This is a genomic window from Ruegeria sp. HKCCA0370 (genome assembly GCF_013033705.1).
Taxonomy (GTDB): domain Bacteria; phylum Pseudomonadota; class Alphaproteobacteria; order Rhodobacterales; family Rhodobacteraceae; genus Ruegeria.
This window is the reverse complement of record NZ_WQEP01000005.1, coordinates 114,490-283,983: the sequence shown is the minus strand read 5'-3', so window position 1 is coordinate 283,983 and position 169,494 is coordinate 114,490. Positions and strand designations below refer to the sequence as shown.

The following is a 169,494-nucleotide window of genomic DNA, read 5'->3' as shown; positions in this document are numbered from 1 at the left end:
CTGATCGCATCAAGACGGGACATCCCTTCCCCATCAGAACTTCAACCTGCCGTAACTTCGAGACAATCTCTTCGGGCCTCGGTCGCTTGTTTGCCATTCTCAGTCCTCCGTTTCCTAAACATAACGGTGGACCCGTTCAGTTGGGGAGGCTCAGTGTACAGCACCCGTAATTCCTACGGATGCTGTGGAGGTTTATACGCTATCGCGCCAATTCATAGCGTTTCATCGACATTGAGGTTGCGTCGATCATACTCATGAACTTCTCGGCTGCTTGGGCGGAAGCAAAACTGTCCATCGACGCTTGCGCGGCCTCCGCGCTTTCCCAGTTCACCACGACAGCCCATTTGCCGTCCGCGAAGGCCGCTTGGCGTGAGATGAAGCCGGGCTGCTGGCTGACATGCTCTTCTTCGATGGCCTTATCGACCGGCTCGAATTCTTGTGCCGTGACACCTTCTGCGAGGTTCATAGTCACGATCTCAATTACACCAGCATCCTGCGCCATGGCTATACTTCCCAGCATCATCGTTAGAGTGATCAAGAACGTTTTCATGTTGCCGTCCGATCAGAACTTGCCGTTGTCATGGGCCATCTCGGATGGGATGTCTGCGATCACATCCCAGTGCTCGACGATCTTGCCGTCCTCAACGCGGAACAGGTCATAGAACGCGGTCGGTACGCCGCCCAATGTGCCCTCGGATGCGGTGAAGACAAAATTACCCTCGGCCACAACCATGTGCACATCGGAATAGATCATCTGGATGCCCTGATCCGCCATCGCCATCAAAGCGGCGCCCAGACCGTCCAGACCATCAGCGATCTGGCTGTTGTGCTGAATGTAGGTTTCGGCGGACAGGAAGTCGGTGATCCGATCAGTTTCACCACCTTTCAGGATGGTTTCAACGAAATCCGCGACCAGCGCTTTGTTCTCTGCTGTCCTGTCCAGATCAGTGATGTCGGTCGGGCCATCTGTTTGCGTGTGACCGGAAGGGTTTGGCGGGGCGAGCGGAGTCAGATTGTCCCAATGCTCTGCAACCTTTCCATCTTCCACGCGGAAGACGTCGAAGCCAACCAACGTATCTGCGCCAAAAGCCTGCGCATTGTTGTAGGTCGTGTGCAAAACAACCATGTCCCCTTCGGCGATCACGCGGTGAATGTTCACTTCGACCCCACTGTCCTTCAAGCCTGGAATGAAGCCAAGTATGGGGGCTGCACCTGTCGGCACGGCGGGGTTGTGCTGGATGTAGTCCGGCGCCAGCAGTTGCTGCGCTGCGGATGGGTCGAAATTGATAAAAATGGCTTCAACAGCCTCCAGTACGAGTTCTTTGGGGGTCATTGATTTTCTCCTTGTTTTGAAGCGGTGGTGATAGGAATTCACGCGGCGCGGGCTTGCGTCGCGGTGATTTTGAATTCGGTTCCCCACGGGTCGATCAGGCGACCAGGGTTTAGGCTTTCAGGTCCCGCCAGAAGTTCGACACTCGCGAGGCCTGTGCTCCATTCTGTGCGCTTCTTTGCCCCTTTGGATTGCCATTCGTTGACAGCAAGGTGATGGTGGTAACCGCCTGAACCGAACCAACGCGCCGAGGGCAGTTGGAACGTCTGCACCATTCCAATGGCCTGAGTAACAAATCGCGCGGCCTCATCCACGTCTCCAACACGCAGATGGACATGTCCGATGACAGTGCCGCTAGGCGCGCCGTGCCACGGCGTGGCATTTTGCTTCAGCGAATTCAGTTCAAGCGGTTGCGTTGTCATTTGCACTTGCTCGCCGCTGCGCTTCCAGGTCTCGCGCGGCAGGTCCCGGTAGATTTCGATGCCATTCCCCTCCGGATCACTCAAATAGAGAGCTTCGCTAACGCCGTGATGTGATGCGCCATCAAGTTGGAGTCCGCGCTCCTCTACATGGATCAACCAAGCGGCGAGGTCCTGCTGGGTTGGCAGCAAGAAGGCAGTGTGAAACAGCCCGGCTTCGCGCGGGAAAGGCCTGGCTTTGCGGTCCTGGCGGAACTCGATCAGTGTCCCGTTGCCGGTCCCCAGACAGGCGGTTTCGCCGTTGCGTTCGATCAGGCCAAGGCCAATCACGTCTTCATAAAACGCGGCCATGCCATCAAGGTCGCGCACTGTCAGGGCAACCTGACCAATCGAGATCGGGGCATGTGAACTTGCCATGTTCTTGTCTCCTGCGTTTGAGCTTGAGAAGAACTTAGATGTGGCTTTTGCTCGCTGAAATGGCGATAATTGAGAGTATGTATCGTCATTCTGGAGATAAATGATTGGACCGGATTGATGGAATGCGAAGCTTCGTGGCTGTCGTGGAAACCGGTTCCTTCGCTGCTGCTGGGCAACGCTTGGGGATTTCGAACAAATTGGTGAGCAAGCGTGTCGCCGGGCTCGAAAACCTGCTTGGCATGACGCTCCTTCACCGGACCACGCGCTCAATGTCTCTGTCTCACGAAGGAGAAAAATACCTGGAAGGGGCGCGACGTGTGCTTGCCGAGCTTGAACAGCTGGAAGCCGAATTCGATACTTCAGGTGGTTTGAAAGGTGTTATTCGCGTTGCGGCACCCCTCACCTATGGCGACACCGCGGTGGCGGTAGCCGCAACTCGTTTTGTTGAAAAACACCCGAGTGTCACGGTCGAGCTGGACCTGTCAGATCACTATGCTGATCTGGCCAAGGGTGGCTTTGACATTGCAATCAGGATTGGGAACCTTGATGACTCAAGCCTGATTGTCCGCAAGCTGGGCGAGACGCACATGAAGGTCGTGGCTGCACCGGCCTATCTTGCAGAGCATGGCACGCCTTCACATCCCGCTGAGCTTTCCGAACACATCTGTATCAGGGATGCGAACAACCCCGAACCGAACCGCTGGCCGTTTCAGGTCGAAGGCCAAACCATACAAGTGCCCGTATCCGGGCCGTTTCTCGCCAATAGCCCTCCTGCCTGTCTCGTGCCAACACGCGCAGGGCGGGGTATCTTTATCTGCCCCGATGTATTCCTCGGGGATGACCTGGAAACAGGGCGGTTGGTCGAGCTGTTCTCTGGAATCCACTCCCGCACGCTCCCGATCCAAGGTGTCCATTTGCCATCAGCTTTTCGCAAACCGCGCGTGAAAGCCTTTGTTGAATTCATGAAGGCCGAAATCAGAGCTTAGGTTCGTCAAAGATTTCGTTCAGAGTTGTTGCACGAGTACCCACTTTTGATAGGCGAACAAAGTGACGCTAAAAAAACTTGGTCGTGCGGTTAAAGGGCGCTTTTGGATTAAACTACAAGAAGGCGCTTGATAACCTGGCGGCGATGATTGCTTAGAAGGTTGAGAAATGGGGCGGTGATGCCGCTATCTCGCTCCTCTTAAGACGTCGGGCAACGATGCTCGAAGTTGCCGTTTCCTTCTTCTTCCATCAGTGACGAGTGGCAGCCCATACAAGACCTTCTAATCGAGAACTCTGTGTCCTATTTTATTTGCGATAAAGAGTGCTTCTGAATTCGGTGGGTGAAATGCCCATTTGCCTTTTAAATGACCGGCTAAAATTATTGGACGTTTCATATCCCAGCGCGGTAGCGATGTCGGATACCGCTTCCGTTGGTAAAGCCAAAAGTTCAGTCGCGCGTTCTATGCGGACTCTATTGATAATATTACGATAACGTCCACCCTCCGCTTCAAGCCTACGCTGAAGGGTTCGCACTCCTACATCTAGAGAACGCGCAATTGAATCAATCGAAACCGCATCATCATGAAGTTGCTGGCGCGCGAGTTCTGCAACTCGTTCAGAAAGCGTCTCAGGAGGTCCTCCCAGACGCTCCCTAGCTATGTCGTCGACTGTGGTTGGATTTTCGGCGTTGGGTCGACTTGAGCGGCTGGCGTGCAAACAACACCAATCAAACTCGATCCCCAACCGCGGCGCGTCCCAAATAACCGGGCACCTAAACACATCTTCAGCTTCGTTCGCGTTCGTCACTTTGTGGAAATTCAACAGAACGGCACGCGGCGTCCAATTCGCTCCGAGATAAGCTTTAAAAATACTAAGAATGACTCCTATCGCGGAGAAGCCGACATCGGGATAGGCGCGGTGAGATTTAATACCAAAATCGTAGCAATACCTGGCGGGTGATCCAGGGCTTTCCAACCATGCCCTATCTGTGGACGAGTGAAGCGGCATCACAAAAGAAGCACGATTGAGGGCCGTACCCAAGTTCGGGGCCGAAAGAACATAGCGCCCCCATGCGCCGTACTCTGCGACAGTCAGGTGAGGAGACCAAAAAAGACCGATGTTCTTTAGCCCGGTTGACCAAGCCGCTTCGTGTATGAACGTCGCCAGCGAATGAGCCGAAATATAGCCGGAACGTTCATCCACGAATTTATACGACAGTTCGGCTGCCCTCATCGCGGCGATAAGCCTTCTCTCCCCTGCCACATCCAAGACAAACTGCGGCATTGCTCCAAGTGCTTTCGCCGAAATCATTGGGGGTAAGCTCATGCCAGATTGTCTCGCTTCTACAAGTCCGCTGTCGTGAAATGATACGCATCCCATTTGGCTTTGTGCAATAAATTCACATCCAAGCATACGTGGAGAAAGCAATGTCGAATAACGTTCCCAGAATTGGATGCCTTTCAACTTGGGCCACCGCTGCGATCCTGTTTTTACCCATTAGCGCAAGCGCCGAGATGTCAGACGCACAACGGAACCTGATCGAACGTCGCGCGTGTGAAGCTGCAATTTGGGGCATGCCGGCGGTCGGCGTTTATGACATCGAACTTGCAATCCAGCGCGATGCCGGCGCTGATCGGGGCGTTATCGCCTATATGAGCGAGCCAATGGACAGTCGCCACGGCTTTCTAACGGCCAACGATGTCACGCCCTATGTATTCGGCGGCGGAATCACTGTTGACGAGCCTGTAGTCATTGATGTGCCCCCTGCCGGTGATAAGGCGGCCTTCTTTGGAACCATCGTGAATGCCTGGCAAGTCCCGCTGGCAGACGTCGGAACGACAGGCGAAGATGCGGGGGAAGGTGGCAAATACCTCATCCTTCCGCCTGGTTACGACGGAGACGTACCGTCAGACGGGTACTACGTTCACCAGTCCAACACCTATGGCGTTCATTTTGCTTTCCGTCCAGTTGCAAAAGATGGCGGCACAAGCGCAGACCAGGCCGCATATGCCCAAACGCTCCGAGTCTATGCCTTGTCGGATGCGGACAATCCTCCGGCAACACGGTTCATCGACGTAAAAGAGAACCCCATCAACACGCTGCCTGTATACGACATGACTTTCTTCACTGATCTGAATGCGGTCATTCAGCGCGAGCCTGTTTTGGAGCAAGACAAGGTAATGATGGCGATGCTGGCGTCTCTGGGCATTGTGCGAGGCCATCCTTTTGAACCTGACGAGGAGACACAAGCGGCCATGCTGGATGGTCTCCAATGTGCCTACGATACGATGCAAGAACACTTCATAACGCGCTCTGTCGTGCCTTTGTGGGAAGATCGCCAATGGGGTGTCTGGGCATTCGCCGAAGGCCAACCGGAAGCCGGATTTCCCTATGTTACGACAGATATGGTTTTGATCGACGACCGCGCGGGCGGGTCATATTCTTGGATCACTTACCTGCCCAAAAAGCTCGGTGGAGGCACGTTCTACCTGACAGGTTTAACCGACAGTGATGGCGCCATGCTCAACGGTGAAGATACCTACAAACTGACAGTTCCATCAGACACGCCCGCCGAGGATTTTTGGTCCGTCATTGTATACAGCATGAAAACTAAGGGCTTTGTAAAAGGCAACGAGCGGGTGGGATTGGCGACGACTGACCTCCCTGACATACAGGTTAACGAAGATGGCTCGGCTGACGTGTATTTCGGCCCAATTGCTCCGGATGGGCTGGAAAGCAATTGGATTCCGACCGGCGAGGACTTTTTCTTGCTTTTTCGTCTCTATGGACCAGCTGAAGGCTGGATAGAAAGCGGTTGGAAACTACCCGATCTGGAAAAAGTGAATTGAATAGTAGACTTATCCCACTAGGAGAAAACGGTATGAAAAGACTGATGTTCGCAGGTGTAGCCGCATTGTCTCTTGCGATCCCAGCCTTAGCACAGGAATACAGTGCAAACGTCCCCGACAGCATCATTGTGCCGGACACAGTGGAAACACGTTTTGGTGCGTTGGAGTATTTCGATGGACTTCCAACGCCAGAAACCGCGAAGTTGTCGTACAACGCGCTTAACTTCGTGCGGGGTATGCAGATTTTCATGGATGGTATGCCCGCCGCATCGACCTATGCGATGTGTCATGGTCTTGAAGAAGGCGCTGGGGTTGATCCGATGAAAATCGGCATCTTTGAAGATTTGTATAACGCGCGTTCGCTACTGCTGACACCCAACACGACAACAATTTATATATTGAACTGTACCGATCTCTCCGAAGGTCCGGTGGTATATGAAGTGCCCGAAGGTATGCTGGGTTTCGTGAACGACGCATACATGCGATACGTCACCGATATCGGTAATGCTGGCCCTGACGAAGGCAAAGGCGGAAAATTTCTGATCGTGCCTCCCGGATTCGAAGGGGATTTGCCGGAAGAGGGCTATTTTATCGTTCAGCCACCAAGCTATCGTAACTGGTTTTTGCTTCGTGCGTTCTACGGGGATGACGGTGTTGAAGCGGCGGTAAAACGGGTCAAAGAAACTTTGCGTGTCTATCGCTGGGAAGACAGAGAGAACCCACCAGAGCAAGAGTTCGTGAATCTAACGGACAAACAGTTCAACACAATCCACGCAAACGATTTCAGCTTTTTCGATGAAATGAAAGCCGTCGTCGATAGCGAAGCCGAAGGTGCGCTGCCGGAAGAGTTGATGGGCGCAATGTTCTCGATAGGGATTCGCAAGGGAGAGCCTTTTGAACCTGATGATGAACTGAAGTCCTTGCTGAGCGAAGCCGTGGCACTTGGCACTGCTGCCGCGAAATCTCTTAACTTTGCCCCACGATCCCGCGCACCTTTCTACTATGACGACGGGTATTGGAAGACCGCGTTTGTCGGGGGCAATCACGAGTTCCAAGCCGGTGACGTCAAAATTCTAGATGCGCGGACTCTGTTCCACTACTACGCGACCGGAATCACACCTGCGATGGTCGCTCAAAAGGTAGGGGTCGGATCGCAATACGCACTCGCGAATCGCGACAGCGATGGAAACTACTTCGACGGCGGTAAAACTTACTCGGTGACAATTCCCCCAAACCCGCCAGCAAAAGACTATTGGTCATTCGTTGTCTACGACACGCAAACCCGTTCACTTCTCGAAACGGACCAGAAACTTGCAGGGGTCGATAGCAACCAACCCACTTTGGAAGCAAACGAGGACGGCAGTTTTACGGTTTGGTTTGCGCCAGAAGCGCCAGAAGGCAAAGAGGGCAATTGGATACAGACAATGCCCGGAAAATCCTGGTCCACGGTTCTAAGACTCTACGGTCCTTTGGAGCCTTGGTTTGAAGGAACATGGCGGCCCGGTGAGATCACACTAATCGAGTAGATCCTCGCTATCTTGGAGTAGTTTCAAAACAACGAAAAAGGCGACGTGTACTGACAACGTCGCCTTCCCTCTTGCGACCGTTCTGGATCCTCGTACTCGGTTGAGTGCTTTTTGCTTCCGGATTTCACCAGTTCAAACATCAGTTTAAAGAACACCTTCAACTATGGATTATGAAAGGTTGAAGGCAAATCGCTGCATAGGTGCGGAAGTGAAATATTGGCAACGCCAAATAGGCCGATAACACACGGACCAATCATTAGGTTCTAAACGTCGAATAGAGGAAAATTACTCAAACTTTGCAAAGTCAGCTTTCTGCGCATTTCAGTCACTATGTCAGCAAGCAGCTGCTATCGATTTTTTCCGTCCACTTCTAGCGGGCACAAGAAGGTGGTCCAAGAGGTGGTCTAATTCTTAAAGGATTCAATTATAATATTGTAATAAAACAATTATTTCAATTTTTTGGTGCGGTCGAGAAGACTCGAACTTCCACGGGAGTTACCCCACAGCGACCTCAACGCTGCGCGTCTACCAATTCCGCCACGACCGCACTGCCAATGACTTGGTAAAGCGGCGTATAGACGTTGGTGCGCGCGATGTGAAGAGGCAAAAACGCAGTGGTTTAAATTCCTTCACCACGGGCTTATCTCTGCCACTGGACAACACGCCATTGACCTGACAGGAGCCGCCGATGCCCCCGCCCGAAAACCTCCCGATCGTTCAGATCGATATCGTCTCGGATGTTGTGTGCCCCTGGTGCATTGTCGGGTTTCGACAGCTTGACATGGCGTTGCAGCAACAGGGTGTCCTTGCCCGGCTTTGCTGGCATCCGTTCGAGTTGAACCCGGACATGCCACCCGAAGGCCAGAACCTGCGTGAACATATCATGGCGAAATACGGCTCGACCGCCGAGCAAAGTCAGCAGGCACGGGACAAGCTTACCTCGATCGGGGCCGAGCTCGGCTTTGCCTTTAACTTCGACGATGACAGCAGAATGGTGAACACATTCGCAGCGCATCAGTTGCTGGATTGGGCGGAATCAGTCGGCCGACAGCATCCTTTGAAACTGGCTCTGTTCGACGCCTATTTCACAGCGCAGCGGGATGTCTCCGATATGGATGTTCTGCTGGAAGTTGTTCGATCCATCGGACTGGACGCGGACACGGCGCGACAAGCGCTTGAAAGCGGAGAACACATAGCCCCGGTGCGTGAAAAACAGCTGTTCTGGACCAGCCGGGGAATTTCAGGCGTGCCATCCATGGTTTTTGGCGGGAAATACCTGCTGACCGGCGCGCAGGGTTCTGAAACCTATGCACAGGTGCTGCAACGTTGCCTGTCCGAGGCCGCCTGACCCCTTTTCTTGACCGATCCAGACGGATATGAGACCGGCATGGAATGGAAAATCACCGATGGTCTGACCAGCTATGACGACGCCGTTGCCTCTATGGAGGCGCGCGTCGCCGCAATCGCAAATGGCGAAGCTGAAGAATGTGTCTGGCTGCTGGAACACCCGCCGCTTTATACGGCCGGCACTTCGGCCAGGATCGAGGATCTGACCGACCCCGATCGGTTTCCGGTTTACGCAAGCAAACGCGGCGGCGAATACACCTATCACGGGCCCGGTCAACGTGTGGCCTATGTCATGCTGGATTTGAACAAACGTGGTCGCGACGTGCGTCAGTTTGTGAAACAGCTGGAGACCTGGGTGATCTCGGCGCTGGCGGAATTCAACGTGCAAGGCGAGATCCGTGAAGGGCGCGTGGGGGTTTGGGTTCGGCGTGATGACAAGCCGTTGACAGCGACCGGCAAACCGGCGGAAGACAAGATCGCCGCCATTGGTTTGCGCCTGCGCAAATGGGTCAGTTTTCACGGAATCTCAGTGAATGTCGAACCGGATCTGGAACATTTTTCCGGCATCGTCCCTTGCGGGATAAGCGAATACGGCGTGACCTCATTGGTCGACCTGGGCTTGCCGGTAACGATGGCAGACCTTGATGCCGCACTGAAAAAGACTTTCGCAGACGTTTTTGGCCCAGTGGCACCCTGAATCCATCTGTCGATCACTGCGCAGCGAATCGCTGCGCGCCACTGTTGCAAACAACAATCCCTGTGGCCGGCTGGCTCTGTTTCCCAGGCGTAAGGCAATTAACCCTGAATTCGGTGGATTTATGGAAGTCTTTAAGCATTTTTTAACTCAGGTAGATACAAAGGCCCCGTTAACGAGTAATATGGAACTGCCAATCAAGAGTGAGTGGTATGTTAACCGGTGATCCAGGGCTCGCCCTCGAAATCCGAGAAGTGTTTGGTTACGAGTCTGCCGTTCCGACCCCAAATCGGAACGGCAATTCTCTTTCAGGCACCGCTATTCTTCCTGGTGGCCAAATCGGGACGAACCGACGCAGGCGCGGCCAGCCTGTTCCAGTTCGAGCGTCGCATGCCCCACCCCGAAACGAACTTGCAGCGTGTGCCTGACACTGTCCCGTACCATTTCGGCATCTGACCACGCGTTCGCATCGATGACCAAATGCGCCGTCAGGGCGGGCTGCCGCTCCTGCATGCTCCACAAATGCACGTGATGCACTTCGGCCACCCCTTCCGTTTCTTCGATCGCCGCGGCAACCTGCTCTGGCTCCAGGTCGGGCGGAGCGCCCAGCATCAGAACGCGGACCGTCTCGCCTATCTCTTCTTTGACATGCCACATGATGTAGACCGAGATCAGGATCGTCACCGCCGGGTCCACCCATGTCCAGCCGAACAGGATCACTGCGGTGCCCGCTACGATCACGGCGATTGATCCCAAGGCGTCCGCAACATTATGGATGAATGCGGCCCGGATATTCATGCTATCCTTGGCCATGGTATACGTCAGAGCGGCGGTTACGAGATCGACCACCAATGCCAGCGCGGCGACCCAGACCACAAGCCATCCGTTGATCGGCTCGGGTTCAAAAAACCGCATGACGCCTTCGTAGAACAGGTAGACCGACAATACGATCAACGTAGTGTAATTGACCAAGGCCGCAACGACTTCGGCCCGGCCATAGCCAAAGCTCATCCGTGGATCGGCCGGACGCCGTGCGATCTTGCGGGCAAAAAACGCAATGATCAGCGCAACAGCGTCCGAAAAGTTGTGCAGCGCATCGGCAATCAACGCCAGAGAACCCGAAATGATGCCCCCGATGACCTGAGCCAATGTCAGGAACATGTTCACCGCAATCGCCCAGGCGACGCGCGCATCGCCAGCGTCTGGATCAATGTGGTTGTGCTGGTGACCATGCCCGGTGTGGGAATGCTGGTGTGCCATATCGTTTCATGTCCCTTGTTACGGCTTCCCAGAGCATGTAATTCCTCTAGCCACTAGAGGTTCAAGAGGTCAAAACCGGAAAAATGTATTCGATCGGGGACTTATCGCGCCGAACCGGAGTGAAAATTCCGACAATCCGGTTCTATGAAGACAAAGGCCTGTTACCCAAACCAGAGCGAACCGCGGGCAATCAACGCCGGTATGACGCAGCCGCGTTGAAACGGCTGATCTTCATTCGCCATTGCCGTGATCTGGGATTGCCACTGGCCGACGTCGTGGGCCTGCTGTCTCTTGAGGGCACCTCTGGCAGCGACCTTAACCGGGCGCACGAAATTGCCCAAAAACAACTGGCCGATCTGCGGGACCGAATTGCCCGCCTGCAAAACCTCGAAGCGGAACTGACCCGAATTTCAGCGGCCTGCGACGGGCAGCACGATCATGTCTGTGCCGTGCTGCACGCGTTTCAGGATCATGGCGCATGCATGGGCCCCCATGGCGCCGAATGATCAAGCGAGAGCGGCGCTGATCTTTTTCGCGTGTTCACCGATAAGCTCGAAATCCCCCATTTTGCCCGGCGGGCGCATGGAAACCCCTTCGTGGCGCGGCAGGACGTGGAAATGCAGGTGGAAGACTTCCTGCCCGCCTGCCGCCTCGTTGAATTGCTGAATCGTCACCCCGTCCGCGTCGAATGCAGACTTGACCGCCCGGGCCATCTTCTGCACCGTTTTTATAACCGCCGTCAGTTGCTCGGGCGTGGCATCCAGTACGTTGCGGCATGGTGTTTTGGGGATCACCAAAAGATGCCCGTCCACGCGAGGCATGATATCCATGAAAGCCAGCGTTTCATCATCCTCGTACACGCGCATGCACGGGATTTCTTCGCGCAGGATTTTGGCAAAGATATTGTCGGGGTCGTAGTCAGCCATCTCAAACCTCTGGATTGCGGGTGTTGGCACAGTTCTGAGACGCGCGCGGGCGACGGTCAAGGCGGAACTCTGCCAACGCCCATGCCGCATCGACAGTCCGGACTTGAATTCTCATCCGCCATGCCCAGATACCCCACGTTCAAAGCCGGAAAATCGTGCGGCACCCGCGTGCCCGCGACAATTAATCTTGATCCAGATCAAACTCGGCCATTGAAGGTCACCCCTTCGCATTCTAAAACCAGCAGGAATCCCGCGCGTTGGAGAGGTCCGACTGCGCGGTGCAGTTGCAACAGGAGGCACCTATAATGGCAGACGCAGCCATTCACGGTCACGACCATGAAGATCAGCGCAGCTTTTTCCAGCGCTGGTTCATGTCGACCAACCACAAGGACATCGGGATTCTGTACCTGGTCGTTTCGGCCCTTGCCGGTCTGATCTCGGTGGCGATGACCGTTTACATGCGGCTCGAGCTGATGCACCCGGGCGTTCAGTACATGTGCCTGGAAGGCTTCATGGCCGACCCATGTACCCCCAACGGACACTTGTGGAACGTGATGATCACCTATCACGGTGTTCTGATGATGTTCTTCGTTGTCATCCCTGCCCTGTTCGGCGGATTTGGCAACTATTTCATGCCGTTGCAGATCGGTGCGCCGGACATGGCGTTCCCGCGGATGAACAACCTGTCCTTCTGGCTGTATGTCGCCGGCACCTCGCTGGGTGTTGCCTCGCTGCTCAGCCCGGGTGGGAACGATCAGCTCGGCTCGGGTGTGGGCTGGGTTCTGTATCCGCCGCTGTCGACGACCGAAGGCGGCATGTCCATGGACCTAGCGATTTTTGCCGTGCACGTATCGGGCGCCTCCTCGATCCTCGGCGCGATCAACATGATCACCACCTTCCTGAACATGCGTGCCCCAGGCATGACCCTGTTCAAGGTACCGCTGTTCAGCTGGTCGATCTTCGTCACCTCATGGCTGATTCTGCTGTCGCTGCCGGTTCTGGCAGGCGCGATCACCATGCTGCTGATGGACCGCAACTTTGGCTTCACCTTCTTTGATCCGGCCGGTGGCGGTGACCCTATCCTGTATCAGCACATCCTGTGGTTCTTCGGCCACCCCGAAGTGTACATCGTGATCCTGCCCGGTTTCGGCATCATCAGCCACGTGATCGCCACCTTCTCGCGCAAGCCGATCTTCGGCTATCTGCCGATGGTCTGGGCGATTATCGCAATCGGCGTGCTGGGCTTTGTCGTGTGGGCGCACCACATGTACACCGTCGGCATGTCGCTGCGTCAGCAGGCCTATTTCATGCTGGCCACGATGGTCATCGCGGTTCCGACGGGGGTCAAGGTGTTCTCGTGGATCGCCACCATGTGGGGCGGCTCGATCGAGTTCAAGACACCGATGCTGTTCGCCTTCGGCTTCCTGTTCCTGTTCACCGTCGGCGGTGTGACCGGTGTGGTTCTGTCGCAGGCCGGTGTCGACCGTGCCTATCATGACACCTACTATGTTGTGGCACACTTCCACTACGTGATGTCGCTGGGTGCTGTTTTTGCGATCTTTGCTGGGGTGTACTTCTACTTCAGCAAGATGACGGGCCGTCAGTACTCTGAGTTCTGGGGCAAGGTTCACTTCTGGCTGTTCTTCATCGGCGCCAACCTGACCTTCTTCCCGCAGCACTTCCTGGGCCGTCAGGGCATGCCGCGCCGCTACATCGACTACCCCGAGGCATTTGCCCAGTGGAACTTCGTTTCGTCGATCGGCGCGTTCATCTCGTTCGCTTCGTTCCTGCTGTTTTTCGGGATCGTGTTCTACGCCCTGTTCCGTGGTGCGAAAGAGACACGTCCGAACCCGTGGAATGAATACGCGGATACGCTGGAATGGACCCTGCCGACACCGCCGCCCGAACACACGTTCGAGCAGCTGCCCAAGCAGGAAGACTGGGACAAAGGCCACGCGCACTGATCCCGATCTGATCCAAGGAAACCCCGCCCACGTGGCGGGGTTTTTCGTTTCCACCTCTGCCGGTTCGCCAAGTGTACCAAAATCCGCTATGATACCCGCACAGAACAGTCGGAGGATCGGCAATGCCGGAAATCGACTTTTGGTATTCAATCGGCAGCACTTACAGCTTCCTTACCGTGATGCGGCTGGACGACTGGTGCGCAGAACATGACGCCACCGTTAACTGGCGACCCTTTAATGTGCGCACGGTCATGTCAGCCCAGCAGAATATCCCGTTCGCCGGAAAACCCGAAAAATCCGCATATATGTGGCGTGATATCGAACGTCGCTGTGCCAAGTATCACATCCACGCCAGCCTGCCCGCACCCTATCCGATTTCCGATCTTGCCCTGGCCAATCAGGTCGCTCTGCTTGGTATGATGGACGGATGGGGCAAGTCATTTACCCAGAACCTATACCGCATCTGGTTCGAGGATGGCGTCGAGGCCGGCAGCGAAAGCGCCCTGTCCGAAGCTTTGCTACGGTGCCAGCAGGATCCTCGCCTGACACTGGCCCGCGCGCGCAGCCCGGATATCGTCACCGCGCTGGAAGCTGAAACAGACATCGCCGTGAAACTGGGTGTTTTCGGCGCCCCCAGCTTCGTGGTGAGGCAAGAGGTGTTCTGGGGCGACGACCGTTTGGATGACGCCTTGTCCTGGGCGCGTGTGGGCCACGTGGTCTGATCAAAATCCGTCGACATGAGGCGGCACTGCGATATGTTTCCGGTATGCCGTACAAATGGAATCAGACATCCGAGACCGAACAGGAACTGCGCCTCTGGCCGCATAACTCTCTGCCGCGACGTGGGGCGATGATTGCCATCCTGTCCGTATTTCTGTTCGGTTTGATCCCATTGTTGGCCGTGCTTGGGTCGGTCGTGTTGTGGGGCCTGTTACCGTTTCTGCTGTTGACGGTGCTTGGGCTTTGGCTGGCGATTCAGGCGAACTATCGCGCGCGCAGTGCGTTTGAGGTTTTCACCTTGTCCGGTTCACAAGCCCGCCTGGTGCATCACACTCCGGGCAAAGACCAACAGGAATGGTCGTGCAATCGCTATTGGGCACGACCTGAAATGTACGAAAGAGGCGGCCCGGTTCCACACTATGTCACGCTCGTCGGAGACGGGCGTGAAGTAGAAATCGGGGCGTTTTTGTCGGAAGATGAGCGCATCACGCTCTATGACGATTTGGCCAGGAAACTGCGCGACCCTGTCGCGCAGTAGGTGTTTCAGCCTGATGTCTCAGCAGTCGCCGTTTGACGCGGCGCAGAGGTGGTCCTTGACCATAGGCCCGACCTTGCCGAAATCCATCTGTCCGGTATAACGGGTTTTCAACTCGCCCATGACCTTGCCCATGTCGCGAATGGAACCGGCACCGGTCGAAGTGATTGCAGCCTGAATCGCCTTTGACACCTCATCATCATCCAACTGTTTGGGCAGAAACTCTTCGATGACGGCGACTTCCTGCATCTCGCGCTCGGCCAGGTCCAGGCGACCACCCTCTTCATAGGCGCGCGCACTTTCCTTGCGTTGCTTGGTCATTTTTCCAAGAATTTCAAGCACCTCTGCATCACCGCAGCCTTTGACCTCTTCATTGTCCGAGGCGCGCGCGGCGATGTCGCGGTCCTTGATCGCCGCGTTGATCAACCGCAGCGTCGACAGACGCTCGGCTGCTTTGTCTTTCATTGCTTGCTTCAAGGCGGCATTCACCCGTGATCGCATGTCCATTTGGCTTGTCCATCCCCATGACAACGGAACCCCGAACATATCTAAACAAAAAGCGCGTTACAACCAGGGGCGAACAAGCTTAACCCATTGAAAAATAACGATAGCCCAAAAATTGAACAGACTTGACCCAAGCGCTTAACCCCCTTAGGTATGCGCCGGTTTACCTTGCAGGAGAGTCGCGCCATGGCCCAGAACGCCCCGTCCAAGCCCACCGCATGTCTGGCTTTGGCCGACGGAACGCTGTTTTACGGCATCGGTTTCGGTGCAACCGGACAGACCGTGGCAGAACTCTGCTTCAACACAGCGATGACCGGATATCAGGAAATCATGACCGATCCATCCTATGCCGGGCAGATCGTCACCTTTACCTTCCCCCATATCGGCAATGTCGGCGTGAACCCCGAAGATGACGAAACCGCTGATCCGGTTGCCGCTGGCATGGTCGTCAAATGGGATCCGACCCAGCCGTCCAACTGGCGCTCGGTCGAAGAACTCAAGGGCTGGCTTGCCCGCCGTGGTCGCATCGCGATCGGCGGCGTCGATACCCGCCGTCTGACCCGCGCTATTCGTCAGCAGGGCGCGCCGCATGTGGCGCTGGCTCATGATCCCGAGGGCGATTTCGACATCGAAGCACTGGTTGCTGCGGCCCGCGGCTTTGCCGGGCTGGAGGGGATGGACTTGGCCAAGGATGTCACCTGTGCCCAAAGCTACCGCTGGGATGAAATGCGCTGGGCGTGGCCGGAAGGGTACAAGCGGCAAGAGGCCCCCGCCCACAAAGTCGTGGCTGTCGACTATGGAGCAAAGCGCAATATTCTGCGCTGTCTCGCCTCGGCTGGATGTGATGTAACCGTGCTGCCAGCAACGGCAACCGCTGCCGAAGTGCTGGCACATCAGCCGGATGGCGTTTTCCTGTCGAACGGTCCCGGCGACCCGGCCGCAACGGGTGCCTATGCTGTGCCGATGATCAAGGAAATTCTGGACACAACCGATCTGCCCGTCTTTGGTATCTGCCTTGGCCACCAGATGCTGGCGCTGGCGTTAGGCGGTCAGACAGTCAAGATGAACCACGGCCACCACGGCGCGAACCACCCGGTCAAGGATCTGGAAACCGGCAAGGTCGAAATCACGTCGATGAATCACGGTTTTGCTGTGGACGCGCAGTCTTTGCCAGAAGGCGTGGTTGAGACCCACAGATCGCTGTTTGACGGCTCGAACTGCGGGATCCGCATGACCGACAGACCTGTATACTCGGTACAATACCACCCCGAAGCGTCGCCCGGACCCCAGGACAGTTTTTACCTGTTCGAACGTTTCGCCGATGCGATGGAAAAGAAAAAAGAGCAGGCATAAACCCTTAAGTTACCAGAGTTAACGGCACATTAACCTTGTTTGATCAACCCTGAGCGCAGGTAACTGTGCCAGGGTTTTTTAATGGTTGAACTTAACCTTCAGGATTTTACAAACGCGTCCCCGATCCCGGCGCCTGGTTTTCGCAAACCGCTGGGCACTTGCCTGCTGGAAGCCAAGGTCATTACGCGCTCGCAACTGGACCATGCGTTGAGCTTGCAGACCAGGCAGAAAGCGCCGCTTGGCGAGATTCTGGTTGGCGAGGGGTATGCCACCAGGCAGGACGTTCTGAAAGCTCTGTCCACGCAGTTCGGGTGGCAGATCGCGGACCTCGAACAAATTCCAACGATGCCCGGATTGTGCAACCTGAAGCCGGTAGATTTCTGGCTTGAGCACAATGTCATTCCCTGGATGCGCATCGGCCCGTTGCTTTTGGTCGCCACTGCCCGGCCCGATCGTTTTGCAACCGTGGCAGCCGAGATGCAGGATTGCGACTATTCCATCCTGCCCGTTCTTGCGGATTCTCATCACATAGACAGGGTTATTGCACAGCACTTCTCGCAGACACTCGCAAAAGCGGCCGAAACCCGTGTGAACGCGGCACAAAGCTGCCGCAACTGGACCGCCGGGTCCCGGCTCGTATCATCAGCAACAACGCTGGGTGTGCTGTGTCTTTTCGCCCTGTTCCCCTCGATTGGATTGATGGTTTTGTTGGGCGCGGCCGTAGGTAGTTTGGTTCTTTTTGCAGCCTTTCGGATAATGGGCGCCCTGGCCTGTCTCAGCGACCGCATGAAAAAGCCGACCGAGCCAACAGAGGCGGCGATCGCGCTGCGTCACCCCTGCGTGTCCATCATGGTGCCGTTGTACAAGGAGCGAGAAATCGCGAATGCTCTAGTGCAACGGCTTCAAAGGCTGACCTATCCCAAAGCGCTGCTGGACGTCGTTCTCGTGCTTGAGGCGACGGATGACGTGACGCGCGACGCCCTTGCGCGAGTGGCTCTGCCCAGTTGGATGCGTGTTGTTGAAGTCCCCGAACTGAACGGGTTGACCACCAAACCGCGCGCCATGAATTACGCGCTGGACTTTTGCCGCGGTGACATCGTTGGCGTTTGGGATGCCGAAGACGCACCACAGCCGGATCAGATTGAACGTGTGGTTGCGCATTTCACCCAAGCTTCGCCCGAGGTGGTTTGCCTGCAAGGTGTTTTGGATTACTACAACCCCCGCACGAACTGGCGGTCGCGCTGTTTCACCATCGAATACAACAGCTGGTTTCGCGTGATCCTGCCGGGCATCGCACGTATGGGGCTGGTCGTCCCGCTTGGGGGAACGACGTTCTTTTTCCGCCGCGAAAAGCTCTTGGAACTGGGCGGCTGGGACGCTCACAATGTCACCGAAGATGCGGATTTGGGCGTACGGCTTTGCCGGGCGGGTTACCGGACCGAGACGGTGGACACCGCCACCTTTGAAGAGGCGAATTTCCGTGCCTGGCCGTGGGTGAAGCAACGCTCACGCTGGCTCAAGGGGTTCATGGTCACCTATCTTGTGCACATGCGGGACCCGCGGAAACTGTATGCTGATTTGGGTGCGGCCAAGTTTATCGGCCTACAGGCATTTTTTCTGGGCACTCTGGGTCAGTTCCTGCTGGCCCCTGTTCTATGGATTTTCTGGTTATACGCCCTGGGCATACCCAATCCGATGGAGCAGATCCTGCCGCAGCAGATCACGACGGCGCTGATCTGGCTGTTTCTGGCAACCGAGGCTCTGAACATATGCGTCGGGATCATCGCTGTATCCGCGCGTGAACGGCGGTTTTTACTGCCGTGGGTCCCGACGATGTGTTTGTATTTCCCTCTGGGGGTGGTTGCCGGCTACAAAGCCCTGTGGGAACTGGCGACAAATCCGTTTTTTTGGGACAAAACCCAACACGGGCAGGCCAGCGAAGACGTTCCGCTGACCTAACGTTCATTTGTCGCGACGACTGGCATCCTGTTTCAGACGTGTCATGAAGGCGACCGAAATATGTTCCTTCAACGCCTGCCCTGCAGCCTCCTCGTCTCGGGCTGCGATGGCATCGACGATTCCCTTATGCTCACTTTGCGCAATCTCACCACGCCCCTGAACTGCCAGCGAAGTGGTCGCCATCAGGGCCATCGTCCGGTGAACCAGATCAAGCTGCTGAACCAGATAGCGGTTGTGTGACGCCAGATGAATCTGTTCGTGAAACCGTCGGTTGGCGCGCGACAAGGCCGTTGGGTCATCGATCAGCTTGTCATCTTCGACGACCATGTCCTGAAGAACCTTGATTTCTTCTTCGGTGGCGTGTTTTGCGGCAAGGCGCGCAGCCAGCCCCTCAAGTTCCCGGCGCACGATGTAAAGCTCGGCCATCTGGTTGTGATCCAGGGATGCGACGATCAACGACCGCCCGTCCCGTTCCAGCAGAGACTGGGTTTCCAACCGTTGCAACGCTTCGCGGATCGGGGTGCGTGACACTCCGAAACGCTCTGCCAGTTCGCTTTCGACCAACCGATCACCGGGCTTATAGACGCCCACATCGATGGCTTCCAGGATAAGGCTGTAGGCGTCCTTGGTCGGGGATCGGGTCTGGCTCATGGGATCGTTTGTCTCCTCGTTCGGACATCTCTAGCCGTGACAGGGGGCGGCGATCAAGTACAGCATTGAAAACCGACCGACTGCGCCCTAAACCCAAGCCATGGTCAAACCTTCGTTTAGTCATGTCACACAATGGGTGTTCGATCTGGACAACACCCTATACCCACCGCATATGCGGCTGTTCGATCAGATAGAAGTTCTGATGACGGATTATGTGGTGCAAGCCATCGGTGTTGACCGGGCCGAGGCCGACCGGCTGCGCGCGCATTACTGGCGGGAATACGGGACCACGCTGGCCGGGTTGATGGCCGAACATGATCTGGACCCCGACCCCTACCTGCACGCGGTACATCAGGTTGACATGAGCCACATGGACCCGGATGCGGAACTGGCCGATCATATCCGCGCCCTTCCCGGCCGGCGGATCGTCTACACCAACGGCAGCGCGCCCTATGCGGAACGGGTCCTTGAGGCACGCGGCCTGACAGGCCTGTTCGACGCGATATACGGTGTTGAACATGCAGGGTACCGACCAAAACCCGAAAAAGCCGCGTTCGAAGCGGTTTTTGAAAAGGACGGCCTTCAGACCGAAATAGCGGCCATATTCGAAGATGAACCACGCAATCTCGCGGCCCCACACGAGATGGGAATGCGCACGGTTCATGTTTCTCCCGACCCGCATGAAGCCGATCACATCCACCATCACACGGACGATCTGACCGCGTTTCTGGCGCGCCTGCGATAGGCTGTCACAGTGCGACGATCTGCACGTTCTGCACACCCATCTGCGTCCTTATATGCGCTGCAGCGACGAACAGATGGAGACCCCGATGAGCGTGATTGAGATGCCGCTGCGCCTGCCGATCTGGCAGCGCCTTTTCTTCGCAATTCCCGTCTTTGGATGGCTGGCGCGCGACGCTGTCAACGCCAAGGCAGAAGACTTGTATTACACCGCCGCTGCGATTTTCAGCATGTGGGGCTGTTCCATAATGTTGTTCGGCCTTCCCGGCCTCTACATCCCTGCCCTTATGATGGTGCCGCTGATGTTTCTTATCCTCATCCTGATTTCACGGGACTGAAATACGGGACAGGATGTCACTTGGCACTCGGGGCAGATCCGAACTAGGTTCTGCCCAGAATGATGAGAGGCGCCATGTCCGACAGCTGTGACATCCTGATTTCCGGTGGCGGGATCGCCGGTATGACCGCTGCGGCGGTATTCGGAACGGCAGGTTTTGAAGTGATCTGCGTTGATCCGAGCCCTCCAATCACCGAGCGGGACGTGGACGGGTCAGACCTGCGTACGACGGCTTTCTTGCAGCCTGCGCGCGGCCTGCTGGAACAATGCGGTCTGTGGGCAAGACTGGATGCACAGGCGGCTCCGTTGCAAGTCATGCGGATCGTTGACGCCGGGGGCGACTTGCCCGAGCCACGCGTCGTCCGCGACTTCAACGCGGCCGACATCTCCGAACAACCTTTCGGCTGGAACCTGCCCAACTGGCTGTTGCGCCGTGAAATGGTGGCACGACTGGCCGAGTTGCCAAATGTCGATTTCCGTCCCGGCACCGCGACCACCAGCCTGTTTACCCGAACCGCCGAGGCCCGCGTGAGCCTGAGTGATGGCAGCCGCGTCCGGTGCAAGCTTGTGCTTGCTGCCGATGGTCGCAACTCGCCAATGCGCGAAGCAGCCGGCATCAAGGTGCACACAACACGATATGGGCAAAAGGCGCTGGCATTTGCGGTGACGCACCCAATTCCACACGAGAATGTTTCGACCGAAATTCACAGATCCGGGGGGCCGTTCACGCTGGTGCCTCTGCCGGACTGGAACGGGCAGCCCTCGTCCGCCATCGTCTGGATGGAACGCGGACCGAAGGCCGTTGAACTCATGAACCTGGAACCCGAGGCATTCGAGGCCGCCATGACCTCTCGGTCCTGCGGGTTGTTCGGCCCGCTGAAATTAGCATCCCGCAGAACGATCTGGCCCATCATCAGCCAATCGGCGGAACGGCTGGCGGGTGAACGCATCGCGCTGATGGCCGAAGCGGCGCATGTGGTGCCTCCCATCGGGGCACAAGGATTGAACATGTCTCTGGGCGACCTGCGTTGCCTGCTGGATTTGGCACAGGCCCGGCCCGAAGGTCTGGGAGACGAGCAGATGCTGGGTGCCTATCACAAGGTCCGTCACACCGAGATCGAGATGCGCGTCAAAGGCATTGATCTGCTGAACCGCGCCTCGATGATTGAGACGCGGCCGCTGCGAGATGCACGGGCGATGGGGCTGAGCGCGCTCTATTCCCTGCCACCAGTGCGCAAGACTTTGATGCAGATGGGCCTTGGCGTTCGCTAAGGCCCGGTCCGCTTACAGAACCTGATCCAGCACCCGTTTCAAACGCGCGATGGTGCCGTCCACGTCGTACAGCTTGTCGAGCCCGAACAGACCCAACCGGAACGTGCTGAACCCTTCGGGCTCATCACATTGCAACGGAACACCCGCGGCAATCTGCATGCCAAGTGCCGCAAATTTCTTGCCGTTCTGGATTTCGGGATCCGAGGTGTAGCTGACCACAACTCCGGGCGCGCCGAAACCGTCGGCCGCAACCGAAACGACACCCTTGTCCTTCAGCATCGATCGCACACCGTCACCCAGCGCCCACTGCGCCGCACGCAACTTTTCGAACCCGTATTCACGTGTCTCTGCCATGGTGTCGCGGAAGGCCAGCAACGCATCGGTCGGCATCGTGGCGTGGTAGGCGTGGCCGCCGTTTTCATAGGCTTGCATGATCTGCCGCCATTTCTTCAGATCAAGGGCGAAACTGTCGGAACTGGTCTGCTCCAGACGTGCCTCTCCGCGTTCAGACAACATGACCAGACCGGCACATGGCGAGGCGCTCCACCCTTTCTGCGGCGCCGAGATCAGAACATCGACACCGGTGGCTTTCATGTCCACCCAGGCGCAACCCGACGCAATGCAATCCAACACCATCAACGCACCCGCCTCATGCGCCGCGCTTGCCAGCGCGGTCACATAGTCATCCGGCAGAATAACCCCCGCCGACGTTTCAACATGCGGAGCAAAAACAACACCGGGCTTTTGTTCGCGAATCGCGGCGACGACCTCTTCGATCGGAGCAGGCGCAAAAGGCGATAGGCTGGAATTGCCGGTCTCGCGCGCCTTCATGACCGTGGTCGAGTTGTTCAGAGACCCGCTTTCAATGATCTGGCTCCACCGGTACGAGAACCATCCATTGCGAACCACCAGCACATCTGCGCCACGCGCGAACTGTCGGGCGACCGCTTCCATGGCATAGGTTCCACCGCCGGGAATAACGGCGACGCCATCTGCGTTGTACACGCCCTTCAACATATCCGAAATGTCGCGCATCACCTGCTGAAACTTCTGCGACATATGGTTCAGCGAGCGGTCGGTAAATACGACCGAGAATTCTTCGAGCCCGTTCGGGTCAACGGTTTCCAGCAAGCCTGGCATCGCGCATCCTTTCCAAAGCGTTTTCGAAGTCTTGTCCGCTTTGTCAGTTCGGGTAAAGCCCTTTCGCGGCAAAATTTGACCCAACGTAAAGCTTAACAAACACTTAATTTTTTTCGCTTAAATTCGTGAAAGCACGAAAATGACGCCAACCAGTGTCACTTCCCCTTTACACTTCTACTTGCTTCTGAACAGATGCGCACACTTTATACTTGAAGGGATAGATTCACCCGTGACGATACAAAAGCGGATCAGCTTCCAGTTCGTTCGAGACGAAGTAAAACGACGCATTGAAAGCCGTGTCTGGCCACAAGGATCGCTTTTGCCGACGGAGACCCAGCTGGCAGAGGAGTTCAATTGCGCCCGGGCCACTGTGAACAGAGCCTTGAGAGAACTGGCCGACCAGGGCTTTGTCGAGCGCAAACGCAAGAGCGGCACACGTGTCAAGAAAGAGCCCAGCAAACACGCCAAACTCGAATTGTCACTGGCGCGGCAAGTGGTCGAAAGCCAGAATGCAAACTATCGTTATGCGCTTGTTGAAAGGAATGTCGTCACCAGCCCAGGATGGCTTTCCTCGCAGATCAACGTGGCACCGGATGCGCGTGTTCTACATGTAATCTGTATGCACTATGCGGACAATCGGCCCTTCCAGATGGAAGAACGATGGATCAACATCGAGGCCGTACCTGATGTGGAGGACGCGGACTTGTTCGAACAGGGGCCACATGAATGGCTGTTGACGGCCGCACCTTTCACCGATGCCGAGGTCGCTTTCTGTGCCATTTCCGCAGATGCGCGACTGGCAGAATTCATGGGCACCACGGCGGGAACATCCATGATTCAAATGGAGCGCACCACCTGGAAAGAAGACAGGCCGCTTACCTTTGCGCGCATGACGCATCATCCGGGCTATTGCATCCGCACCAAGTACTGACTCTGTTCAGCCAATGGGACCGGGCAGACGTTCTTCGCTCAGCAGAACATTGGCCTCGACGTCGCCTGCACCCGGCAGAGTCATGATCCGGCGCCGCAAAACACGTTCGAAATCGGCCAGGTCCCGGGCCACGACACGCAGTCGATAATCATACAGCCCCAGCACATGCTCGACGGTCTGCACCTCGGGAACGGCACTGACAGCGCGCTCAAAATCTTCAAGACTGACTTGGCCCTTGCGCCCCAGCTTGATGCCCAGAAAGACTGTGACACCGAATCCCAGCGCCTCGGCATTCAGACGCAGCCGACGGCCCTTGATTATTCCTGCCTCTTCCAGCCGGCGAACGCGACGCCAGGTGGCGGGTTGGGATAATCCGAACCTGCGCCCCAATGCTCCGGCACTTTGCGTGGCATCCTGTTGCAGCGCGCGAAGAAGACGGCGATCAATCTCATCCAGCTCGATCATACCGGCAGCACCTCGTCCCGCTTGACCCGCGCGATGTGCATAAGGGCTTCGATATCAGCAATATGCGGCAGGGTCAGAATCCGGTCGCGATAAAGCTGCTGATAGTGCTTCATGTCTCTTGCAATGACGGAAAGACGAACATCGACACGACCCAGAAAGGTCTGGATTTCGATCACCTCTGCCACGTCACGCGCCGCCTGCGTGAAATCGTCGAAAGCTCGGGCCTGCGTCTTGTCGAGCGTGATCCGAAGCGAAACCTCGACGGCATATCCCATCGCGGCCCAGTCTATCACGGCCTCCTGCCCTTCGATGATCCCTGCGGCGTGCATCTTCTCGATTCGTCGCCAGCAGACGCCCGCGCTGATCCGGCAAAGATCGGCCAGTTCCGCTGTTGTCAGGCTCGGGTCTGCTTGAAAGTGGCGCAGAATACGCCGATCAATATCATCAAGCATGATTTTTTCACATTCTCCGATTAGCGCGAATTATTCTTCATCTTTTTCGCAAATACTCAAGCCCAGCCCTATCGCCATTGCGCGAACAGGCAGATACAACCGCCACAATCAAACCAGAAAGGACCGGCGAAATGCGCGTCTATTACGATCGCGATTGCGATATCAACCTGATCAAAGACAAGAAAGTGGCTATCCTGGGCTATGGCTCGCAAGGTCACGCGCACGCGCTGAACCTGCGCGATTCAGGCGCGAAGAACCTGGTCATCGCGCTGCGCGAAGGTTCGCCTTCGGCCAAGAAAGCCGAAGCCGAGGGCCTGGAAGTCATGGGCATCGCCGAGGCGGCCGCCTGGTGTGACGTGATCATGTTCACCATGCCCGACGAGCTTCAGGCCGAAACCTACAAAAAATACGTCCACGACAACATCAAGCCGGGTGCCGCGATTGCATTCGCCCACGGCCTGAACGTCCATTTCGGCCTGATCGAGCCGAAAGAAGGCGTCGACGTCATCATGATGGCCCCCAAGGGCCCCGGCCACACCGTACGCGGCGAATACACCAAAGGCGGCGGCGTGCCCTGCCTGGTCGCTGTCCACAACGATGCAACCGGCAAGGCGCTGGAAATCGGCCTGTCCTACTGCTCGGCCATCGGTGGCGGCCGCTCGGGCATCATCGAAACTAACTTCCGGGAAGAATGTGAAACCGACCTGTTCGGCGAACAGGCGGTTCTGTGCGGCGGTCTGGTCGAACTGATCCGCTGCGGCTTTGAAACTCTGGTCGAAGCCGGTTACGCCCCTGAAATGGCCTATTTCGAGTGTCTGCACGAAGTGAAGCTGATCGTTGACCTGATCTATGAAGGCGGCATCGCCAACATGGATTATTCGATCTCGAACACCGCCGAATACGGCCAGTACGTCACCGGGCCGCGTATCCTGAAATACGACGAGACCAAAGCACGCATGAAAGAGGTTCTGAACGACATCCAGCAGGGTAAATTCGTTCGTGACTTTATGCTGGAAAACGCCGTTGGCCAGCCGACCATCAAAGCGGCGCGCCGTGCCAATGACGAGCACATGATCGAAGAAACCGGCGCCAAGCTGCGCGGCATGATGCCGTGGATCTCGGCCGGAAAGATGGTCGACAAAGAAAAGAACTAAGAAGGGCGGAAGCCTGTCACAGGGCGGCCCGCGTGGCCGCCCTTTTCGTTTGAACAAAGGTTCGGCAAGGCACATAAACAGCCGGTCAGGTTTAATTTCTGGCGCACCCGCGCGTTCCGACAGGACAATCAATGGTTCAACAGCCGACAAAACAGGACTGGAGCGGCGTCTTCACGCTTGGCCTGATCTGGGGCGCGACCTTCATGGTCGTTGCCATGGCACTTGAAGGGTATGGCCCAATCACCGTTGCCACCTCACGAACTACGCTGGGCGCAGTTACCCTGTTGCTGATGATGAGGGCGACCGGTCGCAAGCTGCCGGTTCTGACGCCGGCGCTGAGTGTTTCGATTGTCCTTATTGGCGTGCTGTCCACTGCCGTGCCATTCATGTTGCTGAGCTGGGGGCAGCAATTTGTGCCATCTGCCTTTGCGGGGCTGTCCATGGCTGCCATCCCGCTGATGGTGCTGCCGCTAGCGCATTTCTTCTCGGATGAACCACTGAACCTGCGCCGGTTTCTGGGGGTGTGCCTTGGCTTTTCCGGGGCCCTGGTTTTGATCGGACCCGGCCTTGCACAATTGGGCCAGGGGGCAGAACCCGTCGCGCAACTGGCCTGCATCACGGCAGCGCTGTGTTACGCAAGTTCATCCGTGCTGACGCGACGCTGCCCGCCGGTTGACCCTTTGGTGCTGGCTGCCCTGACACTGGTTGTCGGCGCCGTGCTTCTTCTGCCCATAATGCTGCTCACCGAGGGGCTGCCGACCTGGCAAGGCCCACGCCCGACAATCGCCCTGATCGTTCTGGGTTTGCTGCCAACCGCGTTTGCCACCCTTTTGCGCGTTTCGATCACCCGCAGCGCCGGGTCGGTTTTCCTGACATTGGTGAATTACCAGGTGCCGATCTGGTCGATGGTGTTCGGCGCATGGATCCTGTCCGAGGCCCTGCCCCTGCGCTTTTTCATCGCTCTGGCCCTGATCCTGACCGGCATGGCCATCAGCCAGTGGTTCGGCCTGCGAAAGGTTTTGTTCGGGAATTAGCTTGTGGCGGCTTCGACCTCTGCCACGATGCTGTCGACAACTTGGGTCAGCAACCCATCATCTTCGCATTCAGCCATCACGCGGATCAACGGTTCGGTCCCGGATTTGCGGATCAACAACCGGCCCTGCCCGTTCAGCCGTGCCTCGGCATCGGCAATGGCCGCCTGTACACTTTGAACCTCCAACGGGGTTTGATCGCTGGAATAACGTACATTCTTCAGCAACTGCGGCACAGTTTCGAACTGTTTGGACAGATCCGACGCCTTGCGCCCCGACAGAACCATTTCCGCCAGGAAATGCAGGCCTGCCATCAACCCGTCACCGGTGGTGGCATAATCGCTCATCACGATATGGCCGGACTGTTCCCCGCCAAGGTTGAACCCACCTTCACGCATCCGTTCGACCACGTAGCGATCGCCGACGGCCGTTCGCTCCAGACGCAAACCCTGCGCTGTTAGGTGGCGTTCCAGACCCAGGTTGGACATGACGGTCGCGACCAGGGCGTCGCCCTTCAACTGGCCCGATTTCTTCCATGCCGTCGCCAGCAAAGCCATAAGCTGATCGCCGTCAGCCACCTGGCCGGTTTCGTCGACCACAACCACCCTGTCCGCGTCGCCGTCCAGACATATGCCCACGTCGGCGCCATGCGCGACAACGGTTTCTGCGGCCAGTTGTGGCTTGGTCGATCCGCAGTTGAGATTGATGTTCTTGCCGTTGGGCGCGATTCCCACGGGGATCACTTCTGCGCCCAGCTCCCACAGAACCTCTGGCGCGGTGCGGTGGGCTGCGCCGTTCGCACAATCGATCACCACCTTCAAACCATCCAGACTGACGTTCCGCGGCAACGACGACTTCACACGTTCGCCATAGCGAAACCGTGCGTCGTCAACCCGGCGCGCCCGGCCGATATTCTGCGCCTGGGCGGGTCTGACGCCTTCGTCGATCAGCCTTTCGATCTCGACCTCGGCCTGATCGGACAGTTTATAGCCGTCCGGCCCAAAGAACTTGATTCCGTTGTCTTCGGCAGGGTTGTGGCTGGCCGAGATCATGACGCCCAGATCAGCCCTCATGGACCGCGTCATGAGGCCAACGGCGGGTGTCGGAACGGGCCCCAGCAGCAGCACGTTCATTCCAGTGGACGTCAAACCGGCCGTCAGCGCGTTTTCCAGCATATAGCCGGACAAACGCGTATCCTTGCCGATGACAACCCGGTGCACTCCTGTCGCGTCTCGTCGGAAATACCGCCCGACAGCGGCCCCGATGCACAACGCCATCTCTGCCGTCATCGGATGCGTGTTGGCGGTGCCCCGCACCCCGTCGGTTCCGAACAGCTTGCGCATAGGTGTCACTCCGTGATTTGCCGTGCGACCGGATTACCGGACAGCAGCCCATAGGCGCAAGGCCTGAGAGGTCTCGGCCACGTCATGAACGCGGATGATCTGCACGCCCTGAGACAATCCTGCCAGAGCCACCGCGATTGATCCCGGCGCGCGGGCAGTCTTGCAAGGCTCTTTTCCGATGGTACCAATAAAGCCCTTGCGCGACACGCCCAACAGGATCGGGCAGCCCAAGCCGTGGAACAGGCTGAGATTGCGCAGAAGGGTCAGGTTGTGATCCTCGGTCTTCCCAAACCCGATCCCGGGATCCACAACGATCTGATCGCGGCTCAGGCCAAGACGTTCCAGCAACGCGATCTGGCCTTCGAGAAAATCGTAAACATCCAGCAATACGTTGTCGTATTGCGGATTGATCTGCATCGTCGCCGGATCACCCTGCATGTGCATGACACAGACAGGCACTCCATGCGCGGCACAGAACGGTGCCAACGCCGGATCGAAGGTGAAGCCCGAGACATCGTTGACCAACCCTGCCCCGGCCGCGCAGGCAGCCTTGGCGACATCGACCTTTCGTGTATCGATGGAAATCAAAGCGCCTGTTTCCGACCGGATCGCTTCGATCAACGGGCGGGTTCGCGCGATCTCTTCCCCGGCCGGGACAAAATCCGCACCCGGACGGGTGGACTCTCCGCCGATATCCAGAATCGTGGCACCATGCGCCACCATATTCACCGCAGCCACGCGAGCAGCATCTACCGAGCTGTGAACACCGCCATCCGAGAAACTGTCCGGCGTTGCATTCAGAATCCCCATGATATGAGGCAGCTGCATATCAAGGCCCGCCACGTCAGCCCGCGATTGGCTCAAACGGCTCAGGTGATCTGGCGGAACGTCCGAGGCCGCGACGATTTCGGGTTCGAACCCGCGCCGCAGCGCTTCGACATGGGTGAACCAAAGGGGTTGGCCCGCCAGCGGCACAGCGCCTGTGGGACGGGTCGCTCCATGCTGGGTCAGTGGTCTGAAATAGGTTCTCACAGCTGGGCCTGATCCACCGCAACAGCGCGCAAGGGCGTTTTGGGTTCCGTCGGCAATGCGCCGCCGATCACCATCATTTCGCTCGCTTCAAAGGTCGCCGCGAACCATGCAGCCAGCGCCACGGCATCCGACGGGGCGGCAGACGGGCCGTCAACGGCGTCCAATACGATCTTGGATGGCGCCCAGACACAGATCTGGCCATTCTTCATCGCCCAATCCAACTCGGTCCGCGTTGAGACCACCACACAGCGATGATCCCGTGCCGCCAGAACCCAGGCATTCTGTTCAATTGCCAACAGGTCAATTCGGCGTTGCGTCATCGCATGACCCGTTTGCGGAGCGGCCAGGTCGGACGCCCCGACACACAGGATCAGCGGGCGCTGGCGGTTCTCCAACTGATCGATCCAACCCTTCAGGTTCTCCGAGGCGATGGCGTCATTCGACAGGAAGACAAGGCGGGGGTGCGGACGTTCTTCTTCGGCCACCTCATGATGGACCGAGTCTTTTCCGCGCACGATCTCAACCCCCAACGCACCCGGTCCCCGATCCAGTTTTTCGATGCGAACAAAGACTCTTACAGCCTGAGGTTCAAGCAGGATGCGTTCCGCAACGCGTTCGGCCAATGTCTCAAGCAGGTTCAGGCGCTCGGCTGCCAGCTCATAGGCGATGGATTCCGTTACCCGGTCATATGACAGGATGCGATCCACATCATCATCAATCGGGTCCGTCAGAGGCCGGACTTCGACCACGATGTTGAAACAGATCCGCTGGGTTGTTCCCCGCTCGGCCTGGAAGGCGCCAATTTCGACTTCGACGATATGGTCGCGCAACGAGATACGATCCAACGGCCCCCGAGGAGACGTCGCCTCGGACCGTTCGGACGGGTGTGCGAATGCCAGACGGATTTCAGAACTCATGGGTCAGGCCTTTTCGGGCTCGTTGCATAGTTTGCCTACTATAGGCGTCGCGAGGGCCTATAGCATTCAAACAAGCGCCATTCCAACCGCCGAATGCGGCGTCACGAGACCCGAAACCAGCTCATCATCCCCGAAGCAGCATGCCCAAGCATATGACAATGCAGCAACCAGTTGCCGGGATTGTCCGCGATCAATGCGATTTGGCGCGCCTGTCCCCGCCCGACCAGAACGGTATCACGCCAGGGGCCCAGAGAGCCATCGTCCATGATCAGCCGGAAGTGATGCCCGTGCAGATGCATTGCGTGCGGAAATGCGGTTTCATTCACGAACTCGATCCTGTGCAAACTACCGACGGCCGCATCCAGAAACGGATCTTCGGGGCGCTCGGCGTAACCGTTCAGTGCCCAGAATTTGCCCAACTGCGCCAGCTCGCGGCCTGACAGTTCCGTTTCACCCAGCCGGGCGCTTTCCAGCCAGCGCATTGCGCCACCTTGCAGAACCATCCGGTGCGTTCTGGCATTTTGAAGATTTCCGATCTCAGGCAAAGGGTTAGACGGCAATGCTGACACGCCGTGCCTGTGCGCCCCGGCAGCGTTTCCACCAACCTCGAACCGTGCCAGCCCAAAGGAACCATCTCTTTCGACGCTGACCAGGCTTGCCGTTTCGCCCTCGGTGACGACATCCACAATCAGATCCGCACGCTGCGCAGGTGCTAGCGGGAAAGAGCCCGACAGCCGCAGCGGTGTTTCCACGGGCATTCCATCCAGGGCGACGATCCACCCCGAAAGACCATCAAGATCCAGATCAAATATCCGGGCATTGGACGCGTTGACCAATCGAAGTCGCAGTCGCTCGTTTCTGCGTACCGCAAACGCGGGATCGAATGATCCGTTGACGGTCAGGATGTTCCCAATCCGACCTGCATGGCTCAGATCATGGCCATTGTCGAAATCATCCGTTATCTGCGCGGTCTCAGGGTTCAACCGCCAATCATCCAACATCAGCACCAGATCCTGATCGACATCCGGTGCCGTGGCCTCTGCAACGATCAGCGGCCCGTAAAGCCCGCGGGCAACTTGTTCCATCGACTGGTTGTGCGCGTGGTACCAATAGGTTCCCGCATCCGGGACAACGAAATCATAGTCAAAAGTGCCGCCCGGTTCGACAACATCCTGCGTCAGGCCGGGCACACCATCCATGGCGTTATCGATGCGTATTCCGTGCCAATGCACCGATGTGGGTTGGGGAAGGTCATTCACCAGCTTGCGCTGAACGCGTGCGCCCTGATCGACCTTTATGATCGTACCGGGGACTGTGTCACCGTAACTCCAGACCGTCGTGTCAGGAAACCCATCGGGCGCAACGCGCTGTCGGCTCAGACGCGCCTTGAGCGGCGGATAACCAGCCTCGGCCGCGACCGGAAAAATGGCGACTGCGGCGGCTGTTTTCAGAATGTGTCGTCGGGTGAAAAGCATTACGGGCCTCCTGGCCCGTAATATAGACTGCGACCTGCCACGCGCCATCAAGCTTCCAGCGCGGGTGCGTCAATCAGTTGCTCGCTGTCCGATAGTTGTGGCGGTAGAAAATGTGCACACCGATCCGCGCAGTCTGTTTATAGACCCGCGACCAAGATGGCCGAACCGCGGTCGTGTGGTAATGGGTCGCCCCTTCGGTCAGCTCATGGCCGATACCATCAATGGCCGCCCGAGCGACCTTGGACACGCGCTCATAGGCTTTCTTCTCGTGGATGACCTCTTTGCGACCGTCACATGTATAGGTGAACTGGCACTGGTATTTCTTGCCGGTGCCCTGGCGGATCACACCACACAGTGAGCTTGGAAAGCGGCTGCTTTTGACCCGGTTCAGAATGACCTCGGCCACCGCAAACTGACCACGCACGCTTTCGCCACGCGCTTCGAAGTACAGCGCCTCGGACAGGCACTTCCAGTTTTCGTCACCGGTCGCCTTGGGCTGTTGGTCAAGCCAGTCCTTGGAGTATGTTACTTCAACAGGTTTGGCCGCCTTGCGCGGTTGGAACAGTTTGAAATAGTCGCGAAAGCTTTGCGCCGGCAATTCGCTGCGGGCGACAAGTTCTTTCTTTGCAGTATCAATTGCTTCCCTCTCGGCGAAGGACGCACTCGGCAGCACGGTTGCCGCCATTGTGGCAACAGCCATTATGTAACGTAGCATCAGATAACCTCGCACAGGCACTTCACGCGCCATACCCTCCCCCGGCGGGCGCGACGAGGCATCTAACGCAATCGAGCGCAAAGGTCCAGTCTTTCGGAAAATGCAAGTGGAATCTTGCCCGCAGCGAAGATAAATTTCGCCTGCGAGTGTTCTGATAACCCACTAATCCTTGGGTTTTCAGCCCCTGTCAACCCCCAAGTCTGGAGGAAATCGCCAGTTGAGCGGCTGCCAGCCGAGCGACAGGAACCCGGAACGGCGAACACGAAACATAGTCGAACCCCAAATCCCTGCAAATGGCGATTGATTCGGGGTTTCCGCCGTGCTCTCCGCAAACCGAAAGGGTTACATCCGGTTTCGCGGCTCGTCCCCGCTCGGCTCCCAGCTTCAGTAATTCCCCGACCCCATCCGGATCAAGAACGTGAAACGGATCTTCGCCGAAGACACCCTGGCGAACATAGGCGGACATGAACCGGCCGGCATCGTCGCGGGACAGACCATAGGTCATCTGCGTCAGGTCATTGGTACCGAAACTCATGAACGCGGTCTGCGGGGCGATCTCTTCCGCGCGCAGACAGGCACGCGGGGTTTCAACCATCACACCCAGCCGATATTCAAACTCCTGCCCTCGTTCTGACGCGACCGCGGCCGCCACCGAATCGATGCGGGACTTGACCAGTTCGACCTCTCGTTTGGCAGAGACCAGCGGGATCATCACTTCGGGCACGACCGGGGCGCCGTTCTTTCTGGCATCAAGCGTGGCTTCGAAGATCGCGCGCGCTTGCATGTCATAAATTTCCGGCACCGTTACGCCCAGACGAACGCCGCGCAAACCCAGCATCGGGTTGTATTCAGTCATCGCATTGACCCGGCGTTCGACATCGGAAACCGGCAAATCCAGAGCCTCGGCCAATTCCCGTTGACCGCTGCGCGTGGTGGGCAGGAACTCGTGCAAAGGCGGGTCGAACAGGCGAATGCAGACAGGCTGCCCTTCCATGATTCTGAACAGTTGAACAAAGTCTTCGCGTTGCATCGGAAGCAAACGTTCCAGCACGGCCGCCCTGCCCGAAGACGTTTGCGCAAAAATCATCTCGCGCATCACGATCAGGCGACCGGGTTCAAAGAACATATGTTCCGTCCGGCACAGGCCGATCCCCTGAGCCTGAAAATTGCGCGCCGTCTGCGCATCGGCCGGCGTGTCGGCATTGGCGCGGATGTCAATATCACGCTCGGCATCGGCCCACGCCATCAAGGTCTGAAAACAATCATCCAACGCGGCCTCAAGCATGGCGGGCTGCCCTGCCAGCACCTGACCGGAACTGCCATCGATGGTCAGAATATCGCCGGTCTTGAAAACTCGACCATCGGGTGCGGTCAGCATCTTCTTTTTGGTCTGGAACCGCATGTCTGAGGCACCAACGATACAGGGCAAGCCAAGTCCACGGCCAATCACGGCGGCGTGGCTGGTCATCCCGCCTTTTTCCGTCAGAACCGCAACGGCCGCATGCATCCCGCGCACATCCTCGGGCGAGGTTTCGCGGCGGACCAGAACGCAGGCCTCGCCGCGCGCGGCACTGGCCTGCGCTTCTGCGGATGTAAACACGATCTTTCCCGTTGAAGCGCCCGGGCTGGCACCGATGGCCGTCGTCAGCACGTCACGCCGCGCTTCCGGATGGACCTGCCGGTGCAAAAGCTCATTCAGCGCGTGGGGGTCCACACGCATCACCGCCTCTTGCGGCGGTATGATCCCGTCTTCGGCCAGACGAACGGCGATCCGCATCGCCGCGCGCGACGTTCTCTGAACCCGGACGCCGTCCAGAATATGCACGTTGCCGTTTTGAATGACGAACTCGACCTGCATTTCTTCGCGCAGTTTTTCACGCATCAGCGCAGCTTGTTGCTTCAACTCGGCAAAGGTTTTGGGTGCGACTTCTTCAAGCGACGGTCCACGCGGGTCTTTTTCAAGAAACAGCGCGGCCACATCTTCGCCCAGCGCATCACGGCCCTGGCTCTGGCTCAGGTAGCGCCCCGTGATCTGCGGCATTCCTGTGGTCGAGTCGACCAGTTGAAGCACACCTGATCCGCATTCACCCTGCCCGACGCCCGGGATCATCTCTTGAATGACAAGCCCAAGACCCGCATCTGCCGGGGCACCCTTGGCCTGCCGCAGCAGCCGGGCGGATGTCCCGTCCCATGCACGGGCCATCGAGCGTAAAACCCCGATCAACTGCTCACCCCGATCCTGCGGGAAGGCTTCGTCCGTTTCATCTTCGTAAGCGCGCAGGGAATGGCGCAAGCCTTCGCTGCCATCCATGTCGATGTCATCAAACACATCCGCGTCCAGCCGCGCCACGTGGATCGCATAGCTTTGAACGAACCTGAGATACAGCGCAGCAGCGGCCTCTGCCCCCATGGTATCGGACAGGTCCACATAGCGTGCATCATTCATGCCAATGTTCAGAACCGCACCGGGCCCACCCCAATCGGGATCTTCAGAACTTGGTCGGACGCACAGCAAGGTCGTGGGATCGAATTGCTCAAGGATCGCGTCAAGGTTCGGAACGTCGCCTTCCGCAATCTGATGGACCGCATCAAACGACAAGGCGACGGTCCGGGGCACCGGCAGGTCCAGTCGGACCAGCCGTTGCAGACACTTGGCCCGCCCGCCATGGGTATGGGCCGTGACCGGAGCATCGGATGTAATGAGCGTGGTATGCGGATTATTCTGCACTGCAGCACCTTTTGATTTGCGTGCAGCATAAGCGCTTGCGCCCTTCGTGCAAGGGCGTTGTGGGCACGCATCACTGCGTGCCCGAGGTTTTAACCTTCGATCCGCGACAGATCGGCCACGCTGGAACAAACCTGCCTGATCTGACTGAGCAGGTTCAACCGGTTACGACGGATCACGTCATTGTCGGTGTTGACCTGTACGTCCTCAAAGAACGCATCCACCGGCCCGCGCAGCCCGGCCATCGCCGCCATTGCAGTTGGGAAGTCTTCGGATTTCAGGGCCACGTCGATTTGCGTCTGCGCCCCATCCAAAGCCGCGAAAAGCGCCTTTTCGCTGTCTGTCTCGGCAAATTTCACATCCGCACCGTAGGAGTATTCGACGCCGTCCTTCTCCTCGGCCTGGGTCAGGATGTTGTTGGCCCGCTTGAACCCCTGCACGAGGTTTTCGCCATCCTCGGTCGCGATCACGGCATTCAACGCGCGGGCACGTTTGACCAGCAAGCTGAGGTCGTCATTGCCCTCCATCGCGATGCACGCATCGATGATGTCGTGGCGGATGCCCTCGTCACGCAGAAAGACTTTGAGGCGGTCGTGGAAGAAGGAGAGGAGGTCTGCAATCAGTTCGGCATGAGGTGTAATTCGGCTAAAATCCTTGGAATTCAGCGAAGTAAACGTCACCTCACCAGCATAGAATTTCCGCACGATTTCAGCGTCTTCCCGACGACCTTCTTCACCATCAGGATGGTAAACTACATCACCCCACCCCCAAACTTCATCACCTTCATGTTCTCCGTCAAGAAGCCCCGCCCTTTGAGAACGAACCATCGATCTAACTGTAGTCAGATAAGAGAACTCAATGATAGAGGACAACGGTGCAACCACACCATTCTCCAAAACCAACCGGATAACCCCCAACGCAGCCCTTCGCAGCGCATACGGGTCCTTTGACCCGGTCGGTTTCTCATCAATGGCCCAGAACCCGGTCAACGTGTCCAACTTGTCGGCCAGCGCCACGGCAACCGACAGCGGCGCGGTCGGCACATCATCCGACGGCCCCAGCGGCGAGTAGTGTTCCTGCGCAACAGCAGCCACCGCGGCATCCTCGCCGGCGGCTTCGATGTAATACCGCCCCATGAGCCCCTGAAGTTCGGGGAATTCATAGACCATCTCTGAACTCAGATCGGCCTTGGCCAGACGCGCGGCTTTCTCGGCCTGATCCGGGTCGGCGCCCGTCACCGGGGCTAGTTCGCGGGCCAGCGCGGCGATGCGCTCGATACGTTGGGCCTGAGTGCCCAGCTTGTTGTGAAAGGTCACGTTCTCCAGCGCGCGGGTCCATTGGGTGATGTCCGATTTGGCAATACGCAGGTCGTTCTCCCAAAAGAACTTGGCATCGGCCAGACGCGCCGACAGCACCTTTTGGTTGCCGGCCAGAATGGTCGCGCCGTTATCGGTGGTTTCGCGATTGGCGACGGTGATGAAACGCTCGATCCGGCCGGTCTTGGGGTTCTTCACCGAAAAGAACTTCTGATGCTCTTTCATCGAGGTCTGCAACACCTCGGGCGGCAATTCGAGGAATTCCTCGTCGATTTTCCCCATCAACACCACAGGCCATTCCACCAGCCCGGCAACCTCGGCCAACAGTCCCTTGTCTTCGACGATTTCCAGACCGGCGGCAAAAGCCATGTTCTGCGCATCATTCCAGATGTGTTCGGCACGTTCATCCTGTGACAGCAAAACGAATGCGCGTTTCAGCTTGGCGGCATAGTCCTCGAAAGACGTAACCGAGAACCGGTTGGGGGCCATGAAACGATGACCGGCCGTGGTGTCACCGGAACGAATGCCATCGACCTGCATCGGAACAACCTGCGCCCCTGATTCATCCGACAATATGCACAGAATGGAATGCAACGGACGCACCCACCGCAGACTGCCACTGCCCCAACGCATGGATTTGGGCCATGGGAAATTGCGAATGGTGGCTTCCAGCACTTCGGCAATGATCTCGGCGGCCGGGCGGCCCGGTTTCTCGATGGTGGCGAAATAGACAGCGCCCTTGGGTGTCTCACGCTCTTCCAGTTGGTCGCGGGTCAGGCCCGCGCCGCGCAGGAAACCTTCGATCGCCTTGTCCGGCGCGCCGACCTTGGGCCCTTTGCGCTCTTCCCGGATTGTCGGGCTTTGCGCCAGCAGACCTTCCACCGCCAGTGTCAGGCGGCGCGGTGTGGTCAGTGCGGCCGCGTTTGAATAGGTCAAACCGGCCTCGACCAGACCATCGGTAATCCGCTTTTTCAGATCCTCACCGGCACGGGTTTGCATCCGCGCAGGAATTTCTTCGGAAAACAGTTCGATCAGCAGGTCGGGCATAGTCGGTCCTTAGAAGTTCACAATCGTCTGAATGACGATGGCATTGGCGATATCCACAAAGAAGGCGGATACAAGGGGCAGCACGATAAAGGCAATAGGCGACGGCCCATATCGCTTGGTTACTGCCGTCATATTTGCAATCGCCGTGGGTGTGGCGCCCAGGGCAAAGCCTCCGAAGCCCGCTGCCAGCACCGCTCCGCGATAATTCGAGCCCATCAGGGGAAACAGTACCCAAATCACAAAGACGACCGTAAACACCGTTTGCGCCGTCATGATCACGGCAATTGCCACACCCAGTTCCGCGATGGTCCACAACTGCAAGCTCATCAGTGACATTGCCAGAAAGGCACCAAGAGCAAATTCAGACAGCAATGCCAGCGACGGTGTACGCGCAACCGGCGGCGCGGACGGAGCGATGGCCGCCCGGACATTCGAAATCACGATGCCCATGATCAGACAGGGCACAAACAGCGGCAGTTTCAGCCCAGCGGCCGAAATCGCCTCGCCCAGCGCATAGCCCAGAATAATCGCAAGGTTCAGATGCAGCAGCACGCGCATGATGGTCACATGGTCAATTTCGGTGGCTGCGGTCGTTTCCTCCGGCAGTCCGACCGTATGTTCTTCGTCAGGTCGGTCCGGCGACAGGCCTCGTGTTTCCACCAGAAGACGCGCGATGGGGCCACCCACCAGCGCAGCAAGCACCAGTCCGAGCGTCGCCACGGCAACGCCAAGTTCGGTTGCACCGTCCAGACCCGTTGCGCTGGCAACTTCGGGTGCCCATGCGATTGCGGTTCCGTGTCCACCAATCAACGCGGCCGAACCAAACAGAACGCCAGCTTGCGCCGGATAGCCAAACAAGGAAGCCCCTGCCGCGCCGATAACGTTCTGCGCAACAATCGTGACAAGCGTCAAAATCAGAAGGATCAACAAAGGCTTACCACCGGCAATCAAGTCAGAAAGCCGCGCGTTCAGTCCGATCCCGGCAAAGAACAGAACCAACAGAGCGTCCCGGGTCTGCAACTCGAATGACAGTTCTACATTGGCAAAGAGATACAGAAGCAAAACCACGAGCGAAGCCAAAAGGCCGCCCGTGACCGGTTCAGGAATATTGAACTGCCTCAGAACTGCGACTTTGCCGTTGATCCGGGCACCCAACAAATACACCGCAAACCCCAGAGTTGCAGTAATGAAGTCCGGGATCAAAACGGCGTCAGCCATGGTTTTCCTCAGTTTTCAGGGCGTTTCGGGCACTCCTCACCCACCACCGTACCGTCATAGGCTTTTTCACCGCAGTTGTTCAACGCGTGCCAGACATATCCCTTGCCATCCCTGGTAATCGCCACGATCCGGTCGACGCCGAAATGGATGTTCTTCTCACTCAAAAACGCCTGCGCCTGCCCCGATTTCAGCGCATCGCCCAGCGAAACGGCGTCGTAACAGTCAAACCAACCCGGCGCGGTCAAGGGTTCTGGGTTTTCAACAGCAATAAACCCGGCCATCTGATCCGGCTTCAGATCCGTTTCAAAACAGCCTCGGTAGCGGATCGGAGAACTGTCTGCATCGATCGCCTGAAAGTCCGAATAGGTGATTGGGACAGGCGCATCGCTTTGGTCCGTCATCAGGACCACGTCCTGGCCGGGCTGCGGTTCGACCTCATAGTAGAAACCGTAAATCTGCAAATAATACATTCCGGCCCCGGCCACCAAGGCCGACAACAACAGAACAATTGCCAGCAGTTTTCCCGTCATGTTTCAGGCTGCCTCTTTCAAGTTCTTGTAAAATAGGACAGGTTTCGTCCGGGTACAGGCATCAATGAGGTCAACACCATGGAATCCACGCTTGCTGTCGGTTTTTTCGGCGCATTGTTTGCCATCATGAACCCGGTTTCCAACCTGCCGGTGTTTCTGAGCATCACTCAGGACCTGCCTGCCGCCGACCAGCGCAAGATTGCGGTGAAGACGGTGATCTATTGCCTGATCCTTGGCGGTGCCTTTGCGCTGGTCGGAAGTCAGGCGCTTGGCCTTTTTGGCATCAGCGTCAATCACCTGCGCGTCGCCGGCGGCCTGGTCGTCATGATGATCGGCCTCAACATGCTGAACGGAAACGAAAGCACCTCTCATCATGGAACAAAAGGAGAGAAGGAAGCTTACCCCGAAACCGATACGGTAGCCTTTTACCCGCTGGCCTTTCCCATTCTTGTGGGCCCCGGCACAATAACCACCCTGATCCTGTACGCACATCAGGTTAAAACCACGGTCGAGGCTTTTGTTTTTATGGGAGTATTTCTTGTCGTGGTCGGTCTGCTTCTGATCACGTTCTGGAACGCCGCCTGGCTGGCTGAACGCCTGTCCAGCAACGCGCGCGTGATCATGAGCCGCTTCATGGGTATGATCCTTGCCGCCATTGCCGTCAGCATGATCGCAGACGGACTCAAGGCGCTTTTGCCCGGGCTGGCCTGATTGCCTCATCAGGCCTGAAACCCGGCGGCCTCGGTCTGCACGAACGCATCCGCACATTGTTTGGCCAACGCCCGGACGCGCCCGATATAGGCCTGCCGTTCGGTCACCGAGATCACGCCGCGCGCGTCCAGCAGGTTGAAGATGTGACTGGCCTTGATGCATTGATCATAGGCCGGGTGCGCCATGATGATGCGTTTGCCCGTCTTCGGGTCCACATGCTCCTGGCTCAGAATGGCGGCGCACTCGGCCTCGGCCTCTTCGAAGTGGCGCAGCAGAACCTCGGTGTTGGCCACGTCAAAGTTCCAGCGGGCGTACTCCTCTTCAGTCTGCTTGAAGATATCGCCGTAAGTCAAAGGACTCGGCGACTGGGGGTCATTGAACGGCATGTCCATCACGTGATCGATGCCCAGCACATACATGGCCAGACGCTCCAGCCCATAGGTCAGTTCGCCTGATACCGGCGCGCAGTCATGGCCGCCAACCTGTTGGAAATAGGTGAACTGGCTGACTTCCATTCCGTCACACCAGACTTCCCAACCCAGACCCCACGCGCCGAGCGTCGGGCTTTCCCAGTCATCTTCGACAAAACGGATGTCGTGCAGGTCCATGTCGATGCCAATCGCCTCGAGGCTTCCCAGATACAGCTCCTGCAAATCCGGTGGGCTGGGTTTGATCAGCACCTGGTACTGATAGTAGTGCTGCAACCGGTTCGGGTTCTCGCCATAACGCCCATCCGTCGGGCGGCGTGACGGTTGAACGTAAGCCGCAGCCCAGGCTTTCGAGCCAAGCGCGCGCAGGGTGGTCGCGGGATGGAACGTTCCGGCCCCGACTTCCATGTCATAGGGCTGTAGAATGGCACAGCCTTTAGACGCCCAATAGGTCTGAAGCCGCAGGATGATCTCCTGAAATGAACGCGGTGCGCTGGTCGGTTCGGTCATGGCATTCCCTCTGGGCGCCTTTGCGCCCGGTTCCGGTCGGTTTTGCCCTTCCTATGCAAGGGGCAAAGGGGCGTCAACGGGGCTTGGGGCCAAGCCTGTATCTGCAGGGCCACACCGGAAATTCCCCGCATTCGCGGCATGGCTTTTCGCAAATGAATTCGCGTATTCTGCGCCAAAGCATGAACACTGCATAAGACGGGCAGACTATGACACGCGTATTTTCAGCAATCCTATTGTTTCTTCTGGTCGGCCTGCGCGCCGCAACCGCACAACAAGATCCCGGCGTTTGGGTCCAGGTCGAGGCCCAGCCATCACTGCGCGAAGCGCAGGAACGGGCACAGGCCTATGCCAGTGCTTTGCCGGATGTGAACGGTTTTCGCCTGAACAGCGGCTGGTACGCGATCGTCATCGGCCCCTATGCGCGGACCGATGCCGAACAGGTGCTGCGCGTCTATCGGGCCGAAGGCCAGATCCCGCGCGACAGTTACATCGCGTTTTCCAGCGCGATGGGGCAACAGTTCTGGCCCATCGGGGTAAACGTTCTGAACCGTGGCGCCGTCGCGGCACCAATTGAACAAGCGGCACAACCGGAAGAGGCTCCGGCAGTCGCCACACCACAGAATTCGGATGAAACCCGTGCGCAGGCGCTTCAGTCCGAACGTCTGTTGACCGCGCAGGAACGCAAGGATCTGCAAACGGCTCTGCGCGCGGCGGGGTTTTACAACTCGACCATTGATGGTGCGTTCGGGCAAGGCACCCGCCGATCGATGAGCGATTGGCAGCGCTATAACGGGTTTGACGCCACGGGCGTTCTGACCACGTTGCAGCACAAGGCCCTGATGGATGAATACAACGCGCCGCTGATCTCTGTCGGAATGGAGCGGTATTCCGACGACAAGGCCGGGATCGTGCTCGACATGCCTCTGGGCGCTGTCAGCCTTGATCGCTATGAGGCCCCCTTCGCACATTTCAAAAGCATTTCTGACCTGAACGCCAAGGCACTGCTGATCAGCCAAGAGGGGGACAAGAACACGCTCCGCGCGCTTTACGAGGTGATGCAATCGCTTGAGATCGTTCCACTGAATGGCCCTCGTGAACTGGGCCGCGACCGGTTTACCCTTGAAGGACGCGGCAACGGCAAAGTGTCCTTTACGCAAGCGCAATTGGCCGATGGAAAAATCAAGGGCTTCACCCTTGTCTGGCCCGAAGGAGACGAGGCACGTCGCCTGCGAGTTCTGTCAGCGATGACGTCCAGCTTCAGCACGACGGATGCGGTTCTGGATGCCGCCGCCGGTGCTTCCGCAGAACAGCGCATCGATCTGGTGTCGGGCCTTCAGGTCCGCAAGCCTCGGCTGACGCGCTCTGGTTTCTTCGCGGATGAGAACGGGACAGTACTGACGGTTTCCGAGGCCGCGGAGAGCTGCACGCGGATCACTCTGGATGGTGATCAAGAGGTTCAACTGGCCCTGACGGACCCTGAACTTGGCGTGGCGGTCCTGCGCCCTGCAAAAACGCTCGCCCCCATGAGCGTCGCCGCGTTCAGTGCCGCCAAGCCGCGCATCAAGTCGGAAGTGGCCGTGTCAGGCTTTTCCTATCAGGGCGCATTGGGTGGCCCCACGCTGACCTACGGGCAGGTCGCGGACATTCGTGGGCTGAGCGGTGAGACCGGCGTCAAGCGTCTGGCGCTGAACGCCCAACCCGGTGATGCAGGCGGCCCGGTCTTCAACGACAGCGGCAACGTCGTCGGAATGTTGTTGCCCACACCGTCCGAAGGGCGCACCCTGCCCGCTTCGGTCAGCCTTGCGGCCACCGTTGATCGGTTGACCGAAATTCTTGCAGAGGCCGGAGTGTCCGGTCAGTCGAGCGAAGAAACCATACAGATATCACCCAATGAGTTGAACCGGCGCGCAACCGGCATGACGGTTCTGGTTCACTGCTGGGATTGATCCGACAGCACCTCAGCAAAAAAGCGCCGCATGAAAGTGCGGCGCATTTTCGTTAGAGAATGTCAGGTGTGACGTGGATCAAGGTCGGCACAGGCGCATCGAATGCGGCCCTTACTGCACTTTGCATCTCTGCTACATTCGAAGGCGCCGAGGAGCGCGCACCAAAGGCTTCGGCAAGTTTGCAGAAATCGGGATTATGCGCCATGACCGCGTTGGGCGCGATCTGGCTGCGCACCATACTGTCCTCGATTTCCTTTAGTTTGCCATTGTCCCATAGAATGATGGGCAGCGACAATCCCAACTCAACCGCCACGCCCAGTTCCTGCATTGTGTAATGGAACCCGTAATCCCCGGCGATAACCGCCGTGGGTTTGCCGCGCCGGGCAACCGCCCCGCCAATACCGGCGGGCAACCCATAGCCAAGGGTGCCAAACCCCGTCGGATGATGCCAGTGATGAGGATAGGCCATGTCCCATACCTCTTTGGCGACATAGGCAAACTGCGTCATGTCCGAATAGATCATGGTGTCGGCCGGCATGGCAGCGCGCAAAGCATCCGCGATCGGCACGATTCCGGGCCGCTCTGCATCCACCTCGGCACGCCAGCGGGCGCGCATCTCGGCGACTTCCTCGGGTGACCAGCCTGTTGCTGGTTTCATGTCCTGAGTTGCGTGCCACAAGGCGCGGGCAAAGCTCTGGCTGTCGACTTGCAGCTTGATGGCGGCGCGATGGCGATCCGAAAGAACCTCGGGGTCGAGGTCGACGCGTATCAAGGTCGCCTTGTGCCCCAAATCCTGCCGCCACAAATCGACCTCGCCCAGCTCGGCCCCGACCGCAACGACCAGATCCGCCGACGCGATTACCTCGGCGCTGCCGGGACGCGGCAACATGGACCCGAAGTCCAGCGGATAATTTGCACCCGGCAGCCCGCGCCCGGCATAAGTGGTAAAGCAGGCCGCCCCCAGCTGTGTCAAAATCTGACGCCAATCATTCGACCTGCATCGGCCACCCAGGATGAACAGCGGCCTGCGGGCCAAGTTCAACATGGACACGACCGATGACACGTCAGGCGGCAAGGCTTTGGTGCGCAGCGCGGGCTGGTTGGGGAACGGCGCGGGGTCGGCCTCTGCCTGCAACTGCGCGATGGGCACCTGAATGTGCTTGGGGCGCGGGCGCGAAAGCTCAAATTCTTCAAACGCCCGTTCTATCAGCCCATAGGCAGCTTCGGCAGAGTTGGCCTGTACGGACCAATCCGCAACCGTACCGGCGGCAGCACGTTGATCTTTCATCTGGTGCAACTGACCCCGGACAGCCTGCGTTTCATCCAGACAGGAGGACAGAATCAGCATCGGAACCGAGTCGCTGTAGGCCTGTCCGATCGGGGTCATGATGTTGCACAAACCGGGACCGGTGATCACATAGGCGACGCCCGGCAGGCCGGTCGCGCGCGCGTAACCGTCAGCCATGAATCCGGCCCCCTGCTCGTGCCGGGCCAGAACATGCGTGATGCCGGCCTCTTCGATACCACGATACATTTCCTGGTTGTGGACGCCCGGTATACCGAAAATCACATCCACGCCACGATCCTTGAGCATATGCGAGATTTGCGCGCCAAGGGGTCTTTTCATCAGCCTCTCCAGAATTGAACGGTGAAGATCGCGTATACCGCTAAAAGCTCGAGCCGCCCGACCAGCATTCCAGTTGTCAGCAGCCATTTGGCCGTATCGTTGAGACCCGCAAAATTACCCGCCGGTCCGATCTGGTCACCGAGACCTGGTCCAACGTTCGCCAGCGCTGTCGCGGCCCCGGAAACGGATGTGATGAAGTCCAGACCTGTCAGTGCCAACGCCCAGGACAATACTCCCATCGACAGAACGAAGAACATGAAAAAACTCATCACCGAGGTCAGAACGTCCCGTCCGACCGGCCTTCCATCATAGAGCGGCATGAACACGCCATGTGGGGACCTGATCCGTTTGATCTGGCTTTTGATTGAGGCGAACAGCAACTGATAGCGAAAAACCTTGATCGAACACGCAGTCGACCCCGCGCATCCACCGATCAATCCGATCAGGAAAAACAGCATGATCGGAAAGCTGCCCCACCCCATGTAATCGACACTGGCATATCCTGTCCCCGAAATGATCGAGGTGATGTTGAACAGTGACTCGCGGAACGCCTGTTCCCAATGATGCGGAAAGACCGAGGTCAGAAAGACTGACATGATGACAACCAGAACCAGAATGGTCGCCAGAAATGCCCGGATTTGACTGTCTTTCCATAACGACGCCGTATGACCATTGGCCAACTGCACATAGCGCACAAAGGGAAGAGCCGCCAAAATCATGAAGACGGATGCAGCATATTCGGCCGGGCCTGAAAATGTTCCAAACGAGGCATCATAGTTCGAAAAACCGCCCGTGGACACCGTCGTGAAAGCATGCACTAACGCGTCAAAAAAGCTCATCCCAAACGCGGCATAGACCAGCACGCACACAAGAGTCAGGAAGACGTAGATCAGGGAAATCTGCCCCGCAATCTCCTGCGCGCGAGGCAGGATTTTCCCCATGGTTTCAAATCCTTCCGAGCGGAAGATTTGCATGCCACCAACCCGCAATTCGGGCAGGAATACCATCGCGACGACGATGATACCAATGCCTCCCAGCCATTGCAGGATACCGCGCCACAACAAAAGGCCCTTTGGCAGCGTGTCCAACCCTGATATTACGGTCGAACCGGTCGTCGTAAGGCCTGACATCGCCTCAAAATAGGCATCGACAAAGCGCAGCTCGGTTTCACCGAACAGAAACGGGATTGCACCAAACACCGGCAGCGCGACCCAAACGCCGGTTGTCAGCAAAAAGGTCTGCCGGATGGTCAGCCCCTCGCCCACACCGTTCGAGCAACTCATCGCCAGGACGGATCCGGTCAGCATTGTGATTATCGCGCTTTCCAGGAACACATTCCATTCGCCGCGACCTTCGATAATGTCCGCGAGCATAGGAAACAGCATGGTCGCCCCAAGAATGGCGACCAGCAAGCCAATCACATATCCGACCGGGCGAAGATCCATCATAACGCGCAGCGTTGGCGCGCCAGCCCGACCGTGTCAAGCAGATGATCCCGGTTTACGTGTCTGTTTTGGTATCCGCTCCCGGCATTGCGGGCGGTTTCGACGGCGGTCGCGTTTTGCGCGCCTGCGGTTTTGATTGTTCTGCCGATGCCGCAGGTTTTGACCGCGCAGCAGCGGGCGCCGACTGCTGAGTTTCTGCTTTGGGAGCAAGGGGCGCGGTTTTTGCTGGGGTCGAAACGGTTTGTTCGATAGGCTTAGCGGCTTTGGCACGCGCAGCAGGTGCCTTGGTCGCAGAAGCCGCCGGTCGGGTACGAGGTTTTTTTGCCGGGGCCGACGCGCGAGAGGAAGACGTGGTTGCAGTCGCGTTCCGCGCAGCCGGTTTGGCGTTTTTTGCAACAGCTGCAGCCGGTTTCGATTCTGTTTTTGGCTGCGGCGCCGGTTTGGGTGCTGGTTTTGGTGCGGGCTTTGCTATCGCCGCAGGTTCAGCCTTTGGCGTGACGACGGCGCGCGGCTTCGCGGAAAACTCCGCGGGTTTGGGCTCGGGTTTACCGGCGGTGACCTTCGTTACGGTTTTTTTCACTGCTGCGGTCTTTTTGACGGCAGATTTTTGCACACGCGGCGCAGTGGCTTTTGCCTTGACCGTCGTCTTTTCCACCGGCTTTTCCGGGGACGCCGCAGCCACGTGCAACGCTTGCACAGGAGCCATCGGCAATTCGAACGCTGAACGGGCTACGATCTGCATGATCTTCATCTGGTTGACCATTGCATAACCAGCCATGCGAATTGCCGCAGCTTGAAACTCCAGCGGTTGGGTAATCGGATTCATTACATGCTTCTCCTGTAATAACGATGCAGCCCAAATGTGATGGATAAAACGCCTTGCCCTCTTCGATTTCTCGAACGGTGGTCGCGATCTTGCAGTCCAAGGCGTCTCACGTCTCGGCATCCTTTTCGGGGCGGCCAGCCAATCAAATGGCAAGCATCCAGCTGCTGCATTCAAGATAGATATATTATAAACGACTGCGCAAATGCAGCATTTTTGCTGCATTGCGGCAAAAGAGCGCTTACTGCCCTAATCTCTGATTAAACTCTAATCGCTTATGCGGGGTTGTTCACCCAATATGGAACAGGGTGTTGAACAGTCTTGGATCCAAGCTGGATGCCGCAAAGGTTGGGCCTTCGGTCAGAATCGACACAGCGTCGTGGCTATGCAGGCTTTCCTGATGGCTGGCTATTATCCGGAAATCACCAACATGATGATCTGCCAGCAATTCAGCGCAGAACAAGCGCGCCGCATCTTCGACAAAAATCGGATTGGCTGCGTTCAACTCGGCAAAAGCCTGTTCGTCTTCGCGTTTGACCATAACCTGAGTTTCGGTCGGCACCGCGCGTCGGCACAACTCGATCAGGTCTTCAAACCAAAGACAATCGGCATCGCAATCCACCACCACGGAAATCCGCGCGACAGATCGTTGCGAATGCGGTGTTGCCAATTGTCCCCGCATGACACGGGCATGTTCGCTCAACTCCAGAGAGCACGGGCAGGTCGAGGAATAGACATAGTCCAGATGCATGATCTTCTGGCGCACACCGCCCGTCTCAACCAGTTCCAGAGCGATGTCGTAATATTGATATCCTTCCAGACCCGATCTCAGGCTCTTGACCTTGTCGGGGTAAGAAAACCGCATTTGGATACGTGCGTCAAAGCTGTCCAGGTCGTTCATGTAGTCGTCAAGCGCCGCCTGCATCACTTCGAAGCTGAATGTGCGCTCGGCATGTTTGTAAAAAGACCGCATGATCCGGGACATATTGATTCCCTTTTTCTCGGCCTCAAGGCTGACGGTGCCCGTAACAGACGTCTCAAGCGTCAGGTCTTCCCCATCTTTCCGATGGAAACGGATCGGCAGGCGAAAGTTCGAGATGCCAACATGCTGGATCTGCTGCTTGGCACCGCGTATCAAGCTGGACGGGCCGTTTTGCAAGTCGGGCAACGACGCTCGGTAATCCGCGTCAACCGAGAAACCCTCCGGGTACTCGCGCGAAAGCGAAGGATAGTTCACCTGCGTCAGGCCGGGCACCAGCCGCGCAATAGCCGGATCCAGTTGGCTGATCTCGGATGCCGTCGCAGATTCCGCCCATCGCCGCAGAACTTTCAGGGCCTCGGCGGCTTTTTCCTGATCCGGGGTCTCATCAATATCGCGCGGGTGGATGTTCATCGGCTGCGGTTCCTCGATTGGTCGTAGAAATATATACGACTGCAGGTGATTTACCAGTTTAACCCAATACGCAGGCAATAGCAGTCCGGATTGAAAAAACCGGCGCAAAACCGTCATTCTGCAACGGAATACGCCTTTCGCAGACACAAAGGCCAGGCTTCGACCACGAATACCACCCGAAAAGACGCCGCGTTCACAGACAACGCGACGACCCCTAGTGGTAAGAGGCTTTTCACTGTGCTGCTGTTTGCTTCTGCGAAGCCTCCAATGCCTGCTGGATGTCTGCCAGCAGGTCTCCGGCGTCTTCCAGGCCAACGGAAAAACGGATCAGGCCCGGCGTAATGCCCAGTTCGTCTTTCTGAGCATCGCTCAGACGCTGGTGCGTTGTGGTCGCCGGGTGCGTCGCGATCGACTTGGCATCGCCTAGATTGTTCGAGATCACAGGAATGGTCAGCGCATTGAGGAAAGCAAAAGCCGCGTCCTTGCCGCCCTTGACATCCAAGGACAATACAGTCCCGCCTTTTCCACCAAGTTGCGATTGAACCAGAGCATTTTGCGCGTGGGTCTTCAAACCGGGGTAAAGGGTGCGCGCCAACGCGTGATGCCCTTCCAGCGCCTCTGCGATCCGTTGTGCACTGTCGGCCTGCGCATTGACGCGCAGCGCCATGGTTTCCAGACCTTTGAGCATGACCCAGGCATTGAACGGGCTGAGCGCGCCGCCGGTATGCTTCAGATACGGCTCGACGGTTCCGCGGATGAAATCCCTGGTGCCGATGATGACACCGCCCAGCGCACGGCCCTGTCCGTCAATATGCTTGGTCGCCGAATAAACGACTACATCCGCGCCCTGTTCTATCGCGCGCGAAAAGACGGGCGTCGAAAACACGTTGTCCACCACCACAATCGCCCCGGCGGCATGGGCCAACTTGGACACGGATGCGATGTCGATCACTTCAAGAGTCGGGTTCGACATCGACTCGAAGAAGACCGCCTTGGTGTCCGGGCGGATCGCTGTCTGCCATTGCTCCAGATCGGTGCCGTCCACAAAAGTCACCTCGACGCCAAAACGGGTCAGGATGTTTTCCAGAATGTACAGGCAGGACCCGAACAGTGCCTTTGCTGAAACAACATGGTCCCCGGCCTTCAGCACCGAGGTCAGTGCACCGTTCACCGCCGCCATGCCCGAAGCCGTCGCAAACGCATCCTCGCCACCTTCAAGGGCCGCGATGCGCTGTTCGAACATCGAAACCGTCGGGTTGCCATAGCGGGCATAAATGAACTCATCAGGGCCGCATTCCAGAAACCGGGCTTCGGCCTGTTCGGCGGTTTCGTACACAAAGCCCTGCGTCAGGAAAATCGCCTCGCTCACCTCGTTGTACTGACTGCGGCGGACACCGCCATGGACGGCTTGGGTGCGTTTGTTCCAGTTCTCGCTCATCTCATTCCCTTTCAGCCTCCGGCGGAGGCAAACAAAAAACCCCAGACGCGGCCAAGCGAAAGGGGTCTTTCATCCTGACCTTTTAGCGGTGTTGTTTAGCGTGGCCCGCAATCCGGTAACAAATCGCCACGAAGCTCTGGGATGGCATACGCCTCGGGCGGTTTGCGGTCAAGCCCGGCCTGCGTTTCGCTCACGCTTTCGTAAGCGGCCCTTGCCGAACCGGCAGAAACCCGCATGATCCCTTCAACATCAGGAGAACACATGGCTGACCCGATTGATCTGTATTTCTGGCCCACACCAAACGGCTGGAAAGTGTCCATCGCCCTGGAGGAGATGGGGCTGCCCTACACCACGCATCTGGTCAATATCGGAAAAGGTGATCAGTTCGACCCGCAGTTCCTGAAGATTGCGCCGAACAACCGTATGCCCGCAATCGTGGACCCTGACGGGCCGGATGGTGCACCGATCTCGGTTTTTGAAAGCGGGGCAATTCTGATGTATCTGGCCCGCAAGACCGGGCAGTTCTATGGCAAGACCGAGCGTGATCGGATCGCCGTCGAAGAATGGCTTATGTGGCAGATGGGCGGTGTTGGCCCGATGGCAGGTCAGGCGCATCACTTCCTGAAATACGCCCCGCAACTGAACCCGCCACAGGACCTGCCCTATGCCAAAGATCGATACCGGGCCGAGGTCGGTCGTCTGTACGGGGTGCTCGACAGACGGCTGGCCGAGAACGAATACGTTGCCGGACACTTCTATTCGATAGCAGACATGTCGATCTGGGGCTGGGCCAGCCTGTGGGAAGGGCAGCAGCAAGTGCTGGAGGACAAACCCCACTTTGCGCGCTGGCTGAAGACCGTCGGCGCCCGCCCCGGTGTTCAGGCCGGACGCGCTCTGCACGCAGAGCTACGAGGAGACAATCGTGACAAACAGGCGCAGGAAGTCTTGTTCAAACGATGACTGCGTTGAAAACCCGTTTGGATTGACGCGGATCATCAGCCCTGTCCGCCTTGGCCACGGCAGGTTCGGCTAGCGAAACTTGAATTCGGGTTCCGCCGGGAAAGGCATCGGGGTGTTCCTCCAAGCTCCACTGCGCAGCGCGGCAGGATTTCTGTGGTCAACGCGCATCCGGGGTGTCAGAATAAAAGCCGCTTGCTTCTTCCCATCCGTTTCCCGCACCAAGCGTGTCATCTCTTTGCGCTTTAGACGCTGCAATTCCGAGAGGTATTTTTGGGTTTTCCCAAGGTGTCTGCGCTCGAAAGAGTGGGCACTCAACGCTTCCTCGATCATTCTGGCGGTATGCACGTATCCTTTTGAACGCGTATGCTCCAACAGTTCGCCAAGGCGACCGGCAATCTGGCTCTCATCCAGCTGGACGGTTTTTTCGAACGATCCATTTCGTGTTACTTCGGGCATCTGAACTGACTCTGAGAAGATGTTGAGTAGCGTGCCGTCGCGCCTGCGTTCAGACACAGGCCGACGCATAGAGATGCCCGCATTACTAACACGACATCAAAGAGTCGACCGACCAATGCCGAATTGGCGGAAAAGCGCCTTTGACCCAGCGTGATATGCGAGAACTTACCGACATTCATCGGCGCACAGGTCTTGCTGTGCGCAAGGCGGCAAGACAGCCGCTCGCTATTGTCCGTCACGGCAGGCCGCCCCTGCGCCCTGAACCAGCATATCCAGCATCCCCGAAATATCCTCGATTTCTTCCGCAATCACATGGGTCACTGAATGCGCCCGCTGCATCCGGCCCGTCACCTTCAGCAACCGCCCCGAAATCACCGCACGGCGGAACCGTTCGTAGATTTTGCGCCAGACCACCACATTCACGATCCCGGTCTCATCTTCAAGCGTCAGAAAGATCACGCCCTTGGCCGTCCCCGGCCTCTGCCGCAGGATCACAAGCCCGGCCACAGCCACGCGCGCGCCCTCGGGCGGGGAATCCAGTTGGCTGGAAGGCAGACAGGACGGCGGGCGCGGCCAATCCCGGTTTGAAACCACAGGGCGAATGGGTGTAACAAGCATAAGAACAAAAATAGAACAAACCACAAGAAAGTCCATACACGGCGCGCTGAGTCGCAAATGAGGCTGGAAAGACCTAAATGCCTTCACTAAGGAAGAAATCGAACATCGCAAAAGGAAGACGCACGCAATGGCAAAGATCACCTATGTCGAGCACGGCGGTACCGAACACACAGTCGAGGTCGCCAACGGACTGACCGTCATGGAAGGGGCCCGTGACAACAACATTCCCGGCATTGAGGCCGATTGTGGCGGCGCCTGCGCCTGCTCGACCTGCCATGTCTACGTCCACCCCGACTGGGTCGAGAAAATCCCGGCCAAGGATGACATGGAAGAAGACATGCTGGACTTTGCCTATGAGCCCGACCCGGCCCGCTCGCGCCTGACCTGCCAGATCAAGGTCACCGATGCGCTGGACGGTCTGGTCGTTCAGATGCCTGAAAAGCAGATCTGATGCACAACAATGCGCCGCGCCTGCCCCGTCGCTTTTGGCAATCTCGGGCACGCGGCGCTTTGCTATCTTTCGGACTTTGGCTCTCACAGCAACCGGCTGACGCGGCGGAAACCATCAACGACGCCCGCTTCACAGAACCAACCACCCGCTACGCCCATGGCGTCCTGGGTGACACGATCGAATATGGCGCGGTGGAATTCACGACCGACACTACGGTCGTAACTGTTCGACTGCCGCAGGATCGCGTGTTCGAAGACCTCGCTCCGCGTTTGGCAGACGTCAACCTGGACGGCGCGCGCGAAGCAATTGTCGTTGAATCCCACAACAAATCAGGGGCTCAACTTGCGATCTACGACGCCGCCGGAGACAAGATCGCGGCCACGCCTCATATCGGTACCCGCTTCCGCTGGCTCGCCCCAATTGGAGCAGCCGACCTGGACGGCGACGGACATGTCGAGATCGCCTATGTCGATCGCCCTCACTTGGCCAAAACGCTGCGCATCTGGCGCTACAAAGACAACGCCCTGACCGAAATCGCGGCTCTGCCCGGATTGACCAACCACAGGATCGGTGAAGATTTCATTTCCGGAGGCCTGCGCACCTGCGGCGACCGCCCGGAACTGATCGTGGCCAGCGCCGACTGGACGCGGATCGTCAGCGTCTTCTACGACAACGGCTGGATCACATCCGACCGGGGCCCGTTCAACGGCCACAAAAGCCTTGCCCAAGCCCTGAACTGCTGATCCGCCTCTTCATCTGGCCAAAAATATCCTGGGGGGGGTGAGCGGTTGAAAGGAAATCGTCCAGTGGACGATTTCGACCGCGAACGCGCGCAGCGCCGGGAGGCCGCAAGGCCGAGGAGGCACCCCCCCAACCCCGTCAACCTTCCAAAGCACGCCATCCGATATCGCGCCGGTAAAACCCGTCAGGCCAATCCACAGCTTCAACCATTTCATAGGCCCGGTCGCGCGCCTCTTGCAGCGTGTTCCCGCGGGCGGTCACGTTCAGCACGCGCCCGCCAGATGCAACCACGTGTCCATCGACACTCTTTGTACCAGCGTGGAACACCATGTTCCGGCTATCTTCCGGCAGGCCTTCAAGCCCTTTGATCGCAGTGCCTTTCTTGTAAGCACCCGGATAGCCATTGGCCGCCATTACAACCGTGATCGCATGGTCATCCGCCCAATTCACCCGCATTTCACCCAACCTGCCCTCGGCCGCGGCGTGCATCAGGTCCATCGCCTGCGCGCCCAACCGCATCATCAACACCTGACATTCCGGATCACCGAAGCGGACGTTGTATTCAACCAGCCTTGGCCGCCCGTCCTTGATCATCAAACCTGCATAAAGAACGCCCTGAAACGGCGTTCCCCGGCGTTTCATCTCGGCGATGGTGGGGCGCACGATCTCTTCCATCGCGCGCGCCTCCACCTCTTCGCTCAACACCGGCGCCGGAGAATACGCGCCCATCCCGCCCGTGTTCGGCCCGGTATCGCCCTCGCCAACCCGTTTGTGATCCTGGGCCGTCCCGACTGAAAGAATGTCCTCACCATCACACAGAACGAACAGCGAGGCTTCTTCCCCATCCATGAATTCTTCAATGACGACTTCCGCACCGGCACCGCCAAACGCACCGCCGAACATGTCGTCAATGGCGTCCAGTGCGGTCTTTTCGTCCATCGCAACGATAACGCCCTTGCCTGCGGCCAGACCATCGGCCTTGACCACAATCGGTGCGCCCTGTTCGCGGGTATAGGCTTTGGCAGCCTCGGCCTCGGTAAACCGGGCATAAGCTGCGGTGGGGGCGTTGGCCGCGTCGCAGATTTCCTTGGTGAAACTTTTCGACGCTTCCAGCTTTGCCGCCTCGGCCGAGGGTCCAAAAACCAATACTCCGGCTTCGCGCAACCGATCAACCACTCCGGCCGCCAAAGGCGCCTCGGGCCCGACGATCACGAAATCAATCGCATTTTCTTCGGCAAAGCCGACAACAGCCCCGCCGTTTTCAATATCCAGAGCGGCACAATCCGCGATCTGCGCGATCCCCGCATTCCCCGGAGCAACGATCAGGCGATCACATTTGGGGTTTTGCAGCACTGCCCATGCCAGGCTGTGTTCGCGCCCTCCGCTGCCGAGAATGAGGATATTCATGAAAGCTCTCCGATCTGCTTGGCCTTGCCTGCGCGGCGTTCTAAGCTGGGCGCGCATTTGAAACAAGGCGCTGAAATGTCCGATCTGCTTGATGACCCGATTCCGGGCCAAAACACCCCTGAATACACAGTGTCTGAAATTTCGGGTGAGGTGAAACGGACGCTCGAAGGCTCATTCGGCCGAATCCGCGTGCGCGGTGAGGTTGGGCGCGTGTTCAAAGCCCGATCCGGGCATCTGTATTACGACATCAAGGACGACCGGAACGTTTTAGCCTGCACCACGTGGAAAGGTCAGATTTCAGGCCTGTCCGTTGTGCCCGAAGAAGGGTTGGAGGTCGTCGTCACCGGCCGCCTTACCGCTTTCGGGGCGCAATCCAAATACAACCTGAACGTCGATGAGGTTTCCGTCGCGGGTCAGGGCGCGCTTATGGCGCTGCTGGAGAAGCGCAAGAAACAACTGGAATCCGAAGGTCTGTTCGCACCTGAACACAAGAAACCCCTGCCGTACCTGCCGCAGATCATTGGCGTTGTGACATCCCCTTCCGGTGCCGTGATCCGCGACATTCTGCATCGGCTCAGGGACAGGTTTCCGCGCAAGGTGCTGATCTGGCCTGTGGCGGTTCAAGGGGCCAACTGCGCGCCCGAGGTCGCCCGCGCCATCGAAGGCTTCAACCAACTGACACCCGGCGGCGCGTTGCCCCGGCCCGACCTGATCATCGTCGCCCGTGGTGGCGGATCGATCGAAGACCTCTGGGGTTTCAATGAAGAGATCGTCGCCCGCGCCGCAGCCGCGTCGGACATACCGTTGATCTCGGCCGTTGGGCATGAAACCGACACCACCCTGATTGATTTTGTGTCGGACCAGCGCGCGCCGACGCCCACCGCGGCCGCCGAACTGGCTGTTCCGGTGCGTATGGAACTGCTTGCCTGGACCGAAGAGCAAGCTGCGCGCCTGTCCCGCGCGGCAACGGATGCCGTCCAACGCCGAACGCAAAGGCTGCGCGATCTGTCCCGCGCCCTGCCGCGCCCGGACAGCCTGTTGAACACACCAAGGCAACGGCTTGATTTGATTGCAGATCGCCTCACGCCCGCCTTGATCCGCGGGGTGCAGAACCGTCGCCTGCAAGTGGTGGAATTGTCTGCTCATCTGCGCCCCTCGACCCTGCGAAGCTTGATATCGACGCGACAGGAATCGCTGCGCAACCTGTCATCGCGCCTGTCCTTGCGACCGATCCAAAGGGAAATCGACCAGCAGCGGCAAAACCTCGATCGTTTGCGCGATCGAATGCACGCGGCCCAAACCACGCGACTGGACCGCCTCAAACAGCAACTCGAAGCGACGGACCGCCTGCGCGAGACGCTGAGCTACAAAGCCACTTTGGACCGCGGATACGCAGTCGTCCGGGCCGAAGGGAATGTGATCACCACCAAGGCTCAGGCCGCCAAACAAACGGCGCTCGAGATCGAATTCGCCGATGGTGTTCTCAGCACCGGTCCGGGCGCGAAATCACCCTCAAAGAAACCCAGGCCGGACACCCCGGATCAGGGATCACTGTTCTAAGCCATGTTGACCATCTGGGGCCGTGACAATCGCCGATGCGCAACTTTCTGAAAACGCTTTCCTGTGCGGTTCCTGCCTGACTTTGGCCGATATCCAGTTGGGACACATACTCTATCGCTACTATGACATCGATGTTTCGCGCGCATCACTGCCCAGCTTGCGCCGCTATTATGAAGGGTTGACGGACAGAACAGCTTACCAAACCCATGTCATGATCAATTATGATGAGCTGCGCGCAAACTGATCAAACGCCAACGTCCGGCCCGTAACAAACCATTTCTTCCCCAAGATCCTCGGCCTCATACAGTTCGGTCGCTTGCGGATTGCCTTCGAACTGCGCAATCAAACCACCACCGGATTGAGTGAAAACCCAGCATTGCGGATCCAACCTGTCTTCGTAGACAAAGCAGATCTGCTCACCCTGCTGATACCAGATACCTTCCTTGCAATTCCCGTCGAGAAAAGACCAGATCACACGACGGTTCGGAAGATACCGCTCCACCCCGTAAATCTGACCTTCGAACCCGTAAAACAGAGTTTTGCCCTGCGTATACTTGTCGAACTCCGAGCCAGACAAAGGCGTTTGTGCCGCCACGGAATGTGCGGCAAAAGTCACGAGAATCATCAGGAACCTGAACATGTTTCCATTTTGTCAGAAGCGCTTCGGTCATGCCATTCGCCTGTTGGATCGGGGTCATCACAAGGTGCTTAACTCAACGTAAGCGGTTGATTTCACGCCACGCCCCAGATCAGATTATTCTGAACCGGCGAGGAGATGACATGACAACCCTACTGTTCTGGATCGCTTGTGGCTGCGCCCTTGGTTACCTGCCGCTGACCTCCCGGCCCGCCGGTTCTTTGCGCACTGTACTGAAAACCGCATCGGTCGCCCTATTGGCGGTCACGGCCATCATGAACGGTGGGCCTTGGCTCTTGGTTCTTGCGCTTGCTCTTTGTGCGACAGGCGACGCGCTGCTGTCGCGCGAAACAGATGCCACCTTCATGACGGGCATCGCCGCATTTGCCGCCGGGCATCTGGCCTATATCGCTCTGTTCCTGACATTGCCGATCAGTTCTGCCGGGCTGATCCTCAGCGCGCCTGCGATTGTATGGTCCTTGATCATTCTGGGCATCATCATGGCCACATTGCTTGCGCCCCGCGCCGGAGACCTGAAGGGGCCCGTTCTGGCCTATATCCCCATCATTCTTGGCATGGGGATCACGGTGCTGGCACTGCCGGATGCCGGTCCCCTTCGGTGGGCCTTTCCCGCCGCAATGGCCTTCATCGCGTCAGATCTGATCCTCGCAACCGAGAAGTTCCTGCTGCCGCCGCACCATCCGGCCCTCAAGGTGACGCCCTATCTTGTATGGCCCCTTTACTGGGGTGCTCAGCTTGGCTTTGTCCTTGCGTTTGCGTGACCCTTTGCAACTGCCGCAAATCCGCATTAGGTGAAGGGAACACCTGTGGAGACCAAGTATGGCGTTTTTCTCAAAGCTAAAGGACAAGCTGTTCAAATCTTCATCTCGTCTTGAAGAAGGGCTGGAAGCCATCGTCGAGGATGGCGGCGAGGAAACGGCGGCTCCGGATCCGGTGATCCCTCAGCCGCAGCCCGATCCGCAACCCGTTCCGGAAGTGCCCGAGCCTGCCCCGGCCCCGCAACCGGTTGAACCGCCAGCACCGATCCCGGCTGACCCCACGCCTGTCGCTCCACCGCCGGAAATACCGGAATCCAAGGGTATCCTGAACCGCCTGTTCAATCGAGGCGCCGTCACGGAAATGCGCCGCACCCTGGACGATGACATGCTGGAGCAGCTCGAAGAGCTGCTGATCGCCTCGGACATGGGCGTCGACACGGCCTTGCGTGTCACGTCGAACATGGCTGAGGGCCGCTTTGGCCGCAAACTGTCGACCACAGAGATCAAGCAACTTCTGGCACAAGAAATCGCCCGCGTGATGGAGCCTGTGGCCAAGCCTCTGCCGATCTATCCCAAACGACCACAAGTGGTGCTGGTCGTCGGCGTCAACGGCTCAGGCAAGACCACGACAATTGGAAAACTGGCCAGCCAGTTCAAAGAGGCCGGCAAAAAGGTCGTCATCGCCGCCGGCGATACCTTCCGCGCTGCGGCCGTGGAACAGTTGCAGGTCTGGGGCGATCGCGCCGGAGTTCCGGTGCTGACCGCCCCCGAAGGCTCGGACCCCGCCAGCCTCGCCTTTGACGCGCTGACCCGTGCACAGGCAGAGGGCGCCGATCTGCTGATGATAGATACGGCGGGTCGCCTGCAAAACCGCACCGACCTGATGGAGGAACTGGCCAAAATCGTCCGCGTCATCCGCAAGGTTGATGACACTGCTCCGCACAATACCTTGCTCGTACTCGACGCCACCACCGGACAGAACGCGCTGAGCCAGGTGGAAACGTTCCGCAATCTGGCGGACGTTTCCGGTCTGGTCATGACCAAGCTGGATGGCACGGCCAAGGGCGGTGTTCTTGTTGCCCTGGCAGACAAATTCGGGTTGCCCATCCACGCGATCGGCGTCGGCGAACAGATCGACGACCTTGCCCCTTTCGACCCCGAAGAATTCGCTGCCGCCCTCACCGGTCTCGACAAAGGCTGATCCCAGGCTTCATCTGGCCCCAAATATCCTCGGGGGGTGTGGGGGGCAGACAGCCCCCCACCCTCTCCGCTCCGCAAAAGGTCCGCGTATTTGAGCGACTGGCTGATCTCTCTCGAAGGCACCGAAGCCGGACACCAGCTGGCATTGGCGCTGGCTTTGATGGCGGCGTTCCTGCACGCGGTCTTCGGTGCATTGCAAAAAGGCAGGCATGACCCATGGCTGTCCCGCGGCGCGATCGACGCCTGCTATTGCCTCATGGCCGCCCCCTTCGCCTTTTTCGTGGTGCCCTGGCCCGAACCTCATATGTGGCCGATCTTCGCGCTCGTCTGGCTGATCCACATCGCCTACAAGACATTGCAAGCCATGGCATATACCAAAGGCTCTTACACCGTCGTCTATCCGGTGGTGCGCGGGACGGGCCCGCTGTTCACGGTCATCGGTGCCTATCTTCTGTTCGGCGAAACATTCTCGGCCGTTCAATGGCTGGGCGTGGCCACCTTGCTGGCGGGGATATTTGGGTTGGCTGCCTACAACTTCAGGTTCCTGGAAACCAACAGGGATACGCTGGGCATCGCGCTGACACTGGCGATCATCACTGGCCTGTTTGTGGCCCTGTACACCACCTATGACGCCTATGGCATTCGCGCCACCGCCGATCCGTTCACCTTTCTGGCCTGGTTCTTCATGATCGACGGCGCGGCCATGCCGATCTACGCATTTCTCAGGTGGCGCGCGATGGCGCACAGACCTGCGCCTGGTCCGCTGATGCTGCGCGGCCTCGCTGGCGGTATCATCGCCCCTTTGTCCTTCGGGGCGATCATGCTGGCCACCCGGCTGGACAAAGTCGGTGAAGCAGCCGTTCTGCGCGAAACCTCAACAGTCTTCGCTGCGCTGATCGGCTGGCTTGTGCTAAAGGAAACGGTTGGCCCAAGACGCATTGCCCTGATGGCATTGATTGCACTTGGCGCCGTAATAGTTGAGATGGGCGGATAAGCAGCAGGAAGTACAGATGACAGGCAAAAAAGACATCAACCCGTTTCTGAAACAGGTTCTGGAACTTGGCCCCCCGCTGGCCTTCTTCTTCATCTACCTGCGCCTGCGCGACGACAGTTTTCTGATCGGCGGCATCGAGTATTCCGGCTTCATTATCGCCACGATTATCTTTGTCCCCCTGATGCTGGGGGCAATGGGTATCCTGTGGTATCTGACCGGCAAACTCAGCCGGATGCAGATCTTCACGGCCATCATGGTGATTTTCTTCGGCGGTCTCACAGCCTGGTTCAACGACGAGCGGTTCTTCAAGATGAAAACCACACTTGTCTATGGTCTGTTTGCCCTGATCCTCGGCATCGGTCTGATGCAAAAGAAATCCTACCTGGCCTATGTTCTGGACGAAATGCTGCCGATGAAACACGAAGGCTGGATGATACTCACGCGCCGTCTGTGTGCTTGTTTCGCCGTTCTGGCCGCCGCAAACGAATTCGTCTGGCGCACCATGTCGACGGATCTGTGGGTCAAGATCGAGACCTTCGGCTTTCCCATCGCGCTGATGGCCTTCCTGATGCTTCAGTTCAGCATTCTGCAACGCTATATGGACGATCCCGAGCAGAAATAGCGGCCTTTACACCCGCCAGACCTGCCAAAACAAACAAAATTCTTGGCTTGAGCGCCCAGCTATGGGAAGTTGTGCCACCACCCACTCTCATACCCTGCCCAAGATCGGTGCATACATGACGGCCTTTCCCACCAGCGGCTTCCTTGCCGAAGCTTCCGACGGGCTCAGAGAAATGCTTTCGGCGCAGGCGACCGAAATATCTCTGTCCCAAGGTGAAATACTTTTTGAACAAGGTGACGAGGGCGACTCTCTCTATGCCATTTTGGAAGGCACGTTAGAGGTTTCCTTTCTGGCAATGAGCGGCCGCAAACTGACACTTACTTTGATGCGCCCCGGCGAAGTCTTCGGTGAAATCGCGTTGTTCGACAATGGTCCGCGTACTGCCACCATTGCGGCGGCAGAAAAGTCGCGTGTACTGCGCGTGCGCCGCAACGACGTTATGAACCAGATCAGACAACAGCCAGACCTTGCCGTGGATATGATCCGTCTGGCCGGTTTGCGGATGCGATGGATGGGATTGCAATTGAACGAGCAGGTCTTTCTGCCCATGCCTATTCGGCTGGCCCGCAAGCTGCTGCACCTGTCCAGTTTACAGGACGACCCGGCCGCGCGCATCACCCTGTCGCAGAGTGAACTGGCCGAATTTGTCGGTGCCACACGCGAGGCAGTATCCAAAACCATCTCGATCTGGAAACGCGACAACATGGTCGAAGCCTCTCGTGGCGGTTTGCTGATCCAGGATTTTGAAGCCCTGCGAGAATTGGCTGATTCAGATCTTATTTGATCCGGTGTGATCTGGTTCACAGACCATCAATTACGCTTTGACCTAACGTGAGTTTGTTACCGTAGGAGGTCAGAGAATCATCCCCGATATCTGTCCACTGACCTCTCCCTGTATCTGAGCCATACGCAATCACTGCGTATGGCTCATTTTTTTGGCGCATCAGTGATACCCGGTCTGGCCCGCAAAAAAAAGGCCGGGAGGTTTTCCCGGCCTGTTCAATCAGTTCTCGAGGCTCAGCGCCACAAAACGCGGATCGCCGCCCCTGCGCACCAACAGCAGCAGAGATTTGCGACCAGCTTCGCGCGATTCTTCCATGCGGGCTTCGAGATCTCCGATGGTTTCCACCTTTTGCTGGCCTGCTTCGGTGATCAGATCACCTGCCCGCATTCCCTTGGCATAGGCCTCAGATGCTTCATCGACATCCGTAATCACAAGGCCGTCTGCATCACCATCCAGACCCAAATCTGCACGCAGCGTATCGGTCAGGGGGGAAATCGTCAGGCCCAGAATATCCGCGTTCTCTTCAATCGGAGCTTCCTGCGGTTCCTCCTCGCCAGTGTCAGCGCGTTCCGCATCTTCCCGACGCCCTAGTGTCACAAGTACGGTCTGGGTTCCGCCGTCGCGGTGCACGACCACTCTGACCGACTTGCCAACTTCTGCTTCACCGACCTGACGCACCAGACCTCGGGTGTCTTCCACCTCGACGCCATCAAAGCTGAGGATCACGTCACCCGCCTTCAACCCAGCTTCCTTGGCGGGGCCGTCCGGTACATCGCTGATCAGCGCCCCGCCCGGCTTTTCCAGGCCCATGGCCTCGGCCATGTCCTCGGTTACGTCCTGAATACGGACGCCCAACCAACCGCGGCGGGTCTCGCCATATTTGCGCAGTTGATCCACGACTTTTACGACAACATTCGACGCCATCGAGAAACCGATGCCGATCGAACCGCCGTTGGGCGACAGGATTGCGGTGTTCACACCGATCACTTCGCCGTCCATGTTGAACAGCGGCCCGCCCGAGTTGCCACGGTTGATCGCCGCGTCCGTTTGAATGTAATCGTCATAGGTTCCGCTCAGCGCTCGGTTGCGGGCTGAAACGATCCCCGCCGATACCGAAAAGCCTTGCCCAAGCGGGTTGCCCATGGCGATAACCCAGTCACCCACACGCGCTATGTCGCTGTCGCCGAATTTCACGTATTTCAGTGGGCCCGAAGCCTCGACCTTGAGCAGCGCGATATCGGTTTTCTCATCCGTTCCGATAACCTTGGCCACCAGCTCTTTCTTGGGTTGGCCATCGCCGGGGAAGAATTCCACAAGTATCTCATCAGCTTCGGCGATCACATGGTTGTTTGTGACGATAAAGCCATCTTCCGAGATAACGAACCCAGATCCCAGCGCGTTGCTTCTGCGCGGCGCGTTGTCACCGTTGTCACCGTTGCGATCCTGAAACTCGCGAAAGAAATCCTCGAACGGAGAGCCTTCAGGAACAATACCTTGCGGTCCAGTCTGGCCTTCGATCAAAGTGCTGGTGGTAATGTTCACTACTGCCGGGCTGATTTCCTCGGCCAGCGGCGCCAGACTTTCACTTTTGGCCTGCGCTGCAACCGATTGCGCCAGCAACAGCAGTGAACCTGCAAAAGCCAGCCACATCAGCCGCATCCAAACACTCACTTCGTCCCACCGGACGGATACACTGCGCGCTTTCGCCTGCACTTGAGCTCTCCTTGTCGACATTCACGCCAAGACCGCTTGTTCTCGGCCTTTCTTACAAACCAATGTAGTCAGTTTGCCCCCACGAGCAACTCGGGATCGCAGTGAAATCACCAGCAAGTGAAACCACAGCGTCAAAATCCCAATTGTTGCGCGCCCCAAAGCAGGACCAAACCGCTGATCACGCATAGCAATCCGACCAGGCGCCGGGCTTGCTCTGGCATGTCCCGCAGGGCTTCAAGCATCCGCTCGATAAGCGAAGGGGCCAGCGCATAGGCCAGCCCCTCGACAATCAGTACCAGCCCGAAAGCCAGAAGGATCATACCCATTATTCAGACGCCGCAGCCGCCGGTGCTCGCCGTCCGTTTGGCGAAGCGAGGTAGTTGAAAAACTCGGAATCCGGGCTCAGGATCAATGAGCTATTACCACCTTGCAGCGCATTTTCATACGCGGTCAGCGAACGGTAGAACTCGAAGAACTCCGGGTCTGCACCATACGCTTCGGCAAAGATCGCGTTGCGTTCGGCGTCAGCTTCACCGCGGATGATTTCCGCTTCCCGACGGGCATCCGAGACCAGTTCGACCACGGTACGGTCTGCCTGCGCGCGAACACGTTGTGCAGCTTCGTTACCGCGGGCGCGCTCGTCGGTCGCTTCACGTTCACGTTCAGCCTTCATCCGGTCGAATGTTGCCTCGAGGTTCGCCTGCGGCAGGTCGGTCGCTTTCAGGCGCACGTCGATCACGTTGACGCCCAGCGCACGTGCCTCGGCAATTGCGCTGTTGCGGATGCGCAGCATCAGCGCGGCACGGTCTGAACTGAGGATGTCACGCGAGGACACCGAACCCAGTACTTCGCGGGTTTCAGCGCGCAGGATACGATCCAGACGGTCTTCGGCGACCGGAATACCACCCACACCAACGGCCTGACGGAACTGTTCCAGATCAGAAATCCGATAGCGGGCGAAGGCATCAACCACCAGTCGGCGATCATCCAGAGGCGTAACCTCCAACGGCTGAACGTCGATGGACAGGATCCGGTCGTCATAGCGGACAACTTCCTGAATCAGCGGGATCTTGAACGCCAGACCCGGCTCTTCCTTGACCGCAACAACGCGGCCAAATTGCAGAACCAACGCGCGCTCACGTTCATCCACGATGAAGATCGAGGACAGTACACCAACAATCGCGATGAAAACGATCGGCAGAATAAAGGTCGCTTTACGCATCAGTTGCTCTCCTGTCCGGAATTGCGGCGCAGTTCGTTCAGCGGCAGGTAAGGTACGACGCCCTGCCCCGATCCGGTCGAGTTTTCGTCCAGAATGATCTTGTCCACGTCACCCAGAACCTGCTCCATCCGCTCCAGGTACAGACGTTTGCGGGTCACATCAGGCGCTTTCGAATATTCTTCCAGAACCGCGCTGAAACGGCTCGCCTCACCCATGGCGCTGTTGATCTGCTGTGCGCGGTAGGCTTCGGCTTCTTCCAGTACCTGGGCAGCTTCACCGCGCGCCTCAGCCAAAACCCGATTGGCATAGGCGTCGGCGACGTTTTGCAGCCGGTCACGCTCCTGCGCGGCGGCCTGAACATCGCGGAAGGCGGCGATCACGTCCTGCGGCGGGTCGGCCTTGTCGAAGTTCACTCGGATGATGTTCACACCCGAATCGTAGCTGTCCATCGTCGTCTGGATCAGTTCCTGCAGGCGCTCGGCAATGATGCCGCGATCCCGGTTCAGGATTGGTGCCAGCTCGCTCTGCGCGATAATCTCGCGCATCGCCGATTCCGACACGGCGCGGATCGTCTGACGCGGATCACGCAAATTGAACAGGAACTTGGCCGGGTCGTTGATATTCCAGACGACCTGATAGTCGATATCGACCACGTTTTCGTCGCCGGTCAGCATGAGGCCATCGTCGCTGCCCCGGGCTCCGCCCATATCTTCGGTCTGTTCGCGGGTGACCGGAATCACCTCGGCAGTGACAAACGGCCATGGCGCGAAGTTCAGACCCGGATTGCCAACCGCAGAAAACTCACCCAGAAACAGCTCAACTGACTGTTCTTCCGGTTTTACAGTATAAAAGCTGGCCAGCCCCCACAAAACGGCAGCCGCCACCAGACCAATCGCAACTGTTCCTTTGGTAAAGGCCGGGCCTCCACCGCCCTGACCACCGCTGCCACCACGGCCACCGCCGCCGCGACCGCCCATCAGGACGCGCAGCTGCTCCTGGCCTTTTTTCATCAGCTCGTCGATCTCGGGAATCTGCGGGCCGTCGCCTTCGGGTGGGCGTCGCCCGTCCCCGTTGTTACCCCGATTTCCTCCACCTCCTGAAGAGCCTCCGCCCCCCCAGGGGCCACCGCTGTTGCCCGCCATATGTATCATTTCCTTCGTTTAGGCCCGTGTGATCACGGGCACACTTGTAACTTGTGTGCGCGCGCTTGCAAATCAAGCGGAGCGTACAGGTTGCCGCATTGTCACCAGTTCTTCCGCCATAACGGGATGTACTGCAACCGTGCGATCGAAATCTTCCTTTGTCGCGCCCATCTTTACGGCAATTCCGGCCAGCTGGATCATCTCTCCTGCTCCGGGGGCGACAATATGGCAGCCCAGAACCTTGCGGGTGGCCTGGCTGACGATCAGTTTCATCAGAACCCGTTGCGTGCCACCGGCAAACGCCTTCTGCATCGGTTTGAACGAAGTGGCATACACATCGATCGGTTCCTGGGCCGAGGCTTCTTCCTCGCTCAGGCCGACTGTGCCGAATTCCGGTTGCGTGAAAATGGCGGTTGGGATCAGCGCGTGATCCACAGGCGTGGGGTTGCCTTTGAAGACGGTTTCCACAAAGGCCATACCCTCGCGGATGGCCACGGGTGTCAGGTTGACCCGGTCGGTCACATCGCCAATGGCATAGATCGACGGAACGGCGGTCTGGCTGTATTCATCCACGACGATCTCGCCCTTGCGCCCACGTTCAACGCCCAGCTCTTCCAGCCCGAGGTTATCGGCATTCGGTGCCCGGCCCGTGGCGTACATGACCACGTCAAAACGATCCTCGGTGCCGTCCGTCGCCTTGACACGTATCTGGTCGCCATCTTTGGCCATTTCCAGCACATTGGTGCCCAGCCGTACGTCGATGCCGTTCTGGCGCATCTCTTCGCAGATCAGCCCACGCGCTTCTTCATCAAAGCCACGCAGGATCTGCGCACCGCGATAGAATTGCGTGGTCTTGACACCCAGACCGTTCATGATCCCGGCGAACTCGCTGGCGATATAACCGCCACCGACGATCAGGATGCTTTCGGGCAGCTTGTCCAGATGGAAAATCTCATTCGACGTGATCGCAAGATCCGACCCCGGGAAGTCCGGCACCACCGGTCGACCGCCTGTTGCAATCAAGATGTGTTTGGCGGTTTTCCGGGTGCCATCAGTCAGCTCGACCGTGTGCGCATCCACCAAGCGCGCGCGCTGATCAAAGCTTTCAACGCCGTTGTTTTTCAGGATGCTGCGATAAATCCCTTCCAACCGGTCCAGTTCGGCAACCAGTTTGCCGTGAAACATGTCCCAATCAAACGCGCCGGGCTGAACATCCCAACCATAAGCTTGCGCATCTTCGATCATGCCCGAGTATTCACTGGCAAAGACCATCAGTTTCTTTGGCACGCAGCCCCGGATCACACAGGTGCCGCCATAGCGATCTTCTTCAGCCAGCGCGACCTTTGCACCGGCTTCACCCGCCGCCACGCGTGCCGCCCGGACCCCGCCCGAGCCTCCGCCGATCACAAAAAGATCATAGTCAAAGCTCATGCCGGGTTCCTTCGTTCAACTTGCAAAAATCCTCTGGATATCTGGGCGCGAAAACCCCGGTGCCAACCCCCGGGCGTGGAATTTTCGATCTTTTGCCGACGCTTGTCCGATTGGCTTGCATAAAACTCAGTCCGTTTGGTCGGAAAACAGGTTTTCCCGGGATCCGCTCAGCAGCTGATCCAGTTCCAGGGTACCCGCGTTGATATCCCGCAATTCGACCCGCCCGTCGCCGTGGCCGATGATAACCTTGTCACAGATATCGATGAACAGGCCGTTTTCCACCACGCCGGGAACCTGGTTGAGGATCAGGGCCATCTGACGCGGATTGCCGATGCGTTGCAGGTGCAGGTCCAGAATGTGGTTGCCTTCATCCGTCACGAACGGGGCCGCGCCATTCATACGCAGCGCCGACGAGGTTCCAAGTACATCCATCGCGTCCAGCGCTTCTTCGATCAGTGTTCGCGTGGTTTGCCAGCCAAATGGAACAACCTCGACCGGCAAGGGGAAAGCACCCAGCGTTTCCACCTCTTTCCCGGCGTCTGCGATGACGATCATCTGGTCGCTGGCCGTGGCAACGATCTTTTCCTGCAAATGCGCGCCGCCGCCGCCCTTGATCAGGTTCAGGTCAGGGTCGAATTCATCCGCGCCGTCGATGGTCATGTCCAGCCACCCGGCCTGATCCAGAGAAATGACCTCGATCCCGACTTCGCGTGCCAGCTGCGCGGTGCGGGTGGAGGTGGGAACACCCTTGATCCGCAGACATTCGTCCTGCACCCGTTCGCCCAAACGACGGACCAGCCAGGCCGCAGTGGATCCCGTTCCAAGACCCACGCGCATGCCGTCCTCGACCATCTCGGCGGCACGACATGCGGCCACGTATTTTGCGGTGTCGATGGGCGACAGTTCTCCGGTCATGGCAGCTTTCCCAGTTTGGCCTGCCGGAGTTATAGGGAATGCGCCGCGCGACTGCGACCACATTTTGCGGTTCGGCAAGCGTAAATATGCCTGAAGACTACGCGTTTCCTATCGGAAACGTCGCAATCATGTCTTACGCCCTCATCCTTGTCATATAGATTGCCCGCATGTTGACCCGATACCGCCTGCACTACGCCCCTGACAACGCCTCGCTGGTGATCCGGCTGGTGCTGGAAGAAATGGGTGTGCCCTATGAAACTGTGCTGGTCGATCGCCGTCGCAACGAACAGGACAGCGCGGCGTACAGGGCATTGAACCCCAACGGGCTGATCCCGGTGCTTGAAACTCCGCAAGGGCCGATCTTTGAAACGGCGGCAATCCTGCTGTGGCTGTCCGAGCGCCACGGGCAACTGGCCCCGGCGGCAGACGCCCCCGAACGCGCCGAGTTTTTGAAATGGCTGTTCTTTGCGTCCAACACGCTGCACGCAGATCTGCGCATTCTGTTCTATGCCGAGAAATACATCACCCCGCCACAGGCTGATACCCTGCGTGCAGGCATCCGACCCCGTTTGAAGCAGCACCTGCAACTGCTGGACGCGCTGGCAAGACGCGCGCCAGCCTGGTTTTGCGCGGAATGCCCGTCGGTTTTGACCTATTATGTCGCCTGCATGATGCGTTGGATGGCCTTGTATCCGGCCGAGGCAGATCGCAGTTGGTATGCGCTGCCTGACACCCCGGCCATGCAAACCATCCTGGCACAGCTCGAGACACGCCCCGCCACTCACACGGCCATCGCGGCCGAGGGTCTGGGCCCCGCACCGTACACCTCTCCTATTTACGCCAACCCCTTAGAAGGCTCAGCTACCTGACATGTTCCTCTCTGTCTTCGATATGTTCAAAGTGGGCATCGGCCCGTCCTCCTCGCACACCATGGGCCCCATGGTGGCGGCGGCGCGCTTTCTGGATATGATGCGTGCTTCACCCTTTGAATTTGCGGGTCTGAAGGGCTCGCTGCATGGCTCGCTCGCCTTTACCGGCGTCGGCCATGCGACCGACCGGGCGACCATACTGGGCCTGGCCGGCTTTGTTCCGGACACCTATGACAACGACAAGGCCGAGGCCGCATTGGCGGATATCGCCAAGACGCACACGGTTACCCCCGACGGCCTGCCGACGCTTCAGTTCGATCCCAATACAGACCTGATTTTCGACTATGACACCAACCTGCCGGGACACGCCAACGGGATGATCCTGATGGCCACGGACGCGCAGGGGGACGTGATCCTGCGCCAGGTGTTCTATTCCATCGGTGGTGGTTTTGTCCTGACCGAAGAAGAACTGGCCGAAGGCAAGGCAACGGATGAGGGCGCACCGGTGCCGTTCCCGTTCAAGTCCGCGGCTGAAATGCTGGAGATGGCCAAATCCAGCGGCAAAACCATCGCCGAGATGAAGCGCGCCAATGAGATTGCGCGCGGCTGCGCCGACAGTTTCGCCAAAGGATGCGCCCGTCTGTGGGACGTCATGAATGCCTGTATCGAACGCGGTTTGACGACCGACGGCATTCTGCCCGGCGGGCTGAAAGTGCGACGCAGGGCAAAGGGTATCTATGACGCGCTGATGGCCGAACGCGGCATGAACCTGACCGCGCCGCACACGATCAACGACTGGATGAGTGTCTACGCCATGGCGGTCAACGAAGAAAACGCCGCCGGTGGGCAAGTCGTAACAGCACCGACCAACGGGGCGGCGGGCGTTCTTCCTGCGGTGCTGCGCTATTACCTGGACCACGTTCCTGGTGCCTCGGAGAGCCATATCGAAGATTTCCTTCTGACCGCGGCCGCGATTGGCGGGCTGGTCAAATACAATGCGTCCATCTCGGGGGCCGAAGCGGGGTGTCAGGCCGAGGTCGGCAGCGCATCAGCCATGGCCGCGGCGGGGCTCTGCGCCGTGATGGGCGGTACGCCCGAACAGGTTGAAAACGCCGCCGAGATCGCGTTGGAGCATCATTTGGGCATGACCTGCGATCCCGTCGCCGGGTTGGTTCAGGTGCCCTGTATCGAACGCAACGGGCTGGGGGCCATCAAGGCTGTGTCCGCTGCGTCTTTGTCCCTTCGCGGGGATGGCGAGCATTTCGTGCCGCTGGATGCGGTGATCGAAACGATGCGTCAGACCGGTCATGACATGCACGAAAAATACAAGGAAACCTCGCTTGGTGGATTGGCCGTGAACGTGCCAAACTGCTGAGATCGCAACAAATGGGGGTCGAAATGCGTGGACATTGCCTGTGCGGCAGCATCAAGTACGAAATCGACCCTCCTGCCCTGTCCTGCGTCACCTGTCATTGCGACAGCTGCCGACGCCAATGCGCCGCGCCGATGACAACCTATTTCGCGGTTCGTGACGGTCAGTGGCGCTGGATCGGAGAAGAGCCGAAACGCTTCAACTCTTCGCCCGGAGTCGAGCGCAGCTTTTGCCCGGATTGCGGCACGCCAATCTCGTTCCGCTCGGCCAAAATGTCGGATGTGCTGCATCTTTACGTCGCCACTTTGGAGACCCCCGAGGCAATGCAGCCCACATTGCACGTGTCTATTGAAGAAAGGCTGAGCTGGCTGCATCTGGATGACAACCTGCCCACCTGCACCGGGCCGGATTACACAAAGGTTCAACCCCTGCCCGACGCCTGACATTCGACCTTTCCACTGCGCCGCGAAGCAGATAGCGTCGCGCGCATGACTCAGGATCGTCCCGTCTTTGGCATCTTCTTGATGCTCGGTTTTTGCGTGCTTGCACCCTTGGGGGATGCGATGGCAAAGCTGTTGGGCGAAACGACACCGTTGGGTTTGCTGGTTGCAGCCCGGTTCGCGGTACAAGCGCTGATTCTCATCCCGCTGGTGATGATGACAGGCCGGCCCTGGCGGATGCACGGGCGTATCCTGCGCCTGACAGTCATCCGCACGCTGCTGCACATCATCGGCATAACCGCGATGTTCAGTGCGTTGCAGTTCCTGCCCCTGGCTGATGCCGTCGCCATTGCCTTTGTAATGCCGTTCATCATGTTGCTGCTGGGCAGATACGTTCTGGGCGAAGAGGTCGGCGCGCGGCGCCTCGTGGCCTGCATCGTCGGTTTCATCGGCACACTTCTGGTCATCCAGCCCAGCTTTGCCGAGGTAGGTTTACCTGCCCTGCTGCCGTTGATCGTTGCCGTGGTATTTGCCCTGTTCATGCTGGTCACGCGGCAAATCGCCAAGGAAACTGATCCGATTTCCTTGCAGGCGGTGTCTGGTGTCATGGCAACTGTGGGGCTGGTTCCTGTCCTTGTGATCGGAACACCGCTTGGTATCTGGAACCTGTCAGCCGCCTTGCCCGCCCCCGACATGTTTTGGCTGCTGATCGCGATAGGAGTTTTGGGAACTGTCGCACATCTGCTGATGACATGGTCGCTGCGCTATGCACCTTCGGCCACGCTGGCCCCGATGCAATATCTGGAAATCCCTGTGGCGACCCTGATTGGCTGGGCAATCTTCAGCGACCTGCCTGACGGGCTGGCGGCGGTTGGGATCATGATCACGGTCGCCGCCGGTTTGTACGTTATTCTTCGCGAACGGGCCACCGCTCGCTCTGCCCCGACAGAAACACCTGCATAAGCGGATCGAGTGCGGCGCGGGGAACCATCACCAACAGGCCGGGCCCATCCATCTGCAATTCAACATCCGACAGTGCGCGATTGGAGGTACCCACCCGGTCGTCCGGCTGCAACCGCAGGCCGTCGATGGGCCATTCCAGTCCGGTGCTGCGCCCCGTCACAGGGCGCATTGGAAACAGCGACACCACATCCCCTGGAGAAACCGGCAGCCGCATTTGGCGGGGTGCGTGAAACACCACCTCATGCGCGCCCAGCAGAATGCAGGCCTGTTCCTGACGTCTGACCAGCACGTTCAGAACGGCAAGCTGATGATCAAGCCGTCCGCCCAGAAAACCGGCCCCCAAAACCAGCGGAGCCTGCACATTGCGCAAGGCCTTGTCGAAATCGGTGCTGTCCTGTTCACGAATGGCGAAAAGCCGGTCAGACGGGATTTTGGCTTTCGTTGCTTTATCCAGCGAATCGAAATCCCCGATGACCGCATCCGGAATCCGGCCTGATTCTGTCAGGACTGCCGCTCCACCATCAGCTGCAACGACAGAAGTGACGCGGTTCAGCACCAAATTCAGGTCCTCGGAACCAACAAAACCACCCCCAAACAACCCGATTGGATCGGCAGAGCGTACAATTGGTTCATTTTTCCAAAGATTGGCCATTTTTCCCGGATTTGGACACATTAAGACCACAAAATGATAGGTTCATGCATAAAGTTCAGAGCCCTCGTGTGCTCCCGATTCCGGGTAAGTGGGCTCTCGTAGTTTGTAAAGGACGTGCGTCTGATGGTACAGAATAACAAGGTATTAACCGTTTCATATGGAACCTTCTCCTGCACTTTGGAAGGATTCGACGATTCCTTTGAAACGATGAAAGCCATTGCCGAATATTTCCGCGATCTTGCTGCAGATGATCGTTACTTCGGCTCAGAGCCTCCACAACCAGACGCCGAAATGCTGACCCGTATCGCACGCCGCGACGCATCGCAACGCGTCGAAGCCAGCCAAAACGAATCCGGGCTTCTGCTGCGTGCCGCTCCAAATACTGAAGCCCCGGCACCGGTCGCTTCTGACGCAACGGGCCCGCATGCGCAAAATGCAGATGCTATGACCACCCCCCCTCCCGGATATGCGCAAGCAAGCCAGGTACAGACCGCGTTCACGGACGCGGAGGCCGTCGACGCCACCACATCTCCGCCGGCCGACAGCATTGCCGCAAAGCTGCAACGCATCCGGGCCGTTGTTTCCCATTCGGACGTCCCCCCCACTGCCTATTCCGAAGACGAGGAATCTTCGCTGCTGGCCAACACCACCCCCCCGGTGGACGCCGTGGCCGCTGCGTTCGAAGCGGGTGCTCTCAATGCGGATGACTTTGCTGAACCTGCTCAGCCCGAGGCCGCAAAAATCGAGGATCTGCAAGCGCTTGACGCCGAAGACGTACAAGGCGACGCGCCGGCAGTATCTGAAAACCAGGCCTTCGAATCCGCCGAGCCGAACATCGAGAACGATTCCGAACAGCAGGTGCAGCTGACCCCCGACCACCTGCGGGATGAAGAAATCGAGGTCGCAACGGACGACGCGCAGCTTCCTGCTGAGCCCCTGTTCTCGGATCTGGAAGAGGATACCGACGAAGAAATCGACGAAGAAGATGTTCCAAACATCCTCAACGTCGAAGACGTGGCGATCGAATCCGAAGACGAACCAAGTGATGAGCCGCAAGACGATCAGGCGCAAGGAGTATTGTCGGAAGAGGACGAAATTCAGCTGCTGTCCGAGATTTCCGAAATCGAAAAAGACATGGCAGGTCGTTCAAGCCAAAAACTGACGGATGACGCCGATCCTGATCAGGATATCTCGCGACTGATGGCCAAAACCGGTGAACATATGGAGGATCCCTCCAGCAGCGACGCGCGAGAAACCTATTCGCACCTTCGCACCGCCGTTGCCGCGACCGAGGCCGACCGTGATGACCAACCGGCCCCGAAAACCTCGCCTGTTGATGAGTATCGCGTTGATCTTGCGTCAGCGGTCAGCCCGCGCCGCCCCGAAGTTAACGTGACCAGCATACGCCCGGAAGCAGACGCTCCGGCTCCGTTGAAGCTGGTTGCTGAGCAGCGCGTGGACGATCAAAGCGAATCCAATGGCCCCGTGATGCCGCGTCGCGTGACCACTCAGGTGGAAGAAACCGGGTCGGAAGAAGGCGGTTTTGCGCAATTCGCACAGGATCAGGGTGCACAGTCGCTCCAGGACCTGCTTGAAGCGGCCGCAGCCTACCTGTCTTTCATCGAAGGACAGCAACAATTCTCGCGCCCGCAACTTATGAACAAAGTCCGTTCTTTGAAGCAGGATGAGTTCAATCGCGAAGAAAGCCTGCGCTCCTTCGGACAGCTGCTGCGCGATGGAAAAATCGAAAAAGCCGGCGGCGGACGTTTTGCGGCCTCTGACCTGATCGGCTTCCGACCTGATGATGAGCGCGCAGTAGGCTGACTGCCGCGCCAATTGACAAAAAAGGGCCGGGTGAACCCCGGCCCTTTTGCTATGGCGCGCCCAGAGACAAACGCACGTTGTTAAACAAGACACAGCGTTGCCCATTGTACCGGGCCCGACCAGCCGCCTTGGTCCGAGCAATGGCCCGGCTCAGGATTGATCCGGGTCCTCTTTGCCAACGCCGCGAAAAACGAACTTGAACGGCAGGGCCCAAAGAATGCCCAGAACGATATAGACCAGAAGTTCCATCCATATCGGGGGGCGCTCCAGCCAGTTCAGAACCGTCACCACCGCCACAATGTAAAGTGGCAGGCCGATCACAAGAATAACCAACGACCAGCGCCGGCGCGCCTTATAGCTCAGACCTGTTTTCTGCTCTTTGTTCATCAATCTGCAAACGGGTCGGTCACCAGAATGGTGTCGTCCCGCTCCGGGCTGGTGGACAAAAGGGCCACAGGGCATTCGATCAGCTCTTCCACCCGGCGCACATACTTGATTGCGTTCGCGGGCAATTCGGCCCAGCTGCGCGCGCCTTCAGTGGATTCGCTCCAGCCCGGCATTTCTTCGTAGATCGGGGTGCAGCGCGCCTGTTGTTCTGCGGCAGTCGGCAGATAGTCGAGGCGCTCGCCGTCCAGTTCATAGCCTGTGCAGATCTTCAGGGTTTCGAACCCATCCAGAACGTCCAGTTTTGTCAGAGAAATACCGTTCACGCCACTGGTCGCGCAGGTCTGACGAACCAGGCACGCATCAAACCAGCCACAGCGGCGCTTTCGACCTGTCGTTGTTCCGAACTCATGCCCGCGTTCCCCAAGGCGCTGACCATCCGCATCCTCAAGTTCTGTCGGGAATGGGCCTTCGCCGACACGGGTGGTGTAGGCTTTGACAATCCCCAGTACAAAGTCGATCGATCCCGGTCCAATCCCCACCCCGGTCGCGGCCTGACCTGCGATCACGTTGGACGAGGTCACAAATGGATAGGTGCCGAAATCGATGTCCAGCAGAGCGCCTTGCGCCCCTTCGAACAGGATGCGTTTACCTGCTTTGCGTTTTTCGTTCAGCACTTTCCACACAGGCGCGGCAAACGGCAGAATCTCTTGCGCGATCTCTTTCAATTGGGCGATCAGCGCGTCGCGGTCGACCGGCTCGATTCCCAGACCCTTGCGCAGCGGGTCGTGGTGCTGCAAAGCACGGTCCACCCGAGCCTCGAGCGTGGCCTCATCCGCCAGATCCGCGACGCGAACAGAACGGCGCCCGACCTTGTCTTCATAAGCGGGTCCAATCCCACGACCTGTGGTGCCGATCTTGGTTCCCTTGCTGGCCGCCTGTTCGCGCGCACGATCCAACTCGCCGTGGATCGGCAGGATCAACGGGGTGTTCTCGGCAATCATCAGCGTATTGGGGGTGATTTCCACACCTTGTGCCTGGATGGTCGCGATTTCTTTGACCAAATGCCAGGGGTCCAACACCACGCCGTTGCCGATGACGCTCAGCTTACCGCCGCGCACGACACCGGACGGCAGAGCGTGCAGCTTGTAAACTTCGCCATCAATCACCAGCGTATGTCCGGCATTGTGCCCGCCCTGAAAACGCGCGATCACGTCCGCCCGTTCGCTGAGCCAGTCGACGATCTTGCCTTTTCCTTCGTCACCCCACTGGGCGCCGACAACAACCACGTTGGCCATATCCGGTCCTTTTGCGCTGAGTTATCAAACCCGGCTCATATAGCGGGGCGCAAACGGCAGGGAAACCGATATTTCGCCGCAGATGAAAATCGCGCGAACGCGCGATGCCTCCGGCGGGGATATTTATGGCCAGATGAAAAGCGGATCCCCTGCTTCATCTGGCTGAAAATATCCCGGGGGAATCGCACCGAACGGGCGGCGGGGGCAGAGCCCCCTGCCCGGCATCAACGCAGATGCACCGGTTGCCCATGAGGCGTCGTCAGATAAGCCTCTTCCCAGGACTCATGTAGCCCTTTTACCTCCTGAGGCGGCGCGACGCCCTGCTCGGCCAGCAACCCCTCGAGCGTTTCCAGCCATGCACGGAAATAGTCGTCGCCGCCGTCCAGCTCTCGCGCGAGCCCGTGGCGTTTCAATGTGCCCGAGAACCGTGCCGCCCAATCGGACCAATTGAACCGCCCCGCCTCGTTCAGGGCAACGGTGACGGCAAAGACCTGAGCGTGCCAGGGTTCGGCAAACACCGGTTCTGGGGCTGAATGTTCATTGCAGCCGCTCATGCCGGTTCCAGATAGCTTTGCCAGAGATCCAGAACCACTTCGTCATCCGGATGCTCCGGGCTGGTCCAAAGTTCCGAAGCGGGGAAGACCACGGCATAGATCGGTTCGGGCGCTTCGCCCAGCCCATGGGCATTGGAATCGGGCAGGACATGGATTCCGTGCAGGCGCAGTATTCGACCCTTGGCACCAGACGCATAATTCGGCAGGCGTGTGTGCCCGCCATCCACGATGCGATTTCCCGCCGGACGGGTCGTGACCACTTGTTGACCGACAGAAAACTGCACCGCCACGTTCGAAGGTCTGTCCGCTGGTCCACCTTTGGCCAGGGCGGCTGACACGGCGTCCGCCTTGAGCATCCGTTCCGCCAACGGATGCGGCCCATCCTCTCCGCCACTGCGCAAGTCATCCAGAGAAAGAACGCCGCGTTCAACCAACAGGTCAGCCAGGCCCGAAATCCATTTCTCGTAGTATGAAAACCGGGCGTAGTCCTTCGGCGACAACCGTTCCCTTGCGTGACGGGATACGTCGATATTCCACTGCCCCAGAAAGCCGGATGCAAGTGTCACCGCAAGCGCCCGCGCGTGCCAGTCTTCGGCGAAAACCGGCGCGTCCTCGGCCTCGGGATTTATCGGACCATCTCCAAAGCGGCCGCCCATATCGTGAACGCGGGTCATGAAGGGGCCTTCGGCAGGCCCGTGCCGATCATGCTGTCACGTGTCACAAGTGCGGCAAGCGCCTCCTCACTCATCCCATCAGTTCCATCGGGACGCATCGGCAGAACGAGATAGCGAACCTCGGCCGTCGAATCCCAGACCCGCACCGAAGTGTCTTCAGGCAGGGTGAGGCCGAATTCGGCCAGTACCTTGCGGGGTTCACGCACCGCTCGGGCACGGTAGGCATCAGATTTGTACCAGCCCGGCGGGATACCCAGCAACGGCCAAGGATAGCAGCTGCACAAGGTGCAGACGACCATGTTGTGCCGGGTTGGCGTGTTCTCGACAACAACCATGTGTTCACCCTGGCGACCATAATAACCAAGATCCGCGACCATCGAGGTGGCGTCTTCCAGCAGAGCGGCCTTGAAAGCTGGGTCGCTCCAGGCTTTGGCAACCACCCGCGCACCGTTCTGCGGGCCAATCTTGTTCTGATAGGTGTCGGTGATTTCGTCCAGAGCCGCCGGGTCGATTAAGCCCTTGCGGGTCAGAATCGTTTCCAGCGCTTTGACGCGCAGCGCGGGTTCGGGCGGCAAAAGGGCGTGCGGGTGGTCGTGGTCGTCATGAGGCATGGGCCGCAGCCTGCGTCACGCATCGGCGTTCTGTCCAGTCCCTTTGACGTGATATGTCATATCACGTGCGGTGATGCGAACTCCTCACTTGCCCCCGCTGGCAAACTTGCATAGATACCACGCGATACACGCCACGCTGTACAGGAACACCATGGAAAACGTCGTTCTCATCATCCACCTTCTCTTGGCCCTAGGCTTGATTGCCGTTGTTCTGATGCAGCGGTCCGAAGGCGGTGGCCTTGGCATGGGTGGCGGTGGTGGCGGAGCCATGACAGGCCGTTCAGCAGCGACGGCTTTGGGCAAACTGACCTGGATCCTCGCCGCTTGCTTCATCGTGACCTCGATCACGCTGACCATTCTGGCGGCGCAGAAATCTTCGGGCAGCTCGGTGATCGACCGTTTGGGCGTGCCGGCTCCGGCTTCAATCGAAGAAAATACTCCGGCAATTCCGTCGGCGGATGACCTTCTGCCGCCTGCACAGGGCGACAACGCGCCGCTGATCCCGCAGGCCGACTGACCTACAAAACCTAGAAACATGGAAGAGGACTGCAACAGCATCTTGCGGTTCTCTTGCGCTTTTGGCGCGAATCCTTTATACGTGAAGTCCCGTGATGCAGCGGTTTTTCGAAACCGTCGGGCAGCTGATAATGACGTCTCACGGGAGCAGCCGAAAAACTATGGCGCGTTTTATATTCATCACTGGTGGTGTGGTTTCGTCCTTGGGCAAAGGACTGGCTTCGGCGGCGTTGGGCGCCTTGTTGCAGGCCCGGGGATACTCGGTACGGCTGCGCAAGCTGGACCCCTATCTGAACGTCGATCCGGGGACGATGTCGCCGTTTGAGCACGGCGAAGTATTCGTCACCGATGACGGGGCCGAAACTGATCTGGACCTGGGCCATTACGAACGGTTCACCGGCGTGGCTGCGCGCAAGACCGACTCGGTCAGTTCGGGGCGGATCTATTCCAACGTGCTCGAAAAGGAACGCCGCGGGGACTATCTGGGTAAGACCATTCAGGTGATCCCGCACGTCACCAACGAGATCAAGGATTTCATCGCCATCGGCGAGGATGAGGTTGATTTCATGCTGTGCGAAATCGGTGGCACCGTGGGCGATATCGAGGGTCTACCGTTTTTCGAGGCGATCCGCCAGTTCAGTCAGGACAAGCCGCGCGGGCAGTGCATTTTCATGCACCTGACGCTGCTGCCTTATATCAAGGCCTCGGGCGAGCTGAAAACCAAACCGACTCAGCACTCGGTGAAGGAACTGCGCTCGATCGGTCTGGCACCCGATATTCTGGTTTGCCGCTCGGAAGGGCCGATCCCGACCAAAGAGCGCGAGAAACTGGCGCTGTTCTGCAACGTGCGCCCCGACAGTGTGATCGCAGCGCAGGACCTGAGCACCATCTATGACGCGCCGCTGGCCTATCACCGCGAAGGTCTGGATCAGGCCGTTCTGGACGCGTTCCAGATCAGCCCTGCGCCCAAACCTGATCTGGCAAAATGGGAAGACGTCAGCGACCGCATCCACAACGCCGAGGGTGAAGTGAAGGTCGCCATCGTAGGCAAGTATACGCAGCTTGAAGACGCCTATAAATCGATAGCCGAGGCGCTGACCCATGGCGGCATGGCCAACCGGGTCAAGGTCAAGGTCGAATGGGTTGACGCCGAGGTGTTCGACAACGAAGACGTCGCACCCTATCTTGAAGGTTTCCACGCCATCCTCGTCCCCGGAGGCTTTGGCGAACGTGGCACAGAGGGCAAAATCAAGGCCGCGCAATATGCGCGCGAGCACAAAGTCCCCTATCTGGGCATCTGCCTTGGGATGCAGATGGCCGTGATCGAGGCCGCCCGAAATGCGGCTGGCATCAAGGAAGCTGGTTCGGAAGAATTCGACCACGAAGCCGGGAAGAAACGTTTTGAACCTGTCGTGTACCATCTGAAGGAATGGGTGCAGGGCAATCACAAGGTCGAACGCAAGGTCGGTGACGACAAGGGCGGCACCATGCGCCTGGGCGCTTACAATGCGGTGCTGGCAGAGGGATCGAAAGTCGCTGAAGTTTATGGCGGCACACAGATCGAAGAGCGCCACCGTCACCGCTATGAAGTGGACATCAAGTACCGTGAGCAGCTTGAAAAGGCCGGGCTCAACTTCTCGGGCATGTCGCCGGACGGACGCCTGCCCGAGATCGTGGAATGGTCGGATCACCCATGGTTCATCGGCGTGCAGTACCACCCGGAACTTAAGTCCAAACCGTTCGACCCGCATCCCCTGTTCCGCGATTTCGTACGCGCTGCGAAAGACACTTCTCGCCTGGTCTGACCCTGGGCTGTGTCGGACTGTCACCCCGCGTTGTTTTGTGCGGGCTGATCTCTTAACTGTATGTGCAGGCAGAATTTCTGCTTCGCAGGCTCAATGCCGTTCAGAGTTTCAGGAGATTTCCGATGAGCAACGCAACAACGATTACCAACCTCCAGCAAGCGCTTCATATGGAGCTGACGGCGGCGCACCAGTATCAGCTGCATGCCCATGTGCTGGAGGACTGGGGGCTGGACATCCTTGCCGAAAAAATGCGCGCTGAAATGCAGGAAGAATTGGGTCACTCCGACGCGTTCATCGAGCGTATCCTGTTCCTTGGCGGCGTGCCCGAGCTTGCGTTTCAGAAAAGCCCAGTCGCCGCGGGGTCTCTGGAAGACATGTTTGCCGCGGACCTGAAGGATGAAACCGAGGCGGTCGACTTCTATACCAAGGCCGCGTTGCAGGCCGCCGAGGTCGGCGATGTCGGGTCAAGGACCCTGTTCGAACGCATCTTGCTGGAAGAAGAAGGCCATAAGGACTGGCTGGACACTCAGCTGAACCTGTTGAAGCGTTTGGGTGAGGCCAACTTCAGCGCAAAATTCGTATCCGGCGCGGCAGAAGAAGCCTGAGGCACGCACCGCCGCTTGCCCATGCACCAGCATGGCCCGGACCATCTTGCCATGGACCGGGCCATGCGGCTTCCGTCACTTCAATGTGACGCTGCCGAGCAAAAAACCTCTACTCGGTCTGCCCTCATGGGGTTAACTGTTGATCACACCACGACAGGAGAGCCCCGATGAGCGATCAATCCCAACGCGCGAAGACCTTTACCAGCCTTCACAAAAAGGGCGACCCCGTCATTCTGTTCAACATCTGGGATGCTGGCAGTGCCGGCGCGGTGCGGGATGCAGGCGCGCAAGCCATTGCAACCGGCAGTGCACCTGTTGCCATGGCACAGGGTTTTGGCGACGGTCAGAACATCCCGCTTGAGGCCGCATTGGACAATGCGCGCCGCATCGTTGCAGCGGTTGATCTTCCGGTGACACTGGATTTCGAAGGGGCATATGCCGAAGATCCACAGGGCATTGCACAAAACGTCAAGCGTGCGCTGGATTGCGGCGTGGTTGGTTTCAACTTCGAAGATCAGATCATCGGCGGTGACGGGCTGTACGATACAGCGGTTCAGGCCAAACGCGTCGAAGCCATGCGCGCGGCCTGCGAAGACGCGGGCATACCTGCCTATGTCAACGCAAGAACCGACATTTTCCTGAAAGCCCCGGCAGAAACACATGATGAGGCCATGCTGAACGACGCCATTGCGCGTGCTTCGGCCTATGAGGCTGCGGGCGCCAGCGGTTTTTTTGCTCCGGGGCTGAAAGACGAGGCGATGATCAGCCGTCTGTGCGAGCGTACGAATCTGCCGGTCAACATCATCGCCCTGCCCGGCACCCCTGGCACACCGCGTCTGGCTGAACTGGGGGTTGCGCGCGTCAGCTATGGTCCGGTTCCTTATCGTCAGATGATCAAGTGGTTAACAGATCAGGCGCACGCCGCTATTCACTACCGCAACTGATCACCCTGAAGTTGTGGGATTGCAATTGCCGCCACTTCTCACCACCCTGCTTTTGAAACTGAACAGGAGGCAAGCCTGATGAAAGGCTATTGGGTTGCACATGTCGATGTGGACGACATGGACACGTACAAGACCTACATTGCTGCAAATGCGGAACCCTTTGCAGCTTATGGTGCGCGCTTTCTGACGCGCGGAGGAAAGCGCGAAGTTAAGGAAGGCGCAGCGCGCGCCCGGACCGTCGTGATCGAATTTCCCAGCTATGAGGATGCGCTTGCCTGTTACGAAAGCGAAGCATACCAGAAAGCCAAAGCACTGCGCGCCCCGGTATCGATGGGCGATCTTGTGATCATTCAGGGCTATGACGGGTAGACTAAGCTTGGCGCACCACAAAATATGGAATAATCTATTGCCATGTTGAAAAAGTTCCTTCAGGCGCTCAGACCGCCCCAGCATGAACATCTTCCGGACCCGGATGCCGAACTTGCTCTGGGGGCGCTCATGGTGCGCGTGGCGCAGGCTGATCGGGACTACAAGCTGGAAGAGATCCGCCTGATCGACAAAATCCTGGCCCGTCTTTACCAGCACAACGCGATCGAAGCAGCCAAGGTGCGCGCCACATGCGAAAAGCTTCACGCGGCAGCACCGGATACCGATACCTTCGGCAAGCTGATCCGTGAGACCACGGATCTGAAGGAACGCCTGGCCGCTCTGGATGCGCTATGGGAAGTTGTCCTGGCAGATGGAAACACCGACGAAGGCGAGGTGAAAATCGTCGAGGAAGCCCGCGTTGCCATGGGGTTGAGCTTTAACGACAGCAAGGCTGCGCGTGAACGCGTTCAAAGCCGCTTGGATGTGAGTTAGTCGCTCGCTATATCTAACGCATGTTCAGTGAATTTCTTTCCAGGCTCACGCAGCCTCAGCCCGATCCTCTTGTCGACGATGACGCCCGCCTAGCCCTGACGGCCCTGCTGGTGCGTCTGGCACGGTCCGACAATGACTATTCCGATACCGAAATGGCCCGTATCGACCGAATTTCGGCGCAACGCTATGGCCTGTCGCCGTTCGAAAGCGCCGCCCTGCGCGCCCGCGCTGAAGATCTTGAGGCCGAGGCCCCGGACACCGTCCGCTTTACCCGAGCCATCAAAGAGGCGGTTGCCTATGAAGATCGGCTTGCGGTCGTTCAGGCACTGTGGTCCGTGGCGTTGGCCGATGGGCACCGCACAAGCGAGGAAGATTCGCTGCTGCGTCTGGTGGTCAGTCTTCTAGGCGTAAGTGACGTGGATTCCGCTTTGGCACGGCAAAAGGCTGCAAAATCGTGATTGCCATGCTGGGCATGTATGACATGCCTGCCCTGCAAGCCGCCAATGACAGGTTATGGAACCTGATTCGCGCCCAACTTGGATCAGGCCCGGAACACCTTACCCGCGACAAAGACGTGTGGACGGTCTGGCGGGACCCAAAACTGATTCTGGCACAAACCTGTGGCATGCCGTTTCGAACCCGATTGCATGGTCACGTGCAACTGGTTGGCACCCCGGACTATGGCCTGCCCGGATGTCCCCCCGGATACTATTGCTCGGTCTTTGTGTCTCGGAATGACGACGACCGGGATCTGGCGGGGCTGAGCACAGGCGTGTTCGCGTATAATGAGAGCCTGTCCCAATCCGGCTGGGCAGCCCCGATCACACATATGACCCAAGCAAACCTGCACCCCGCCGGACTGTTGGAAACCGGCGGGCATGCGCTGTCTGCCCAAGCCGTCGCAGATGGCAAAGCGGACTTTGCCGCACTGGACATGCTGACGTGGCTGATGCTGCAACAACATAGCAATTTGGGGACCAAACTGCGCGAACTGGCAAGAACGACTCCGACTCCGACCCTGCCCTACATCACATCGATGGGTCAGAATCCGCAGGTCGTTGCAGGCGCTGTTCGGGCCGCGATTGACCAGCTTTGCGACGACGATCAACGATTGCTGCATATACGCGGGTTGATCGATATTCCCGCGGCGCACTACTTGGCTGTCCCCACTCCAGCGCCCCCCAAAGACGGCGGATCAACGACTGCCCAATTTGTCGACTGATTTTGGCCAATTTGGGTGTTTCTCCGCTTGATTCTGTCATTTGCACATTGCATTGACCTTTTTTTTCGGTCCTAGTACCGGACCAACACCACCAACCACTGGACTGCCCGTGACAGAAACTGCACCCGTTATCGAAATCAAAGACCTTCACAAAAGCTTCGGAAATCTTGAAGTGTTGAAGGGGGTCGATATCACGGCACATCGCGGTGACGTGGTATCACTGATTGGGTCGTCCGGGTCCGGCAAGTCGACGCTTCTGCGATGCTGCAATCTTCTGGAAGACAGCCAGCAAGGAGAAATCCTTTTCAAGGGTGAGCCTGTGAAATGGTCCGGGGAAAGCCACGGGCGCCGCCCCGCCGACTCCAAACAGGTTCTGCGCATACGCACCAACCTGTCGATGGTGTTTCAACAGTTCAATCTTTGGGCGCATATGACCATCCTGCAAAATGTGATGGAAGCCCCCGTGACCGTTCTGGGGCGCGACAGGGCCGAGGTGGAAGAGAGCGCGCGCAAGTATCTGGATAAGGTTGGCATCGGCGACAAATGCGACGCCTATCCGGCGCAATTGTCCGGCGGGCAGCAACAGCGCGCCGCCATCGCCCGCGGCCTGTGCATGGAACCCGAAGCCCTGCTGTTTGATGAACCGACTTCGGCTTTGGACCCTGAACTGGAGCAGGAAGTGATCAAGGTGATCAAGGACCTGGCCGCCGAAGGGCGTACCATGATCATCGTGACGCATGACATGAAAATGGCCGCCGACATTTCAAGCCACGTGGTGTTCCTGCACCAGGGCCTGATCGAGGAAGAAGGCACGCCCGAAGATATCTTCACATCTCCTGAATCCGAACGGCTTCGGGGTTTTCTCTCCGCCACTCAGGCGGCTTAACTTCAAAAACAGAACCAAACTGGGGAGCAACCAATGAAAAATCTGATTCTGTCCACTGCCGCACTGGCGCTGACCGCCGGTATCGCCATGGCCGACACGGTCCGCATGGGAACCGAGGGCGCCTACCCTCCGTACAACTTCATCAATGATGCGGGCGAAATCGACGGCTTTGAGCGTGAAGTCGGCGACGAACTGTGCAAGCGCGCAAACCTGGAATGTGAATGGGTCAAGAACGACTGGGATTCGATCATTCCGAACCTGGTCTCGGGCAACTACGACACCATCATCGCGGGTATGTCGATCACCGACGAACGTGACGAAGTCATCGACTTCACCCAGAACTACTTCCCGCCTGCGGCCTCGGCCTATGTCGGTGCGTCTGCGGATGTTGATGTCACCACCGGCGTCGTTGCCGCACAGACCGCCACCATTCAAGCAGGCCACGTAGCCGAGTCGGGCGCGACTCTGGTCGAGTTTGCAACTCCGGAAGAAACCATCGCAGCCGTCCGCAACGGTGAAGCCGATGCCGTGTTTGCCGACAAGGACTTCCTGGTGCCGATCGTTGAGGAATCCGCCGGAGAGCTGGTCTTCGTGGGTGATGACGTTCCGCTGGGCGGTGGCATCGGGCTGGGCATCCGTGAGTCGGATGGCGAACTGCGCGGAAAGTTCGACGAGGCGATCACCTCAATGAAAGCGGACGGTTCGTTGAACGAACTGATCATCAAGTGGTTCGGCGAAGGCGTTCCGACCTACAACGCTGACGGTTCGGTCGTTACAAACTAATCCGTATCAAGCGGTTCGGCGCGTCCATCGCGCCGAACCCTGCCCGGTGGAATAACCGGGTACGACGCTCGAAAGACGCTTCATGTTTTCCTATTGCGCTGACCCTGACACGCTTGGAACGTTCCGCTGGTTCTCCTGCTACCTGACCAACGGCGTGCACTGGTCCTTCTACCTGTCGTTCCTCAAGGTGTTGGGATTGCTGGCGGTGACCGCGCCGGTCGCATTGGCGTTTGGTTTTGTTGGCGCAATGGCCGCCCGATCACATTTCCCGCCGCTGAGCTGGCTGGGCAAAGGGTATATTGCCATCGTGCGTGGTGTTCCGGACATCGCTTTCTTCCTGTTTTTCGTGATAGCCTTGGATCAGGCATTCGAATGGACGCGGCACAAGATATTGTGCCCCGAATGGACCGACCCGATCCGGCAGGGAAATGACTTTATCGTCTGTCAGGCGGCCAAGCTGCCATTGGGGACCGCACCGGAATGGGTGCATGAAACCTACGGCTTTTTCCTGGCCGTCGTTACCTTCTCAATTGTTTTCGGGGCGTTTGCGGCAAACGTTTTGTTTGGTGGAATGCGCGCCGTGCCCCACGCGCAGCTTGAAACCGCCGAAGCATATGGCATGTCCCGTCGTCAGACCTTCTGGCGCATCCTTGTGCCGCAGATGTGGGTCTATGCCCTGCCCGGCCTGTCGAATCTTTGGATGGTTCTCATCAAGGCCACTCCGCTGCTGTTCCTGCTGGGGATCGAAGACATCGTCTATTGGGCCCGCGAACTTGGCGGCACCAAGACGTCCAAGTTCACCCAGTATCCGCATGGCGACTGGCGCATGTGGTACTTCCTGTTCCTGCTTGTCTTCTACCTCGGCATGACGCGCGTATCTGAACTTGGGCTTGAAAAGCTGATGCGGAAACTGTCCCACGGGCAGGCCACGTCCGGCGGTGAGCTTCTGCGCAAGGAGACCACGGCATGAGCTGCTTGCAGACGATTCAAGATTACGGCCTGCGGTCCCTGGGTATCGGCGAGCGACTACTGCCCAAAAGTGACTTCACCCTGTGCGAACAGTTCACGCTGATCGGGTCGGGGATGATCTGGAATGTCTATTTCGGGATCATGGCGCTGGCGACCGGCTTTTTTCTGGCCACGGCCCTGGCCGTCGGCAAGGCGTCAGCAAACAAATGGCTTCGCAAGCCTTCGGAATGGTTCATTTTCCTGTTTCGCGGCTCGCCCTTGTTTATCCAGTTTTTCTTCGCCTATTTCCTGTTCCTGTCGCTGAAGAAATCCAACCCGATGTTCGACGCCTTCACCTCAGCCTGGCTGGGGGCGCTGATCGTGCTGTTCCTCAACACCGCAGCCTATTCGGGCGAGATCTTTTACGGAGCGCTAAGGTCCATTCCCAAGGGCGATATCGAAGCCGCAGATGCCTATGGCATGTCAGGCTGGGCCCGTTTTCGCCGGATCGTCTGGCCCACCATGTTGCGGCTTGCCTGGCCTGCCTACACAAACGAAGCGATCTTTCTTTTCCACGCAACAACGCTGGTCTTCTTTTCAGCCTTCCCGGCATGGCAGCAACGCGGAGACGCCCTGTATTACGCCAGTTACTTTGCAGACAAGACGTTCAACCCGTTCATCCCATACCCGATACTGGCGTTCTATTTCATCCTGCTGACGCTGGTGATTGTCGGGGGCTTTGGCCTGATCAATAAACGCCTGAACCGGCACCTGCCGGTCGCAAAACGGGCCAAGATGCGGTTCAAACTGAACCTGGCGCGCTGAGTTTCGGCGCGCCAGTCACGTCTGGACACCAAACCAAATCAACGCCAATCACCGCGCGCCCGCGCGCTTTACAGCACATTCAAAAGGGGAGAAGTGGTACCGCCTCCCTGGCTTGAACAGGGGACCTCTGGATCCACAATCCAGCGCTCTAACCAACTGAGCTAAGGCGGCACTCGTGAGGGGCGATGTACCGAACACGCCCGCGGAATGCAAGAGCATTAAAGCCGAATTTTCCAGCTTTGTTCGACAAGATCGACACCGAAGGAATGCACCGCTTTGCTGTCTGTCAATTCCCAGCCGGACGCCTTGTAAAGTGCGCAGGCGGCGGTATGGCTTTCGTGCGTCCACAGAACCATTTCTTTCTATCCTGCCCCGCGTGCGAAGGCAGTACATGCTTGCAGCAGGCGCTTTCCCAGCCCCAGCCCTCGTGCTTTCGGGACAAGCAGAAACAGCCGCAACTTGGCGGTATTCCGGTCAACAGCAACGCAGAAAATACTGCCCAAACGCTGCCCGTCCTGCTCGGCGATCCAGCCTCTTTCAAGCTCGGGGTCACTGTTGGCGATGAAGTCGTCAAGGATGTTGGCCACCAGGGGCGCAAAGCTGTCATCAAACCCTTCGTCGCGCGCATAAAGCAGACCGTGCTGTTCAACCAGCCACGCGGCGTCATCGGGGTGAAAGGGTCTGAGAACGGCGTCTTCCATATCTCATCTGACCGCAAAGGTGACTTGATTCTCAACCCCGTGCGCGCTAGCAGGAACGCTCAGTCTCGGAGGCACATATGGGCATCAATACCGAACGCGACATTCAGGCAAACCTGCAAATCGGTCCGACCGATCAGGGTATGGTCCGCCTGTTCATCGAAGCTGACGGCATCGAAATACCGATGGATTTTGACCCGGAAGAAGCAGAAGAAATCGCCGACGAAATTCGCGCTGCGGTACAAGCCGCCCTTGCGGTCAAAGGCTGACCTTACAGCCTGGGATCCCGAAGCGCGTGTAAACGGCGCGCGGCATCCGTTGCAAATTTCTGGATCATCTTCTTGCGCCGCGCCGGTGCGATTTTGTCCTCGGGCGCCATGCGCACGATTTCCGCATCATAGGCATCGGCGATGATCAGGCCTGTTTCATCAGGCAACAGATCGGTCGGGAATTCCGTGTCGACGGCCCAAAAGAACCGGTCACACCATTCCAAATAGCCCTGCCATTTCGAATCCGACTGATAATCGGCACGGCTGGATTTGCATTCAATCACCCACAACTCACCCTTTGGCCCCAGCCCCATCACGTCAACGCGCAACCCGCGCGCAGGCACGAATTCCTCCACGGAAACAAAGCCATGCGCCGCAAGATGCCGCGCGACCCCACGTGCCAGTCTCTGTCCAGGTTGCAGATCCAAAGTCATAGCTGAAAATGTGAACAATTAGCGAACAAAAGTAAAGTGCCTTTGCGTCTTGACATAGTACCTTTTGGTATTACATTAATATGACACCAAAAGGTACTATTTCTGGGGTTGCTTATGGAGAACCAAACTCAAAACGCGTTTCGCGCGCTGGCCGATCCCACACGCCGGAACATCGTGCGACTGCTCTCGTCACAGGACATGACGATCGGGCAGTTGACGGACCGGTTCGACATGACCCGCGCTGCGGTCAAAAAACACCTGACGATTCTGTCCGACGGTGGGTTGATCACAGTCGAAGCGCGCGGCCGGGAACGCATCAATCGACTTGAACCACAGGGTATGGCCCCAGTGCTCGACTGGCTCAGCTTTTTTGACCAGTTCTGGGACGATCGCCTCAACTCTCTCAAGGAAGCCATTGAAAGGAAACAAAATGACTGATGCCGTATTGAAGAAATCGATTTTCCTCAGGGCGGAACCGGAAACCGTTTGGGCCTATCTGACGGAACCTGAGCATTTGGCGGAATGGTTCCACAAACCTGAAAGAACACTGGCAGAAGGTCAGAAGCTTGAGATGTTCGGCACGACAAGCGGCGACTTGCTGATCTGGGGAGAGGTCCGTGTCGCCCGCCCCCCAAAATATCTTGAACACACCTTCACCGTCAAACCGATGGGAGACGCTGTAAGCGTGGTCAAATGGACATTGGAGCCGGTCTCGGGCGGCACACGTCTTGAGCTTGTGCACGAAGGATTGCCGCAAGGCGTCGCAGCATTTGATCTGATCCTGGCCCTGGACAAAGGATGGGATGAACATTTCGGCAAGTTGCGTGTGGCATTGCACGAAACTGTTGACGCCTGACCTCTTGCGCGAACCCGTCAGACACCCTACTTAAGCGCGTGGCGGGTTCTGCCCTTCTTGTGACAGGTAGCATTCTGGTGGCCTTAAGCAATTCCGAGGGGGCTGGCTCTGTTCAGGTCCTGGCCTGATTACCCGGCGCCCACCTGTACATACAGGTCCTCGGGAATCAAACCGCACGGTTGACTGGTGGTCCCGCCGCACTTTCCCTGAAATATCAGCGCCCTGCATGGGCTTCCTGTTTCACGGTTGCCGGCTCGAAGCTGTGTGCTACCGGTGTTCCCCGACGCGGCCCCTGCGGCTTTTCCGCCATGCTCATGATCTTGTACGCGAACTGAACGCCGGCAAAGACGATGCCGTTCATGAACCAGATCATCACCAACGCGATCAGGCCGATTTCCGACCCGGTGATCAGATGGCGAAGGTTCGCGACGTTCAGCGCCAAGAGCACCCCGACAAACACGGCCGAAATGACAAAACCCCAGGCAACTTGCGTAATATACAGGCGGATCAGTTTGGGCATGGCGAACCTCCTTGCGCTTCGACAACAATGCTAGCGCATGTCTGGTTCAGGTAAACGTGTCAGAACGCCTCGGGCTGGGCCTCGCGCGCCATGTGATCCAGCACGGCATTGACGAATTTTGGTTCTTTACCTTCTGGAAAAAAGGCGCGCGCCACATCGACAAACTCGGTGATCACCACTTTGGGCGGTGTGCCGCTTTGGGTCAGTTCCGCACCCGCCGCGCGAAACAGCGCGCGCAGAGTCGGGTCGATGCGCGCGATCGGCCATTTCGCCACCAGCGCGCGGTCGGTCATCTGGTCGATCGGCGCCTGATAGTTCACGGCGTCATCCACCAGCTTGCGGAACAGCGTGCTGTCGCCCTCAAGCATCTCGTCGCCCTCGTAGACCGCGCCGAACCGGTGGTCTAGAAACTCGTTGACCACCTGCTCGGTCGTCTGGCCCGACTGTTCCATCTGGAACAGCGCCTGCACGGCATAAAGCCGTGCGGCGGATTTCATCAGGCGTTTCCGGTTTGCCGGTTTCGGCGTGTCTGTCTGGGTCATGCTGTCGTTGATCCGTTGCTGTCGCCCGCCACCAGGATGGACTCGGACGGCGGCTTGAATCCGACGCCCTTTTTCGAAGCGCCCCACTTACGGCTGAGCGCGATCAGATGCAAGGCCGCAGCGGCCGCGCCACCCCCTTTATTCATCTTTTCGGGGTTGGCGCGGATTTCGGCCTGCTCGTCATTCTCGACCGTCAGGATGCCGTTGCCGATGCACAGCCCCTGTAGGCCCAGCAGCTGGATCGCGCGGCTGGAGTCGTTGCAGACGGTTTCGTAATGCGTGGTCTCACCGCGGATGACGCAGCCAAGCGCGACATAGCCGTCAAAGTTGCACTGTCGGTCGGCCATGGCGATGGCCGTGGGAATTTCCAGCGCGCCGGGCACTTCGACCACTTCGCAGGTGCCGCCAGCCGCTTCGATCTCGGCCGTGGCACCCGCAATCAGGTTGTCGGCGATCGAGCGGTAGAACGGAGCGGCCACGATCAGCAGTTTCACCGGCTTGTCGAAGCTGGGTGTCGGCAGAATTCCGTGTTTGTCTTGTTCAGCCATGTTCAGTCTTCCTTCAGAATCGAGCGGGTGCCGACGATGGACAGGCCAAACGCGTCCAGCCCAAGATACACCGTTTCAGGAGAGTCGGTCAGAAGCACCAGTTCCTGAATCCCCATCTTGGACAGGATCTGCGCCCCCAGACCGGTTTGCTTGATGGTGCGCGGGCCTTCATCTTCGACCGCATACAACGAGTTGCGCGGCTGGCGGAACAGGCAGACCACTCCGCGGCCCTCTTCGGCGATCTTTTCCATTGCGCGCGGCAACTCGCGGGATGATTTCGGACCAAGCCCCAGGATATCCGGCGCTTCGTGCAGGGCGTGCGTGCGCGTCAGAACCGGCTCGGGCGTGGTGATGTCACCTTTGATCATGACAACATGTTCAATGCCGTGGGTCTGATCGGTGAAAATCCGCATTTCCCACTCACCGCCGTATTCCGAGGTGACTGTTTGACGAGAAGTCTCAACAACCAGATTGTCATTGCGCGCCCGATAGCTGATCAGGTCGCTGATCGTGCCGATTTTCATGTTGTGCTTTTTGGCGAACTCGACCAGATCCGGCAGGCGCGCCATGGTTCCGTCTTCATTCATGATCTCGCAGATCACGCCTGACGGGTTCAGCCCGGCAAGACGCGAGATATCCACGGCGGCCTCGGTATGGCCTGCGCGCACCAGCACCCCGCCCCGCTTTGCCCGCAACGGGAAGACATGGCCCGGGGTGGCGATATGCGCCATCGTGTTCTGTTCGTTGATTGCGGTCGCCACGGTCAGCGCCCGGTCGGCGGCTGAAATCCCGGTGCTGACACCTTCGCGCGCCTCAATCGAAACCGTAAAGGCCGTCTCGTGGCGGGATGAGTTGTTCACGGCCATCATCGGCAGCCCCAGCGCATCTATCCGTTCCGCCGTCATCGGCAAACAGATCAGACCGCGCCCGTGGGTGGCCATGAAGTTGATCGCCTCGGCATCCGCAAACTCGGCCGGGATCACCAGATCGCCTTCGTTCTCGCGATCTTCGTGATCGACCAGAATGTACATCCGGCCGGCGCGCGCCTCTTCGATGATTTCTTCGATCGGGCTGATCGCGTCACGCAACTGGGCCTCGACCGGTCCGGGGGTTTCAAAGCTCATGGGGCAGCCTTTCACATGGCAGGTTTGCTCGGCGGAATAGACCACTGAGGGCGCAAAGACCAGTCCACAAACGGCGCTGGGGTTTTCCGACGCGACGTATCAGGACATCTCGGACAGGCGCGCGACGTACCGGGCCAGCGTATCGATCTCAAGATTGACGCGATCGCCCACACCCACATCGCCCCAGGTCGTGACTTCCTTGGTGTGAGGGATGAAATTGATGCCAAACTCGCAATCATTCACGTCATTGACCGTCAGCGATGTCCCGTTCAGCGCAACCGACCCTTTGGGCGCTATGAACCGGGCCAGTTCCTTCGGTGCGCGCAAGGTGACACGCGTGCTGTCGCCTTCATCCTCGACCGCGACCACTTCGGCCACGCCATCCACATGACCCGAAACAATGTGACCGCCCAGTTCATCGCCGACTTTCAGCGCACGTTCCAGATTGACACGCTTGCCGACGGCCCATGTATCAAGGTTGGTCTTCGAAACCGTCTCGGCGCTGATCTGAACATCATACCAATCGTCGCCCAGCGCGATCACCGTCAGACACACACCATCACTGGCAATCGAGGCTCCGATATCGATACCGGCCGTGTCATAGGCCGTCTTGATCCGGGCGCGCAGATCCCCCTGCTGTTCCAGCTCGGTGACGGTGCCGATGTCGGTGACGATCCCTGTGAACATTCCGTTAACCCTCAGTTCCTAACCTGTGCCTACTTTTCAAAGTCGAGGTAAGCCCAATGGGCCGCGCGGGCAAGCCCCGCCTTGCCGTACAAGGCCCAAACGGGCATAGTTTCGGCAACAAATACCAATAGAGCAGTCCAGATGCCGCAAATGCCTTCAGGCTCAGACAAACGGGTCTTCCTGTTTCTTCAGGGACCTCACGGGCCGTTTTTCTCAACACTCGGGCAGATGTTGCGCGCCACGGGGGCACAGGTCTGGCGGGTTGGGTTCAATGCGGGCGATCAGGCGTTCTGGTTCGACAAGGCAAGTTTCATCGCATTCCGGAACACGCCCGGCGATTGGCCCGAGACATTGAACAGGTTGATTGCCGACAAGGGCGTCACGGATATCGTTCTTTATGGCGACACGAGACCGGTCCACGCCCGCGCAGTTGAGATTGCGAAGTCTCAAGGGCTGACAATTCACGTTTTCGAAGAAGGTTACCTGCGGCCTTGGTGGGTTACGTACGAGCGGAACGGGTCAAACGGGCACTCGCGCCTGATGTCACTGAATGTCGACCAGATGCGGCAGGCTCTGGCCCGGTCGGACAGCAAAACGCCCCCGCCACCATCGCATTGGGGGGATATGCGGCAACACATATTCTACGGCGCCCTCTATCATTGGTTCGTCATGTTCCTGAACAAGGGATACCGCAATTTCCGGCCTCATCGTGATCTGTCGGTTTCACAGGAATTCCGGTTGTATTTCAAACGCCTGATGCTGATGCCTGTTCATCGCCTGCAACGCAGCATTGCCACGGCGCGCGTCAGATGGGGGGGCTTCCCCTATCACCTCGTGTTGCTGCAACTGGGGCATGACAGTTCGGTTCAGGCCCATTCCGAATTCTCTTGCATGTCCGATTTTCTGGAACTGGTCATCGCAGGATTCGCGCAAGGCGCACCGGCGCATCACAAGCTGGTCGTGAAAGAGCACCCTTTGGAAAACCACCGTGAACCATTGCACCTGCGCGCCATTGAGATTGCCAGGAAACACGGGGTGCAGAACCGTGTTTACTATGTCCCCGGCGGAAAGCTGGCAGGTTTGCTGGATGAGGCAAATTCGGCCGTCACCGTGAATTCCACTGCGGGGCAGCAGGTCTTGTGGCGGGGTATTCCGCTGCGTATTTTCGGACGTTCGGTTTATGACAAGACCGACTTCGTATCACAGCAGTCGATCGCCGCATTTTTTGCTGAACCAGACGCGCCGGATGTCGACGCCTATCGCTGTTACCGGCAATTCCTGCTGGAAACCAGCCAGGTTCCGGGCGGGTATTATTCCCGGCGCGGCAGGCGGCAGTTGCTGCGCCGCGCTGTGGACATGATGCTCAGCAGCAGTGACCCTTATCAGGCCCTTCTGAACAAGAACGAGGCACCGACGCCACAGTTGAAAATCGTCGAGCAATTCGGGCGCCCTGTGACTGGAAGTTGAGCTGCTTACCGGCTAATCTTCCCGCAACAACAAAAGACTGAGGATATCCGGCAGTGCAATTCTCTCCTAAGCGATGGATGCGGGGGGTTTCCCTTGTGGCCGCAATCGGCTTGATGGCGGCCTGCCAACTTCCGAAATCCGGGCCGAACAAGACCGAAATTCTGGCGGGCGCAGTCCAGAATGGCGGCAACGCGTTTGTCGTCGAAGTCGATGACCGCGTGACACGCCTTGCATCCGCCGTGCCTCAGTTTGGCTTTTCGTCCTCGTTCAGCAGCGCCCAGGCCTTGACCGCCGACACTGTCCGCCCTGGTGACGTGCTCGGCCTGACCATATGGGAAAACGTGGACGATGGGTTGCTGTCCGGCGAAACCGGTGCGGCGACCATTCTGGACGAAGTTCAGGTCGACAGCGATGGTTTCATTTTCGTCCCCTATGCGGGTCGGATTCGGGCCGCGGGCAACACCCCCGAACAGCTTCGCGTTTTGATCACGAACAAGCTGCGGGAACAGACACCCGACCCACAGATCGAAGTGCGGCGCGTTGCGGGTGACGGTTCCACCGTCTCGCTGACGGGTACAGTCGCAACCCCCGGCATCTATCCTATCGAACGCCCAACCCGTTCCCTGCTTGGCATGCTGTCCAAGGCGGGCGGGGTCTCAGTAGCGTCGGATATCGCGCTGGTGACACTGATCCGAGGGGATCAAAAGGGCACCGTCTGGTACGAAGATCTGTTCCGCAACCCGAAACTGGACGTCGCTTTGCGTGGCGGCGACCGCATTTTGGTGGAAGAAGACAGCAGATCATACATAGCTCTCGGCGCGACCGGGGGTCAGTCTCGCGTGGCCTTTGACAGTCAGGACCTTACTGCGTTGGAAGCTTTGGCTCAGGTCGGTGGTCTGCTAACGCTGTCCTCTGATCCAACCGGCATTTTCATTCTGCGAAAAGAGCGCCAGGACATCGCGCGCAGCATCACGGGACGCGCCGACCTTAAGGGGGATCAACGCATGATCTACCTGCTGAACCTGACGGCCCCCAACGGCCTGTTCATCGCGCGGGATTTCGTGATCCGCGACGATGATACGATTTATGTGACCGAAGCACCCTATGCACAGTGGAGCAAATCGATCTCGCTGATCGCTGGTGGTCTGACCCCCATCGCAAACGTCGCCACGCTGACCGGCAACTGATGCATGGTACCCGATCCGGACAGCGCAGCCGGGGCCGAGCGCACCCGGCTGTTCGTCTACAACGGCGGGTTTCTTACGCAAAAACGCCTGAGACGGATTCTGACGCTTGCCGGATATGACATTCGTCTGGGTCTTCCCAAGGATGGCGATTGCGTGGGCATATGGGGCAACAGCCCGACCGCGTATCGGGGCCTGCGCATCGCCGAAAAACACCGTGCACCCGTTCTGCGGGTCGAGGATGCCTTTCTCAGGTCTCTGCACCCGGGGCGCGCCGGTGAACCGCCCTTGGGTCTTTTGCTGGACCGTTCAGGCCCGCATTTCGATGTGGCAGAACCTTCCGACCTTGAGAAGCTGCTGAACACTGATCCCTTGGACGACACCGCGCTGCTGAACCGCGCACGCGCGGCGATGGAGCGGGTCAGGGAATTGCACCTCAGCAAGTATTCCGCGTTTGACCCCGATCTTGCCGCACCTGACCCCGGTTATGTACTGGTCATCGACCAGACGGTTGGCGATGCCGCCGTCACGGCAAGCGGTGCCGATCGTGCCCGTTTTCTTGAAATGCTTGTGGTCGCGCAGGAGGAAAACCCGGGCGCGCGCATTCTGATCAAGACACATCCAGAAACGATGGCAGGTCATCGTCAGGGGCATTTCACCGATCAGGACCTGTCAGACCGGGTCACGTGGTTTGACAAATCGATCAGCCCCTGGCCCCTGCTTGAGGGTGCCGTTGCGGTTTATACCCTTTCCTCGCAGCTGGGCTTTGAAGCAATTCTGGTCGGTCACAAACCGCGCGTTTTCGGCCAACCGTTCTATGCCGGCTGGGGCCTGACGCAGGATGAATTCCCAGTCCAACGCCGACAGCGCAACCTGACCCGCGCGCAACTGTTCGCGGCCGCGATGCTGCTTTACCCGACCTGGTACGACCCCTTTCGCGATCAGCTCTGCGAACTGGAAACGGTTCTGGACATTTTGGAGGCGCAGACCCGCGCATGGCAGCAGGACAGGCACGGTTGGACGGCCGCCGGTATGCGTCTGTGGAAACGCAGGCACATGCAACAGATTTTCGGGCGGCATGGCAAGTTGCGCTTTACGGCCACACAGCCTGATGCCTCGGATCGCCCGCACATGGTCTGGGCCAGTCAGGCGCGCGACAGCGAAGGGGCCGTTCGTGTGGAAGACGGCTTTTTGCGTTCCCGCGGACTTGGGGCGGCGCTTGTTCCGCCCCTATCGCTGGTAACCGACGAAATCGGTATCTACTATGACCCCACAAAGCCCAGCCAGTTGGAAAACCTGATCAGCGAGCGCGCAACATTGCGTCCGGATCAGGAATTGCGCGCTGAACGGCTTGTCGAGAGCTTGCTGGCCGATGGTTTGAGCAAATACAACATGGGCCAATCCGCGCCGGTTCTGCCCCATGGGCACCGAATTCTGGTGCCCGGACAGGTTGAAGATGACGCCTCGATCCTTCTGGGCACCAACACGGTGCGCAGCAATCTGGACTTGCTGAAAACGGCGCGCGAAGCCAACCCCGATGCAATCCTGATCTACAAACCGCACCCTGATGTCGAAGCCGGGTTGCGGGATGGCCAGATAGACGCAGAGTCACTTGCGGACCTTGTCGTGACCCGAACTGACCCCGCCTCGCTGCTGACGCAGGTGGACGAGGTTTGGACGATGACATCGCTATTGGGTTTCGAGGCATTGTTGCGCGGGGTGAAGGTCACGACCCTGGGCGCGCCCTTCTATGCGGGATGGGGTCTGACCACCGATCTGGATGCCGTCCCCGTCAGGCGAGGTGCACGGCCGTCGCTGATGGGTTTGGTGCACGCCACCTTGATTGACTATCCACGCTATTTCGATCCGATCACCAGACAACCCTGCCCTGTCGAAGTGGCTGTTGAACGCTTGGCGCTGGGGTATTCGGCACCGTCCGGTCCGTTCAACCGGTTTCTGTCAAAGCTTCAGGGCGTGTTCGCAACGCACGCTCATCTTTGGCGTTGACGTTATTCCGACGCTCTGCGCCAACGGTGCAATACATCCCCGCCGACCGCCTGCGTCTCGATCAATTCGAATCTGGGGGCGGCCTCCAGCGTTTCCAGACCTAGTGTCCCGACCGCGGCCAGGCCCTCGGCCCCGATGGTTAAGCCGGCAGTGAACCCGATCAGCTCGTCCACCAGATCTTCGGCCAGCAGCGAGGCCGCAAGCGCGGCCCCGCCTTCGCAGAAGACACTGGTCAAACCGGCCTGACCCAGTTGCTGAAGCAGATCCATCGCATCGATATGATGATCTTTCAACGCACAGGGGATCAGCTTTGCCCCCAATCCTTCCCACGCCTGTGCACGTTCTGCATCCGGGTGATGCGCATGGCAGAGCCAGACAGGTATCTTTGAGGCTGTGCGCGCCAGCTGGCCCATCAGAGGAATATCCATATGGCGGGACACCACGACGCGGACGGGTTGATGCTCAACGCCAAGATCCCGAACGGTCAGCGAGGGGTCGTCGGCGCGCGCCGTCCCTGCCCCGACCATAACCGCATCGTGACGTGCGCGCATGGCATGGACCACACGACGTGCCTGCGGTCCGGTGATCCATTGACTGTGCCCTGTCGAGGTTGCGATACGCCCGTCAAAACTGCTGGCCATCTTCAGCGTCACAAAAGGCCGGCCTTGTTCAGTCTTGAGGAAAAAGCCTTCCAGATCCCGTTCTGCCTGTTGCGCAAGAACGCCAGTTACAACGTCAATCCCCGCCTCGCGCAACATAGCAAAACCCTGCCCGGCCACGCGCGGATCGCTGTCTTCGACAGCGGCCACAACGCGGGATACACCTGCCGCAATCAAGGCCTCGGCGCAGGGTGGCGTTTTGCCGTGATGGGCACAGGGTTCCAGAGTTACATAGGCGGTCGCACCACGCGCACCCTGCCCGGCCTGAGCCAAGGCTTCGGTCTCGGCATGAGGGCGGCCACCCGGCTGTGTCCAGCCCCGCCCAATGATCCGGTCATCACGAACGATGACACACCCCACAGCGGGGTTCGGCCAGCACGTCCCCTGACCGCGCCGCCCCAAAGACAGGGCAAGCGCCATGAATCGCTTATCTGTTTCGTTCACTCGTCAGTCGAAGGCTGCGGCGGGCGCAGTTCGTGGACGAACTCCTCGAAATCATCGGCCGCCTGGAAATTCTTGTACACACTCGCAAAGCGAACATAGGCGACAGTGTCGATCCGCGCCAGAGCTTCCATAACGATCTCACCGATCTTGTTGGACGGGATATCCGTATCGCCCATGCTTTCCAGACGGCGCACGATGCCCGAAATCATCTGATCGATCCGTTCGGGATCAACGGGGCGTTTCTGCATCGAGATACGGATCGAACGCTCCAGCTTGTCGCGATCGAAATCTTCGCGTTTACCATTGGTCTTTATGACAACCAGATCACGCAGTTGCACACGTTCGTAGGTCGTGAACCGTCCGCCACAGGCCGGACAGAACCGGCGTCGGCGAATTGCCACGTGGTCCTCTGCCGGGCGTGAATCTTTCACCTGAGTGTCGATATTTCCGCAAAACGGGCAGCGCATCCGCCGTCTCCTCGTCCCATGTTCGGCCTCTTTTTGTAAGCGCTGCGGCTTACTTATCCACAACTATAGGGCAGCCGCTAGGGTTTGGGTAGTCGGAAATTCAAACCGCTAAATAGTGGGTCAGGCCAGATACGCCGCAACCTTCCTTTGATGCGGCGCAGTGCGGTGTTCAAACAGGTAAATCCCTTGCCATGTTCCCAGAACAGGTCGTCCCTGTGACACCGGGATCGTCAGCGAAACCGGCAAGAGCGCGGCCTTGATATGCGCAGGCATATCGTCCGGGCCTTCATAGGTGTGCCGCAGATAGGACATGGCAGGGTTGTCTGACGGCGGAACCAGCCGTTCGAAAAACGCCTTAAGATCTGTTTGAACTTCGGGGTCCGCGTTTTCCTGGATCAGCAATGAGCAGGAAGTGTGGCGAACGAACAGGGTCAAAACCCCATCTTTCGCCACCCGTTCAAGCCATTGCAGAACGTCGGACGTGAGTTCGTACAGCCCCGGTCCTTGGGTGTGCAAAACGAACTCGGTCTGCATCGTGTCTATCCTGCGCGTTTGTCAGTCGTTGAAGAACGGTCGATAATTACACCGTGCATTCGCACCTTGTACAGATTCACTGTTGCCAGGCTGAAACCCGAACGAGACAAAGCTGCTTGGTTGCACATCAACCGTTTGAGGTTGCTTGATCGAAAACTGAACCGCTGTTCTGCGACCGGTTGTGACACTGGGCCCGTACCCCCGCAGCACGTAAATCCGGTCCGTCCAACCCAATCCCAAGGTTCGGCGCGCATAATCTGCGGCCGCGCACCAATAGCCTTCGGTACGCATGTCGCCGCGGGGGATGACCTCAAAATCAGTGGCGTTTATGGGTTCCGTTCGAAATCCGTTTCGCGCAGCATCTGCTGTCAATGGAACACTGAAGGCCAAGGCTGCCAACGCGGCGAAAGTGTATGACTGTTTCATGGTAATTTCTTCCCTGATTGCTTGTTCCAAATAGTGACCTCTGAATAGGTTAGTCGAACTTCACCGCGTGCACAGGGTGCCTCACGATCAATTCAGCCCGTCTGGTACATAGCGTGATCCGGTGTGAGCCAGCCTTGACAGCGGATCAGCAGGCCAAAGCCCGGTGTCGCAGACCAACGCGTCACCTGCGGGAAAAAGAGCGTGCCGGGGAGCCCTGAGCAGAGATTGGTGATTTCTCCGAGGCTCTGACCTCATCCCCATAAAGGTCCCGACCCGGCAACAAAGCTGATTTGGACAGCCGCGCGCTACACTTCATGCGCGTTCCGGTCAAAACCTTTCGAGAACTTGCCAACAAGTAGTACTCAAGTGCAAAATCCTTTCTGCCAAAAGCCAAAGTCAACAAAGGGATTTCCCTGATAAACTGTTAGTGTATTTGAGAACGTAAGGTGTTGTACCACGATGGATGTAGATATCGACCGACTACATTTTTTGATCCAGGCACTGGATCGCCACACCGGCAACAGCAAAGTATCCCAGCGGGTATTGAAACAGGCCGGGATGCGTCAGCAGGATATCGCGCCCCCTGCCGCAGTCTACAGCGCACATAAAGAGGCCCTTTTCATCCGGCACGCCTGTGACGCCGTTGGTGACATCACATTTGCGGCGCGCACTGGGCTCGAGGTCACGTCGGCCTCGACCGTGACGGGGTATATCAGTAAATACTCACGCGATTTGAGGCAGGTGATGGAAAACCTATCCCGTTTTCACGGCATCATCGATCCGGCCATCGGGCTCAGCTTCCGTGTTGCCGGTAACTTCGCGGCCCTTGAGGCCGATTGGAAAGATGCCAGCTTTGCCCGCTATCATCGGCGCACGGAATTCCTGTTGTTCGCTGCGCTGGCCAGGATGAGAAACCTCACGCAGGTGAAGTTGCACCCGATCGAGATGCGCTTTCAGCACAAAGTTGGAAGCCACGCCAAAACCTACGAAAAGCTGGCAGGCTGCCCGGTGGTTTTCAGCGCTGAAAAGATTGAGATCATTCTGCCGCTATCTGCGCTGGAATTGAAAGTGCCGACCTATGATCCCAAGCTGCGGGAGCATTTGCTGGAATACGGTGAACGTCTGCTGGCCGAAAAACCACCCCCCAAGCACCAGACCCGCGCCCGTGTCGAAGGTCTGATCACCCGATCCCTGCCCGGCGCAATCCTCCAAGCCGAAGATGCGGCGGCTGATCTGGGGATGAGCCTCAGAACCTTCAGTCGACGTCTCAAGGAAGAAGGCACAAGCTATCGCGATATTGTGGACGATCTAAGATGTGATCTGGCCCAGACTTTCATCACAAATGGCATGACTCTGTCTGAAATCTCATACGCGCTGGGCTATGCCGATCAGGCTGCTTTTTCGACCGCCTTCAAACGGTGGACAGGTCAACCGCCCAGCGCCTTCAAGACCCGAGTGGAACATCCCATTCGGACAGCTGGCCGGGGGTCATCAGCCTGAAAAACCTCGCCCCGGCCTGTCCCATGAGTGGACAAGAACGATATAGAAAGGCACACCGCCCCGGCCTTGTGCATTCGCGCCAACGTGATGCGAGAACCAGCCAATGTGAACAAAAAAGGCGCCTCTGACGGGGCGCCTTTGTTCTGATAGATCTTTGTTCTTATTGATCCAGGAAAGACCGGAGTTTTCGTGAACGGCTGGGATGCTTCAGCTTCCGCAGCGCCTTGGCCTCGATCTGACGGATCCGTTCGCGGGTCACGCTGAACTGTTGGCCGACTTCTTCCAAAGTATGGTCGGTGTTCATACCGATGCCAAAACGCATCCGCAGAACCCGTTCTTCGCGCGGGGTGAGCGAGGCCAGAACCCTTGTGGTGGTTTCCTTGAGGTTTTCCTGAATGGCGCTGTCCAGGGGCAGCACGGCATTCTTGTCCTCGATGAAGTCGCCCAATTGGCTGTCTTCCTCGTCGCCAATCGGCGTCTCCAGAGAAATCGGCTCTTTGGCGATCTTCATCACCTTGCGCACTTTTTCGAGCGGCATCTGCAACTTTTCGGCCAGTTCTTCCGGCGTCGGCTCGCGGCCGATTTCATGCAGCATCTGACGGCCCGTGCGCACCAGCTTGTTGATCGTTTCGATCATATGAACCGGAATACGGATCGTGCGGGCCTGATCTGCGATCGAGCGGGTGATCGCTTGGCGGATCCACCAGGTCGCATAGGTCGAGAACTTGTAGCCACGACGGTATTCGAACTTGTCCACCGCCTTCATCAGGCCGATGTTGCCTTCCTGAATAAGATCAAGGAATTGCAGGCCGCGGTTGGTGTACTTTTTGGCAATCGAGATCACCAGGCGCAGGTTGGCTTCGACCATTTCCTTCTTGGCCTGCCGCGCCTCTTTCTCGCCCTTCTGAACCTGCTGCACGATGCGGCGGAATTCCGAGATATCCAGACCGACATACTGGCCGACCTGAGCCATGTCGTTGCGCAGCTCTTCGACCTTCGCGGTCGAGCGTTCGATGAACATCTGCCAACCCCGGCCCGGCTTCTCAGCCATCTCGGCCAGCCAGTTCGGATCCAGCTCACGTCCCCGATACGCTTCGATGAACTCACGGCGGTTGATGCGTGCCTGATCGGCCAGCTTGACCATCGCGCTGTCCAGAGACATGACGCGGCGGTTGATGCCATAAAGCTGGTCGATCAGCGCCTCGATCCGGTTGTTGTGCAGGTGAAGGCCATTCACCAGCTCGACGATCTCAGCCCGCAGTTTCTGGTAGGTTTCTTCGTCCTTTTCACTGAACGTACCGTCTTCGTTCAGCGTGGCCGAAATCCGGCTGTCCTGCATTTCAGACAGCATCGAGAAGTCGGTCGAGATACGCTCCAACGTGGTCAGGACCTGATCCTTCAGCGCCGCTTCCATCGCGGCCAGCGACATGTTGGCCTGATCGTCTTCGTCGTCATCGTCATCGTTGTTCAGCGGGTTGCCATCCGCATCCAGCTCGGGGCCGGTATCCTTGGCTGGCTTATTCGCCTGCACGGCCGAGGTATCGACGACCGGCTCTTCAACGTCACCGTCTTCGTCCAACTGGTTGCCGAACGTGGTTTCCAGATCAATGACATCCCGCAAAAGAATGTCTTCGGACAACAATTCGTCATGCCAGATGGTGATCGCTTGAAAGGTCAGCGGGCTTTCACACAGGCCCGCAATCATCGTGTTGCGACCGGCTTCGATCCGCTTGGCAATCGCGATCTCACCCTCGCGGCTCAGCAGTTCGACCGACCCCATCTCACGCAGATACATGCGCACAGGGTCGTCGGTGCGATCCAGCTTTTCAGTGCCGGAACCGGCCAGTGCAACCTCACGGTTGCTTTCCGCGGCAACCAGTTCGGTCGAGCCTTTGTTCTCTTCTTCTTCGGCCTCTTCATCTTCGATGATGTTGATGCCCATCTCGGACAGCATCGACATTACGTCTTCGATCTGTTCCGAACTGACCTGATCAGGCGGCAACACCTGATTGAGCTGGTCGTAGGTAATGTAACCTTTCTCGCGAGCCTCGGCGATCATCTTCTTGACGTTCGCCTGGCTCATGTCCAGCGAGATTTCCTGTTCCTGCTCGTCGGATTTGCGGTCTTCGTTCGTATCCTTGGCGGCCATTCAATGCTCCTGCAGGGATGGGTGATTCGTCTCAGCCGAATCATTAGCGCGTATAAGTGATTCGGCCACCCGTTTACCCGTTTTTCTTTTCCAGTGCCTTACGAAAACACCACTTATCGGCGTTTCCGCTCGAATTTGATACCAGACATGATCGCCGCAAACGCGTCTTTCTCGTCACGATTGATTCGCGCCCCATTGTCAGCAATGTCGAAAACGGCCCTATCCTCGTTCTGGCTTCGACTCGTGCGGTTGCGCTCTTCGGCGGCTTGCGCCAGCCGGTATGTCAGCGCCTCATCGGGCAGATCGGACAGTTCTTCCGCCGCTTCGGCAATCTCGGCATCCAACCCCCGGAGCGCTTTGATCTTTGCGAGTTCCTCGGCCAGTGTCATCTCGGCCTTTTCAACGTCGCCTGGCTTGGACACACAGGGGATGACTGCCACATGGCGAAGGGTCAGCAGGTTTTCAAGGGCGTCCGGCCCCATTGATGCGATAATGTGGTCTTTCAGGTTGTCCGGATCATCAATTGCGTGACGCAGGACAGCATCGCGCAACGCCGCGTAGTCAGGATTGTGACATTCCATTTCTTCCAACTGTTGCTCAAATTGGACAACAACCTTGGGATTCAGAATTGAAATCGCCAGAATAGCGGCTTCACGCAGCTGGATATCCGCGTTTTCCGAAGAGGCCAGAAACGAACTGCGCGCGCCCGGTGTCGCGGTCTGCTGCGGCTGCCATTTTCCCCGCGGTTGCCACGGACGGTTTTGAGGTTGTCGTCGGGGGCGGAACAGTTGCCAGCGCAGGTCTTTGATTTCCTGACCGTAATGCGAGCGGATCGAGGGATCTCGGATCAGCTTGATCTTGTCCCGCAGTGCCTTGTCCAGTGCTGCCTTGCGTTCCGGGCTGTCGAATACCTTTCCTTCGGTCTCGCGCTGCCACAGCAGTTTGACCATCGGCACGGCCCCTTCCAGAACGGCCTTCACGGCCCCTGCCCCTTCGGCGCGCAACAGATCGTCCGGGTCCTTGCCTTCGGGCATCAAGGCAAAACGCAGGGATTTTCCGGCCTCCAGCAGCGGCAGTGCCAGATCAACCGCCCGCATGGCCGCCCGCAGACCCGCGGCATCCCCGTCCAGCGCTATGATCGGTTCATCCGCGATCCGCCAGAGCAGTTGCAACTGATGTTCAGTAATGGCCGTTCCCAAAGGCGCAACCGGCGCACCAAACCCCGCCTCGGCCAGCGCGATCACGTCCATATACCCTTCGGCCACGATCAGCGGCTGCCCTTTGCCCGCCGCCTGCCGCGCCGGACCTTGATTGTAAAGGCTGCGCCCCTTGTCGAACAACTCGGTCTCGGGCGAGTTCAGGTATTTCGCGTTGTCATTCGGATCCATCGCGCGGCCACCGAATGCAATGCAGCGCCCACGCGGATCCCGGATCGGGAACATGATCCGGTTGCGGAATGTGTCATAGGGTTTTTTGCCTTTGTTTGAAGGCTTGGCCAGCCCGGCGCCAAGGATCAGCTCCTCTGGGATGCTCTTGCCGCGCAGGTGATCCCAAAGCGCCTGCCAACTGTCCGGCGCAAACCCGATCTCCCACCGATCCAGCGCGCTTTGATCCAAACCCCGGCGCGACAGGTAATCCCGTGTCTCTGCCCCCGCCGCTGTTTTCAGCTGCAAGCGGAAAAACTGCACCGCCTGTTCCATCACATCGGCAAGCTGACTGCGGCGATCCTGCTTTTCCTGTGCTTTCGGATCCCGCGCAGGCATCGGCATGCCAGCCTCGCGGGCGAGGATCTCCACCGCTTCGATGAACGAAACATTTTCCGTTTCTTTTACAAAGCTGATCGCGTCGCCTTTGGCGTGACAGCCGAAGCAGTAATAAAACCCCTTCTGATCATCGACATGGAATGAGGCTGTCTTTTCGTGATGAAACGGGCAAGGCGCCCACATGTCACCTTTGCCTTGATTGGATTTGCGCTGATCCCAAATCACCTTGCGCCCGACGACCTGAGACAGGCTCAGGCGGGTGCGCAGTTCATCCAGAAATCCTGGGGGCAGTGACATGGGTCAAACCTGACAGAAACAGGAAAGCGCGCCAAGGGGAAGGCGCGCGTTTGTCCACAGGGAAATGTCCGGGCTGTGGATTATTGCTGCAAACACAGCTCAAGCCAAGCGGCGCCCAGATCCTTTTTGCGCACGTCGCGCATCTTTTGTTCATAGACCCACGGCGTGATCAGCGGAATCGCGGCGTTGTAGTTCTCGGGCCATGTCGGGCCACTATCAGCCACGGCTTGCGCCACATCTCGTTCTTTCACGCGGTCCAGCCGCGCCTTTTGGATCGCTGCCACCACATCCGCCTGATACTTGCAGCTTTGTTCCTTAGTTTCCTGAGCGGCCAAAGGGGTGGCCAGCAGAGCCGCGACAATGGCTATACGCAACATGGAGGTCTCCGGGATTCGTTTCTCTGAGTGTCTACTATCCGTCAAACTAACGGGCCGCCATCGACATTCAAGCCACGGCGCGTACCGGCGGGGCGAAATGATCACCCCGCCCGCCTGCTTCAGAGCCCCTTGGCGCGATAGCTTTTGGCCACGCGGTCGATCGCCACGATGTAGGCCGCAGTACGCAGGTCTTCGACATCGTCGCGGCTGTGCCACACTTCACGCATCGACTGGTAGGCAATACGCATCGTATCGTCGAGGCCCGAGCGCACCAGTTCAAGCTCATCAGCACCCTTGAGGTATTTTGCTTTGAAGTCCGGAGACATCGACCACGCGTCACCCAGATAACGGTCCAGCCGCTCCAGCTCGCTGACGATCAGTTCATGTCGCGCCTCTTCCTGCCGACGCTGCATCCGGCCGAAACGAATGTGGCTGAGGTTCTTGACCCATTCAAAATAAGACACCGTCACACCACCCGCGTTGGCATACATATCCGGGATGATAACGGTACCTTTCTTGCGAAGAATCTCATCCGCGCCAGCGGTGACCGGGCCGTTCGCTGCCTCGATGATCAAAGGTGCCTTGATCCGCTCGGCGTTGGAAAGGTTGATGACACCCTCAAGGGCAGCCGGGATCAAAATATCACACTCAGCCTCCAGAACGCTTGTGCCTTCCGCTGAATGAGTCGCGTCCGGATAATCCTTGACGCCGCCATGCTTGACGATCCACTGGCGGACGGCTTCGACGTCGATACCATCCGGGTTATAGAGCGCGCCGTCCCATTCAATGATACCTACAACGCGTGAACCGTCCTCCTCGCTCAGAAACTTTGCAGCGTGATAGCCCACATTGCCGAGCCCCTGCACCACAACACGCTTGCCGTCCAGCTTGCCCGACAGGCCTGCCGCCCTGACGTCTTCGGGGTGACGGAAAAATTCGCGCAGAGCGTACTGAATGCCACGTCCGGTGGCTTCAACCCGCCCAGCGATACCACCTGCGTTCAATGGCTTGCCGGTCACACAGGCCCGTGCATTGATGTCGGTGGTGTTCATCCGGGCGTATTGGTCAGCCATCCAGGCCATTTCGCGTTCGCCCGTTCCCATGTCGGGCGCGGGAACGTTTTGCGACGGGTTTATAAGATCCCGCTTTGCAAGTTCATAGGCAAAGCGTCGTGTGATTTGCTCCAGCTCGTGTTCTTCGTATTTCCGCGGATCAATGCAAAGCCCGCCTTTCGATCCGCCAAAAGGCGTTTCGACAAGAGCGCATTTGTACGTCATCAACGCAGCCAGCGCTTCGACCTCATCCTGGTTCACAGCAGTGGCATAGCGAATGCCGCCTTTGACCGGCTCCATATGTTCGGAATGGACGGACCTGTACCCGGTGAACGTATGGATCTCACCACGCAAACGCACACCGAACCGAACTGTATAGGTCGCGTTGCAAACCCGGATTTTCTGCTCCAGCCCCGGCGGCAGTTCCATCAGGGCGGCCGCCCTGTTGAACATCAGGTCAACACTCTCGCGAAAGCTTGGTTCTTGGATGCCGGTCATAAAATCCTCCGTACCGCTGGATGACGAAACGTCATGACGTTTTGTCGCACCACTCAAGTCTGGCTGCAATCAAACAATGCACTTTTTTTCATCACCTTCTTAACAGAGACTTGAGGACCTGATGGTGAGTCGCCCAATCCAGTCAATCGCTTAACTGATTGTCTTCATTTCATCGACAGACCAGGGGAAAACGTGAAAATTATACCCCTTGAGTACGCAAAAAGGCCAAAACCAAGCCTTTTTCGCCCAATTCACGCCACGTTTGAAAATTAAATTTAACCGGAATTTCCTTTCTTTGGCGCACGACTTCTATGTGCGAGGCGGAGTCATCAAATGATAATTTTATCGCTTCAGAACGACGGCTCGAAGCCGAAACACAAGATTTCCCGGTTGCGGCTGTTTGCCCGAAAAGAAGACGGCACTTTTACGATATTCACCCTGCTCATTTTAATCCTGATGCTGGCCATTACCGGCATGGCGATGGATCTGATGACGTACGAGCGCGACCGCGCCAGCCTGCAATCCACGCTGGACCGCGCGGTGCTTGCTGCAGCAGATCTTGACCAAAAGCTGCCACCCAAGGATGTTGTCGACGCCTATATGGAAAAGGCCGGGCTGGGCCATCTTGAGAAAACCGTGACCGTCACCGAAGGGTTTGGCTCCAGAAAAGTGGCCGCGACCGCCAATGCAGTTGTTCCGACGCGTTTCATGAGGTTCGGAAAAGTCACCGAACTGAATATGAAAGCAGCAAGCACTGCCATAGAGTCCATCGGTTCTGTTGAAATCTCGCTGGTTCTGGACATGTCCGGTTCCATGACAAGGTCTTCTGCGACCGCCGGAAAGTCGAAGATCGAAGTCTTGAGAACTGCGGCGAAGGGCTTTGTCACCAAAATGCTTGAGGAATCTGGTGAAACGAAGATTTCGATGTCGATTGTCCCCTATGCCACTCAGGTCAATGCCGGGCAGGACATACTGGGTAAATTCACCAACGTGACCTCAGAGCACAACTATTCCCATTGCGTGAACTTTACTTCCGGACAATTCGGATCTGCGACGCTTAGCCCGAATACCTTCTATCAGCGCACTGGGCATTTCGATCCTTGGCGATACAATTCGGCAAACGTCAATGGCGTCTCAACCGATGGAGAACAGCCCCCGGCCTATTTCGTATGCCCTGTTCGCAGCGGCAGTGAAATTACAGCTGTCACCGACAATGTCCAATATCTGCACAACCGCATCGATGCCCTGACCGCAAGTGGCAACACATCCATCGACGTAGGCATGAAATGGGGTGTCGGCATGCTGGATCCGTCATTCCAGCCTGTGATCAATGCCTTGGCCACCGAAAACAAGGTTCCTGCAAAATTCGCTCTGCGCCCGGAATCTTATGACTCGGACGTGCTTAAGGTCGTAATCGTAATGACCGACGGGCAAAACACTTCGCAGTACATGTTGGACTCGTCCGCGCGTAGTGGCCTGACTGAAGTTTGGTTCAACCCTGACTATCAAAGACCCGACGGGAAAAAGGGTGAATATAGTATCCGCTATTCGACCAACCCGGATCGTTGGGTCTGGATGCAACATACAGAAGAAAACGGCAGCTATGTCACGGCAGGCCATCCTTTTGGGAATCCACCCAATGAAAACTCCTCTAACGAAGAGATTGGCACCGCCACTCGCCTGACCTATCCCGAGCTTTTTGCCCGAGCTTCGCTGTGGTGGAACGCCAAGAACAACTTCTATTGGCAAAGCAACCACGAGAATAACTGGTACTACGGCCTCAGAAAATCAGTGGGATCTTCCACAAAGAACGCGCGCACGACCAGCATCTGCGGCGCGGCCAAAGACAAGGGTGTCATCATCTATGGCATCGCTTTCGAGGCCCCCACCAGCGGCTTGAATACCATCAAGTCCTGCGCAAGCTCGGACAGCCATGTTCACAATGTAGCTGGATTGGATCTGGACAAGGCGTTTACTGCGATTGCTTCGTCCATCCGCAAATTGAGGCTGACGCAATGATCCGCAAATCACTGTCAAAACTCCGTACTTTCAAGCGATCCGAGTCCGGGAACGCGACGATCGAATTTGTCATGATCATTCCGTTTTTCCTGGCATTCATTGGTATTGGTGGAGAGATGTCGATAATCACCACCAAGCACGCCGCGCTGGAACGGGGTGTTGATCTGGTCGTTCGGGATATCCGTCTGGGCACAGGCACCAACTGGAGCCACGATGTAATCAAGGACCGGATTTGCGACATTTCCGGTATCAAGAATTGTAAAACCAACCTGCGGCTGCAAATGCTTCGCCAGAATGCATTCAATGGCATCGTTCTTTCGGACGAAATACCCTGCACCGACAGTTCGGAAGACCCCAAACCAGTGCTCGACTTCAAAAGCGGGGCCTCAAACGAGTTGATGATTTTGCGGGCCTGCCTGCGTATCGATCCTGTTCTGGAAAGCTCGATCATCGCAAACACAGTGGTCGACGAAAGCGGCCACTATGCAGTGACCGCAACGACCGCATTCGTGCAGGAGCCACGGTAAAGCTATGTTTGTATTCAGAAACGTGAAAAACCGCATCAAGGCCTTCAAGCAGGACGAAAGTGGTATTCTGACCGTCGAGGCCATCATGATCTTCCCGCTGTTGTTGTGGACGATTACGTTTACGTTCACCGCATTCGAGGGATTTCGTCAAAGCGCGTCGAACCTGAAAGCTGCCTATACGGTCAGCGATCTGATCTCACGTGAATCGGCCGCTGTGACTGATGTTTACATCGACTCGCTTCACGAACTTATGGGCGAAATGGTCAACAACCGGTCTGAAGTGCGCATGCGTGTCTCTCTGATCCGTTTTGACGAGAACGACAACCGCCACTACGTGGATTGGTCGACCGTGCGCGGCTATGACACGGAATGGAACGACAACAACATTCAGGAAATCGAAAACCGTCTGCCGCCGATGCCGGATCAGGACACGGTCATTCTGGTGGAAACATCCAACGAGTATATTCCTCAGTTTAAACCTGGCTGGGATCTGGCGACCGGCATTAACTTTCAAAACTTCATCTTCACCCGTCCCCGCTTTTCCACCAAGGTCGCCTGCAACCTAGTGCGCCCTCCGGTCGTCTGCGTGGATAATAGCGCTTAAGACTTCTGACATGAACTTGGCTTCGGCGGCAGACGTCATGCCGCCAACGCCGACCCGGCGACCAATCCGCCACCACAATCCGGGGGCCCATTGGTACGTATCTTTGTGCTTGGTGCGAACCAGAAAGCCGTTTGACGGCTTGAACGCGAATACGCCGCGATCCACCGACTCAATATCAGCCACCTTTGCGATCATTTGACCTGACCCGGTACGCAATTCCGACTGTGTCAGTTCAATATGGTCCTGGGTCGCGTGCCATACACGATAGGCCAGCCAAAGCGACGCGCCCCCTACAGCAAAAAGAAATACTTGCCACGCCGGTTCGGGCGGCGATGCCAAAGCGACGTATGTGACCAGCACCCCAACCGTCGACAGCATCCCTACTCCGATCCACCGTCTGGGGGATGATGCCTGAATCGTTGCCAGCACTTCGTCCTGCATGGATGTCTCCTGTCCGTTCCGCTTCGACTTAGCGACTTTCCAGGGGAAACAACAGGGCTTTGGTTGCTTAGCAAATTTGCACAGCTCCGGTTAATTAACGCTGATTGACCGCAATCACGCAGGGGTTACATGCTGATCAAACGAACCGGAGGCGAATATGTCCCTTAGACCCACACTGGAAACACGCAGGGCCACCCCGACGATGGAAGGGGCTGGCGTGAAACTTCACCGCGCATTCGGGTTTCAGGACCCGTCCGAACTTGATCCTTTCCTGCTGTTCGACGACTTCAGGAACGAACGCCCGCAGGACTATAAGGCTGGTTTTCCCTGGCATCCGCATCGCGGAATCGAGACGATCACCTATGTTCTGGCCGGATCGGTCGAGCATTCGGATTCGCTGGGCAACACCGGCACTTTGGTCGCGGGCGACGTGCAGTGGATGACGGCGGGGTCCGGCATCCTGCATCAGGAAATGCCGCAGGGAAACACCTCGGGGCAGATGCATGGGTTTCAGCTGTGGGGTAACCTGCCTTCGGATCAGAAGATGACTGCCCCGCGCTATCAGGATGTTCAAAGCAAGGATATCCCCGAAGTCACTGATGACGACGGCACCACCGTTCGTGTGATTGTCGGAGAGTTCTGGGGCAAAACCGGCCCCGTGGACGGCATCGCGGCAGATCCACAATATCTGGACATCTCGGTTCCTGCGGGTGTGAAGAAGACCTTCCGCATCGACACTTATCGCCGAGCCTTCGCCTATGTCTTTCAAGGTCAGGCAGCTTTTGCAGATGCGTCACGCACGTCCGGTGTGCTGTTGGAAAAAGAGGTCGCCGGGCAAGAGGTGAATATCCGGGATATGTCGGGTGACCGCACGCTTGTGCGTTTTGGGACGGGTGACGAAATCACCGTTCAGGCTGGCCCCGACGGCGTGCGGTTTCTGTTGATCTCGGGGGCTCCGATCAATGAGCCTGTCGCATGGCACGGGCCTATTGTGATGAACACGCGGGCCGAATTGGAACAAGCGTTTCGCGAACTGCGCAACGGGACCTTCATTCGCCCTGCGCACTGACACAGTGACGGTCTGGCCCTGTCAGGCTGTCACCGCCTTATGCACCATGTTCCAATAAATCTGTTCGACCTCGTCCAGTGACAGCCGCCCTCCGGACCTGTACCAGGTCATCACACCGTTCAACATGGCAATCACCGCCAGCGTGGCGATCTTGGTGTCCGGTATCGCAAACTGACCAGCCTGCTGGCCAGAGTGAAGAATGTCCTCCAGCGCGTTTTCGTATTGGCGCCGAAGGTCTTCGATTTCAGCGAAGTTTTCGGGCGAGAGGTTGCGCAGTTCCATATAGGCGATGAACACCTCGTCTGGGCGTTGCAGGTGGAAACGAATGTGAAAACCGACAAATCGGCGCAACGCTTGCCGGCAGTCATCGCAGCGCTCCAGCGCGTTGAGCGCCGAAAGCAGATCCTGCATATGCTCTCGCATCAACCGATACAGCAAACTCTGCTTGTCCGGTGTGTAATTGTATAGCGCCCCCGCCTGAACGCCGACCTCTTTCGCGATCTGCCGCATCGAAACCGCGGCATAGCCGTGGCGGGCAAACAGGTTCAGGGCCGCCTTTCGGATGCGCGGGCCTGTGATATCAGAGTGGGAGCCTTGAGTACGTGCCATGCGCCCACAGTATCTGAACAAATGTTCATATAGAACCCCGCTTGATCGGCGTCGGCAAAAGGTGCATCACGAAAGGACGAACGAAACCGAAAAGCGTGCCACATGAAACTGCTGCCTGTTCTGCCTATTATTCTTGTGTTTGCCGGGTGTTCAGACTTTCCCGAACTTGAAGGCAGTGAACCGGCCTCGGTCAAATCGGCCCCCTACCCGCGTCTTATTCCGGTGCAGGAAACGTTGGGGCCTTCGATTGATCCCGTAAGCCAGGCCGCAGAGGTGGAGGAAGACCTGACGCAGCGCAGCGAGGCGTTGGCGAAAAAGGCCCAGGCGTTGCAAAACGCGCAAACCAACTAAAGCGTGACATTTGACCTCGACAATCCCCCGGTGACGGATTGCACCCTTGGCCTGAACCCGATAAGGCAGCGCTGATCGGGCAGGCGTCCGAATTCAGACAAGTTTCGAGCGGAAAGGAACCCACGACATGACACAGGCACTGCGGCTGGGAATTGCGGGCTTGGGAACTGTCGGCGTGGGTGTCGTCAAGATTGTTCGCCGCCATGCAGATTTGCTGAAGGCGCGCACGGGCCGGTCGATTGAAATCGTGGCCGTATCTGCGCGGGATCCGAACAAGGACCGCGGCGTGAACCTGTCGGATTATGCCTGGGAAACCGACCCGGTTGCGCTGGCGAAACGTGACGATATCGATGTCTATGTCGAACTGATGGGCGGCGAAAACGGTCCGGCCAAGGCCTCGGTCGAAGCCGCGCTGGCCAGCGGCAAAGACGTCGTGACCGCCAACAAGGCATTGCTGGCCATTCACGGGCAGGAACTGGCCGAACAGGCCGAGGCCGCGGGGCGTGTTATCCGCTTTGAGGCTGCTGTTGCTGGCGGCATTCCGGTGATCAAATCCCTGACCGAAGGGCTGGCTGGTAACGAAATCACCCGCGTCATGGGGGTGATGAACGGCACCTGCAACTACATCCTGACCCGGATGCAATCGCAGCGTCAGGGCTATAACGCCCTGTTCGACGAATGCGCCGAGCTTGGCTATCTCGAGGCCGATCCAAACCTGGATGTGGGTGGCATCGACGCCGCTCACAAACTGGCTTTGCTGGCCTCGATCGCCTTTGGCACAAAGCCAAATTTTGACGGGATCGAGATCGAAGGCATTCAACACATCAGTCTGGACGATATCGATCAGGCCGAGGATATGGGCTTTCGCATCAAACTGCTGGGCGTGGCACAGCGCACCGCGCGCGGGCTGGAACAACGCATGCAGCCTTGCCTTGTGCCCAGCGACTCGCCCTTGGGGCAATTGGAAGGCGGCACCAACATGGTGGTGATCGAAGGCGACGCGGTTGAACAGGTTGTTCTGCGTGGCCCCGGTGCGGGTGAAGGCCCGACGGCCAGCGCCGTGATGGGCGACGTGTGCGATCTGGCACGTGGGCTGCAAATCCCGACCTTTGGCCGACCGGCCAATTCGCTTGAGGCCGCGGCCCCGGCCGTCACGGGCCTGCCTGCGCCTTATTATCTGCGGCTGGGTCTACTGGATAAACCGGGCGCACTGGCCAAGGTTGCAGCCATTCTGGGCGATGCCGGCGTTTCGATAGACAGGATGCGCCAGTATGCCCATGCAGAAAGCACGGCGCCTGTGCTGATCGTTACCCACAAAACCACCCGCGCCGCGCTGGACGTTGCGCTGGACCGGTTCCGGGAAACGGATGTGGTTGCCGGTGCCCCCGTCGCGTTGCGGATTGAAGAGGTTTGAACTTGCGGCCTGTATGAAACGCAAGCTATGCCGATAGAAACGGCTTAAATGACCAGAGGATACATGACAATGAGTGCTGCCAAAACCGATTTCAACGACCGCCTGCTGTCTCTGGGGCTGGCAAGGGTGGCGGAACAGGCTGCGCTGGCCTCGGCTTCGCTGGTGGGGCGCGGTGACGAGAAAGCCGCCGACCAGGCCGCTGTGAATGCGATGCGCGAACAGCTGAACATGCTGGACATTGCTGGCGTCGTGGTGATCGGTGAAGGTGAACGCGACGAAGCTCCGATGCTTTATATTGGCGAAGAGGTCGGCACCGGAAACGGCCCCGGCGTGGACATCGCGCTGGATCCGCTGGAAGGCACAACGCTGACCGCAAAGGACATGCCCAACGCGCTGACCGTGATTGCCATGGGCCCGCGCGGCTCGATGCTGCATGCGCCCGACGTCTACATGGACAAGCTTGCCGTTGGTCCGGGCCTACCCGAGGGTGTCGTCAATCTGGACATGTCTCCACGTGAACGGGTGGAAGCCTTGGCAAAGGCCAAGAACTGCAAGCCTGCGGACATCACCGTCTGCATTCTGGAACGCCCCCGTCACGAGGCGATGATCGCCGAAGTGCGCAAAACCGGAGCATCGATCCGCCTGATCACCGATGGTGACGTGGCAGGTGTCATGCATTGCGCAGAAAGCGAAGTGACCGGTATCGACATGTATATGGGCCAGGGTGGCGCCCCCGAAGGCGTGCTTGCCGCTGCCGCGCTGAAATGCATGGGCGGGCAGATCTTTGGTCGCCTGATGTTCCGCAACGATGACGAGCGGGGCCGTGCTGCCAAGGCGGGCATCACCGATCTGGACCGGGTCTATTCGCGCGATGAGATGGTGACCGCGGATGTGATCTTTGCCGCAACGGGTGTAACTGGCGGTTCTCTGTTGCCGCGCATCAAGCGCGAGCCGGGTTGGGTGGAAACCACGACGCTGCTGATGCGTTCAAAGACCGGGTCCGTACGCCGCATGTCGTATCGCACCCCCACCTGGCCACACGATAACGCCTAACGGCTTGCGCCGTTGCCTCCGGCGGGAGTATTTGGGAAAAGATGAAAAGGCCGGGTCCGAAAGGATCCGGCCTTGGTTCACAAGGGGCAGGCAATGGGTTTTCTTGGCGTAGAACAATCACTGACCGGGCGGCGCTGGGTTGGCCCGGAAGCCGAGCTGGAGCGGGCTGCCGAGATGATGACTCAACAGACCGACCTGCCGCGTGCGGTATGTCAGGTTCTGGCCCGTCGTGGCGTGCCTGTCATGGAGGCGCGCGGCTTTCTGGACCCCAAGCTCAAGGAGCTGCTGCCAGATCCCCGTGACATGAAAGACATGGAAACGGCGGCGGCGCGTTTTCTGGACGCCGTACGCCATCGCCAGAAAATCGCGGTGTTCGCGGATTACGATGTTGACGGCGGCTGCTCTGCCGCGCTGCTGCTGGTTTGGCTTCGACAGATGGGGTTGCAGGCGACGCTTTATGTGCCGGATCGGATTGATGAGGGATATGGTCCGAATGTTCCGGCAATGCGGGGACTGGCAACCAGCCACGACCTGATCATTTGCGTCGATTGCGGCACGCTCAGCCATGAACCGATTGCCGCGGCCACGGGGGCGGACGTTATTGTTCTGGATCACCACCTCGGCGGCGAAACCCTGCCGGATTGCGTTGCAGTCGTGAATCCCAACCGGCAGGATGAAAGCGGTGATCTGGGCTATTTCTGCGCGGCGGGTGTCGTGTTTCTGATGCTGGTCGAAGCAGGGCGCCAGCTGCGCGCGGCAGGCGCAAAGGGGCCTGACCTGATATCGATGCTGGACCTGGTGGCCCTGGCAACCGTGGCTGACGTTGCGCCTTTGATCGGCGCCAATCGCGCCCTGGTTCGACAAGGCCTTAAAGTGATGGCCCAAAGGCAGCGCCCCGGACTTGTCGCATTGTCCGATGTCTCGCGCATGGATACGGCGCCCAACAGCTATCACCTGGGTTTTCTGCTTGGCCCCCGCGTGAACGCGGGTGGTCGCATCGGGCAGGCCGATCTGGGCGCCCGCCTGCTGAGCACGGATTCCCTGCACGAGGCACAAGCCCTGTCCGAACGTCTGGACGCGCTGAACACAGAACGCCGGGACATTGAAAACGCCGTGCGCGCAGCCGCGATGGAGCAGGCCGAGGGTCGCGGACTCGACGCACCGCTGGTCTGGGCCGCCGGTGAAGGCTGGCATCCGGGTGTGGTGGGCATCGTGGCGTCTCGTTTGAAGGAAACCGCCAACCGTCCGGCCATCGTAATCGGCTTTGACGGTGATGAGGGCAAAGGCTCGGGGCGTTCGGTCTCGGGCGTGGATATGGGGGCGTCGATCCAGCGGCTCGCGGCCGAAGGGTTGCTGGTCAAGGGTGGCGGTCACAAGATGGCCGCTGGACTTACCGTCATGCGCGACAAACTGGAACCTGCGATGGAACGCCTCAGCGAGTTGCTGGCAAAACAAGGCGCAGGTCAGGGCGGCCCTGCCGATATGAAGCTGGAAGGCGCCCTTATGCCAGGTGCCGCAACAGTGGATCTTGTCGAACAGATCGAACAGGCCGGACCGTTTGGTGCCGGAGCCCCTGCCCCGCGATACGCGCTTCCGGATCTTCAGGTGCGTTTTGCCAAACGTGTCGGGGAAACGCACCTGAAGTTGTCATTGTCCGATGGCATGGGTGGTGGGCTGGATGCGATTGCCTTTGGTGCCTTTGACGGTCCGATGGGCGAGAGACTATCAAATCATGGTGGCGCACGCTTTCATTTTGCAGGCCGGCTTGAGGTGAACACCTGGGGCGGGCGGCAATCCGTGCAGCTCAGGCTCGAGGACGCGGCAGAGGCAAATTGACGTCTCGCTCGGACGGCGTAAAAAACTTTCTCATCCCTGCGTTTTTCGGCTTGCGGGGGTCACGGTGAAACCGTAAAAGGCCCTCCACAAGCCAGCGTGGCCCGTTCGTCTATCGGTTAGGACGCCAGGTTTTCAACCTGGAAAGAGGGGTTCGATTCCCCTACGGGCTACCACTTGTGCTTGCGTCACTACCAAGTGGCCCGTTCGTCTATCGGTTAGGACGCCAGGTTTTCAACCTGGAAAGAGGGGTTCGATTCCCCTACGGGCTACCATTTCATCGCATCCTCAGTCTTTGTTTTCTGATCTGACGATTGGTCTTTGCTGGTGCGTGATTTGTGTCACGCCGCATGAGATTTCCCTGCTGTCGCAACCTGTACGTCGATGCCCCAGCGGTCAAAGGACTTGACCATCGCCCCTTTCGGTGCCGCGTCTGTCACAAGCATGTACACCAGACGCGGATCCGGCCCGACATAGGGGGCCTTGTCGCCAAATTTGAAATGCGCGGAGGCCATGACAAGAAAATCCGCCCGACCGGCCACGACCGTGGCAAGATCTGCCTCTGCCGGGCTGTGATACAGAAACCCCGTGCTGTCCGAGGTGGCATCCGTGCTGAGGATCGCAACGTCAAACGCATATCGTTGCAACTGCCTCTGGGCGACGTAGCCGAAGGTGCCCCGCTCATCGCTTTGCAGTTCTCCGCCCAGCAGATACACACGGTTTCCGTTGATCCCTGCCAATGTCTGCACAACGCCGATGGAATTGCTGACAACCGTCAGACAGTTGGCCCGGCGCAATTCCTCGGCGACAAAGGCCGTGGTCGAGCCGACATCCAGGAAACCGTCATCTGATCCCACACCATATTGGCCGTACGCAAAGCGATCAGACGCTTTTCGTCGGCATGTTGCGAAATGCGGCGAAAGAAACCGGGATCCCCTTGCGCCCCGGCAAGGTAGGCGCCACCATGAACCCGTTCGATCGTGCCCGCCTTGGACAAGGACTTGATCGCACGTCGTACCGTTTCTTCGGACACACCCAGCACATTCACCAGATCAGAGCTTCGCGCTGCCCCGCCCAGACGCCGCAATGCGTCCAGCAATTCCATTTCACGATGGGTATTTGGGGCTTTTTTCTTCACTGTCAGCTCCGAATACTCGGTTTTGCATCACAAGGGCATGGATCGCTGCATACGACAAGCCAGTGCAACCTCTGCAACGCGCGGTTTTTCCAGCCTACGGGGATCACCGGAATAATTCGGCGTGACCAGTCTCACACTCCGAACTTTTCTCGGCACAGGTTTTCGATCTTTTGCCAGATGGATTTGTATTCGGGTGTGTTTTCTGCCGCGTAGTGAAAGTTTTTCATCAGCCCGGCCAGCTGCGTGAACACCTGCCTCACTTCGGCTTTGTCCGAGAAGACCGCTTTGGATTGCGTCACATCGTACACAAGCTTGAACGTCTTTATCTGCCGTTCAAGCGGCACTGTCGCATCGACTGTGTCAAATGCGTCCTGTTGCAAGTAAACCATATCGACGAACAAGGCTTTCTGTTGGGTTACAAAGTCGTCAATTGTGACGCCCTCTTCCCCGGTGACCTGCATCATCTGATCGACCTGTTCGCCTTTTTCGATCAGAGCCAACAGGGTGCGCACTTTGGCTGTCCACCCCGGCTCGGCGTTCCTGTCATACCAGTCGGACAATTGGTCAGTATACCGAGACCAGCTGAGCATCGGATCGACCGCTGGATAAAACCGCTTGTAGGCGCGTTCGGATGACAACCCGAGGAAACACTTGACCGTCGACAAGGTTGACTGGGTTACCGGCTCGTCAAAATTGCCGCCAGCAGGCGAAACCGTTCCGATCAGCGTAAGGCTGCCAAGATCGCCGTCATTCGTTTTCAGCGCCCCGGCGCGTTCGTACAAACCCTTGATCGAACTTTCCAGATAGGCTGGGAACCCCTCTTCGCCCGGGATCTCTTCGAGCTTGCCAGAGGTCTCGCGCATGGCTTGCGCCCACCGGCTGGTGCTGTCGGCGATCAACAAGACATCATAGCCCATCTGGCGGTAGTATTCCCCCAACGTGATCCCGGTGAAGATCGACGCCTCGCGCGCGGCTACCGGCATGGATGACGTGTTGCAGATGATTATCGTCCGATCCATCAGGCTGCCACCGGTGGTTGGATCGGTCATCTTCGGAAATTCCTCGATGGTCTCGACCACCTCACCTGCACGTTCGCCGCAGGCCACGACGATCACGATATCAACCTTCGCATTCCGTGCGATCAGGTTTTGCAGCACGGTCTTGCCCGCACCGAACGGCCCGGGAATACAGGCGGTGCCGCCGCGTGCAATCGGAAAGAACGTGTCGATCAGCCGTTGCGACGTCAGAACCGGTTCCGTGGGATACAACCGCTCGGACAGTGCGCGCTTCAGGATGTTTTCCGGCAATGGTCTCCGAACAGGCCATTTCTGCGAAAGCGTCAGCGTATGCTCGCCACCGTCTTCGTCTTCCAGGCGGGCCACGATGTCATGGATCGTGGCCGCGCCTTTTTGCACCCAGACCACCTTGTACGCACCGGTCCAGTTGAACGGCAGCATGATCTTGTGGCTGAAATGGCCTTCGGGCACCGTTCCGATACTGTCCCCGGCAGTGACCGTGTCGCCCACCTTCACGGACGGCGTAAAGGACCATTTCGCGTTTTCATCCAAGGGCGCGACATCTGCGCCGCGCGGCAGGAAGGTACCAAATGCTGCCGCCACCTTGGGCAAAGGCGACTGCAACCCGTCAAACACCTGCCCCAGCAGCCCCGGACCCAGCTCTACTGACAAGAGCTGACCTGATTGCTCCACCGGGTCGTCGACCGCCACCCCATCAGTGCTTTCATAGACCTGAACGTCCGCCATATCCCCACGTACGCGCAGCACTTCGCCCTTGAGCCTTTCTTGACGCCCACCGGGGCCGGAACGCGAAGGCAATATGTAAACCACTTCGTTTTTGACCAGTTGACCGGGGCGACCGGTCGCGTCCGGATTGGCCTGTATCCGCACAAGCCCTTCCTGAACCAGGACGACGCGAGCGGTCGATGAATGTTTGGCTGAGATTGGGGCTGTCATGCGCTTGCTCCCTCAAAATCGACATCAGCGAAGTCGGCCATGGCCTGTTGTGCCAGTTTCTCAAATCTCTTGGCGGCTTCCGCAGCGCTGCTTTGCGCCCAGCGGTCGAAGATGTTCCAGATCAGAACGTAGATGGCGACCGCCTCGAAATCGAACATGTGACGAGCCGCGTGCCGCTTGAGCTGCTTGTGGCTTATCGACAAAAGCAGACGTTCCAGACCCAGCGGATCTTCGTTTTCAAGCAATTGGGTTGCCTCTTTGATCCAGGGCATGAGCCGTTCCAGCCGAAAGCTGGGATCACCCCAATTGGCGGGGATGTGGCGGCTCCATCGTCCGACTCCGAACGGGCCTGAAGGCGCTGGTTCTCCGCGTTTTCTCAATCGCAATGCCGCAACCACCGAGCGCAGTTCCATGCGCTCCATGAAGAGTTTGCGCAAGGTGGGCTGAGGGATGTCCAGCATCGCTTGTTTGCAGCGCTGGATCGCCTGAGCGTCGGAGACATCCATGTCGTAGGCACTCCAGCTCAACGCGTGCTCGAGGATCTTCAGAACTTTGCTGTCCTCCGGTGTCAAAGCCGTCAATCGACGGTCCAGCCTGATACGTGACAGGGGCGGCTGCTTGGCAACGAACAACCGTTCCGAACCCGGAAGGCTGCACATCAACGCGATATAGGGGTCCTGCTTTGACATCTCAGCGGATGACCCCCTCCAGAACGGCGCGGAACCGGGGCTGTAGATGCTCCATCAACAGCGATGCCACCGCCTTATCCGTCAGGTCCAGAATAACACCCTGATCTTCCGCGCGAACGCGGATGCCTTCCTGCACGTCATCGGCTGCGTGCAACTCGACATTCTCGCGCAGCATCTTCGCAGTCAGCCCAAGAACATATTTTGTCAGCTTGCCGGATTGAATGTCATCGGCGTTTTGCTTGATGTCTTCCTGCGTGGCGACCCTGGCAGGCAGGATAACGGAAACCTTGCCGTCCAGGTTTGCACCTGCCCCGGCTCGGCCTACCACCTCGAGGATCATCTGCCTGAGAAGCTCGGGATCGGACATCTCTTTGGTTACAAGGCGTTCGACATCTGCCTTGAAGCGATCCGTCAGACCTGCCTTCATGGTCAGCACGGCATCCCGCATCGCGGTGTTCAATGCTTCTTCGCCGGCAGCCCTGTAATTATCTGTCTCCGTGCGGGCTTTCTTTTTCAACTCCTCGGCTTCGCGCTTTGCCTCTGCCACGATGCGCGCGGCTTCGGCTTTTGCTTCTGCGCGCAACTTCTCGGCTTCGGCCTGACCAGCGGCAACCCCATCGTTGCGCAATTTGTCGATCAGCGCGTCAACCCCATGCGCAATCGTTCTGTCTTGTGCCATCAGCTGATCCCCGCACTGATGACCAACGCAAACACGAAGGCAAAAACACCAAACCCTTCGATGATTGCGGCAGGGGCCAGAGCAAGGCCAAAAATCTCGGGCTTTTCCTTGGTCGCATTGATCGCAGCCGCACAGGCCCGACCCTGCCAGATGCCGCAATACATCAGTGCGATACCCGACAGGATGCCGATCCCGAACAGACCGCCTGCGTTTTCAGGTGTCACGTCGCGGTTCAGGGTAAACATGATGACGATCCCATAGATGACCATCGTTGAGGGAAACGCGGATACACCCACGAAACGGCCATAGCCGCCCTCGGTTTCCGTCATGGCCCCGATACTGGCCATACCGGCGATCGAACACCCAATAGCGCTGGCTGCAGCCCCCAACGCCATTGGCGCATAAATACCCAGCCAACCCAGTGTAAGAACAAGCTCATTCATTCCTGAACCTCCTTGCGGGCAAATGGACGAAAGATGATGCCTTCATCCGGCAGACCCCATTTAAAGAATTCGATGTAATTGAGACGCAAACCGTGCACGACGCCGCTCATCATCGCGAGCGCGAAGTTCAATACATGACCTATGATCAATATCAGCAGCCCAAACAGAATGCCCGGCCCCCTAAGGGCCTGCATGACCGACACCGCCAGATCATTGAACGTGATCGCCAGCGAGGCCGAAGCAAGGCCCAACGCGAAAAGACGCATATAGCTGAGAACATCCCCAAACGCGCCCATCGCCCCGGCAAGGCTTTGAAACCCTTCGAGCAAACGCCAGATCCAGTCTATCGGCCGCTGGATGACCCGCTCGCTGGAAAACAGGACAATCGCCACGATGCCGGCGCTCAGGATAGCTGCGCCCGGCACCGGCGACTTGCCGTTCATGTAGCCGAGCCAAAGGGCAAACCCGCCGATCAGGGCCGCAATCCAGCCCAAATTGGCAACCGCCTTGCGTTGCCCCCACGCCGCGCGGGCCGCAAGTGCGTTGGCCAGGACAAGGTGGATAACGCCAACGACGATCGAGACCATCATCATCGCGCCGAAATCGTTCAAATCCAGCACCTTGAGCCTTGCCCAAATCGAGCTCCCAGCCGGTGACACCCCAAAATAGCTGCCCACCATGACCCCGTAAAATATCGTAACAGCCGAGATGATCAGGCCGAACAGACGCCAGGATCTTTGACCAGCGGTGCGGTCCATCCGTCTCCAAAAGGCCAGCACCGCCAGCAGGATGACGGCGCCGTACCCGGCATCCGCAACGATCATGGCAAAGAAGATCGCAAAGGACGCCGAGACGATGACGCTGGGGTCCCAGTCCTGATATCCGGGCACCTGATAGAACAGCGCCAGATCGACAGCGGCCCTGCGGTTTTCAGGCTGCTCCAGCAAGGTCGGAGGCGCGTCGCCCGGCCCCGGATCTTCAATCAGGACGGCTGAACCCTTGGCGTTTGCCATGGCAAGAACAGCATCCACCTGATCCACGGGAACCCACCCCTGCAAAGCAAACACTGCCTCTTCGTCGCGCACTTTCTGCGTTGCATGGGCAAGCTCGGCGGCACTTTCGGCGACGGACAGGTTCCGGCGCATCAATGTCAGATAGCGCGTCAGCGCCACGCGTTCGGCTTCCAACGCCTCGAGGGCGATCTCGGCCTCTTCCAACTGGGCCTCAAGCTCGTGTACCGGCAGCGAACCGACATGGGTTCGCGGAACAGGAAGAACACCATCATCGGGTTCGTAAGGTGAAATCAGAACGGCATACAGGTACCGGTGGTCTTCCTCCAATATCGCCCAGGGGAATCTGACCTCGGACAATGCATCCCGGTGCTTCAGCGGCAGCTGATAGAACCACAGCCTGTTGCCAGCCAGCGCATCGGTCGGCGGAAAATCCAAATCCCCCCAAGGTCGCACCTGGGCTATGCGATGCGCCAGAAAGTCACGCCGGTCCATCGTATCCCGAACGCGCTGCATGAGGTCGGTCACCTCGCGCACGAAACGATCCATGTCGAAATCAGGCGCACGCTGGACCTGGCGGCGCGGGTCAGGCACTTCTGCAAGGAAACGCAATGCCTTATACGCCTCTCTTGCATCGCGCTCACTGATCTTTTCCGGCTCTTTCGGCGTGGGAACAAGGGGCAAAACATGCATGCAACCAAGGGCCTGAAGCGCCTCAAGCGTTTCCGCCTTTCGGGCAGCAGGCCCGATCAGAGACATCTTTTTCAGACGCGCAACGCTCATGTCAAAGCCTCCTGCGCGTGTTTGCGTTTCGAGATCTTCGACCGCACAACGGCCTGCATCTGTTCGTCGCTCAGGTAGATGCGGATTTTCTTGATGTTGGCCTTGGCGCGCGGGATCAGAACCTTTTCGAACAAGTTGACCCGCTGGGTGATGGTGGCCACCGCCTTGTCGAAGATGCGAACGCGTTCTTCGGCAATCTTCACCCGCACCCGCGCTTCGATGACGTCGTGCAGCAAAAGCGCAGCGGCATCGACCCAATGGGGCTTGGCCAAAACGGAATACGGGCGCACCGCCACTTCGATCCGATCAAGGTCAGGCAGTTTGACCCCTACCACATTGACCTCTTTGACCTTGTAGTCCTTGAGCTTGACCAGCCCATCCAGAGCGACACCCTGCTGGGCCAGCATCGGCAGCTTTTCACCAACCTGCTGCACCAGCGCCTGCACCATTTGCTCGAGGCGGTCGACCTCTTCCCGGGCCCGGGCCCGTTCAGCCATCAACTGTTGTCGCTTCAGGTCCAGCGACGGCAGGAACCGCTCATAGCTTTTCAGCTGCGTCTGCTCGCGCGCAAGCGACGATTTATTCAGCTGCAACCGCGCCATTGACATCCTTCGGGAAATACTTGTCGATCAATGCCTGCTTCATCAGCAACTGTTCCTGCGCAAAACACTCTGCCAGCGTCTTCCAACCCAGATCCAGCGCCTCTTCTAGCGGGATCGAAACATTGATGTCCATGAACCGAGACCGGAACAGGCCGCCGAATTTCAGCAATTGGTGATCATAGTCTGACAGGTCGAAGGCCATCGCCTGTTTTTGCGCGGCATCGCGGCTTTCAGAATAGAAACGGATCATCGTGTTCATGATCTGCCCATGATCTTCGCGGGTGGTCTTGCCAATCACGTTCTGCTTGAGGCGCGACAGGCTGCCGAACGGATCGATCACGCCGGAATGCAGATAGAACTGCCCTTCGGTGATATAGCCGGTGTTGTCAGGCACCGGGTGGGTCACGTCGTTTCCGGGCATGGTCGTGACGGTCAGAACCGTGACCGACCCGCCTTTGGCATAGTCACAGGCTTTTTCGTATCGGCGCGCAAGCTGCGAATACAGGTCCCCCATATAGCCGCGCTGAGATGGCACCCTTTCCTGACTGATGCCGACCTCTTTCATCGCGTCAGCATAGGCGGTCATGTCCGTCAGCAGGACCAGCACGCGTTTGCCCTCTTCCACAGCGAACTTCTCGGCCACTGCCAATGCCATGTCCGGCACCAGAAGACGTTCCACCAAAGGATCCATCGCCTGATTGACGAACATGACGGTACGCGAAAACACACCCGCATCTTCGAACGAGGTGCGAAACGTGTGGTAGTCGTCAAAAATCAGCCCCAGCCCGCCAAAGATCACGATATCCGCGTCGGCCTGAATACCGATTCGGCTGAGGAACGCGTTGAACGGCTCGCCTGAAACCGAGAAGATCGGAATTTTCTGGCTCTCGACCAATGTGTTGAACACGTCGATCATCGGCACATCCGTGCGGATCATTCTGTTTGGAACCGCGCGTTCCGCCGGATTGACGGTCGGTCCGCCAATATCGATATGCGGTTCCGCAGACAGGTCGGGGCCTCCATCAATGGCCACACCGGCGCCATCAAACACGCGGCCCAGAATGTTGGCCGAATAAGGTGTCTGCATCGGGTGACCGAGAAAGGTTGCCGTTGCTTCGGTCGATATGCCCTTGGTGCCGGAAAACACCTGCAACGTGACGACATCCCGGTCGATGAAGATCGTCTGGGCCAGTGTTTTTCGGCCATCCACCGTCTCGATCATAGCGAGGTCGTTGAACCGGACAGCCGGCTCTCCTTTGTTCTGGATCGGAACCCGAACCTTGATTGTGTCCCCGACGATTTCCAGAACACGCGTGTACTTCAACAGACTTCGGGACATTGCCTATCCTCACTGTTCCAAGTCGTTTTTCGTAATTCGCGCCGCACGTCTCAGCGGTAATTTTTGCAATGACAATCCTAGCTTACAACGAATTCACAAATTGGCAAACGAGTTCAGCGCCACCTCTTCCGGGGTGCCTGAACGTCAATTACTAAATTTTTAGTTTGACACATACGCAAGAAATCGCTGATGCTGTCCGTCATCCGGTTTCCGCCGGAGAACCATAATTTTTGGGAGGAGACAGATGCGGAGACATCTACTTTCCGCAGTGGCGGCGGCTGCCGTCATTGCGGGGCACGGTCCTGCTTGGGCCGACGAAGCCGCAGCACAACGTTGGATCGACGACGAATTCCAGCCATCGACCTTGTCGAAAGACGAACAGATGGCCGAGATGCAGTGGTTCATCGAAGCTGCACAGCCTTACGCAGGTATGGAAATCAACGTCCTGTCCGAAGGTATCCCGACACATTCCTACGAATCCGAGGTGCTGACCAAGGCGTTCGAGGAAATCACCGGCATCAAGGTCAACCACCAGATTCTGGGTGAAGGTGAAGTGGTTCAGGCCGTTCAAACCCAAATGCAAACGGGTCGGAACCTGTATGACGGTTATGTCAACGACAGTGACCTGATCGGCACCCATTCGCGTTTGCAGCTGGCCTATCCGCTGACGGACATGATGGGCGGTGACTGGGCCGCGACAACTTCGCCGACGCTGGATCTGGATGACTTCATGGGCATTCAGTTCACCACCGGACCGGACGGCAAGCTGTATCAGCTGCCCGATCAGCAGTTTGCGAACCTTTACTGGTTCCGCAAGGACTGGTTCGATGATGAGGCGAACAAAGCCGCGTTCAAAGAAAAGTACGGCTATGATCTGGGCGTTCCGGTCAACTGGTCCGCGTATGAAGATATCGCCGAGTTCTTCACCAATGATGTGCAAGAAGTCGATGGTACCACGATCTACGGCCACATGGATTACGGCAAGCGCGCGCCCGACCTCGGATGGCGCATGACCGATGCCTGGCTGTCGATGGCCGGTGCCGGCGACAAGGGCGAACCGAACGGTGTGCCTGTCGACGAATGGGGCATCCGCATGGAAGCGGGCACCTGTAACCCTGTTGGCGCTTCGGTGTCGCGCGGTGGTGCTGCAAACGGTCCGGCTGCGGTCTATGCGATCCGGAAATGGGATGAATGGCTGCGGGCCTATGCGCCTCCGGGTGCCGCGTCTTATGACTTCTACCAATCACTGCCGGCACTTAGCCAGGGCAACGTGGCCCAGCAGATCTTCTGGTACACGGCCTTCACCGCCGACATGGTCAAGCCGAAGTCCGAAGGCAACAACACCGTGGATGACGAAGGTACGCCGCTGTGGCGGATGGCGCCCAGCCCGCACGGCCCCTATTGGGAAGAAGGCCAGAAGGTTGGCTACCAAGACGTGGGGTCCTGGACGTTCCTCAAATCGACCCCCTCGGATCGTGCCCAGGCAGCCTGGCTTTATGCCCAGTTCGTGACCTCCAAAACTGTCGATGTGAAGAAGTCCCATGTGGGTCTGACCTTCATCCGCGACAGCTCGGTCAATCACGAGTCGTTCACCGAACGCGCGCCCAAGCTGGGTGGTCTGGTCGAGTTCTACCGCTCACCTGACCGCGTGGCATGGTCGCCGACCGGCATCAACGTGCCGGACTATCCGAAGCTGGCCCAGATCTGGTGGCAGCAGATCGGTGACGTGAACTCGGGCGCCTTCACCCCGCAAGAGGCGATGGATCGTCTGGCAGAAGAGATGGACATCACCATGGCCCGAATGCAGGCCGCGGATGAAAGCGCCGGTGTCTACGGCGGCTGTGGTCCGCGCCTGAACGAGCCGCAGGACCCATCTTTCTGGCTGGAAAAGCCGGGTTCGCCCAAGGCCAAGCTTGAGAACGAAAAGCCGCAGGGCCAGACCGTCAACTATGACGAACTGGTTCAGCGCTGGCAGTCTAAGTAAGCCGTTGAAACCCGGGGGTGCCGCGTCAGGCACCCCCACCTCAAGACCAGTGCATTGCACTGAAGGACCGGAACCCACGGACATGATCGAACTTCAAGACGCGACCAAAAGGGTCGGCAACGTCATCCATATCAAGCCCACAAACCTGACCCTTCAAACAGGCCACTTCAACGTGCTGCTGGGCGCGACGGGCTCGGGCAAGACCTCGCTGATCAAGATGATGGCCGGGCTGGACCCGATCGCCTCGGGCAAGGTCCTGATGGATGGGCAAGACGTCACACGGCTGAATACGCAGAAGCGAAAAATCAGCCTCGTGCACCAGTTCTTCGTGAACTACCCGCATATGACCGTATTCGACAACATCGCCTCGCCCCTGCGCGTGGCAGGCATGGCGCAATCCGAGATCGAAGGCCGCGTTGAAGAGGCCGCCGACCTGCTGCAACTGCGCCCGATGCTGCACCGCCGTCCGCACGAACTGTCGGGCGGCCAACAGCAGCGTACCGCGCTGGCGCGTGCCATCGCCAAGGACAGCCGCGCGGTATTCTTGGACGAACCGCTGGCCAACCTGGACTACAAGCTGCGCGAGGAATTGCGCGAGCAACTGCCTGAGCTGTTCGCCGGGCGCGGGGCCGTGGTGGTCTATGCCACGTCCGAGCCCGAAGAGGCGCTGCTGCTGGGCGGCTACACCGCCCTGATGGAAGATGGACGCGTAACCCAGTTCGGGCCAACCGCAGACATCTATCGCAACCCCGAGAACATCGCCGCCGCGCGGGTCTTTTCAGACCCCCCGATCAATGTCGCACGCATCACCGTTTCCGCTGCCCAGGCGCAACTGGCCGGTGGAGGTGGCTGGGCCGTCACCGACATGGCCGACGGAGATTACATGGTCGCGGTGCGGCCGCATCGTGTGACGCCGTTCCGTACGTCTGACGCGGACGTGGAACTGACCGGCCGCGTGATCGTGACCGAGCTTTCGGGTTCGGATTCCAGCGCGCATTTCCAGCATGGCGAGGACGCCTGGGTGTCGCTGGCCGCCGGAGTCCATCCCTATCAGGTGGGCGAGGACCACACATTCTTCATGAACCCGGTCCATTGCCGGTATTTCGGCCAAGACGGCAAAAGGGTGGCCTGACATGGCACAGATCAAACTTTCGAACCTCCGCCACAGCTACATGCCGTCGCCAAAAGGCCCCGAGGATTATGCGCTGAAGGAAATCGACGTGACCTGGCGTGATGGCGGGGCCTATGCCCTGCTGGGCCCGTCGGGCTGCGGCAAGTCCACGCTGCTGAACATCATCTCGGGCCTGCTGACCCCGTCCGAAGGGCAGATCCTGTTCGACGACCGTGACGTGACCGCTCTGCCCCCTGATCAGCGCAACATCGCACAGGTGTTCCAGTTTCCGGTGATTTACGACACGATGACCGTGGGCGAAAACCTGGCCTTTCCGTTGAAGAACCGCGGCGTCGATCCGGCGACGATCAAGCGCCGCGTCGATGCGATCGCCGAGATGCTGGATGTCACCGACATGCTGAACACCCGTGCCAGCGGCCTCAGCCCGGACAACAAGCAGAAAATCTCGATGGGTCGCGGCCTGGTCCGCGACGACGTAAACGCGGTGATGTTCGATGAACCTCTGACCGTGATTGACCCGCATCTGAAATGGAAGCTGCGGTCCAAGCTGAAAGAACTGCACCAGCGCGTCAAGGCGACGATGATCTATGTCACCCACGACCAGACCGAGGCTCTGACCTTCGCGGACGAGGTCGTGGTGATGCAAGAGGGCGAAGTGGTGCAGATCGGCACCCCGGTGGAGCTGTTCGAGCGCCCGCAGCACACGTTCGTGGGCCATTTCATCGGCTCGCCAGGTATGAACGTGCTGCCCTGCGAGGCGCGCGGCGACCGCGCCCTGTTCGAAGGGCACGAAGTCATGCTGGAAGGCCCCATTCACGGTGATGGCGGCCGTACCGATCTGGGTATTCGCCCGGAATATGTCGGCTTCGGCGAGACCGGCATCCCGGCGCATGTGACCAAGGTTTCCGACATCGGTCGCCACTTTGTGGTCAGCGCGATGGTCGGCAATACCCCCCTCAAGGCCGTGACCGAACACAGCGTGCCCGAACCCGGATCACAGGTTTTCCTGCAATTCAAACCCGAACAATCCCGCGTCTACCGCGACGGCTGGATCGCAACCGAGGAGCGGGCCCAATGAGAACAGAAAATCAAAAAGCGTGGTTCTTTGTCCTGCCCGTGCTGGCACTGGTCGCGTTCAACGCGTTGGTGCCGATGATGACAGTGGTCAACTATTCGGTGCAGGAAACCTTTGGTAACAACCAGTTTTTCTGGGAAGGCCTGGGTTGGTTCGAACAGATCCTGCGGTCGGACCGGTTTCAGGCCGCACTTGGACGACAGTTCCTGTTTACTTTCCTGATCCTGATCATCGAAGTGCCTCTTGGCATCATCGTTGCCCTGTCGATGCCGCGCAAAGGTTTCTGGGTGCCTGTCTGTCTGGTGCTGATGGCCCTGCCGATGCTGATCCCGTGGAACGTCGTTGGGTCCATGTGGAACATCTTCACCCTGCCCAAAATCGGTCTGTTGGGGTATTTCCTGAATGACGTTCTGGGCATCAACTATGACATGACGCAACAGCCGCTTTCGGCCTGGATCACCGTCATCGTTATGGATGTCTGGCACTGGACGTCTCTGGTCGTGTTGCTGTGCTATGCAGGCCTCGTGTCGATCCCGGATGCCTATTATCAGGCGGCCAAGATCGACGGGGCAAGCCCTTGGTCGGTGTTCCGCTACATCCAGCTGCCCAAGATGAAGACGGTTCTGACGATCGCGGTCCTGCTGCGGTTCATGGACAGTTTCAACATCTATACAGAGCCCTTCGTGCTGACCGGGGGTGGGCCCGGCAACTCGACCACCCTGCTGTCGATCGATCTGGTGAAGATCGCGCTGGGGCAGTTCGACCTTGGCCCTGCGGCTGCGATGAGTCTGATCTATTTCGCTATCACGCTGCTGGTTTCGTGGCTCTTCTACACTCTGATGACAAAGGATGACGCGCAATGAAGAAGCGGTCTCTCATCCCGATCCTCTATATCGCGTTCCTGATGCTGCCGATCTATTGGCTGGTGGCAATGTCCTTCAAGACCACGAACGAAATCCTGTCGGGCTTTTCCCTGTTCCCCCAGACCTTTACGCTGGAGAATTACATCACCATCTTCACGGACCCGACGTGGTATTGGGGCTATATCAACTCGATCACCTATGTGACGTTGAATACGGTGCTTTCGGTCAGCGTCGCCTTGCCCGCTGCCTATGCGTTTTCTCGCTATCGGTTTCTGGGTGACAAGCAGCTGTTCTTCTGGTTGCTGACCAACCGGATGGCCCCGGCAGCGGTCTTCGCCTTGCCGTTCTTCCAGCTCTATTCTTCGATCGGCCTGTTCGACACGCATCTGGCTGTGGCGCTGGCGCATACATTGTTCAACGTGCCGCTGGCAGTTTGGATTTTGGAAGGCTTCATGCGGGGAATTCCAAAAGAGCTGGATGAAACCGCCTATGTCGACGGCTATTCCTTCCCGCGTTTCTTCGTGACGATCTTCCTGCCCAATATCAAAGCGGGCGTGGGCGTGGCGGCCTTCTTCTGTTTCATGTTCTCGTGGGTGGAAATGCTGCTGGCCAAGACCCTGACCGCGGTCGAGGCCAAACCCATCGCCGCCGTGATGACCCGCACCGCGTCCAGCGCGGGGTACGAATTGGGCCTGCTGGCCGCCGCCGGCACCCTGACCATCATCCCCGGCGCCATCGTCATCTGGTTTGTCCGCAACTACATCGCGCGTGGTTTCGCGATGGGACGTGTGTGAGGTTCGATATGCGTAAACTTCTTCTTACCCTTCTTTTCCTGCCTTCCACGACCCTTGCCCAGCAGGCCGGATGGGGCAGTGTCGGCCAGCAAGAGGAAAAAGGTTTTTCCTGGACTGCACCACTGTGGCCCGATTTCTGGATGGCCTGGACCCCGGCGACACTTGCCGTATTTGTCGGCATCTTTTCGGCCATCGCACTGATTGGCGTTCTTGAGGGCTTCAAGTATCGCGATGGCATAGAACGGCGCGGTGTACTGGGGCTGACAACCACATTGGGCGATCGGCTTTTCATCACCCTTCTGGGGTCCGCCTATATCTTCCTCGCATGGCTGGGCATTGTCGGGCAGCCGGTATGGACACCTCTTTTCCTGTCTATCGGCTGGGGCGTTTTTGTGTTCTGGAAAGTTTAGACTTTGAGAAATCGCGAAAGGATGCTTGTCTGGCAGGCATACTAAACATGACAACACCGAGATCGATGCGAAAGAAAAAGACAACAAATCTGCTGACCGAGGTTGAACTGGAGTTCATGAACGAGCTCTGGGCCCTCGGGCAAGGCTCGGTGCGAGATGTCCTGGACCGCCTGCCTTCGGAACGCAATCTGGCCTATACATCCGGTGCCACGATCCTGCGTATCCTAGACGAGAAAGGTTTTGTGGAAAGCCGCAAGACAGGAAAGACCCTGATCTATACGCCGCTTCTGGAAAAGGACAGATATCAGGCCCGCTCTCTGCAAAACCTGTCCCGCACTCTGTTTGACGACACACCCGCCACACTGGTGGCCCGGCTTGTCGATGATGCGGGGCTGAGCGAAGCCGACCTGGAGGAAATTCGAGCACTGGTAGAAAGGAGACTGCAAAATGACAGCGGTTAGACCGGTTCTCGACACGTTTATCGAACTCAACATCGTGCTGGCCTTGTCAGCCGTCATCTGGCTGGCGGCCCGCGCAGCCCTGACCCGAACAGCCCTGCGCCACAGCTATGTCGCGCAGTTGCGTGCGATCAAGGCGCTGTGCGTGTGCGTACTGATCAGCCCGTTTCTTGCGTTCGGCGTGTCATCATTCGCCTCTTACGCATGGCCGGGCAGCGCCATGGCGCTTGGCGACATCGCCGTTGCCGCCTATCTGCGCGGCGATATCGCCATGCCCGCCACCCAGTTCGAGGCCTTGCTGAACACCCGTGAACGGTGGGTGGATCTTGCGTTGTCGGGGCAACAGCCGGTGATCACTGCCCTTGTGACGCTGCTTGTTTTGGTCGCCGCCGTGTTTGCGGCCCGCGCTCTGCGGGACGCGGCGATGATCCGTCAGACAGTCAAATCCAGCTTTCTTTGGCGGCAGTCGGCCAAGGTTGACATCCGTCTTTCGGATCGCATCACCGTTCCGTTCGCCGTGCGCGGATTGCGCCGTCGCCATGTCGTTCTGCCAAGCCACCTGCTGGATACCCCGCACGAACTGCGCTTTGCGTTGGCGCACGAGCTTCAGCATGTTCGGGCCGGTGACGTGGAATGGGAACTGGGCTTTGAAATGCTGCGCCCGCTGTTGTTCTGGAACCCAGCCTATCTGATGCTCAAATATCAGTTCGGCCGCTTGCGTGAACTGGCATGTGACCAGTCCGTGGTGGCCCGCAAACGGATCGATGCGCGCGAATACACTTCCTGCCTGCTGGATTATTGCGCGCGTACGATCTCGGCGAACAATCCTCGCGTTCTGAATGTTGCGTTTGTGACGGGCGGCAAGGCCAAGCGCGTGCTGCGTCAGCGCGTGCTTGCATTGACCGATGCACAGCCGGCGGTGCCCACCCTGCCCGCTCTGTTCCTTGGGATGGCGCTGACCTTCGCCACCCTTCTTGCATTGGGGTCTGCGTCGATCCAGCAAACGCAGGACTGGAGCCATGACCGCCTGATGCTGTCAACCGTGGTCAATCTGGAACGGCTGGAAGCACGCAATCAGGGGAACTGATCCGACCTGATCACCAGCCGCGACGCCCGAACAGTGAATGGAGCCGACCTTGATCTGAAAAGGGCTCCAGCGCTTGTGAGCGCTCCAACCGCGCCACGACGCGCGCGACCATAACCCAGCCTATGACTGCAAAGATGACGCCTCCAAACGCCTGCCCCAGCAGAACGCCGGATGCGCCGGCGATCTGTGAACCAATCGTCGCGAAAACCCAAGTGCCGATAGTGTGACGACCCCAGTTTATCCATGTGGAATAGACCGGATGCCCCAGATTGTTGAAGCTGGCATTTGTCACGAAGATCACGCCATTGAAGAACGAAGCCAAAGCCAACGGGCCGCAGAACAGATAGATCAGACTGCGGGTTTCGCCCTCGGCAGCAAACAGATCCGCAATCGGTGCGCGCAGCAAAAACAAAATGGCCGACATGCAAACGACATAAATGGCGGTGAACTTGATCCCTGCCAGAAAGGCAGCACGCACGCGATCGAACTTTTCGGCACCAAAATTCTGTCCGATGATTGGCCCTATCGCGCCGGACAGAGCGAAGATAACCGAAAACGCCACCGGCAAAAGGCGCCCGATCACCGCCATGCCCGCAACCGCGTCCGTTCCATATTGCGCGATTTCCCGCACAACGATTGCATTGCCGATCGGCGTGGCGACATTTGTCAGAACCGCTGGAATTGCAATCGCCCGCACGGGGCGCAAATCCTTTGCAACCTGCTTCAGTGAAGGGCGCGCAAATCCCCGATGCACCCGATGCGCTGGCCACAACGCCGCCCCCAGCATGCACAGCCGCGCCAGGACCGAGGCGATAGCGGCGCCATCCAGCCCCAGCCCGACCGCAAAGATCAGTATCGGGTCCAGAACTGCATTCACCACTCCGCCGTAGATCGTGGCCATCATTGACCTCCGCGCATCGCCATGAGCGCGCAGCACGGCCATCGCCGTCATCGCAATGGACATCACGAACATGGTCGGAAGGATGATCGACACATAACGCGTCGCCAGCCTCAGAACCTCTCCTTCCGCACCAAGCAAGGACAGCAGGTAGCTGAGGTTAAACAAGACCAGTCCCGAGGTCGTCAGCCCGGCAATCAGCCCAATAACGGCCACGCTGGACGCGTAGTGTCTTGCCTGTTCAGCCCGCCCGGCCCCGAGTTCGCGAGCAACCAGCGCCCCGGCGGAAATCGACAATCCGATATTAATCGCGTTGGTGAAAAACAGCAGCGTACCGGCATAGCCCACCGCCGCCGCAAGCGCATCGTTGCCCAACATCGAGATGAAGATCATATCGACAAAGTCGACGGCAAAAATGGCCATCAGGCCAATGCTGGTGGTCAATGACATGCGTGTCACATGCAGCATCAGACTGCCGCTCAGAAACACCGCTTTGCCTGCCGATTGATCCGCCAAAACCCTGTTCGCCCCACCTGTTCGACCCCGACGGGCCTTTGATGCCGTTGCGCCCAGCAAGGGAAAGCCCCGGCCAACGCTGAAGCAAACTCACGCGTTTCCGGGGCATTGTACACAGGTTATTTTACGGATCGGCTGAACCCACAGGGATCAGACAAAACGGTTCACGTAGTTCTCGAGGATTTCCTGACGCCCCGAGCGCGGATCTGGATTGAGACCCTCGGCCAGCACCCGCGCTGCAATCTCATCAAGACCAGAGGTCAGCATTGCCTGCGCCTCGGGCGTATTCCAGCCCGCGTACCGATCAGCCAGCGCCTGTTCCAATCCGCCATCTTCGATCATCGCTGCCGCTGCTTTCAGGCCCCGGGCACAGATATCCATACCGCCCACATGCGCGGCGATCAGATCTTCGGCATCGATCGACTGCCTGCGCAGCTTGGCGTCGAAATTGGTGCCGCCAGTGGTAAACCCACCCGCCTTCAGGATGTGGTAGTAGGCCAGCGCAACCTCGGGGGTGTTGTTGGGGAACTGATCCGTATCCCAACCCGATTGATAATCGTTTCGGTTCATGTCGATGGAGCCCAGCATCCCCTCGGCCGCGGCTACGGCAATCTCATGTTCAAAACTGTGCCCCGCCAGGATCGCGTGCCCCTGTTCGAGGTTCAGTTTGACCTCATTCTCAAGCCCATATTTGCGCAGGAAACCAATGCAGGTCGCGGCATCGAAATCATATTGGTGCTTTGATGGCTCCTGCGGTTTGGGTTCGACGAGGATCGCACCTTTGAACCCGATCTTGTGCTTGTACTCGACCACCATGTTCAGGAACCGGCCCATATGATCCAGCTCGGTTTTCATGTCGGTGTTGAGCAGCGTCTCGTACCCTTCGCGCCCACCCCACAGCACATAGTTTTCTCCGCCCAGCTTGTGGGTGGCATCCATGCAGGATTTCACCGTGGCGGCAGCAAAGGCAAAGACGTCGGGATCGGGATTGGTGCTGGCACCGCCCATCCAGCGGCGATGGCTGAACATGTTGGCTGTACCCCACAACAGCTTGGTGCCGGATGCCTGCATCTTTTCACCGATATAGTCGGTGATCTCGTTCAACGTGCGCAGATTGTCGGCGAAGTTCCCCTGTTCAGGTCGGATATCGGCATCATGCCAGCAGAAATAGGGCTGTCCCAGAATCTGGAACATCTCGAACGCGATATCGGCCTTCATCTTGGCGCGGCCCATGTCATCCTGTGGATGCCAGGGGCGCTCGAAAGTGGGGCCGCCAAACGGATCTCCGCCCTCCCACGCGAAGGAATGCCACCACGCCACGGCAAAACGCAGGTGATCCTCCATGCGCTTGCCCAAGATGATCTCGTCCGGGTTGTAGTGACGGAATGCGAGCGGGTTCTTGCTGTCCTCGCCTTCAAATTGGACTTCTTCAATTCCCTGAAAAAAACCGCTCGTCATTTCGCTTACCTCATTCCGTCTTTTCGCCGGGCTTTTTGCCCAGAATGATCATCGACAACAGATCGTCATCGGTGACGTCTGCGATATCGACTGTTCCAACCAATTGCCCGTTCTTCATGACCGAGGCCCGGTCACACAGCTCCATCACCGCGTGTACATCATGGTCGATCAGGAAAATCCCGATCCCCTGCGCCTTGAGCTGTTGGATCAGGTCCGCCACCATCTGTGTTTCGTGCGGGCCAAGTGCGGCCGTGGGCTCGTCCATGATCAGGATACGCGCGTTGAAATACACCGCCCGTGCAATGGCCACCGATTGACGCTGACCGCCCGACAGGGCCGAGACCGGATCATTGAACTTCTGAAAGTTCGGGTTCAGCTGCGCCATGATCTTGCGGCATTCCGCCTCCATCGCGGCGTCGTTGACCAGACCAAAGGGCGTGACCATTTCGCGGCCCAGAAACAGGTTCGAACTTGCATCCAGGTTGTCCGCCAGCGCCAGCGTCTGATAGATCGTCTCGATATTGTTGGCGCGCGCGTCGCGGGGGTTGTTGATCTCGACCTTCTTGCCGTCGATCAGGATTTCGCCATGGTCCATCTGATAGGCGCCCGAAAGAACCTTGATCAGGGTGGATTTGCCGGCCCCGTTGTGGCCCAGAAGGCCCACGACCTCGCCCGGGTAGAGATCGACCGACACATGGTCTACCGCCTTGATACCCCCGAAAGAAATCGAGATATCGCGCATTTCCACCAGCGGAGGCTGGCCCGATCCGCGACCCGAAGCCCGGTTTTGTGTTTCTTGTGCTTGCATCATTTCGCCCCCAGACGTTTGCGATAGACGATGTCGATATAGACGGCCAGAACCAGGACGGTGCCGACGACGATGTTCTGAAACGGCGCGTCAACGCCGACCATGGCCATGCCCGATTGCAGCGCCTGCATGATCAGCGCGCCGAGGATTGCGCCGTAGATCGTTCCGATGCCGCCGGACAGCGCCGTTCCACCGATCACGGCGGCGGCAATCACGCGCAGTTCATCCAGCGTTCCGATATCGTTCGAGTGGTTGGCCAGACGGGCCGAGGCCACAACCGCCGACAGTGCACAGAGAAACCCCATCAGGGCAAAGATCTTGACGGTCATCAAACGGGTGTTGATGCCAGACAATTCGGCTGCATCCGGGTTGCCGCCAGTTGCAAAGATATAGCGTCCAAAGCGGGTTTTGCGGGCCACGACGGTCAGCGTCACCGCCACAATGATCAGGATCAGGACCGAAATCGGGATGCCGTATCCCACAACCAGCCCTTCCGGCATGGTCTCGCCCCGCGCTTCGAACATGCGTTCAAGCCGACGTGTCGGGATGGCATAGCTGTTGACGATAAAGACATAGCCCATGATGGCAATGCCAACGATCCCGGCAAGTGTCGCTTCGGCCCAGACTGGCTTGACAGGGAACCCATGAGCCGCTTTGGACCGGCGACCGCTCCACAACGCCCAGATCGCAACAGCCGTGGCGGCAAGGCCGAACAGGAGGCTGACGGTTGTTCCCAAGGTTCCGTTGGTGCCGCCAAACATCAGAAACGTGCTGTCCAGCGGGCCGATTGTCTGGCCGTCAGTCATGTACCAGGCGACGTTGCGCCAGACCAGAAAACCACCAAGCGTCACGATAAAGGCTGGGATGGTCAGGTACCCCACCATCCAACCGTGGAACGCGCCGATCAATGTGCCGACCACAAGGCCAACCACCAACGTGATCGCCCAGGTCGCCGGGTGGTTCAAACCCATTCCCAATACGTTGGGCAACAGCTCGGTCTGGGTCATCGCCATCACGGCAGATGTGGTCGCCAGCAGCGCCCCAACCGACAGGTCAATGTGTCGCATGACGATAATGAACACCATGCCGCAGGCCATGATCGCAACCGAGACGGTCTGGATCGACAGGTTGAACAGGTTTCTGGGCGTCAGAAAGCGGCCATCCGTCACGATGTTGAAGCCAATGCACAGGATGATGAAGGCGCCGATCATGCCCAATAGCCGCATATCCAGTTCCAGTTGCTGAAACAGGTTGGCCTTTGCTTTTTGGGGTACCGGCTGAGACGAAGTTTCGGTCATATCCGATCTTTCATGTTCAGCTATGATCTCTGGCCCGCCCTTGCGGGCCAGAGATATTATGGTTTGGAACTTGGTTTAGTTACAGGGTGCAGGGCCGTTTTCGACGCCCTGACACAGGTCTTCCAACGGAATCCAGCCAGCATCGACCACGACGGACAGGTTGTCTTTGGTGATCGGTACAGGCGCAAGGAAGACCGAATTCATCTCGGTTCCGCCGGGCGAAGTCCATTTGATGGCACCTTCAATGTCCTCGGGGCTTGTTCCGTTGCTCAACGCAACTGCAATTTCCCCGGCAGCTTTGCCCAGCTCACGCGCATCTTTCCAGACAGAAACGGTCTGCGTACCCTTGGCAACCCGGTTCAGCGCCGCGTGATCGCCATCCTGACCCGAGACCGGAATGCCTTCCATGCCCTGCGCGGTCAGTGCTGCAACAACGCCGCCGGCAGTACCGTCATTCGAGGCCACGACGGCATCGACGTTGTTTTCATTCGCGGTAAGGATCTGTTCCATGTTGCGCTGTGCGTTCGCAGGCAACCAACCGTCGGTATAAGCTTCACCCACGATGACGATATCGCCGCTGTCAACGGCGGCCTGGATGATCTCTTGCTGACCGCCGCGCAGGAAATCCGCGTTCGGATCCGTGGGCGAGCCCTTGATCATCACATAGTTGCCTTTCGGCATCGCCTCGAACACCGCGCGGGCCTGCATGCGGCCGACTTCAACGTTATCGAATGTCAGATAGAAGGCACGGTCATCTTCGATCAGACGGTCATACGCGATGACCGGAATGCCTTCGTCAGCCGCCGCCTGCACTGCCGGGCCGATGGCCTGGGAATCCTGCGCCAGGATGATCAGCGCATCAACGCCCTGGGCGATCAGACTTTCAATATCCGACAATTGCTTGGCAGAAGAAGATTGGGCATCCGACGAGATGTATTCCGCACCGCCCGCTTCCAGTGCAGCCTTGATCGCCGCTTCGTCGGTCTTCCAACGCTCTTCCTGGAAATTCGACCAGCTTACGCCGACCGTGGGCTCTGCGAATGCAGCTGTCCCCATCAGGACCGCCACGACAGAGGCGCTGAGAATTCGTTTCATGATTTCCTCCCGGTTTCATTGAGCCATCGTTTCATGATTCGTGGCCCCGATAATTCTGAGTAGCATATTTATTTCAGTCGGTAAAATATTTATGCTATCGGTAACTGAAAAAACCACCTAGGTTGAAACAGGGATCAGATTCGCGAGGGCAAGATGCTGAAAAGCAAAGCTTCTTCAAATGCCACGGACCAAAGGAACGTCACTCGCCTGCGCGTTCTGGAAAAAATCCGGGCCACAGGAACCATTTCGCGAATCGACATCGCCACCGCGTTGGAGACCAGCCCAGCGACCATCACGTCCGCCACTGCCGATCTGCTGTCTGCCGGTCTGATTGCGGAAATAGAAAGCGAAACACCTTCCAAATCAGCGCGCCGCGGCAGACCGCGGGTACAGCTGAAACTAAATGGCGCGTCACATCTGATCGCGGGCGTGAAAGTCGCCCGCCAGCAGGTTTCAGTCATTCTCGTGGATTTTGAAGGAACCGAAATCACTTCGTACACGCATCCGCTGGACCAAGCCCGCATGGCCCCGGATGCGTTTGCCAAGAATATCCGCGGCGTGCTTGATCAGGCCTGCGCCTCGGCAAACCGATCCCTTGCCGATTTGTCAGGTGTCTGCATCGGCATCGCTGGCCTTATCGATGCAAATCAGAACTTTGTGCATTGGTCATCTTCGCTGACGGAACGAAATGTGGATTTGAGCCCGCTGTTGTCCAAGGTGCTCCCCTGCCCCGCCTTCATCGAAAACGACGCCAATCTGGTCGCAAAGGCGGAACAGCTTTTTGGGTTGGGAAAGGGGCTGAAGAACTTTTTGGTTGTTACGATCGAACATGGCATCGGCCTGGGCATCGTCCTTGATGGCAAGCTTTATCGCGGTGAACGCGGATGCGGCGCAGAATTCGGGCACCTCAAAGTTCAGTTGGACGGTGCCTTGTGTCAGTGCGGCCAGCGCGGATGCCTGGAGGCCTATGTGGGGGAATACGCCCTGATCCGCGAAGCCACGATCGCCAGTGAAGCAACGGATCCCCGCACTCTTGTCGATATACTTGCAGCAGCAAAAGCCGGCGACGCCCGATCCATTTCCGTTCTGGCCCGCGCGGGCCAAATGTTCGGGATGGGAGTTTCGAACCTGATCAATCTGTTCGACCCCGAGTGCATTATCCTGTCCGGCGCCAGAGGCCGATTTGATTATCTGCATTCAGACGAGGTGATGGCACGTGTCCAAAACGGCGTCGTCAGCGTCGACGCGCCGTTACCGGAAATCAAGGTCAACCACTGGGGCGATTCAATGTGGGCAAAAGGGGCAGCGGCTTATGGAATTGAACAAGTCTCTATCCTGAAGGTCAGGGAACTGGCGGCTCATGCGAATTAAGATGGCAATCTTGCTTGCGGCAGGTTCCGCTGCCGCTGCGGACACCGTTCCACCCCGCTTTCAAAAGGTGGAAACCCCCGGCCATGTTTACGATGGCGGCTGGGAACATTTCGTCGGCGGGGGTGTCGCGGTCTTCGACTGCAACGATGACGACCGCCCTGAAATGTTCGTGGCAGGCGGATCAAACCCAGCGCAATTGTTCATCAACACATCCGACACAGAGGTCCGTTTTCTTCAGGATACGCCCGGCCATCTATCCTTGACCGGTGTGACCGGCGCATACCCGGTGGACATTGATGGCGACGGGTTCCTGGATCTTGCGGTTTTGCGCGTAGGCAAAGACCTGTTGCTGCGCGGCAAACCGAACTGCGCGTTCGAGCCGTTCACGGCACTGAGTTTTCAATCTCAGGACCATTGGACCACCGGCTTTTCCGCCACTTGGGAACGTGGGCAAACCCTGCCAACGCTGGCCTTTGGAACCTATGTCGACCGAAGCAATCCGGATGGACCTTTTGAGGCTTGCGGGCCGACGCTTCTGTACCGACCCCAAGGCGAAAAGTACGGCGATCCTGTCCGTTTGGAACCCGGTCACTGTTCCCTGTCGATCCTGTTTTCCGACTGGGCGCGCACGGGTCGCGCGGATCTGCGTGTCAGCAATGACCGCCACTACTATGTGCGTGGCGGGCAAGAGCAATTGTGGGCCATGGAAGACACCCCGCGCCTGTACAGCGAGGCCGATGGATGGCTACCCTATTCGATCTGGGGCATGGGGATCGCCTCGCGGGATCTGACCGGTGACGGGTTTTCCGATGTTTATCTGACGTCCATGGGGGACCAGAAATACCAGGTTTTTGACCCTGCATCAGATGGGCCGACATGGCGGGATGCGACTTACGACCGTGGAACAACGGCACACAGGCCACATGCAGGAGGAGACGGCCGCCCCTCGACCGGCTGGCATGCACAGTTCGGGGACGTCAACAATGATGGGCTGGACGACATTTTCGTCGCCAAAGGCAATGTCGAGCAGATGCCCGACGCGGCGCAGAACGACCCCAACAATCTGTTGATGCAGACCTTCACCGGTCAGTTTGTCGAAACAGCATCAGAGGCTGGTGTCGCGTCCATGGCAAAGTCCCGCGGCGGGGCCCTGGCGGATTTCGACGGGGATGGGTGGCTGGATTTGGTGGTGGTCAATCGTGGCTCGGACCTAGAGGTTTTTCAGAATGAACCGACGACCGGCAACTGGCTCATGATTGATCTCGGCCAGAGCCACCCCAACAGACAGGCAGTCGGCAGTTTTATCGAGGTCAGGACGCCCGAGGGCATTCAAACCCGTGAAGTGACCATTGGCGGGGGGCACGCCAGCGGAATTGCCGGGTTCCACCACTTTGGTTTAGGAGACCTCGAAACCGCAGAAGTACGGGTGATCTGGCCTGATGGTGAACATGGAGATTGGCAGAAGGTAGATGCCAATCAGGTGATCCGCCTCGGCCGTTGATCACTGATCGACGGGCAATCCGCTGGGAACCGTTTGGGGAACACCCAGCCGCACAGCCGGATCTTCCAGCGTGCCCAGAAAACTCAGGATGGCATCGACCTCGTCATCACTCAGGTCGATGGGCGCCAGATCGTTTGACGCAGCTATGGCTTCGACATGCCGGGGATCAAGCAAAGCCTTTTGATCCTCTGCCCCGAAAAACTCTGGCCGGTCAGCCATTTCGATGGCGTAGTTCCGCAACGCGGAAACCGGGTCCAGATGATGGCGCACGATATCCTCAAGCCGTGCGTAGGCACCGCTGTGGCCATATGGCGCCGTTAGGGTCACGTTGCGCAGCGAAGGCGTGCGGAATGCGAACGCATCATCCTTGTCGCCCGTGACGCGCAGTCGCCCGTCATCCCGCACATGATTTTCGAAACGGGCTGATTTTCCGGGGCCTATCTGAGGCATGGCGATGGAATGGAACCCGTGATCGGTCTGGAACCAGCCGGAATGGCAGGCGCTGCATCCAGCCTTTCCGTAGAACAGCGCCATCCCCAGCTGCGCTTGTTCGGGCAGCGTGTCTTCGCCTCGCATCGCACGATCAAACAGGCTGTTGTCAGCCCGCCATTCAAACGCGATGAAATCGGCAATGACATTGGCGATTGCGGTAAAGGAGATGTCTTCTCCGGGCGCAATGTCATCAAATCGCCTTTGATACTCTGGTATCGCCGCCACACGCGCGGCGATCAGATCCCAGGCGCCACCCTCTTGGGTCAGCAGGCCGAGACGTACGGCCTTGCTAACCTCGTTTTCGGAATAGTGCCCCGCCATTTCGTCAGGTGACAGCACCGGAAACATCGCCTGCGCCGCCAAAGCCGATTTGAACCCCGGCCTCATATGCGTCCCCAACGGGGTTCTGATGCCATTGGGCTGTGACGGATCCGCCTCGAGACGACCGTCATGGAAAAACGTCGTGAATTCCAGCGCTCCGAGGTTCCACATCGCGGGCGAGTTCCTGGGAATGCGCTGTTCGGGTCTGTTGTCTTGTGTGACCTTGCGCTGACCACCCAGCCCAGCCCCACCTTCGCCGATACCCAGTGAAAGCCCGTCGGACGTTCCCAGCTTCGGATGATGACAGGTTGCGCAGCTGATGTTCTTGTTGCCCGACAGGATCGGATCGTAGAACAGCAGTTGCCCCAACTCTGCGTTTGAAAAGTCAGGTTCGATGAATTCAGGTTTCGGACCAAGGTCTTGCGCCTGAGCAACTGAAAGCGACATCCAGATGCCTACGGCATGTGCTGCAATCTGAAGTCTCATGATCGTTCCTCGGAAATCTCAAGTGTCAGAGTTTGTTGATACGGGTTGTCCGGCGTATGGATGACGGTCGGGAACGCGGGGACATTCACGGCGTTCGGATATCCTGACGGTTCAATGCACAGCCCCGCACACGGGCTAAATCGGCCTGACAGATGTGCTCCGGCATAGACCTGTGCACCGGGTTGATCTGAATACAGGTTCATCTTCAATCCCGAAGGTGCCGTGACCTCTGCGACCGGATGATCATGGGTTCCACCGTCATCAAACACAAAATAATGGTCCAGCTCGCGCCCCTCTGGCCCGACGGTGAGGGACAACGCGAAATCTGGCACACTTTCGCCGGCAGCGGAGATGTCTCCAGAAGGAACGGAACGCGCGTCCAGCTCCAGCACCCGGCTCGACCTCAGCCTGAGCCGGCAGTCCAGGATATCCTCAGGACAGCCCAGAGTGTAATAATTGTGCTGCGTGATGCTGATCGGCGTTGGGCGATCCGGGCGCGCGCTGATTGTATAGATCAGACGCGGACAGGCCAGTTCGACATGCACCTCGAATTTGACTTCACCGGGAAAACCGCCTTCACCGTGAGGTGAAGTCAAGGACAGAACCACCTGATTTGCATGAGTTTTCACGATATCCCAGCATTTGCGCGACAGCCCGCTCGGACCACCATGCAGCGTGGTCGGCCCTTCGTTTGATGTCAGGTGATGAACGCGCCCCTGCAATGCAAACTGTGCCCCGCCGATGCGGTTGGCCACTCGCCCGACCATCGCGCCAAGGTAGAACGGGTCCGACAGGTAATCCTGCGGGTTTTCGTAGCCCAATATCAAAGGTGTTTCGCCAAGCCACCAGCCTCGCGTGATCGCGCCATAGTTCAACAGGGAAACGGACATGTTGCCGTCTTCCAGAAGGACCTGCTCGACAGGCCTGGGTTTGGGATCAGCCATCAGCGCGCGGCCAAAGGGGACAAAGCAGCATAGTATTCGCGATACCGCTGATATTCCGACTCATATGCGCCGGACAGCTCGACACGTGGTTCAACACGCTCAGCGACTTCCGGGGCCAGCATGACATCCCTGGGGTCGGTGCCGTCCACCGCACATGCAGCAAGACGCGCTGCGCCTATGGCTGCGCCGAACCCACTTCCATCGGGCACAGCAAGCGGCGTGTTCAGAACCGTGGCCAGCGTTTCCAGCCAAAACCGCGACCGCGCCCCGCCACCGACGACCAGCAGACTTTCGGGATTGGTGCCCGTGCTTTTGAGCGCCTCCAAACAATCGCGCATGGCAAAGGAAACCCCTTCTGTCACGGATTGCGTCAGATCAGCGGGTTCCGATGCGATATCCAGCCCCAGGAATGCCCCGCGTATGGCGCTGTCGTTATGAGGCGTCCGTTCACCGGACAGGTACGGAAGGAAGGTGATCTTTGACGGCCCCTTCACCGATTCCGGCAGGGTCGACGCCAGCGCACCGACGGGTTGACCGAGGTGACGCGACAGCCAGTTGAGACTGTTGGTGGCCGACAGGATCACACCCATTTGAATCCAGCGATCCGGAACCGCATGACAAAAACAATGAACAGCTGTTTCCGGCGCGGGCGCATAGCTTTCCTTTGCGACCAGCAGCACACCCGAAGTGCCCAAGGAAAGAAATCCGCTGCCCTCGCCAATACTTCCGATACCGCAGGCCGCCGCCGCATTGTCACCGGCCCCACCGGCAACCACGACGGGCCCGGTCAGGCCCCATTGCCTAAGGATCTCTGACCGCAGTTCTCCGCCTGCCGCACTGCCTTCTACCAGCTCTGGCATTTGGTCCCAGCGCATGTGGCTTAGATCCAGCGCGGTGTCTGACCATTCACGTTTTCCAACGTCCAGCCACGCCGTACCGGCGCTGTCGGACATGTCGCTGACATAGGAACCGGTGAGCCAGAAACGCAGATAATCTTTCGGAAGCAACACCTTGGATGTCTTCGCAAACATGTCAGGCTCATGCCCGCGCACCCATTCCAGCTTGGGTGCGGTGAAGCCCGGAAAAACGATGTTCCCGGTGATCGCGCGCATCGACGGCAGACCATCCAGCTCCGCAGCTTCCTGCGCTGATCTCGTGTCGTTCCAAAGGATACAGGGCCGCAGCACATTGCCATCCCGATCCAGCAACGTGGCACCGTGCATGTGGCCGCTTAGACCAACGCCGCGCACCGCAGAAAATGCAGCACCGTTCAACGCGCGCAATTGGGCAACGACGTTCTGGCAGGCTTCCACCCAATCGGACGGATCTTGTTCTGACCAACCGGGGCGCGGCGTGGATGTCACGACACCTGCTTCGGCTTCGGCGACGACTTTGCCCTCTTCGCTGACCACAATTCCCCGAAGACCTGACGTCCCCAAATCCAGACCGAGATACACGCGATTTCCCCCTTCGTATGCCGCACGGATCGCGGGCGCAACAAAGCGCACCCCAAGCCGATGTCAGACCTTACCAGTACAGTTTGCGCTAACACAACAATTCCAAACAAGAGATGGCCGGTATTTTTGCGCACCGCCTCACAGAATGCGCGAGATCATCGGCAAATCCGATCATGGTTTAACTGAACTCAGCTGGACCGGAAAATTTTTCGAATTGCCTGACGCGGAATTCACGTAAACAGTTCAATCAGTTCTCAGCCCGCTGATTTCGTTTTGACTGACCCTCTGCAAACGAAAACAGCCTCAGGAAGGAATGCGTCGAATGCAGTCACATGCCAAGGTTGTCGTCGTAGGAGGCGGATGCGTTGGGGCTTCGGTTCTTTATGGTCTGACGCAGCATGGATGCACAGATGCAGTCATGCTTGAGAGAACCACATTGACCTCCGGCTCCACCTGGCATGCGGCAGGTCTGCTGGTCACCTTTGTGCGGTCCCACAACGTTTCGAAGATGACGATGGAGACCATCCGCATCTATTCCGAAGTCGAAAAGAAGATCGGCGCTTCGGTCGGGCTGCGCCAGGTGGGTCAGTTGCGCGTCGCCAATACGCAGGAACGCTGGGACGAGTTCCTGTCCTATGTCTCGATTGCCGAAGCTGCCGGTGTACCCTGCAAACTGCTGACGCCAGAGGAAATCGCCGAGCTTCACCCTCTGCTCAACCAATCGGAACATATTCGCGGCGGCATCCTGCATACCGAGGACGGCTATGTGAACCCTGCCGACATTACCATGGCAATGGCCAGGCTGGCGCGCGAGAAAGGCGCCAAAGTGTTTCAGAACACCGAAGCGCTGGCCTATGAAAAACTGGAAAACGGTCTTTGGAAGGTGACAACCAATCAGGGTGAGATCACTTGCGAACATCTTGTCTTCGCGACCGGAAACTATGCCCGCGAAAACGCGCGCCGTGTTGGCCTGGATCTGCCTTGCATTCCAATCGTTCACCAATACTGGACAACGGACACCGTTCCGCTGCTGAAAGAACGCCGTGCACAAGGGTTGCCCGAGTTCCCGATCCTGCGGGATGAAGATTACGGCGCCTATCTGCGCGAAGATGTGGGCGGCATTCAGTTCGGCCCTTATGAGTTCACCAAAGACCTCAAGCTATTCGCCGAAGATCACGTGCCGCCTGACTTTGGCGCCGACCTCTTGCCCGAAGATTTCGACGCGGTCCAAACGCAGTGGGAGCGTGCCATCGAGCGGGTTCCAACACTTGGTGAGGTGGGTATCAAGGCCAACACCCGAGGTCCGTTCCAGATGACACCGGACGAGTTGCCGCTTGCGGGACCCGCACCGGGGCATGAAAACCTGTGGCTGGCCGAAGGCATGCCCGGCGGCATATTGTGGGGTGGAACCGTTGGTGAACGTCTGGCCCGCTGGATTGTCGATGGGGATCCGGGCATGGACATGTCCGAACTCGACCCCCGCCGTTTTTCGGATTACGCGTCCAAACGGTGGACCATGGACAAGGTGCGCGAAACGTGGGGCACCCACATGAACGCGCACATCCCCGGAGAAGATTTTCCCGGCGCGCGCCCGATGAAAACGATGGGGTCCTACGACCTGCTGAGCGCGCATGGCGCCGTCTGGACCAGCTTCAACGGATATGAGTTTCCGCGCTGGTTCGCCAAATCGCGCAAGGAAGCTGTTCCGGAACATTCCTTCCGACGCACCAACCACATGGAACGCGTTCAGGAAGAGGTGCGCACCACCCGTGACGTGGCCGGGTTCATCGAGATGTCGCCGATGACCAAGTTCACCGTGCGCGGACCGGGGGCCGCCAAATGGCTGGATGGCCTTATGGCGAACAGGCTGCCCAAAGTGGGGCGAATGACCCTGTCGCTTTTGTTGAACCAAAAGGGCGGCATGGATGCGGAATACACGGTCGCCCGCTACGCCGAGAATGATTTTTACCTGGTCTCCACCCCGAACTGGTGCGCCTACAACTGGGATCAACTGCAACGTTTGCTGCCCGATGACAGCTCTGTCATTCTTGAAGATGTTTCAGAACAACTGGGCGTGATCGCTCTGGCAGGCCCCATGGCACGAGAGATCCTGCAACCGCTGACCGACAATGATCTGTCGAACGGAACCTTCCCCTGGCTTTCTGCGCAAATGGGTGAAGTGGGGTACGCCAAGGGCGTTCATCTGCTTCGAGTGTCCTATACCGGCGAGCTGGGGTGGGAACTTCATCACCCGGTCGGTTACAACCGCCATCTTGTCGACCTGCTGTTGAAGGCCGGTGTAAAACCTTTCGGGCTTGAGGCACTGGAATCCATGCGCCTTGAAAAATCATATCGTGCCATCAATCGCGAGATTTGCAAGGACATGACCCCATACGAGGCCGGCCTTGATCGGTTCGTGGTAACCGAAGGTCGCGACTTCACAGGCAAGGCCGCTCTTTTGAAACAGAAAAAGGAAGGCACGTACCGGCGGCTGGTCACGCTGAAACTGCCCTTTGGCGAAACATCGGTGATGTTTGACGAGGGTGTCTATGCTCAGGGCAAGCTGATCGGCCGTGTCACCTCGGGCGGGTTCTCTTATTATTGCAACCACGACATTGCGATGGCACTAGTGCCACAGAACATGACGGCGCCCGGAACGAAAATGCAGGTGCTGGTCCACAATGAGATGCGCGACGCCGTGGTCATCGACACATGTGCTGTCGATCCCGCAAACACACGCCCGCGCGCTTGAGTGCGAAAACAGAAAGACTGGACTCGAACGGATGACCGAACAACCGACAAAAACGCTTTCACTTGCCGAAGTTCGGGACTTGGCCAAATCGGTTCTTGTTTCTGCCGGAGCGGACTCGCGCAGCAGTGATGTACTTGCCGATATCGTCACCCGGTCTGAACGGGACGGCCCGCGCAGTCACGGGTTGCGCATGTTGCCGGTCTATGTCCAAAGCTTCACGTCCGGCTATGCCAACGGGCACGCGAAGCCCAAGACCGAAAAGGTTGCCCCGGGCGTTTTGCGCTGTGATGCCGACAACGGGTATTATCAGGTTGCAGCGGCAGCAGCCCGCGAGGACCTGATCGCGATGGCCCGGGAAAACGGGATTGCCGCGTTCACCTGTGCTAACTGCCACCATCTGGGTGCGTTACGGTTTGACACCGAACCTTTGGCCGAAGCCGGATTGGTGGCCTTTGCCGTGATCAACTCGTTGTCCATGGTGGTTCCGCAAGGTGGGGTTCGCCCGGTTTTTGGCACCAACCCCATGTCTTTTGCCTGCCCGCGTGACGGCGACGCGCCCGTGGTCTGGGATCAGGCCTCGTCCATGGTGGCCCTCATGGATATCCGCATGGCCGCTGCCGAGGGGCACGACCTGCCCCGCCCTGCCGGTCTTGATCCCCAAGGCGAGCCCTCAACAGACCCGAATGCCATCCTTGAAACCCGCAGCCTATTGCCGTTCGGAGAGCATAAGGGAGCCGCGATCGCTTTCATGGTTGAGGTGTTGGGCGCCGCGCTGGCCGGTGGGACCCTGTCCGTGGACAACGAAGAACGCGAATCCTTCGGCGCCCTGAACATCAAAGGTGGTGCTACCCTGATTGCCATCGATCCCACCCGGTTCGGCAACGCGGCCTTCAACGAATATGTCGCCCGCATCTGCGCCGAGATTTCCGGCAACGGATCCGCCCGGGTTCCGGGGGACGGTCGCCTTGCAAAACGGGCAGCCGCCGAAGCCCATGGCATCGACGTGAGCACCGAGGTTCTGGCCGCACTTGGCTGAAACTGAAATCACCCGCCATCGAATGGCCGGACAGCACCTGCCCGGCTTGCCAACCACGCCACTCAATGGCCGCCGAAATAGGCCTCGAGCAAGCGTTTGTCATTTCTCAATTCGTCAGCTGTACCCGACGTCTGCATCCGCCCGGACTCCAGCACATAGATGCGGCTGGCAAGCGACAGGGCAAAATTGGCATTCTGTTCCGTGATGACGACGGTCAGCCCGTATTCCTTGTTCAGCTGACGGACGACTTCGGCAATCTCGTGACAGATCTTCGGGGCAAGACCGATCGTCGGCTCATCGACAAGCAGCAGTTCCGGGCTGGTCATCAAGGCCCTGCCAAAGGACACCATCTGCCTTTCCCCGCCGGATTGGGTCGACGTCTCCTGCCCTTCCCGTTCTTGCAGACGCGGGAAAAGACTGTGCACCATCTCAAGGTTGTTTTCGATATCGTCTCGTGCCGTGAAGGCCCCCACCATCAGGTTGTCGCGCACGGACATATAGGGAAACAGGTTGAACCGCTCGGGCGCATAGCCCACCCCGTGACGCACGATTTCCGAAGGGCTTCGACCGGCAAGGCTGTGCCCGCGCAAGCGGATGTCGCCTTCGATTTTCACAAGACCCATGATGCTGTCCAACAGGGTGGATTTACCTGCACCGTTCGGGCCGACCACGGCGACAATCTCACCGGGCTGCACCGTGATCGAAATATCGGTCAACGCCCGGGCCTTGCCGTAAAACGCGGACAGGTTCTCGATTTCCAGATAGGACATCAGACGCTCCCCAGATACGAGGCCTGAACGGCCGTGTCGTTCATCACGTCGCTGAACGCGCCTTCGGCAATCATGGTGCCCCGCTCGATGGCGATGGCGCGGTCGATCAGCGGTTCCAGCGCCGGCAAATCATGGCTGACGATCAAAAAGGTCATCCCGTCCTTGCGCATGGATTGTATGAGATCGGAGATCTGCGCGATTTCACCGACTGTCAGACCTGCAAACACCTCGTCCAGCAACATGACACGCGGTGCGGTGGCCATGGTTCGGGCCATTTCGAGCTTGCGCAGATCACCCATTGCCAGTTCGGCGGGTGAGCGGCTCAGATCCCTTTCCGTGAACCCGACACTCAGCGCGAGCTCTTTTTCCCTGTCCGTATCCGGCCGCGAAACGATCATGCGCCATATGTCGTCCGGCATCAGACCCACTCTGATGTTTTCTGCAACACTCATGTCGCCGAACGGCCGAGGTATCTGATAGGTTCTACTGACCCCGGCCCGGATACGCTGAGGCGTCGACAGTGCCGAAATCTCATTGCCGAACAGCTCGATCGTACCGCTGTTCTGCCGCAATTCGCCCATGATCTGGCTGAATACCGTCGTCTTTCCCGCGCCATTCGGACCGATCAGGCCCAGCGACTCTCCTTCTTGCAGGGAAAAGGACAGATCATTCGTGGCCACCAGCCCGCCGAACCGTTTGACGAGACCGGAAACTTTCAGCGCAACGGTCATGCCAGCCCCCCTTTCCGCAGTCTTTGAAAGCCGCGTTGCACAAGTTCAACCAATCCCTTTGGCTGATACATGTAGAGAAGCAGTGCGATGGCACCGTAGACGAAATACCGTTCAGCCCCGGGCAGCACGGGGCGCAGGTATTCCAGAAGGAACGTCATGAAGAACGCACCGATCATGGGGCCGATGATGGTCGATGTTCCGCCCAGCAATGCCGCCACGATGATGGTGAAAAGAAAGTTGATGTCAAACAGCGCGCGGGGCGCGAGTGAGCCCAGGTAATGGACATAGAACGCCCCGCCAAGACCGGCGATGAACGCGCTGGTCAGAAACGCAAAGGCCTTCAACCGCGTGGTGCTGAGCCCCGAACCGCGCACGCTTTCTTCATTCATTCCGATGGCGGCCAGTGCAGTGCCCAGCCGGGTTTTCATCAGCAGCCACATGCTGACCGCCACGCTGAGCATCAGGGCCGTGGACAGGTAGTAGCCGTTTGCAGCGCCGCGTGTCAGAGTTTGAATTCCCGACATCCCGCGTGTGCCGCCGGTCAGATCCGGGCGGATCACCTGAACCAGCTGATAGAGCAGTTCCATGAAAGCCAGTGTGACCAGCGCGAAGTAGCTACCGCGAATGCGCAGAGCGGGCAACAACACAATTAGGCCTGCGATCATTGTGACCAACACGGCCACAGGGATTGAGATTTCGACCGGCACGTCAAACCGTTTGGTCAGGATGGCAGTCGTATAGGCCCCGATACCGATCAGGAAGGGATGCCCGAAACTCACATACCCGGTCCTGCCCGACAGCACATCCCAGCTGATGGCGAAGATGGCCAGATAGTTGGCAAAGATCATCGTGCGCAGCGTCCCGTTCGAAACGACCTGGGGCAGCAGCAGCATCCCCGCAATCAGGCCGCCCCAAAGGACAAAGTGAAACCAGCGCAGACCCATGTTACAACTCCTCGCGGCCGAACAGGCCCTGCGGTCGCGTCACCAGCACGCCGATGATCAGCAGCATGGTGAAGACACCGCGCAGTTCCGGCGCCAGGGTGGCGACAACGATGACTTCGAGAAAGCCGACGATATGAGCAACGACCAGCGTGCCGATGATCGATCCGATACCGCCCACAATGACGACGGCCACCGAGATGATCAAAGGTGCAACCCACATTGACGGCGAAAGCTGCGTATAGCTGGCGAAAAACACGCCGCCCATCGCACCCAGTGCCCCTGAGATACCCCATGTGATCAGGTTGATCCGATCCGGGTCGATCCCTGAAATCGCGGCCCCCTTGGCGTCCATCGACACCGCCTGCATCGCCCGCCCTGTATGGGTCAGGCGGACAAAGGCATACAGGCCCAGCAAAACGGCCCAACTGATCAGCGTTGCGATCAGGATATTATAGGTGACGGACGCTCCGGCCACGTTGATCACGCCCGGCACGATCGGCAGCAGGATCTTGCTGCTGTCGCCAAAGACAAGAACGATCCCGGCCTGAATCACGACCGCCAGGATCAGCGTCGATATTTCGACGGCTACGTGATCTCCTTTCAGGGTCTTGACGACCAGGCGGTATTTCAGAACCCCCATCAGAACGCCCAGAACCACGGCCACCGCAACGCCCATCAGCTTTGGCATTCCCAGCGTCTGGGACACCCAGAAATACATGTACCCGCCGACCATCAGATAGGCACCGTAGGCCAGGTTCAGGACCCGACCGATGCTGAAGATCAGCGTGAAACCCATTGCGATAAGCGCATAGAGACCGCTGAGCAAAAGCCCCTGGATCAGTATTTGCAACATGTAAGGATCCCTGGCTGCGGGTGCGCGCACCCGCGCACCCATTTCAAGCTAAGCGAACGGACAGGTTACTGTTTGACCCAGCTTGGCAAGGTGAATTCACCCGTCGCGTATTTCTCGGGATAGACAACGGCGGCGGTGCCGTCCTCGTACCATTGGACCACGACCATTGACGGCGCGGCATCGTCGAACGGCTCGGACAGGTCAAAACGGATATTGTGCGGGTAAGTCCGGCCTGTCACGGGCTCTACTTCGTCATCGCCCCAGAAGGCGTAACGCAGCCACAGCTGGCCATCCAGTTCCAGAACCAGATCCTGTTTCTTCATCGCATCGGCCCAGCCTTCGACATTGTCGAAACCGCCGGCCTCTTCGGCTGCGGCCATCGCCTGTTTCAGCCCATGATAGGCATTGAACCCGTTGAAATGCGGCAGCAGCGGGCGGCTGTCATACTTCGCCTGATAGGTATCGACAAACTCCTGGCTGGCCGGATCGAGCCGAAACCCGACCGAAGGGATCGGAGACAGGGTCGAGATACCGCCACCGGCACCGCCCGTATCTTCCCAATACTCCATACCCAGCGCAGCGACGTTCACGCCCGTCATCGCCATCGGCACCTGGAGTTTCACGTATTGCGATGACACAACCTGCGAATTGACCGACGAGACCTGATAGATGAAGTCCGCCCCGGTGTCCTGCGCACGGCTGAAGATCGGAGCAAAATCGACGGTGGCAACGTCATAAGTGATGATGTCCTTGACCTCGATACCCGCAACTGGTGCAAGCGCTTCGGTGACAAGGCCGGTGATCGCCTCGCCAAAGGCCGTATCTTCCGCCAGAATGACAACGGAATCCCACCCCATCTTTTCCTTCAGAACATCCGCGCCAAAGTTGATGTACAACGTGGCCAGCGCCTCATCCGAGGCGATGTTCATGAAATAGGGCGCCATGCTTTCAGGGTCTTCGACCACCATGTCGATGATGCCGATATAGGATGTCCAGGTGTCCAGCGTCGGAATCCGGTATTCCTGCATGCGGGGCAGCCATCCCAGAGACACATCGTCAATCGAGCCCGAGATGATGAAATCAACCTCTTCCGTTTCCGCAAGATATTCATAGGCCCGGATGCCCTCGGTCGGGTCCTGTCCGGTATCCGCCGAGACCAGGGTGATCTGTTCGCCCATCACGCCGCCATTTGCGTTGAGCTCTTCAATCGCAATCTCGGCCCCGCGCAGCGTCGACAATCCGGTGTCCGAGGAAAGCGACCCAATGAATCCTACCTTGATTTCCGCTCCGGCCGCCGAGGCCATGAGCGCGATGCATGTTCCGCTGAGCAGCGCTGTCTTGATCATCACATTAGCTCCCTGTGTCTCATTATGCCTTCTTGTATTCTGTATACAGTACACAAGAAGATGGTTCGATCAATTCCTTTCTTGAAGACTCATGTTCAGAATCCGCTGATTTCGCCGTTTTCATCGTGGATCACGGCATCCACGTCGATTTCCACCATCAGCCCCCGCTGCGTCAGCCCAGCCTGAACGGCGGTCAGAACCGGATCGATCCCCTTGAAAACTTCGCCATGCGCCTGCGCAAACGCGCCTGCTTGGGACAGATCGGTCAGGTAGGCGCGCACCCGCCCCACATGTCGCAGTTCGGCGCCAACCTCTTTCAGTGCGTCCTCGATGCGTGACAGGATGTAAAAGGTCTGCGCACCAACGTCCCCGGGCGCGTGGATGCGGCCCGTCGGCTCGATGGCCGTTGTTCCGGCAACCCAGGCAAAGGGGCCGATGCGCTTGGCCCGAGAGTACGAGGCCACCTCTTCAAACCGTCCGCCGGATTTCCAAAAACGCAGGGTCACAGGCCCAGCCTCACCCGGATCGCTTCAGCCGCGTTTTGCAATGCCGCGTTTTCTTCGGCGGTCAGCCGCAACTCCTCGACCTCAACCAATCCGCCTGCACCAAGATGGGCTGGCACGCCCAGCACGACACCGTCGATGCCGTATTCCCCGTGCAGCATGACCGAAACCGGAACCGGGCCCGTGCGCGCGCCCCGAATGTGATCAATCAATTCGATCGAGGCATGAGCCGGAGCTATCGTTGCAGAGCCTGACTTCCGAAGCGCAACCACCTGACCGCCCCCGGTGATCGCATCCTGAACACAGGCTTCGATCTGTTCGCGGGACAGAAATACATCCAGCGGACGGCCTTTGATCCTGGCTCGGCTGGGGATCGGGGCCATTTCGTCCCCATGGCTGCCAAGCGTGAAGGCTTCGACGTCCGCAGGCGTGACACCCGCGGCCATCGCCAGCGCGTTGCGAAACCGGCTGCTGTCCAAAGTTCCTGCCATACCCAAAACCTGTTCGCGGGGGAAACCTGTTGCACGCAGCATCTCGACCGTCATTTCGTCCAGCGGGTTGGTCACCACGATCACGATGGCATTTGGCGCGGCTGACCGGATCGCTTCGGCTGACTGACGGATCACGCGGGCATTCACATCGATCAGATCTGCACGTGTCATGCCCGGACGGCGGGCTCGTCCGGCAGTAACGACAACCACGTCCGCCCCGGCCACCAGATCCATCGCTTCGCCACCGACACATCGGGCCCGCGCACCGGTGATCCCGGACGTATGATTGAGGTCCAGCGCGGTAGAAGCCGCCAATCCCGGAGTGATGTCGATCAGCGCGATTTCATCGGCTATGTCCGCCATCGCCGCCAGATGCGCGATATTGCCGCCAACACCCCCTGCCCCGATTAAGGCAAGCTTGCCCAGCTTGCGGGCTTTGCGCGGCGCACGCGAAGGGGCAACCCATTTGGGTGAGCGACGATACAGCACCCGGCGCATGGAAACAGCACCGTCCGTACGCGGCGGTTTCGGTCTCTCCAGCGGGCCATCCACCAAGGCGATACCAACACGCTCTGCGGTTTCACGCGCGAGAGCCGTCACGATGTCACCCGGCAAAACCTCGAATACGATCCTGCCCCGGCGGCGCGCATCTTCGACCGCATCCGAGCCTATGACGCGTGGGGTTGCCATCAGCCGCCCTGCCCGTCCACCGCCTCGACTGCACGCGTCGCGGCCTCGACGGCGGTTTTGACCGAATTTTCAGACCCCGAGATGAACAAGCGGCCAAACCGCCCCACCGCGCGCACTTCGACGATGTCAATCTCGGCGGCCTTTTCGGCCTCATTCGCGGCAATCGAGATATATGCGGCCGGCGCGCATTCCACGATCCCCAACGTCTGCCCCGGCACGATCAACGCGCCCTTGCGCCATTTGTTCAAAAGCTGCGCCTGATAGGGTTCGACACTTGTGATGATTTGCGTGGAACTGATGGCAGGCTTCAACCGGTCTGTCATGGAAGCCCCAAGTTCGGCCAGCATCGCGTCCCGTGCAGCGGATACTTCGGCGTTTGAAGGTGAGCGGAGGATGAAGAAGCCGAATTCGCGCTCGACCATCTGCGTCGTCGCTTCGACCGAAGACGCCTTGAGCGCCCGGTCGATCAGCGAGAACACGCCATTGCCCGGCGCGAACTCTCCGATCAGCACGGTGTCACCGGACAAAGGCACTGACCCTTGCACCGTCGCGCCGTTGTAGGCAGCGAATTTCGGTTGCAGGTTGTCGATCTGCATCAGCGCCCGGATCGTGATCTCGCTCATGCGCCATACTCCTCGTAAATGTCGCGCCAGGGTCTGCTTTCATACGCAACCCGCTTGATGTTGATGAGATGCAGGGCGGTGACGTTGTCCGAGGTGATCGACCCCGACCACGTACCGGTACCCAGCATGAAGGATGGTTCAAGGTCGGTGGAGTACCCCATGCCGCCCATGATCCCAGGCGTATTCACCAGGACCCGCCCCGTGGGCACGGTGGAAAACCGAGCGACCACCTCGGGATCATCGGAATGGATGACCGAGGAATGTCCCCAACCTTCGAATTTGGCAATGGATTGCGCCAGTTCGATGCCGTGATCGGTGGACTTCGCCTCGTAAAAGGCCAGCACCGGGTTCAGCTTTTCAGCCGAAAGCGGGCGTTGCCACCCCACTTCGGTTTCTTCCGACACCAGACAGCGCGTGCGCGGCGGAATCGAGAACCCCGCAGCATCGGCCAGCGCCTGAGGGCTTTGGCCGACGCGTTCGGGATCCATTGCCTGAACACCCTTGAAGATGACCCGAGCCAGCCGATCAGCCTCGGCCGGGGTGCAGAAATAGGCGCCTTTGAGTTTCAGTTCATGGCGCAGATCGCGTGCAATTTCAGGATCGGCGACCACGGCCTGCTCACTGACACAGGCCGTGCCATAGTCGAAGCTTTTTGACGTCACGATCATCTCGGCAACTTCGGACAGATCGCGCGCCTTGGACTTGTGCACGTAACACGGCACGTTCCCCGCCCCGACTGCAAGCGTCGGTTTGCCACTGGAATAGGCGGCCTTGACCATGGCAGGGCCACCTGTCGCCATGACAACCGACGTGCGGCGATGCTTCATCAACTCGGCGGTGCCCTGAATGGTCACGGCGTCCAGGCATTGTATCAACCCTTTGGGTGCGCCCATCTGTTCGGCAACGCGCGCCATGATGCGGACGGTTTCCTTCCCGCATTCCACGCCGCGCGGATGCGGGGCACAGACAACGGCATTTCCCGCCTTCACCGCAGACAGAACCTTGTATATGATCGTGGAGGTCGGATTTGTCACCGGGATAAGCGCCGCGACCACACCCATCGGCTCTCCGAAGGCCGCGATCTTTGTCGCATCGTCCCGCCACAACAGACCCAGCGTCGTGACATCCCGCAGGTAATCGGCGACCGACAAGGCGTTGAACAGATTCTTGACCCGCTTGTCTGCTACGTTGCCGTACCCAGTTTCCTCGACCGCCAATTGCCCCAACCGTTCGGCTTCAGGTTCGATCGCCCGAGCCATGGCATCGACGATGGCATCCACCTGTGCCGGGTCGGTGCCGAGAAAGGCGCGATAGGCTTCGAAAGCCGTTTCAGCAGCGCGCCGTGCGGCGGCGATGGATTTCAGATCAGCGTCCATCACGAGGCTCCGGTGGCAATGGTGTCAAAGATACGGCGGGCCTGATCGACATCGCCTGCGGAAATGCCGATGGTTTCCAGCCTGCGCCCGGATGCGGCCACGTCAGCACCCAGGATGCGATCTGTCATGCAGATCAGGCTTTCCGTCAGAGGCGCAGTCAAACCTGCAAGCTGTGCGGCGGAAACAAGGGGCACCAATGACCCCAAGACGCCGTCGCGCATCAATTGGCGCGCGGCCTGCCGATCCGGGACCGGACGCGCGCCCGCCCCCCGCTCGGCGCCGGCATAGGTCGCGATCCAGTCATCGGTCTCGGGCAGGTTTCGAACGCCAAAGGCCTTTGCGACCTGCCGCCTTTCGCCAGCCAACCCGTGGATCACCTCATGCTGCTCCGGCCCTATGAGCGCAGAGAATGTCCGGTTGCCTTCCAGCGGCACCCCGCCCATCGGCACCTCTGGTCCACCGGACCCCAGCCCCGCGCCACCAAGGATCAACGCCGGAATCTCGACCGCTGCGGAAAGATCGGCAAAGCCTGAGGCCAGAACCGAATCCAGCGGCTGGATGTTCGAAAGAAAGGGTTGCAGCGCTTCAAGAACGTCCGCGCGGCCTCGGGGCAAAGTCGCAGCAGCCATCGGTGCTGCCTGCGTCAGGGTCAGGCCCGCACCTTCGGCCTGATACCAGTATGGCAGGCCCTGCGCCTCGACCAGAGTAACGTCGGCGGTGCAGCCGCCTATTCGCAGCATCCAAACCGCTTCGACCGCGCCCAAAGAGCGACCGGGCGCCAGAACAAGCACCTGCCCATCGTGCAGATGATCGGCCAGCACCATCGCATAGGTGCGCTGTTTGTGGATCGGCCCGGTCAGAAAGATCGCCTGCGCGTCCCGCACTGCTGCATCCAACTCTGCCGTGGTGCGGATTGAAGGCCCGTCGCGGTCCACCTGATACGTGCCCACAGGCCCTTCGCCGCGAATACCGATGCCCGAGGATTGCGCAAGCAGTGACAGTTCCGCCCCATAGGCCGAAAACAGCGTAACCTCAGCCCCTTCCGCCAGACACAGCGCTGCCAGAAGACGGGCATCCGGGCCGCCACCCAATACAGCAATGCGCTCAAACCTTTGGGCAACGGGTGCATCCCGTGTCGCGCCACGTGTCACCGCGCGCGTGAAATCCTCGAATCCGGCTGACATGGTACCTCCTCAAAGGGGTTGATCAGGCCGACGACCCGGCACCCAGCCCGTCGATGATTGCCTCAAGCTCGTCATGCGGCCGTGCGATCACGTGAACCGAGACCACCTCGCCCACCTTGTTGGCCGCTGTCGCGCCTGCATCGGTGGCGGCTTTGACCGCGCCGACCTCGCCGCGCACAAGGGTCGTCACCAGCCCGCCGCCAGCTTTGGTCTGACCCACGATGGCAACGCTGGCTGCCTTGACCATCGCATCCGCGGCTTCAATCGCGCCGACCAGGCCGCGTGTTTCGATCATGCCCAGGGCCATCTGCCCCGCCACTGGTTTCGCCATTTTCTGTTCCTCCAAAAAAGATGTTTCGCGTAGTGTGATTCAGGTCGTCGAGACGCGGTCGATCACCGCGATGATGGCCATGTCCACGGGGGTCGTGGACAGCCCGGCCGCCATGCGGGCGGCAGACCCGCTGACAACCAGCACCGTATCCCCGACCCCAGCGCCGCAGGTATCGACCGCAACCCGCGCGGGATCGATCAGGCTGCCCTTGCTGTCGACCAGATCCGTCACCAGCAGCTTTGCTCCGACCAGCCTGGCATCCTTGGCAGTTGCCGTGACAGTTCCAGCGACCTTGCCCAAGTGCATCAGAACGCCCTCAGGTAGCGGTCCAGCTCGACCTGTGTGACCTGTTGATTGACGAATTCCAGCTCTCGCTCGGCCTGTTGCAGGACCAGTTCCCACTGCATTTCGCCCATGACATCGCGCAGCCATTCCGATCCGCGCGCCAGATCGATGGCGGTTGGCAAATCGGTTGGAATTGGATCTCCGATCCCTTCCTCGTACCCGTTGCCTGTCGTCGGTTCCGAAGGGGACAGCCCCTGTTCGATCCCGTCAAGCCCGGCGGCAATCTCGGCCGCAAGCAACAGATACGGGTTGGCGTCTGCACCGGCATCGCGCTTTTCCACCCGCACGGCACTGTCCGAGCCTTCGATGACACGGATACCAACCGTCCGGTTGTCATAGCCCCAGCTCGCGTTGATCGGGCAGAACGTATAGGGCTGGCGACGGCGATATCCGTTGACCGTGCCGCTGCCGCAAATCGCCGTCTCGCACATGCGCTTTTGCAGGCCTGCGATAAAGGATTTTCCGGTGTCGTTGATCTTGCCGTTGTCGGCAAAGGCGTTTTTGCCGTCTTTCCACAACGAGTAATGCGTATGAAACCCGTTGCCCGATTGATCAAAAAACGGCTTGGGCATGAAAGTCGCCAGATAGTCGTGCGCGATCCCCAACTGGCGGATCAGGGATTTGAACAGAACGACACGATCCGCAGCTGCCAGAGCTTCACCATAACGAATGTTCACCTCGATCTGGCCAGCTGCATATTCCGGGTTCGACTGTTCGATGGGAATGCCACATTCGTTGATCTGCTGACGGATCGGGCCAACGATGTGTTCCATACGGGCGGCGCGGCCCAGGCCGTAGACCTGGATGCCCGTGTCGCGGGGCTGGCCGGTTTCCGGGTCCAGCAGATAGAATTCCAGTTCCGTGCCGACATTCACCTCGAACCCCATGTCGCGGGCCCGGTCCACCTGCCGCACCAAAGCCTGACGCGGATCGATCGGCACCGGTTTGTGATCCATGCCCTCAGCGCGGCCAAAACAGACGGCCACGCCCGGTTCCCACGGGACAGCGACAGGCTTTGTCATCGGAAAGACATGCATGTCGGGATAGCCGTTGTCGAAATTGACGTAAGGCGTATCCCAGACGTCGCAGGTCATATCGATCGCCAGCAGCGCAATCGACAAGGCATTGCCGCTTTTGCAGACATGATCCCAATGGCTGGCCGGAATGCGCTTGCCACGCATGATGCCGTTGAGATCCCCGACACCAAGAATGACGGTATGTGTGCCCTCGGGCAGATCAAACCCCGAACTCATTTGCGCGTGCTCCCTGTTTTTAGCTTTATAATTGCTGTATTCTGTATACAGTATTCACAAAGCCAGTCAGGAAACAAGGAAAATCTGCGCCATGTCCAAAAGCTCGGTCATCGTTGTCGGAGGCGGCATAGTCGGCGTCATGACAGCGCTTACACTGCAACGGCGCGGCGAGGCCGTGACATTGATCGACAGGTGGGAGCCGGGACATTCCCGTGCATCTTCAACAGATTACAACCGAGTGATTCGCGCCATATCCGGACGGGACGAGTTCTATACACGCTGGGCGCGCGAAAGCCGCCTGCGCTGGCTGGAGCTGCAAGCCGAAAGCGGCCAGAACCTGATGTATGAATGCGGCGCCTTGATTCTGGCGACGGCGGGACATTGCGACTGGGAAGACGCAACCGCACAAACTTTCGACCGGGTCGGGGTGCCCAATTACAAATTCGGTCGGTCGGATATCGAATCGCGGTTCCCTCAGTTCAAGGTCACCGACATCGAATATGCGCTGTTCGAACCCGAGGCCGGAATGCTGATGGCGCATCGATGCGTTCTGACCGGTTTGGATCTGTTCCGAAAGGCAGGAGGCAAAGTACAACGTGGTCGCGTCACCACGGATGGATCGGAACGTCCGATGCTTGACGGCAAACCGCTCGAGGCCGATCTGATCATCATGGCGACCGGCCCATGGATGGCCGACATGTTTCCCAGAACGATCAAGCCGATCTCGACCGTGGTCGGCGTCAATGTCCTCTACACTTCGACACCCGACGGGTCGGAGGATTTCGACATGAGCCGGATGCCCTGCTGGATCGATCACGGGCAAGGGTCATTTGGTCTGCCCTCGTCCGAAGGATCCGGCGTGAAGGCGGCGGTTGTCATCCCGGACAAGATCGATCTGGACAATGATGAACGGCTGATCCGCCAGGAAACGCTTGGCCGCACACGCAGCTATATCCGCCACCGGCTTCCGGGTTTAGAGGGGCAACGTGTCGTGGATTCCAAGTTCAACCAGATAATTCTGACCCCGGATACACATTTCATTGTCGACTGGCACCCCGAGCATGAAAACGTGCTGTTCGCCGGCGGATGCTCTGGCCATTTGTTCAAGCACGCCCCGGTGTTTGCAGAATTTGCAGCAGGCGTTGGGCTGAAGGATTTTGGAACCGCGGACCGGTTCAAGATCAGCGGCCGCAGAAAGCTGAGCCCGAAGGAAAGCCCCAGCGGACGCTAACCATCCAAGAGGGCGCGATAAATTCCAGCATTTGGGCATTTGCCCTGGGGAAGACGCGCTCCCGCCCGGATTGCGTCACGGCAGGTTTCGGCCTGAAGGCAGTGCCCGCATTTTTCCGCCAGTTCCAACCCCAGCTCCGGGTGCGCGTTCAGGTCTGCCTCGGTCAGTCCGAATTGTCCGGCCATTGTGAGTATACGCTCTCGTGCCTGTGGTGCGCCCGATCGCAACATGGCCAGATCCGCGCGGGACAAGCCAAGGTCCGAAAGCTCTCTGTCACTCAGGTTTTCATCCCTAGGTGTACTGACAATCCGTGCTATTTTCTGAAAGAAATCTGTGTATCCCGACATCTCGCGGCCTCCTCCACCACGTTATGGATACAGTATACACAGTGTTTCAAAGCCGGAATTGATCAGGATCAAGCGGGTTTTCAGGTCTTACGGCCGACCGCAGGCCTTGCGAAACAAGTCAACCGCCTGCGCGGCGGCCAGATCCTTCGACACATGTGCCGCTTTAATCGAGGCCAGCCCCTCATCCGCCTCTTGCGGTGCAAGAAACACGTCGCGCCCGCGCACGAACAATTCACGCAGATGGCTTGCCCGGTATTCGGGATGGAATTGCACGGAAAGGGCCGGGAAATCATAATCCAAGGCCCCTACTGGGCAGTGATCCGCCGACCCTGTCACCCGCGCCGAAGGCGGAACATGCGTGACCTGATCCTGATGCCAGACAAAGGCATCAACGCTGCTCCCGCCATAGTCAAAGCCTCGCGCGCCGACGACATTGCCGATCTCGGCCTTCTCGGCTTTGCCGCCATAGACATCCGCCATGATCTGATGACCAAAGCAGATGCCGAAGACCGGCTTGGCATGGTCCCGGCACAACTCCAGGAAATCGCGAAGGGGCCGCATCCACTCCGTGTCATCATAGACGCCGAATTCGGACCCTCCGACGACAACCCCATCAAAATCCCCGAGCTGAGGCAATGCCTCGCCGTCGACCACATCCACCGTGGAAAATCGGGCTTCGGGCAGATGTGGTTCAAGCCATGCGCGGATCTGCTGGGCCGTACGCGGCAGCCCCTCAAGCAGCGGCAATGGATGAAGGGTCAACTCAAGAAGTGCGATCCTCACCAGTCGAAGGCCCGGTCGATGCCCGCCATCTTGACGCCGGTAAAGGCCGAGGCCTGAAAGCTGAGCGCGCGCAGATCTTCGGTTTCCAGATTGTGCACCGAAGATTTGCCGCAGGCCTTGGCAAGCGCCGTGATCTCCATTGTCATCGCGGTCAGATACCGCGCGACGCGCTCTGCACCTGCATGCGGGTTCATACGCGCCTCAAGGTCAGGATCCTGCGTTGCGATCCCAACCGGGCAACAGCCCGTATGGCAGTGATGGCACGCCCCCGGCGATGTTCCCAGCGCCTGGTAATCGTCCAGATATCTGGGAGTATTGCATCCCAGCGCGACCATCGCGGCATTCCCGATCATGACAGCATCCGCCCCAAGCGCCAGACACTTGGCCGCGTCCACACCTGATCGAATACCCCCCGCGGCGACAAGCGAGACCTTGCCGCTCATCCCGCACTCATCCAACGCTTCGCGTGCCGCGCGTATGGCACTCATGGTCGGTATGCCCGTGTGATTCAGCAGCAACTCGGGTGACGCACCGGTGCCGCCCTCGGCCCCGTCCACCACGACCACATCCGCGCCCGCCTTTGCAGCCACGGCCACGTCGAACCGTGGTCGCGTGGCCCCCATCTTGATGAAGATCGGCACCTGATAGTTCGTGGCGATCCGCAATTCCTCGATTTTGACGGCCAGATCGTCGGCCCCAAGGAAATCGGGATGCCGGATGGTGGATCGCTGATCGACCCCTTCGGGCAAAGTGCGCATTTCGCTGACCCGCGGGCTGACCTTCATTCCCAGCAGCAAACCGCCGGTGCCCGGTTTGGCCCCCTGCCCGACCACCAGTTCGAGCGCATCGGCGCGGCGCAGGTGATCCAGATCGACCCCATAGCGGGCGGGCGACATCTGGTAGAGCAGGCGTTGGGAGGCCTCGCGCTCCTCTTCCAGCATGCCGCCTTCGCCGGTGCAGGTCATGGTGCCCACCTTCGAGGCACCATAACCAAGCGACGCCTTGGCCGAGGCCGAGAGCGCGCCGAAAGACATCGATGCGATATAAATCGGGATTTTTAGTTCCAGTGGCCGTTCCACCAATCCGCGCCCGCCGCCCAGAACCGTCGTCGTATCGCAGCTCTCGCGGTATCCTTCAAGCGGCAGGCGGGTCATCGTCGCCGGGACAAATGTCAGATCGTCGAATGTCGGCAACTGCTTGTTGAACGTGTTGTAGCCACGCACCTGATACCGCCCAAGCTGCGCCAATGCGTGAACTTCCGATATCGCCTCGGGCGTCCAGCGAGTTGATCCCCCTTCATCATAAGACGAAGGCACACCAGCCGGTCGTCCATCGACCGCGCCTGCGTCGCGGAACCGTATTTCTTCCTCTGACGCGACTTCGAACGGGTATTCATAAGGTTTACTCAGATCATGAGCCATGCGCTTGCGTCCCTGCTTTCAAAATACCAAAGGCGCTGGCCAGAGACCATTTTGCGCCAGTTACGAGAGCTGTCGACAAGCCCCAGAGGATCAAGGATCGCATCGACCTCGGCCACCTCTTCGGCAGTGGGTTCGATCACCGAGACGTCCACACCCAGACTTTCGACTTCGCCTGCGACCCAAACCTCGCCTTGCCACAACGCGTCCGCACAGGATTCACCCGCACCGCCCAGCGCAATGATGCGGCCCGCATGCGCCATGAAACCGGATTGGTATCCGATCTTGCCCTCGACCACGATGTTGCCGCCCTTCATGGCAACACCGACACGCGGCCCGGCATCACCTTTGACATGAATGGTGCCGCCAATCATCGCCGCCCCGCAGGACATGCCCGCATAGCCACCGACAGTGATGTGACCCTTGGCCATCCCTTCGCCCACGGCCCACCCGCAATTGCGTTCGATGGAGATGTTGGCGCCAGTGTTCAGTCCACCGCAATAGTATCCCACCGAACCTTCGAAAGTGATGTCCACATTATCCGGCAGGCCCACGCCCAGATTGTGTCGCGACAGCGTATCGACAACCCGGATCGGCCGTCCTGATGCGCAGGCTGCCATGATATCCCGGTTCACCTCACGAATGTGCCGCTTGCCGACTTCGATGACGATTTCATCCATCTGTCTTGCTACCTCGCTCATGCTGCCAGGCTCCGGTTGCCGACACCCCAGATGCCGGTCAGCGATGGGCCATCATAGTTGATAACGTCGCATTCCTCGGCCATCACGCGACGAACAGCCTGTTCTTCGGTCGCGGCGGCCAGATCCCCATTGCGATTGACCACCACCAGCGGCTTCATCGCGAACCGATCCTTGGCAAATCCGATCCCGTCCGGCGTTGCGATCATGTAGGTGAATACCCCGTCGATAGAGGTAATCGACTTTTTCAGCGCCTGTTCCATCGTCAGGCCCGCTTTCATCTGGTCACTGACCCAGACCGCAATCAACTCGCTGTCATTCTCGGTCAGAAAGCGATAGCCCTTTCGGCTCAACTTGTCGCGCCAAGTGAAATAGTCGGTGATCTGGCCGTTATGCACGATCGCCACATCCGAAAACGGCCGCGCCCAAAACGGGTGTGAAGCGTTGGGCAGAACCGAGCTTTCCGTCGCAAGCCGCGCGTGGCCAAGACCATGGGTGCCGATCATGTCGCGCACGCCATGCTTTTCGGCAACCGCTTCGGCCCCGCCGATGTCCTTGATGATCTCAAGACTGCGGCCGCAGGACTGCACTTCGAACCGGTCCGTCAGCTCATCTGCATCCCGCACCCAGGCCTGCAAATCAGTCGGGTCCGAGATTTCCGCACGAAAGCAATAATGCCGGTTCTCATCGGTTACGATCTTCGGATCGGACAGAAAGCCAGAGCTGTGATCCTTCAACACCGCCTCAAACGCATTCAGGTCAGCATCCTGCCGGGATTTGTCAAATCCCATCCCTCGTAAAACATATCCGGTGTCTCGTCGCGGCCCATAAACTGCAAACCCGGTGCTGTCTGCGCCACGGTGTTCCTGCGCATCCATCAGGTCTACCAGGTCCGCCCCGACCTGCCCGGGTGCGGTAAGAATCCTTCCAGCGATTCCACACATGAAGAGCTCCCTGTTCAACTGCGTCTGTATACTGTATACAGTACACGGACAATAGCAAGCCCATTCGCCTTGGCACCAGATGCTTTTTTGAATACAGAATTCACAAAACACGGAAAGAGAGGCTCCGAGTGGCTCTGAAACAGATAAAAACACAGCGCAGACGGCTGGCGGACGAGGTTTATGATCAGTTGGTCGAAGCCATAATGAGCCGCGAGATCTCTGCCGAAGATCGATTGGTTCAGGAAAAGCTGGCAGCGGAACTGAACATCAGCCGCACCCCGGTTCGCGAAGCCCTGATGCGGCTGGAAACCGAAGGGGTTCTGGAAGTCGCCGCAAGCGGTGGTTTCCGGCTGGCACGCATGGATCAAGCCGAAGTCCGGCAACTGTATCAGGCCCGCGCCGCGATCGAAGGTCAGGCCGCCCGGATTCTTGCGGCCCACGCAGACCCCGCGGTTCTGGAGGGTTTGCGCGAGCTGATTCGTCGTGAGGAAAACCTGACCAACCCTACGACGCGCGACTATTTCATTGCCAACCGGCGCATTCATCGCGCCTTCATGGTTGAAGCGGGAAACAAGTTCCTGCTGGACATGTTCGACATGATCTGGGGCAAGGCCATGGCCTTTCACCTGTTTTCCGCAATCGAAAATGTCGATATCTCACAGTCTCTGGGTGATCATCAGGCGCTTGTCGACGCGATTGAAACCGGAGACGTGACAGAAGCACTGGAAACCTTTACCGCCCATATTCAGGCCGGGTTCGATTTGCAGATCGAGGGGCTGAAAGAAGCGGACAACGGCTGACGCACAGGACCATAGGCAAAGCGGACCGCGCCGGTTCGCCTGACTGAAACCGGCTCATGCATCGTGTGCAATGCCATCAAGGTATCCGCGCGCTGTTCTGACGGCTTCATGACAAAACGGTCATTTTCGTATATTATTGAAATCTCTCATTACAAAGACGCTCCGATTCCATCGGAGTTGATATTTGAACGACACGTTTTTCCACAGGCGGTCCCAAGTCGACTATTCGACCACCTCAGATTCCGGAGAGAGAAATGAGTGCTGACGAAAACGACAATCGCAAAGAACACGAATACACCGAAAGCGAAAAGACAGATCCGGAATGCCGGTCTGTCGATGACAGGCTGACCGCGATCGAGCAGCGCCTCGACCAGTTGATGCGCGTCATGGAACCAGGCCCGGAAGACAGGCTGGAAACCGTCGAACATCGCGTGGACGCGCTTTTGACATCCATCGAATCCCTGGGCGAGCTGGGTAATCATTCTTCTGATTTCAACCCCACGTCCACCGGTCCTGCCTTCGGCTTCGTTGACGCCGGCAGCGTTGGCGCTCCGACGCGCCGCACGTTCAGCTGGGCCAAAAATTGCTGCAAGAACTGGTGCAGCATCCGTGCCAGCAGCAAAGGGTGCCATCCAAACGCCTGCTGAATGACAAATCCCGTTTGGCGGGGAAGATTGTTTTGCCCATGTCTATTTCGACAACGCGGATTGATGCGGCAATACAGTCCATTGCAGGGTCGATTGTTGCGGCCCCGATCAGAACTGATGCAATCGGACTGGGAAGCGCCGTCGCCGGAGAGGCGCTGGCATTGTTGGCGGCAGACAATTTTCTGAATGATGATCGCGTGCGATCCGCCGCGTCACGTCGCCTTGCGACCATTTGGGCTTGCGACCGAGACCTGCGCGGAGCCCCTGTTTCTCTGTTCGATGGCCGCGCCGGCCTTGGGTTGCTGGCCTGTCATGCTCTGGACGCCAATCCACACGATCCCGAAGCGCAACTGGCGCTTGACCGTGCCCTGCGTTCGGTTGCGCAACGCCTTCTCGAAGCCCCCTGGATGGGGCACTTCGATCACGTGTCCGGTCTTGCGGGTATATCCGTATTTCTGTGCGAACCGAAATCCCGGACGGCCCGTCTTGGGGGAAAGTCGCTGTGCCTGCGTTTGTCAGAGGAGCTTTGGAGGCACTCGGCACGAACAGAACGGGGGCTTGCGTGGACAGAACCTTTTTCCTCACCGGAAGACGAGACCGGCCCCCTGAAAACAACGCGGTACCTCGTCAACATGGGGCTGGCGCATGGTTCTCCCGGCGCCGTTCTGGCTCTGGCCCGCCTGGGTCGGCGGCACGCGTTCACGCCACGACACATCGAAGACCTCAAAGACGCGGTCCTGTTTCTGCTTTCGCACCAGGGCGCGTTTTCAGACAGCGGCCTGTCATCCTGCTTTCCCTGCATGTCAGCGCTCAGTCATGCCTGGGAGGTACCGTCACGTCTTGCGTGGTGTTATGGCGACCTTGGCATCATATACACCGCGCTCGCGGCGGCGAGGCTGGTGGGTATGGAGGACGAAATACGCGATGTCGCATCGCGGGTTCTGATATCCTGCGTCGACAGACCTTTTCATGAGACGGGTATCAATGACGGCGGGCTGTGCCATGGCGATGCCGGAATTGTGGTGATGGCCCTTGCCATTCGATCGCTTTATTCCAAAGCTGACGTCGATCCTCTGATTGAAAAGCACGCCGAACGGCTTTTGTCCCTCGTTGAACGGGAATTGAGCCCGAACGGGCTTCCCGCGATCGGCGCAGGCTGGAAGACGTTTCAATCGACGGATCTTTTGACCGGGTCGAGCGGCGTTTTGTTGGCACTGCTTGCCCTAAGTGACCCGGGTTACCTCGGATATCTGAAGTTCATGGGGCTGGATATTGAACAGAATGTCCACTGCCCGTCCCATCCGGAACCGCACAGCTCTCGTCCGTTCCTCGGAATTCGTGTATGTACGCGTTCACCGAAGCACGATCTTGGCGGAGTCACAAAAAGCACCCGAAAAAAGGATCTGGAAAAGCGTGCTTCAGATTTAATTCGCGATCCGTCCTTTGCCTTGTCGTTGTTCATAGCACGACCCGGGTTTTTCTCGAAGGTCATGCGGGAAATCGAGAAAGGCGAAGGCCTCTCCCCCGCAGTCCTCGGCACATTGTATCGGTTTGTTTACAGAATGTGTTTTCGCCCGACGCCGTTCGGCGCATTCGCGGCAGTG

At 58.4% G+C, this 169,494-nt stretch carries 170 protein-coding genes, 4 tRNA genes, 1 pseudogene and 1 riboswitch (1 of these 176 only partly in view); of the genes and pseudogenes, 79 read left to right on the top strand and 96 right to left on the bottom strand.

The features are described from left to right. Positions 1-199 precede the first annotated feature (199 nt). The 3 genes from GOW31_RS13240 to GOW31_RS13230 are packed head-to-tail and all read right to left on the bottom strand — an operon-like array spanning position 200 to position 2,166. Positions 200-550 carry an antibiotic biosynthesis monooxygenase gene (locus tag GOW31_RS13240; protein ID WP_171170669.1) on the bottom strand — a complete coding sequence of 117 codons (351 nt, stop codon included), beginning with the start codon at positions 548-550 and terminating at the stop codon, positions 200-202. 12 nt (positions 551-562) lie between these two features. Beyond that, positions 563-1,333 (bottom strand): nuclear transport factor 2 family protein, encoded by a 771-nt coding sequence (locus tag GOW31_RS13235; RefSeq protein ID WP_171119610.1) that lies wholly within the window; start codon positions 1,331-1,333, stop codon positions 563-565. Between the two features lie 38 nt (positions 1,334-1,371). After that, positions 1,372-2,166 carry a VOC family protein gene (locus GOW31_RS13230; protein ID WP_171170667.1) on the bottom strand — a complete coding sequence of 265 codons (795 nt, stop codon included), beginning with the start codon at positions 2,164-2,166 and terminating at the stop codon, positions 1,372-1,374. Positions 2,167-2,270: 104 nt separating this feature from the next. On the opposite strand from GOW31_RS13230, the gene GOW31_RS13225 reads away from it, so the two are divergent. Beyond that, positions 2,271-3,152 (top strand): LysR family transcriptional regulator, encoded by an 882-nt coding sequence (locus tag GOW31_RS13225; RefSeq protein ID WP_171119608.1) that lies wholly within the window; start codon positions 2,271-2,273, stop codon positions 3,150-3,152. 304 nt (positions 3,153-3,456) lie between these two features. On the opposite strand, the gene GOW31_RS13220 is transcribed toward GOW31_RS13225, so the two are convergent. Beyond that, on the bottom strand, positions 3,457-4,614 hold the full coding sequence (locus GOW31_RS13220) for an AraC family transcriptional regulator (protein WP_171170664.1): 1,158 nt from the start codon (positions 4,612-4,614) through the stop codon (positions 3,457-3,459). A 50-nt stretch (positions 4,615-4,664) separates the two neighbouring features. Here GOW31_RS13220 and GOW31_RS13215 point away from each other — a divergent pair, with 50 nt between their 5' ends. Both GOW31_RS13215 and GOW31_RS13210 read left to right on the top strand, forming a co-directional pair. After that, entirely contained in the window at positions 4,665-5,999 is a 1,335-nt protein-coding gene (locus GOW31_RS13215) for a DUF1254 domain-containing protein (RefSeq protein WP_171170662.1), read from the top strand. A 32-nt stretch (positions 6,000-6,031) separates the two neighbouring features. Next, entirely contained in the window at positions 6,032-7,525 is a 1,494-nt protein-coding gene (locus GOW31_RS13210; protein ID WP_174829437.1) for a DUF1254 domain-containing protein, read from the top strand. 460 nt (positions 7,526-7,985) lie between these two features. Here the strand turns inward: GOW31_RS13210 and GOW31_RS13205 are convergent. Then, a tRNA-Leu gene (locus GOW31_RS13205) sits at positions 7,986-8,072 on the bottom strand. Positions 8,073-8,213: 141 nt separating this feature from the next. On the opposite strand from GOW31_RS13205, the gene GOW31_RS13200 reads away from it, so the two are divergent. Together GOW31_RS13200 and lipB are read left to right on the top strand one after the other, a co-directional pair. Beyond that, on the top strand, positions 8,214-8,873 hold the full coding sequence (locus GOW31_RS13200) for a DsbA family oxidoreductase (RefSeq protein WP_171170660.1): 660 nt from the start codon (positions 8,214-8,216) through the stop codon (positions 8,871-8,873). A 39-nt stretch (positions 8,874-8,912) separates the two neighbouring features. Continuing rightward, positions 8,913-9,569, top strand: a complete 657-nt coding sequence (gene lipB / locus GOW31_RS13195) for a lipoyl(octanoyl) transferase LipB (protein WP_171170687.1) — start codon at positions 8,913-8,915, stop codon at positions 9,567-9,569. A gap of 315 nt (positions 9,570-9,884) precedes the next feature. On the opposite strand, the gene GOW31_RS13190 is transcribed toward lipB, so the two are convergent. Further along, complete coding sequence (locus GOW31_RS13190) at positions 9,885-10,826, bottom strand: cation diffusion facilitator family transporter (protein WP_171170658.1); 942 nt, start codon at positions 10,824-10,826, stop codon at positions 9,885-9,887. 83 nt (positions 10,827-10,909) lie between these two features. Between GOW31_RS13190 and GOW31_RS13185 the strand changes: the two genes are divergently transcribed. After that, positions 10,910-11,332 carry a helix-turn-helix domain-containing protein gene (locus GOW31_RS13185; protein ID WP_171170657.1) on the top strand — a complete coding sequence of 141 codons (423 nt, stop codon included), beginning with the start codon at positions 10,910-10,912 and terminating at the stop codon, positions 11,330-11,332. Here GOW31_RS13185 and GOW31_RS13180 read toward each other — a convergent pair whose 3' ends face one another. Continuing rightward, positions 11,333-11,752: an HIT family protein gene (locus tag GOW31_RS13180; RefSeq protein ID WP_171170655.1), complete on the bottom strand. Its 420-nt coding sequence runs from the start codon at positions 11,750-11,752 to the stop codon at positions 11,333-11,335. Between the two features lie 305 nt (positions 11,753-12,057). Between GOW31_RS13180 and ctaD the strand changes: the two genes are divergently transcribed. From ctaD to GOW31_RS13165, 3 genes are all read left to right on the top strand, one after another. Then, the gene (gene ctaD, locus GOW31_RS13175) at positions 12,058-13,716 is read left to right on the top strand and encodes a cytochrome c oxidase subunit I (RefSeq protein WP_170346621.1); all 1,659 of its coding nucleotides are present in this window, start codon (positions 12,058-12,060) and stop codon (positions 13,714-13,716) included. A 122-nt stretch (positions 13,717-13,838) separates the two neighbouring features. Continuing rightward, positions 13,839-14,438 carry a 2-hydroxychromene-2-carboxylate isomerase gene (locus GOW31_RS13170; protein ID WP_171170653.1) on the top strand — a complete coding sequence of 200 codons (600 nt, stop codon included), beginning with the start codon at positions 13,839-13,841 and terminating at the stop codon, positions 14,436-14,438. A 44-nt stretch (positions 14,439-14,482) separates the two neighbouring features. Then, positions 14,483-14,974, top strand: coding sequence for a DUF2244 domain-containing protein (locus GOW31_RS13165; RefSeq protein ID WP_171119599.1), 492 nt, complete (start codon positions 14,483-14,485; stop codon positions 14,972-14,974). Positions 14,975-14,992: 18 nt separating this feature from the next. Here GOW31_RS13165 and GOW31_RS13160 read toward each other — a convergent pair whose 3' ends face one another. Next, entirely contained in the window at positions 14,993-15,478 is a 486-nt protein-coding gene (locus GOW31_RS13160) for a GatB/YqeY domain-containing protein (RefSeq protein WP_152457635.1), read from the bottom strand. A 183-nt stretch (positions 15,479-15,661) separates the two neighbouring features. Here GOW31_RS13160 and carA point away from each other — a divergent pair, with 183 nt between their 5' ends. Beyond that, complete coding sequence (gene carA, locus GOW31_RS13155; RefSeq protein ID WP_171170651.1) at positions 15,662-16,828, top strand: glutamine-hydrolyzing carbamoyl-phosphate synthase small subunit; 1,167 nt, start codon at positions 15,662-15,664, stop codon at positions 16,826-16,828. An 81-nt stretch (positions 16,829-16,909) separates the two neighbouring features. Further along, positions 16,910-18,787, top strand: a complete 1,878-nt coding sequence (locus tag GOW31_RS13150; RefSeq protein WP_171170648.1) for a glycosyltransferase — start codon at positions 16,910-16,912, stop codon at positions 18,785-18,787. A 3-nt stretch (positions 18,788-18,790) separates the two neighbouring features. Here GOW31_RS13150 and GOW31_RS13145 read toward each other — a convergent pair whose 3' ends face one another. Then, positions 18,791-19,438 carry a GntR family transcriptional regulator gene (locus tag GOW31_RS13145; protein ID WP_152457632.1) on the bottom strand — a complete coding sequence of 216 codons (648 nt, stop codon included), beginning with the start codon at positions 19,436-19,438 and terminating at the stop codon, positions 18,791-18,793. A 100-nt stretch (positions 19,439-19,538) separates the two neighbouring features. Here GOW31_RS13145 and GOW31_RS13140 point away from each other — a divergent pair, with 100 nt between their 5' ends. The 3 genes from GOW31_RS13140 (at position 19,539) to GOW31_RS13130 (ending at position 21,788) form a co-directional block, all read left to right on the top strand. Next, entirely contained in the window at positions 19,539-20,183 is a 645-nt protein-coding gene (locus GOW31_RS13140) for a pyrimidine 5'-nucleotidase (RefSeq protein ID WP_171119595.1), read from the top strand. A gap of 85 nt (positions 20,184-20,268) precedes the next feature. Next, the gene (locus GOW31_RS13135) at positions 20,269-20,517 is read left to right on the top strand and encodes a hypothetical protein (RefSeq protein ID WP_171170646.1); all 249 of its coding nucleotides are present in this window, start codon (positions 20,269-20,271) and stop codon (positions 20,515-20,517) included. A 74-nt stretch (positions 20,518-20,591) separates the two neighbouring features. Then, entirely contained in the window at positions 20,592-21,788 is a 1,197-nt protein-coding gene (locus GOW31_RS13130; protein ID WP_171170644.1) for a UbiH/UbiF family hydroxylase, read from the top strand. A 12-nt stretch (positions 21,789-21,800) separates the two neighbouring features. On the opposite strand, the gene GOW31_RS13125 is transcribed toward GOW31_RS13130, so the two are convergent. Further along, complete coding sequence (locus tag GOW31_RS13125) at positions 21,801-22,928, bottom strand: aminotransferase class V-fold PLP-dependent enzyme (protein WP_171170642.1); 1,128 nt, start codon at positions 22,926-22,928, stop codon at positions 21,801-21,803. 229 nt (positions 22,929-23,157) lie between these two features. On the opposite strand from GOW31_RS13125, the gene GOW31_RS13120 reads away from it, so the two are divergent. Then, positions 23,158-23,859 (top strand): GntR family transcriptional regulator, encoded by a 702-nt coding sequence (locus GOW31_RS13120; protein ID WP_254705361.1) that lies wholly within the window; start codon positions 23,158-23,160, stop codon positions 23,857-23,859. Between the two features lie 6 nt (positions 23,860-23,865). Here the strand turns inward: GOW31_RS13120 and GOW31_RS13115 are convergent, their stop codons facing one another. Continuing rightward, positions 23,866-24,324, bottom strand: a complete 459-nt coding sequence (locus GOW31_RS13115) for an Lrp/AsnC family transcriptional regulator (RefSeq protein WP_171170640.1) — start codon at positions 24,322-24,324, stop codon at positions 23,866-23,868. Next, complete coding sequence (locus GOW31_RS13110; RefSeq protein ID WP_171170638.1) at positions 24,321-24,776, bottom strand: Lrp/AsnC family transcriptional regulator; 456 nt, start codon at positions 24,774-24,776, stop codon at positions 24,321-24,323. The genes GOW31_RS13115 and GOW31_RS13110 overlap by 4 nt, the downstream gene beginning before the upstream one ends. A gap of 131 nt (positions 24,777-24,907) precedes the next feature. Here GOW31_RS13110 and ilvC point away from each other — a divergent pair, with 131 nt between their 5' ends. After that, on the top strand, positions 24,908-25,930 hold the full coding sequence (ilvC, locus tag GOW31_RS13105; RefSeq protein ID WP_171170636.1) for a ketol-acid reductoisomerase: 1,023 nt from the start codon (positions 24,908-24,910) through the stop codon (positions 25,928-25,930). Between the two features lie 131 nt (positions 25,931-26,061). Next, the gene (locus GOW31_RS13100) at positions 26,062-26,964 is read left to right on the top strand and encodes a DMT family transporter (RefSeq protein ID WP_171170634.1); all 903 of its coding nucleotides are present in this window, start codon (positions 26,062-26,064) and stop codon (positions 26,962-26,964) included. Here the strand turns inward: GOW31_RS13100 and glmM are convergent. The 9 genes from glmM to GOW31_RS13055 all read right to left on the bottom strand — a co-directional run bounded on the left by glmM (position 26,961) and on the right by GOW31_RS13055 (position 39,279). Next, positions 26,961-28,304 (bottom strand): phosphoglucosamine mutase, encoded by a 1,344-nt coding sequence (glmM, locus tag GOW31_RS13095; RefSeq protein WP_171170632.1) that lies wholly within the window; start codon positions 28,302-28,304, stop codon positions 26,961-26,963. The two genes, GOW31_RS13100 and glmM, sit on opposite strands and share 4 nt — an antisense overlap. Positions 28,305-28,337: 33 nt before the next feature. Next, positions 28,338-29,336 (bottom strand): dihydropteroate synthase, encoded by a 999-nt coding sequence (folP, locus tag GOW31_RS13090; protein WP_171170630.1) that lies wholly within the window; start codon positions 29,334-29,336, stop codon positions 28,338-28,340. Further along, positions 29,333-30,253 (bottom strand): dihydroneopterin aldolase, encoded by a 921-nt coding sequence (locus GOW31_RS13085; RefSeq protein WP_152457620.1) that lies wholly within the window; start codon positions 30,251-30,253, stop codon positions 29,333-29,335. The genes folP and GOW31_RS13085 overlap by 4 nt, the downstream gene beginning before the upstream one ends. 101 nt (positions 30,254-30,354) lie before the next feature. Beyond that, entirely contained in the window at positions 30,355-31,728 is a 1,374-nt protein-coding gene (locus GOW31_RS13080; protein ID WP_171170628.1) for a multicopper oxidase family protein, read from the bottom strand. A 73-nt stretch (positions 31,729-31,801) separates the two neighbouring features. Beyond that, positions 31,802-32,443, bottom strand: coding sequence for a cell wall hydrolase (locus GOW31_RS13075; protein ID WP_152457618.1), 642 nt, complete (start codon positions 32,441-32,443; stop codon positions 31,802-31,804). A gap of 187 nt (positions 32,444-32,630) precedes the next feature. Further along, a complete protein-coding gene (locus tag GOW31_RS13070) occupies positions 32,631-35,171 on the bottom strand; it encodes a pyruvate, phosphate dikinase (RefSeq protein ID WP_171170626.1) in 2,541 nt (846 codons plus the stop codon). 89 nt (positions 35,172-35,260) lie between these two features. After that, a complete protein-coding gene (gene glyS, locus GOW31_RS13065) occupies positions 35,261-37,531 on the bottom strand; it encodes a glycine--tRNA ligase subunit beta (protein WP_171170624.1) in 2,271 nt (756 codons plus the stop codon). A 9-nt stretch (positions 37,532-37,540) separates the two neighbouring features. Next, positions 37,541-38,749 carry a sodium/glutamate symporter gene (gltS, locus tag GOW31_RS13060; RefSeq protein WP_171119581.1) on the bottom strand — a complete coding sequence of 403 codons (1,209 nt, stop codon included), beginning with the start codon at positions 38,747-38,749 and terminating at the stop codon, positions 37,541-37,543. 8 nt (positions 38,750-38,757) lie between these two features. Continuing rightward, positions 38,758-39,279 carry a DUF6446 family protein gene (locus GOW31_RS13055; protein WP_171170622.1) on the bottom strand — a complete coding sequence of 174 codons (522 nt, stop codon included), beginning with the start codon at positions 39,277-39,279 and terminating at the stop codon, positions 38,758-38,760. 78 nt (positions 39,280-39,357) lie between these two features. Here GOW31_RS13055 and GOW31_RS13050 point away from each other — a divergent pair, with 78 nt between their 5' ends. Further along, positions 39,358-39,990, top strand: a complete 633-nt coding sequence (locus GOW31_RS13050; RefSeq protein ID WP_171170620.1) for a MarC family protein — start codon at positions 39,358-39,360, stop codon at positions 39,988-39,990. Between the two features lie 8 nt (positions 39,991-39,998). Here GOW31_RS13050 and GOW31_RS13045 read toward each other — a convergent pair whose 3' ends face one another. Continuing rightward, positions 39,999-40,928 (bottom strand): glycine--tRNA ligase subunit alpha, encoded by a 930-nt coding sequence (locus tag GOW31_RS13045; RefSeq protein WP_152457612.1) that lies wholly within the window; start codon positions 40,926-40,928, stop codon positions 39,999-40,001. Between the two features lie 206 nt (positions 40,929-41,134). Between GOW31_RS13045 and GOW31_RS13040 the strand changes: the two genes are divergently transcribed. Then, complete coding sequence (locus tag GOW31_RS13040; RefSeq protein ID WP_171170618.1) at positions 41,135-42,874, top strand: serine protease; 1,740 nt, start codon at positions 41,135-41,137, stop codon at positions 42,872-42,874. Between the two features lie 52 nt (positions 42,875-42,926). Here the strand turns inward: GOW31_RS13040 and GOW31_RS13035 are convergent, their stop codons facing one another. The 5 genes from GOW31_RS13035 to metZ form a co-directional block, all read right to left on the bottom strand. Then, positions 42,927-44,501 (bottom strand): thiamine pyrophosphate-binding protein, encoded by a 1,575-nt coding sequence (locus tag GOW31_RS13035; RefSeq protein ID WP_171170616.1) that lies wholly within the window; start codon positions 44,499-44,501, stop codon positions 42,927-42,929. Then, positions 44,501-45,949: a TrkH family potassium uptake protein gene (locus tag GOW31_RS13030; protein WP_152457609.1), complete on the bottom strand. Its 1,449-nt coding sequence runs from the start codon at positions 45,947-45,949 to the stop codon at positions 44,501-44,503. The genes GOW31_RS13035 and GOW31_RS13030 overlap by 1 nt, the downstream gene beginning before the upstream one ends. A gap of 52 nt (positions 45,950-46,001) precedes the next feature. Then, positions 46,002-46,892, bottom strand: coding sequence for a hypothetical protein (locus GOW31_RS13025; RefSeq protein WP_171170614.1), 891 nt, complete (start codon positions 46,890-46,892; stop codon positions 46,002-46,004). A 166-nt stretch (positions 46,893-47,058) separates the two neighbouring features. Beyond that, the gene (gene folE2, locus GOW31_RS13020; protein ID WP_171170611.1) at positions 47,059-48,162 is read right to left on the bottom strand and encodes a GTP cyclohydrolase FolE2; all 1,104 of its coding nucleotides are present in this window, start codon (positions 48,160-48,162) and stop codon (positions 47,059-47,061) included. A 232-nt stretch (positions 48,163-48,394) separates the two neighbouring features. Beyond that, positions 48,395-49,600, bottom strand: coding sequence for an O-succinylhomoserine sulfhydrylase (gene metZ, locus GOW31_RS13015; RefSeq protein ID WP_171170609.1), 1,206 nt, complete (start codon positions 49,598-49,600; stop codon positions 48,395-48,397). A 62-nt stretch (positions 49,601-49,662) separates the two neighbouring features. Beyond that, a riboswitch (SAM riboswitch) is annotated at positions 49,663-49,740 on the bottom strand. 121 nt (positions 49,741-49,861) lie between these two features. On the opposite strand from metZ, the gene GOW31_RS13010 reads away from it, so the two are divergent. After that, on the top strand, positions 49,862-50,560 hold the full coding sequence (locus tag GOW31_RS13010) for a glutathione S-transferase N-terminal domain-containing protein (protein WP_171170608.1): 699 nt from the start codon (positions 49,862-49,864) through the stop codon (positions 50,558-50,560). A 69-nt stretch (positions 50,561-50,629) separates the two neighbouring features. Here GOW31_RS13010 and GOW31_RS13005 read toward each other — a convergent pair whose 3' ends face one another. Both GOW31_RS13005 and GOW31_RS13000 read right to left on the bottom strand, forming a co-directional pair. Further along, complete coding sequence (locus tag GOW31_RS13005; protein ID WP_171170606.1) at positions 50,630-51,016, bottom strand: hypothetical protein; 387 nt, start codon at positions 51,014-51,016, stop codon at positions 50,630-50,632. A gap of 225 nt (positions 51,017-51,241) precedes the next feature. Then, positions 51,242-51,634: an OB-fold nucleic acid binding domain-containing protein gene (locus tag GOW31_RS13000; protein ID WP_152459842.1), complete on the bottom strand. Its 393-nt coding sequence runs from the start codon at positions 51,632-51,634 to the stop codon at positions 51,242-51,244. A 127-nt stretch (positions 51,635-51,761) separates the two neighbouring features. Between GOW31_RS13000 and GOW31_RS12995 the strand changes: the two genes are divergently transcribed. Next, positions 51,762-52,085, top strand: a complete 324-nt coding sequence (locus GOW31_RS12995) for a 2Fe-2S iron-sulfur cluster-binding protein (RefSeq protein ID WP_152457603.1) — start codon at positions 51,762-51,764, stop codon at positions 52,083-52,085. After that, a complete protein-coding gene (locus GOW31_RS12990; protein WP_171170604.1) occupies positions 52,085-52,828 on the top strand; it encodes a VCBS repeat-containing protein in 744 nt (247 codons plus the stop codon). Before GOW31_RS12995 ends, GOW31_RS12990 begins: the two co-directional genes overlap by 1 nt. Before the next feature lie 136 nt (positions 52,829-52,964). Here the strand turns inward: GOW31_RS12990 and purD are convergent, their stop codons facing one another. Then, positions 52,965-54,233 (bottom strand): phosphoribosylamine--glycine ligase, encoded by a 1,269-nt coding sequence (gene purD / locus GOW31_RS12985; RefSeq protein WP_171170601.1) that lies wholly within the window; start codon positions 54,231-54,233, stop codon positions 52,965-52,967. Positions 54,234-54,308: 75 nt separating this feature from the next. Between purD and xseA the strand changes: the two genes are divergently transcribed. Beyond that, positions 54,309-55,793, top strand: coding sequence for an exodeoxyribonuclease VII large subunit (xseA, locus tag GOW31_RS12980; protein ID WP_171170599.1), 1,485 nt, complete (start codon positions 54,309-54,311; stop codon positions 55,791-55,793). Positions 55,794-55,815: 22 nt separating this feature from the next. Then, entirely contained in the window at positions 55,816-56,037 is a 222-nt protein-coding gene (locus GOW31_RS12975; protein ID WP_171170597.1) for a glutathione S-transferase C-terminal domain-containing protein, read from the top strand. Here the strand turns inward: GOW31_RS12975 and GOW31_RS12970 are convergent, their stop codons facing one another. After that, positions 56,038-56,433, bottom strand: a complete 396-nt coding sequence (locus GOW31_RS12970; RefSeq protein ID WP_253283775.1) for a hypothetical protein — start codon at positions 56,431-56,433, stop codon at positions 56,038-56,040. It lies immediately after the preceding gene. 140 nt (positions 56,434-56,573) lie between these two features. Between GOW31_RS12970 and GOW31_RS12965 the strand changes: the two genes are divergently transcribed. From GOW31_RS12965 to GOW31_RS12945, 5 genes are all read left to right on the top strand, one after another. Then, positions 56,574-57,212: a lysoplasmalogenase gene (locus GOW31_RS12965; protein WP_171170595.1), complete on the top strand. Its 639-nt coding sequence runs from the start codon at positions 56,574-56,576 to the stop codon at positions 57,210-57,212. A gap of 58 nt (positions 57,213-57,270) precedes the next feature. Then, positions 57,271-58,410: a signal recognition particle-docking protein FtsY gene (ftsY, locus tag GOW31_RS12960; RefSeq protein WP_171170592.1), complete on the top strand. Its 1,140-nt coding sequence runs from the start codon at positions 57,271-57,273 to the stop codon at positions 58,408-58,410. A gap of 90 nt (positions 58,411-58,500) precedes the next feature. Next, the gene (locus tag GOW31_RS12955) at positions 58,501-59,403 is read left to right on the top strand and encodes an EamA family transporter (protein ID WP_171170590.1); all 903 of its coding nucleotides are present in this window, start codon (positions 58,501-58,503) and stop codon (positions 59,401-59,403) included. 16 nt (positions 59,404-59,419) lie between these two features. Then, positions 59,420-60,025 carry an inner membrane-spanning protein YciB gene (locus tag GOW31_RS12950; protein WP_152457594.1) on the top strand — a complete coding sequence of 202 codons (606 nt, stop codon included), beginning with the start codon at positions 59,420-59,422 and terminating at the stop codon, positions 60,023-60,025. 115 nt (positions 60,026-60,140) lie between these two features. Further along, positions 60,141-60,809 carry a Crp/Fnr family transcriptional regulator gene (locus GOW31_RS12945; RefSeq protein WP_171170683.1) on the top strand — a complete coding sequence of 223 codons (669 nt, stop codon included), beginning with the start codon at positions 60,141-60,143 and terminating at the stop codon, positions 60,807-60,809. 219 nt (positions 60,810-61,028) lie between these two features. On the opposite strand, the gene GOW31_RS12940 is transcribed toward GOW31_RS12945, so the two are convergent. The 6 genes from GOW31_RS12940 to rpiA all read right to left on the bottom strand — a co-directional run bounded on the left by GOW31_RS12940 (position 61,029) and on the right by rpiA (position 67,232). Then, positions 61,029-62,543 (bottom strand): Do family serine endopeptidase, encoded by a 1,515-nt coding sequence (locus tag GOW31_RS12940; RefSeq protein ID WP_171170588.1) that lies wholly within the window; start codon positions 62,541-62,543, stop codon positions 61,029-61,031. Between the two features lie 110 nt (positions 62,544-62,653). Beyond that, the gene (locus GOW31_RS12935; RefSeq protein ID WP_152457591.1) at positions 62,654-62,848 is read right to left on the bottom strand and encodes a DUF2065 domain-containing protein; all 195 of its coding nucleotides are present in this window, start codon (positions 62,846-62,848) and stop codon (positions 62,654-62,656) included. Then, a complete protein-coding gene (hflC, locus tag GOW31_RS12930; protein WP_171119562.1) occupies positions 62,848-63,744 on the bottom strand; it encodes a protease modulator HflC in 897 nt (298 codons plus the stop codon). Before hflC ends, GOW31_RS12935 begins: the two co-directional genes overlap by 1 nt. Then, entirely contained in the window at positions 63,744-64,886 is a 1,143-nt protein-coding gene (gene hflK / locus GOW31_RS12925) for an FtsH protease activity modulator HflK (RefSeq protein WP_171170586.1), read from the bottom strand. The genes hflC and hflK overlap by 1 nt, the downstream gene beginning before the upstream one ends. A 72-nt stretch (positions 64,887-64,958) precedes the next feature. Beyond that, positions 64,959-66,317, bottom strand: a complete 1,359-nt coding sequence (gor, locus tag GOW31_RS12920; RefSeq protein ID WP_171170583.1) for a glutathione-disulfide reductase — start codon at positions 66,315-66,317, stop codon at positions 64,959-64,961. Between the two features lie 126 nt (positions 66,318-66,443). Next, positions 66,444-67,232 (bottom strand): ribose-5-phosphate isomerase RpiA, encoded by a 789-nt coding sequence (gene rpiA / locus GOW31_RS12915; protein WP_171170581.1) that lies wholly within the window; start codon positions 67,230-67,232, stop codon positions 66,444-66,446. A gap of 167 nt (positions 67,233-67,399) precedes the next feature. Between rpiA and GOW31_RS12910 the strand changes: the two genes are divergently transcribed. From GOW31_RS12910 to GOW31_RS12895, 4 genes are read left to right on the top strand one after another with little or no spacing between them, the layout of a single operon-like run. Continuing rightward, entirely contained in the window at positions 67,400-68,101 is a 702-nt protein-coding gene (locus GOW31_RS12910) for a glutathione S-transferase family protein (protein WP_171170579.1), read from the top strand. Position 68,102: 1 nt separating this feature from the next. Further along, a complete protein-coding gene (locus GOW31_RS12905) occupies positions 68,103-69,476 on the top strand; it encodes an L-serine ammonia-lyase (protein ID WP_171170577.1) in 1,374 nt (457 codons plus the stop codon). A gap of 11 nt (positions 69,477-69,487) precedes the next feature. Continuing rightward, on the top strand, positions 69,488-69,916 hold the full coding sequence (locus GOW31_RS12900) for a GFA family protein (RefSeq protein WP_371813764.1): 429 nt from the start codon (positions 69,488-69,490) through the stop codon (positions 69,914-69,916). Between the two features lie 45 nt (positions 69,917-69,961). Further along, the gene (locus GOW31_RS12895) at positions 69,962-70,876 is read left to right on the top strand and encodes a DMT family transporter (RefSeq protein WP_171119556.1); all 915 of its coding nucleotides are present in this window, start codon (positions 69,962-69,964) and stop codon (positions 70,874-70,876) included. On the opposite strand, the gene GOW31_RS12890 is transcribed toward GOW31_RS12895, so the two are convergent. Next, the gene (locus tag GOW31_RS12890; RefSeq protein ID WP_171170575.1) at positions 70,821-71,528 is read right to left on the bottom strand and encodes a thiamine diphosphokinase; all 708 of its coding nucleotides are present in this window, start codon (positions 71,526-71,528) and stop codon (positions 70,821-70,823) included. The two genes, GOW31_RS12895 and GOW31_RS12890, sit on opposite strands and share 56 nt — an antisense overlap. A gap of 207 nt (positions 71,529-71,735) precedes the next feature. On the opposite strand from GOW31_RS12890, the gene GOW31_RS12885 reads away from it, so the two are divergent. After that, entirely contained in the window at positions 71,736-73,352 is a 1,617-nt protein-coding gene (locus GOW31_RS12885) for a hypothetical protein (RefSeq protein ID WP_254441714.1), read from the top strand. A 150-nt stretch (positions 73,353-73,502) separates the two neighbouring features. On the opposite strand, the gene GOW31_RS12880 is transcribed toward GOW31_RS12885, so the two are convergent. The 5 genes from GOW31_RS12880 to nthA all read right to left on the bottom strand — a co-directional run bounded on the left by GOW31_RS12880 (position 73,503) and on the right by nthA (position 76,873). Next, positions 73,503-73,739, bottom strand: coding sequence for a DUF2842 domain-containing protein (locus GOW31_RS12880; protein ID WP_152457580.1), 237 nt, complete (start codon positions 73,737-73,739; stop codon positions 73,503-73,505). Further along, positions 73,739-75,034 (bottom strand): adenylosuccinate synthase, encoded by a 1,296-nt coding sequence (locus GOW31_RS12875; RefSeq protein ID WP_171170571.1) that lies wholly within the window; start codon positions 75,032-75,034, stop codon positions 73,739-73,741. The genes GOW31_RS12880 and GOW31_RS12875 overlap by 1 nt, the downstream gene beginning before the upstream one ends. 224 nt (positions 75,035-75,258) lie before the next feature. Further along, positions 75,259-75,588: a nitrile hydratase accessory protein gene (locus GOW31_RS12870; RefSeq protein ID WP_171170569.1), complete on the bottom strand. Its 330-nt coding sequence runs from the start codon at positions 75,586-75,588 to the stop codon at positions 75,259-75,261. Further along, on the bottom strand, positions 75,585-76,262 hold the full coding sequence (nthB, locus tag GOW31_RS12865; RefSeq protein WP_171170567.1) for a nitrile hydratase subunit beta: 678 nt from the start codon (positions 76,260-76,262) through the stop codon (positions 75,585-75,587). Before nthB ends, GOW31_RS12870 begins: the two co-directional genes overlap by 4 nt. Next, the gene (gene nthA / locus GOW31_RS12860) at positions 76,259-76,873 is read right to left on the bottom strand and encodes a nitrile hydratase subunit alpha (protein ID WP_171170565.1); all 615 of its coding nucleotides are present in this window, start codon (positions 76,871-76,873) and stop codon (positions 76,259-76,261) included. The genes nthB and nthA overlap by 4 nt, the downstream gene beginning before the upstream one ends. Before the next feature lie 151 nt (positions 76,874-77,024). On the opposite strand from nthA, the gene secG reads away from it, so the two are divergent. The 12 genes from secG (at position 77,025) to GOW31_RS12800 (ending at position 86,268) form a co-directional block, all read left to right on the top strand. Further along, complete coding sequence (gene secG / locus GOW31_RS12855) at positions 77,025-77,390, top strand: preprotein translocase subunit SecG (RefSeq protein ID WP_171170563.1); 366 nt, start codon at positions 77,025-77,027, stop codon at positions 77,388-77,390. 160 nt (positions 77,391-77,550) lie between these two features. Next, positions 77,551-79,194, top strand: coding sequence for a CTP synthase (locus GOW31_RS12850; protein ID WP_152457574.1), 1,644 nt, complete (start codon positions 77,551-77,553; stop codon positions 79,192-79,194). A gap of 122 nt (positions 79,195-79,316) precedes the next feature. Next, a complete protein-coding gene (locus GOW31_RS12845; protein ID WP_152457573.1) occupies positions 79,317-79,799 on the top strand; it encodes a bacterioferritin in 483 nt (160 codons plus the stop codon). Between the two features lie 167 nt (positions 79,800-79,966). Beyond that, a complete protein-coding gene (locus GOW31_RS12840) occupies positions 79,967-80,743 on the top strand; it encodes an isocitrate lyase/phosphoenolpyruvate mutase family protein (protein WP_171170561.1) in 777 nt (258 codons plus the stop codon). 75 nt (positions 80,744-80,818) lie between these two features. After that, positions 80,819-81,112 carry a DUF1330 domain-containing protein gene (locus GOW31_RS12835; protein ID WP_152457571.1) on the top strand — a complete coding sequence of 98 codons (294 nt, stop codon included), beginning with the start codon at positions 80,819-80,821 and terminating at the stop codon, positions 81,110-81,112. Between the two features lie 42 nt (positions 81,113-81,154). After that, on the top strand, positions 81,155-81,604 hold the full coding sequence (locus GOW31_RS12830) for a TerB family tellurite resistance protein (RefSeq protein ID WP_152457570.1): 450 nt from the start codon (positions 81,155-81,157) through the stop codon (positions 81,602-81,604). A 20-nt stretch (positions 81,605-81,624) separates the two neighbouring features. Then, the gene (locus tag GOW31_RS12825) at positions 81,625-82,062 is read left to right on the top strand and encodes a TerB family tellurite resistance protein (RefSeq protein ID WP_171119546.1); all 438 of its coding nucleotides are present in this window, start codon (positions 81,625-81,627) and stop codon (positions 82,060-82,062) included. Between the two features lie 5 nt (positions 82,063-82,067). After that, positions 82,068-82,826, top strand: a complete 759-nt coding sequence (locus tag GOW31_RS12820; protein WP_174831921.1) for a phosphate/phosphite/phosphonate ABC transporter substrate-binding protein — start codon at positions 82,068-82,070, stop codon at positions 82,824-82,826. Between the two features lie 109 nt (positions 82,827-82,935). Continuing rightward, complete coding sequence (locus GOW31_RS12815; RefSeq protein WP_152457567.1) at positions 82,936-83,712, top strand: ABC transporter ATP-binding protein; 777 nt, start codon at positions 82,936-82,938, stop codon at positions 83,710-83,712. Positions 83,713-83,745: 33 nt separating this feature from the next. Beyond that, positions 83,746-84,495 carry a transporter substrate-binding domain-containing protein gene (locus GOW31_RS12810; RefSeq protein ID WP_171170557.1) on the top strand — a complete coding sequence of 250 codons (750 nt, stop codon included), beginning with the start codon at positions 83,746-83,748 and terminating at the stop codon, positions 84,493-84,495. An 82-nt stretch (positions 84,496-84,577) separates the two neighbouring features. Continuing rightward, positions 84,578-85,465, top strand: a complete 888-nt coding sequence (locus tag GOW31_RS12805) for an ABC transporter permease (protein ID WP_171170555.1) — start codon at positions 84,578-84,580, stop codon at positions 85,463-85,465. Next, positions 85,462-86,268, top strand: a complete 807-nt coding sequence (locus tag GOW31_RS12800; RefSeq protein WP_152457564.1) for an ABC transporter permease — start codon at positions 85,462-85,464, stop codon at positions 86,266-86,268. The genes GOW31_RS12805 and GOW31_RS12800 overlap by 4 nt, the downstream gene beginning before the upstream one ends. 94 nt (positions 86,269-86,362) lie before the next feature. Here GOW31_RS12800 and GOW31_RS12795 read toward each other — a convergent pair. Further along, positions 86,363-86,439, bottom strand: a tRNA-His gene (locus GOW31_RS12795). Between the two features lie 47 nt (positions 86,440-86,486). Beyond that, positions 86,487-86,969, bottom strand: a pseudogene (locus GOW31_RS12790) (N-acetyltransferase family protein). Between the two features lie 77 nt (positions 86,970-87,046). Between GOW31_RS12790 and GOW31_RS12785 the strand changes: the two are divergent. Next, entirely contained in the window at positions 87,047-87,235 is a 189-nt protein-coding gene (locus GOW31_RS12785) for a DUF6324 family protein (protein WP_152457562.1), read from the top strand. A 2-nt stretch (positions 87,236-87,237) separates the two neighbouring features. Here GOW31_RS12785 and GOW31_RS12780 read toward each other — a convergent pair whose 3' ends face one another. Next, positions 87,238-87,669, bottom strand: a complete 432-nt coding sequence (locus tag GOW31_RS12780) for an MmcB family DNA repair protein (RefSeq protein ID WP_152457561.1) — start codon at positions 87,667-87,669, stop codon at positions 87,238-87,240. A 114-nt stretch (positions 87,670-87,783) separates the two neighbouring features. Between GOW31_RS12780 and GOW31_RS12775 the strand changes: the two genes are divergently transcribed. Continuing rightward, positions 87,784-88,107, top strand: a complete 324-nt coding sequence (locus GOW31_RS12775) for a helix-turn-helix transcriptional regulator (protein ID WP_171170552.1) — start codon at positions 87,784-87,786, stop codon at positions 88,105-88,107. After that, the gene (locus GOW31_RS12770) at positions 88,100-88,525 is read left to right on the top strand and encodes an SRPBCC domain-containing protein (RefSeq protein ID WP_171170550.1); all 426 of its coding nucleotides are present in this window, start codon (positions 88,100-88,102) and stop codon (positions 88,523-88,525) included. Before GOW31_RS12775 ends, GOW31_RS12770 begins: the two co-directional genes overlap by 8 nt. Positions 88,526-88,739: 214 nt before the next feature. Here the strand turns inward: GOW31_RS12770 and GOW31_RS12765 are convergent, their stop codons facing one another. The 5 genes from GOW31_RS12765 to GOW31_RS12745 all read right to left on the bottom strand — a co-directional run bounded on the left by GOW31_RS12765 (position 88,740) and on the right by GOW31_RS12745 (position 91,946). Next, the gene (locus tag GOW31_RS12765; protein ID WP_171170548.1) at positions 88,740-89,045 is read right to left on the bottom strand and encodes a hypothetical protein; all 306 of its coding nucleotides are present in this window, start codon (positions 89,043-89,045) and stop codon (positions 88,740-88,742) included. A 59-nt stretch (positions 89,046-89,104) separates the two neighbouring features. Next, entirely contained in the window at positions 89,105-89,587 is a 483-nt protein-coding gene (gene nusB, locus GOW31_RS12760; RefSeq protein WP_171119535.1) for a transcription antitermination factor NusB, read from the bottom strand. Continuing rightward, a complete protein-coding gene (locus GOW31_RS12755) occupies positions 89,584-90,135 on the bottom strand; it encodes a 6,7-dimethyl-8-ribityllumazine synthase (RefSeq protein WP_171119534.1) in 552 nt (183 codons plus the stop codon). The genes nusB and GOW31_RS12755 overlap by 4 nt, the downstream gene beginning before the upstream one ends. Positions 90,136-90,137: 2 nt before the next feature. Then, positions 90,138-91,259 carry a 3,4-dihydroxy-2-butanone-4-phosphate synthase gene (ribB, locus tag GOW31_RS12750; RefSeq protein ID WP_171119533.1) on the bottom strand — a complete coding sequence of 374 codons (1,122 nt, stop codon included), beginning with the start codon at positions 91,257-91,259 and terminating at the stop codon, positions 90,138-90,140. Positions 91,260-91,358: 99 nt separating this feature from the next. Next, entirely contained in the window at positions 91,359-91,946 is a 588-nt protein-coding gene (locus GOW31_RS12745) for a riboflavin synthase (protein WP_171170546.1), read from the bottom strand. Positions 91,947-92,096: 150 nt separating this feature from the next. Between GOW31_RS12745 and GOW31_RS12740 the strand changes: the two genes are divergently transcribed. The 3 genes from GOW31_RS12740 (at position 92,097) to GOW31_RS12730 (ending at position 96,604) form a co-directional block, all read left to right on the top strand. Then, positions 92,097-93,413 (top strand): capsule biosynthesis protein, encoded by a 1,317-nt coding sequence (locus GOW31_RS12740; protein ID WP_371813762.1) that lies wholly within the window; start codon positions 92,097-92,099, stop codon positions 93,411-93,413. 77 nt (positions 93,414-93,490) lie between these two features. After that, positions 93,491-94,600, top strand: a complete 1,110-nt coding sequence (locus GOW31_RS12735; RefSeq protein ID WP_171170542.1) for a polysaccharide biosynthesis/export family protein — start codon at positions 93,491-93,493, stop codon at positions 94,598-94,600. Positions 94,601-94,603: 3 nt separating this feature from the next. Next, positions 94,604-96,604 (top strand): capsular polysaccharide biosynthesis protein, encoded by a 2,001-nt coding sequence (locus GOW31_RS12730; RefSeq protein WP_171170540.1) that lies wholly within the window; start codon positions 94,604-94,606, stop codon positions 96,602-96,604. 2 nt (positions 96,605-96,606) lie between these two features. Here GOW31_RS12730 and ribD read toward each other — a convergent pair whose 3' ends face one another. From ribD to GOW31_RS12710, 4 genes are all read right to left on the bottom strand, one after another. Next, positions 96,607-97,707 (bottom strand): bifunctional diaminohydroxyphosphoribosylaminopyrimidine deaminase/5-amino-6-(5-phosphoribosylamino)uracil reductase RibD, encoded by a 1,101-nt coding sequence (gene ribD, locus GOW31_RS12725; RefSeq protein WP_171170539.1) that lies wholly within the window; start codon positions 97,705-97,707, stop codon positions 96,607-96,609. Then, positions 97,704-98,174 (bottom strand): transcriptional regulator NrdR, encoded by a 471-nt coding sequence (nrdR, locus tag GOW31_RS12720; protein ID WP_117869416.1) that lies wholly within the window; start codon positions 98,172-98,174, stop codon positions 97,704-97,706. Before nrdR ends, ribD begins: the two co-directional genes overlap by 4 nt. 120 nt (positions 98,175-98,294) lie before the next feature. Further along, positions 98,295-98,708 carry a secondary thiamine-phosphate synthase enzyme YjbQ gene (locus GOW31_RS12715; RefSeq protein WP_171170537.1) on the bottom strand — a complete coding sequence of 138 codons (414 nt, stop codon included), beginning with the start codon at positions 98,706-98,708 and terminating at the stop codon, positions 98,295-98,297. 21 nt (positions 98,709-98,729) lie between these two features. Then, positions 98,730-99,134 (bottom strand): hypothetical protein, encoded by a 405-nt coding sequence (locus GOW31_RS12710; RefSeq protein WP_152457548.1) that lies wholly within the window; start codon positions 99,132-99,134, stop codon positions 98,730-98,732. A 459-nt stretch (positions 99,135-99,593) separates the two neighbouring features. On the opposite strand from GOW31_RS12710, the gene GOW31_RS12705 reads away from it, so the two are divergent. Beyond that, entirely contained in the window at positions 99,594-100,634 is a 1,041-nt protein-coding gene (locus tag GOW31_RS12705) for an AraC family transcriptional regulator (RefSeq protein ID WP_171170535.1), read from the top strand. Between the two features lie 160 nt (positions 100,635-100,794). On the opposite strand, the gene rpoD is transcribed toward GOW31_RS12705, so the two are convergent. From rpoD to GOW31_RS12685, 4 genes are all read right to left on the bottom strand, one after another. Then, complete coding sequence (gene rpoD / locus GOW31_RS12700; protein ID WP_171119526.1) at positions 100,795-102,783, bottom strand: RNA polymerase sigma factor RpoD; 1,989 nt, start codon at positions 102,781-102,783, stop codon at positions 100,795-100,797. 113 nt (positions 102,784-102,896) lie between these two features. Next, complete coding sequence (gene dnaG, locus GOW31_RS12695; protein ID WP_171170533.1) at positions 102,897-104,843, bottom strand: DNA primase; 1,947 nt, start codon at positions 104,841-104,843, stop codon at positions 102,897-102,899. Between the two features lie 80 nt (positions 104,844-104,923). Beyond that, a complete protein-coding gene (locus GOW31_RS12690; RefSeq protein ID WP_152457544.1) occupies positions 104,924-105,220 on the bottom strand; it encodes a hypothetical protein in 297 nt (98 codons plus the stop codon). A gap of 119 nt (positions 105,221-105,339) precedes the next feature. Next, positions 105,340-106,770: a Glu/Leu/Phe/Val dehydrogenase gene (locus tag GOW31_RS12685; protein WP_152457543.1), complete on the bottom strand. Its 1,431-nt coding sequence runs from the start codon at positions 106,768-106,770 to the stop codon at positions 105,340-105,342. 333 nt (positions 106,771-107,103) lie between these two features. On the opposite strand from GOW31_RS12685, the gene GOW31_RS12680 reads away from it, so the two are divergent. Genes GOW31_RS12680 through GOW31_RS12670 form a run of 3 tightly spaced genes read left to right on the top strand, consistent with a single transcriptional unit; the run spans position 107,104 to position 109,920 of the window. Continuing rightward, positions 107,104-108,789, top strand: a complete 1,686-nt coding sequence (locus GOW31_RS12680; RefSeq protein ID WP_171170531.1) for a Tad domain-containing protein — start codon at positions 107,104-107,106, stop codon at positions 108,787-108,789. Further along, complete coding sequence (locus tag GOW31_RS12675) at positions 108,786-109,316, top strand: TadE/TadG family type IV pilus assembly protein (protein ID WP_171119523.1); 531 nt, start codon at positions 108,786-108,788, stop codon at positions 109,314-109,316. The genes GOW31_RS12680 and GOW31_RS12675 overlap by 4 nt, the downstream gene beginning before the upstream one ends. Before the next feature lie 4 nt (positions 109,317-109,320). Next, a complete protein-coding gene (locus GOW31_RS12670; protein WP_152457540.1) occupies positions 109,321-109,920 on the top strand; it encodes a TadE/TadG family type IV pilus assembly protein in 600 nt (199 codons plus the stop codon). Here GOW31_RS12670 and GOW31_RS12665 read toward each other — a convergent pair. Then, positions 109,879-110,361 carry a hypothetical protein gene (locus GOW31_RS12665; protein ID WP_152457539.1) on the bottom strand — a complete coding sequence of 161 codons (483 nt, stop codon included), beginning with the start codon at positions 110,359-110,361 and terminating at the stop codon, positions 109,879-109,881. The genes GOW31_RS12670 and GOW31_RS12665 overlap by 42 nt on opposite strands. 157 nt (positions 110,362-110,518) lie before the next feature. On the opposite strand from GOW31_RS12665, the gene GOW31_RS12660 reads away from it, so the two are divergent. Then, entirely contained in the window at positions 110,519-111,430 is a 912-nt protein-coding gene (locus tag GOW31_RS12660; protein WP_171170528.1) for a pirin family protein, read from the top strand. Positions 111,431-111,451: 21 nt separating this feature from the next. Here GOW31_RS12660 and GOW31_RS12655 read toward each other — a convergent pair whose 3' ends face one another. After that, complete coding sequence (locus GOW31_RS12655) at positions 111,452-112,039, bottom strand: TetR/AcrR family transcriptional regulator (protein ID WP_171170526.1); 588 nt, start codon at positions 112,037-112,039, stop codon at positions 111,452-111,454. Positions 112,040-112,141: 102 nt separating this feature from the next. Here GOW31_RS12655 and GOW31_RS12650 point away from each other — a divergent pair, with 102 nt between their 5' ends. From GOW31_RS12650 to GOW31_RS12625, 6 genes are all read left to right on the top strand, one after another. Then, positions 112,142-112,390, top strand: coding sequence for a hypothetical protein (locus GOW31_RS12650; RefSeq protein WP_171170524.1), 249 nt, complete (start codon positions 112,142-112,144; stop codon positions 112,388-112,390). 127 nt (positions 112,391-112,517) lie between these two features. Continuing rightward, positions 112,518-113,804 carry a homoserine dehydrogenase gene (locus GOW31_RS12645; protein ID WP_171170522.1) on the top strand — a complete coding sequence of 429 codons (1,287 nt, stop codon included), beginning with the start codon at positions 112,518-112,520 and terminating at the stop codon, positions 113,802-113,804. A 69-nt stretch (positions 113,805-113,873) separates the two neighbouring features. Further along, on the top strand, positions 113,874-114,857 hold the full coding sequence (gene glpX / locus GOW31_RS12640) for a class II fructose-bisphosphatase (protein ID WP_171170520.1): 984 nt from the start codon (positions 113,874-113,876) through the stop codon (positions 114,855-114,857). 93 nt (positions 114,858-114,950) lie between these two features. Beyond that, positions 114,951-116,693, top strand: coding sequence for a single-stranded-DNA-specific exonuclease RecJ (gene recJ / locus GOW31_RS12635; protein ID WP_171170518.1), 1,743 nt, complete (start codon positions 114,951-114,953; stop codon positions 116,691-116,693). A gap of 98 nt (positions 116,694-116,791) precedes the next feature. Next, positions 116,792-116,866: transfer RNA gene (locus GOW31_RS12630), tRNA-Glu, on the top strand. A gap of 24 nt (positions 116,867-116,890) precedes the next feature. Then, a tRNA-Glu gene (locus tag GOW31_RS12625) sits at positions 116,891-116,965 on the top strand. A gap of 66 nt (positions 116,966-117,031) precedes the next feature. Here the strand turns inward: GOW31_RS12625 and GOW31_RS22085 are convergent. The 9 genes from GOW31_RS22085 to GOW31_RS12585 form a co-directional block, all read right to left on the bottom strand. Beyond that, the gene (locus GOW31_RS22085; RefSeq protein WP_371813760.1) at positions 117,032-117,547 is read right to left on the bottom strand and encodes a hypothetical protein; all 516 of its coding nucleotides are present in this window, start codon (positions 117,545-117,547) and stop codon (positions 117,032-117,034) included. Further along, positions 117,466-117,828, bottom strand: coding sequence for a DeoR family transcriptional regulator (locus GOW31_RS22080; protein WP_367396929.1), 363 nt, complete (start codon positions 117,826-117,828; stop codon positions 117,466-117,468). Before GOW31_RS22080 ends, GOW31_RS22085 begins: the two co-directional genes overlap by 82 nt. A 131-nt stretch (positions 117,829-117,959) precedes the next feature. Then, the gene (locus GOW31_RS12615) at positions 117,960-119,801 is read right to left on the bottom strand and encodes a V-type ATP synthase subunit A (protein WP_171170516.1); all 1,842 of its coding nucleotides are present in this window, start codon (positions 119,799-119,801) and stop codon (positions 117,960-117,962) included. Continuing rightward, positions 119,798-120,490 (bottom strand): hypothetical protein, encoded by a 693-nt coding sequence (locus GOW31_RS12610; protein WP_171170515.1) that lies wholly within the window; start codon positions 120,488-120,490, stop codon positions 119,798-119,800. Before GOW31_RS12610 ends, GOW31_RS12615 begins: the two co-directional genes overlap by 4 nt. 1 nt (position 120,491) lies before the next feature. Beyond that, positions 120,492-121,169: a hypothetical protein gene (locus tag GOW31_RS12605; RefSeq protein WP_171170513.1), complete on the bottom strand. Its 678-nt coding sequence runs from the start codon at positions 121,167-121,169 to the stop codon at positions 120,492-120,494. Then, positions 121,169-121,612: an ATP synthase subunit C gene (locus tag GOW31_RS12600; RefSeq protein ID WP_152457528.1), complete on the bottom strand. Its 444-nt coding sequence runs from the start codon at positions 121,610-121,612 to the stop codon at positions 121,169-121,171. The genes GOW31_RS12605 and GOW31_RS12600 overlap by 1 nt, the downstream gene beginning before the upstream one ends. Continuing rightward, positions 121,609-123,405, bottom strand: coding sequence for a V-type ATP synthase subunit I (locus GOW31_RS12595; RefSeq protein ID WP_171170511.1), 1,797 nt, complete (start codon positions 123,403-123,405; stop codon positions 121,609-121,611). Before GOW31_RS12595 ends, GOW31_RS12600 begins: the two co-directional genes overlap by 4 nt. Next, positions 123,402-124,007, bottom strand: coding sequence for a V-type ATP synthase subunit D (locus tag GOW31_RS12590; protein WP_152457526.1), 606 nt, complete (start codon positions 124,005-124,007; stop codon positions 123,402-123,404). Before GOW31_RS12590 ends, GOW31_RS12595 begins: the two co-directional genes overlap by 4 nt. After that, positions 123,985-125,346, bottom strand: coding sequence for a V-type ATP synthase subunit B (locus GOW31_RS12585; protein WP_171170509.1), 1,362 nt, complete (start codon positions 125,344-125,346; stop codon positions 123,985-123,987). Before GOW31_RS12585 ends, GOW31_RS12590 begins: the two co-directional genes overlap by 23 nt. Before the next feature lie 244 nt (positions 125,347-125,590). Between GOW31_RS12585 and GOW31_RS12580 the strand changes: the two genes are divergently transcribed. The 8 genes from GOW31_RS12580 (at position 125,591) to GOW31_RS12545 (ending at position 133,149) form a co-directional block, all read left to right on the top strand. After that, entirely contained in the window at positions 125,591-127,330 is a 1,740-nt protein-coding gene (locus tag GOW31_RS12580) for an ABC transporter substrate-binding protein (protein ID WP_171170507.1), read from the top strand. Between the two features lie 82 nt (positions 127,331-127,412). Further along, a complete protein-coding gene (locus tag GOW31_RS12575; RefSeq protein WP_171170505.1) occupies positions 127,413-128,462 on the top strand; it encodes an ABC transporter ATP-binding protein in 1,050 nt (349 codons plus the stop codon). Position 128,463: 1 nt separating this feature from the next. Beyond that, positions 128,464-129,540, top strand: a complete 1,077-nt coding sequence (locus GOW31_RS12570; protein WP_171170503.1) for an ABC transporter ATP-binding protein — start codon at positions 128,464-128,466, stop codon at positions 129,538-129,540. Continuing rightward, positions 129,537-130,400 (top strand): carbohydrate ABC transporter permease, encoded by an 864-nt coding sequence (locus GOW31_RS12565; protein WP_152457521.1) that lies wholly within the window; start codon positions 129,537-129,539, stop codon positions 130,398-130,400. Before GOW31_RS12570 ends, GOW31_RS12565 begins: the two co-directional genes overlap by 4 nt. Continuing rightward, positions 130,397-131,194 carry a carbohydrate ABC transporter permease gene (locus GOW31_RS12560; protein ID WP_152457520.1) on the top strand — a complete coding sequence of 266 codons (798 nt, stop codon included), beginning with the start codon at positions 130,397-130,399 and terminating at the stop codon, positions 131,192-131,194. Before GOW31_RS12565 ends, GOW31_RS12560 begins: the two co-directional genes overlap by 4 nt. Positions 131,195-131,202: 8 nt before the next feature. Continuing rightward, a complete protein-coding gene (locus GOW31_RS12555; RefSeq protein WP_171170501.1) occupies positions 131,203-131,604 on the top strand; it encodes a DUF2160 domain-containing protein in 402 nt (133 codons plus the stop codon). Between the two features lie 65 nt (positions 131,605-131,669). After that, a complete protein-coding gene (locus GOW31_RS12550) occupies positions 131,670-132,065 on the top strand; it encodes a BlaI/MecI/CopY family transcriptional regulator (RefSeq protein WP_170346648.1) in 396 nt (131 codons plus the stop codon). Continuing rightward, positions 132,052-133,149 (top strand): M56 family metallopeptidase, encoded by a 1,098-nt coding sequence (locus tag GOW31_RS12545; RefSeq protein WP_171170498.1) that lies wholly within the window; start codon positions 132,052-132,054, stop codon positions 133,147-133,149. The genes GOW31_RS12550 and GOW31_RS12545 overlap by 14 nt, the downstream gene beginning before the upstream one ends. Positions 133,150-133,159: 10 nt before the next feature. Here the strand turns inward: GOW31_RS12545 and GOW31_RS12540 are convergent, their stop codons facing one another. From GOW31_RS12540 to xylF, 5 genes are all read right to left on the bottom strand, one after another. Next, the gene (locus tag GOW31_RS12540) at positions 133,160-134,515 is read right to left on the bottom strand and encodes an MATE family efflux transporter (RefSeq protein WP_152459840.1); all 1,356 of its coding nucleotides are present in this window, start codon (positions 134,513-134,515) and stop codon (positions 133,160-133,162) included. A 198-nt stretch (positions 134,516-134,713) separates the two neighbouring features. After that, positions 134,714-136,021 (bottom strand): xylose isomerase, encoded by a 1,308-nt coding sequence (xylA, locus tag GOW31_RS12535; RefSeq protein ID WP_171170496.1) that lies wholly within the window; start codon positions 136,019-136,021, stop codon positions 134,714-134,716. A gap of 10 nt (positions 136,022-136,031) precedes the next feature. After that, positions 136,032-136,829 carry an ATP-binding cassette domain-containing protein gene (locus GOW31_RS12530; RefSeq protein ID WP_171119504.1) on the bottom strand — a complete coding sequence of 266 codons (798 nt, stop codon included), beginning with the start codon at positions 136,827-136,829 and terminating at the stop codon, positions 136,032-136,034. Continuing rightward, entirely contained in the window at positions 136,829-138,127 is a 1,299-nt protein-coding gene (locus tag GOW31_RS12525) for a sugar ABC transporter permease (protein ID WP_171170494.1), read from the bottom strand. The genes GOW31_RS12530 and GOW31_RS12525 overlap by 1 nt, the downstream gene beginning before the upstream one ends. 75 nt (positions 138,128-138,202) lie before the next feature. Beyond that, on the bottom strand, positions 138,203-139,222 hold the full coding sequence (gene xylF, locus GOW31_RS12520; protein WP_152457515.1) for a D-xylose ABC transporter substrate-binding protein: 1,020 nt from the start codon (positions 139,220-139,222) through the stop codon (positions 138,203-138,205). A 153-nt stretch (positions 139,223-139,375) separates the two neighbouring features. On the opposite strand from xylF, the gene GOW31_RS12515 reads away from it, so the two are divergent. Beyond that, complete coding sequence (locus GOW31_RS12515) at positions 139,376-140,593, top strand: ROK family transcriptional regulator (RefSeq protein WP_171170492.1); 1,218 nt, start codon at positions 139,376-139,378, stop codon at positions 140,591-140,593. A 1-nt stretch (position 140,594) separates the two neighbouring features. Then, positions 140,595-142,094, top strand: coding sequence for a CRTAC1 family protein (locus GOW31_RS12510; RefSeq protein ID WP_254441713.1), 1,500 nt, complete (start codon positions 140,595-140,597; stop codon positions 142,092-142,094). Here the strand turns inward: GOW31_RS12510 and GOW31_RS12505 are convergent, their stop codons facing one another. From GOW31_RS12505 to xylB, 3 genes are read right to left on the bottom strand one after another with little or no spacing between them, the layout of a single operon-like run. Further along, entirely contained in the window at positions 142,095-143,393 is a 1,299-nt protein-coding gene (locus tag GOW31_RS12505; protein WP_254441712.1) for a cytochrome-c peroxidase, read from the bottom strand. It abuts the gene before it with no gap. Then, the gene (locus GOW31_RS12500; RefSeq protein ID WP_171170488.1) at positions 143,390-144,337 is read right to left on the bottom strand and encodes an aldose epimerase family protein; all 948 of its coding nucleotides are present in this window, start codon (positions 144,335-144,337) and stop codon (positions 143,390-143,392) included. Before GOW31_RS12500 ends, GOW31_RS12505 begins: the two co-directional genes overlap by 4 nt. Continuing rightward, entirely contained in the window at positions 144,337-145,794 is a 1,458-nt protein-coding gene (gene xylB, locus GOW31_RS12495; RefSeq protein ID WP_171170486.1) for a xylulokinase, read from the bottom strand. The genes GOW31_RS12500 and xylB overlap by 1 nt, the downstream gene beginning before the upstream one ends. Before the next feature lie 322 nt (positions 145,795-146,116). On the opposite strand from xylB, the gene GOW31_RS12490 reads away from it, so the two are divergent. Both GOW31_RS12490 and GOW31_RS12485 read left to right on the top strand, forming a co-directional pair. Then, the gene (locus tag GOW31_RS12490) at positions 146,117-148,546 is read left to right on the top strand and encodes an FAD-dependent oxidoreductase (protein ID WP_171170484.1); all 2,430 of its coding nucleotides are present in this window, start codon (positions 146,117-146,119) and stop codon (positions 148,544-148,546) included. A gap of 31 nt (positions 148,547-148,577) precedes the next feature. After that, complete coding sequence (locus tag GOW31_RS12485; RefSeq protein ID WP_171170482.1) at positions 148,578-149,582, top strand: Ldh family oxidoreductase; 1,005 nt, start codon at positions 148,578-148,580, stop codon at positions 149,580-149,582. A 62-nt stretch (positions 149,583-149,644) separates the two neighbouring features. Here GOW31_RS12485 and GOW31_RS12480 read toward each other — a convergent pair whose 3' ends face one another. From GOW31_RS12480 to GOW31_RS12420, 13 genes are all read right to left on the bottom strand, one after another. Continuing rightward, the gene (locus GOW31_RS12480) at positions 149,645-150,352 is read right to left on the bottom strand and encodes an ABC transporter ATP-binding protein (RefSeq protein ID WP_171170480.1); all 708 of its coding nucleotides are present in this window, start codon (positions 150,350-150,352) and stop codon (positions 149,645-149,647) included. Beyond that, positions 150,352-151,083 (bottom strand): ABC transporter ATP-binding protein, encoded by a 732-nt coding sequence (locus GOW31_RS12475; protein ID WP_171170679.1) that lies wholly within the window; start codon positions 151,081-151,083, stop codon positions 150,352-150,354. Before GOW31_RS12475 ends, GOW31_RS12480 begins: the two co-directional genes overlap by 1 nt. After that, entirely contained in the window at positions 151,080-152,027 is a 948-nt protein-coding gene (locus GOW31_RS12470) for a branched-chain amino acid ABC transporter permease (protein WP_171119494.1), read from the bottom strand. The genes GOW31_RS12475 and GOW31_RS12470 overlap by 4 nt, the downstream gene beginning before the upstream one ends. A 1-nt stretch (position 152,028) precedes the next feature. Continuing rightward, the gene (locus tag GOW31_RS12465) at positions 152,029-152,880 is read right to left on the bottom strand and encodes a branched-chain amino acid ABC transporter permease (protein WP_171170478.1); all 852 of its coding nucleotides are present in this window, start codon (positions 152,878-152,880) and stop codon (positions 152,029-152,031) included. Positions 152,881-152,945: 65 nt separating this feature from the next. Next, positions 152,946-154,226 (bottom strand): ABC transporter substrate-binding protein, encoded by a 1,281-nt coding sequence (locus GOW31_RS12460; RefSeq protein WP_171170476.1) that lies wholly within the window; start codon positions 154,224-154,226, stop codon positions 152,946-152,948. Between the two features lie 95 nt (positions 154,227-154,321). Continuing rightward, positions 154,322-154,732, bottom strand: coding sequence for a Rid family hydrolase (locus tag GOW31_RS12455; RefSeq protein WP_171170474.1), 411 nt, complete (start codon positions 154,730-154,732; stop codon positions 154,322-154,324). Further along, the gene (locus GOW31_RS12450) at positions 154,729-155,910 is read right to left on the bottom strand and encodes a malate dehydrogenase (protein WP_171170473.1); all 1,182 of its coding nucleotides are present in this window, start codon (positions 155,908-155,910) and stop codon (positions 154,729-154,731) included. The genes GOW31_RS12455 and GOW31_RS12450 overlap by 4 nt, the downstream gene beginning before the upstream one ends. Next, positions 155,910-156,533, bottom strand: a complete 624-nt coding sequence (locus tag GOW31_RS12445) for a BMC domain-containing protein (RefSeq protein ID WP_171170471.1) — start codon at positions 156,531-156,533, stop codon at positions 155,910-155,912. The genes GOW31_RS12450 and GOW31_RS12445 overlap by 1 nt, the downstream gene beginning before the upstream one ends. After that, complete coding sequence (locus tag GOW31_RS12440; protein WP_171170469.1) at positions 156,530-157,909, bottom strand: aldehyde dehydrogenase family protein; 1,380 nt, start codon at positions 157,907-157,909, stop codon at positions 156,530-156,532. Before GOW31_RS12440 ends, GOW31_RS12445 begins: the two co-directional genes overlap by 4 nt. Beyond that, positions 157,909-159,093, bottom strand: coding sequence for a hypothetical protein (locus GOW31_RS12435; RefSeq protein WP_171170467.1), 1,185 nt, complete (start codon positions 159,091-159,093; stop codon positions 157,909-157,911). Before GOW31_RS12435 ends, GOW31_RS12440 begins: the two co-directional genes overlap by 1 nt. 22 nt (positions 159,094-159,115) lie before the next feature. Then, positions 159,116-159,424 (bottom strand): BMC domain-containing protein, encoded by a 309-nt coding sequence (locus GOW31_RS12430; protein WP_117869464.1) that lies wholly within the window; start codon positions 159,422-159,424, stop codon positions 159,116-159,118. A gap of 39 nt (positions 159,425-159,463) precedes the next feature. Continuing rightward, positions 159,464-159,730 carry a EutN/CcmL family microcompartment protein gene (locus GOW31_RS12425; RefSeq protein ID WP_171170465.1) on the bottom strand — a complete coding sequence of 89 codons (267 nt, stop codon included), beginning with the start codon at positions 159,728-159,730 and terminating at the stop codon, positions 159,464-159,466. After that, positions 159,730-161,022, bottom strand: a complete 1,293-nt coding sequence (locus GOW31_RS12420; RefSeq protein WP_171170463.1) for a glutamine synthetase family protein — start codon at positions 161,020-161,022, stop codon at positions 159,730-159,732. The genes GOW31_RS12425 and GOW31_RS12420 overlap by 1 nt, the downstream gene beginning before the upstream one ends. A gap of 91 nt (positions 161,023-161,113) precedes the next feature. Here GOW31_RS12420 and GOW31_RS12415 point away from each other — a divergent pair, with 91 nt between their 5' ends. Further along, a complete protein-coding gene (locus GOW31_RS12415) occupies positions 161,114-162,253 on the top strand; it encodes an FAD-dependent oxidoreductase (protein ID WP_171170461.1) in 1,140 nt (379 codons plus the stop codon). Here the strand turns inward: GOW31_RS12415 and GOW31_RS12410 are convergent. The 5 genes from GOW31_RS12410 to GOW31_RS12390 all read right to left on the bottom strand — a co-directional run bounded on the left by GOW31_RS12410 (position 162,250) and on the right by GOW31_RS12390 (position 166,443). Next, positions 162,250-162,600 (bottom strand): DUF1127 domain-containing protein, encoded by a 351-nt coding sequence (locus tag GOW31_RS12410; protein ID WP_171170459.1) that lies wholly within the window; start codon positions 162,598-162,600, stop codon positions 162,250-162,252. The two genes, GOW31_RS12415 and GOW31_RS12410, sit on opposite strands and share 4 nt — an antisense overlap. Positions 162,601-162,687: 87 nt before the next feature. Further along, a complete protein-coding gene (locus GOW31_RS12405; RefSeq protein WP_171170457.1) occupies positions 162,688-163,383 on the bottom strand; it encodes a type 1 glutamine amidotransferase in 696 nt (231 codons plus the stop codon). Beyond that, positions 163,380-164,804, bottom strand: a complete 1,425-nt coding sequence (locus GOW31_RS12400; protein ID WP_171170456.1) for an FMN-binding glutamate synthase family protein — start codon at positions 164,802-164,804, stop codon at positions 163,380-163,382. Before GOW31_RS12400 ends, GOW31_RS12405 begins: the two co-directional genes overlap by 4 nt. Then, positions 164,789-165,502: a glutamate synthase gene (locus tag GOW31_RS12395; RefSeq protein ID WP_171170454.1), complete on the bottom strand. Its 714-nt coding sequence runs from the start codon at positions 165,500-165,502 to the stop codon at positions 164,789-164,791. The genes GOW31_RS12400 and GOW31_RS12395 overlap by 16 nt, the downstream gene beginning before the upstream one ends. After that, positions 165,499-166,443, bottom strand: coding sequence for a glutamine amidotransferase (locus GOW31_RS12390; protein ID WP_171170452.1), 945 nt, complete (start codon positions 166,441-166,443; stop codon positions 165,499-165,501). The genes GOW31_RS12395 and GOW31_RS12390 overlap by 4 nt, the downstream gene beginning before the upstream one ends. A gap of 128 nt (positions 166,444-166,571) precedes the next feature. Here GOW31_RS12390 and GOW31_RS12385 point away from each other — a divergent pair, with 128 nt between their 5' ends. From GOW31_RS12385 to GOW31_RS12375, 3 genes are all read left to right on the top strand, one after another. Next, positions 166,572-167,243, top strand: a complete 672-nt coding sequence (locus GOW31_RS12385) for a GntR family transcriptional regulator (RefSeq protein ID WP_152457489.1) — start codon at positions 166,572-166,574, stop codon at positions 167,241-167,243. Positions 167,244-167,497: 254 nt separating this feature from the next. Continuing rightward, the gene (locus tag GOW31_RS12380; RefSeq protein ID WP_171170450.1) at positions 167,498-167,890 is read left to right on the top strand and encodes a hypothetical protein; all 393 of its coding nucleotides are present in this window, start codon (positions 167,498-167,500) and stop codon (positions 167,888-167,890) included. A 38-nt stretch (positions 167,891-167,928) separates the two neighbouring features. Beyond that, positions 167,929-169,494, top strand: the 5' end (the start) of a protein-coding gene (locus tag GOW31_RS12375; protein WP_171170448.1) for a thiopeptide-type bacteriocin biosynthesis protein. It continues 2,724 nt past the right edge of the window; only the first 1,566 of its 4,290 coding nucleotides appear in the window; its start codon is at positions 167,929-167,931; its stop codon lies beyond the right edge, outside the window.

Bases quoted from the DNA above. Each gene is read 5' to 3' on its own strand.
- GOW31_RS13240 (WP_171170669.1), bottom strand. From the start codon at position 550: ATGAAAACGTTCTTGATCACTCTAACGATGATGCTGGGAAGTATAGCC.
- GOW31_RS13235 (WP_171119610.1), bottom strand. From the start codon at position 1,333: ATGACCCCCAAAGAACTCGTACTGGAGGCTGTTGAAGCCATTTTTATC.
- GOW31_RS13230 (WP_171170667.1), bottom strand. From the start codon at position 2,166: ATGGCAAGTTCACATGCCCCGATCTCGATTGGTCAGGTTGCCCTGACA.
- GOW31_RS13215 (WP_171170662.1), top strand. From the start codon at position 4,665: ATGTCAGACGCACAACGGAACCTGATCGAACGTCGCGCGTGTGAAGCT.
- GOW31_RS13210 (WP_174829437.1), top strand. From the start codon at position 6,032: ATGAAAAGACTGATGTTCGCAGGTGTAGCCGCATTGTCTCTTGCGATC.
- GOW31_RS13200 (WP_171170660.1), top strand. From the start codon at position 8,214: ATGCCCCCGCCCGAAAACCTCCCGATCGTTCAGATCGATATCGTCTCG.
- lipB (WP_171170687.1), top strand. From the start codon at position 8,913: ATGGAATGGAAAATCACCGATGGTCTGACCAGCTATGACGACGCCGTT.
- GOW31_RS13190 (WP_171170658.1), bottom strand. From the start codon at position 10,826: ATGGCACACCAGCATTCCCACACCGGGCATGGTCACCAGCACAACCAC.
- GOW31_RS13185 (WP_171170657.1), top strand. From the start codon at position 10,910: ATGTATTCGATCGGGGACTTATCGCGCCGAACCGGAGTGAAAATTCCG.
- GOW31_RS13180 (WP_171170655.1), bottom strand. From the start codon at position 11,752: ATGGCTGACTACGACCCCGACAATATCTTTGCCAAAATCCTGCGCGAA.
- ctaD (WP_170346621.1), top strand. From the start codon at position 12,058: ATGGCAGACGCAGCCATTCACGGTCACGACCATGAAGATCAGCGCAGC.
- GOW31_RS13170 (WP_171170653.1), top strand. From the start codon at position 13,839: ATGCCGGAAATCGACTTTTGGTATTCAATCGGCAGCACTTACAGCTTC.
- GOW31_RS13165 (WP_171119599.1), top strand. From the start codon at position 14,483: ATGCCGTACAAATGGAATCAGACATCCGAGACCGAACAGGAACTGCGC.
- GOW31_RS13160 (WP_152457635.1), bottom strand. From the start codon at position 15,478: ATGGACATGCGATCACGGGTGAATGCCGCCTTGAAGCAAGCAATGAAA.
- carA (WP_171170651.1), top strand. From the start codon at position 15,662: ATGGCCCAGAACGCCCCGTCCAAGCCCACCGCATGTCTGGCTTTGGCC.
- GOW31_RS13150 (WP_171170648.1), top strand. From the start codon at position 16,910: ATGGTTGAACTTAACCTTCAGGATTTTACAAACGCGTCCCCGATCCCG.
- GOW31_RS13145 (WP_152457632.1), bottom strand. From the start codon at position 19,438: ATGAGCCAGACCCGATCCCCGACCAAGGACGCCTACAGCCTTATCCTG.
- GOW31_RS13140 (WP_171119595.1), top strand. From the start codon at position 19,539: ATGGTCAAACCTTCGTTTAGTCATGTCACACAATGGGTGTTCGATCTG.
- GOW31_RS13135 (WP_171170646.1), top strand. From the start codon at position 20,269: ATGAGCGTGATTGAGATGCCGCTGCGCCTGCCGATCTGGCAGCGCCTT.
- GOW31_RS13130 (WP_171170644.1), top strand. From the start codon at position 20,592: ATGTCCGACAGCTGTGACATCCTGATTTCCGGTGGCGGGATCGCCGGT.
- GOW31_RS13125 (WP_171170642.1), bottom strand. From the start codon at position 22,928: ATGCCAGGCTTGCTGGAAACCGTTGACCCGAACGGGCTCGAAGAATTC.
- GOW31_RS13115 (WP_171170640.1), bottom strand. From the start codon at position 24,324: ATGATCGAGCTGGATGAGATTGATCGCCGTCTTCTTCGCGCGCTGCAA.
- GOW31_RS13110 (WP_171170638.1), bottom strand. From the start codon at position 24,776: ATGCTTGATGATATTGATCGGCGTATTCTGCGCCACTTTCAAGCAGAC.
- ilvC (WP_171170636.1), top strand. From the start codon at position 24,908: ATGCGCGTCTATTACGATCGCGATTGCGATATCAACCTGATCAAAGAC.
- GOW31_RS13100 (WP_171170634.1), top strand. From the start codon at position 26,062: ATGGTTCAACAGCCGACAAAACAGGACTGGAGCGGCGTCTTCACGCTT.
- glmM (WP_171170632.1), bottom strand. From the start codon at position 28,304: ATGCGCAAGCTGTTCGGAACCGACGGGGTGCGGGGCACCGCCAACACG.
- GOW31_RS13085 (WP_152457620.1), bottom strand. From the start codon at position 30,253: ATGAGTTCTGAAATCCGTCTGGCATTCGCACACCCGTCCGAACGGTCC.
- GOW31_RS13080 (WP_171170628.1), bottom strand. From the start codon at position 31,728: ATGCTTTTCACCCGACGACACATTCTGAAAACAGCCGCCGCAGTCGCC.
- GOW31_RS13075 (WP_152457618.1), bottom strand. From the start codon at position 32,443: ATGCTACGTTACATAATGGCTGTTGCCACAATGGCGGCAACCGTGCTG.
- glyS (WP_171170624.1), bottom strand. From the start codon at position 37,531: ATGCCCGACCTGCTGATCGAACTGTTTTCCGAAGAAATTCCTGCGCGG.
- gltS (WP_171119581.1), bottom strand. From the start codon at position 38,749: ATGGCTGACGCCGTTTTGATCCCGGACTTCATTACTGCAACTCTGGGG.
- GOW31_RS13055 (WP_171170622.1), bottom strand. From the start codon at position 39,279: ATGACGGGAAAACTGCTGGCAATTGTTCTGTTGTTGTCGGCCTTGGTG.
- GOW31_RS13050 (WP_171170620.1), top strand. From the start codon at position 39,358: ATGGAATCCACGCTTGCTGTCGGTTTTTTCGGCGCATTGTTTGCCATC.
- GOW31_RS13045 (WP_152457612.1), bottom strand. From the start codon at position 40,928: ATGACCGAACCGACCAGCGCACCGCGTTCATTTCAGGAGATCATCCTG.
- GOW31_RS13040 (WP_171170618.1), top strand. From the start codon at position 41,135: ATGACACGCGTATTTTCAGCAATCCTATTGTTTCTTCTGGTCGGCCTG.
- GOW31_RS13035 (WP_171170616.1), bottom strand. From the start codon at position 44,501: ATGAAAAGACCCCTTGGCGCGCAAATCTCGCATATGCTCAAGGATCGT.
- GOW31_RS13030 (WP_152457609.1), bottom strand. From the start codon at position 45,949: ATGATGGATCTTCGCCCGGTCGGATATGTGATTGGCTTGCTGGTCGCC.
- GOW31_RS13025 (WP_171170614.1), bottom strand. From the start codon at position 46,892: ATGCCGAGACGTGAGACGCCTTGGACTGCAAGATCGCGACCACCGTTC.
- folE2 (WP_171170611.1), bottom strand. From the start codon at position 48,162: ATGAACATCCACCCGCGCGATATTGATGAGACCCCGGATCAGGAAAAA.
- metZ (WP_171170609.1), bottom strand. From the start codon at position 49,600: ATGAGCGAGAACTGGAACAAACGCACCCAAGCCGTCCATGGCGGTGTC.
- GOW31_RS13010 (WP_171170608.1), top strand. From the start codon at position 49,862: ATGGCTGACCCGATTGATCTGTATTTCTGGCCCACACCAAACGGCTGG.
- GOW31_RS13005 (WP_171170606.1), bottom strand. From the start codon at position 51,016: ATGCCCGAAGTAACACGAAATGGATCGTTCGAAAAAACCGTCCAGCTG.
- GOW31_RS13000 (WP_152459842.1), bottom strand. From the start codon at position 51,634: ATGCTTGTTACACCCATTCGCCCTGTGGTTTCAAACCGGGATTGGCCG.
- GOW31_RS12995 (WP_152457603.1), top strand. From the start codon at position 51,762: ATGGCAAAGATCACCTATGTCGAGCACGGCGGTACCGAACACACAGTC.
- GOW31_RS12990 (WP_171170604.1), top strand. From the start codon at position 52,085: ATGCACAACAATGCGCCGCGCCTGCCCCGTCGCTTTTGGCAATCTCGG.
- purD (WP_171170601.1), bottom strand. From the start codon at position 54,233: ATGAATATCCTCATTCTCGGCAGCGGAGGGCGCGAACACAGCCTGGCA.
- xseA (WP_171170599.1), top strand. From the start codon at position 54,309: ATGTCCGATCTGCTTGATGACCCGATTCCGGGCCAAAACACCCCTGAA.
- GOW31_RS12970 (WP_253283775.1), bottom strand. From the start codon at position 56,433: ATGTTCAGGTTCCTGATGATTCTCGTGACTTTTGCCGCACATTCCGTG.
- GOW31_RS12965 (WP_171170595.1), top strand. From the start codon at position 56,574: ATGACAACCCTACTGTTCTGGATCGCTTGTGGCTGCGCCCTTGGTTAC.
- ftsY (WP_171170592.1), top strand. From the start codon at position 57,271: ATGGCGTTTTTCTCAAAGCTAAAGGACAAGCTGTTCAAATCTTCATCT.
- GOW31_RS12950 (WP_152457594.1), top strand. From the start codon at position 59,420: ATGACAGGCAAAAAAGACATCAACCCGTTTCTGAAACAGGTTCTGGAA.
- GOW31_RS12945 (WP_171170683.1), top strand. From the start codon at position 60,141: ATGACGGCCTTTCCCACCAGCGGCTTCCTTGCCGAAGCTTCCGACGGG.
- GOW31_RS12940 (WP_171170588.1), bottom strand. From the start codon at position 62,543: ATGTCGACAAGGAGAGCTCAAGTGCAGGCGAAAGCGCGCAGTGTATCC.
- GOW31_RS12935 (WP_152457591.1), bottom strand. From the start codon at position 62,848: ATGGGTATGATCCTTCTGGCTTTCGGGCTGGTACTGATTGTCGAGGGG.
- hflC (WP_171119562.1), bottom strand. From the start codon at position 63,744: ATGCGTAAAGCGACCTTTATTCTGCCGATCGTTTTCATCGCGATTGTT.
- hflK (WP_171170586.1), bottom strand. From the start codon at position 64,886: ATGGCGGGCAACAGCGGTGGCCCCTGGGGGGGCGGAGGCTCTTCAGGA.
- gor (WP_171170583.1), bottom strand. From the start codon at position 66,317: ATGAGCTTTGACTATGATCTTTTTGTGATCGGCGGAGGCTCGGGCGGG.
- rpiA (WP_171170581.1), bottom strand. From the start codon at position 67,232: ATGACCGGAGAACTGTCGCCCATCGACACCGCAAAATACGTGGCCGCA.
- GOW31_RS12910 (WP_171170579.1), top strand. From the start codon at position 67,400: ATGTTGACCCGATACCGCCTGCACTACGCCCCTGACAACGCCTCGCTG.
- GOW31_RS12905 (WP_171170577.1), top strand. From the start codon at position 68,103: ATGTTCCTCTCTGTCTTCGATATGTTCAAAGTGGGCATCGGCCCGTCC.
- GOW31_RS12900 (WP_371813764.1), top strand. From the start codon at position 69,488: ATGGGGGTCGAAATGCGTGGACATTGCCTGTGCGGCAGCATCAAGTAC.
- GOW31_RS12895 (WP_171119556.1), top strand. From the start codon at position 69,962: ATGACTCAGGATCGTCCCGTCTTTGGCATCTTCTTGATGCTCGGTTTT.
- GOW31_RS12890 (WP_171170575.1), bottom strand. From the start codon at position 71,528: ATGGCCAATCTTTGGAAAAATGAACCAATTGTACGCTCTGCCGATCCA.
- GOW31_RS12885 (WP_254441714.1), top strand. From the start codon at position 71,736: ATGAAAGCCATTGCCGAATATTTCCGCGATCTTGCTGCAGATGATCGT.
- GOW31_RS12880 (WP_152457580.1), bottom strand. From the start codon at position 73,739: ATGAACAAAGAGCAGAAAACAGGTCTGAGCTATAAGGCGCGCCGGCGC.
- GOW31_RS12875 (WP_171170571.1), bottom strand. From the start codon at position 75,034: ATGGCCAACGTGGTTGTTGTCGGCGCCCAGTGGGGTGACGAAGGAAAA.
- GOW31_RS12870 (WP_171170569.1), bottom strand. From the start codon at position 75,588: ATGAGCGGCTGCAATGAACATTCAGCCCCAGAACCGGTGTTTGCCGAA.
- nthB (WP_171170567.1), bottom strand. From the start codon at position 76,262: ATGACCCGCGTTCACGATATGGGCGGCCGCTTTGGAGATGGTCCGATA.
- nthA (WP_171170565.1), bottom strand. From the start codon at position 76,873: ATGCCTCATGACGACCACGACCACCCGCACGCCCTTTTGCCGCCCGAA.
- secG (WP_171170563.1), top strand. From the start codon at position 77,025: ATGGAAAACGTCGTTCTCATCATCCACCTTCTCTTGGCCCTAGGCTTG.
- GOW31_RS12850 (WP_152457574.1), top strand. From the start codon at position 77,551: ATGGCGCGTTTTATATTCATCACTGGTGGTGTGGTTTCGTCCTTGGGC.
- GOW31_RS12845 (WP_152457573.1), top strand. From the start codon at position 79,317: ATGAGCAACGCAACAACGATTACCAACCTCCAGCAAGCGCTTCATATG.
- GOW31_RS12840 (WP_171170561.1), top strand. From the start codon at position 79,967: ATGAGCGATCAATCCCAACGCGCGAAGACCTTTACCAGCCTTCACAAA.
- GOW31_RS12830 (WP_152457570.1), top strand. From the start codon at position 81,155: ATGTTGAAAAAGTTCCTTCAGGCGCTCAGACCGCCCCAGCATGAACAT.
- GOW31_RS12825 (WP_171119546.1), top strand. From the start codon at position 81,625: ATGTTCAGTGAATTTCTTTCCAGGCTCACGCAGCCTCAGCCCGATCCT.
- GOW31_RS12820 (WP_174831921.1), top strand. From the start codon at position 82,068: ATGCTGGGCATGTATGACATGCCTGCCCTGCAAGCCGCCAATGACAGG.
- GOW31_RS12810 (WP_171170557.1), top strand. From the start codon at position 83,746: ATGAAAAATCTGATTCTGTCCACTGCCGCACTGGCGCTGACCGCCGGT.
- GOW31_RS12805 (WP_171170555.1), top strand. From the start codon at position 84,578: ATGTTTTCCTATTGCGCTGACCCTGACACGCTTGGAACGTTCCGCTGG.
- GOW31_RS12800 (WP_152457564.1), top strand. From the start codon at position 85,462: ATGAGCTGCTTGCAGACGATTCAAGATTACGGCCTGCGGTCCCTGGGT.
- GOW31_RS12785 (WP_152457562.1), top strand. From the start codon at position 87,047: ATGGGCATCAATACCGAACGCGACATTCAGGCAAACCTGCAAATCGGT.
- GOW31_RS12780 (WP_152457561.1), bottom strand. From the start codon at position 87,669: ATGACTTTGGATCTGCAACCTGGACAGAGACTGGCACGTGGGGTCGCG.
- GOW31_RS12775 (WP_171170552.1), top strand. From the start codon at position 87,784: ATGGAGAACCAAACTCAAAACGCGTTTCGCGCGCTGGCCGATCCCACA.
- GOW31_RS12770 (WP_171170550.1), top strand. From the start codon at position 88,100: ATGACTGATGCCGTATTGAAGAAATCGATTTTCCTCAGGGCGGAACCG.
- GOW31_RS12765 (WP_171170548.1), bottom strand. From the start codon at position 89,045: ATGCCCAAACTGATCCGCCTGTATATTACGCAAGTTGCCTGGGGTTTT.
- nusB (WP_171119535.1), bottom strand. From the start codon at position 89,587: ATGACCCAGACAGACACGCCGAAACCGGCAAACCGGAAACGCCTGATG.
- GOW31_RS12755 (WP_171119534.1), bottom strand. From the start codon at position 90,135: ATGGCTGAACAAGACAAACACGGAATTCTGCCGACACCCAGCTTCGAC.
- ribB (WP_171119533.1), bottom strand. From the start codon at position 91,259: ATGAGCTTTGAAACCCCCGGACCGGTCGAGGCCCAGTTGCGTGACGCG.
- GOW31_RS12745 (WP_171170546.1), bottom strand. From the start codon at position 91,946: ATGTTCACAGGGATCGTCACCGACATCGGCACCGTCACCGAGCTGGAA.
- GOW31_RS12740 (WP_371813762.1), top strand. From the start codon at position 92,097: ATGCCTTCAGGCTCAGACAAACGGGTCTTCCTGTTTCTTCAGGGACCT.
- GOW31_RS12735 (WP_171170542.1), top strand. From the start codon at position 93,491: ATGCGGGGGGTTTCCCTTGTGGCCGCAATCGGCTTGATGGCGGCCTGC.
- GOW31_RS12730 (WP_171170540.1), top strand. From the start codon at position 94,604: ATGGTACCCGATCCGGACAGCGCAGCCGGGGCCGAGCGCACCCGGCTG.
- nrdR (WP_117869416.1), bottom strand. From the start codon at position 98,174: ATGCGCTGCCCGTTTTGCGGAAATATCGACACTCAGGTGAAAGATTCA.
- GOW31_RS12715 (WP_171170537.1), bottom strand. From the start codon at position 98,708: ATGCAGACCGAGTTCGTTTTGCACACCCAAGGACCGGGGCTGTACGAA.
- GOW31_RS12710 (WP_152457548.1), bottom strand. From the start codon at position 99,134: ATGAAACAGTCATACACTTTCGCCGCGTTGGCAGCCTTGGCCTTCAGT.
- GOW31_RS12705 (WP_171170535.1), top strand. From the start codon at position 99,594: ATGGATGTAGATATCGACCGACTACATTTTTTGATCCAGGCACTGGAT.
- rpoD (WP_171119526.1), bottom strand. From the start codon at position 102,783: ATGGCCGCCAAGGATACGAACGAAGACCGCAAATCCGACGAGCAGGAA.
- dnaG (WP_171170533.1), bottom strand. From the start codon at position 104,843: ATGTCACTGCCCCCAGGATTTCTGGATGAACTGCGCACCCGCCTGAGC.
- GOW31_RS12690 (WP_152457544.1), bottom strand. From the start codon at position 105,220: ATGTTGCGTATAGCCATTGTCGCGGCTCTGCTGGCCACCCCTTTGGCC.
- GOW31_RS12685 (WP_152457543.1), bottom strand. From the start codon at position 106,770: ATGACCGGCATCCAAGAACCAAGCTTTCGCGAGAGTGTTGACCTGATG.
- GOW31_RS12680 (WP_171170531.1), top strand. From the start codon at position 107,104: ATGATAATTTTATCGCTTCAGAACGACGGCTCGAAGCCGAAACACAAG.
- GOW31_RS12675 (WP_171119523.1), top strand. From the start codon at position 108,786: ATGATCCGCAAATCACTGTCAAAACTCCGTACTTTCAAGCGATCCGAG.
- GOW31_RS12670 (WP_152457540.1), top strand. From the start codon at position 109,321: ATGTTTGTATTCAGAAACGTGAAAAACCGCATCAAGGCCTTCAAGCAG.
- GOW31_RS12665 (WP_152457539.1), bottom strand. From the start codon at position 110,361: ATGCAGGACGAAGTGCTGGCAACGATTCAGGCATCATCCCCCAGACGG.
- GOW31_RS12660 (WP_171170528.1), top strand. From the start codon at position 110,519: ATGTCCCTTAGACCCACACTGGAAACACGCAGGGCCACCCCGACGATG.
- GOW31_RS12655 (WP_171170526.1), bottom strand. From the start codon at position 112,039: ATGGCACGTACTCAAGGCTCCCACTCTGATATCACAGGCCCGCGCATC.
- GOW31_RS12650 (WP_171170524.1), top strand. From the start codon at position 112,142: ATGAAACTGCTGCCTGTTCTGCCTATTATTCTTGTGTTTGCCGGGTGT.
- GOW31_RS12645 (WP_171170522.1), top strand. From the start codon at position 112,518: ATGACACAGGCACTGCGGCTGGGAATTGCGGGCTTGGGAACTGTCGGC.
- glpX (WP_171170520.1), top strand. From the start codon at position 113,874: ATGAGTGCTGCCAAAACCGATTTCAACGACCGCCTGCTGTCTCTGGGG.
- recJ (WP_171170518.1), top strand. From the start codon at position 114,951: ATGGGTTTTCTTGGCGTAGAACAATCACTGACCGGGCGGCGCTGGGTT.
- GOW31_RS12615 (WP_171170516.1), bottom strand. From the start codon at position 119,801: ATGACAGCCCCAATCTCAGCCAAACATTCATCGACCGCTCGCGTCGTC.
- GOW31_RS12610 (WP_171170515.1), bottom strand. From the start codon at position 120,490: ATGTCAAAGCAGGACCCCTATATCGCGTTGATGTGCAGCCTTCCGGGT.
- GOW31_RS12605 (WP_171170513.1), bottom strand. From the start codon at position 121,169: ATGGCACAAGACAGAACGATTGCGCATGGGGTTGACGCGCTGATCGAC.
- GOW31_RS12600 (WP_152457528.1), bottom strand. From the start codon at position 121,612: ATGAATGAGCTTGTTCTTACACTGGGTTGGCTGGGTATTTATGCGCCA.
- GOW31_RS12595 (WP_171170511.1), bottom strand. From the start codon at position 123,405: ATGAGCGTTGCGCGTCTGAAAAAGATGTCTCTGATCGGGCCTGCTGCC.
- GOW31_RS12590 (WP_152457526.1), bottom strand. From the start codon at position 124,007: ATGGCGCGGTTGCAGCTGAATAAATCGTCGCTTGCGCGCGAGCAGACG.
- GOW31_RS12585 (WP_171170509.1), bottom strand. From the start codon at position 125,346: ATGTCCCGAAGTCTGTTGAAGTACACGCGTGTTCTGGAAATCGTCGGG.
- GOW31_RS12580 (WP_171170507.1), top strand. From the start codon at position 125,591: ATGCGGAGACATCTACTTTCCGCAGTGGCGGCGGCTGCCGTCATTGCG.
- GOW31_RS12575 (WP_171170505.1), top strand. From the start codon at position 127,413: ATGATCGAACTTCAAGACGCGACCAAAAGGGTCGGCAACGTCATCCAT.
- GOW31_RS12570 (WP_171170503.1), top strand. From the start codon at position 128,464: ATGGCACAGATCAAACTTTCGAACCTCCGCCACAGCTACATGCCGTCG.
- GOW31_RS12565 (WP_152457521.1), top strand. From the start codon at position 129,537: ATGAGAACAGAAAATCAAAAAGCGTGGTTCTTTGTCCTGCCCGTGCTG.
- GOW31_RS12560 (WP_152457520.1), top strand. From the start codon at position 130,397: ATGAAGAAGCGGTCTCTCATCCCGATCCTCTATATCGCGTTCCTGATG.
- GOW31_RS12555 (WP_171170501.1), top strand. From the start codon at position 131,203: ATGCGTAAACTTCTTCTTACCCTTCTTTTCCTGCCTTCCACGACCCTT.
- GOW31_RS12550 (WP_170346648.1), top strand. From the start codon at position 131,670: ATGCGAAAGAAAAAGACAACAAATCTGCTGACCGAGGTTGAACTGGAG.
- GOW31_RS12545 (WP_171170498.1), top strand. From the start codon at position 132,052: ATGACAGCGGTTAGACCGGTTCTCGACACGTTTATCGAACTCAACATC.
- GOW31_RS12540 (WP_152459840.1), bottom strand. From the start codon at position 134,515: ATGCTGCATGTGACACGCATGTCATTGACCACCAGCATTGGCCTGATG.
- xylA (WP_171170496.1), bottom strand. From the start codon at position 136,021: ATGACGAGCGGTTTTTTTCAGGGAATTGAAGAAGTCCAATTTGAAGGC.
- GOW31_RS12530 (WP_171119504.1), bottom strand. From the start codon at position 136,829: ATGCAAGCACAAGAAACACAAAACCGGGCTTCGGGTCGCGGATCGGGC.
- GOW31_RS12525 (WP_171170494.1), bottom strand. From the start codon at position 138,127: ATGACCGAAACTTCGTCTCAGCCGGTACCCCAAAAAGCAAAGGCCAAC.
- xylF (WP_152457515.1), bottom strand. From the start codon at position 139,222: ATGAAACGAATTCTCAGCGCCTCTGTCGTGGCGGTCCTGATGGGGACA.
- GOW31_RS12515 (WP_171170492.1), top strand. From the start codon at position 139,376: ATGCTGAAAAGCAAAGCTTCTTCAAATGCCACGGACCAAAGGAACGTC.
- GOW31_RS12510 (WP_254441713.1), top strand. From the start codon at position 140,595: ATGGCAATCTTGCTTGCGGCAGGTTCCGCTGCCGCTGCGGACACCGTT.
- GOW31_RS12505 (WP_254441712.1), bottom strand. From the start codon at position 143,393: ATGAGACTTCAGATTGCAGCACATGCCGTAGGCATCTGGATGTCGCTT.
- GOW31_RS12500 (WP_171170488.1), bottom strand. From the start codon at position 144,337: ATGGCTGATCCCAAACCCAGGCCTGTCGAGCAGGTCCTTCTGGAAGAC.
- GOW31_RS12490 (WP_171170484.1), top strand. From the start codon at position 146,117: ATGCAGTCACATGCCAAGGTTGTCGTCGTAGGAGGCGGATGCGTTGGG.
- GOW31_RS12485 (WP_171170482.1), top strand. From the start codon at position 148,578: ATGACCGAACAACCGACAAAAACGCTTTCACTTGCCGAAGTTCGGGAC.
- GOW31_RS12480 (WP_171170480.1), bottom strand. From the start codon at position 150,352: ATGTCCTATCTGGAAATCGAGAACCTGTCCGCGTTTTACGGCAAGGCC.
- GOW31_RS12475 (WP_171170679.1), bottom strand. From the start codon at position 151,083: ATGACCGTTGCGCTGAAAGTTTCCGGTCTCGTCAAACGGTTCGGCGGG.
- GOW31_RS12470 (WP_171119494.1), bottom strand. From the start codon at position 152,027: ATGGGTCTGCGCTGGTTTCACTTTGTCCTTTGGGGCGGCCTGATTGCG.
- GOW31_RS12465 (WP_171170478.1), bottom strand. From the start codon at position 152,880: ATGTTGCAAATACTGATCCAGGGGCTTTTGCTCAGCGGTCTCTATGCG.
- GOW31_RS12460 (WP_171170476.1), bottom strand. From the start codon at position 154,226: ATGATCAAGACAGCGCTGCTCAGCGGAACATGCATCGCGCTCATGGCC.
- GOW31_RS12450 (WP_171170473.1), bottom strand. From the start codon at position 155,910: ATGGCAACCCCACGCGTCATAGGCTCGGATGCGGTCGAAGATGCGCGC.
- GOW31_RS12445 (WP_171170471.1), bottom strand. From the start codon at position 156,533: ATGAGCGAGATCACGATCCGGGCGCTGATGCAGATCGACAACCTGCAA.
- GOW31_RS12440 (WP_171170469.1), bottom strand. From the start codon at position 157,909: ATGGACGCTGATCTGAAATCCATCGCCGCCGCACGGCGCGCTGCTGAA.
- GOW31_RS12435 (WP_171170467.1), bottom strand. From the start codon at position 159,093: ATGTCAGCCGGATTCGAGGATTTCACGCGCGCGGTGACACGTGGCGCG.
- GOW31_RS12430 (WP_117869464.1), bottom strand. From the start codon at position 159,424: ATGGCGAAACCAGTGGCGGGGCAGATGGCCCTGGGCATGATCGAAACA.
- GOW31_RS12425 (WP_171170465.1), bottom strand. From the start codon at position 159,730: ATGCACTTGGGCAAGGTCGCTGGAACTGTCACGGCAACTGCCAAGGAT.
- GOW31_RS12420 (WP_171170463.1), bottom strand. From the start codon at position 161,022: ATGAGTTCGGGGTTTGATCTGCCCGAGGGCACACATACCGTCATTCTT.
- GOW31_RS12415 (WP_171170461.1), top strand. From the start codon at position 161,114: ATGTCCAAAAGCTCGGTCATCGTTGTCGGAGGCGGCATAGTCGGCGTC.
- GOW31_RS12410 (WP_171170459.1), bottom strand. From the start codon at position 162,600: ATGTCGGGATACACAGATTTCTTTCAGAAAATAGCACGGATTGTCAGT.
- GOW31_RS12400 (WP_171170456.1), bottom strand. From the start codon at position 164,804: ATGGCTCATGATCTGAGTAAACCTTATGAATACCCGTTCGAAGTCGCG.
- GOW31_RS12395 (WP_171170454.1), bottom strand. From the start codon at position 165,502: ATGAGCGAGGTAGCAAGACAGATGGATGAAATCGTCATCGAAGTCGGC.
- GOW31_RS12390 (WP_171170452.1), bottom strand. From the start codon at position 166,443: ATGTGTGGAATCGCTGGAAGGATTCTTACCGCACCCGGGCAGGTCGGG.
- GOW31_RS12380 (WP_171170450.1), top strand. From the start codon at position 167,498: ATGAGTGCTGACGAAAACGACAATCGCAAAGAACACGAATACACCGAA.